Below are 230,686 nucleotides of genomic sequence, written 5' to 3' on the forward strand. Positions count from 1 at the left end.
TTTAAATAAACAACCGATAGAGGTGGGAACATTCGTGAAGGATAAGGTTGTGTCTGGTAAATATCAGGCAAAAGGGCCCGGTACCGGTCTTTATTTGACTTTCTCTACGGAAGAGCAGGAGTCGGTAGAAGTAAAAGTAGGTCTTTCATATACGTCCATAGAAAACGCTCGTTTTAACAGGGAGGTGGAAGCTAAGGACGTTACTTTTGATCAGGCAAGGAAGAATGCAACGAAAGCGTGGAATGAGTCATTGAGTAGAATCTACGTGGAAGGAGGTAAGGAGGAAGATAAAGTGAAGTTTTATACCGGACTGTTTCATGCGCTTCTGGGGCGTGGATTGGCAAGTGATGTCAATGGGTATTATCCAAGGAATGACGGTTCTGTAGGACGTATCACGCTGGATGAAAAAGGAAACCCGGTGCATCAGCATTATAATACAGATGCTATTTGGGGTGGGTTCTGGAACCTGACACAGTTATGGGCATTGGCTTATCCTGAATATTATTCTGACTGGATAAAGAGTCAGCTGCTGGTTTACCGGGATGCCGGTTGGCTGGGAGATGGAATCGCGTGTAGCAAGTATGTGTCGGGAGTAGGGACAAATTTTACAGGTCTGGCTATTGCGGCAGCTTATAACTGTGGTATTCGTGATTTTGATATACAATTGGGCTATGAGGCTGCATTGAAGAATGAGGTGGAATGGCGGGGAAGGCCTGAAGGTGCCGGAAAAATGGATGTGCGTCCGTTTGTGGAGCTCGGTTATTCTCCTTATGAGAAGCAGTTTGATATGGTGACTCGTGAGGGAGGCTCAGGTTTTGGTGCTTCGCATACTATGGAGTATAGTTTTAGTTGTTTTGCGATTGCGCAGTTTGCCAAACAGCTGGGGAGAGAGGCAGATTACGAAAGGCTTTCCCAACTTTCTAATGGCTGGAAAAAACTTTATGACAAGGAAACTCGCCTGATTCGCCCTAAAGATAGCCAGGGGCGCTTTCTAGAGGATTTTAATCCGCTTTCACCATGGAAGGGATTTCAGGAAGGTAATGCTATACAATACACATTTTATGTTCCTCATCATATAGATGAATTAATAGATTTGGTAGGGCCGGAGATTTTCAATACTCGTCTCGACAGTATTTTCATGCTTTCGCAGAAGAGTATTTTTGGTGGTGGAACGGAAGTTGATGCATTTGCCGGACTGAAAACGGTTTATAATCATGGAAATCAGCCCAATCTGCATATTTCCTGGTTGTTTAATTTTTCAGGTAAGCCCTATTTGTCTCAAAAGTGGGTACGGGCTATCTTGGATGAATTTTATGGTTTAGAAGGAATTCATGGCTATGGTTATGGCCAGGATGAGGACCAGGGGCAATTAGGTGCCTGGTATGTGATTTCTGCATTGGGGTTGTTTGATGTGAAAGGACTGACAGAGATTAATCCGAAATTTCAGATAGGTGCCCCTTTGTTTGATAAGGTGACTATTAACCTGAACAGGGAATACTATTCAGGAAAAGAGTTTGTGATTGAAGTAAAAAGACATTCTGTTGATGGCTGTTATCTGCAAGATGTCTCTTTGAATGGTAAACAGCAGGAAACTGTATTGTTGCCGTTTGAGGAGGTTGTGAAAGGAGGGAGGTTAACATTGAAATTAGATAGTTTTCCTAATAAAAGACTGACTCATTAATGAATGTAGGCTAAAAAATAATGTGTTTTATATAAATAACTGTGAATATGAAAAAACAAAACTCTATATTGACAACTCTCCCGGTGCTTTTTGGTTTCTTTGTGATGGGTTTTTGTGATATTGTAGGTATTTCTTCTGACTATGTACAGCGCAGCTTTAATTGGTCGCCCGTAATGACTGGTTTTGTGCCTTCAATGGTCTTTATTTGGTTTCTTTTTTTAAGTATTCCTATTGGGAATCAGATGAATAAATGGGGACGTAAGAATACCGTGCTCATCAGTATGGGTATTACAATTATAGGTATGATTCTACCATTGTTGGCTTATGACAGTATTACTTGTATGACAGCTTATGCTTTACTGGGCATAGGAAATGCTATTTTGCAGGTTTCACTGAATCCATTGCTTAATAACGTGGTTACTAACAAGGCCTTTTTGACGAGTAGTTTAACGGCTGGACAAGTTATAAAGGCGGTTTCTTCTTTGGTTGGACCGGAGATTGTGCTCTTGGCGGTGAATTACTTCGGAGCGGATAAATGGTATTATTGTTTCCCAATACTTGGTTTTATAACATTGCTGTCGGCTGTTTGGCTTATGGCAACTCCTATTGAACGGGAGAAAAATATTGTATCAGATAAGGGACTTTCTATGGAGGATACATTTGCATTGTTGAAGGACCGAACGATCCTCTTGCTGTTTTTAGGTATATTCTTCATTGTGGGAGTAGATGTGGCAACAAATTTTATTAGCTCCAAATTGATGTCTATTCGTTTTGGGTGGGCTGATGAGCAGGTGAAGTTTGCTCCTCAGGTTTATTTTCTTAGTCGTACGGTTGGTGCATTGCTGGGGGCTTTTTTGTTAGCTCATATTGCCGAGATGAGATATTTCCGAGTTAATATTGTAGCTTGTATTGTTTCATTATTGATATTGATGGGGGTAGATAATGATGTTGTAAATCTGATATGTATAGGTGCGGTTGGCTTTTTTGCTTCGTCCGTATTTGCTATTATTTATTCGATGGCATTGCAGGCTCGTCCAGAGAAAGCAAATCAGATTTCCGGTTTAATGATTACTGCCGTTGCCGGTGGAGGGGTTGTGACTCCGGTTATTGGTTTCGCTATTGGTACTGTGGGAATAATAGGTGGAGTGACAGTTACTTTGGTTTGCGTACTGTATCTGACGTATTGTGCTTTTGGTATAAAAATACCGGCAAAAGTTTGATTAGCATACCTTATGTTGTTTATATAAGTCTCACCATTTTAATTTTTATAAGCGTCTCTTCGATAGAGGCGCTTATTTTTTGCTTGTTATTCATTGTTTTTTAAGTTTAGGTTATCAATTAAATGATTTTGCTTTGTATATTAATGTATGAACATTGATGTGGGGCGCGTAACTGCTACTTTATATAAGATAACTTTTTGGATTTATTTCTTTATAGGTATATTATGTCTGTCTTTTGTTATCAAATTGTTTTGTTTATATTGTTGATAATTAGTTGGTTGGTTCCTGTTTGTGCCTTCTTTGTTATTTTCTGATAACAGATGTATTTTGATTCTGTTATCATTTTCTTTTGAGCTTTCTTTATTTTTTAGATATAAAATCTTTGTTTTGTTTTTGCTTTTTAAATTTATTATTTATCTTTGCTGCATATATATGTATGAACATATATATAGAAACTTTGGTTTGCTGAATGAAAGTGAGTTTATGTATCCCAGGTCAAAGTGGGTATGTCTGGTAGGAATTAAATATCAAATATATTATAACTGCAGGAAAATATATGAATATCTAAAATAAAGTGTGAATTATGAATATTAACCCAAAACAGATGAAATTTTCAATAAGAAAGATTAGTATGCTTGTTGCGATAGCAACTCTTCCTGTTAGTCTTCGAGCTCAAGAGATACCTATATATAGAGATGCTTCAAAGCCGATAGAAGAACGCATTGATGATGCTTTGTCTCGTATGACTCTGGAAGAAAAAGTCGGATTGCTTCATGCTGACAGGAGCTACGGTTCGGCAGGTGTCCCAAGATTAGGCATTCCGGAAAATAATTTGTCGGATGGTCCGTCGGGATTACGGCCCGAAATGGTATGGCAAACATGGATTCATGCCGGGATGTCCAGTGATTCATGTACGGCGTTCCCCGCTCTCGTATGTCTTGCTGCAACATGGAATCCAGAGATGGGACATCTTTTCGGAAAAAGCCTTGGTGAAGAGGCTCTGTATAGAGATAAAAATATGCTTCTCGGGCCTGCTGTGAATATCTTCAGAACCCCAATGAATGGTCGCAACTTTGAATATATGGGTGAGGATCCGTATCTCACATCAAAGATGGCTGTTTCATATATTAAAGGTGTACAGGAAAACCATGTATCAGCTTGTGTAAAACATTTTGCAGTTAATAATCAGGAAACCAAGCGTACGACGATAAATACTATTGTGGATGAACGTACATTGCACGAAATCTACTTTCCGGCTTTTAAAGCTGCCGTACAGGAAGCTGGTGTGTGGGCCGTTATGGGAGCTTACAACAAATTTAATGGTCAATATTGCTGTCATAATTCTTATCTTCTAAACGATGTATTACGTGGGGAATGGGGATTCGATGGAGTAGTTGTTTCAGATTTTGGTGGTACTCATGATACTCAGGAGGCTATAGATAATGGATTAGATATGGAGTTCGGAACGGATCTTGGTTCGCTGGAGGCATTTCAGAATTACCGCCTCGGCAAGCCCTACTTAAAATTGCTGAAACAAAATGAGACAAGTGAAAAGGTCTTGAATGAAAAAGTCAGACGAGTTTTACGGATGATGTATCGGACTAATATGTCGGAAGGACGTCCATGGGGAACTCTTGCTTCGGAGGAACATGCAATGGCTGCACGCAAAATTGCTGAGGAGGGGATTGTTCTTTTGAAAAACAACAATAAAATTCTACCGGTAAATATTGGATCTTTAAATAGGATACTTGTGGTCGGTGAGAATGCTGTGAAAATGATGAGCCGGGATGGCGGATCTTCAGAAGCGAAATCAAAATATGAGGTCGTACCTCTTGAAGGGATTCGCAAATATGTTGCTGGTAGGATCGAGGTAGACTATCAACCGGGGTATTCGTCAACTGCTTCAAAATCAGTAAACGATAGTTTGCATACAGAGGCGGTGAAGGCGGCCAAAGGAGCAGATATTGTTTTGTATATAGGTGGAATGAACAAGAATCTGCATATGGATTGTGAGGGAGTGGATAGAGAATCTTATAACCTTCCATATGAACAGGATGCGTTGATAGCCGACCTGAGTGTAGTAAATCCGTCTTTAGTGGCAGTGATGGTTTGTGGAAATGCTTATGCTATGCCTTGGCATAAGAAAGTCCCGGCTATAGTTCAGGCGTGGTATGGAGGTACAGAAGCCGGTAATGCAATAGCGGATGTTTTGTTCGGTGAAGTCAATCCGTCCGGAAAATTACCTTTCTCATTTCCTGTGAAAATAGAAGATAATGCCGCTCATGCATTTAATGCATATCCGGGTGATGGTGAGACTGTGGAATATAAAGAAGGTATATTCGTGGGATACAGGTGGTTTGAGAAAGAGAAAATTAAACCCTTGTTCGCTTTCGGGCATGGACTCAGCTATACTTCATTTGATTATGGAAAAATTACACTTGATAAAAAAACTATAAAAAGTACTGACAATATAACTGTCACAATCCCGATAACTAATTCGGGAAATAGAGAGGGGGCAGAAGTTGTGCAATTGTATATTATGGATATGGAGTCATCATTACCTCGTCCGCTTAAAGAACTTAAGGGATTCAAGAAGGTGAATCTTGCTCCGGGAGAAACTGTAAAAGTGAATTTTACAATTGGAAAAGAAGCACTGAGTTTCTATACTCCTGAACGCCATGAATGGGTTGTGGAGCCGGGTAAATTTCAGATTCTTGTAGGTACTGCTTCTGATGATATTAGATCGTCTGCTACATTTCGTGTAGAACGGTAGATACTCTTATGAATATTTATCGGGATGGAAAGAATTTTAATGAGTTTAGATATTTATTATTAACTAAAAATGATGTTTAACCTTATAATAACGTATTTATGAAACTTAAAAAACATTTGTCTAACCTTTTAAAGGTTTTTATTTGCGTGGCTTTTATCGCATCAGCGATAGAGATTCATGCACAAAATGGGACTACAATGACGGTTTCCGGTACTATTGTTGATGCTGCCGGAATACCTGTAATCGGTGCTGTCGTTATTGATCCTGCCAATACATCAAATGGTTGTATTTCTAATGTGGATGGAGACTTTACAATGCAAGCGGCTGTGGGGAAAGTACTGAAGGTTTCCAGTATTGGTTATCGGGAGTATCAATTCACTGTACTTGCCCAACCTCAAAAGTATAAAATTGTGCTGCAAGAAGATAATGTAGAGCTTGAAGAGGTGGTTGTTGTGGGTTATGGCGTACAGAAAAAAGTGACTATGACCGGAGCGGTATCTGCTATACAGAATAAGGAAATAGTAACTACGAAAAATGAGAATCTTCAGAATATGCTTACCGGTAAGATTCCTGGTTTACGTATTGTACAAAATACTTCTGAACCCGGGCAATTCACCAATAAGATGGATATTCGTGGTTTTGGAACTCCTCTTGTTATTATTGATGGCGTGCCGAGAGATAATATGGCTAAAATAGATGCAGAAGATATTGAGAGTATTTCAGTACTGAAGGATGCTTCTGCTGCTGTTTATGGAGTGCGAGCCGCTAATGGGGTGATCCTTATAACGACAAAGAAAGGAACTAAAGGACATGCGAATGTGTCTTATTCCGGAAATATGACATGGCAGGTGCCGACGAACTTTCCTGATCTTGTAGAAGCAGCTGATATTATGACCCTTGTCAATGAGAAGGTGATCCACAATGTGGATGAAAGTGCCAACAGGACATATTCTCTTGAGGAGATAGCTGATTATCGCAATGGTATCAAGCGGGGAACGAATTGGAAAAATGAACTTTTCAGAAACTCAGCTCCGCAAACTCAGCATAGTATAAATATTTCAGGTGGGGGAGATAAAGTGACGTACTTTGCAAGTGCCGGGTATCAATATCAGGAGAGCTACTTGCGTTCCAATGCTATCAACTATGAAAAATTCAATCTTAGAAGTAACATTTCTGCTAATGTAACTAACAATTTGAAGTTTGATCTTAACATCTCAGGAATGATGGATGAGAGAGAATCTTCTCCAGCTAATTCAGGTGCGATTATTTATGAAGGATGGCTGTCATCACCTCTTGAACCGGTATGGTATGATGAGGAAAAAGGTATGTATGCAAGTCGCTTTAATCCGGCAGGCTACAACCCTGCTGCTTTGATGGATACCGATCTGACCGGACATTGTACTTATCAGAGTAAATGGTTTCAGTCTAATGCATCTCTTACATGGGATATTCCATGGGTTAAGGGACTTTCTGTTAGCGGAATGTATAGTTATGACTATATTGCTAATAATGATGATGAATATCGTAAAGCATATAATCTTTATGATACATCAGGGAATGCCATTGTGAAAGGTGCACAAACGGCAGCTCCTAATAAGATTTCCCGTTATTTCTATTCTAAACAGAATAATTTATGGCAGGCGCGCCTCAGCTATGACAATAATTTTGGCAAGCACAATGTGGGAGCATTGATCCTTATAGAGAATCAACACAAAGTTGGCGATAATTTCTATGGAAGTCGACAGGTTGCTTTGGACATGGATAAAGTTTTTGCAGGCATTACTACCAACCAGGAATTTAATCAAAATGCTGATCAGTCCGTTCTTTATGACAATGCTAATAGAGCTTTGGTAGGACGTTTGAATTATGATTACGCCGGGAAGTATATTGCTGAATTTGCTTTTCGCCACGAAGCTTCCTCTCTTTTCCCAAAGGAGACCCGTTGGGGATTTTTTCCTTCTGTATCAGCTGGTTATCGAATCTCTGAAGAAAAATTCTGGAAAGAATCTCCACTTAATTTTATTAATAATTTCAAGATAAGAACTTCATGGGGAGTACTGGGAGATGATAGCGCAGCTCGTTATCAACATATTACCGGATATAAATATCCATCAGATGGTGGTTCGGTTTTTGATGGGCAATATATCAGTACTTCCACAAGCACCGGTATTCCCAATAAAGCAATTACTTGGTATGAGTCAAGAACGTTCAATGTCGGAATAGATGCGGAGGCCTGGAATGGACTTCTTGGCGTAACAGCAGAATACTTTAATAGAAGACGAAGTGGACTTTTGACTACACGTGCCGGTTCTCTTCCGGGTGTTGTTGGAGCAACACTTCCTCAGGAAAATCTTAATGGCGACTTGACCCAAGGTTTTGAAATAGAACTTACTCACAGACACCATGTCAACGATTTCTATTATCAAATTAAAGGAAACATTGCTTATACAAGAACTAAAAATACGCATGTAGAAACGAGCCGTGCCGGTAACTCGTATGAAAACTGGAAAAATAATACCAGCAATCGTTATAATAATATAACCTGGGGTATAGAGGGAGCCGGACGATTGGAAAGCTGGGATGAAATCTGGCATAATCCTATCTTTATAGCAAGGGGCTCTATATTGGGAGATTACGAATACCTTGACTGGAATGGGGATGGTGTATTCTCTGAACTGGATAAACATCCTCTTGTTAATTCAAGTTCTGTTCCGCTTCTTAACTTTGGTTTAACTTTCTCTGCTCAATGGAAGGGAATCGATATTTCAATGTTGTTTCAAGGAGCAGGTAAAACGTATGTTTCTCCACAAGGTATTCTGTATCAGCCTCTTTGGGGAGATGGTGCTGTTGCTCAATATATGGATCGCTGGCATCCGGAAGATCCTCTTGCAAATCCGTATGATCCTTCAACAAATTGGGTTAAGGGGCATTACGCATATACAGGAACGCTTCCCGATCAGAGTTCTGATTTCCATCTTCAGAATGCCTCATACATTCGTCTGAAGAATCTTGAAATCGGTTATAGTCTGCCTAAGAAATGGTTGCAAAATATAAATGTACAAGGTATAAGAGTATATTTCAGTGGATATAACCTGCTGACATTTACGAGCTTGAAATATTTGGATCCTGAATATAGTGCAGATACGGCTTATTCTTACCCGATTAGTAAAACATTTACGCTTGGTCTTAACTTTAAATTCTAAATAAAATTAATATGAAACTGAAAACAATAGTATCAATAATGTGTGCCAGTGTCATGTTTTCATGCACGGACTTGGACATGTCTCCTGTGAATGTTGTGAACGAGGAGGATCTTTTTGCCAATGAGGCAGGAACGCTTAGTTATATTTCCGGTATGTACATGAATCTTCCATTAGAAGATTTCCGTTATGCTTACGAAGGTAATCCACCCTTTAATTATGCGTGGACGATTTATGCTCAGCCTTCATGTCGTACAGGCGAGGCTATTGGCAGAGATGCTGCCGGTAATGAATACGAGGCTGTGGGGTATTGGAATCAGGCTTATTCTTATATAAGGGCAGCTAACTTATTATTGGAGGTTTTACCTAAATATGCATCAAACTATACGGAAGCCCAGGCTAACAGTTTTCTTGGAGAGGCCTATTTCATACGGTCTATGGTATATTATTCTCTTGTGAAACGCTATGGTGGTGTACCGGTTGTTGATAAAGTCATAGATTATCCGGCGTCAGTATCGTTTGAGGATACAAAGCTTTTCAGAGCTTCTGAAGAGGATACCTGGGACTTTATTGGGGCAGATCTTGATAAAGCTATAGAATTACTTCCGGAAAGCAATCAAAAAGGACGTGCCAACAAATATGCAGCGGCAGCTCTTAAGTCACGCATAATGCTTCATGCCGGTTCTATTGCTAAGTATAATACTGTAAATTATGCTCCGGTTAATGGAGTACGTGTATGCGGAATTCCTCAAGAGAAGGCAGTCGGTTACTTCAAGGCAGCATATGAAGCATCTCAAATAGTAGATGAGGGAGGATATCGTCTATATATGGATAAATGGTCCGGAAATAACAGGCAAGCTCAAATAGATAATTTCACAGCAATATTCCTGGAGGATACTTATGAAACTATCTTTGGAAGATACTATATTGATCCTGAATTTTTGCATCAGTTCGATAATTCTGCTCAACCGATGCAGACATCTAATGGAGATAACAATTCAGAGGTGTGCCCAACTTTGGATTTCGTGGAAATGTTTGAGTTTGACAATAAAGATATCAATGGGAAATTTGAGAACTTTGATGATAATGGACACTATAAACTTTATGAGTCACCGTTAGATGCTTTTGAGAATTGTGAGCCGCGTTTGGCTGCGACGGTAATTCTTCCAATGTCTGAATTCAAGGGTGAAACTATTGAACTCCGGAGAGGTATATTGACAGGTAAATCTGTCAACACGATGGGGGCTCTCTTGAAAGAATCTGATAATTATTCTTCAAATTATAATGTGGCAGTTGATGAAAACACAGTGAAATTAGTCAATTCATTCAGCCAAAATAATGATGATTCTTATCTTGTCCAGTTGAAAAGTGGTTCGAAATATTGGAATGACCTTGCTGACAGATATCCGGATAAGAAAGATATATACGCTGGAAAAATGAGACGTTCCGGCGCAAGTGGACCGGTTTCCAATTGGGATTATGGTAACCTTAGTGGTTTCTATTTGAGAAAATATATGAATCCCGATCCCAAGGCTCTTAATGGAGGAAATTATTCATCTCAACCATGGATAGAGATTCGTTATGCGGAAGTACTTCTGAATCGTGCAGAAGCGGCATGGGAACTTGTTTCTTTAGGAGAAGTTGCTGATGCGAAGGGGGAAAGCTATCTCTCTATTGCAACAGAAGCTATCAATTCCATAAGAAAAAGAGCTGGAGCAACGGAACTATCCTCGACTCTTTTGGCCGATGAAAAAAGTCGTGATATAATTCGCACAGAGCGTCGCAAAGAATTAGCTTTTGAGAATAAGACATATTGGGATCTGAAAAGATGGAGGATAATAGATACGGAAGCTGAACAAAAAGACCGCAAGTATCGCATCCTATGTCCTTTCTTCTCGGTGGAAGATGATGCCTATTTTCTTGATGTGAAGTATACTGAGCCAAGAAGCCAAAACGGTGTGACGATGGAACCCTATATTTTCTCTTTTGAACCACGACAATATTATCAGAAAATTGATCCGGCTGAAATTACGAGAAATTCTAACTGTAGACAGAATCAGGGTTATTAATTGGATTGTGGTATCCTACTAAATACAACAGAATTATGAAAAAGATTATATATTATTTTTGGACATTAGCAGCTATCTTCATTTTTACTTCATGTGGAAATGATAATTATGACGCTCCGGCAGAAACTTTTCAAGGTGCATTTATAGATAAAGATACAAATGAGCCAATTCAAACAGCTGCAAGTACGGCTATAGAACATGGTGGTATCCGTATCCGTCTTATGGAATACAGTTGGAGTGACAATCCTGTTCCTTATGATTTTTTTGCGAAACGTGATGGTACTTTTAATAATACTAAGATCTTCAAGGGGACTTATGGGATCATTCCAGAGGGGCCTTTTGTTCCACTGCCCGAAGAAATCATAGACCTTGAAGGAGTGGTGAAAAAGAATTATTTTGTAGAACCGCTGCTCCGGGTACAATGGGTGGGAGAACCTGTATTGAAAGATGATGGAACCTTTGAGGTTCAGGTGAAAATAACCCGGGGTACTGATAATCCGGATTATCAGCAGCCTCTTGAGGAAGCATGGTTGTTTGTTAGCCAGATAGATTATGTGAGCAATGCTCCAGGGGCATATAGTACAAAATTATCTACCAATTTAACACAGGCCGATTTGCGGAATTATACTCTCGGAGATATCCTGACAATTCGGACCGGTTACCCTAATGGATGGAATGGTGGAACAGGAGATCCTCAAAAGATTGACGGTTCTTACAAACGGCCTTATTTCCTTCGTTTCGGAGCCCGTACATCAAAATCGTTTAGCAGTATAAAACGTTATAATTTTACTGATGTGAAAGAGGTGTGGGTAGGAAAATGAAAAAATACATTAAGTATCTTTCTGTGATAATTGTTTTGATAGTGGCATCATTGCCACTATCAGCTCAAGACAAAGTCATTAAAAAGCTTGTAGACGGCGAGAATCAGAGAATTGTCATATATGGTACGAGCCTTTCTGCATCCAAGGAAGGATGGCCGGCAATGTTAGAGGATAGTTTGAATATGCTCTATCCCGGAACTGTTGAAGTCATTAATAGTGCACAAGCTGCGATGTGGTCTACTTGGGGAGTCGAAAATCTGCGTGAGAGGGTTTTAGAATATAAGCCTGATATGGTAATCATTGAATTTGCAATGAATGATGCCTATTTGCCGTATACCACTTCCATAGAGGCTGCAAGACTAAATCTTGAATATATGGTGTACAGAATCCGGGAGTTATATCCTGAATGTTCGATTCTGATTCAAGTGATGAATATGCCAATAGCAGAGCATAAGGCGCAAAGACCGGATATTGAGCTTTATTATGATATGTATCGGAAAGAAGCTAAAAAATTAAATATTAGTTTGATAGATCATTATGGATATTGGATGAAACTTCTCAGCAAAGGGGAGAAAGAATTCCGTAATTATGTGCCGGATGGCATTCATCCTAATCTTACGGCGCAAAAAGAACTTGTACTTCCTTGTATTTTGAAGGTCCTTAAAACTTCGAATGCGAAACGCTAAAAAATAATATTATAATAAATGACATATGAAAAAAAAGATCATTAGTATTCTTTGTATCGTTTGGATGGCATTACCGGTATTTGCAGGTACAGGTAATATTGCCATTCGGGCGACTGCAACAGCTTCGTCGTCCCGAGACTCGGACAGTGGCCCGTCTAAGGCGATTGACGGACTTATACATTTGGATAATGCAGGAGAATGGGTTTCTGGCGCAATCATGCCTCACTGGCAGCAATTACCTTTTCCATGGATACAGCTTGATTGGGAAGAAGAAGTTACGATTTCACGAATCATATTGTATGATCGTCCGAATAAAGATGCTCATACAGCCGGAGGAGATTTGTATTTTAGCGACGGCAGCAGAATCGGAGTGGTGGGGATTCCTAATGATGGTACTCCGAAAGTTGTAGAGTTTGAACCGAAAAAGGTTCGCTGGGTGAAATTTGTAGCCAATGATGCTGTTGGCTCTTATATTGGCCTGTCAGAAATTGAAGTTTATCCACCGGCGGAAGCATGCGAAGACTTTGTTTCACAGGTAGATCCGTTTATCGAAACTACAAAAGGACGATATTTCTTTTTTATAACAGGTAATCAGCCTTTTGGTATGATCGGAGCAGCCCCAATGACACGCAACCGCAATCAATTTGGCGGCGGATATAATTATAATTCCACAGAAGTTCTAGGGTTCCCTCAAATTCATTGTTGGGTGCTTGCCGGGCTTACGCTTATGCCTACGACAGGAAATGTAGATCCTACGCTCGGGGAAGAAAACTGGAAGTCCTCATTCATGCATGAAGAAGAAATTGCGCAACCGGGATATCATAGAATGTATCTTAAAGATTACGGGATTTGGGTAGAGCAAACAGCGACGGACAGAACTGGTATGTATCGGCTTACATTTACTCAGGACTCGGACGCGGATATTCTTGTAAACTTGGGTGGTTATATTGCTTCTACCACTATGCGTAATGCTGATGTGAAGAAAGTCTCCAACAATGAAATAGAAGGTAGTTTTGATACATACGGACGGCATTGGGGAGGTCCGGAGAATGTGAAGGTACATTTTGTGATACGCTTTGATAAAGATTTTGAGAGATTGGATGGATGGCGAGACAAAGAGCGTTATAGTGATATAGACACACTTCAGGGATCGTCCATTATAACTAGAAGGCACCCGAAAGAAGAGTTGAGTTATCTAGATTCACCAACTTCCGGTGTTTCGGCACACTACAGAGTAAAAACAGGGGACAAAATATGTGTCCGTACAGCTATATCATATGTAAGCGTGGACAATGCGAGGGAAAATTTGGAGAACGATGCCGTTACTTGGGATTTTGATTTAGTAAAGAAAACATCTCAGGATGAATGGAATAAATGGTTGGGACGAATCGAAGTCAAAGGCGGTTCGCAAAAACAACGTACCAAATTCTATACGGATTTATGGCATGTACTGCTTGGACGACATAAAATAGATGATGTCAATGGAGAATATCCCGATTTGACCGAAGGGGAACGTTACTACTCTTATACTCGTAATATTCATCCGAAAACAAGAACACTCCCACGTGGTGAAGATGGTAAAGTTTTGCATCATATGTATAATTCCGATGCTTTTTGGCTTACTCAATGGAATCTCAATATATTGTGGGGATTGGGATGGCCTGAGATGATGGATGAAATGTCAGCTTCACTTATCCGTTATGCTGATAATGGAGGACTTATTCCGCGTGGACCTTGTGCCGGAGGCTATACTTATATAATGTCAGGCTGCCCGGCTACCCCTTTGATTGTATCTACATATAATAAAGGGTTGATGACTAAATGCGATCCTATGCATGCTTTCAAGACTATGCAACGTAATCATATGCCAGGTGGTATGATGGGGATAGGAGACTATTATCTTGAGAATGGTTATCAACCGGGTAATGCAGGGATGACGATAGAGTCTAACTTTCAAGACTGGGCCTTATCGCAAATGGCTATTCGTCTTGGGCTTAATAATGAGGCTGAATATTTTCGGTCTCGTTCTAAAGGATGGAAAAAGTTATATCACTCGGAGCAGAAATTGATTTTTCCAAAAAATGATAAAGGTGAATGGCTTCATGAGGATCCGTTAAAAGGAGATGGGTATATTGAAGCAAATGCGTGGCAGGCTACTTTTGGAATCTCGCATGCTTTACCGGAACTTACTGATTTGATGGGAGGAGAAAATGAATTCTGTAATAAGCTTAACCATGCTTTTGAACAAGCCGCACCACAGGATTTTGTTTTTGGTTATGGAACCGGATATGTAAGTTATGCTAATCAACCTGGATGTTCCAATGCACATGCATTTAGTTGGGGTGGGAAACCATGGCTTACTCAATACTGGGTACGTAGGGTCAATGAACAGGCTTATGGTGCAATTACACCTGACCGAGGTTATGGAGGACATGATGAAGACCAGGGACAGATGGGAGGCGTTAGTGCATTGATGTCTATAGGGCTTTTCAGTGCTTGTGGAACTGCTGCTGCAGAACCGATCTATGAGATTACCTCACCGGTTTTCAATGAGATAACTATTCATCTGGATAAACGCTATTATCCTGATAGCAGCTCTGGTAAGTTTATAATTCGGACATATAATAATTCAGATCAGAATATGTATATAAACAAGGCTCACTTGAATGGAAAAAAAACTAGATACATTTTGGTTTTCACATGAAGTGTTTGCTAAAGGTGGGGTATTGGAATTGTGGATGGGACCCAATCCTAATAAAAATTGGGGAAAGAAGAATCTGCCAATAAGATAGTTCTGTTGAATATGTAAGTATTCACATACTCAAGATTACTATTAAGAGAGCATAATACTGGTATATAGTTGAGTAAGTAACTGATTAAAGGTAAAAAGAAGAAGATGCGGTTTGCATGAATAAGTATATGACTTATTTGTGTGAACCGTATTTTTTATTTCATAATTAAAAAAGAATAGGGAATCAAACCTTAATTAAACGATCATCTAACTTAGAAAAACAGGTTTGCGCAAAATGAAGACTTTCCTACGTAAAAGGAGTACAGAAATCGTGTGTACTTGCCTACATTTGTCAATGTGAAAGACATCAGACTTATATAAGTCTCCGGGCTAACCAACCGGAATAATATTATGAATCACTAAATTTGTATCTTATGCAATGGAAAAAGAACCAATCTGATTTGCAGGAAAATGTATCTGTTCGGGTACCTTTTTTATCTGTATGTTTTTTGTTGCTCTTGGTTTGTATGGGCGTTACGGCACAAACAAATTACAAAATCTCAGGTACGGTGGTTGCTGCTAAAGACAGTGAGCCGCTGATCGGCGTAAATGTTCTTCAAAAGGGGACGACTAACGGGACAGTTACGGATATAGATGGAAATTTTATTCTATCTGTTCCTTTGCCATGTGAACTCTCTATCACTTATGTGGGATATTTGGGACAATCTGTTAAAGTAAGTTCTGCCACGACTCCTTTGAAAATTGCATTAGAGGAGGACAGTGAAATGCTGGATGAAGTGGTAGTGGTTGGTTATGGAGTACAGAAAAAGAAATTAGTGACAGGAGCTACTGTTCAGGTAAAAGGTGATAATATAGCCAAACTGAACACAGTGAATGCTTTGGGGGCTCTTCAAAGCCAAACTCCAGGTGTGAATATAACGCAGAGTTCGGGGATGCCCGGTGAAGGTTTTAAAGTAACTATCCGTGGTTTGGGAACAACAGGTTCAGCTTCACCTCTTTATATTATAGATGGTATGCCGGGAGGAGATATTAATAACCTGAACCCTACCGATATAGAATCTATTGATGTGCTGAAAGATGCTGCTTCGGCTGCCATTTATGGTTCACGTGCTGCCAATGGCGTGATTCTGGTGACTACGAAACAAGGACATACCGGTAAAGCGGAAATATCTTATGATGGATATTATGGTGTGCAGAATGTCTATCGTATGCCTGATGTATTGAATGCACAGGAATTTGCAATGATTATGAGTGAGGCACGTATGATGGATGGCTTACCTGATTATGATTATGCGTCGCTGGTTCCTGATTGGGAAGCTATAAAGAATGGAACTTGGAAAGGGACCAATTGGTTGGATGAATCACGGAATGAGAATGCACCGATACAGAATCATGCCCTGAATATTACCGGAGGTACGGAACAATCTGTTTATTCTATCGGATTGGCATATACTAATCAGGAAGGTATTCTTGGAGCACCGTCACAACCTGAATATACCCGATATACAGCACGTATCAATTCCGAACATACCTTGTATCGTAAAGGAAAACTGGATATCATTAAGGTAGGTGAAAATCTGACCTACTCGTATTCTGAAAGAAACGGTATTGCCATTGATGATACTTGGAGTAATGACATTCGTAATATGTTGCATGCTAATCCTTTTTTACCGAACAAGGATGAAAATGGTAATTATCATTATGCCATTCCATGGGAAATACGTGAAGCTAATCCCATTGGACAGATGTATTATGCAAATGGGCAGAATATAAGCAAATCTCACGCATTACAAGGGAATATTTTTCTGACTATTCAACCGATAACCGGATTAAAACTTAAATCAAATTTTGGCTATACGTTTTATGCGGATAACAGTCGTAATTTTACCCCTGTCTATAAGCTGGCAAGCAATACTTTCAATGATAATAATAGTGTAAGCCAAGAAATGACTATGGGTGGCAACCTTATGTGGGAAAATACGGTAACGTATGATTTCAAGTTGGATAATCACAGTTTCGGTGTATTGATAGGTCAATCTATAGAAAAGCATGGCTTGGGTGATACGTTGGGTGGAAGTAACATCAACTCTATCTTTGACAACTTCAAGCATGCCTACCTGAGTAATACGCCCACTATCACTAATCGTACCAGCCTTTATGGATATCCCTGGGGCAAGGAAGCGCTGGCTTCTTTTTTTGGCAGAGTGAATTATGATTATGCTAACAAGTATATGGCGACTGCGGTGTTACGTATTGATGGATCTTCTAAGTTTGCCCGTGGACACCGGTGGGGATATTTCCCGTCCGTATCTGCTGGTTGGGCCATTTCGGAAGAGGCGTTCATGGAGTCTGCCAAGTCTTGGATGGATTTTCTGAAAATACGTGCCAGTTGGGGACAGAATGGTAATCAGGAGATTGACGGCTTTCAATATCTTTCAACGATTGCGTTTGGGGGCGCGGATTATACTTTCGGACCGGATAAGTCGATTCTGACACCCGGAGGCTATCCTGATATTTTGGCTAATCCGGATGTTACCTGGGAGACTTCCGAGCAGTTGGACTTTGGGCTGGATGCGCGTTTTCTGAATAATCGTCTGGGACTGAATTTTGATTATTATATTAAAGATACGAAAGACTGGCTACTTGTTGCACCGATGCTGGATTCTTTTGGCACAGGAGCCCCGTTTGTGAATGGTGGTGATGTGCGCAACCAGGGGTACGAAATATCACTGAATTGGAATGATCATATTTCGGACTTTGAATATAGTGCTACTCTTAATTTGGCACACAATAAAAATGAGGTAACGCGCATTGCCAATGCGGAAGGTATTATTCATGGAGACCCGGATGTATTGAGTAACCAGACTACAGAAATGTATCGTGCGCAAGTAGGCTATCCCATTGGATATTTCTATGGCTATTCTACAGATGGAGTATTCCAATCGGAAGAACAGATTGCTAACTATAAAGGTGCTAAATTGGATGGGACAAAACCGGGGGATGTAATCTGGGTAGACCGCGATCATAATGGTGTGATTGATGATGGGGATCAGGGTATGATAGGCGATCCCAATCCTGATTATAATCTGGGATTGAGCTTGACCGCATCCTATAAAGGTTTTGATATAAGTATGACCATGAATGGTGTATTTGGAAATCAAATAATGAAATCTTATCGTTCTTATGTAGATTACACACGCCAGAACTATACATCTGATATATTTGGCCGTTGGCATGGTGAAGGTACATCCAATAGATTACCTCGTCTGACGTCGGGTACTCATTCTAACTGGCAGTATGTTTCGGATCTCTATATGGAAGATGGAGATTATTTCCGGATGCAGAATCTGACAATAGGTTATGACTTCAAGAAATTATTTAAAAATCTGCCGTTGAAACAACTTCGTTTGTATGTGGCAGTACAGAACTTGTTTACTATAACCGGTTACTCGGGTATGGATCCTGAAGTGGGTTATGGTGGTTATCAAAATTGGGTGTCTGGGATTGACTTAGGTTTTTATCCCAGTCCGCGAACCTATATGGTAGGGGCAAATATTAAATTTTAAAAGAGAAGTAGTATGAAAAAAATATGGATATTTTCGATAGTAGCCCTTTTCTTTATGGGCTGTGAGGGTTTTCTTGATACTGAGAATCTGACCAAAAAGGACAACTCCAATTTTCCTAAAACTTCGGGAGATGCAGAAACTGCATTGACAGGTATATATGCATTACTTCGTGAAATGACTCCGGGTGAGGATGGACAAGGTTTCTTTCTGACAGCTGAATTACTTTCTGACGATCGCTTCGGTGGTGGTGGTCCGGATGACAGACGCATGCATGCTGTGGACCGGTTGAAGAAAGTTGATGAAAACATGTTTTCTGATGTTTGGAAACAAGATTATCGGGCTATTTATCGTAGTAATATGTTATTGAATTCATTGGATGGTATTAGTTGGGAGAGCCAGGAAACCCGTAATAAGATTGAGGGGCAAGCACATTTTTTGCGTGCTTATTTTTACTTCGATTTATGTCGGCTGTTTGGTACTGTTCCTTTACTTACAACTTCTGAACCTGAGAATGTGCCTCGCGCTACTGCGGAAGAGTTGTATGCACAGATTGCATTTGATTTGAAAACAGCTATAGAAAAATTACCTTCTGTTAAATATAGTGCTGCCAATAATTCAGAGTTGGGACGGGCTACCAAATGGGCGGCTGAAGCATTACTGGCGCGTGCTTATTTGTTCTATACCGGTTATTATCAGCAGGAAAGTATGCCATTGCCGGATAACAGTACTTTATCCAAAACCGATGTCATCACGTATTTGGATGATTGCATTAACAACAGTGGACATGACTTGATAGGTGATTTCAGAAATTTGTGGCCTTATAGCAATATTTATACCAAGAAAGATTATAAATATGCACAAGATAATGATTTGCACTGGATAGGGGAAGATGGGGCCAATGTGGAAACTGTTTTTGCTATCCGCTATTCAGCAAAGGCCACTTGGGATAACCCTTGGTATAACAATGAGGTTTGTCTTTATTCATCTCCCCGAGAGCCGGCAAATTTGGATGATATTTTTCCCTTTGGAATTGGTTGGGGAATAGGAACGGTGAACTCAAAATTATGGGAATCATGGCCTTCGAAGGATATTCGTCGTGAGGCATCTATTTTGAGTGTGGAAAAGGAAATGCCCGACTATGGCTGGGGATGTGATAAGCAGATGAATGAAACCGGTTATTGGCAGAAAAAGTATATGGCTGTCAATGCTTATAATGAAGATGGAGAGAGTGTAAACTATAGCCGTATTCTCTATCCGGAAATTGATTCGGATTATCAGTTGAATAATACGCAGGATTTGGTAATTATCCGTTTTGCTGATGTATTGTTGATGGCTGCCGAACTGAAACGGGATGCAGCTCCGATGAATCGTGTGCGTGCGAGAGTAGGATTAGATCCTGTTACCTATTCGGATGAAACATTACGTGATGAACGGCATTGGGAACTTGCTTTTGAGGGTTTACGGTATTATGATTTGCTTCGTTGGGGTATTGCGGCAGAAGTTTTAAGTCAGCAGAATGGAGTGAAAGTACTGGATAATATGGTCGAGACCCGTATGGATATGGGAGATATAGCACAAAGACTTCAAGCTACCAAGGGATTGATGCCATTGCCTAAGACACAGATTGACTTGTCTGCCGGTATATTGGAACAAAATCCGGGCTGGGGAAATGAGAGTAATATGAATTAATGATTTAAAAAATTTCGGATATGAAGAATATAGCGATAGGAATTTTATCGATATGGCTGCTGGCAGCATGCGATCCGGTGGTTGATAATAAGGAAATGGGAGGTATTGTTAGTGAAAGTGAATTGAAACTGGATGTGCATGCTACTACAGATGGTGGAAATGAGATCATCATGACCAATAATACACCTGGTGTAGGTAGCTATTGGGATCATATTACAGGTATATCTACTCAGCAGACCGCTACGGCGGCATTACCCTTTCTGGGCGAACAAACTATTAAGTTCATTGGCTTTTGTGATGGAGGGCAAGTGATTGCTACCCGGACAGTGACTATTAAACAAATCGACCATCCTGTAGCTGAAGAATGGGGACTTTTGGCCGGTTCCGGAACTAATGGTAAAGCGTGGGTCTGGAATTTGGAAGACTACGATGCAGTATATGGTACAGGTGGTTGGTTGACAGAACTTGAACCGAGTTGGGACGTAACACCTGTTGAGGAGTTGGAGGATTTGGACTGTGAATTGATTTTCGATCTGAATGGTGGTCCGAATCTGACTAAGATAGATGCAGATGGGAATATCCTGGAAAAAGGGCGGTTTGCCTTTGATATGTCGGCTGTTAAGAATAATCCGGATAATGGTGAACAATGGTCTATCGGTCAGCTAAAGTTGACAGGTGTATCAGTGCTAAGTGGACATGCCTTTTATGATGATTCCAATATAATTACTACATTTGAGATTCTGGAATTGACGGATGATACAATGGTACTGTGTTGGAATCCTTCTGATGCTGAAGCATGGACTGATGCCACCTTCTGGTGCCTTAGAAAAAAATAACTTTAACACGCACAGTAAGACAGGTGAAAGGCAGGGAACTCCCCCCTTTGATGTTCTCTGCCTGCCTTTCTTGAGTATAAATTATCGGAAATGAAAATAGGTATAGATTTAGGTGGAACCAATATACGTGTTGGTTTAGTGGAAAATGGTTCTTTAGTTAGGAAAGAAGTTGTTACTTGTCCCTCTAAAGCAACGTATGAAGAAGTATTAGGTCGGTTAGAGGGCTTGATAGATAGGGTGATGTGTCCGGAAGTAGCAGGCATAGGCGTGGGTGTTCCTTCGGTGGTAGATTCGGAAGAAGGTATCGTATATAATGTAGCGAATATTCCTTCTTGGACGGAAGTTCCGTTAAAGAGATTATTGCAGGAACGTTTCTCTGTGCCGGTTTATATCAATAATGACTCTAATTGCTTTGCATTGGGAGTAAAACTTTTTGGTGAAGGACGAAAATACCGGAATTTGGTGGGTATGACTATCGGTACAGGTGTTGGGACGGGGATTATTATAAATGGTGAACTTTACAGTGGGCAGAATACTGGTGCAGGCGAAATAGGATCATTGCCTTACCTTTCTCATGATTTTGAACATTATTGTAGTAGTGGATTTTTTGTCAGATATTATAATCTGACAGGGAAGGAAGCGGCAGAAAAAGCTGCGACGGGAGATGCGAAGACTATGGAAATCTGGAGTGTGTTTGGGTCTCATATAGGTGAATTGATGAAGGCTGTGTTGTTTACGTATGATCCTGAGGTGATTGTGATAGGTGGAGGAATCTCATCCGCATTTACTTATTATAAGCATTCCATGTATCAAGCTATGCAGGCTTTTCCTTATACGGAAACAGTGAAGCGGGTGAAAATTTTTGTTACAGAAATAGAAGATGTAGCATTGTTGGGAGCATCTGCTTTGGTGGGAAAACATTGAAAATAATTTAGAGTAAGAGCTTATGAAAAATAATTTAATTCAATCGTTAATATTGTCCGGCTGTCTTGCAATGACAATAGTTTCGTGTGAAAGAAAAGAATTATCTGCAGGTGGTTTACTACTTTCGGATAGTTGGAAAGTACAATCTTCGGCTAAGATATCCTTACCGGGTGAAGAAGTTTCGAACTCTCAAATAGAAGAAAAAGAGTGGTATGATGCAGTAGTGCCTTCTACTGTGATGGGGACATTAATCCGGAATGGAATATATACGGATGTATTGGAAGGAACAAATTATGAGAACATTGATAAATCACTTTTCGACACTACATGGTGGTATCGAAAGGAATTTGAATTGCCGTCTTTGACAAAAGGGCAGCATGTTGCCTTAATTTTTGACGGCATTAGTTATGCTGCTAATATTTGGCTAAATGGAAAAAAGGTAGCTACTCGTGATTCTGTATATGGTACCTTTCGTCGACATAAATTGGATATAACGAAGATCGTCCGGGAAAAAAACATACTGGCTGTCGAAGTTTTTCGGGCTCAACCCGGTGAACCGAATATTGGTTTTGTAGATTGGAATCCACGCCCGGCTGATGAGAGTATGGGGATCTTTCGTGAAGTACGTGTGGTGATGAATGATGAGGTGAGTATGGAAAATTCCGCTGTTCATTCTAAAGTAAATACGGAGACCTTGGATGAGGCTTGGCTGACAGTGGAAACTCAACTGACAAATGAATCCGAACAAGCGGTGAAAGGTCAGCTGATTGGGACACTGGAAGGTAAGACGTTTAGTATTCCGGTATCACTCGCTGTCGGAGAATCAAAAATAGTAAGGGTGACTTCAAAGGAAGCTGATGTATTGCATTTGAAGAATCCCCGTCTTTGGTGGTGCCATAATATGGGTAAACCGGAAATGTACGGTATGGACTTGGCTTTCGAGATTGATGGTAAGGTATCGGATAAAGAAACTATAAACTTCGGTGTACGTGAGGTTAGGGATTATTTCACGGAAGAGGGGTATCGAGGTTTCCTATTGAATGGTAAGAAAGTATTGGTAAGAAGTGCCGGTTGGACAGATGATATTTTCTTGCGGGATACTCCTGCTTCAAATGAAATACAGGTACAGTATGTGCGTGATATGAATCTGAACTCTATTCGATTTGAAAATATTTGGGGAACTTCGCAGAATGTGTATGATTTGTGTGATCGCTACGGGTTATTGGTATTAGTGGGATGGAGCTGTCATTGGGAGTGGGATAATTATCTCGGTTCTTCATGTGATGAGTTTGGAGGCATTAAGTCTGAAAAAGATATGAATCTGATAGCTCGTTCGTTAAACGACCAGGTACTTTGGTTGCGCAATCATCCGGCCATTATTGCATGGTTTGTAGGAAGTGATATGATTCCCCGCCCTGAACTGGAGAAACGGTATAAAGCTTGTCTTTCTCAGATAGATGATCGCCCTTATATAGGTGCTGCTAAAGAACTCACCAGTACAGTAACCGGACCTACGGGTATGAAAATGGAAGGACCGTATGATTATGTTGCTCCTAATTATTGGTATTCGGAAAAAGCACCGGGCGGAGCATTTGGATTTAATACAGAGACGGGAATTGGTGCACAATTACCTGTAATTGAGTCCATACGAAGAATGATTCCGACTGATAAACTTTGGCCGGTGGGTAAAGAATGGGATTATCATTGCACTGTTTCAGATGCGGCAATGAATTCTTTGGAAGTTCTGAAAGAAAATATGGCAACTCGTTATGGCGAGGCTAAGGATTTGGATGATTTTCTACGGAAAGCAGATTGGTTGAATTATGAAGGTACACGTACTATGTTTGAGGCATTCCGTGTGAATATTCCTCGTACTACAGGTATTGTACAGTGGATGCTTAATTCTGCCTGGCCTTCATTGTATTGGCAGTTGTATGACTATTATCTGATTCCGACAGCTGCATACTATTCTGTGAAGAAATCTAATATGCCGCAACAATTGATATACCATTACGGTAAAAATGCAGTTTATGCGGTGAATGAGAGCGCAGGAACGGTTCAGATGCAAGGGGTTATGTCTTTGTATGATTGTAATAGTAGAGTTGTGACTCAACAAACCACAACATTGGAAATAGCTCCTTATACAGTGGTAAAGGCCTTTGATGTTCCGGCAGTAAAAGAGAATACCTTTTTATATTTGAAATTGAATGATGAAAAAGGAGCTTATGTTGTCGATAATTTCTATTGGCTCGCTGCTGCTCCTGATGTAAACGATTGGGCAAATACTGATTGGGTACGCACTCCGATTAAGAAGTCGGCTGATTTTACCGGTTTAGCAAATTTATCTCAGGTAAATTGTGAGGTGAGTGCCACAGTTGAACAAGAAGAAAATGATGTAATAGTAGAGGTTGCACTTGAGAATGATCCGAATGCATTAGCTTTTTTTATTCGTTTGTCTTTGAAAGATGAAAAAGACGAATTACTTTATCCGGTATTTTGGGAAGATAATTATTTATCTTTGATACCCGGAGAAAAACGGACTTTGAAATGCGTTGTACCGCAACAGGTTGCTGAAGTAGAATTTGTGACTTTGACAGTTTCTGGATGGAATGTGCCTGAGAAAAAAATAAAGCTCTTTTTGGATGGCATGAAATAAGTGAGTAACTTGCGGCTATTATGATAAGGCTAATTCTTTTAACAGATTTTACCGAAGCTTTTGCTCACAATTTGTTGAGGGGGATTTTGGAATATTCCAAGGAACGGGAACCTTGGGTGGTATGCCGGATGCCCCCTTCTTATAAACAATCTCATGGTATACCTGGAGTACTGAAGTGGGCTAAAAAATGGCAGGCAGATGCTATTATCGCTCAGTTTGATGATGATGATGAAGTCGAATTGTTCCGGAAAAATGGAATAATAGCATTGGCTCAGGACTTTAAATCGCGTTTTTCGGTTATCCCTAACATTACGAGTGAATATAAGTTGACTGGACAAATGGCAGCTGATTTCTTTTTGCAAAAAGGATTCCGAAACTTTGCATTTTATGGTTATGAGAATGTTGTTTGGTCGGAGGAGCGCTGCATGGGCTTCCGGGATAGAATAATTGAGAAAGGCTTTGGGGACAATTTCTTTGAATACCAGAAACAGCCTTTGGAGAATCTGTGGTATTATGAATCAGAACCGTTAGCCAGTTGGATAAAGTCATTGCCGCACCCGTTGGCATTAATGGCTTGCGATGATACACAAGGGAATAAAATAATGGAGGTTTGCCGGGTATTGGGGATCAAGATTCCTGAAGAAATTGCCGTTCTTGGAGTAGATAATGATGAAATTATTTGCAGCTTGTCTGATCCGCCTTTATCCAGCGTAAATCTGAATATTGTGAAGGGAGGATATGAAGCAGCCCAATTAATAGAAAGGTTAATGCGGGATAAAGAAGCCTCTTGTGAGGATGTTGTCATACATCCCACGACTATCACAAACCGGCTTTCAACAGATATTTATTCTACAGGTGATCCTTATATTTTGGTTGCACTGAAGTATATTCATCAGAATCTGGCAACTAAAATAACAGTGGAAGATGTTGTCCGGCAGGTTCCTTTATCCAGAAGGTTATTAGAAATCCATTTTAAACAGGTTACAGGAAGTTCCATTTATCAGTATATCTTTAATCTACGCATGGAACGCTTTTCACAGTTGCTATTGGAAAGTAGCGAGCCTATTGCAGATATAGCTATGTCGGTGGGATTGTCCGATTATAAAAATTTAGCTCGTCAGTTTAAGTTATGGAAAAAATATACACCCGCTGAATATCGAAAGATTCACCGGGTGAAATAGAAGGGAAATCACTTATTTCTTCTTTCTCAAATCCCTTCCTTCGTATTTACAGATTGCCTGAATCCATTCTTCTTCCAGAGGTTTAGATTCATGCTTTTCTAAATCAAAAGTTACCATCACAGAGGTGCATATGCACTTGATTTCCTGTGTTTCCGTATCAATCACCCGCTGTGCGAGATGAAAACTTTTGGTGCCGATTTCAGTAACGGCGGTTTGTACAGCGATATGATCCGAGCCATAAATCTGTGCAAGGAAGTTCGCTTCTATGTGTACGACGACAATGCCGTCTTTCTCCCAATCGACGTCCGGGCATACGGAGGCAAAATACTCGGTTTTTCCCAAATCATAGAAAGAGAAATAAACCGTATTGTTTACGTGGCCGAACTTATCGACATCATTAAATCGTAGTTGTATGGGCAGGGTGTGGTTAAATTGAATTTCTTCCATTGTTTTCTCTTAAACTTTTCTATTAATCCGTGCAAAAATAGTACTTTTGCGTGTTAATCACTGTATTTATACACCAAGAAATGATAGAAGATATTAAAAAAGCCTGTCAAGTGATGAATGAAGGCGGAGTCATTCTGTACCCCACCGACACCATTTGGGGAATAGGTTGTGACGCCACCAACGAAGAAGCTGTGCGGCGTGTGTATGAGATTAAGCAGCGCTCGGACAGTAAGGCGATGCTTGTGTTGGTGGATTCTCCTGTAAAGGTAGACTTCTATGTGCAGGATGTGCCTGAAGTGGCATGGGACTTGATTGAAGTGGCGGACAAACCGTTGACAATCATCTACTCCGGTGCGCGAAACCTGGCACCTAATCTGATTGCCGAAGATGGTAGCGTGGGCATCCGGGTAACGAATGAAGGGTTCTCAAAATGGCTTTGTCAACAGTTTCGTAAGGCGATTGTTTCTACGTCGGCCAATATCAGCGGGCAACCTTCGCCGGCAAATTACAGTGAGATCACAGAAGAACTTAAGTCCATGGTCGATTACGTAGTGGGCTATCGACGGGAAGAAATGGGACATCCGAAACCATCCAGCATCATAAAACTGGATAAGGGTGGTGTTATAAAAATTATCCGGGAATAAAATAACGGACTAAAAAAGGTATCGTTATTTTTAATCTCTGTAAGCTTGGGTATGCCCTGAGTTTGTCGAAGGATTTTCTCTCTTATTTATATGGATACGAGAGTAAATTCTTTATTTCGTTTAGATTGGTAAATATAGGTATATGGAAAAAGAGAAGAGAAGTTTGTTTCAGCGTTTCCTTTTATGGCGTGAAAAGAATATTAAGGAAAAACAGTTTATCTTGATACTCAGCTTTCTGGTAGGTATCTTTACGGCTATTACGGCTTTGATACTGAAGATGCTGATACACTGGATACAGAATTTCCTGACGAATAATTTCAATACAACGGAAGCCAACTACCTTTATCTGGTTTATCCGGTAGTGGGTATTTTTCTGGCTGGATTGTTTGTACGCTATGTGGTGAAGGATGATATCAGTCATGGGGTTACTAAAATTCTCTATGCGATTTCCCGCCGACAAGGACGGATTAAGCGGCACAATACATGGTCGTCTGTGATTGCCAGTTCCATAACCATTGGTTTCGGTGGCTCGGTAGGAGCAGAGGCGCCTATCGTATTGACAGGTTCCGCTATTGGTTCCAATCTGGGAAGTGTTTTTAAGATGGAGCACCGCACACTGATGCTTTTAGTAGGCTGTGGTGCTGCCGGTGCTATTGCTGGTATCTTCAAGGCGCCTATTGCAGGACTGGTGTTCACACTGGAAGTACTGATGATAGACCTGACTATGACTTCTCTGCTTCCGTTGTTGATTTCTGCAGTGACGGCTGCTACAGTGTCCTATATTACTACCGGAACAGAAGCAATGTTTAAATTCCACCTTGACCAGGCATTTGAGATGGAACGTATTCCTTACGTTATCATGCTGGGTATTTTTTGCGGACTGGTTTCGCTTTATTTTACCCGTGCAATGAACTCTGTGGAAGGTTTGTTTGGCAAGTTGAAAGGCCCTTACCAGAAGTTGGCTTTGGGTGGTGTCATGTTGAGTATCTTGATATTTCTTTTTCCACCGCTTTACGGTGAAGGCTACGATACTATTGAACTGTTGCTGAACGGTACTTCCAATGCCGATTGGGATACAGTGATGAACAACTCTTTTTTCTACGGACATGGGAATTTGCTATTACTCTATTTGATGCTCATTATCTTGTTCAAGGTATTCGCATCTAGCGCGACAAATGGTGGTGGCGGTTGTGGTGGTATCTTTGCGCCTTCTTTGTATTTGGGATGTATAGCCGGTTTTGTCTTCGCTTTTTTTAGTAATAAGTTTGATTTCTCTTACTACCTACCCGAAAAGAATTTTGCCCTGATGGGGATGGCAGGTGTGATGAGTGGTGTCATGCATGCCCCGTTGACCGGAGTCTTTCTGATAGCCGAACTGACGGGCGGATATGACCTTTTCCTCCCGCTGATGATTGTAGCAGCCAGCTCTTATCTGACAATTATTGTTTTCGAACCTCATAGTATTTACTCCATGCGTTTGGCTAAAAAGGGAGAATTGCTGACTCACCATAAAGATAAAGCAGTACTTACTCTGATGAAGGTGGAAAATGTGGTGGAGAAAGATTTTGTAGTGGTTCATCCGGAGATGGACTTGGGTGAATTGGTGAAAGCGATTTCAGCCTCACGGCGTAATATATTCCCGGTGACAGATAAGAGCGGAATACTGATTGGTATTGTTACCTTAGACGATATCCGGAATATCATGTTCCGGCAGGAGTTGTATCATCGTTTTACGGTAGGCAAGCTGATGACGGCTATTCCGGCACGCCTCTATGACACGGATAGTATGGAACAGGTGATGCGCACGTTTGATGATACGAAAGCATGGAACCTTCCTGTGGTAGATGAAGAAGGGCACTATCTGGGATTTGTTTCCAAGTCGAAGATATTCAATTCATATCGTCAGGTACTGGTGCATTTCTCTGAAGATTAATAAAGTTGTTATATGATGAAGAAAGAAGATTTGCGAATAGTTTATATGGGGACTCCGGATTTTGCTGTGGAGTCTTTGCGGTGTTTAGTAGAAGGTGGATATAATGTAGTAGGTGTTATCACCATGCCTGATAAACCGGCAGGGCGGGGACATAAACTTCAGTTTTCTCCAGTGAAACAGTATGCGCTGGAACATAGTCTTCCTTTGTTGCAACCGGAAAAGTTGAAAGATGAGGCTTTTGTTGAGGCTCTGCGTGAGTGGAAGGCCGATTTGCAGATAGTAGTTGCTTTTCGTATGCTGCCCGAAGTGGTATGGAATATGCCACGTTTGGGAACCTTCAATCTTCATGCTTCTCTTTTGCCTCAATACCGGGGAGCCGCTCCTATTAACTGGGCAGTAATTAATGGTGATACGGAAACAGGTATCACAACTTTCTTCCTGCGTCATGAAATCGATACGGGGGAAGTGATTCAGCAAGTTCGTATTCCTATCGCAGATACGGATGATGTGGGTATTGTGCATGATAAGCTGATGATGCTTGGTGGAAAACTGGTGACTGAAACGGTAGATGCGATTCTGAATGATGCAGTGAAACCTATTCCACAGGAAGAAATGGCAGTTGTAGGCGAATTGCGCCCTGCACCGAAGATTTTTAAAGATACCTGTCGTATCGATTGGAATCAGCCAGTGAAACGTATTTATGATTTTATTCGCGGTCTGTCTCCTTATCCTGCTGCCTGGTCGGAATTAGTTCAACCTGATGGAGAGACGGTAGTTATGAAGATATTTGAGACAGAAAAAATAATCCAATCTCACCAGTTGACTCCCGGAACTTTGCTGACGGATGGTAAGACTTATATCCATGTAGCCGCTGCTGATGGATTTATCGGTATACGTGCTTTGCAACTTCCCGGTAAGAAACGCTTGAAGACAGATGAACTTTTGCGTGGATTCCGGTTGACGGAAGAATTCAGAGTGAAATAGTTACGAGCTACAAGCTACAAGTACTATGCAGAGTGACAGCGCCGCAACTTGTAGCTTGTAACTTAATAATTGCTTCTAATATTGTTTCTTTCCTGAAAATTTCTTTTCTTTGCATATTATTAACTACCAAATATAGAATGCCTATCGGAATACATTACGCTGAAATCTAAAAACACACGTAATGAAAGTACAAACAAATGCTGCTGACGAAACGTTGGTGGCCCTTTATGCACAAGGCAATAACGAGGCATTCGATATTCTGTTGAACCGTTATAAAGATCGTCTTTATGCGTACATCTATTATACGGTGCGCAATGAAGAACTGGCGGAAGACATCTTTCAGGAGACTTTCACAAAAGCCATTGTCACCATTCAGCAGGGACGCTACAATGAAAACGGTAAGTTCCCGGCTTGGTTGACTCGTATCGCACATAATCTTATAATCGACTGTTTCCGTCAGGAAAAGCAGGAAAACCTGGTGTCTTGTGATGAAGAAGAACGGAATTTACTGAATAATATCCGTCTGTCTGAAGGAACGGTTGAAGCTGAAATAGTGAACCACCAGATTCTTTCGGATGTACGTCGCCTGATGAAACATCTGCCGGACGAACAACGGGAAGTAGTACATATGCGCTTTTATCAAGACCTCAGTTTCAAGGAGATAGCAGAAATGACAGGAGTCAGCATCAATACCTCTTTAGGACGGATGCGTTATGCTATTTTGAACCTGCGCCGGATGGCGGAGAAGCATGGAATCGTGCTGACGATGGACTAAATGATACATCCTTTAATAAAATTTTTCTTTTTCCAAATGCAGTATTTCACAAATAAGGCCATTTAACCTAATGTACGTACAACCTTAATTATGTGATTTTATTAATTTTATTATTTACTAGACTAAACTTATTAAAGTAATGGAAAAAGTACATTGTTTAAAGCGTTTCGTGTTTCTTGTAATGGCCTTGGGCCTGGTAACTACTTTCACATCTTGTGATGATGACGATGAACCTAAACCTAATGTTCCCGCATTGACTGACGTGGTAGGTAATTATGCCGGAAAAATGCAAACTACATCTGTGTCTCCTCTTGCAGAAGAGGGTGAAGAACCTCAAGGTACGGATGTGAGCGCAGAAGTAACCAATGAAAATGTGTCTTTTGAAAAGTTCCCGGTAGCGGATTTGATTACAGCCATTATGGGGGAGGCAGCTCCCGGAATTATTGAAGCCGTAGGTGATGTAAGTTATAAAGTGAAGTATACACCTACTTTCAATGACGATAAGACAGTTATTAGCATGGCGTTCACTCCTGAACCACTAATTCTTGAAATCAATTTCCCGACAGAACCTACTGAAGGTGAGGGTGAAGGAGAAGGTGAAACCCCGGACTTGAAAGTGGAGGTGACAATTGCAGCACCTGAAGCAGGTAGTTTTGCCTATGCTGGTGATAAATTAGCTTTCAAGCTTCAGGTAACTGGTGTGAAAGTGAATAATGAACCTTTCGAACTTCCCGTGACTACTTTCTCATTTGACTTAGCCAAAGCGAAATAAATATTTTCATCTCAACCAGATGTTGGCCCAGGTATGGTGTGTTGGCACTAACCTGGGCTGATTTATTTACATCTTTTTATAACTTCTTGTATACTATATCTCTTCTTCTTCCGTTCTTAGTATATAAAGTACCTCCTGCTTCTTTTTTGCAGCCCGTAGCTTTAACTAATTAATTATTAATTCTCAGTTCAATAAGCCTATGGATAAAAAAACTACTCCTTCTTTTTCTTCTTCATCCGTGAAACCGAGAAGTGCTGATAATGCATTGCCGGATGGACATCCGCAGCCTTCCGGGAAAACTTTGGATTTTCTTCGTAATCTTGCCCGTAATTATCGTACAGTGCCTCAGCTTCCGCAAGGCTTGCAGGGTATAATATTAGGATGAATGAAATCTTTTGTCTACATTTGTACGTTATATCTGTATATAACCTGTAAAATGTAGTGTATTATGAAACCAATCATAGCTCCCTCTATCCTGTCCGCAGATTTCGCTTATCTGGCAAAGGACTTGGAAATGGTGAACCGCAGTGAAGCCGACTGGGTCCACATTGACGTTATGGACGGTGTGTTCGTTCCTAATATATCTTTCGGTTTCCCGGTATTGAAGTATGTGGCAAAACTGTCAAAGAAGCCTTTGGATGTACATCTGATGATTGTGCAACCCGAGAAATTCATTAATGAGGTGAAAGCATTGGGTGCGCACACCATGAATGTGCATTTCGAAGCTTGCCCGCATTTGCATCGGGTGGTTCAACAAATACGTGAAGCGGGTATGCAGCCCGCCGTTACACTGAATCCGGCTACCCCTGTGGCAATGTTGAAAGATATTATTCAGGATGTATATATGGTGTTGCTGATGAGTGTGAATCCTGGTTTTGGCGGACAAAAATTTATAGAACATACAGTTGAAAAAGTACGGGAATTGCGTGCTTTGATAGACAGTACCGGTTCGAAAGCATTGATAGAAGTGGATGGTGGTGTGAATTTGGAGACAGGTGCTCGCCTGATAGCTGCCGGTGCAGATGCATTGGTTGCAGGTAGTGCCGTGTTTGCAGCTCCTGATCCTGAAGGTATGATACATTCGCTGAAGGATCTCTAATTCTTCCTCCATTGATAATTAACAGCCTGCAACGACATCCGTTTCTACGACTTCTGATGCCGTTTGCAGGCGGTATTGTATGTGGAGATGCGCATTTCTTCCGGCAGCGGGCGGAACTTTCCTTAAATATTCCGGCAGAGACATCTTGTCCGGTTTCCAATCTTTTTCCTGTTTGGATTTGTCTGGCAGGTTTCCTGTTACTGTTTCTGACTTATTTCCTTTCTGATAAATATCGTATTCATTGGCTGTATGGAGTTTCCGTCCTTCTCTGTTGTTTCGGATTAGGCGCCGGTATGACGGAAGAATATTTGCATCGTACGGATTTTCCTTTTTCCGATGAGGCGGCAGTCTATCAGGTGATTCTTCTGGAAAAACCGGAAATGAAAGAACGAAGCGTGTTATGTCATGTCCAATTAGAGGGAAAAGTGAATGATGAGGATTTGCAGAAAAGTGAATATGGACGTACATTTTTATTCTATTTTCCGAGAAATTCCGCTACTGTTGCATTAAAGAGGGGAGATAGATTATGGGTACATACCCGTATTACCCCTCCTGTCAATAATGGGAATCCTGACGAATTTGATTATGTACGTTATCTTACTCGTAAAGCTGGTACCGGCACATCGTATATCTCTGCCGGACATTGGCGGATAATAGGTCATGATGCTTCTCGTTCTCTTCGGCAAATAGCTTTGGACTATCGGGAAAAAGTGGTGGAACTATATCATCGTTTAGGTTTTCAGGGAGATAATCTTGCAGTACTTTCGGCTCTTACGGTGGGAGATAAGGAGAATTTGAGCGAGGATATGCGGGAAACTTATTCAATTGCCGGCGCCAGTCATGTACTGGCACTTTCAGGACTTCATATAGGCTTGCTTTCTACTTTATTTTTGTTTTTCTTCTCCTTTTTGTGGAAGCGGTGGGCGGCTTTTAAACCCTTGGGATTTTTTCTGGTTATTCTCTTTTTGTGGGCATTCGCTTTTCTTACGGGATTATCTTCTTCTGTGGTACGATCCGTAATCATGTTCTCTCTGCTGGTTGTATCCCGTTTACAATCTGAGAAATTGTTATCGTTGAATACACTGGCGGCTACTGCCTTTTTAATGTTACTTTATAATCCACTTTGGCTTTTTGATGTGGGGTTTCAATTGTCTTTTGTAGCGGTAGTTTCTATTTTGTTGATACAGCCCAAACTTTACAGCCTGCTCTCTGTCAGGCGTTGCATTCCTCGTTATGTTTGGGGATTGCTGACGGTTTCCGTTGCTGCGCAAATCGGTACGGCTCCTTTAGTTATATTCTATTTCTCCCGTTTCTCTACTCATTTTCTGCTGACAAATTTATGGGTGATTCCTATGGTGACGTTGATTTTGTATTCTGCGGTTCTTATGCTTGTCCTGACTCCTTTTCCTTTCCTTCAATCTGGCTGTGCTTTAGGGGTCGATGCTTTGTTAAGTGCTCAGAACAAAGTTCTCTGCTGGATAGAAGAACTGCCAATGTCCTCTATAGATCGGTTTTGGATAGATCATTGGGAGATTATGCTGTTTTATCTTTTTCTATTGTTTCTGTTTCGGAGTTTGGCTATCCGAACTGCTCGCAGCATATCCTTTCCGCTTTGCTGCCTGTTGTTGCTGATCACTTATCATACGATTTCCGTCAGCCTGTCTTCTCCTCAGCGCGGCATTGCTTTTTATAATGTCCGTGGTTGTCCTGCCGTCCATTGCGTTGCTAATAGTGGAGAATCCTGGTTGGCTTATGCTGATAGTGTGCCGGATACTTCCCGTTTGCACCGTGCACTCGTACCTTATTGGAATCGTCAGCATCTCTCTATTCCCAATGCTTTGCCTGCTGATTATTCTACTTCCGGTCTGGCTTTTCATAATCACATTGTTTCCTATGCGGGCAGGCGGGTTTGCCTGCTCCATGATGCCCGCTGGAAAAATAAGATTTCAAAGCACCCTTTACAGATCGATTATTTATACATTTCCAAAGGCTACAATGGTCGTATTGAAGAATTGACTTCTTTGTTCCGCATCCGAACCGTTGTTTTGGATGTTTCTCTCTCAGACTATCGTAGCGATATCCTTAAAAATGATTGTTACCGTTTAGCTATTCCTTGTATAGCTTTGAAGGAGAGAGGAGCGTTTTGTATCCATCTGTAGAAAATATATTATTGAAGTTTACTAAGTATAGTGACTATTCCTTTTACTATCTTGTTTTGATGATTATTTTTGTAATTGGTAATGTAAGAGAAAGAAAATGTAACATACAATGAGAATACTGACAATGTTAATGGCATTAATGCTGGGATTATTGACTGTTCCTGGTGAAGAGAATAGCAGCTTAGCAAAGGAAAATGGCTATGTGATTAATTTGGATCGTGCTGAAAAGTTGGAGAAGATGACTTATTCTTCTTTATTCAGCAAGGCGGGAATCATTGTATTGGAAGATACGGATGAATCATTATTAGGAAAAGTTGATAAGTTAGAAGTCTGTGATAATAATTTGTATGTATTGGAAAAAGGCAGAGGTCTTTTTCTGTTTAATAAGCAAGGCAAATTTATAAAGATGATAGGGCGTAAGGGGAAAGGACCCGGTGAATACATTGATCCGGATGATATAAGTATCGATAGGGAAAATAAAAAAATATATGTACTGGACTCCCAAACTCAGAATGTATTGAAGTATAGTGGTAATGGAACTTTTGAAAGTTCGTTTAAATTGGAAAATAAAGGAACAAGATCTACTTTTATTCAACCTTTTAAGAATGCGTTGTATACGAATCTGTATACATTTGATAAATCCGGGAAACGATTTCTCTTGAGTAAAGTGGACGTTACTAATGGGAAAAGAATTTCTTTTCAATTTGAGGCTTCTCAGTATAATAAAGGCTGGAATGAACTATTCAGTACTGATCAACATACCTTTATCTCCAGTCCTACCGGAAATCCCAAATTTATGCAGATCTTCATGGATACAATATTTGAAATAACTCCCAAAGGAATAAAACCGTATATTACTTTGCAAAGTAAAAAGCTTGTGACAAAGGAATATTTGGAAACTTTGATAGCAGAGAATGATATGTCGAAATCTGCAAGAGTGTCAAAAATATACGATAGATTAATGAAAAGCGATAAGATATATAATGTATTTGATTATTGGGAAACCGCTAAATATATTCATTTCGGCTATTATGTAGGTCACTATGGTTATTCCATACTTTATAAGAAAGAAGAGAATAAAGCTTATGTTATGTCAGGTATAACTGACGATTTGCTTTATACGGATAAAGCAGGTACATTGTTAGTTTCCAAACTGTATTCATTTGATGAGAACCGGGTATATTGCATCGGCATGAATGACGGTTTCACCAAGGATATCTTTTTTGAGAATATGAAGAAAGGCGGAATAAATCCTCGTATAGAAGGGGCCGATAAATTGCAGACCTTGACGGAAGATTCAAATCCGATTATTATATATTATGAGTTTAAGAAATGAAACTTGTGAGGTATTAAGTAATTTATCAGAAGATGATAATCCGATATTGTTGTTGCTGAGATTTTGAAGTTTCCCATTTATAATAGATTTTAATTTTTCAAATATGTAATAAAGGCGATTTATGGATAATAGAAATGATACATTTATTGGTAGCCGTTGGTTTTATGCAATTTGTTTTGCAGGGTTGTTTGTGGTTGAAACATTAATAGCCCTTTTTGTACGTGACGCATTCATACGTCCCTATATGGGAGATGTATTGGTGGTAATACTCATATATTGCTTTGTGCGTATGTTTATTACCCGCCCATTGCGATGGCTGCCACTATGGATATTCCTGTTTGCATGTTGTATTGAAACGTTACAGTATCTGCAATTGGTTACTTTATTGGGGTTGCAAAATTGTACGTTGGCAAGGGTAGTATTGGGTACGTCATTTTCATGGTGGGATATTGTTTGCTATGCTGTTGGGTGTCTGCCTTTGCTTTTTATCAGGCGGTAAACGGAAAATAATTTATGTTTTTATTTCTTTAGAGAAAGAAATTAGGGAAATGTACCTATAAACTTCAACTTAATCCTTTTTTAATGACAAATTAAGCCCATTTGTTTCAGTCTCTTAATTGCACTTCTTTACATTTGCATCTGTTTAATGGTAAAAATAAAGACGATGAGACTAAAAGAAATATTTATAGCCTTTCTGGTATTGACCGGATGTTCAGCACCCAATCAAAAGAGTAATCAAGATTTTAGAGTGATTGACGTTCCCTTGAAGGGTGATGATCATCAGATAATGATGTCCTCGTTTGTTAATTCTATTTCGTATATTCCTCTTGAGACGAAAGATGAATGTCTGATTGGGTGTATTGATGAAATTATTGTAACGGATGATTTTTATTATATAGTTGATGAGACGAAAGCATGCTCTGTCTTGTGTTTTGACATATCCGGAAAGTTTATTTGTAAATTAGGTAGTCGGGGACCTGCGTCAGGTGAATATATGCAAATTACTGATGTTAATGTGTATAAAGATAAAGTTTATCTTTGGGATTGTTCATTGCAGAAATTATTTATTTTTGACCATGACGGTCATTTCTTGGAAGAGAAGAAATTTGATTATATGGTAGAATCATTTTCTGTTTTAGATGATTCTTGGATTGTTTTTTATGGTGATTATAAGGCGAATAAAAAATATGAGCGAAGTAACTTATATCCTAATTTGCTGTTTGTTAATGTTGATAATGGAGAGACTAAATCTGATTTGTTTTTTGATTCTCGAATGTGCTATTCTAGTATTATATCATCTCCTTTCAATTTCGTCAGCAACGCTAATTTTGTAACTCCTTTAAGTGATACTATTTATCAAGCTTTGCCCTCTGCTGTTTTGAAAAAGAGGTATGTCTTACAGTTTGGAGAGCAGTATCAGAAAGCTCAGAGAGATTATATTGAAAAATTGAAAACGGAAACAGTTGATGTGTATCAAGGTATTGAATTTATGAAGAAAATACCTTATGTCTATACCTTTTTGGACACTCCTTCTTATGCTTTCTTAAAATATAATTGGGAGGATTATTACTATTTGGGTATCATTAATCATAAGGAGTCTGATGCGTACATTGAGGCTTCCGGCTATAAAAAAATGAATATTGTAAATGATATGGATGATATAGCTGTTTTTGTTCCATTGGCGACTTATAAAAATACGGTTTATAGTTATAGATCACCGGAGAGAATAACTTCCGACGAGATTTCTGGAAGACATATCGAGCCTGATGACAATCCGATAATAGTCAAAATGGAATTGAAATAATAAATGAACAGAAGATAAACTTCTGTTTTGCCAATAATCGAAAATCGTAAAGAATGTGATAAATATTAATACATATATAGATAATAATTATGAAGCTAAAATTTTTACTATTTTTCTTTGTAACATTAGTCGGATGTTCAAATCCGGGAAAGACTGACAAGCAAGAGGCAATGGTGATTGATGTTCCTTTGCGGACTAATGAACATGAAGTGAAACTGTCTTCATTCGTTGATTCTATCTCGTATATTCCTCTTGAGACGAAAGATGAATGTCTGATAGGTTCTGTCGATAAGATTCTTGTAACAGATGATGCTTACTATGTAGTTGATAGGGAAAAAACGCAGTCTGTTTTGCGTTTCGACAAATCTGGACGATTTGTTCGCAAATATGGTAATCGAGGAATGGGGACTAACGAATATGTAAGTATAGCAGATGTCAATGTGTATGAGGATAAAATTTATATATGGGATTGCTCGTTGAAGAAAATATTTATCTTTTCTTCCGACGGATGTTTTGTGAGAGAGATAAAAACGAATTATTCTGCAGATTCCTTTTTTGTTTTAGATGATTCATGGATTGCTTTCTGTGGAGATTATAAACCTAATAAAGAATATACTCAAAAGGAATTATGTCCGAATGTGTTGTTCATTAATATTGATAACAGTCAAACGGTTTCAGATTTATTCTTTAATAAGAATATAGATAACTCCGGCATTATAGTAAATCCTTTTAATTTTTTATGTGACGGCTATTTGATATTGGCTTTGGATAATGTAATTTATCAAACGTCCTCTCCTTCAAACTTGGAGAAAAAATATATAATGCAATTTGATGAAAAGTATATAAAAGCTCAAGAGGCTTATAAGGAGAAAATAGCAGTTGAAAGTGTTGCTATAGACCAGATTCATACATTAATGAAGGATGTTCCCTTGCTACTGAGATTTTTGGATACCCCTTCATTTTCTTTTGTAGGCTATACCTTGAATTCAAATTTCTATTGGGGAATAATTGATCACAAACAAGCCGATTCCTATATTGAAGCTTCTGCTTATGCAAAAAATCCTATAGTAAATGATATAGATGAACTTGCATTCTTTATGCCTCTTATGGCTCATAACAATGCTCTTTATAGTTTGGTGCCATCAGATAAAATATCCTCGGATGAAGTTTTAGGGCGACATGTTGAGCCTGATGACAATCCGATAATTGTCAAAATGGAATTGAAATAATATGTCCTTTCTTTATGAGTTCTACTTTTGTTACTATGGATATAGTAGGTTTGTATCCTTTCTGCGAGGCTTGTTGGCGAGGGTATAAAAGGCTACACCCTTTTGGTCGGATGGCTACACCCTTTTGAATAGATGGCTACACCTTTTACTTCGGATGCCTATACCATCTTGAAAGTATCATATAGTCTTATTTTAAGAAAAGTATTTGTTCGTTACATTAATAAATGGCTCAGGTTTTACTGAAAGTTTATGATCGCTTTTACCTACACGCTTGCACTTATGCTCTGTATCGCCCTATTCATCGGCAATAAGCAGTGGTGGAAGCAAGTAGAATTAGCGTGTAGGTAGAGTTGCCTACACTAACACAAAATGGGGTATGCTGTTGTAAATCTGTTTATTACATGCTTTTTGCACATGAATAAACTGTTTCAGTACCCCCCGCTTTTCGACTTTTTTTCATCATAAATACGTCGAATATGGAGGATAACAATCGTTCGTGCCATTTCGATGAGAGAATTCCCGCTTTGCGATGATGCTCAGAGTATGGTTTGCTTATATTAATTGCCTATGTTTATTATGTTGATGTTCTATGTTTATTCTGTTGATAACCAGTGTTATAGTGCTTTCTATAATTGTTGATCACGTGCTTCACAATTGTGGTACTACTGCTTCACGGTTGTAAAGTACGTGCTTCACATTTGTGGTCATAGCAAAATAAAGAATATGCATATAACCAAAGTGCTATGTAAAAGTAAAGAAAGGGCAATGCTTTTGAAAAGAAAGAGTAAGAGTCTTTTTTAAAATGACAGGATTGAATACGGAGACACGGAGGATGAAGAAAGAAGGAGGATTCTTTATCACTTTGCATGTAAAACTTCAGTTAAATTAGTTTGAATTCTGTATTTACATGGAATTAACCGTTTTTTAATTCTCAATTAAGTCTGTATGCCGCTATTAATTAACCTCAGCTCTCTACATTTGCATCTGTCTAATGGTAGCATTAGGTTTCCAAGTAAAAAGATTATTAAGAGAAGAACTACTATAATAATTTAATTATAATACTATGAATAGAGTACGGATGACAATAATATGGTCTCTGTCAATTGTGTTTTTTGTATCATGCGAAAGTGCGGGAGATAAACGTTTGGATTTTGCACTCGAACAGGCCGGAAAAAACAGGATAGAACTGGAAAAAGTGCTGAACTACTACCAAAATGATAGTTTGAAGTTAGAAGCCGCCCGCTTTCTCATAAGAAATATGCCTGGGCATGGCGGTTATGAAGATGACCGTCTGGATAGTGTGAAAGCGGTAATGAAGGCCGCGGTGAAACTGAATATAGGAGGTTATCTGCCTGATAGCGAATGGAAACGCAAGTGGATTGGCTTTAACTACAGAACATTGCCGAAACGTCCGGATATTGAATACATGTCTGCCGATTATCTGATAGAAAATATCGAACAATCCTTTAAGGTCTGGGAAGAATGTCCGTGGGCAAAGAATTATTCATTTGACGACTTTTGTGAATGGGTATTGCCCTATCGTATAGGAGATGAGCCATTGGACAATTGGCGGAAAATGTATTATGACCGTTATAAACCTCTTCTTGATTCGTTGTATACCGGTAATGATATGGTGGAAGCTGTGAATGTACTGGCACGCCACTTCAAGCGAACTAACTTATTTGTCCTCACTACCGAATATCGCATGCCACATTTAGGTGCCCGTTTCTTATCGGAATATCTGGTAGGTACATGTCGCGAAATAACTGATCATGCTGTATACGTTTTCCGGGCATTGGGCTTTCCGATAAATATAGATAAATATTGGTATTCTCCTTCTAATCAACACGACCATATGTGGAACGTACTGAAGGATTCGGACGGAGGATTTATCCCATTCTGGTATATGGATTCGTCCGACTTTGTGGTGAAACGTGGGTCTACGGACGGCAGAAAGAAAGGTAAAGTTTACAGAAATACTTTTGAAGCGCACGATAGTAAGACAGCTTCATTGTTTGGACCTTTTTATCAGGATGTGACGGCAGAATACTTTGGTGAGAATGAGTTCAAGGTAAAGGTTAATGACAATATAGGAGGAAATAGTATTCTGCTGGGAATGTTCAGTCCTTCTGGATATGTCACAGTGGATGCAGTTCCATTACGACGCGGCAAAGCACGGGTGAACAATATAGAACCGGGCGTTATTTTCCAACCTTTGACCTCTGAGAACGGAACGCGTTCTCCTGCCGGATATCCTTTTATGGTAGTAGACGGAAATGTACGCTATTTTGAACCGGATATGTCGAAGGCGGTCACTGCCCATATAAGGAGAAAATACCCGTTAAGACAATACCTTTATGGTTATATGGCTACCATGACAGGTGCTGAGATTGAAGTGAGTAATGACCGGTATTTCCGTACGAGTGAGCTGCTTTGTTGCTTGACCGATACTCCCCGTACCAACCTCAATTATTATTATCCGAAGATTTCACGCCCTTATCGTTATGTGCGTTTCACTCCACCGCCTCCTGCCTATCCCACAGCAGATTGTAGGGCGGAAATTGCAGAACTGGCATTCTTTGATAGTGTGGACAGTGAAGAACATCTTCCTTCGAAAGCCATATACGGTGGTGGTCCGGTGGATGAGAATCCCGCGCACGACATAGACAAGGCGTGTGATGATGATTGGCTGACATTCTATTACTCATCAGGGCCGCGGGATTCCATCGTATTTGACCTGCAACGTGCTAGTACTATAAAGAAGATATTGTTTGTTCCTCGCAATGATGATAATTTTATCACTCCGGGCAATGTGTATGAATTATTCTATCAGTCTGGCGTGAAGGGATGGATTTCTTTGGGAGTACAGACTGCTACTACTAATGAATTAATCTATCGGAATATTCCTGAAGGTGCCTTGTTGTGGCTGCGCAATTTGACACGCGGGAAGGAAGAGCAGGTATTCTATGTGGAGAATGACAGACAAAGATTTGTGGGATACGAATGAAACTGATTGTGTGATTTATATTTTTCCAAGGAATAGGAACTGTTGTTGATTATTTTGAGATTTGATAGTATGAATAATGTAGGGAAAATAGTATTGTTGACAAGTCTGTTACCGATAATAGGTATAGAATACATATTACCTTCTGGGATAATTGGGGGAGATTTGATAGAGCAATGGAATTATGTTGCTATTGCAAGTTTGATATCTCTTATTGCTTTTATATTCTATTTTTATTTTTCGGGAAAGGAAGATTGTTTCCACTTTTTGGGTAATGTGATTATATGGGGAATTATAATTTCTATTAGTATTGAGGCTATTTGGGGACTTTTGCAATTATATGGCTATTTGCCATCATTCCACTCTGTTTTTAAAGTAACAGGTACATTCTTTAATCCCGCCCCCTATAGCGGTTATCTGGCATTAGGAGGCCCTTTATGTTTGAATGAACTATTGGTATTGAGAAAAGAGAAGAATAAGAGCTTTTTAAAGTTATATTCTTATTGTTTCTTGATTTTTGTTTTGTTGCTTATTGTTGTAGTACTACCTTGTGGAATGAGTCGTTCAGCGTGGATTTCTACTATATTTTCCTCTCTTTTTGTATTGGAAATGCATTATAGTTTTTATTCATCTTTAAAAAATGTATGGCTTAAGGGACCAAATAAGGTGTTTTGTCTAATCTTAGTTGCTCTTATTTTACTATTGTGTATAGGAGGATATCTTTTCTTTTTGAAGAAAGATTCGGCATTAGGAAGACTTTTTATGTGGAAAATTGAGTGCCGGGCTATAGCGCAGAAACCATTGTTAGGTTATGGGGCAAATAGTTTCGCTCATACATATAAAATTACTCAAGAAGACTATTTTTCAAGTGAACTGTTCTCGGAAGAGGAAGAATTTGTTGCTGGAGTAGTAAAATATGCTTTTAATGAATATTTCCAAATGGCAATAGAATATGGACTTCCTGTTCTGTTTCTTTATATAGGTTTTTGTGTTTATGGTGTTTACATAGGCATAAAGAATAAAAGGTATGGTATTTGTGGTGGAATTATTTCTTTTATGATTTTTTCTTTTTCTTCATACCCTCTTCATTTACCGGTGCTTTTTTCTTCTTTTTTGTTGTTACTGCTGGCGGCTATAGCGAAACATGATAAAGCATTTTTATGGCTTTATGTTTTTCTATTTTCTAGTTTAGTCTTTTTGAATTATAAACCCTATGAAAGTGAAGCTTATAATCATTGGAGAAGGAGTGAAATTTATTGGGTAAATGATGGTAGACAGGCATTAATTGAGTATGAAAAACTATATCCTCTATTAGGTAATAATGCAAGCTTCCTGTTTAAATATGGTTTTTGTTTATATCGGAATAAACGGTATGAAGAGGCAATAGAATGTCTAAAGGAAGCAGAATTATTAAGTTGTGATCCTATGATACTTAATGTGATAGGGAGGTGTTATCAATTGCAGCACAAATACGAAGAAGCTGAATATTGGTATATACGTTCTACGCATTTCTTGCCCAATAGGATTTACCCTTATTATTTATTGGCTAAATTATATGCTGAACCTGATTATTATAATTCTACAGAATTGAATAGAATGAAAGATATTGTACTATTCAAGGAGCCGAAAGTGTATTCTAAAGCTATAGAGGAAATGCGGGAAGAAATACAACGACTAAAATAATAAACAATACAGATCTGTAACAAAAAAGTGATTAATAATTAAAGAAGGAGGTACTTATAAGTGAAAGTATTTAATGATTGAGCCGTATAATGCGGAATACTCACCTTTGTAGAGTATAATGGTAAGTCTTTGTTTGGAAAGAAAATATGTAACTTAAAAAAATGAAAAATGAGAACTAATAGTATTATAAAATTAGTGTTAGCCTTTTTAGTAATGGCAGTTGTTATGGTAAATCTTCATTTATCAAGTGAAGAAAACCATAGGATATTTTTGTCTCTTACAGATATAGAGAAGGAGGCGAAAGCGGAAGATATTAATTATTATGTTCCACAGAAGAATAATAATCCAGATGGTTGTACTATTTATCTGGAAATTTCTGGAGGAGTTGGGGCTCCAGAAGGAGCAATTCATGTAGGAGGTAATAAATATAAAATTGAAGGAATAAAAAACTTTTGTGCGGATCCTCCTAAGGGGGAAAAGCCATATGGTTGTGACCCCTATAATTGTCATCAGAGAGTTTGATAAATAAAGTTAAAACAGAATTGATTCCGAGTGAATAAAAACTCGGAATTAATTTAAATTTAAAAGTTATGGTAAAATCTATTTTTTTTATGTGCTTCTTGGTTTTAATATATAGTTGCACTTCAAATTTAGTAAAAGAAAGGGCTAATAGTGAAGTAACAGATGTTTATGTTGATGTAGATGATGTCATTGATGAATTAGACTTTTCACTTTTTCTTAACGATGAGGCGAAATTCATTAAATTGGAAACGACGGATAGTTGTCTGATTTCAGAGATGAAACAAATAAGCTATGTTGATGGTAAAATTTATATTGCAGATGAATTATCTCAATCTGTGTATATCTTTAATGACAGTGGATCTTTTTTAAAGAAAATAGGAGTTAAAGGTCAAGGCCCTGGAGAATATGTTCGTTTAGGAAAATTCCAAGTTGTTGGTAACTATCTCTATATAAAGGATGATGCTTCACCATGGAAACTTTATGTTTATGACTTAAAAAGTTCTGTTGGTAGGCTTATGGATATTGATGAGAATCTTTCTTATGATGATTTCTATTTGCAAGGAGACAACTTGTACTTAGTAGCTAATAATAATTCTTCTTATTCATACGGGTGTTATAATTTATTGAAGCTTGGTATGGCGACTAATGAGATGGATTGCTATCTCCCTTTTTCAGAAAACTTGGCGAAACAGCACTCTCATTGGGGGCTTTTTTCTAATATCAGTCAATACAAAGATAGCTTGTTGATTATCTGTTCCAATAATGATACTATTTATCAATCAACTAAAGATGGTACTTCAGCAAAATATGCAGTTCATTTTTCAAAGCGAGAGCTACCCGAGGATTTACGTCAGAAAGATGGGACAACAATCATGATGACTGCCATGGAGAAACGTTATATTAAAGGGCTTAGCTCTATATTGAATTTAGATGGATATTTTATAGCGCAATATGGTGACTACATAATGCGTAGTATACTGTATGACAAACGAACCGATGAGCATACGGTTGCTAATGTGCTTAAATTAGGTAAATGGGGCGATTTGTACATGTGGGAATACTCTTTCTCTGATGATGGTAAGCTTATTGTAGCAGACTCTGGTGGTGCTTTTCTTTCGTCGTGGAAAGAACGTTATTCTAATCGTACTTTTATTCGCAGTGAGGATAAGAAAGACTTACAGAAAATATATGAGCAAACAAGTGAAGAAGATAATCCTATCATTGGGATTTTTACCTTGAAAAATAAATAAGAGTGAATTTATGAGGAAAAAACAGTTAAGCATATTCTTGTATGCTCTAATCATAATTGGTTGTGGAATCTATTTCTATTACGAGATTCATAAACGGGACAATTTTATAAATGACTTATTAAATGAGTTGAAAGAAAATTCATATAAATTAATCGGGTTAGAAACTTTTAATCAGAATAGGAATTATGAAATTGAATATAATGGAAAATATTATTCTGACAGTTGCAAGGTAATAAGTATAACTGGAGAGAAGTGCTTTTTGACTGATTTGATACGAGGGAATAAATTGGTTTTGCGGTATTCGGAGTTAAATTGCAATACATGTATTGAAGAGCAAATTGACATACTGAATTTATATGTCGATTCGATTGGAGTAGATAACATCTTACTTTTTACTACGTATGATAATATTTTGTATTTGAAGAGATTTAAGAAAGCTAATCGAATAAAATTTCCCATTTATAATTTAACTCAAGAAGTTAATTTGGAATTTGCAGATTTGGGATTACCTTATTTCTTTGTATTAACAGAATATACTAGTAGAATAAATAGTATGTATATACCACTAAAAGAAGCACCAGTTTTGACGCAACAATATATGCATTGGATATTAAAAAAATATTTTAATGAAACCAAATGTAAAATGGCGATATAGTGTTTGGATTCGTTTGTTATATATAATTATATTTGTAATTGTATTAGGTGAACTGTTTTTTAACAATTACTCTTTTTTTAGGATTCCTACGACCTCAATGGAGCCGACATTGTTTCCTGGAGATAGAGTATTGGTGACCAACTTTACTACTGGAGACATTGTGCACAATGATGTTATAGTATTTAATATGCCTTTTCTAAAGGAGCCGTTTGATAGTATTGTGTTTTGTTCAGACCAATATCTTGTGAAACGTTGTATCGCTTTACCAAATGATACGTTTGAAATAAAGGGTGGCTTCTTTCGTGTACATGGTTATAAGGGTCTTTTAGGGAATATGAAACAGCAAAAATTGGTGTCTAAGGGCATTGATACGGTGATGTATAATAATAATAATCAAATATCTGTCTTTCAGGCAAAAAATAAGTTTTGGAGTGTAAGAGAGTTCGGTCCTTTATGGGTTCCTGCCAAAAATATGACTGTGGTAATTGATTCTGCTTCGTGGATAGTGTATAAAGCATTAATTGAATGGGAACAAAAGAAAAAAATGCATTTGAAGCTGAATAAGGTTTATTTGGGTGATAGTTTAATCAATGCTTATTGTTTTATGGAAGATTATTATTTCGTTGCTGGAGATAATCTACCGGTTTCTGTGGATTCTAGATATTGGGGTGTTTTACCAAGATCCTTTATTGTAGGAAAAGTAGCTTTTGTTTGGTTTACAAGAAGAAAAGAAACAAAAAATATCGAATGGAAAAGAATGTTTTTAAAAATGTGAAGTATACGTGAGATATTGTAAGATGAAGATAAATGTGTGTGCTAAATTTAATTGTAGTATTGTGTGGTTGTCAGTGCTAAGTCATCTTCTGATTTATAATGGAATTTTTGAGACTATAATATAAAGGAAAGTCTATTTAGAAATATGTCTTTAAATACCCCTTTTTACTTCTTTAACGATAAAATATAGTTCTAAAACTAAAAATATTAGTTTATTTGCGGAGATGTTATGAATATTAAATCTAAAAACACACAAGAAGTTATGAAAAAAGAATGGTTGTATGCAGTAGGTCTGGTTTGCCTGGTGTCGGCTTGTACCGGTACTCCGCAATCGTCGGCTGACGATGAACTATGTTCTATTGATGTGGCGGGAGCTATGGAAAAGCCTGCCGAATTGAAACTTTCGGAATTAGGAAGCGATGTACGCTATGTTCCATTAGAAACAACCGATTCGTGTCTGGTAGGTGGAAGTCCGAATATTCTGTTACTGGATAAAGAGATTGTTGTCTTTTCACGTCAAACTTGTTTTATCTTTGATAAAGAGAGCGGTAAGTTTTTAAGCAAAGTGGGACATTTGGGCGATGATCCGGAAGCTTATTCAACTGCGGCGCCTACTTATAATGATGTAAACGGTCTGCTTTATTTTATGCGCAGACCCGGTAAGTTACAGAAATATGATTTGCAAGGTAATTATTGTGGTGGTGTAACGATACCTACCCCTCCGGATTCACCGAGTGATTTCAGCTTTACAGATTCCGTGATAATAGGTCGTTACGGTAATATTGTAGGTGATAACGGGCGCGCTTTGCTGTTATTTAATGAAGCGGGAGAACAGATAGATACGGTGCCCAGTCTACTTCCGGTTTTGCCTAATAGAGGAGTAGATGACATAAACAGTATCAGCGTCAAAAAGCAGGGAAATGCAGGTATTATTCTGACTACATTTAAAAGTGGAGATGCCTCGGCAAGTGTAGCGGGTATTCCTTTCCTGTGGAAGAGTGATAATAAGATACGTTACAAAGAGAATTTCAATGATACCATTTATACAGTGAGTGGAAATGAGCTGACACCTTATATCGCATTCTCCACCGGTAAATGGCATTGGGGCGCCGAGGCACGTACTGAATCCAAAGATAATGAAAAACGTTTGTTGGTGGGATGTATTTTTGAGACGGATCATACTGTTTTCTTTCAGTGTATCCGGGGACTGTATACAGATGAACCGGAAACGTTTAACGGAATCTACGACCGGAAGGCAAATACTACCCGGATGTATGCCGAAAAGGAAGGTATAAAAGATGACCTGACCGGCTTTATGGCTTTCCATCCCAAGGCATGCAGTGCACAGGGAGAATATGGAATGATTATTGATGCCGGAGAAGTGATGACCTGGTTGGAAGAAAATCCTGAAGCGGCAGAAAATGAAAAACTTTCGGCACTGAAAGAATTGACGGATGATTCTAATCCGGTAGTGATTATTACAGTCCCTAAATAAGGAAGGAGGTATGTTCTTGTCCACCTGTTTGGGAATGGACAAGAATATACTTGTTTGATAATTAGAAAAATAACAGTTTGTATCCAGTCTCGTTTTGTCCATATATATATGGCGGCTCGTAAAGGGAAAACGACTATTTTTGCATACACTAAGTGTAAACGGAAAAACTAATATAGAATGATAAAGACACAGAACTACCGGTTTTTGATCTGTCTGGCACTATTTGCGTTGGCAGCATGTTCCGGTGCGAAAAAAGAAGAAGCCGCCGATGAAGGAGTAGCTACCGTATTGCCGGATGAGAAGAATGAAGTGACCGTGTTGCCTTTGAAGCGGCAGATATTCAATCACGAGTTGGTAAGTAATGGCAAGATAGTGGCCGGAGGAATGGCAGATTTGCGTTTTGAAAGTTCGGGTATCGTGGCGCAGATTTATGTGAAGAACGGTGACCGGGTACACAAAGGACAAAAACTGGCAGAGCTGGATAAATTTCGTTTAAAAAATAAGACCGCACAGTCCAAAGATGCTTTGGAGAAAGCTAAGTTGGAATTGCAGGATGTATTGATAGGGCAGGGGTATGCAGCGGATGATACTGCCAATGTACCCGATGATATCATGCAACTGGCACGGGTGAAAAGCGGCTATGATCAGACCCTTTCTCAATATGAACTGGCTAAATATGAAGAAGAACATGCCACTCTGATTGCTCCTTTTGACGGGGTGGTGGCTAATCTCTTTTCCAAACCCTATAATGCTCCCAGCAGTTCAGATGCTTTCTGTACAATTATCGGTTCACAGGGCATGGAAGCTGACTTTACTGTATTGGAGAGTGAACTCCCCCTTATTAAAGGTGGCGATAAAGTGGTTGTTACCCCTTATGCAGATCCTTCTGCCAAATACGAAGGACGTATCTCCGAAATCAATCCGCTGGTGGACGATAAAGGCATGGTGAAAGTGAAGGCCGTTGTCAACGGACAGGGCAAGCTCTTTAATGGCATGAACATACGGGTTAATGTACATCGTTCGCTAGGTGAACAGTTGGTTGTTCCGAAGAGTTCAGTGGTGTTGCGTTCCGGTAAGCAGGTGATTTTTACACTGAAAGATAATAAAGCGAAATGGAACTATGTGCAGACCGTACTGGAAAATTCCGATGAATACACGATTGTGGAAGATGAAGTGCAAGAAGGAGATGTGGTGATTGTGACAGGCAATGTGAACCTGGCTCATGAGGCACCGGTGAAAGTTATTGAAAATAAAAAATAAAAGGGGTGGTTAAGTTCTTGATACAGCGGCCCATTGCCGTATTGATGGCGTTTACCGCATGTTTTATTGTCGGTATGGTAACGTATTTCACGTTGCCGGTATCTCTGCTGCCGGATATTGCCATCCCGGAGATTACAGTACAAATCTCGGCACAGAATACTTCTGCGCGTGAGTTGGAGAATACGGTGGTGAAACCATTGCGCCAACAACTTATCCAGGTGGCTCGTCTGAAAGATATGGATAGCGAGGCGCATGATGGGGCAGGTCTTATCCGGCTGAATTTCGACTTCGGCACCAATACGGATCTTGCTTTTATCGAAGTGAATGAGAAGATTGACGCCGCCATGAACTACCTGCCTAAGGATACAGACCGTCCTAAAGTAGTAAAAGCAAGTGCTACCGATATTCCGGTATTCTATCTCAGCCTCACCCTGAAGAATGACAGCGCTTACGGACAAACGGACGAACGTGCTTTCCTCGATCTGTGTGAATTTGCCGAAAGCGTTATCAAGCGGCGTATCGAGCAGCTGACAGAGGTAGCCATGGTGGATATCACAGGATTGGTGGAGCGCCAGTTGCAGATTGTTCCCGATGAAAATAAGCTTGCCGTACTGGGACTTTCCATACAGGATGTAGAATCTGCTCTTGCCCAAAATAATGTGGAACCGGGAAGTATGACCGTACGTGATGGATATTATGAATACAATATCAAGTTTTCCACTCTGTTGCGTACGGAAGAAGATGTGAAGAATATTCTTATTAACAAAAACGGACGCATCATCCGTCTGGAAGAGTTCTGCCGGATAGGTATTGTTCCCGTCAGGGAAAAAGGCGTATCCATGAGCAATGGTAAACGGGCAGTGACATTGGCCATTATCAAGCAGGCGGACGAGAATATGGATGACATGAAGCAAGCCATTGGCGGCACCATGAATTATTTTCAGAGTGTATATCCTGACATTGAATTCAGCGTTAGCCGAAACCAGACAGAGCTTTTGGATTATACTATCTCCAACTTGCAACAAAACCTTTCGTTGGGCTTTCTATTTATCTGTATCGTAGCCGTACTCTTTCTGGGGGATGTCAAATCTCCTTTCATCATCGGACTGAGTATGGTAGTTTCCATTGTGATCTGTTTTCTTTTTTTCTATCTGTTCAAGATGTCACTGAACATCATATCCCTGTCCGGATTGATTCTTGCATTGGGTATGATGATTGACAGTTCCATCATCGTAACTGAAAATATTTCTCAATATCGGGAAAGAGGATACTCGTTGAAACGTGCCTGTATTACGGGTACCAGTGAGGTGGTTACTCCGATGCTCAGTTCCTCGTTGACTACCATTGCGGTGTTTGTACCACTGATTTTTATGAGTGGTATTGCCGGAGCCATTTTCTACGATCAGGCTTTCTCGGTAACCGTTGGATTGATGGTTTCTTACTTCACGGGCATCATGTTGCTGCCGGTGCTCTATATGCTGGTTTACCGGACGGGACTGCGCAAATCATGGTTCTCGCGTATCCGAATCAATAATCCTATAAAGGATCATACACTTGATCGTTTCTATGATGCCGGGATTGATTTTATATTTGCTCATAAAACGGCAAGCGTATTTTTCTGCATAGTTTCCGTGCCATTGTGTGTATTCATGTTCTATTTCATAGGAAAAGAGCGTATGCCGGAAATAGATCAGAACGAGCTGATAGCCCGTGTGGAATGGAATGAGAATATCCATGTGGACGAGAATCGTCGCAGGGTAGACAATTTATTTGAGTTGTTTAAGACAGAGACTATCGAACAGACTGCCGCCGTCGGACAACAAGACTATCTCCTGAACCGGGAGCAGGCTCTTTCTTCTTCGGAAGCAGAACTTTATTTCAAGACAAAGAATCCTTCTGAGGTAGTCCCTTTGCAGGAAAAGGTTTACCGTACCCTCAAAACGGAGTATCCGTTGGCCGTGATTTCTTTTTCGCCACCCGAGACGGTATTTGAGAAACTGTTTGTGACGGGAGAAGCCGATGTTGTGGCTGAACTTTATTCCCGCAACAAGGAAAAAGTGCCGACAGCGGATGAATTACGTAATCTGGAAGCTGAGTTTGCTACCCGTACAGGATATGCTCCCACGGGTATTGCCTTTGAAAATCAACTGAATATCCGTATCAATAAAGAAAAATTGCTACTTTATAATGTTTCGTATGACGAGTTGTATCGCATACTGAAAACGGCTTTCAAAGAAAACAGCATAGCTACTCTTCATTCTTACCAGCAATATCTGCCTATCAGCATTGTGGGAGAGGAACAAACGGTAAACAGTATCTTACAGGAAACACTCGTTCCGACACGGGCGGATCAATATGGTGTTGAATATCTGCCTTTGCGTGAGCTGGTATCAGTGGCGCCGGCGGAAGATCTGAAAGCGATTACCGCAGGACGTAACGGAGAATATGTTCCGTTCCGTTTTTATGAAGTAAAAGAGGCGGAACCGCTTATGGAGCAAGTGAAGGAAGTGGTGGATGCTACCGGTGATTGGGATACCGCTTTTTCAGGAAGTTTCTTCTCTAACCGGAAGATGCTGGATGAACTGGTGGTTATTCTGTTTATTTCCATTCTGTTGATGTACTTCATTCTGGCGGCACAGTTCGAGAGTTTTGTGCAACCGCTTGTAGTGTTGTTGGAGATACCGATAGACGTAGCATTTGCCTTGGTACTGTTGTGGATATGCGGACATACGCTGAATCTGATGTCTGCCATCGGTCTGATCGTTACGTGTGGTATTATCATCAATGACTCCATCCTGAAACTGGATGCGATTAATGAATTACGTAAGACGGGGATGCCGCTTCTGGAAGCTATCCATGAGGCGGGACGGCGCAGGCTGCGTCCCATCATCATGACTTCACTCACCACCATCTTTGCCATGGTACCGTTATTGTTCTCTTTCGATATGGGATCGGAATTGCAGAAGCCGCTTTCCATTGCCATGATTGGGGCGATGTTCATCGGCACATTGGTCAGTCTGTTCATCATTCCGTTGATATATTGGTTTATTTACCGGGATAAAAAAGCTTGATATAATGAAGAAATTTGGTTTAATTATTCTTTTAGGACTTTCTCAGGCGCTTCCGTCCGTCGCGCAGCAACAGCAGGTAACGCTGGACTTGCAGCAGACGATTAAGATGGCGAACGATAGTTCGCTGGAAGCTTTCCGTACTAAAAATATGTATCTTTCAGGCTATTGGGAATATCGTACCTATAAGGCAAATCGCTTGCCGAGCCTGACGCTGAATATGACTCCTGCACAGTATAACCGTGACATTACGAAGCGTTATGACTCCGAACAGGATTTGGATATTTACCGTAGCCAACAGTCTTTCTATGCCTATGGCAACCTGGCAGTCAGGCAAAACTTTGACCTGACGGGTGGTACTTTTTATCTGGATACTGAGTTGGGCTATATGCGTAGTTTCGGTTCCAATCCCTACACGCAGTATACCAGTGTTCCCGTTCGTTTAGGTTATTCGCAAAGTCTGGTAGGTTATAATCCTTTCCGCTGGGAACGAAAGATTGAACCGTTGAAATACGAGAAAGTAAAGAAAGAATATATCTACAATGCTGAGCAGGTATCCGAGCAGGCCACTACCTATTTCTTTGCACTTGCCATGGCGCAGGCTGAGTATGACTTGGCAAAGGAGAATGTCGTTTCTTCCGATACGCTTTATCGTATTGGTATGCAACGTCTGAAGATAGCCTCTATCAGTCGTGCCGATCTTCTGACGCTGAAGCTGGACGTGGTGAATGCCCGTAACACTTTGCAGAATGCTGAAAGTTCATTGAAACGTGCCATGTTCTCGCTGGCTTCTTTCCTCAATCTGGAAAAGAATACAGAGATACGGCTTCTTCTCCCCAGTCGTCCCGGAGAACTAAACATCCCTGTAGATGCTGCCTTGGATGCCGCCCGTTCCAACAACCCGAACTTCCTTGGATTACGCCAGGACATATTGGAAGCAGAACGGAATGTAGACAAAACCAAGAAAGAATCCCGCTTCAACGCCAGTATCAACGCCAGTGTCGGTTTCAACCAGGTGGCGGAGAAATTTGGCGAAGCCTACAACCGGCCTATGCAGCAGGAAATGGTATCTGTCAGCGTCTCCATTCCTTTAGTGGACTGGGGAGTGCGTAAAGGGAAATATAATATGGCCCGTAACAATCTGAATGTAGTAAAGACCTCTTCCCGTCAGAACGAAATCAGCATTGAAGAAGAAGTCATTATGACCGTAAGTGATTTCAATGTCCAGCAAGACTTGGTGACAAGTGCCGAGGAAGCCCTCGACCTTTCCATCCTGGCATACAATGAAACCCGCCAACGCTTCATCATCGGTAAGGCGGATATCAGTAGCCTTACCTTGTCATTGAACCGTCAGCAAGAAGCCCAGCGCAACTATATTTCAGCCCTGAAAAACTATTGGCTGAACTATTATAAAATCCGCAAGCTGACCCTGCACGATTTTGCCAGCGGCTTCTCTCTTTCTGACAAATTCGATTATAGTCACTAATAACTCTCAACTCTCAATTCTCAACTTTCAACTAAAATGAAAAGTCTTTCCCCTTTTACCCTCATCGTCACCTTTGTCTGTCTGGCACTGGTGGGTTTGGCCTTGGTTCCGATGCTTCCGGTCAAGCTGAATCCGTCGCGCACATTGCCGGGCTTTACGGTGCGCTTTAGCATGCCGGGCACTTCGTCGCGGGTGGTAGAGATGGAGGCGACAAGCAAACTGGAGTCCATGCTGGCCCGCATCAAAGGGGTAAAGGGAATGTACTCTACTTCAAGCAATGGCTACGGTTCCATTACGGTAGATCTGGATAAACACGCTGATGTGGATGCGGTACGTTTTGAGGCTTCTACTATTATCCGGCAGACATGGTCGCAACTGCCTTCCGGAGTCAGTTATCCGTATATTGACATGAAGGTGCCCGATGCGAATACAGCCCGTCCGTTCTTATCGTTCACACTGAATGCACCGTCCACGCCTATACTGATACAGCAGTATGCAGAAGAACATATCAAGCCGCGTCTGGCTAAGTTGCAAGGCATTTATAAGATAGATTTAAGTGGTGCTACCCCGATGGAATGGCGGTTGGAATACGACAGTGAACAATTGCGGACGCTGGGAATCAGCATTTCTGATATTCAACGGGCCATCCAGTTACATTATAATAAAGAGTTTCTGGGAACGCACAACATGGATACGGCCGGTGGTAAGCAGTGGATACGTCTGGTCTTGATACCGGATGGAGTCAGCGGGCAATTTATTCCTTCGGACATCACGGTGACTGCTTCGGACGGCAAGATTATCCGCTTGGACGAGTTGGTAACTGTAGCGCGTATGGAAGAAGCTCCCCAAAGCTATTACCGTATCAATGGTCTGAATTCCATTTATATGTCTGTCACGGCCGTAGAGACTGCTAACCAATTGCAACTGAGCAATGAAGTGATGCGGGAAATGGAAGCAATACGTCTGACTTTGCCGCCCGGCTACGAGGTGCATACCAGCTATGATGCCACGGAGTATATTCGCGAGGAACTGAATAAAATTTATTTCCGTACGGGGCTGACAGTACTGATCCTGCTGGTATTCGTCTGGATTATTACGTTGAATCTGAAGTATCTGTTGCTGATCGTTACCAGCCTGGCTATCAACATTTCCGTGGCGGTTATTTTCTATTATCTTTTCGGGCTGGAGATGCAACTGTATTCATTGGCAGGGATTACTGTGTCCTTGAATCTTGTGATAGACAGTACCATTGTGATGACGGACCACATTTTGCACAGGCGTAATCTGAAAGCTTTTATGTCCGTACTGGCGGCTACCTTGACCACAATGGGGGCTTTGGTTATTATCTTCTTTCTGGATGAGAAAATCCGCCTGAACCTGCAAGACTTCGCAGCTGTGGTGATTATTAATCTGGCGGTATCTCTTTTCGTGGCTCTCTTTTTTGTTCCGGCCATGATTGATAGAATAAAGCTTGTCAAGAGGCAGAGCGTGAAACGCTGGGTGCGGAGTCATATACGTATTCGCAGGCTGACTGTTTACTTCACGCATTTCTATCAGTTGCTCATCCGCTTTCTTCTGCGCTGGAGGGTGGCGGTGTGCATTTTGCTCCTGCTTGGTTTCGGGTTGCCCGTTTTCCTTCTTCCTGAGAAGTTGGAGGGTGAAGGCAAATGGATAGAACGGTATAACAAGACGTTGGGCTCTTCTACTTATAAAGAGAAAGTGAAACCTGTGGTGGATAAGGCTTTAGGTGGTAGTCTTCGTTTGTTTGTGCAGAAAGTGTACGAAGGCAGTTATTTTAGTCGCAATGAAGAAGTGGTGCTCTATGCGAATGCGAACTTACCGAATGGAAGTACGCTGGAACAGATGAATACGCTGGTGAAACGTGTGGAAACTTATCTTAGCGGCTTCAAGGAGATTAAGCAGTTTCATGCTTCTGTCTATAATGCACGCAGGGCCAATCTTCAGATTTATTTCAAGAAAGAGTATCAGCATAGCGGTTTCCCTTATACGTTAAAGGCGAATCTGATTGGTAAAGTATCTGAGTTAGGAGGTGGTAGCTGGGATGTATATGGCTTGCAAGATCAAGGCTTCAGTAATGATGTTCGTGAGAGCGCAGGTTCTTATCGCATCAAGATGTATGGCTACAATTATGACGAGCTCTATGCATGGGCCGAAAAGCTGAAGGAGGTATTGCTTTCGCACCGTCGCATCAAGGAAGTGTTTATCAAGTCGGAATTTTCCTGGTGGAAAGACGATTATCAAGAGTTTTACTTCAATCTGAATAAGGAGCGTATGGCTCAGGAGGGGATTAATGCCCAGCATTTGTTCTCCGCTATCCAGCCGATATTCGGCAAGAATATGCAGGTGGGTTCGGTGGTGACGGAAAGCGGTACGGAAAGTATTCGACTTTCTTCCCGACAGTCTCACGACTATGATGTATGGGCTATGCAGTTTTTTCCTTACGGGGTGGATGGCGGAAAGCATTATAAACTTTCCGAATTGGCTACGGTAGAGAAGGGGCAGATGCCGCAACAGATAGCCAAAGAGAATCAGCAATATCGTCTTTGTCTGCAATATGAGTATATCGGCTCGTACGAGCAAGGCAATAAAATACAGAAGCGGGATTTGGAAGAGTTTAATAAATTGCTTCCGATGGGGTATACTGCTGAATCGGATAGCCAATCGTGGTCATGGGGTAAGAAAGATAACAAGCAATACCTGTTGTTGCTGGTTGTGATTGCCATTATCTTCTTTACAACGAGTATTCTGTTTAATTCTCTGAAACAGCCTTTGGCTATTATCTTTGTTATTCCGGTATCTTATATAGGAGTGTTCCTTACATTCTATTGGTTCCGCTTGAATTTCGACCAGGGAGGCTTTGCTTCGTTTGTGCTGCTTTGTGGTATTACGGTAAATGCCAGCATCTATATTCTGAATGAGTATAACAGTATCCGTAGCCGCTTTCCCCGGCTTTCTATGCTCCGGGCATATACAAAGGCGTGGAATGCAAAGATACTGCCTATTTTTCTTACGGTAGTTTCCACCATTCTGGGTTTTATCCCGTTTATGGTGGGGACGGATAAGGAAGCTTTCTGGTTTCCGTTGGCTGCGGGTACTATTGGCGGATTGGTGATGTCTATTATCGGTATTTTCTTCTTCCTGCCGGTATTTAGTTTGAAGAGGAAAGAGGTTTGCAAATACTCTAAAAGACGTGTCGCACTTAAAAGTTGAATTCAGCTTTAGCCTTAATATTTATTTTTTGTGAAATCATCCTGCACCGTACTCTTTTAGTAATGCTTAAAAAATAACTTGGTACATAAGCAAGTGCAGCGAGTCGGCTTATAAATGATAATTTACCAGCGTAGCGCTGGAGCAAGGTTCTCCTTCGGCGTGCAAGTAATCTTTCAGACACGGATGACACGGATGACGCGGATTCTTTTTTCCTTCGGTGTGATATGCCGGTATGTATAGCGCAGCTTTAAAAATCCGCGTCATCCGTGTCATCCGCGTCTAAAAGATTAAAGTCCGCGTTCGTCCGCCTTATCCGCGTAGTCCGCGTACCCATTCCCTCGCCGCTAAATTATCATTTATGTACCAAGTTATTTTTAAAACCTTGCTTAGTACTATAAAGGAAGAAAAAGTTTCCTGCGGAGGAACTATTAGTTTCAAGGGATGAAACCGTCAGTTTCTCGGTGTGAAACTACTGGTTTCAAGTAATGAAACTGTCAGTTTCACGCCGGGAAACTAATTGCCGCCTATTGCACTTTAAAGATAATAAGGCGGGCTATCATTTCTTAATCTATTTATAAGCTGTCTGATATCGGGTTGTGCTTTTGAGTTTCTTTCCGGGAACATCGTGCAGCTTCGGACGGGTTGGACGTATATTATAGGTATTCATCCACTTTTCAAGGACATCACGAAGTTTTTGTAGTTCCTGGCTATAGGCATTTTCCATGATCAGGTTTCTCATTTCTCCTCTGTCATTCTGCATATCAAACAGTTGCTCACGATATTTTCCTTTATCATAAAGCACATATTTGTAGCGCTCAGTGCGTACTACCCAGCCTCTTGTCTTGCTGCCGTCAAACCGTGTTTCGGTGATGATGTATTCCTGATGCAAGGCCTGTGGATTACCTTCTTCCACAACTTTCCGGAAAGACTTTCCGGCTGCCCCTTCCGGCATCTTGGCACCTGCCCAGTCGCATACGGAAGCGAAGAAATCTATACCGTTGCTGATAAGTTGAGGCAATACTTTGCCTGCATTCTTCTTGCCGGGCAGGGTTACGATAAGAGGAATGTTGATAACTTCTTCATATAAAGCAGATTTCTGGTTCCAATGGTGAGCTCCTATACCATCTCCGTGGTCACTGGAGAAGATCACTACTGTATTCTTCCAAAGATCGTTCTTATCAATAGCATCAATAATTTTTCCGATCTCCTTATCTACTTTTTCTACCAAACGATAATAGGTATAACGGTACATACGCCAGTCTTCGGGAGTAAAACCGGCAGTCGGATATACATTATAGTTGTTTGCCCTTTCGCTTTCAATGACATCGGCATCGTAAGGATTCTTGGCGAAATTGGCAGGTACTCCCGGGCAGTCCCGTATATCAGGCGTATCGATATTCCCATAAGGGAAGTTTTGGCTCCGTGCGTATTCGCAGATATTGTGTGGATTGTCATAAGAAGCTACCAGGAAAAAAGGCTTTTTATGTTTGCGTGAGAGGTATTCGGCGCAAGCTTCCGCCAGTCCGTCGTCACTATGTTTGTAAATGTTGTCGAAGCCGTATTCTTTGTCGGGGACATCAAGAAGAGGAAGATGCCATTTACCGCCATAAGCACAATCATATCCGGCATTCTTTATCAAGGTGCCTAATGTCTGTGTCCTGAGCGAGTCGGGTATCGGTGAACCATTGACTGACAGTCCTACTGCATCCGGATAATGCCCCGTAAACATGGCTCCACGTGAAGGACCGCTGAGCGGAGCGGTGCAATAAGCATTATTGAACATTACACCGGCGGCTGCCAATCGGTCGAGATTGGGAGTGTGCAGGTCCGGATTTCCGGCACAACTCATGGCGCTGGCTGTCTGTTGATCCGTGAATATATAGATGATATTAGGACGTTCGGCCGCAGAAGCCGCAGAAGAGCATAGCAAAGAAAAAAATGCCAGATGCTTCATTGGAATTTGTTTTACCATATTAGTAACTTTCATGATTTAATATTCGGTTTTATATTTCAGGTTTCGGTAAGGAATCAACCAGTCTTTTCTCTATTCTCTTTCCGCCTACCTGATCGACGATAGTCGTAGCACCCTTATTCGAATTATAGTTGAAGTCCAGTGAAGCACCGTTCTGCGTATTCTCTATGTGCAGGAACGCTTTGCCTTCACTATCCAGATTACATTCAATAACCCATCCTTCTACTGTAATGCGATTTCCCTGATGATTTATCACGGCATCGGCGCGGTTGTTTCCATGTACATCGATTATATTGAGAAAAAACACTTTATTGCAAGGAGTTGTCGTTGCCGTAAAATGATAATGATTAGCAAGAGCCTTGCCAAGACGCTTTTTCCAGTCAAGGGCGGCTACAAAGAATGTATCCGTTTGTGCATAAGTCATCTCCTGTGAAGAATATAAATGAGCTATCGATATTCCATCCGCTTTATTCTTACCCAGGATGCGCAATCCTCCTTCTTCCTTACCCACCTCCATAGGCAGTTCCACCGTATGTAGCAGATAGTTCCATTCTACCGGTTCTTTACCGGCCAGTTCATCGTAAACAACAAACAAACCCGAGCGTCCGAGCTGAACGATATGTCTTCGGAAGAATTCCAGCTTATTTTCATCCCAACCTTTCTCCGGTGTAAATTGAGTACCGGATAAACGTCCGCGTTCCAGCCACAACGGAGAGACTACTTTCCCATAGGCGTTGGAGGCATCGCCTACAACGTAAGAGATTTCTTCACCTTCATAGTAGCGGGGAATCCAACCATAGCCTTCTGTCCCTATCTTCTGACCCATACCGTTTACTAATATGGAGTTATGGGCACGGGTATTCCGGTAGGCATACATACAATGATCATCTGTAAATCCTGTACGATGCCCGCTGCTATAAAAGATAGCCTTACCCCCAAAGAAGGTGTTGAAAGCATTTTGATTGGCCAAGGCATGGGATGTGGAACCATAAGGGCTGCTTCGGAAAGAAAGCATGGCATTGTTGGCATGATGCCCTATATCGGTATTCATCAGGGCAGTACCTGCTTGTTTGAAGACTTTGGCTTCCGGTAGTTCCGACAGATGTTTGCTATAAGCAGGCCTTTCCTTCGGGGTTGTGCAGCGATACCAAGTCAAATCTGCCGGTTTGGCTTCGAAAGCCTTCGACAGGATGTCAGGGTCTTCCTGCATAATTTCGTGTACATAAGCAGCTGCCCACGGATTGTTACATTCGCGTGCCAGGGCATCGGCATATCCTACGCGCCCTCCGTTCGGGCTGCGTTGTCCTTCATGTGAGTTGCCATGACCTCCGGATTTGGAGAAGGGAGGTTGCTGATAGATAACATATAAGGCATTGTTGTTATACCACGGATCTGCAAAGAAGTTGAAGCCGGATATGCGTGAGAAAAAGGCCGGCACTTCTATCAAGGTACGTATATTTACATGGAAATAGGCATCTCCATTGTGCCAGCCACCATCCTTATGCAGGCCCGGAAGGCGTGAAATCCATTCATTATAACAGTAATCTGTCCATACGGACGCTTCCGGTATTTCACCGACCGTAGCGAATGCCGCCATCGTCAGGATACGGAAAGTCATCTGCCACACATGGTTGTCTGCAATACGGTTCTCCAGGTGGTTCACGTATTCATTATAGAACTTGTCTCCAATTCTGCGGATGTTATCCAACAGCAGTTGTTTCTCTTCCGGTGACAGTAAATTGTAAAATCCGTCATACGCGGATGTACTCATCGATAATAGGGTGGACAGGTTAAAGTCGCCTGCAAAGTATTTGCTTTTTTGCCAGGAAAGAATTTCACTCAGGCGGTTAATGCCTTCCCGATAATACTTCTCGTCTTTTGTCAGCAAATAAGCACGGACCAATGCTTCCACGTTGGCCTCTTCTCTGTCTACAATCTTACGGCTCTCGCGGATGAGGGCTGATTTACGTTGCACAATGTTGGTCAACGTAACTACATTCGTTGTATCTATCTCTTCCTGAAGATGCTTCAACGGACGGGAAATGCATTGGGAAGCCTTGTCCATATAAGCCCGGGCTTCCGGATTATTTTTATTTTTCGCTATAATCTTTTCCCAGTCAGCTGCATCCAGCAACACACGCGGGTGATGGGAAGGATATTCTGCCAGGACTTTTTCCAAAGTCGGCGGATTGAATTCCGGTGTATCTTTATCTATATAGAATTGGTAAACCGGCGACCATTCTTCGGTACCTTCGGGGGTAACATAAGCATGTTGCCAATACCATTTCCCTTGTGCCAGGCACTGGAAAGGATTGAAGAAAGCCCAGGCACGTTCACCGGTAAGGACATCTTTCCGGAAATTCTTGTCTTGGGAGATACGAATCCGATAAACTACTTTTGGCTTTTCATCTACTTGTCCCGGAACTCCATCCAGCACCGGACCTAAATGAGGGAATTTGTCCGGCCACATGAAACGCGGTGGATTCACCTTGACGTATGTGCCATCGGCAGGAGAGGGAGTTGCGCGGACTTCATGCATCAATGTTTCTTCGGAAACCTTTATCACGGCAGGTTGCTCGGAACTGCCACATGCCATTAACAGGCAGAGGGCCGATAAGCCCAATACTATCTTTTTCATCTCAGAATCTTATTTTTGTTTTTTGAAGGTAACCAGCTCTTTCAAGCTAACTGTCTTATTATTAACCAAAGGGTGTGCCCAGAAGCCGATAAACGTAATGTATCCCATGAAAATCAGAATAAGCAACATTCCCGTTCGCAACGAAGTGGCGTCGGATATCAGGCTGACGAGCAGCGGGCCACCTGCACCTCCCACTATTCCGGAACAAAGGATGCCTGCAAAAGAACCGTGATTCTGGGTTACTGTATTCAGGGCAAGTGAAAATACTATGGAGTACATCATGGAGATACAAAAGCCTATTGCAGGAAAAGCCCACACCGCTATTTCCGCAGAGCCGAATAATGCAATTAACAGCAAACTCATGGAAAGTATGCCCGATATTTGCAGCAAACGCTTACTGTCTATCAACTTCAGCAGGAACATGCCAAACAAACATCCGATAGTCATTGAACCCCAGAAATAACTGATGCTTTGCGCACCCACGGTCTTCGGATCAATACCATGATACTGCTCCAGAAAAGTACTCATAAAAATAGAAACTCCCTGTTCCGTACTGACATAACAAAAGATTCCCAGGAAGAAAAGCCATACGTATCTTTGACGGAACAATTTCTTGTAGGAAGCCGAAGAACCGCTGCGTTCATCATCTTTCAGTTCAATGCGCGGGAAGTGGACCAATGACACAATGAGCAGCATAATCAGCAATAACACTGTGAATACCCAATAAAGGGAAACCCAGGGAAGAGTGACCGGAGTGATGTCCGCCAAAATATCAAGCAGGAAATTCTTTCCCGGCTGATAGACTCCCGGTGCCAGCGCATGTATTAACCAAGTATAAACCAAAGGACTGATAAACGATGCTACTCCAAACACAAACTGTGCCAATTCGGCTATGAATGCGTAGTTCTCTTCTCCACCGACAACACGCTGCAAAGGGTTAATTACGGTCTGCAACATGGCCATTCCCAAGCCGATAATAAAGGAAGACACCAGTAATATCAAATAGAATGGGAAACATGCAAACAAGACGGTTCCGATAAATGGCATAAGGAAACCGGTAAACAGCACTGGCTTTTCTCCATATTTATCTATCAATATGCCTGCCGGTATCGACATGATGGCATAAGCCAGGAAGAAGGAAGTCGGGATAAATCCCGCCATTGCCAGATCCTTCAGTTCAAAGTTATGGATAATGTCAGGAATTAACGGTCCGAGGATGTTTGTAATGAATGAAATGGTAAACCAGAACATCATGATCAATGCCAGCATACCCCATTTCTTGTTATTTTTCATAATAATTCGTTTGTTTATAGAATTAGTGATGCTGCACCGATAAGACCGGCTTTATTGCCCAATTCGGCTACTACAATCTTGGTATTCAGGGCACAGTCTGCTATTACGTGCTTTTTGATTACCGCCCTTATTTTCTCTAAATAGAAACTGCCGGATTCTGCAACACCTCCTCCTATCACAATCCGTTGGGGACTGAAGATATTGACAAAGCCGGCAATTCCTCTGCCCAAATAGTAAAAGTGTTCGTTCATGCACTCGACAGCGAGCGGGAAATTTTCATGATACAGGCGAACAATCAATTCCCCGTTTATCTCCGTATCAAAACTTAAATTCTGCTCTTTCGCCAATGCACTAAAGCGTCTTGTCAAGGCGGCAGTCGAAGCATAATGTTCCAGGCAGCCGATTGCCCCGCAAGCACAATGTTCACCGTTGGCAATCAACGGTACATGCCCCAACTCCGTACCCCGGTTAGCATATCCATTGAATAATTTACCATCAATGATGACAGCTCCGCCGATACCGGTTCCTACAGTCAGAAACACCACATGAGTGCAACCTCTTCCTGCACCATATTTTGTTTCTCCCAGTCCCATCAGATTGGCATCATTTCCAACAACTACCGGTAAACTCATCTGTTTCTCCATAAGAGAGGCTACATCTATGTTTTCCCAGCCGACAATATTTTCCGCACCTCCCAGTACGATACGATTTGTTTCATCTACAATTCCCGGTGTACCGAGCCCTATGCCCAGTACGGTCCAGTTCTGTTTTGCGGCTTCATCTTTCAACAAGGTGGCAGCCTTTATCAGCTGTTCCATCACTTTTGCAGCTGAGACAGAAGCAAAAGAGGGTAATTTTCCCTCAAAGAAAGAATTACCCGCTTTATCTACCAAAGCATATTTTATAGATGTACCACCTAAATCAATGCCAATTGCGTATTCCATAATTTATTACATCAAATAAGGAAACATTATGTTCTTTCCACCCATATAGGAGAGCTCCATGCCCATTGCTGGTCACGCTGGCGAACTCTGATATAGTAATAATCCGTATCTCTTTCGGGTTCAGTGTCTTCCATATAATGTTCAACCATAAAGCAACTTTCCGGCATTGCACGGTTGAATAGGATAGCCTCACTAAGCCATCCGATCATGAAATGGGAGCGGGAACCTTCCAGAAGTTCGCCCAGTGAATGTTCAAACTTCTTGCCGTTGAACTCTGCCGTAATCATACCGTCTTTAGGCATAGTGACATCCAGAATGACGGCCTGCATGGCGGGAGTGGTGGTATTCGGATTCTTGGAACTGTACATGTCCAACTCCGTATCCTTGTCCGTAACAGACACAATACGGTTCACCTTTGTCTCAAACTCGGGTTCTCCCGGTTGCGGAGAAGTGAAGGCAGCGCCACGGAAGCAAGGTTCCACAGCATTGATAGTTCCTTTGCTGATAGATAGTTTACCTTGCCAATGTACATACTGCTCTTCACGGTTCCATCCAAAATCAATCTTTACCTTACAACGTACCATGTCTCCTTCCGGCATTTCGGGCAACAACGGACCACTTAAACGGGCTATGCATTTCCGATTCTTGACAATGTCTATGTAATCGATGCAACTGCCGCCTTCCACATTCAAATAAATACGGCGACTGTTACCCCGTACCACATCGCCCGGAAAAGCGTCGTTCAGACGAAAATCTATATTGATCTTATCACCGGTAGCGCAACAAACGTGACGGTTTTTCATTGCATCCCAGATCTTATCACGGGTCAATGACTCTGCCAGTACACCTATACGCCCATCGCCATAACTGCCCGGATATCCGGCGTGCTGATCTGTAGAGCCCATAATACCGAATTTCTTGCCTTGCTCCAATCCACACTGAATTGTACCTTCCCATTGGCGAGGTCCCATATCGTGCAGATAATTATAATCACCCTGATCGCTCTCAGCCAATCCGTGGCGGGAATACATCTCTACGAACGGAGTCTGGTCTCCTTCCGTAAAGAAGTTCCAGTTATATCCGCGATAGCCCGTCTGGTAACCCATGTGATGCGGAGTTATAAATACTTTATGTCCGCGGGCTTTTTGTTTCCAGTCTTCAATGGAGGTACATTCCACCAACGGCGCATCCAGGTCATAGTTCAGGGCCACATGATCTCCATGTTCCATGCTGTGTGCCTCATAACCTACAAAGGCAAGAAATTCTCCTTCCTTATTGTATTCATTGGTCATGGCTACGTATTTCTCATAGCCTCCCTCGCGCAAACGCTTGAAAGCACCGGTATGATAATCAATCACCCACTTCAGGCGAGGATCATCTGCCCCGGGTATGTCAGGCCACATGGCATGTGGAGTGACAGATACAAAATCCAATTGCCCCTTGGCGGCTTCGAACGCAGAACGCATGTCGCCATGACCGTAGGTTATGTTACAGTGGTTATGCAAGTCTCCCCAGAAATATTTCAGATTACTGGCAGAGGGCATAATTTTTTTTCCTGCGGCAGTTCCGCGTTGGCATGCGGACAATAAGCTACCGGAAACTGCTAATCCGAGGAAGGACCAGCTTGTATTTTTTAAAAAACTTCTTCTATTCATGGTATTCATTTAGATTATCTATTTTTCATCAATCGTCTGTCACCTTTGAACAGCTCATTTACCTTTTCATCCGGATCATCATCCTTATACTGCTTTTGGGTTTCTTTCAGCAGTGACATCAGTTCTGTCCGCTTGTCGGCATACTCTGGTTTGTCAAACACATTATTCAATTCATTCGGATCATTCTTCAAATCGTACATTTCCCATTCGTCCACATCATTATAGAAGTGAATCAGTTTAAAATCAGTTGTACGAATACCATAATGTCTTTTAACCGAATGTTCCGCCGGATACTCATAATAGTGGTAATAGGCGGCTTTTCTCCAGTCTGCCGGTACTTTTCCCTCATTATCCAAAATCGGTTTGAGCGACCGGCCTTGAATATCGGCGGGTATGTCTACTCCGGCAAAATCCAGCAAAGTGGGAGCAAAATCCACATTCATGGCAATGGCATTCGAAACACTTCCGCTCTTGATAGCCTTCGGGTAGCGGATGACCAGTGGCATACGCTGACATTCCTCATACATGAAGCGTTTATCGAACCAACCATGTTCGCCCAGGAAGAAACCCTGATCCGAAGTGTAGATAATGATTGTATTGTCCAACTCACCGATTTTTTCCAGATAACTGAGTAACCGCCCTATATTTTCATCCACAGCAACAATTGTAGCCAGGTAATCCCGCATATATTGCTGATACTTCCAGCTGATCAACTCTTTACCTTCCAGTTTACCACTGCGATACTCGGCAATGCGCTGGGCATATACTGAATCCCATTTATTCTGCACATCAGCCGGCATACGTTTGTAGACCTGATAGAGGCGATTGGTCGTGTCTTTCAACATTTCTTCACGAGTCAGCAGTTTCAGGTCCCAATCATTGGTCAATGTATGTTCAATAGACATATCCTGTTCCCTGGCAGCGGAACCTCTTCCTTCATACGTATCGAAGAGTGTGGCCGGTTCAGGAAAAACGGTATTATTGAACATACCCAAGTGGCGGGGGGCAGGCATCCAGTTACGATGCGGAGCTTTCTGATGGTACATCATGCAGAAAGGCTTACTTTTATCTCTGTGTTCCAGATACTCGATGGCCTTATCCGTGATAATATCGGTAGCATAGCCCTGTTCTACAATCTGCTTTCCGTTCTCATTGAAATCGGGATTATAATAATCCCCTTGTTCATGTTGTCCGGTCAAGATGCACCAATAATCAAATCCCTGAGGTTCAGTAATCAGATGCCATTTACCGATAATCGAAGTTTGGTAGCCTGCCGACTGTAATAATTTGGGAAAGGTCTGTTGGTTGCCGTCGAAAGTACTGGCATTATCAGTGAATCCATTGATGTGGCTGAATTTGCCCGTCAAGATACAAGCTCTTGACGGACCGGATAAAGCATTGACCGCATAGCAATTGTCCATACGAATACCTTCATTGGCAATCCGATCCATATTGGGAGTTTGCAAGAGGCGTCCACCGTAGCATGACATAGCCTGCGTAGTATGGTCGTCTGTCATCATAAAGATAATGTTCGGACGTTTCACCTCCTCTTTGGCCTTATTGGAGCTGCAAGCGGAGACTCCGATGGCAGTGAGAGGCAAAAATAAGTATGATAAGCGATTCATAATAAAAGTCTTCTTATAGTTTATACTCCAATTGACGTTTCTTTCCATCAACAGATATTTCTATCTTCACTCCATTCTCATCAAACTTCTTATTCAGGAATTTAGCCTTGAATGCAGGAAAAGAAGCGGTATTTTTCGAAGGATAGATAATGGTTATGTAGCGTACAGCTTCCGAATCCTTTTTGTCCACATCAAAAGAAACCGAAGTGCGGGGTACACGTACGCGATAAGCAGTTGAACGCCATCCTTCTTTTTCTCTTATCGAAGCTTTCTTTTCGGCAAAGCATTGTAGCTTCATATTGCTTGGCCCGTCATAAGCGGTGGTCAGAATATGGTTCTTTCCATCCACATTTACAGTACCTTCACATAAATGATAGTTCAGATTCACTGTTCCTTTTGCATCTCCCACAGCCTCATCGACAATGACAAAATAAGATTGGTCTACAAAGAAGACAGAACGTCTGTGCTTCAAACCCTCATAATGAGGATTCTCTGTCACCAGGATTTGTTCATTACCTTCGGGTTGCCAAAGTTTAGTAACGGATTGTGTGGTCTGCAAGTTTTTCTCATCCAGTGTCAGGGTATTATGTGAACTTGTCCGGCGGAACCAGTTGCGAAGTTTCATCACTTCATCATCACCGGCATAGACGTATGAACCGCTATCCGGAAAGAGATTCCGACCATTGAACCAAAGCTCAAAAGTTCCGTTATCCGGTTGACAGTGCCACTCACCTTTGGGACCGGCCTTTACCACCATTACAGTAGCATCTTGTTTCCAGCCATTTCTGAAAGTAAAGAAACCGGAAGTCAGGGCTCCGTGAGAAAGGTTGGGTAGGGGGGAACCTTCACGACCTTCAGTAGCATAATAACGAATCCAGTCGCAATCCGGAAACAGTTTGAGCCAGTCTTGATAATTGCGGACTTCTGCCGGGCGGTCTCCCAGTTTCGCATCACTGAAACAAGGATTACTGTAATCCGGGAAACAGATATTAGAGTAGAACTCAATCATATTTTTCACAGTATTCACGTATTCGGCAGGAAATTCCTGACGGAAACCATTGACGTCTGCCATACGCAGGGCCTTGCAGAAGATATTGATTGCCGCCAAATGATAGTGCGGGTCCAGTTCATATTGACCGCCGTCCGGGTAAACCTGTTTTTTTATTTCACGGTTCAAAATGCTTATCCCACTCTCTCTCCATCCGGTTGCCTCTTTAAATTCAGGGAAAAATGCGCCTGCATACACCATACGCTGTGCTTCGAACAACAGATGGTTGCCTTGATCGGAGTAATTGCCCAGAATGTGTAAGGCATGCCGATGGTAATTAATGAGGAACTCGGTCAGGAACTCCGGAGTAAAAGCCTGTGAGGGAATAAACAGTAGAAATTGCAGTGTCTGATCCTGCAAACGGTTACTCACTTCCAGCGGACGCCATGCAAAGCGTACATTCTCAGCATTTCCTTTTACTTCACCTGCACTAACAAGTTCGTATTCTTCTTTCTCTACGGTTGTCAGAGGATTCTTCTTAATCCAGTCCATATATTGGTATGCCCATTCTTTGGCATATTTCTCATCCCCTGAGATTCTATATGCTTTTCCCATCGGGGTGAACCATTTATGGCGATGCAACTGCCAGCGCAACTCATTGTCCTGTACCGGCCAATATTGCCAGTTGATGTCTTTACCGTAATTATAGGAAGGCTGATATCCTTTGTGCACAAAAAATGTATGTTCCAGGGCATCATCCGCCCATTTTTGTTCTTCCTTTGATATCTTGATATTCTTCAGATTAATATCAGGATGTCCTATGCCGGTGCGTTGGCGGTAATAGTCCAATAAAGCCTGAGCCGCTTTATCCCATTGTTGTTGGGCGCATGCGGCCTTTACTTTCTCCAAACCCGGATAATCCAGGTTCAGTAAATCAAAAGCTTCCTTCCGCAATTGTTGCGCTTCCGCACTTATGGCGACCAGCAAAAGAGCCAGACATAAAAAATACTTTGCTATTTTCATGGTATATTAATTTCGTTTAAAGCGATTTATAATCGAGTCCTTTTACCTGCATATACCGGGCCAATGCTTCCAGGTAATAATAATCGGCATAATTGATAGGAGTATCAATTTCGGAGCCATTGGGCAACGAACCTGTAGAGTGCATCAGGATAAATCCCTGATTCGTACCAACCTTTGCCAAATAAGCATCGGAAGAAAGAGATTTTAGTAGCTTTTCTGCATAATCAAAATATACTTGTCCGTCTTCTACCAACGTGCTGAGTTCTATCAAAGCAGAAGCTGTAACAGAGGCGGCAGATGCATCACGGGGTGTTTCCGGGCTATCCGGTGCATCATAATCCCACAAGGGTATCGCATCTTCAGTCTTTACGCGAGTCATAATCAACGTTGCAATATCTTTGGCTTGCTGCAAGAAGGCTGTATCTTTGGATTCACGGTAGCAAGAGGTATATCCATATACTCCCCAGGCTTGTCCGCGTGCCCATGACGAATCGTCATTTTTTCCCTGATGGGTACATTTCATTTCTACGCTGCCATCATTATTGTAACTGACTACATGATAGGATGAATGATCTGTTCTGAAATGATTCTTCAATGTTGTCTCGGCATGTTTCAATGCGATTTCCTTATACTTGGAATCATTGGTAAGATGGCTTACGTAAAACAGCAGGTCCAGGTTCATCATGTTATCAATGATTACAGGGAAATTCCACTTCCCGAAATCCCAGGAACGAATAGAACCTATGGTCGGATCAAAACGGCTGCATAAGTTATCAGCTGTTTGCACCAATGCCTGACGAACGCTGTCGGCGGGAGCCAAGCGATATGCATTACCATAACTGCAATTCATCATAAATCCGATGTCGTGTGTGCCTTTATAGTCTTTTACGGGATACAAATAATTCGTGAATTTCACGGCATCGTTCTTTAAACCTTCAATACCGGTTAGTTGATACGCATACCACAAGTTTCCGGGGAAAAAACCACTTGTCCAATCATAGATGGAAGAGCAATAGCGACGGGTTCCTATGGCATCCTTCACTGGCTTAATCCGCAAAGAATCCTTAAAGGTTGCAGGATCTCTTTGCAATTGCCGACAGAGAAAATCCATATCATATCCCGTCCAGATGGAACGGGGTAATAAGACTGAATCACCTACATCGGCCACTGTTTCTTCCAATTGCTGTACAGAGGTGTCTATTGCATTTTTCAACCAGCCATACTCTGTATTAGGCTGACTGGATGAACAGCTGGAGAAACCTTGTAATGTAGCAACCGCACAACAAAATAATAAAAATCTTTTCATACAATACATTTTATAAGTAAAGCAGATGGAGAGAGTATGAAACAGATTCTCTCTCCATCACAATTGCCAATTTTATATTTCCCGGATTTATTCGTAACCCGGATTATTCTGGTTATTCAAAGCCGGATTAGCCTGTAATTCTCCCAGTGGTATCGGGAAAAGTTCATGCTGGCCTTTGACGAATTTATCACCGGCTACATACTTGCCTTTCAGTGTTTTGTCCATATTCCCTTGGAAGAACTTCAGTGCGTCGCCCAAGATACCCCAACGCAACAGGTCATATTTGCGCTGACCTTCGAAAGCTAACTCGAAACCACGTTCCCAATAAAGAGCTGTGCGGAACTTGCCGGCAGCGTCTCCATCCTGAATATATGGGAGATCATAAACTTGTGGAGCTTTCATCAGGCTGCTGTAGTTGGCATCGGTTATCGGAGTAGCTTTTGCGCGTTCACGTACCATATTCAGCAGTTTCCAGGCTTCCGGGGTGTTGCCTGTTTCATTATAAGCTTCGGCTGCCATCAATACAACGTCGGCGAAGCGAAGCGGACAATAGTTCACTCCTGTGTTGTTGGGATCTACAAAACCTCCGGGCATCCACTCTCTGCGCCATTTGCCGGGATACCAGTCAGTCAGTTTTGTGTTTTCAACCTTATCATGTTTGCCGGCATTTGCATTCCATTTGTACTGATAGGTACATACCATTACATCTCTGCGTTCATCGCCTTCTTCAAAGAAGTTTTTCCAGGCCGGCAGTACACGGAAGAAAGCATTGGCACGTCCCCATGCATCAGCAGGAGCATTTTTGCCCGGTGCCTCTACCGCTGGTCCGTTATAAGTAGCCCAAGTACCTGCATTGTCCTTGTAGCCGGCTCCTGTAGGATTGAAAGCAATTTCCCACAAACTCTCTTGGGAATTCAAGATGCCTTCTGAATAACCTCTGAATAACTGTTCAAAACCACCTGTATAAAAACCATGGTTGCCTTTGTTCTGGAAGGCGGTCCATTCGGCAATTACAGCGTTAAAGTATTCTTTTCTTTTAGTTTCGTCCGGGCGGGTCAATGTACCGTCTTGCTGCAAGCTGTACCCGGCACGTTGCAGATAAACACGCATCAGCAATGCATGGGCAGCACCTTGTGAAGGAACTTCCGGTGAAAGTGAAGCATTGTCTTTTTGCAGGTTCTCTTTAGCGAAATTCAGGTCAACTATAATCTGGTCATAGATTTCTTCACGACTTACACGACCTTTGAAAGCTTCTTCATATCCGGCAGTATAAGTGGTTTTGAACGGAACATCTCCCCAGTATTTAATTAAATCGAAAGCCAGAAATGCGCGGAGGAAACGTGCCTGAGCCACTAACTCCTTTAAATTGGAATCTTCTTCGTAACCTGTCATCTGCTCAATACCGGCAATGGAAAAATTAGCGCGGTCAATACCCAGGTATTTGTATTCCCATATGGATGCAATCCAAGTATTGGTCGGTTTCACCATGTAGTGGGCAATATCACGACGTGTGTTATCCGTACCTGTTCCTTGAATATAATAGGTATCGTCCGAAGCAGGCATCGCCATTTCATATTGTCCGTAATGCTTGTCTATAGCCAGACAATCGTAAATACCTACTACTGACATTTTTGCCTGGTCCATAGTTTCAAAATAAGTGTCCTTCTCGTAGTAAGAAGTAGGTTTTTCTGTCAGGTCGCAAGAGGTGAATCCTGCTGCAATCAGTGCGCTTAGCGCAATCACTTTATATTTTTTCATTGTATTCTCCATTTGAAGTTCATTAGAAAGCTAAATTAATACCGAAAACAAATGCGCGGCTTCTGGGATAAGCACCAAAGTCAACGCCCGGTGTCAGACCATTTCCCATAGTAGAAACTTCAGGATCGAAGCCGGAATATTTGGTCCAGGTCAGCAGGTTAGAGCCTGTGGCATAAAGACGTAATTTGCTCAATCCGACTTTTCTGATCATCTTCTTCGGGAATGTGTAACCTAAAGTAATGTTACTCAGTTTCAGGAAAGAACCGTCTTCTACAGCCCAAGAGTGAATGTAAGTATCACCTGCTTCGTTATCATAAATGGCGGCTACAGTCTTGCCCTTGTTGATGTCTGCCATCTCCTGGGGATCTGTAATCAAGTCACCTGCCTTATTAACCAATACCCAACGGTGCTTAGAGTCAGCTACTGCCAAAACGTTTTTGTTCTGCAAAGCAGTTTTGGTATTGGTCAGTTTGGTTGCATTGAATACATCGTTACCGATGCTATAGGTAAGGAATATACTCAAATCGAAATCTTTGTAAGTGAAAGTGTTATTGATACCACCGTAAATTTTCGGATAAGCGTTACCAATGACTGTTTTGTCAGCTTCTGTAATTTTATTGTCTTTGCTACCATCTATATTCTTAAACTTCCACATACCCGGTTTTACATTACCTTTTTCACCTGCATACGGAACACCGTCTTTCAGTGTGTAAGTTTTAGTTGCTGCATCGTAATCAAAGTCAGATACTTGGTACAGACCATCTGTTACGTATCCGTACATCTGTCCCAAAGGTTGGTTCACACCGATAATGTGCGTATTCTGGCTGTAACCGAAGTTAGCCTCCCATAACTGCACATCTTCTCCCGTCAGTTTCTTTACAGAATTCTTATTGTGTGACAGAGTGATGGATGTGTTCCAGGTAAAATTCTTATTCGTGATATTGGTTGAGTTGATGGTTAAGTCAATACCTTTGTTTTCTGTTTCACCGGCATTGATAACCATGCTGTTGTAACCGGATGAAGTAGGCAGTTTGGCGTTTAGCAACAAATTGCTACTGCGGTTTATGTAAAATTCAGGAGAAATGGTTAAACGCTGATTGAAGAAACCGAAGTCAAGACCGAAGTTGAAGGTTTTGTTAGCTTCCCACTTCAAGTCAGGGTTAGGAATCTGCTTGGAAACATAACCGGGCTGGGTGGAGTCTCCATTGGGATAAGTAACAGATCCCAATACAGCCAGACTAAGGTAACTGTCGATACGGTTGTTACCCGCCATACCATAGCCCAAACGAACTTTTAAGTCAGAGAAGATATTCAAGTTCTTGATAAACTCTTCTTCTCCCAGGCGCCAAGCTGCTGAAAATGCAGGGAAATAGCCCCATTTGTTATTCTTACCGAATTTGGAAGAACCATCGGCACGAACCGAAGCGGTAAACAAGTATTTATCTTTGAAGCCGTAGTTGAAACGGGCGAAGAAAGAGAGCAATTTATCATCATAGTTTTCGGCAGATTGAACTGCTGTCGGAAGACCCAGTGAGAGGTCAGCCAAACCTATATCGTCATTCGGGAAGTTAGATGCTGCTGCTTTGAAATTACGGTTCCAACGGTCTACATATTCCTGACCTACCATGGCAGTCACGTCATGACCTTTACCCGACCAGTTATAGTTCAATACGTTTGAAGTCTGGAAGCTACCGGTCTCCAGATTTTGAATACTACCATTGATGCTTGAACGTTTTGCTGTGATTGACTTGTCTCCGTAGAAAACATCATTGCGTCGTGTCTGGTAACGCATACCTGTGGTATTACGGAAAGAGAGACCTTTGAAAAGTTTCAAAGTAAAGCCACCGTTAGCCTGGAATGTACGATATTCACGATCATTCGTCTCTTCTGCCGCAGAAAGTAAGGGATTCTGCATTACGTTACCCGAATCATCCAGGAAAATAGGGTCTTCATCTCCCAATAACAGGTCATCAGTTCCGTTGATACCTACTGTGGGGCGGTACTGCAAAATGTGCTGCATCTTATTGAAACGGTCGCCTCCTTCAGAAGTACCCATACCGGTAATTTTCATTTGGTCGTAGCTGATACGGGCGGTGATGTCCAAGCGGTCATTCACTTTATGATTCATGTTGAATGAAATGTTGTGCTTGTTGTTGCCGCTATATACCATGGCACCCTCTTCGTCATAATAAGAATATGCCAGGTTATAATTTAATTTATCAGTACCACCGGAAACGCCTACACGATAGTTTTGTGTAATTGCCGTGCGTCCCAATGTTTCATCTTGCCAGTCCAGCCCTTTACGATTGCCATAGTTTTTTTCAAGGTCACTGTAGTTGCCGTAGATTTCGGTGAACTTTTTGATGTCTTTCTCCCAGTCGTCCGGAGTGGTAGCGTCGTAAACGCGACGTTCATAATCCAACATCGTAAATTCATAAGTAGAAAGTACATCCAGCTTCTTGGCTATTTTCTTGAAACCTACATAACTGTCAAATGTAACAGTCGCTTTTCCGTCTTTACCACCGCTCTTGGTAGTAATAACGACTACACCATTAGCACCACGGGCACCGTAGATAGCTGTAGCAGAAGCATCTTTCAGGATGTCGATTGTTTCAATTTCCGCCGGGTCAAGGGTAGACATACCGTCTTCGCTGGGGAAACCGTCGATGATATACAAAGGTTCGTTACTTTGAGTAATGGAAATACCACCACGAACCCGAACAGAAATGGAAGCTCCGGGAGCACCTTCACTCTGCATAACCTGCACACCTGCCATGCGGCCGGCAAGGGCTTGTGTGATATCACTGGTAGGAACTTTCGAAAGTTCTTTGCTATTAACCGAAGCAACAGAACCGGTCAGGTCCTTACGTTTTACAGTTGCATAACCGATGGCTACAACTTCGTCCAGCAGTACGGCATCTGCCTGCAACGTTACATTAATAACACTCTGATTGTTGACTTTCACTTCCTGGGGAGTCATTCCCACATACGAAAAAACTAATACATCTTTAGATGCATCATTCACTTTCAGCGAATAGTGACCATCTATGTCAGTAACAGTTCCAATACCGGCAGCACCCTTAATAATAACGCTACCTCCAATAACTTCATAACCTTCGCTATCGACTACCTTACCAGTAACTGTCAGACTTTGCGCGTATGCAATCGTACTGACGAAAGCGAGGGAAAACAATAAAATAGATTCTTTTAATTTGAACATAATAAATAAATCTAAGGTTTAACTTTAGAGATCATTTTGTGACGGCAAACTTACTGCAAGCGCAAAAAAAAGTGAGAAAGTATTGTTTTTGATACTCCCAATTTTATGCTTTTTGCATGCTAATATTGTTCACCTTAGAATGTTTTTGTGTAAAATGTGCGCCACAGAGCCCTATGGAAGGGGGGCGCCTTTATTCAATAAAGAAATAATATGCAGGATTGATTGCTGAAAGACCATTGAGGTATCTCCGTATCATGTCCGTACCTCCTCCGTAGTATCTCCGTACCATCTCCGTAGTATCTCCATACTCATAGATACGGACTCAGTACGGAGGAGGTACTGACTTGATACGGAGGTGGCATTTCGTTGCTGGTGAATTTTCAAATTTATAGATTGTTGTCTGTCGGTAGATTTCGCCAGGTCGCAATACTGTAGAAGGAAATTGGGGCTTATTGGGGGAGTCTGGGAAATGCTGCATTTCGAGGCAGAATCCATAGTATTTACCGTACTTTCTATTGCCATGCCCATTCAGATAATCCATGTTGGAACTTGGAATATAAAATTGCATCCCGGGTTCAGTGGTGTATGCTTTTAGTATTCTTCCAGATACAGGTTCGGTGACTGTAGCTACTAATTCCAAAGAATCCGGGTGTTTATTTAGTTTATAATTGATATCATAAGTTTTTCCCATCATCCGTCGGATTTGTTTTTCGGCTGTTCGTGGAGTTCTGAAGTCATACTCCGTTCCTGTAACTGCCTTCAGCTCTCCGGTAGGGACTCCTGTTGAATCTACCGGGGTAATTGAGTCCGCATGCAATGTATAAAGATGGTTCAGTACAGGCTCTTTACAGCCGGTCAGATTGAAGTAGCTGTGATTGGTGAAATTTACAACAGTAGGCTGATCCGTGGTTGCCGTATAATCCAGGATTACTTCATTGCGATCAGTCAGTTTATAAGCGATTGACAGATTCAGGTTGCCGGGAAATCCTCCTTCAAGGTGAGCGCTTTTATAAGAAAAGACAACTATTGCCGTGTCTTTCACTACATAAAAGGTATCCGTTTCGAATACTTGAGTATTGAATCCCCGGCTTCCGCCATGAACAGAATTTCCTTTACTGTTCTTTTCAAGTTGAAAGATCTGGTTATCCAGGCAAAACTCGCCATGCTTGATTCTATTGGCAAATCTGCCTACAGTGGCACCAAATTTAGGATGCTTTCCCAAGTAACTTTCTAAACTATCGAAGCCCAGTACTACTTGTTCGAAGTTCCCCTTTTTGTCGGGTACGGAAACGGACGTTAGCGAGGCGGCAAAGTTGGTGACTTTGATTGTCATTCCATTCCTGTTTGTCAAACAGAAAAGCCGGATGGATGTACCATTTGCCTTAATTTGTGCGACTTCACTGACAGAAGGGGTTAATGATTGGGGTTGTTTACATGCTGCTAACAAGGACAGAACAATGAGTAGTGTCCACATCTTATATTTTCTCATATCTTATTTCTTTCCATATTCGGTAGGCAGACAACCTATATACTTCTTGAAGCGTGCTGCAAAATAAGAAGGAGTATTGTAGCCTACCATAAAACTGATTTCTGAAACATTGTATTTTCCTTCCTGCAAAAGCTGACATGCGCGGTTAAAGCGTATCTTGTGGATAAAGTCGATAGCTGACTTTCCTGTTATTGCTTTTAATTTCAGATGTAGATTAGAACGGCTCATATTCATCTCACGCGCAAATTGCTCTGTAGAAAATTCTACATTGTCCATGTTTCTTTCAATCACTGCAATCGCTTTTCTGAGCAGTTCTTCATCCATCGTGTTATTGGTAAGTTTCTCCGGTTCTATTTCGGTGGTATTGGAATAGTGTTCGAAGATGCGGTGGCGTGTACGCAGCATGTTCATAATCTTTGCTTTCAATATTGCCATCGAGAAAGGTTTGGCTATGTAATCATCTGCTCCTACCTGTAAACCTTCCAATTGATATTTAATATCTGCTTTGGCAGACAGCATATATATTGGAATATGACAGGTGCGTAAGTTTTGTTTTACCAACTTACATAATTTGGCACCATCCATTACGGGCATCATGACATCCGTTACAATCAGGTCAACTTCCTTCTCTTTCAGAATGTCTAATGCCTTTTGCCCATTTTCAGCTTCCAGCATATTGAATAAGCCGGACAATCCATTGACCAGATATTGCCTTAATTCTTTATTGTCTTCCACCACAAGGAGTGTTCCTCGTTTATTTGTATTCTCATTTTCTTCGCTTTCTGTATCGGCTTCTTCTTCATCACCGATATATACGTCGTGCGCATTCGTAGAGTATACCCGTTGATTGTCTGCGTTCTCTTCCCCTCCAAGCAGTTCTTCACGGCTATATACAGATTTATCTTGCGGAAGGTAAATGGAGAAAGTAGAACCTTTTCCGGGTTCACTCTCCAACTCAATTCTTCCATGGTGCAATTCAACCAGCCGTTGTACCAGGGAAAGACCGATACCGCTTCCTTCACGTCCGCTTTCCACTTGATAGAACCGCTCAAAAATCTTCTCCTGTTTTTCTTTGGGAATACCGATACCTGTATCTGTAACTTGCAGTACAAGATCACTTGCTTCCTGATACAGTTTTACCGTAATACTTTCACCTTCTTCGGTATATTTAAAAGCGTTCGACAGTAAGTTGTTAACAATAAGATCCAGATAGTTTTCATCGAATAACAGTTCTTTATCCTGCAATTCCGTATAGAAATTATAGTCTATATCTTTTTTCTTCGACAAACTTTCATAGTTCATGAAGCTATTCAAAACTCTTTTGTAGGCATTGGCACTTACCAGTCTTAGTTCAAAGATTCCCAACTCTGCCCGTCGGTAATCCATTAACTGATTGACGAGATGCAGCAAGCGGTTGGTATTTCTTTGTATATACAGTAACTGTTCATGTTCCCAATGTCCGGATATGCGACTTAGCAATTCTTGCAGTGGTGCTACAATCAGGGTGAGCGGAGTACGTAATTCGTGTGATATATTAACGTAAAAACGGATTTTCATCTGGCTGATTTCTTCCTGTTTCTCCTTGTCCAGTCTTTCCATAAGAATTTCAGCCTGCATACTTTTACGCAACCAGAAATAGCGGACAATGCCAAATACCACTAGCATGAAAGACAGAGCAAACAATGAAAGCGCCCACCAGGTACAGTACCAAACAGGCAGGACGCGAATATGAAGTACAGTCGGTTCCTCATTCCATTTACCGTCATTGTTCGCTGCTTTTATATAAAAAGTATAGTCACCTGCCGGCAAATTAGAGTACGAAACCGGACTGGTATCATTCTGTCTGTACCACTCGTCATTATACCCTTCCAGTTTATAAGCAAAAGTGTTGTGTTTGCCGGCGATATAGTTGGACACTACAAAAGATATGGCGAATGAATTCTGAGAAGAGGATAAGGTGATATGATCTGCATATTCAATCGTTTCACTCAATATTCCCGTTTCGTCGTTGGGAAGGACTTCCTTATTGTAAACAAACAGCTTGTTGATTACCGGTTTAGGAGTATAAGGATTGTCAATCAGTGTTTCCGGACGGAATAATGTAATGCCGTTGACACCTCCGAACAACATGTAACCGTTATCTTGACGACAATAAGATCCGGCATTAAACTGATTTCCCTGTAAACCGTCCAATATAGTAAAGTTACGGAACTTTCCATTTTCCGGATTCAGGCAACTCAAACCTTGATTGGTACTTATCCACAAACGAGCGTAAGCATCTTCCATGATGCCATAAATAACATTACTCGGCAAACCATCTGTCGTGGTATACTGCAATAGCTCCTTACTTCCTTCTTTCATAGCGAAAAGTCCGCTACGTGTCCCGATCCAGATATATCCCGATGTAGATTCATAAAAGCAATTCACAAATGCCTGTTGTAGTATCGGGTCTATATGGAAATCTGTATTGGCCAGGAAATCTGTTCCTATCTGATTATAAACAGATACCCCCATTTCACCTCCTACCCATATACGTCTCCTGGAATCGCGAAACAACAAACGGTTATATTGTTGTAATTTACGCCCATTCTGATCTTTGTCTACAATTGTAAAATTGCGCTTGTCTATATCGAAATGCAGGAGATGTTCCAGTGAAGCAACCCATAATCCTCCGTTCTCATCGGAGATGATAGAATAGATATTATTACTGGGTAAGTTACTGTTCTGGCGATTGAAGTATTCTACCCGTCCCGATTTGCGTTGGAGGGCCATCATGCCTCCGGCATGGGCTCCCACATATACTTTATCATGTTCCTCGTCTACATACACTGTTTTAATATCCTTGAAAGGTACATCCAATGATCCTGATTTAAACAGGTAGTTCTTGTATAATTTTGAGGTGGAATCATAGAAGTTCAATCCGCCATCACTTGTTCCAATCCACAGGTTATGTTCACTGTCTTCTACAATACAACTGACCACATTATTACTAAGTGAATTCAGAAAAGGAACATGCTTGATACGCTGGAAGCGATTACAAAGAGGATGGTAATAGTTCAACCCGCCCCAATAAGTTCCTAACCACATGCCGCCTTGAGAATCTTTAAAAATACTTCTGACAGAATTTTGTGACAGACTTCCTTCCTGTATCTCGGAACTTTTTATAGAAGAGAAATTGTCGGTAGCTTCTTTATAGATATTCAGTCCGCTATAAGTCCCTACCCATAAACGATTTTCCGTATCCAGCTCCAATGAGCGTACATAATTGGAATTTAAACCGGACTGCTCACTTTCATAACGATAGTTTTTCAACTCCTTGGTTTTGGCATCGTACATAAATAGTCCATCCCCTTCGGTTGCCATCCATATCCGGCTGAACATCTGACACAAAATGGCATGTATGCGTATCCCTGCGGGCATACTTACTAATCTTTCCAATTTACCTCCCGATAATGTGTAAGTATATACTCCATCTTCGGCACCTATATAAATGTATTCGCCCTGGCGTACTAAAACGGTTGGTTTCAACAAATGCAGGGAAGGTAAAGTATCGTTTAAGAAGCATTCTTTCTTGATATCGAAAAGTAAAATACCTTCTGCCGTACCCAGCATCAGCCAGTTCTCTTTAATGGGAGCAATGCTGTTGATGGGGACATTGATGCCATTCTTCTTATAGTAGTAATTGGAGAACGAGTTTTTACGACGATTATAAAAGGATAGGCCTTCACGGGTACCCACCCATATCTGATCCGAATCATCGATGGCTATGCACCGGGTTATGTCACTGGCAATACTATTGGGGTTTGTATATTCATGGCGGTATACAGTGAAATTGTAACCATCGTACTTATTCACACCGTCGTACGTGGCAAACCATAAATTTCCTTCTTTATCCTGATTAATTGCGAATATGGTACTGTGTGATAATCCATCTTCCATACCGATGTGAGAGAAGTAAATATCCTCCGTTGTTCCGGCATTCAGCATAAATGGAAATAACCCTCCTAAAAGTACTAACAAAGTTTGTATTATTTTCATAGTCGTATCCTATTACGAGACAAATTAACAAAATAGATTAGCGAAAAAGAATATTTATACGAATTTTCTTTTCCGAACTATTAGGAATTATTCGCAAAGGTACAAAAGAAAATCCAGGAACCGGATTGAATATTCGTCCATCTTTATCGGTTGGCGCTACTTCTATATGTCCGGCTGTACAGGTGATGGATAAAGTGCCTCCATCCTTGTTTATAGATGCTTTTTGGGGAGTTACTTTTACCTCTTCTGCGGGTGATGCGATGACTGGTAGCATCAGATATGTAGCGTCATAGCAGTTGTCTACGTTTATTTCAAGACCTTGCCGGGTGTAGGTATAGTAAATTGTGACAGGAATCTCTCCTTGGACAGGTGCGTTTTGATTTATATCGACCAAATGAGTATTCACGGTAAACCGATAGCCGTTCTTTTCTGTATCACAGATGATATCTGTATTCAGGTCATCCAAATTGCTATATATGGTCCCATTTTGCATAAACTCGATCCGTGGCGTACCTCCCATGATATACTTACGGTTATTACTCTGCATATTAGGCGCTTCAATCAACTGGTATTGGTTCATTGTAGCGGCAAAAACAGGTCCTGCCTCTGTATGCCATAGCATAGCGAGTGCGCCTCCCATCGGATGAGTACCTTTAATTTTATATTCTGCATCATATCCGGTGAATGTAGCACGCCAGGGGCCTTGAGAGATAAGCCAGGTATGGATATCCTTGAAATATTTCAGACCATAGGTTTTATCACGCGGAAGTTCTTGGGAAGAAGTGATATTCAAGGGAGGAAGTTCTAAAAAAGAAGTGATTGCCTTGGCGTGACCGAATGTATGGTGAATGCATGGGGAAATCCCGGAAACCCGATAATGCATGCCACCATAAAGCAGACCTTCGGAAGTAGCCTTTTTCAGTAATTGTATATTACGATGGATTGCTTCTAAATATTCCGGGTGTTGGGCAGCCATTGCATAATAGCCTCCCATAAAACCATCACTGGTGCGTCCGCCCCAATAAGTCCATTTAAAACTACGGGTTCCCCAACTATTGTCCCAGGCACCATCGGGTAACATAAACTCCAGGTGAGTAGCCATTGAACGGTCAACGAGAGTCAGTAAATCAGTGTCCTTTGCCATAAGGGCGTAATATACCATATTCGGCAAGGATTCTTCTACATTATAAAGCAGGTCTACCGGAAGACAGCCGTTTTTTGTCTTTGAACTTATATTGGGACCTTCACCATATAGAAAAGTATCGTTTTCAGTGAAAAAGTTTTTTAGATCGGCAGCTATCTGACGGGCTTCTTTTTGAAAATCAGGCCGGTTGCACATCTCTCCAATGGCATACAATGCATAGGTGGCTGAGGCTGAATAGTTCACATTCATATTCCGCATACCTTCCCGTTTGCGGCTGTATATAAAAGGAGTTGCCAGCATGAACTCACCAGCTTCTATCAGTCTTTGTTTCCAATGGTTCCGGGTAGAATCGTCTAATAAATGCCCATGGTAATGTAATGCTTCATAAAGAGCTATGGAAGCGAAGACTGTTGTACCGTTCCAGTCGGAGACATGTACATCGTTCATCCACGAGCCATTGGGAAGATGCACGTTTTCCATCCAGGCCATCAGGCGTTTGGCAGCAAGAAGGTATTTCTCTTTGTGTGTTTTATCAGCCAGATACATTAAGGGGAGTACGGCATCTCCGATGCGCCCATGCATGCGGGCACAGGCAGGGCACAGCACACCACCATTGAGAGACGGATGTAAATTGTCGCATTGATAAGTCAGGAATGTGTCCATCCACTCCGTTAATAACTTTTCTGATTCAGTGCGTAAAGAATTATCGAATGACAGATTGTTGTTGGTAGCCTCTTGGGCAGATAAGAATAATGCATTTAACAGTAATAGTACTAAGATTAAGCTTCTCATGTTTTTTTTTGATTAGATTATTATTTCAAAAGTAAAGTTTCGCCTCCAGTCTTTTCACCTCTTTTATATAATATCTTATTCACATTCGTCTATGACTAACCGTAATTTTGTTGAATCACTGCTAATATTGTCGAAATATAGCTTATTGAAACAATATTAGCACTCTTTTCGACATAAGAAAACGCTTGTTATTCATAAACGCCCTACTTTAGCCTCAAGAATTTATTATCCTTAATACATACTATTTTATGAGACACTTACCTTTATTTATGTGTACTGCTTTTTGTGGTTTATATTCCTCGCAAACCGAGGCAGCTGACAAAAAAAACGAAAGGCCCAATATCCTTTGGCTAACCTTCGAAGATACCAGTGCTTATGAATTTGGTTGCTATGGCAATGGCGATGTACATACGCCCAATGCAGATAGTTTGGCAGCTCGTGGCATACAATTTATGAATGCATGGTCTGTGGCACCACAAAGTTCGGCAGCTCGTTCATCTCTTATCACCGGATGTTATTCATCAACTTACGGAATGGATATACACCCGGTTTCTTATGATACTCCGGCTGATATATTCTTTCCTCAAAGATTGCGTGAAGCCGGGTATTACTGCACAAACAATAGCAAAACACATTATAACTCTACTACAGATAACAAAAGCTGTTGGGACGAATGTAACAATAAAGCTTCTTACAATAGTACCAAACGTGGAAAGGATCAGCCTTTCTTCGCTGTATATAACACAGTAACTTCACACATGGGACGTATCCGTACTTTCCACACTGATGGACGCAGGGATTATACTCAAGAGGGTATTTTCCCACAACAACTTACTTTACCTTCCTATGTGCCCGATTTGCCGGAAGTGCGGTCGGATTATGCAGGTCATCTGGAAGCGGTACAGGATGTGGATACTTGGTTGGGAATCTTCCTGAAAGATTTAGAAACTAGAGGATTGGAAGACAATACCATCATTTTCTTTTTCAGTGACCATGGCGGTTGCGTGGCGCGTGGTAAAGGTTATCTGTACGAAAGCGGACTGAAAGTTCCTATGATAGCCTACTTTCCTCCTAAATGGCGGCACCTGGCAAATGGAGCAAAAGGTAAAGAAAATGGTTTGGTGAACTTCACCGATCTGGGACCTACTGTACTTAGTTTAGCAGGTGTAAAGCCTCCCAAGAACATGCAAGGAAAGGCGCTTTACGGCAAGTTCGCCAGTAAAGAAAAGCGTGAAGTACAGTTTGCATTGGCAGCCAACCAACTGCATCATTTCATGCCGGTACGCGCTGTTACGGATGGTCGCTTCAAGTATATCCGTAGTTATATTCCTTACCGTCAGTTTGCTCTGCGTAATTATTATCAATGGGGAATGCCATCCAATAAAGCTTGGGACAAACTGGTGCTGGGAGGTCACAATACCAATCCGGACTGGAAGCAGACTTTTGAGCCTCATCCGGCGGAAATGCTGTTTGACCTTGAAAAAGATCCGGATGAATTGCATGATTTATCCGCTATTCCTGAGTATGCGGAAACCTTATATAAAATGCGTCAAGCATTATCCGACCACATTCGTACTACCCATGATTTGGGCTTTTTCCTCCCAAATTCACGTACCGGACATATACTTTATGAGAAAGTACGCAAAGAGAAATATCCCTTGGATGAGCTTTATGGGCTTGTCGAAATTGCGGGAACGGCAACTGTAGCTTCTCTTCCCATGTTGGAGAAAGCTATTGCCAGCCCTCTGCCGGAGATGAGATTCTGGGGGGTAGTAGGATATGCAAATCTTGCCAGAGAGAATCAAATTAATACTTGTCCGCAAGCATTATTGGCACTCTTGCAAGACGAGAATCCTTATATAGCTTCCGAGGCAGCTTATGCGGTTGTTTATCTGGGTAAAGCACAGGAAGGTATTGCCCGCCTTATTACTCCGGCTCAAGAAAAGGACAGGAAAATAGGTTACTCCTCTTTGGAATGTTTATCTTTAGACCCTGAAATGCGCGACTATATCCGTCCGTTTTTGTCTGAACTGAAAGAAGCCGCTGAAAATTTACCGCGTCTTGAAAATGAAGATGCCGGACTTATGGCGCGTGGTATCCTTGTAAACCTGGGTGAAATGGATATTAAAGATCTGCATGGCCCCGAAGCCTACAAGAAAGGTTTGAAATTAAACTATGGCCGCAGGGCAATGGTACCTCTACCTAATTAGGAGTTGAAGGAGTTATCAGTCTGCTTGCAGGCTGATAACTCCTTCAAATAAGCTCCATCTAACTCTTGATTCGTATACATTATTAAATATCAATTAAAGAATGAGAACCGCAGTATTAATCCCCCTTTGTCTTTGGTCTTTGGTAACAGTAAGTCCGGTCCGTGCACAGTCAGATAACTTAACACCCCTGAAAGAACGCGTAAATGTGCAGGCTGATTCAGCCCGTACAAATCAGATTATTAATGGGTGTTGGGTGGCCGTCGGTACAAATAAACCCCATACCATTCAGTTGGATTATTCCCGTCCTTTCCAAGGCAAACCTTCTTATCGCTTCGAGCTGAAACAGGAAGACAATACTTTGGAAGGCTATGCCCAGGGAGAAACCAAAGGTCGTGCCGAATTGTGTTATTGTTATGCTGTTGCCAATGATTTCCGTAACTATCCGGCAACTGAATACCTTAATGCGCAGAAAATGAAGACTGTATACCATTACGGTAAAGGAAGTTGTCCGCAAGGCTCATCCATGAGTTATACATTCTCTGTTTACATTCCGCGGACTTTGGATAAGGAAGTGTCTACCATCTTTGCACAATGGCATGGTATGCCGAGTCGTACACTTGTTTCCGACCCTGACGGTAAAGTGATGAGACTTAGCGTTGAAGAATTCCTTGAGTTGGAAAAGAGGATGATTTTCAAGAAGAATATAGCCCATGACAAAATAACTAAAATCAATTCCAAAGGAGATACAATCTATAAAGCCGGAAAACCTAATGGCTGGCTGATTGAGCAAGGTGGCTATCCACCTCTTGCTTTCGGCTTTTCACAAGGTTATTTCTATATTAAAGCTAACTCGGACCGCAAATGGCTGACCGATAAAACCGACCGTTGTAATGTAAACCCGGACAAGGCAGAGATTATGAAGCCCGTAACCTCCACTTATAAAGCTTCGACAATAGCTTACAAAATGCCGTTTGATTCCTTTCCGAAAGATTGTTGGATAACCTTCCGGGTGGATATTGACTGGACTCTGTACGGGAAAGAGAAAGAAACCATTCTGAAGCCCGGTCTTCTGGATGTGATTATGTCCTATCAGCAGGCTGGAAAAGAAGTTAAGAAGCATATTGTAAATAAGGAAGAGATATTAATAGGACGCAATGACGAAGAAGGTTATTACTTTAAATTCGGTATCTATCGTGTTGGAAACAGTACTATCCCTGTTCTATACAATCTTGCCGGTTATGAAGAGCATGAAAAAAGCTCCGGGAAATAAGGCTGTGGGCAAGGACTAAATAAAACCTGCACTACTTTCCCTCAACTCTCGAACTTTTTCGTACTTTTGTCGCTTCAAATTGTTATAGATGAATGGGGGCACTCCAGCCGTCTGTTTGTAAATCATAGATTAAGCGTATGTTGACTAAAGTAATCGAACAAGCTAAGATAGACCGTTTTGCCAGGTGGATGGGGCATGCGGAGAGAATAGTAATTGTAGCCCATGTAGCGCCGGATGGCGATGCCATAGGCTCTTCATTGGGATTGTGGCACTTCCTGAATTCACAAGATAAAACGGTAAATGTCATTGTGCCGAATGCCTTCCCCGATTTTCTGAGATGGATGCCGGGCAGCAAAGATGTGTTACTTTACGATCACTACAAAGAATTTGCCGATAAGCTGATATCTGAGGCCGAAATAATCTGTTGTCTGGATTTCAACGCTTTGAGTCGTATTGATGCAATGGCAGATGCCGTAAAGGCTGCAAAAGGGAAAAAAATATTGATAGACCATCATCTGTATCCCGAAGAATTTTGTGATATTACAATTTCACATCCGAATATATCTTCCACTTCCGAACTGGTGTTCCGTCTGATATGCCGTATGGGTTATTTCAATGAAATTACCAAAGCGGGAGCAGAGTGTATTTATACCGGTATGATGACCGATACGGGTGGCTTTACCTATAATTCCAATAACCGGGAAATCTATTTTATCATCAGCGAGTTGCTTTCCAAGGGCATCGATAAAGATGATATTTACAGGAAAGTCTATAATACTTACTCTGAGAGTCGTTTGCGGTTGATGGGATATGTGCTTTCGCAAATGAAGGTGTATCCTGATTATCATGCAGCCTTGATTTCGTTGACCAGAAACGAACAGGGACGCTTTGATTATATCCGGGGTGACAGTGAAGGATTTGTAAATATTCCCCTGAGTATAAAGGATGTGGTATTTTCCTGTTTCTTACGTGAAGATACGGAGAAGCCAATGATTAAAGTTTCGTTGCGTTCGGTAGGCACATTTCCCTGTAATCAATTGGCTGCCGAATTCTTCAATGGAGGTGGACACTTGAATGCTTCCGGTGGTGAATTCTATGGTACAATGGATGAAGCAAAGAAAGTTTTGGAGCGTGCTTTAGAGAAGTTTAAGCCTTTACTGAATGCGAAAGGATAAAAAAAGAGGGGCACAAAGGTTAAAAGATACGAAGTTTCCTCGTAGAGCTTTCAACTTTCAACGAAATCGAATACTTTTGTACGGAATTACTAAATAACAGATAATGAAGAAACTTACATTATTCTTTTTGTCCTTGCTGGCATGTGGATTGGCTTTCCAGGCTTGTGATAATACCAAGACTTATGCAGAAATGCTGGAGGACGAAAAAGATGCTATAAAGGCATTTATACGGGACAGTAGTATCACTGTTATATCTCAGACTGAATTTTACAGAAACGACTCGACTACGGATGTGAACAAGAATGAATATGTACAGCTTGCCAGTGGTGTATATATGCAGATCATAAATAAGGGTTCCACTAATTTGGCTGATACGGTAAAGGCGAATGATCAGATTCTGGTTCGCTTCTCAGAATATAGCCTTATGGATAAAGTGGTAACTGTGTCCAATCTGGATTATGCAGAAGTAGTCGATGAATTTAACTATAGAGTAACAAGTTCTTCTATTGCCGGTCAGTTTACACAAGGATTTATGCTCTCTTATTATGGAACTTCTGTGCCTGCCGGTTGGTTGGTGCCGTTGGCGTATGTGCGTGATGGCGCATGCGTTAAACTGATTGTTCCTTCTAAAATGGGACATAGCTCGGCTATGCAATCTGTATACCCTTATTATTACTATATTCAGAAATATCAAATCTATAAATAATTATAGTATAACCAACAATCTTTAAATCATTAACCTAATGACTCTAATCAAATCTATCTCTGGAATCCGCGGAACCATTGGCGGAGGAGCGGGTGTGGGCTTGAATCCGCTTGACATTGTGAAATTCACATCAGCGTATGCCACACTTATTCGCAAAACGTGCACGGTAAAAAGCAACAAAATTGTAGTAGGACGCGACGCCCGTATTTCGGGTGAAATGGTGAAGAATGTAGTAGTAGGTACTCTGATGGGTATGGGCTGGGATGTAATCGACATTGATTTGGCTTCCACTCCGACTACTGAATTGGCTGTAACCATGGAAGGTGCCAGTGGCGGTATTATCCTGACAGCATCGCACAACCCCAAACAATGGAACGCTCTGAAATTGCTGAATGAACGTGGCGAATTTCTGAATGCAGCCGAAGGCAATGAAGTACTTCGTATTGCTGAGGCAGAAGAATTTGAATTTGCTGATGTAGACCATCTGGGCTCGTATCGCAAGGATCTGACTTATAATCAAAAACATATAGATAGTGTGCTGGCGCTCAACCTGGTAGATGTAGAAGCTATCAGAAAAGCGAATTTCCGCGTGGCTATTGACTGTGTAAACTCGGTGGGTGGTATTATTCTGCCGGAATTGTTGAAACAACTGGGTGTGCAGCATATAGAGAAGCTCTACTGTGAGCCGACAGGTGACTTCCAACACAATCCTGAACCGCTTGAAAAGAACCTGGGTGACATAATGAACCTGATGAAGGGTGGTAAAGCGGATGTGGCTTTTGTTGTTGACCCTGACGTGGACCGTCTGGCAATGATTTGCGAAGATGGAAAGATGTATGGTGAAGAATATACGCTGGTAAGTGTGGCTGACTATGTGTTGAAGCATACTCCGGGCAATACGGTTTCTAACTTGAGTTCTACACGTGCGTTGCGCGATGTAACCCGTAAGTATGGTAAGGAATACTTTGCTTCTGCTGTGGGCGAAGTGAACGTAACCACTAAAATGAAGGAAGTAGGCGCTGTAATCGGTGGTGAAGGCAATGGTGGAGTTATTTATCCGGAAAGTCATTACGGTCGCGATGCATTGGTGGGTATTGCTTTGTTCCTGAGCCATCTGGCACATGAGGGTAAGAAAGTGAGTGAACTTCGTGCAACTTACCCGTCTTACTTCATGGCAAAGAACCGTGTAGACCTGACTCCTGAAACGGATGTGGATGCTATTCTGGCTAAGGTGAAAGAGCTTTATAAGGATGAAGAAATCAATGACATCGATGGAGTGAAAATAGATTTTGCTGATAAGTGGGTACACTTGCGCAAGAGTAACACCGAACCGATTATTCGCGTGTATAGCGAAGCTTCCACACCGGAAGAAGCAGAAGAAATCGGGCAGAAGATTATGAAGGTAATTGAAGATCTGGCGAAGTAAAAGCTGTCAAGAGCAGATTTATAAATATTCAACAAATGGGAGGCTTTGGTCTCCCATTTGTGTTTCAGGAACAGATGGTCTGTTTACCCCGGGCACATCATCCGTTTCCGCAAGGGCGGTCTTTTTATTTTAATGAGAGTACTTTGTCAATCTCCCCTTCAAAGTTTGGAGTGAATATCCCTTTGCCTAAATTCTCTTTAATTTCTTCTATCGTCCAGAAACGTCCGCCATCCAGCTCATCACTGGGGAGTATCTCACCATCGTATATGGTCTTGTGCACAAAGACGAGTTCTTTTTCGCGTGCGGACTCGAATACATAATGCGTAACCGTTTCAGGCGTAAAGTCCGTGATGCCCAGTTCTTCGCGCACTTCGCGCTTCAGAGCCATCTCTACGCTTTCGCCCAAATCCACATGTCCTCCTACGGATGTATCCCACTTCCCCGGTTGGATATCTTTCCATTCGGGACGTTTCTGCATATACAATTCACCTTTGGAATTGAAAACATGAAGGTGAATTACCGGATGCAATAGTTTGCTGCCATTGTGACATTCGCCACGGGTAGCGGCGCCTGTAATATTTCCCTGTTCATCGACAAGAGGAAACATTTCCTGGTTATTATCGCTATTCATTATCATAAATCATTTTTGGTGAATCCTTTCACGGTAACACGTCCGGGATTGGATTGGTTAAGTTGTAGTTTGAGAGATATTTCTGCAATGGCATTGAAAAGGCTTTCATGATCTTGTTCGTTACTGTCCAAATCTTCGGCTATCTCGGATAGTTGTACTTTTATTTGTTCTAATTCATCCTTTACGGAAAGACTGCTTTCTTTGCATGCGAAAACAAGTTGGCGCATCCGCGTAAATGTTCGCATTATATTGATATTGATTTGAATGGCAAGCGGGCTACGCAGAACAGATGAAAGCATTGATACACCATTTTCTGTAAAAGCAAATATGTTTGTAGAGCCAACATTATATTCAGGGGATATCACATTTTGTGATACCCCTATGTGTATCAGATTGTTAGCTTCTTCTTTGGTGAGCATAAACATAAAATCCTCAGGAAATCTTTCAATATTTCGTCTTACTGCCTGTTTTAATGTTCTTGTTTCTATTCCATAGAGTTCTGCTAAGTCAAAGTCCAACATGACTTTTGTGCCACGCACTTCGTATATCTTATTTTCAATTAATATTAGTTCGTCGTTCATGATTAGGTATTTTAATTTGTATATACAGGTTACGGTATTAATAATGAAGAATCCCCATAACTTAGAAAACGGAAATCATGGTTTAATGCAAAGTCATATATGTTTCGCCAATTGCCTTTTACAAAGGCGGAGACGAGTAATAGTAAGGTGCTTTGTGGTTGATGGAAATTAGTGACCATGGTATTTACAATCTTGTAGTCGTAGCCCGGTGCAATAATAATTTGCGTACTGGTGTGCAACGCTTCCATATCATGGCGGTTCAAGTAATCGAGAATGGCCTGCAACGCTTTTACAGATGTGATACTTGCAGTCTCTTCAGCTGTCTCATAAGGCTGCCATTGATGAACATGAAGTTCTTCTTCTGTTGCATTCGGATTTTTCAGAAGGGTGACACCGATATGATAGAGACTTTCCAGTGTTCGTACGGAGGTAGTACCTACGGCAATTGCTTTTCCGTTGTGGGCAATCAGATTTTCAATTGTCCCGCGAGAAACAGATATATATTCGGTATGCATCTCATGTCCTTCGATTTCTGCGCTCTTTACAGGTTTGAAAGTTCCAGCGCCTACGTGCAATGTCAATTCCTCCAAATCTACTCCTTTTTCTTTTAATGCGTTCAATACACGGGGAGTAAAGTGCAACCCGGCGGTCGGAGCGGCTACTGAACCTTTTATTTTAGAATAGACAGTCTGATAAGTTTCCTTATCACTTTCTTGTGTATCCCGATTCAGATAAGGCGGAATGGGAAGTTCACCGAATACTTCAAGGATATCAGCAAAAGTTATCTCCGGATTATCCCAACGGAAATCTACCCAATGGCTGGTGCCGTGGCATTCACCACGGGTAGCAGTCAAAGTAATCGGTTGCTCTTTTACAGTCATTTCCCGTTTCAGCGTACCTTCTTTCCATTTCTTCAGATTACCGATCATACAAAGCCAGGCGGCATGTTCGGTTTGCTGGAAATTAAGCACATAATCGTTCGGCTCAATCGGTTCCAGACAAAAGACTTCAATGAGAGCGCCGGTTTCTTTACGGAAGTGCAGGCGTGCCTGTATCACTTTTGTATTATTGAATATCATCAGACTTCCCGTCGGGAGATAGGATGGAAGTGAAGTAAAGCGGTCTTCGGATACTTCACCATGGCGGTAGACCAGGAGTTTGGACTGATCGCGCACTGGTAGAGGGAATTTTGCGATACGTTCATCCGGTAACGGATAGTTAAATTCACTGATACGGATATGTTTTGGATCTTCTTTCATGATAAACTTCTTTACGGGCTGCAAAGGTACGGATATTTATTCTCTTTTTTCTATCTTTTTTTATTGAGTTGCCGTATCTTTGTAGAGCGATTGGGCTTTCGAACTTCAATCGTAAATTCTAATTCGTCAAATACTTAAATAGAAAGAAGATGAAAATAGGTGATAAAGTACGCTTCCTGAATGAGATCGGGGGTGGTATTGTGACGGGATTTCGGGGAAAGGATATTGTGTTGGTAGAAGATGCCGATGGATTTGATATCCCGATGCCCATACGTGAGTGTGTGGTGATTGATACGGATGATTATAATATGACGAGACCGGTGCCGAAAGCTACTCCGAAGAAAGTAGAAGAGAAGCCGGTGCGATCTTCTATTTCCCATCCTGTACAGGAAGAAAAAGAAATGGGACATTTGTCTAAGCCTCAAGTTTCTGCTTTTCGTCAGCCGGAAATGCGTGGTGGGGATGTGCTGAATGTTTTTCTGGCTTTCGTTCCGGAAGATATCAAAGCAGTCAGCACGACCCCTTTTGAAGCTTATCTGGTGAATGACAGTAACTATTATTTGTATTATACCTATCTCTGTGCTGAAGGAAAAGCATGGGAGGTCCGTTCCAATGGAGTAGTAGAGCCGAATACAAAATTCTTGCTGGAAGAATTTGAAAAAGCAGAATTGAATGATCGTGAACACGTAGCTGTGCAATTTATTGCTTTTAAGGAAGGGCGTTCGTTTGCTATGAAGCCGGCAGTAAGCGTGGAACTCCGTATTGATACGGTGAAGTTCTATAAATTGCATACATTCCAGGAGTCGGAGTTCTTTGAAACGCCTGCATTGATTTACGATATAGTAAAGGATGATGTTCCCACTAAACAAGTGTATGTTTCTGCTGAAGAATTGCAATCAGCTTTGTTTAAGAAAACAGTGGTAGACAAACCCAAATCTCAGCCGATTGTGAAACGTGGCGGACAAAGTGGCATTATTGAGATAGACCTTCATATTGGTGAATTGCTGGATGATACTCATGGAATGAGCAACAGTGAGATACTGAATTATCAGCTGGATAAATTCCGTGAAGTGCTGGAACAGTATAAGAATAAACGTGAACAGCGTATTGTCTTTATCCACGGAAAAGGTGACGGTGTACTTCGTAAAGCGTTGCTGGATGAACTGAAACGTAAATATCCTACTTTCCGGCATCAGGATGCCTCTTTCCAGGAATATGGTTTCGGGGCAACGATGATAACGATTAAATAGTTACAAGCCACAAAAGCTACAAGCTACAAGTTGCTGCGCTATTATTCTGCATAGCACTCGTAGCTTGTAGCCTGTACTCGTAGCTATTATATTTTCTTTCCCAAAGGAATAGAAAGTCCGATAAAGGCATTCACATGTTTGGAGTTATTTCCAAAATACATATAGTCAGTACCCAGCATCAAAGGACCTATCTTGAAAGCAATACCGAATGTTTCGCCACCTTGTAACATGGAATAGCTCAACGTAGTATTAATCAAAGTATTGGGACGATAATTGGCGGAGAATGTCAATTCAGAATACGTTTTTAACTGGCCGAAACGGGTTGTTGATAATAATCCTAATCCCAGTTTGTTGTTCAGTAATCCGTATTCACCTCCGATAACCATAGTCGGTGATAAGGAGGTGGTGCGCGATTTGTTTTCCTTCTTCTTCAAACCGAATAAATCAAAGTCTAAAACATCATCGCTATAGTTATCCCTATTTATGGTTGTATTCTTATCTGATTCAGCTACTTGTGAGTTTGATTTACCCCAAGAAATAAATCCTAAATCAAGAATAGCGGCAGAGACATTTAGATTCTTCATTATCTGGTAACTTGCTCCCAAGTCAAGACCTGCCCCATAACCGCTGATACCAAAACTATTATAGTCCAGATCAGTGATATAACCATTCTCTTCTTCAAGTTCCAAACCTTTGGCTGAAGCCTCCATATAAGCATCCGCCTTTAGCTGAAATTCGGAATCATATCCGGTTCCCTTTCCAGACATCTGAATCTGATTAATTTTCAGATTTATATTTCCTGCACCTAATAAAAGTTTGGCTTTACCGCCTACGGTTAAGCGCTCGTTGATGGCACGTGAATATCCTGCTCCGACTTCTATGTAAGCGTTCAAACGTAGTTTTTCATTGCGGATATCAAAACTCTCACCGCTCCAGCTGAAATTATCAGCGTCTGTTGCGCGCAGGTAGTCGAACATGGTTTTAGGAATAGTGGCGTCCACATCAGCCCGTGCCCCTACATTGAATGACCAGAAACCTTTTCCTTTATAGAATCCGAAAGATATAACATCTGTATTTGCACTGATATTCACTTCATTCATTCCTTTCAGGCGATTGTAGAACTTGTCGTTGTTATAAAATTCACCGTCGGAATCGAAAACGTCGATGACATCTTGTATACCAAGTGAGTTAGTGGCTACTTCGGCATTCACGGAACCGATGCCGGGGAGATTGACATAACCACGTTTGGGTTGCAACGCCGGATTTAACTGAATGCGGGTACTGCTACCTTCCATAAAATAGGATGAACGCAAGTATTGCGCCTGCATAGCGGTGGGGAGAAGAAAGGAGATACAAATCCCCAAAAGTATAAGCTTTCTCATTGTGTCTCGTAATTTGTGGGTTACTGTTAATGATTACTTCAATTTGTTTATGCAAAGTTAAAATAAGTATTTGTGATACCCAAATTATATAATAAGTAAAAACAGGATAAATAAATATCTTAGCGGATAAGTGGTCTTAAAATTGTACTAAATGGGAAAAACTATTATATTTGTAGCAATGCATGAAGGATATCTTTATTCTTTATATAAATGTCAATAGCTATGAACACGATATATGGCAAAATTCTGTGGAGAACTTCTCTTCCGGTTCTCTTACTACTATTCTTAGCTGTTTCGTGTAAACAGTCTGAGCAGCATTCCTCTTGGGAGAAAAAATACGACTCTTTTTATCGTTCGGTTACAGACTCTTTGACCACTCATCCACAACAGATACGTGCGCTGGCAAAGCAAAAGATGGAGATGTCGACTGATAGTCTGGAATGGTATTATTACTCTGCTATAGTATTAAAAACGTATATGTTCACTTCGGATGTGGACTCAGCTCGCTATTTAATAAAACGGATAGAAGACTTTTGTGCCCGTGAACAATCTTCACCCTATCTTGCTGATTTACGCTCGGAATATCTGAATACAAAAGGTAATATTTATGTGCGTGTAGGCGCTATGGATTCGGCTATTGTCTGCTTTACAGATTCTTACAAACAACGTTTGCAGGGAATGAAGACAGAATCAGTCCCGGATATTCTTATCAATCTGGCTGATGCATGCAGCCGACAGGGAAAATATGACGTAAGTGCATTTTGGTATCGTAAAGCGCTGCAAATCGGAGATTCTTTAGGAATATCGGAGGGGCGTCGTCATCCTGTTTATTATGGGCTGGCTCAGGTGTATATGGCTTTACACGACTTTGATCAGTGCGACTATTACTATAATCTGGCAGGGATGTTTTATGATAAAATGCTTCCTTACGAGAAATATATCTATTTGAATAATCGTGGTAATTCATATTATTATCGTGAGGATTATCCGGAAGCTTTAAAATATTTCAAGAAAGGTTTCTCGTTGGCGGTTTCTCATCCCGATATGGGCTTTGAGAAAAACCTGTGCATGGTGAATCTGGGGGATGTCTATCTGCAAATGAATGAACCTGACTCAGCGGCTAAATATATCAATGAATGCCAACCCTTTTTTCGGAAAATAGGGGCAGCAGGAGCGCTTTATTATATTGATACCCAACGCATCGGTCTGGCTCTGGAGCGAAATGATATGGCAACCGTAAGGAATCTGCTAAGTAAGGCTACCAATCCGAATCATATAGAGCCGGACATGCTGCATATCCGTAATAAGTATTTGCAGGAGTTTTACGAGAAGACGGCAGATTATAAAAATGCTTTCTTTTATCAGAAAGAAAACAGCCGGCTGGACGATTCTATCCGTAATGAACATGTAAGAATGCGTACGGCCGATATGTCATTGAGATATCAACAGGACTCTACACTGTTGGCAAAGAACATATTGATTGAGCAGCAGAAGGTAGAGATGTTAAAGTTGCACGAGGGACGTTTCTTCTGGATTGGAGTTTGCGTTTTGGTATTGGTTATTGCTTGTTTCATCTATCTGTATGAAAAGAAAAGACGGGCTCTTCTGCTCGCGCAAAGTCAGCGTACCATATCTTCTTTACGTTTGGAGAATATACGTAACAGAATGTCACCGCATTTTATTTTCAATGTGCTGAACCAGGAAATGGGCAGTCGGGAAGGGGAGAATAAAAAAGAGCTCTCCTCATTAGTGAAACTAATGCGACGGAATTTGGAATTAGCTGAGCAAATGTGTGTTACCTTAAAAGAAGAATTAGGTTTTGTGCAAACCTACATTGATCTTCAACGCCGTTCTTTGGGACCGGAATTTAAGGTGACTATTGAAGTTGGTGAAGATGTAGACACCAATCAGTTGCTTCTGCCTTCCATGTTAATACAGATACCGGTGGAGAATGCCATCAAGCACGCTCTTCGGGGTAAAGAAGGTGAACGGCGCCTTTGGATTGATGTTCATCGTTCCGGTACTTATATTTGTGTCCGGATTACGGATAACGGGGGCGGGTTCAAACTGAACAGTGCTAACAGAGGGACAGGGACCGGAATGAAGGTAATCATGCAAACTATTCAGATTTTGAATGCTAAGAATAAGGAAATGATTGAAACTTCGGTACACAATATTCCTTTGCCGGATGGCGAGACCGGATGTGAAGTAAGTTTTCATTTACCGTTGAATTATGATTATTCAGTTTAATGATTTTTGAATAATCCTCAATTTTGATTGGATATCCGTTGTTTTGATCGAATATCCTAAAAATGGCATATTCTGATTTTTTTAATTGCTTTCAGTTCTTTAATTTCGCAGAAACAAGAGAGGTATGGACAGGTATAAGGTTACAATAGTAGATGACGATGAGTTGTCCTTGGATAATCTGGTATTCGGGTTACAGAAATTTGAAAACTTTCATTTAGAAGGTACTGCACGCAATGGAGTATCCGGGAAGAAACTGATAGCTAAAGTGCGTCCCGATTTGCTCTTTTTAGATGTAGAGCTACCTGATATGAGGGGGATGGATTTGTTGGATAGTATTCGCGAATCTCTGACTTGGGGCATGAAAGTCGTTTTTTATACTGCATACGATAAATACATGATGTCAGCCATTCGTCAATCTGCTTTTGATTATTTGTTGAAACCTTTTGAGGACAAAGATCTGGAACTTATAATTTCCCGATTTATGGAAAGAATAGAATTAGAACGGAAAGCTGCATTTTTTCCTGCGGCATTAGCAAACACTAGTCAGACATTTATGGTGTTTACTCCGACAAATGACATGCGGGCATTACGGCCTGCCGAAATTGGATATTTCCGGTATTGCTCTGAACGGAAACAGTGGGAGGCGGTGTTGAGTGGACAAACGCCGTTACCTCTGAAGAAGAGTACCACGGCCGATCAGATAGTGAGATATGCTCCTTGTTTTGTGCAGATTCATCAGTCTTTCATAATCAATATTGATTATCTGATGATTATCAAGGATGGTAAATGTGTGTTGTATCCGCCATTTGAGAATGTAGATGAGCTGCTGGTCTCTAAGAAATATAAAAAGGAGCTACAAGACAGATATTGTTTGTAAATGAAATATATATTGGTTAGGGAGTCGACACTTGAATAGTGTTGATAAAGGAAAGAGGGCACAAAACGTGATGTTCAGTGCCCTCTCTTATTATTTCACTTCGATACCTTTATTCTGCAAAGTGACATTCAATACTTTCGCATAATCAGCGTATTGCTTGTCAGTAAGCGTTTTCTTCATCAACTTCAAGTTTCCGTACACTGCATTGTGGAGTTTCTTTTCCTGGTCCTTCTTTGCAGTTGTGGCACGTCCCATCTGTGTAGAGAAGTATTCGCAGATGTTTGCTACTTCTTCATGCTGGCCAGCCGACAATTTTAAATATTTACTCAACTTGGTTACGTTGATGTTACCATCCCATTTTGCAGTTGTAGGTTGATTTCCTGCTGCAAATGTCGTAGCAGTCAGACAGACTGCTGTTATTAATGTTAATCCTAAACGTTTCATAATACCTACTTTTAATTTGTTATACCTAAAAACAATTCTAACTCTAAAAATCTAATACCTATTGAAAACAGCTCTAAGCGCTTAGCTTTTTCTTTTTACCTATGCAAATATAGAAATATGTTTTATAACATAAAAGCAAAGAAGAAGGAAAGTGCAGTTTAAGGGAGTATTTCTTGATATAGATCAATTATATGGTATTATTTTGCTTGTTTAAGACCTTATTTGTAATATGAATGTAATATGGTTATCGAACACGGGTGATCATAATGATAGTATTTATCCGGATTTTACCACCATCCCCATTTTTTATCCGGCATATCTATGGTGTATTGAATTTCAGATGAAATACCTACAAAGCCCAATCCGCCTTCTACATTGCTGGGCAGGCTGATAGGTTCCATCAGGGCTTCGTCATAATCTTCGTCATCCATGCAGTTTAAAGCTTTCAGGTAGCGATAATATGTTTCAGGCAAACTGAGCACGCGCACGGTGATATTTTGTTTCAGGTAGCAACGGGTATAATTCAGTGATTGGAGAATATCATAGTTGTCATCGTAAAGTGGGGTGTAAACTTTCAGCGTGGCAGATGAATTGGTGAAACGATTATCTGTGAAGATACTGTATTTGTTTTCAATGTTGGTGGGAAACATTGCATTTTCATCATCATCCGAGCTGGTGACATGTCCGTCGGTCAGGATCACGTCTTCACGGTTGATAAGTTCGGTATATCTATAGTTGACAACTGTGTCTTTCGTTATGGTGTAAATGTAATCTCCATTTTCATCCTTTATATAGTCTCCGTTCTCGTCTTCGTTGGGCGTGTAGATAACGCAGCGGAAGTCTTTGTTATTCACTATCTCCAGACGGTAATAGTTCTTTTCGTTAGGGAGATCCTCTAAGGTGATGCGGTATTGACGATGGGCTCTCATGCTACCCCATTGGCGGATGAGGGCGGTACAGGTGTCCACTTGCAGGCTTTGTAGGGGACGGGGAACAGTTACTTGCGAACTGACATGATACTTTCCGCCTTCCGCTGTGGCTTCCAAGCGAATGTTATCTCCGGGTTGTAAGCGGGCGGTGAGACGGAATATTTTGAAGCGCATACTTTTTAGTAATGCTTCATATTGCCCCTTGTCAAGCTGATTTTGCATATTTCCATAGTATTCTTCGGGAGATATGGCTTGAGGGGATTCAACCTGCTTATCGTTTACGTAGAGGGAAAGCGTTGCTTCATTGATGCGGCCGATGCTGTTTCCTTCACTAAGATGCAGATAAACGAGATTCTCTGTTTGTCCGGCATTGAGCAGGGCATTCATGATAAGCTGCGGATTTTGTTGTCCGGGATTATATGGGATTTCATTTTCACAAGCCATAAAGAGTCCGGCGAAAGCTATATATATAATAAGGTGTAATTTAATTCTTGTTTTCATAATCTGGTATGGCTTTTAAAATTTATAGGTATAAGTCACAGAGGGTATGCAGGGTAATATCGTCAGTTTCTTGATAACAGTCTTCGACTTTTTCTCTGAGTTGTATTGATTACCGTCTCCTTGATATATGCTGTTGTAAAAGTCATTGTAAATCAGATTGTAACCTTGTTCCCATTTGCTGTAAACCAGGTTGGGGTTCATAGCATTGTAGGCATTATAAAGGCTGATGTTCCAGGTACGCATGCCATGCTTGGTTTTCTTGTTGAAGTTGATACCCAAGTTTAGGCGATGACTGGCTGGCAGGCGGTAGTTGTTGCGCCGGGAAATATAAGGAGCAGATTCTATATTGCCTTCGGGACGGATGATAATGGTCTCCCGTTCAGGTACTGTGATGCATCCCCCGGTATTGAATATCCAGGAAGCTCCGACATTGATACGTTCACTGAATTTATGATTCAAACACAGACTGATGGTGTGGCGGCGGTCATATTTATAAGGAAACCATTTACCCTGGCTGATGGCACCATCTTTGAAACGGTGATCGGTCTTTGCCAGCGTATATGCCAGCCAACCGGTAGTCTTTCCCAAAGTCTTTTGTACCATCATTTCCAGACCAAAGGAACGTCCTTCACCCATTTCTACCTTTTCCTCCCAATTAGTGGAAGTGCCGAAAAAGGAAACGCCATCCTGATATTCCAGTATGTGACGCATCTGCTTATAATATCCCTCTATAGAGAACTCCCAGCCAGCCAGACCGGTATAATAGCCTCCAAGAGAGTATTGATTGGCATACATGGGGCGTATGTTTTTGGTAATTGGTACCCAAAGATCCGTAGGCATAGAGAAGGGAGTGGATGAAAGCAAGTGTACATATTGTGCCATGCATGTATAGGATGCCTTGGCGGAGAATCCCTGTCCGAAGTTGTAGCGTGTAGAGAGGCGTGGTTGAATCGAACAGTAGTTCTTTCCTTGTGTAGAGAACAGAGATGCCCTTATACCGGCATTTAGGCTGAGATGACTGTTCAGGTTGAAATTATCTTCAGCATAGAGTGATACCTCTTGTCCTCGTAGTACATGATTATTGCTGGCGGCATAAATTGTTTCTTCCTGTTGCTCCCCGTTTTCCACTTCCTGAGTCTTGGAAGTGGAGATGCCCGGGCGGAAAGTATGGTGGATATATTCTGCTCCAAACTTGATGTGATGTTCCGGAGCGGGTGTAAAATCGAAGTCCATGCGCGCACTCCAGTCACTGATGCCCGAACGGAATTGGGATAAATAGCTATAGCGATCTAATATTTGCCCCCGGTAGGTGCGTGTATCTTCCACATCCTGATTCAATTTCATCAGATAGTTATTGTAGGAAATAGTGGTGTTGCAGAACAACTTACTATTGAATACATAATTCCAGCGGCCATAGGCTATCGTGTTTCCCCAGTTCAGGTGGCTGTCATCTTTATAATAGACTTTAGTGTCGTCGTTGTTCTGATAGTAGTTGTTGCTGTCGGTGGTGTCAAAGTGGTAGTGGTCCTTTCCTTTATAGAAACCGATGAAGAGGCGGCTGCGGTCATTGAATTTATGGTTCACCTTGGCATTGATGTCGTAAAAGTAGTAGTTGTATTTATCGGCGTAATAATCATCTTTATCCACTATGAGGTTTTTGAAGAAGGCGGTGTGCGTGGCACGTGCACTAAGACTGAAAGAAGTGTGTCCTTTCCAGATAGGTCCTTCAAAATGCAGTTTGTCGGTAAGTGTACCTACACTGAGTGCACCGTGGTAATGGTGCATATCTCCGTCGTTGGTGCGTATATCGACAATAGAGGAAAGCCGACCGCCGTAACGGGCGGGAAAGGAACTCTTGTAGAGTGTAGTGTTTTTTATAGCTTCGGGAGTAAATACGGAGAACACCCCCAGAAGATGATCTGCATTATATACCGGAATACCGTCTAGCAATATCAGGTTCTGGTCCGGTCCTCCTCCGCGTACATATAAACCTGAAAAGCCTTCTGTTCCGGCTTGTACACCTGGCATTAACTGAATGGTTTTCAATATATCAGCTTCTCCAAGTACGGCTGGAGTATGTTGAATTTGTGCCATCGGAATTTCATACGCTCCCATGGCGGTGGCTTGGATGCCGGCTTCTTTCTTGTCCGAAAGGACAATCACTTCCGCCAGTTCATTATTGCTGTCCAAGCGGATATTAAGCACGGTGTCTTTGTTTAGCGGGAACGAACTGTGCCGGGTTTCGTACCCTAAATACGAAAAAATCAATTCCGCATCTCCTTCCGGCAAAGTAAGAGTATAGAAACCGAAAGGATTGGTGGCAGTGCCCACACGCTGACGACTATCGAGGATATTGGCACCAATCAGCGTCTCGGAAGACGCCCCGTCTGTCACGTATCCGCTGATAGTGAACCGACGGCTTGCGGTTTTCTGCGGCACGGGCCGCTTGTTTAGCAAAATATGTTTTCCGGAGATTTCGAAACCTATCGGTTGGTTTTCAAAAGCTTTCCGGAGAATTTCGTTAATAGTAAGGTCTCGGACGGCCAGTGTGATGCGTCCATTCAGACGTACTTCTTCTCCGTATATGAAACTGTACCCGGTTTTTTGTTCCACTTGTTTCACAAACTCCTCCAGTGTCGCATTTTGCAGTTTGATGCTGAAACGCGTTTGTGAAGGATTGGTCTTCTGTAGAACGCAGGTGGCAAATACAATCGTACTTTGTAGTGTACAGGTTGATAGGAGAACCGCTCCCACCAGGAAAAATTTCCTGATGGTGCGGGGTGAACAGATAGAGGATTTCATTCTAGTTTAATTTTTGTGTGATTGTTATTATGTCATTAGTTTTTGTGTATTCAAACTTTTGATTGCGGCAAAGCAGCGAAAGAATTTCTTCCAGCGTTTCGCCATCAGAGAAAGTAGCCGTCATGCGATAGTTCTGTAAGTCAGCGTCTTCAATACGAATGTCTGTGTGGAAAGCATTAGAAAGTTGTCGGACAATCTCTTGTAAAGGAATGCTTTTGAAAAGCAGTGTTCCGTTTCTCCAGATAATCTCTTCGGATGCATTATTTTCGGTATGTAGAGTCAGACTTTTCTTATCCTTATTATATATAGCGCTTTCATTGGGTGAAAGTATCAGGCTTTCTTCTGCTTTACCGATGAGGCTGACAGAAACGGAACCTTCCAACAAGGTTGTTTTCACTTGTGTATCTTCGGGATAGGCTTCGACATTGAAATGTGTACCTAAAACCTGTACTATAATTGCTCCGGCTTCTACTTTGAAAGGATGTGCTGCATCTTTGCTGACTTCGAAATAAGCTTCTCCTTGTAACTGTACTTTCCGGTCTTTTCCTCTGAAACGTTCGGGATAAGTCAGAGAAGAATAGCGGTTCAGTACAATTTCTGTTTGGTCGGGCAGTGTTACGGTACGTGTTTCTGCCAATGTGGATACGGTTTGCAATGGTACCGGGGCGAACATATAATATGCCCACCAGCCCAGTACACAAAGCACGGCGACAGCGGCTGCACCAGCCATTGTGTGCAATGAAAGGATGCGGCGTTGCAGATGCGGCAACCGTTTCTCAAGAAGTATCCAGCTATTGGCTTTCGAGAATCTTCCTCTCGGCGAACGGGTGGAGGTTGCGAGTTTATCGAGTATTCTTTCAAATTCTTGTTCCATGTTCTTCTTCTTTTCTATAAAGACAGGTAAAACGGAAAAACTCCCTATGCCGAAATTACTTTTTTTTCCTACATCCTACACCCGCTATCATTTTTATCTGGTTATCAAATAGATAGGTGGCGTGGGAAGTGGTGTAGGAAGGTGTAGGAAGGTGTAGGAAAGTTGCATCCTACACCGAAAAATAGAAAAAAAGAGCGTTTTTATGTTTGTAATTCACTAATTCACAAGTCCTTAATATGTATTATACAAACTCTGCCTGTATTCATGCAAATATCTCCTTTTAAACTGAATTTTCATCGCAGAAGTTATCACTTCGTAAGAATTGAGGAGTCAGGCTTCATAATCCCATTATATAGAAAGCTGAATGATAGAGGAGAAACTTGATATGCTCCTTCCTTTTTCTCCTAAAGCCTTAATGTTAATGTCATTATGCTATAAGCAAAACCTCGTTTTTCAGTTGAGGGCTGTGTAGCCCGCAGTTGTGGGACCGACAGCCCTCAATTGGAAAACGTAGAGCCCGCAACTGTGGGACGAAGTTTTGTTACGGGCAAAAGAACAAAAACAATAAAGCAAAGCTTAGTTTTCATACGGCCTTAAGGCATTTATGTACCAAGCTCACGTGAGAAAAAGCTAGTGGTAGGATGAAACAGAATGGAGTTGTAGTTCCCATTATTGGGGACTTAGATGGATAGTGATCTGTGTCTTTTTGCCTTCTTTATCCTTCGGGGTACAGACGATGCGGAATTCAGCTTTGTCTGTCACTCTCTTCGGATAGATCTTCACTCGTAGATTGGCTGATTTCTTCTTGGCAGGGATAATGACCGTCTTGTTTTCAATACTGAAAATAGCTGCTTTACCCGGCATGTTTATGCCATTAATGAGAACTTCCCTATCCTCATTTTTCTTTTCAGCGGCAATAATCTTTACGTCGAACTCTTCTGTGTCTTTGTTTTTGTCGAACGAATAGTTTTTGGTGGCTTTCTCAAAACCTACATACTCTTCGGGATAACTGGAACTGTTGTTACTGCATGCGGCAAGGATAAAGAGAAGCCCTGCGGTTCCTGCCATTTGTTTGCAAAATCTTTTCATGTCGTTTTAATTTAGTTTAGTTTATATAGTTCATGAGTAAAGACAAGAGCAAAAAAGAAATTCCCTATGGCGATAGAAATAAAAAGTGTTAAAGGCTAATTGATGATATACCTCAGATAATAGAGAAAATAAGATGATGGACTCTGACTGTTTATTAGAGCAGTATTTCTTTCAATCGAATGGTTGCTTTCTGCAATTGCGCATCCACCGTTTTTGTACTGATGCCCAACTCTTCTGCTACTTGTGCATAGGTTTGTTTTTCTTCGCGGATGCGGATGAAGACTTCACGGCAACGTTCCGGTAGCCGGTCGAGAGCTTTTACATAGCGGGAAAAAAGCTCCTCGCTGATCAGAGTATCTTCAGGTGATACTGCTTGATCGGAGTGTTCATGTAGGGTTTCTGTTGATAGGGTGGGGCGGCGCTCCTCTTTTTCTATATAGTTGAGAGAAGCATTCTTTACGAGTATGAAACAGTAATCTTCGATATTGGTAATTTCTAATAATTGCTTACGGTGTTCCCAGAGTTTCATGAAAACATCGAGCACAATCTCTTGCGACCATTCTTCGTGGTGAGTGTAGTAATAAGCAATACGGAACAGACGGTCATACGTCATATCATAAAAATCCCGGAAAGCAGTTTGCGAATCCTGCTCGCTCATTTTCCGTAGATACCTTCTGACTTCCTGTTCTGTCATATTGTCGTTTCATGTAATCAGCGGACAAAGGTAAGAGTTTCAAATTAAATATCCTATTTTGTGTGCTTCTTGTCTTTCTAAAATGTTGATTAAAAGATGGAGTTCTAGCAGAACTTGATAGATTGGTTAAAGTGTACTAATCAATGATATTAGCAAATATTTGCTTCTACCGTAGCTGTTGTTTTCATGATACTTCTGTTACTTTTTCAGGAATATAGATTTTTATTATCTTTTCAAACTTTGAGCTATATATTTATTTGAAGTGTAGATGAAGAATGACATTAATCTTTCTTTCGTAAATGTGTTTTGATCATATCCTCTGAAAGCATAGTCGTTTATTCATGTTCCACAGCTGCAAATTTAAGTAATATTCTATAAAATCAAAGCAAAATATAAAATAAAATCTAAAATACTTGCAAATACATATTGTTTGAATATGTATTTGGTTAAGTGTTTATATTACATTTATATCTGTTTTTAATCAAGAAGATAGTGATTATATGATTGCTTTAAAAAGCAAAATGATAGAAATATGCTTTGTTTTAGTGAATAATAAAGATTCTTTTGTTGTTAATAACATAAAAATAGCATCGCTTTATAGAAAAAGGCATTAATGTTAACATAAAAGCAAATGTAAACTATGAGTTTGTTTTTTAGATATAATCTCATTGATTACATTCAAATGAAATTTTTCATAACGAACAAGCTATTTTGAATAATAAAAAATAACTGTTGAGAATTTGCTTTTCATAAGTTCTGCTAGAACATGGTAGATTCTAGTATTAACACATATATTTAAGAGAGCTTATGGAGAAAAAAATTGTTTTATCATTAGCCTGCCTACTTATTGGAATTGGCTTGGCGATTGCGCAAACTCCAAAAACAGTGACGGGACTAGTCATTTTTGAAGAAGACAATCAGCCTATTGTAGGTGCATCTGTTTTGATTAAAGGTACAAACCAGGGGGCGGTAACAGATCTCGATGGTAAGTTTACACTTACTAATGTGCCGGGTACGGCAAAAATACTGAGAATAACTTACGTCGGCATGCAGACGATAGAGGTTAATATAAAAAGCGGGACGATGAAAATCGTGATGAAACCGGATGCTGAAGTTTTGGAAGAAGTAGTGGTTACCGGTATGACAAAGATGGATAAACGACTTTTTACAGGTGCTGCGACCAAATTGTCCAGTGAAGATGTGAAATTGGATGGTTTGGCAGATATTAGCCGTTCGTTGGAAGGACGTGCGGCAGGTGTATCTGTACAAAATGTTTCCGGAACTTTCGGTACAGCTCCTAAAATACGTGTTCGTGGTGCTACATCTATTTATGGTAGTTCTAAACCGTTGTGGGTAGTTGATGGTATCATAATGGAAGATGTTACGGAAGTAAGTGCCGATGAGTTGTCTTCTGGTGACGCCGTTACATTGATTAGTTCTGCCATTGCAGGTCTGAATGCAAATGATATTGAGAGTTTCCAAATTTTGAAGGATGGATCTGCGACTTCTATTTATGGTGCACGTGCCATGGCAGGTGTGATTGTAGTTACTACCAAGAAAGGGCAGGCCGGAAAAAGTCATATTTCCTATACCGGTGAATTTACCATGCGTATGACTCCGAGATATGCTGACTTCAATATTATGAATTCACAGGAACAGATGGGAGTTTACAAAGAGATGAAGGAGAAAGGCTGGTTAAATTTCTCGGATACTTATCGTGCTGCTCAAAGTGGTGTCTATGGTAAGATGTATCAGTTGATGAATACTTATAATCCGGTGACCGGTACATTTGCCTTGGAACACACAGACACTGCAATGAATGATTATTTGCAGGAGGCTGAGTACAGAAATACAGATTGGTTTGATGCACTATTCAGTAATTCTGTGATGCATAATCATTCTGTCAGTCTTTCATCCGGTACGGAAAAAGCTTCTTTCTATGCCTCTTTAAGTGCTATGGCCGATCCGGGATGGTATAAAGATAGTGAGGTAAACAGATATACGGCTAATCTGAATGCTACATATAATATTTCAAAACAGCTATCCATTAATCTTATATCTTCGGCAGCCTATAGAAAACAAAAGGCTCCTGGTACTTTGAGCCAAAGTGTGGATCCTGTATATGGTGAAGTGAAGCGTGACTTTGATATTAACCCGTATTCGTATGCGTTGAACACTTCCCGTGCATTGGATTCAAAGACAATGTATACCCGTAATTATGCTGATTTCAATATCCTTCATGAATTGGATAATAACTATATGAATCTGGATGTGGCAGATTTAAAGTTCCAGGGGGAGTTGAAATGGAAACCTATTACAGGGTTGGAATTTTCAGCATTGGGAGCTGTGAAGTATTCTGCAACTTCACAAGAACACCTCATTACGGATGATTCTAACCAGGCTATGGCTTATCGTGCTATGCCCGATGCTACGGTACGTGATCGTAACCCCTTCTTGTATACTGATCCGGATAACCCATATGCATTACCTATTAGCGTATTGCCTCAAGGAGGTATTTATCAACGTACGAACTATAAGATGCTGGGATATGACTTCCGCGCTACTGGAAGTTGGAATCATGTATTTGCCGAAAAACATATTGTGAATCTTTTTGCCGGTATGGAGACAAACTCTTCCGATCGTAATAAGACTTACTTTAATGGTTGGGGTATGCAATATACGCAGGGCGAAATTCCGTTCTATACTTATCAGTTCTTTAAAAAGAGCATAGAAGAGGGTACTGACTATTATTCATTGACTAATACCCGTTCTAGATCAGCAGCTTTCTTTGCAAACGCTACTTATTCTTATCAGGGTAAATATACGGTGAATGGTACTTATCGTTATGAGGGTACTAACCGTTTAGGCAAGAGTCGTAGTGCACGCTGGTTACCCACATGGAATATATCAGCAGCATGGAATATGCACGAGGAGGAATTCTTTGAGTCATTGAAACCGGCTTTGGCACACTTTGCTTTGAAGGCTTCTTATTCTTTGACCGGAGATCCGGGGCCGAATACGGTTACTAACTCTACCATGGTATTAAAGAGTTATAAACCTTATCGTCCGTTTGCCAACATTCAGGAAAGTGGTCTAAAGATTATAGATTTGGCAAATGACGACCTGACTTATGAGAAGAAACATGAGTTGAATATTGGTGCAGATATGGGATTCCTGGACAATCGCATCAACTTTGCTATTGACTGGTATAAACGTGATAACTATGATTTGATTGGTGTGATACAGACTCCCGGTGTCGGAGGACAAATTCGTAAACTGGCTAATGTGGCTACCATGAAATCACATGGTGTTGAATTTACGCTTTCTACACGAAATATTCAAACGAAAGACTTTGGGTGGACTACGGATTTTATCTTCTCTCAGGCAAAAAATGAAGTTACAGATCTGGAATCGGATGCAGAAGTTATTGACGTGGTTTCCGGTACAGGATTTGCACTTAAAGGTTATCCGGTACGTGGGTTATTCTCGTATCAGTTTAAGGGATTGAATGAAGATGGTTTACCTACTTTTATTGATCAGGATGGAAACTTGACGAGTGATGGTAATGATATTGATTTTCAAAGTCAGAAGCTGGATTATCTGAAATATGAAGGTCCGACTGATCCTACTATTACCGGTAGCTTCGGAAATATATTCCGTTACAAAGGGTTTAAACTGAATGTATTTATCACTTACTCATTCGGTAATGTTATTCGCCTGGATCCCGTATTCAGTAACGAATATACGGATCTGACTTCTATGCCGAAAGAGTTTAAAAATCGTTGGGTACTGGCAGGTGAAGAGAGTATAACCACAATACCAACGATTGTAACGAAGCGGCAGAGCGATACTGATAATCACTTAAAAACTCTTTATAACGCATACAATTATTCTACGGAACGTATAGCTAAAGGGGATTTTATTCGTATGAAAGAAATATCAGTTTCTTATGATTTCCCGAAGAAGTGGTTAGAGAAAATATTTATTAATGATCTTTCTTTAAAGTTGCAAGCTACTAACTTGTTTCTGATCTATTCGGATGATAAACTGAACGGACAAGATCCTGAGTTCTTCCGTTCCGGTGGTGTAGCGGCTCCTGTGCCTAAGCAGTTTACATTGACTTTGAGACTTGGTATTTAAAACATTAAAAGCTAATTAGATTATGGAAAAGAAATATATATATTATCCATTTATGGTATTGGCGATGACTGTAGCATTGTCATCCTGTGACGACTTTTTGGATGAAATGCCGGATAACCGTACAGAACTGGATACGGAAGCCAAAATAACCAGCATGCTGGTATCTGCTTATCCTGAAACTAACTATGCATTGCTGGCTGAGATGTCATCTGATAATGCGGATGATAATGGTGGCACCTGGACTGCGTATAACAAGTTGCAGGAAGAAGCCGCTACCTGGAAGGATGCGACATATAAGGAAGAAGACAGCCCATATTCTTTGTGGAATGATTGCTATAAGGCGATTGCAGCAGCTAATGCAGCTCTGGATGCTATTAATACTATGGGGAACCCGTCATCTTTGGATCCTCAGAGGGGAGAAGCATTGTTATGCCGTGCCTACAACCACTTTGTTCTGGTCAATATTTTTAGTAAGGCGTATAGTCCGAAAACCAGCACTACGGATTTAGGCATTCCATATATGACTCATTTGGAAACTACCGTGTCTCCTGAATATACTCGCGGAACTGTAGCGGAAGTCTATGAAAAAATTGCAGCTGATATAGAAGCCGGACTACCTTTATTGAATGATGCTATTTATTCTGTTCCTAAATATCATTTTAATAAAAAAGCCGGATATGCTTTCGCAACACGTTTTTATCTTTATTATGTAAAGGATGATAAATCAAACTATGATAAGGCCATTCAGTATGCAACGGTGGTTCTGACAGAAAATCCGACGGCAATGTTGCGGGACTGGGCTACTGTCGGAGCACTGAGTCCTAATAACTCTATCCGTGCCACTGCATTTATCAATGTAAGCGAGAAGGCTAATCTGTTATTATATTCAACGAGTTCTTCATGGGGAAGAATTCACGGACCTTATGGGTTAGGAGAAAAATATACTCATAATGATATGATAGCCAATAAGGAGACTTGTAAGACAATCTCTATCTGGGGTGGTTATTCCATGCTTTATTTCAGCATACCGTCTTATCAGGGACTTCCCAAAGTTATAATGGGAAAGATGGCTGAATATTTTGAAATAACAGATCCTGTGAATGATATTGGTAATGCCCATGTGATGTTTCCAGCTTTCACAACTGATGAGGTAATTCTGAATCGTGCTGAAGCCTACACAATGAAAAAAGACTATACGAAAGCAGCAGCGGATTTGGATACATGGATACATGCTTTCACTAAATCCACGAATACTGTAACGGTAGAGTCTGTCAATGCATTGTATGGAGAATATTCAGAAGCAACCGGTACGGGTATGAAATTTTATACTCCGAAAGCTCCTACTCCTAAAAAGGCGCTGCATCCTGATTTTACGGTAGAATCGGGTACACAAGAAAACCTTATTCATGCAATTTTGCATGTACGCCGTATATTGACCTTGCATGAAGGCTTGCGTTGGTTTGATATTAAGAGATATGGTTTGGAAATTTATCGTCGTACTGTATATAACAATGAAATTACTGTGAACGATGAATTGAAAGCGGATGATTCACGTCGGGCTATTCAGTTACCGCAAAGCGTAATAACAGCAGGATTGGAAGCTAATCCGCGTAATTAATCGGTTAATTTTAAAAAGAAAAATTATGAAGAAATATTTATATATATTAGGCATAGCGGCTTCATTGCTGAACTTTACAAGTTGTAGCGAAGATGATCTGGACCCTAAGAGCATTTTTGAAGATCAGCCGACAAGTGAACAAAATGATTTTGATAAATGGATCCTCGCTAACTATACAATGCCTTATAATATCGCATTGAAATATCATATGGAGGATATTGAATCTAATCATGATTATACTCTGGCTCCTGCTGATTATGATAAATCGGTGAAGTTGGCGCATATCGTGAAGTATGCATGGCTGGAAACCTATGATGAAGTGGCGGGTATCGACTTTACGCGTCAGTATGTGCCCAAAGTTCTTCATTTGGTAGGTTCCGCTGCCTACGAGGACAATGGAACGATGGTGCTTGGTACTGCGGAAGGTGGGTTAAAGGTTACTTTATATCTTGTAAACAATCTGAAGATAGATGCAGATTTTCTGAATGAGTACTATTTTAAGACCATGCATCATGAGTTTGCCCATATCCTTCACCAGACAAAGAGTTATGATCCAGATTATGACCGTATTTCCGAGGGGCTTTATGTGAGTGGTGACTGGTATCTGGAGTCTGATGAAGATGCGTTGGCAAGTGGTTTCATTTCTCCTTATGCAATGAGCGAACCTCGTGAAGATATTGCGGAAGTTACTTCTATTTATATCACAAATACGGCTGAGTATTGGGCGAAACAGATGGAAGCAGCCGGAACCAAAGGTGCTGAAATCATCAATCAGAAATTGACGATTGTAAAGAATTACATGCAAACAGCATGGAATATTGATATGGACGAACTCCGTGACGTTGTTCAGCGTCGTATGAGTGATGTTGTAACCGGAGAAATTGATTTGGAAACACTTAAATAAATATGAAAAATGATGAAAAAAATATATTATATTCTATTTTTATTGCTCGCCGGATTCTGCTTCAACTCATGTGTAAGTGAAGAAGAGGACTTATTTGATAAGTCGGCAGCTGAAAGGATGAATGAAGCTTTGACTAAATATAAAGCTATTCTTCAGGATGATCCGCAGGGTTGGGTAATGGAGTTCTATCCGAGCGACCGTTCGATGGGTGGATATACTTATACTGCAAAGTTCGATAATGGTAAGGTTGATATGACTTCGGAATTATCTTTAAATTCCAGCAGCGGTGATAAATGGCCGGCTGGTACGGTAGTGACTTCGTATTACCGGGTTATCTCCGAACAAAGTGCACTTCTTACATTCGATACTTACAATTTGTTGTTCCATTTCTTTTCAGAACCAAGAGGGTCCAGTGATGTTGACGGATATGCCAGCGACTATGAGTTTGTGTTTATGGAAGTGAGTGAAGACCGCATTGTACTAAAAGGAAAGAAATATGGCAATAAGATGGTCATGACTAAACTGACTGAGAGTGCTGGTAGCTATATGCAAAAGGTACTGGATATGCAGGAAAAAATGGCAGCCGTACCTCGCATGAAAATGGTAGTGGGAGGAAAAGAATATACTGTCAGCATGGTGGGCAAATTACTTTCTTATACGGATATGAAAGAAGACAGCTCCTTGGAAAATATAGACATGGCATATATTTATACTCCGGATGGAATAAACCTCTATGAACCGCTTACGGTAAATGGAATTACTTTTCAACGCTTAGTCTATGACGATGCTACGGGGGCTATAAAAGCTACGGATGCAGATGTTTCTTTTCCTTATCCTACAGCTTTGGAGCAGTTCTGTGGGACAACTTCTCAATGGTACCTTTCTTTTGATATAGCTGCGGGGACTGGAGATATGGACAAGGAACTGATGGATTTATTCAGTAATGCTTATGCAATAAATAAATCGACCCAGTATGAAGAGTTTATTGGTTGGTATATTGGAGCAAATTCTGCCTATCCGGGAAATGATACAAACCCATATTGTATGGGTTGGGAATCTAATTGGTTAGGATTACAGGTTTGGGATGTTGCATATGGATATAAAATGTCTATTATAGATGAGGCGAGCAAAAAAATCTCTCTTCAATCCACTGCTCCTGGCATTAACTATGATTTTTATGTATTCTTAGATCCTATCATAGAGTATGTTGACGCGCATAGTCCCTATACTGTGGAATTTGATGATGATCAGACTCCTACTACTGCTAAGTTGGTTAGTACAGTTGATAATAAGGTCTGGTTTAGTTTAACTAAGCAATGATTTATTAATTAAGAAAGATACTGTTATGAATAGGAAAGTAATTTTATCTGTAGTGGCCTCTATGATAGTGCTTTTAGTTGGAATCCCCTTCTTTATGTATGGAGAAGATGGATATTCATTCCCACAAGCATTGTTAATGGTTATTTTAATAGATTTGTTGTGTTATTCACCGGCAAATTTGGTGATTGCTAAGAAATCTGATGAAATTTCTGTCTTGAAGCAAATACTGAAGTATATAATAGTGGCGGCACTTATTATGTTGTTACTGATATTCTTTGATAGTAAACATTCTTTTGCGGAATCGTTGTGTATTGCATTGGGAGTAACTTTCTTTATTTATCTCTCTGATACAATTATTAATGCTTCGGTTCGAAAACTTTTGAAAACTAAAAAATAAACTGTTTAGCGTATGAAAAAAATAAATATTTTATGGATGCTGATAGGATGCCTGTTCTTGGTAACGTCCTGTTCAGATGATGATGATTCTGCCGTTGCATCCTTACAGGTGATAAAGTCTGATGTATCTTTCACTGCCATCGCAACTACCGGCACTATAGAGGTACAAAGTAATTCTGCCATTACGGCGGTAAGCAATCAGGATTGGTGTACGGTTACTGTTAACGGTAATGTCGTGACAGTGGCGGTTCCTACTTATACTGGTCTTGTAGGCCGAAATGCGGTTGTTGAAATATCGAATACCTTAGATAGCAAGGTGCGTGTACCTGTGTCACAAGCCGGTGGAGTATGGTATGTGAACGGAGATGATCTTTACGGACTGTCTGACGAAGAAAGTACTATAACGATCCCTGTGAAGAGTGATTATGACTATACTGTTGATATGCCGGCTTGGATAACCGGTGAGAAAGTAAAAGAAGGTTATAATTTTACTTTAACAGAGAATACGACTGGAAATGCCCGTAAAGGAACTGTAATATTCAAGAGCCAAAAAGGAACTAAAGAAATAACTTTTGTTCAGTTTGGTGTGAATGATATTGCAGGTACTTATGAAGCTACTTATTCTACTTTTGGTGAAGGGGATGATTGGGTGAGTGAAACTGTGAAAATAGAACTTTTGCAAGATGAAGAAAATGAAGCGGTTTTCTATGCAGACGGTCTGAGTTCTATAAGAGGAGTTGTATTGCCTCTGAAATTCGATGGTGAAACCTACCAATTGAGTGCCCTTAACGGACAATATCTTGGATTTATAGAATCACAAAAATGGTATCTTTATACCATTGTGAGAAGTGAAGCGGGCTATGTACATGCGGACACATCATTGTCCTATCCAGCTATAGCTGAGCTTGATGTAGACGATGAAGAATTAATGCCTTTCTTCCCTTTCAAGGATAAAAAGGGATTTTCTTTTACAGGAGAAACAGGGACTATAAAGAGTTTTATCGATGCTATAGGAGTTTATGTCTTTGCTTCTAAGTCTCCAACGTTTGGTAACAATAATAATCTTGGTTATTATGATATCTTTAAAGATCTATCAATAAAGAAAATAAAAGCAGATCATTAGAATTCTCTCTGACGAATTAGGTTTAACTTTATGTTGACCTATAGAAGAAAGCCGTTTCTGTGAAGAAACGGCTTTTTGTGTCTACTATCGTGTGTCTTTCATAAGAGCTGTTGAAATCTCGTCATTCTATTGACATCCTAACTTCACTTTCTTGTAGCGTAGTTGAAATCTGTAGCCTCCACCTTTGCACCCCGAAAGGATTCTTGATTTATTTTATCAATTGAACAGTATGAAAGTGAAAAGATGTTTTTTAGAATGGAGTTTGGTAAGCAGGCGTTTTGCCGTTGCCCTCACCTTTGTTTTAGGGGGAGGAATGTTGCTTGCTGCTAATCTTGTTCCACTGAAAGGTGTGGTAAAAGATGCCTCAGGAGAACCGCTGGCCGGCGTTACGGTGAGAATCAAAGACGGAAAGTCGGGAACAATCACTGATGTGAACGGACATTTTGTCTTGGATGTAGAGAAAGGGAAAAAACTGTTACTGAGCTATATCGGGTACTCAGAAACAGAAGTATTGGTAAAAGATGACCAGCAAATGCAGATCGTACTTAAGGAAGATGCGCAACAATTGCAGGAAGTGGTGGTCGTAGGTTACGGTACGGCAAAGAAAGTAAATCTGGTGGGTGCTGTGGACCAGATTGATAGCAAGCAGATTGCAGAGCGCGGCAACAGCAACATTTCTCGTTCGTTGCAAGGTATGGTGCCGGGGCTGAACATTACATTCAGTGACGGTAAACCTTCGCGTACGCCATCCATTAATCTTCGTGGAACAGGAAGTATTGGTGCAGGTGGTAGTGCCCTTGTGCTGATAAACGGGGTAGAGGGTGATCTCAACTCGGTGAATCCCGCAGATGTGGAAAGTGTATCTGTACTGAAGGACGCTTCTTCGGCTGCTATCTATGGTGCGCGTGGTGCTTTCGGAGTGATATTGGTAACTACCAAGAACGCTACTGCCGGAAAGACGAAAATCAATTATAACGGAAGTTTCTCCATGCATCAGCGTACGGTGAAGACAGAAGATGGTATCGTTAGTAATGGTTTGCAGTGGACCGATGGCTGGTATACGGCTTATCTGGAAGGTCAGGAGGCGCCTCCGGGAGGTATCAATAATGTATTTAAGTACTCTACCGACTGGTATAATGAATTGGTAAGACGCGATGCCGATCCTTCTCTGGATAAAGTGCGTGTCAATGATAAGGGGGAATATGAATACTTTGGTAATACCAACTGGCTGGATATCATTTATAAAGATCAGAACTATTCCACTGAACATAATGTCAGCATTAGTGGGGGAAATGAGCGTGCCCGGTATTATGTGTCAGGACGCTACTACAATCAGGATGGCATTTATAATGCCGGAGACGAAAAGTATACGCAGTATAATATCCGTTCAAAAGGAGAAATACAAATCAATAAATCTCTTTTGTTGGAGAATAATACAGATGTCATGATTTTCCGTTCCCACCAGCCCATGGTGATGTACGACCGCCAGAATATAACCCGCCAGGCACAACATCAGGGATATCCGGTGACTATGGAGAAGAACCCTGACGGTACTTGGACCGAGGCAGCCGTATATATCGGATGGGCAGGTTTTGTAGAAGGGACTTCCTGGCAAAAGGACAATAAACTGGATGTACGCAATACGACGACCTTGACGTATACACCTATAAAACAGCAATTGATCTTTAAAGGTGACTTTACTTATTACAGTAGCAAGTCCACCCGTCTAAGAGCCGAGAACCAGTATAATTACTATACAGGACCGGAAATAATGGGAACCCGTAACACATTCAGTTCTCTGGAAAATATGGATTATAACAAGGAATATCTCTCAAGCAATATTACCGGTAACTATATTCCTAAATTTTCTAATTCCGATCATTACCTGAATGTACTGTTGGGCTGGAATCTTGAGCACCAGGATTATAAAACGATACAAACTTATCGCCGTGGTCTGATTAGTGCCACTAAACCGAGTTTTGCTCTTATGGATGGTGATTATTATACTACGGGACAAGGCGGAAATGAGTGGGCTTATGTAGGTTTCCTCTATCGTTTGAACTACAATTATAAGAGTCGTTACCTGGCAGAAGTAAGTGGACGTTATGATGCCTCTTCCAAATTTCCCGAGAATCAGCAGTGGGGGTTCTTCCCTTCCGGATCACTGGGCTGGCGTATTTCTGAAGAGCCTTTTATGAAATCTACCCGCAATTGGCTGGATAACCTGAAAGTCCGTGCTTCCGTAGGTAGTCTGGGCAACGGTAATGTAAGCCCTTACCTCTATCTTTCTACAATTCCCATTAAGAAAACATCTGTTATTCTGGGTGATGCATTGCAGACGTATGCCACTACTCCGAATATCGTTCCCAACAGTCTGACCTGGGAGAAATCGACAACTTATGATATTGGTCTGGATGTCGATATGCTATCTAACCGTTTGTCGATGGTGTTCGACTACTATCAACGCTATACAACGGATATGTATACAGTAGGTCCTACCTTGCCTGCCGTACTGGGAGCCGCTACGCCTAAAGGTAACAATGCGGAGATGAAAACCAAGGGCTGGGAACTTTCGGTCATGTGGCGTGACAATTTTACACTGGCTAATAAGCCATTTAATTACAGTGTAAAAGCTATGTTGTGGGATAGTCGTACCTGGGTTACTAAATTCAATAATCCTACGAAACTACTCTCCACTTATTATGAGGGACAGGAAATCGGTACTATCTGGGGATATCATATCGAAGGATTATTTAAAGATCAGGCTGAAATAGATGCTCATGCAGATCAGTCTAAACTAAAAGTATCCGCTACGAATATTCTGAAACCGGGTGATCTGAAATTTGCCGATCTCGATAAAAGTGGTACGGTGGATAATGGTCAGAATACATTGGATGATCACGGTGACCTGAAGGTTATCGGAAATACTACGCCTCGCTATCAGTTCGGTCTCAATTTAAGTGCCAATTGGAATGGTATTGGTATTAGTACTTTCTTTCAGGGTGTAGGCAAGCGAAACTGGTATCCGCATCGCGAGTCAGCTTTCTTCTGGGGGCAATATGACCGTCCTTACAGCTATATGCTGAAGGAGCATACCGGAAATAATGTATGGACAGAAGAAAACCAGAATACCGATGCTTATTGGCCCCGCTACCGTGGCTATCTGGCGAATGGTTCTACAAAGGCGTTGGGTATCCAGGCCAATGACCGCTATTTACAGAATATAGCTTATGTCCGTCTGAAGAATCTTCAGATAGATTATACTTTTAATAAGAAGTTTTGCGATAAACTGCACTTGCAGGATTTGAAGATTTACCTTGCCGGTGAGAACCTGTTGACATGGACACCGCTGAACAAGCATACTAAAATGTATGATCCCGAAGGTATCAGTGCCGGTGATGCAGATTTCCGTTCTACTGCCAATACTGATGGAGACGGATATGGTTATCCTATTTTGAGCAGTTATACAATCGGTATCAATGTAACCTTTTAACACAGAAGATGAGTATGAAAAAATATTGGTTGATAGGTCTGTATGCTTTGGCTCTGACCTCTTGTGATAGTTTTCTGAATTGTGAGCCCGAGAACAGTTTTTCTTCCGAAGGCTTTCTGGAGTCGGAATCGGACTTACGGCTTTATACAAATGGTTTTCTGCAAAGTTTCCTGCCCAGCGAAGAAACAATAGCCTGGGGTGGTGACCAGTATGCAGACTTTTGTGCAACTCGTTCGTCCACTACTTTTTTGATCGGTGACACGTGGGATGATACCCAACAAGGCGGTTGGGGAACCGGTGACTGGGGAGATCTGCGACAGATTAATTACTTTCTCGATAATCTGCCTAATGCTAAAGGCAAAGTAACGGATGCCATTTATTTGCATAATGAAGGTGTGGGACGTTTCTGGCGTGCTTATTTCTATTATGGTATGGTCAGAACGTTCGGTGATGTGCCTTGGTATGAAACGACATTGGATGTGGATAATAGAGATGAATTATACAAACCACGTGATAAGCGTGAGGTTGTTATGGATAAGATATTGGAAGATCTCGACTTTGCCTGTACCAATTGTTCCACGGATAAGACCTTGACAGAAAGTAGCACATTGATAACGAAATGGGTGGCATTAGCACTCAAATCCCGTATCTGTCTGTTCGAAGGTACCTACCGTAAATACCATACGGAGTTAGGATTGCAAAGCTCGGCTGAAAAATTTCTGCGTGCTTCTATTACTGCATCCGAAGAACTGATGACGAAAGGCCCTTATAAATTACTGAATACGGGAGATGTGGAGACACAGTATCGTTCTCTGTTTACATCGGAAGAACTGAACACAACGGAGGTAATCTGGGGTATTGCCTTCAAAAAAGATTTGCGTATGCACTCTATTACCTGGAAACTATTCTCAGCCTCATTCGGTGCAAACTGGTCATTGGTACGGCCTTTTGTCAATATGTATCTGATGCGCGACGGTAATCGTTTCACTGACCGTACGGATTATGCTACCATGCAGTATATGGATGAGTTCCAGAATCGTGATTGTCGCTTGATGCAAACAGTTATTTCGCCGTCTTACCAGCGAAAAATAAGTGGTACGGTGAAGCCGGATGCACCTAATTTCTCTATGACATCCACCGGCTATCAGCTTATTAAATGGGCTATAGATGACGATGTGCATGTAGGAAAGGCTACTGCCAATAACTCTATTCCTATTTTCCGTTATGCGGAAGTATTGCTGAATTATGCAGAAGCGAAAGCGGAATTAGGAGAATGTGATGAAACGGTGTGGAATGCTACGGTCAAACCATTACGCGAACGTGCCGGAGTGGAAGGGAAGATCCCTGCCACCTATGACCCGTATGTAGCTGCTTACTTTAAAAATCAAACAACGGATAAATGGGTGTTGGAAGTACGTCGTGAACGTGGTGTGGAGTTAGCTTTTGAGGGAGTTCGCTATGATGATATCATGCGCTGGAAACAGGGGGACTTGATCGAAAATGTATGGCAAGGTATTTACATTCCCCAGAAAGGCGAAGCGTATGACCTGAATGGTGATGGTATAAAAGATGTAGCTGTGGTGGATAAAGAGCCGCCAGCCGATGAGAAGATTAAGGGCGTGCAATATGTGGTAATTGGTAAAACCAACCGTTTGTCCGAAGGTGACCACGGATATATTGAATTTGGCTTTAGCCAGGGACGTAAATGGGATGATAAGAAATACTTGCGCCCGATACCGTTGACGGCTACTCAGATAAATCCGGCTTTATTGCCTCAAAACCCAGGTTGGTAATAGTAACTTTAATGATAAAAATAAATAGATAACATGAAAGTAAAGAAAGTATTAGTAAGTGCGTTCTTTTTGGCAACCTGCCTGATGAATGTACAGGCGCAACGCCGGAATGAAATTCAGGTTCCCGATTTAGATGGATACACTACTTTGAAGTGTGATTTCCATATGCACACTGTTTTCTCTGATGGTCTGGTTTGGCCTACGGTACGTGTAGATGAGGCTTATCGTGAAGGACTGGATGCAATTTCTCTGACAGAACACATCGAATATCGTCCTCATAAAAAAGATGTTGTGGCAGATCATAACCGTTCGTTCGATCTTTGTCAGAAACAGGCTGAAAAGCTGGGGATACTTTTAATCAGAGGTAGTGAGATTACCCGTCCGATGGCTCCCGGACACTTTAATGCCATTTTTCTGGCTGACTCCAATCCATTGGAACAAAAAGAGTATAAATATGCTTTCAATGAAGCCAAAAAGCAGGGAGCATTTATTTTCTGGAATCATCCCGGATGGGCAGCCCAACAACCGGATACTACTAAGTGGTGGCTCGAGCACACAGAACTCTATAATGAAGGTTGTATGCATGGCATTGAAGTAGCAAATGGCCCTCTGTATATGCCCGAAGCCATTCAATGGTGTTTGGATAAGAATCTGACAATGATTGGCACTTCTGATATCCATCAACCCATTCAGACTGATTATGATTTCTCTAAAGATGAGCATCGTACCATGACATTCTTCTTTGCGAAAGAACGTTCCTTGAAAGGCATCCGTGAAGCATTGGACAATCGTCGCACTGCTGCTTATTATCGAGAGTTGGTGATTGGACGTGAAGACTTGCTTCGTCCATTCTTTGAAAAATGTGTAGAAATAGAAGAGATCAGCCGTAATGAGAAAGGAGTGACGCTCTCTATAACCAATACTACGGATTTAGTCCTGAAACTGAAAAAAACGGCACATGATACTTCTCTGGTCTATTTTCGGGATATGACGCTGAAGCCGCATACACGTTATAGTGTCCGTATCGGATTTGATAATAGCATCAAAGGAGGAGATATGAATTTTGAAGTGACGAATTTTATAGTGGCTCCTGATAAAGGATTGGAGTATACTATTTCTCTGTAAAAAGGGTTTGTTTTGTTAAGTTGCCCGGTCTTGAAATATATCAGGACCGGGCATATTGTATATGTAACTATTCTATTTCCAAGAGGTCGCTCATGATACCGTCTGAGATGAAAATACCCTCTCTGGTTAGCTTTAACCGATCGTTATGTAACTCTAATTTTCCATTTTCCAGATAAGAACTGGCTTGTTCCAAACAATATTTCCAAAGTCGGTCGCCAAACTTCTTTTTCAGCTCTTCAGTGGATATTCCCCACATTGTGCGCAGACCTGTGATGATGTATTCATTGTAGCGGGTTTGTGTGTCCAGTTGTTCTGTTTCGTGTTGGCGTTGCCCTTGTTCTACAGATGAAAGATACTGATTTAGTGAGGCTACATTCCATTCGCGCGAGTCTCCATCAAAGGAATGTGCGGACGGGCCGCATCCCAGATAAGGGATACCTTGCCAATAAGAAGTATTGTGTCGGGAGTACATTCCGGGTTTGCAGAAATTGGATATTTCGTAGTGTTCGTATCCAGCGGCAGAAAGGGTGTCTATCAATGTGGAGAAGAAGTTCAGGCTACTGTCCTCATCTACTTGAGATACAGAGTGCTGTTGCAGCATTTTGTAAAGTGGTGTACCTTCTTCGTAAATCAGATGGTAGGCTGAAATATGCTCTACATCAAGACTGACAGCCTGCTGTAAATCCTGTGCCCAACGTTGCTCAGTCTCTCCGGGCAAACCATAAATTAAATCGATGCTGATATTCTGAAAACCTGCTTGCCGACAGCGTTTTACTGCTTCTATGGCTTGTGTGGCATTGTGCCGTCTGTTCAATAATTGCAGTGTTGCATCATCAAAAGTTTGTATTCCCATGCTGATGCGGTTGAACGGTAGAGTGTGCAACATTCCGATATATTCTTCCGTAAGGTCATCGGGATTTGCTTCAAGCGTTATTTCTGTTGCTTCCCTCATTCCGTAAACCTGTTCAATCGTTTTGAAAACCTCCTTAAAGTCTTCCTCCGATAACTGTGACGGTGTACCTCCACCGAAATAAATGGTTTCAACAGCTTCCCCTTTCAGATATTCTTTGCGTTCCGTCAACTCCCGGCAAAGGGCACGGATATATTGCGATTTCAATTCCGAACGTGTAGTGGAATAGAAATCGCAATAAATGCAACGTGTCTTGCAGAAGGGGATATGTATGTAGATGCCTGCCATAATTATATTGTTTCTGTAGAAGAGCTTTCGTAGCTCTTACTTTGGCGGCAAAGATAACTATTCCTTCCGAAACTTATATCAGGGGAGAGAAACCGTCTTTACCGTCCCGTCAGAGAAATAAATGGTTATAGTGTCTCCGGTCTGTTTAAAGGACTTTACAGGTGTCAGTTCCTTTTTAGTAAATGGCTTGCCACTCTTTTTCCATAATTGTAGTGTGATAAAGACTTTATCACCGGAATGAGTTGTGGCTGCATTGATTACAGAACATTTATTACTTACCGGATGTAGTCCTTCAGTCTGTACAAATTCCACTTCCGACCAACCCTGGAGATTGATAAGCGCTGTTTGATAGGCACCATTATCCATGCAGTAGGCAGTGTATCCTCCGGCCTTTTGTTCCTTTGTAACAATGTGACTTTCTAATTCCGGTAATGAATAGTGTCCGTAACGTAATTCTGTCGTAAGCGGGAAAGAAACTTTGTCTACACGCAGAATACCGTTAGGAAGCGGAATATCTGCCAGGCGGAATTTGATTTCCGGGTTTGTTTCAAGTTCTGCATCCCGGTAATAAATTCCATCTTCAAACTTTTTGAATGTATAGAGGCGCAATACTTCCCATTCTTGTTTGTCATTCAGTACAGCATAGTTCATGGACACTTTACCATCTGGGCTGTCTGCCATCCAGGGGAATGCAGTGTTATAAGACAGTTTATTATAATTTTCGGTAGAACGGAATTTCTGCCAGTCTTTGGCAACCGTTTCATGGCACCATGCACGTATTTCCGAAGTGCCGCTATTGGGATAGTTTGTCACTAAAGTATTGGAACCTTCCATAAACTTATTGTATACTTTGCCGGATTGAAATTCTTTTTCCCAAGCTCCGTTATTCTCAATAGCTGTCCAGAACGGATTATCGGCAGGTAATAATAATCCAAGGAACGCTTTCCCCATCCAGTAAACGCTGCCACGACAACTATAAATCTGTACGGCAGGCTCAAAAGCCCCATAGAATCCCAGCGTGGGTACCCGGTCTTTCATTAATGCAGGATTTTCAAGGAATTGGAGCAAGGTGGAAGAGGCAATGCGGCGCATCCAGCCATAGTTGATAGACGGATCATTGAGCCACCCCATCAGCGGGAAGGGCACAGCGGCAGCTATACGGTACGTAATACTGCGTCCATACATATTCATTTTTCCATCTTCGGCAAACATGTAGGGATAATTAGGGACCAGGTCACGGAAGTTGCTGACAAACTGTCGTCCGGCTTCCGGATTGAACTTCTCACCGTAGTAATGCGCCCAAATCATACCATACATCTGAAAAGCCCACATACTATAATAATCATAGGCCGGACTATCATTATACCATCCATATCCACGATATTGTGCCAGTGATTTTTGCAGCAATTCATCCATATAACCGTCTTTGACCTCATAACCCTGATCTTTGAAGAAAGACATGACGAATATATTAAAAAAACGCCAGTTAGAACCGATTGTAGGCCCGTTGCCATAACTAAGCATCAATGCGGCAAGATCATCTTTCTCCTTTTGTGTCAATGGTTCCCAAATAATTTCAGGCATTACAGTAAGTGACAGGGCGAGTGCTCCGAATTCTACAAGCGTCTGGCTTGGCCCACCTTTGAGATGTTGAATATATCCGGGCTTAGACGGATCACTCATGTTGCGCAACTGTTGCCGGTAATAATCTCCGACTTTGATTCCATTCAGTACCAGATCCGGATTTTCTTTTAGTAGCGGAATTGCTACGAACATAGTGCGGCAAAGTCCCTCTAAATTCTCCGTTTTATTAGGTTTTCCATCTGTTGGATAACTCTTTCCCGGCTGTTTCGGGAAATGCATCGGATCGTCCGGTGTGTGGATGTAGCTGAATGCTCCGTCCAGTAAATAGGTTGCAGCATCAAGCCAATGTTGGCGAGTCATACCGGTGAGAGGACTCAACTTGTAGTCCGGTTGTACTAAATGAAATACGGAATCATTTTTAGCCTGTGGCAGGGAGGCATTTACTTTTAATGAAACTAATAAAGTAAATAGTAATAATCCTCCGGTCATTTTTGAGAATACAATTTTCATCATTGCGTGTGTATTACATGGTAAGAATATTCTTATTTATTTTTCTCTGCAAAGAAAAGGTATTCTCTGCAATGTAAACGACTACTTTAGTGCCAAAAAGGTTGAAATTTAGATCAATATTGTTTTTTGGAGCTTATCAGCTCCTTATCCGAATCGTATCTGGACCGTACTTGCTCCGTACGTTCTTCGGTCAGAAGTACCTCTGGACGGAGAAACTACGGACTTGGTACGGAGCAAGTACATCCCGGGTACGTCCCGATATAGAATTATTGAAATATAATATTACCAATGGATAAGATACTTTTAGATATATTTACGTATATTTGTCGGACTTTATTAATTATATTCTAAACCAAGTTAACCATGAAGGTAATGTTTACAATGAAAGAAAAAATCTGGAGTTTTGTGTTTTGCTTTGGAATATTTTTCCCTTTGGTATGTCAGGCCATCGCAACACCTAAGCCAAACACTCTGGTGTTTAAGTCTTCATCCATATTGAACAGTTTGCCCAGTAAAGATGTGCAATCTGTCTATCAGGATCGCGACGGATATATCTGGATATCTACCCGTAATGGACTTTTCCAATATGATGGTTATTCTCTTACTACTTATAAATCCAATCTTTTTCGCACTGATTTGCTGACCAATAATAATGTTTTTTGTGTGGCAGAGGATGCAAAACACCGTCTTTGGATTGGTACTTACAGTGGTCTGAATGTTTTGGACAAGAAAACGGGTGCGATACGGAAAATAGATCATCCGGAGATGAATGGTAATAGTATCCCTCAAGTCCTGATAACCAGTGATGAACGTATTCTGTTTGCAACAGATTGGGGAGTGTATGAGTATCAGGAAGATAAAGATGATTTCTTATGCCATGGTGGCGAAAATACAGGGAATGTGATGCCCAGGACTGCCATCAAATCTCTGTTTGAAGATGACCGGGGAGATATTTGGATTGGAACATGGGATGCAGGGTTGTATCGTTATGAGAAGAAAACCGGGAAATATTTCAGATACCCGCGGTTGAATGAACAAAACTCTGCTCATTATGTATTTCAGGACAGTCAAAAGAATATTTGGGTAGGTACTTGGCGTGGCGGTTTGGTTTTGTTGAAAGATGCCTACCAGCCGGATAAGACCACTTGGATTACTTATCGGTATGATGAAAAGAACCTTGCCGGTATCTCGGATGATATTATCTATGCGTTATCCGAAGATCTTAATACTCATTCTTTATGGGTAGGAACCCGTAAAGGACTCAGTGTACTTCCGTTGACAGGGAATTACACGGGTGCTGAGACTTTCAGTAATTATTATCCCAGTGAATCGGATAGTTCTATAGCCAGTGACGAAGTGGCTTCCCTTTTGCGTGATCGTCAGGGACTGATGTGGGTAGGTATGATTGGTGGAGGTGTAAACAAAGTGAGTACTCGAAAAGCTGATTTCTATTGGGATCAGTTGTTGGAAGTCAAACGGATGCTGAAGACTACTTCGGTTCGCAGTATTTTGCTGGATGATGAAGGATTACTTTGGCTGGGAATAGGAACTTATGGATTAGGGGTGAAGAATCGTCAAACCGGGAAATTCACTTATTATACTCAAATGCCTGAATTCGACCGTTATCGTGGTATTTCTACGGTTATGTCTATGATGCAACATTCCGTAACAGGACATATTTGGATTGCAGCTTATGACGGAGGAGTTTATGAGGTAGATAAGAAGGCGCCTGTGGCACAGAGGGTGAGGAATTATTATGCTCAGGATGCGCCGTGGTTGGCAGGTTCCTGTGTTTTTCATATCTATGAAGACTCAAGGCACAACCTTTGGTTTGCTACGCGTAATGGAGTTTCAATGCGTACAATGGATGGAGAAGCGGTGCGATTGGATACTTTGCAAGTAGGAAATAGCCAGATGAGAAACGTTCCGACTATGTATATGACCGAAGGAAATGACGGAGATATGTGGGTGGCTTCCAATACACATGGAGTTTTTCGGCTTCATTGTGATGAAAAAGGGAGCTATACCGTTTCATGTTATTCTGCTACGAATGGAAAGCTCAACAGTGTGTATGCCGATTGTCTTTACACAGATGCCAAAGGACGCATTTGGGTAGGAACAGGAGGCAGTGGACTGAATCTGTATGATGAAGCAACCGACACTTTTCTTCCGGTACATGCGAAATGGAATCTTCCGGGAGATGCGGTTGTCAGTATCAGGAGTGATAAAGAGGGTGATTTATGGTTGGGTACGAATGCCGGATTGATAAAACTTGCCCTATCGGATAACTTGGAAAGTGCGACATTCCGTTTGTACACCACAGTAGATGGTTTGCAGGACAATATATTTATTCGTAGTGCCCAGGCGGTTGCAGCTGACGGTGAAATGTTCTTCGGCGGACACCGGGGATATAATAGCTTTTATCCTGAGAATCAGCAGGAGCAGCCTTTTTCTTCTTCTGTGATAGTGACTGACATTAAGATTTTCAATCAGTCATGGGGAAATCTGCCAGCTAAAGAGCGAATGGAGATTTCAGAACTTTCACCCGCTTTTTCAGATGAGATACAGCTGGACCATTGGCATAATAATTTCAGCATCGAATTTTCGGCATTGGAGTATGCTAATCCGGAGAGAAACCAGTATGCTTATCAGTTGGCAGGTTTCGATTCTGACTGGCAATATACGGGTGGGGCCAAGCGTTTTGCTTATTATAATAACCTGAAGCCCGGAACTTATACTTTCCAATTGAAAGCTTCTAATGCCAATGGCATTTGGGATGATGAGATGCTCCGGATGGAAGTCGTTATTTTACCGCCTCCCTGGAAAACATGGTGGGCTTACACCTTATATATTATATGTGTTTGTGCTATTATCTATTATACTTTCCGGGTGATACGTAATCGAATCCGTTTGCGAAATGCTCTGCATTTGCGTGAGATGGAACAAGCTAAGGCAGAAGAGGTTAATCATGCTAAATTACAATTCTTTACTAATATTACTCACGAGCTACTGACTCCGTTAACCATTCTTTCTGCTTCGGTGGATGAGCTGAGACGGACCGCACCCACGTATAAGGAGCAATATAGAGTGATGAATAACAATATCAATCGCCTGATACGTTTGCTGCAACAAATCCTTGAATTTCGTAAGTCGGAGACAGGAAATCTTAAGCTGCGGGTTTCCGAAGGTGACCTTACGCAATTTGTACATCGCAGTCTGGATAGCTTCCGCCCGTTGATGAAGAAGAAAGATATTCAGTTTCAGATTTCATGTTCACCTGATCCTTTCAACGCTTATTTTGATCCCGACAAACTTGATAAGATACTCTATAATTTACTGTCTAATGCTTCTAAATATAATCGTGCCGGTGGTCTGGTCAGTGTGGAACTATCTGAAAATGAAGACCGAACAGCACGATTAGTGGTGAAAGACAATGGCCCCGGTATATCAGCAGAAGCCCAGAAGAACCTTTTCAAACGCTTTTATGAAGGAGATTACCGGAAGTTCAAGACTATTGGAACCGGCATCGGTTTGTCATTGGTTCGCGATTTGGTAGTGCTGCATCATGGTACTATTACGGTAGAAAGTGAAGAAGGGAAAGGTACATTGTTTATTGTAAACTTTCCGGTTCTTCATAATTCGTATGCGGAGGAAGAAATAGAAGAAAGTCTGCCGACAGATGCGGAAGAAGCAAAGCAAGAACTCTTATCAGATGAGTTTGGCGAAAATGTCTCTGATGATGATAGTGAGGAACAAGCCGAGCCGACTGCTATCCGGTCTTCGTACTCTTTACTGATTGTTGAGGACAATGAAGAGTTATTGCAGTTAATGACGAAATTGTTGGGTGCGGATTATATGGTTTACACAGCTAATAACGGTAAGGAAGCTATAGATGTGGTAGAGCAGGAAGAGATCGATCTGATTGTTTCTGACGTAATGATGCCTGAGATGGATGGCATTGAATTCTGCCAGTATATTAAAAATAAGTTTGAAACATCCCATATTCCTGTAGTTTTGCTGACGGCTAAGAATAAGGAGGAAGACCGGGTTGAGGCTTATGAGTCCGGTGCTGATGGCTTTATCAGTAAACCTTTCAATCTGAGTGTTCTCCATGCACGTATCTCCAACTTGCTTCGGAGCCGTGAACGTATGGGAAAGGACTTCAAGAAACAGTTGGTATTTGAAGCTAAAGAATTGAATTACACCAGTGTTGATGAGGATTTCCTGCAACGGGCTATTGATTGTGTGCATCGTCATTTGGATGATCCGGATTTTGATCAGGCGAAGCTGTTGGAGGAGATGTATATGGCTAAATCGACTTTCTTCAGGAAGTTGAAGTCATTGACCGGTCTTACTTATGTTTCCTTTATCCGGAATATTCGTATGAAAGCAGCCTGTCGTATAATGGAAGAGAAGAAGAATATTCGTATTTCAGAATTGGCGTATGCTGTGGGTTATAATGATCCGCGTTATTTCAGTAATAGTTTTAAGAAAGAGTTTGGTATGCAACCTTCCGAATATATGGAGCGCTTTACTTCGAATGGCACAGTGGAAGATGATGTTCCGGAAACATAGAGCATATATTTATTAACCATCTTGTCTTTTATACTGCAAGAACAACTTCCGGAAAATGGAATGTTGTTCTTGCAGTCTTATTGTGTTACTTACCCGTTTATTCGTTTTATACATTTCTTTTAAAACTCTCTCACATTTGAAAATTTATGTAGAATAATGTTTCATTTCATGTAGAAAATTGTGTCATGAGACAAATTAGCATCTGTTTGGGCTGTTGTAGAAGGCATATTGCTTTTTGCCCCCATACTTTTGTGTCGCAATCAAGAATGAAAATGATAGAGTTTTTTTTAGTTCTTGTTGTAAATAACAAACCAATGTTTAATCTTAAAATTAATGAGAAACATGAAAAACAAAAGAGGCAAATTGATTACAGTACTTTTTGTTGCTGCAATGTCTGTTAGTCTTTTTACAGGGTGTAGTGACGATGCTACAATTACTGGATTGGATGAAGGTGCATTGCCTGAATTGGCATCCGACACAAGGGCTGTTACAGATGAGTTGATCGAATCAGATTCAATCAGTAACTTTAGTTTATTAGCTGCAACTGAATATAGTGATGCAGAGTTAAAAGAGCGCATAAGGAATGGGTGGTGGAAACAGTATGCTTATACTTTGCCGAATGGTAAAGTAACTCCGGAAATATCAGGATATACTGATTATACGCAGAATATATATCCGGATGCTACTACATTATTCTTTGTTGGAAGTGAGGTGTTGAAAAATGTTAATGTACAATTCTCTCAAATAGGTACAACTCCATACTATTATGAAGAAATTAGTACTGGATTTTATGAATTTAAGGTTGCTTATCCTGTTCCTGTCTTTTTTGAATTCGTAAGTAAAAAAACAGGAGAGCTAGTTGATACTATTATCTTTTTTCCTAGCCGTTCTGTCCAGTAAGGGCTATATAATGAGACTTAATAATTAAATATATGTTTAATCTTAAAATTATTGCTAATGGAAAAGCAAGAAAATTTCTGTAAACGACAGGCTCAAAAATTATGTCGATTATTTCCAGTTGCAATTTTATTGTTTTTGTTTTTATCTGTTCCTCTTAAGGGATATAGTAATGAAGCTTTTTCTTCAGAAGGCATGCAACAAAATACAGTAAAAGTGACTGGTACAGTTAAGGATACAAATGGGGAGCCGATAATTGGTGCCAATGTAATGGTAGTGGGGGCGGCTACTGGTGTTATTACTGATATCGATGGTAATTTCACACTTAATGTTCCTGTAGGAAGTAAGTTACAGTTTAGTTTTATTGGTTATAAGGAACAGGTAGTTCCTGTTAAAAAAGGTATTAGTCTTAATATAGTATTAGAAGAAGATGCCCAGATGTTGGGTGAAGTAGAGGTGGTAGCTTACGGTGTACAGAAAAAAGTATCAGTTACAGGCGCCATTTCTTCAATGAGAGGAGATGACTTGTTAAAGACTCCCGCAGGATCTATTTCTAACATCCTTTCTGGGCAGGTAACCGGTATTTCTTCTGTGCAATATTCTGGTGAACCGGGTGCTGATGCTGCTGATATCTACGTACGTGGTATAGCTACCACTAATAATGCCACTCCATTGATTCAGGTGGATGGTGTGGAACGTGATTTCTCTCAGATTGACCCGAATGAGATAGAGAGTGTAACTATATTGAAAGATGCTTCTGCAACTGCTGTATTCGGTGTACGAGGTGCGAATGGTGTTATCTTGATTACAACTAAACGTGGTGCTGAAGGAAAAGCGAAGATTTCATTTACTACTTCTGCCGGTGTTAATGTGCGTACTAAAGAATTAGAGTTTGCAAATTCTTATCAGTATGCTTCTTATGTTAATATGATGAGGACTAATGATGGTAATGAGCCTCTTTATTCGGATGAGCAGTTGGCTGCTTTTCGGGATCATACTAATCCGTTACTTTATCCGGATATTAACTGGATTGATTACTGTATGAACAAAGCTGCTTTTCAGTCACAGCACAATGTTAGTATCTCCGGTGGAACAAATAATATGCGTTACTTTGTGTCTGCGGGTTTGTTCACCCAAGATGGTATGTTTAAGCAATTCAATCTGACAGATGATTTTAACTTTGACTATAAGCGATATAATTATCGGGCAAATCTGGATTTTGATATCAGCAAAACAACATTATTATCAGTCAATATTGGCGGACGCGTGGAGAGTAAGCGTACTCCTGAGTCTGGTGAAGATCAGAATCAATTGTTCCGTAAACTTTATTGGGCTGTACCTTTTGCCAGTGCGGGTATAGTAGATGGTAAATATATCAAAACGAATGCGGATTATGTTACTAAACCTGGAGCAGATGGTTTGGAATCTTATTATGGCAAAGGTTTCCGTAATCAGACAACGAATGTATTGAATCTGGACTTGGTGCTCGACCAGAAACTTGATTTCATAACAAAGGGACTTTCTATAAAATTGAAAGGGTCATATAACTCTTCTTACTCAACCACTAAAATAGCCAGTTCTTCCGTAGCTACCTATACACCGGTTGTAGATGACAAGGGTGCTATTACTTACAAAAAATCAGGTTCTGATAGCCAGACGAGCTATCGTGAAGGAGATTATGGTAAGGGACGCGACTGGTATATGGAATTAGCCTTAAACTATAATCGTAAGTTTGGCAACCACAGTGTTACTGGATTGTTTCTTTACAATCAGTCAAAAAGATATTATCCAGGAGGAACTTACGACTATATTCCTACAGGTTATGTAGGATTGGTAGGACGCGTGACGTATGACTGGAAGACTCGTTATTTGGCCGAATTTAATGTTGGTTACAATGGCTCTGAGAATTTTAATCCCGAAAATCGTTACGGCTTTTTTCCTGCCGGTTCTATTGGTTGGATTGTTAGTGAGGAACCTTTCTTCGCTCCTATAAAGAAGGTGGTGAATTACTTTAAAGTCCGTGCAACTTTGGGTATGGTAGGTAATGACAACTATGCAGGTCAGCGTTTCCTCTATTTACCTGGTTCTTATGGTTATGGACAAAATAATGATCATAATGGCCCGGGTGGTTTCTTTGGACAGAACATTGGAAATGCCAAGCCTGGTGCATGGGAGGCTACTCAGAGTAATCCGTATGCTAAGTGGGAAACAGCCGTCAAGCAGAATTATGGTCTTGACTTTAACATTCTCAATGACCATTTGAGCGTATCTGCCGACTATTTTATAGAAAAACGTCGTGATATTCTTAGAACTCCGGACTATCTGCCGGGTATTTTGGGTATGACTCTTCCGGCAATCAATGTGAATAAGGTAGAGAATAAGGGGTTTGAAATACAGGCGAAGTGGAATGATAGAATAGGAACTGATTTTCGTTATTGGGCTAATTTCAATATATCATTTGCACGTAACAAGATTGTATTCATGAATGAAGTTGAGCAAAATGAACCTTGGATGTATCAAACAGGACGTCGTATAAATTCACGCTCTATGTATAAGTTCTGGGGATTCTATGATGAGACAGCCGATTTGCGTTATCAGGAAGAATTTGGAATTCCTATTAGTGATCATGGAATTACATTGCAGCCCGGTGATGCAGTTTATGTAGACTTGAATAAGGATGGAAAACTGGACGGCAATGATGCGACACGAGATATAGGTTTTACTGACCTTCCGGAATATACGGCAGGTTTGAATTTAGGCTTTTCTTGGAAGAATTTTGATTTCTCCATGCAGTGGACGGGTGCCTGGAATGTAGACCGTATGCTCTCTGAATTCAGACAGCCGCTTGGTGATACTCAAAACAAAGGCTTGTTGTTGTACCAATATGAAAATACCTGGCGGTCTTCAGAAGACTCATATACTGCTAAATTTCCTCGTATTACGGCAACGAATCGTAAAAATAACTTTGAAAAAGGAAGTGATTTGTACTTGATTAATGCAAGCTACCTCCGTTTGAAGAATATTGAGATCGGCTATAATTTTGATTTCCCCTTCATGAGAAAGTTGAAGCTGAATAGCTGCCGCATGTATGTAAATGGCTATAATTTATTGACATTTACCGCTTTTGATTGGGGAGATCCGGAGTCTCGTCAGAGCGATCGTCCTAACTATCCGCTGACCAGAGTATTTAATATTGGTCTGAAATTAGGCTTTTAATGTTTATTGATATTGAAAATAAGAAACTTAAGAATTAAATACTTAAGATATGAGACATTTAACTAAATGGTTTATAATAGCATTTGCAGGAGTTACCATACTCTTTGCTTCTTGCGTCGATCAAATAAAGTTCGGTGATAGTTTTCTTGAAAAACCGCCTACGACGAACGACTTGAATCAGGATTCTATTTTTGGAAAAGCTGATTATGCCCGTGCATTTTTATGGAATGCTTATACAAAACTTTATTATGGCTTGCCTTATTACTGGGGTGGTTATGATGAAAAGAAAATGAACACCGGTATGTTTGAAATTCTTTCTGATTGCTGGCATAGTCATAACAGTTGGGATGGAGTGAATCGTCTCTATTATAGTGGTGCGTATACGGCAGCAGATGAAGATGGTTCCCGAGGTGATGTTCGTTACAATTATATAGATGATAAAGCCTGGAGTGGTATTCGCGCTGGATGGATGTTTATTGAAAATGTTGAGCGTGTACCGGATATGGACAATGCAGAGAAAGCGCGTCTGACTGCAGAAGCAAAAGTATTAATAGCTTCTCGTTATTTTGATATGTTCCGTCATTTTGGTGGTTTGCCGCTGGTAGACAAAACGTACGGTGTACAAGCTGTATACGAAGTACCCCGTGCAACAGCTGCGGCGACAGTTGAATTTATGATTGGTTTATTGGATGCTGCTATCAATGAATCGGAATTACCCTGGTCTCTGGGAACAGATGATTCTAATTGGCAAGGACGTTTTACAAAAGCGGCAGCAATGGCATTAAAATGTAAGATACTGTTGTTTGCGGCCAGTCCTTTGTTTAATGATAGTGAACCTTATTCTACAGAATCTCCACAAGATGCTGTAAGTAATCTGCAAGTATGGTATGGAGGTTATAATGCTGATTGGTGGGAACAATGCTATCAGGCATGTTATGAGTTTTTTGAACAGCTAGAAGCTAATGGCTTTTATGCATTGATGGAGGCAGATGGAACAAGTTCACAAAATTATCGTGATGCCTTCTTTAAAGCTTATTTCGAACGTCAGAATAATACGGAATTACTTATTTCTACTCGTGTAATAGGTAAGTTCAATAACGACTGGTGGTACAAATTTCAAACTGAATTTGTAGGCTATGGTAACTATACTCCAACCTTGGAATATATGCAGATGTTCCCAATGAGTGACGGCACACCTTTTGACTCCAATACATTGTTGGCTGATGGTGCTTTCCCGTTCTTTACTGATAATGACTATAACAAGCCGGTACGTGATCCACGTTTGTATGAGACGATGTTGGTGAATGGTGCTAATTTTGGTGACCATGCAGCTGAATTGTGGTTGGGAGGTCGTGATAACATTGACAATACGGAAAAGGAAACAGGAAAGGTCGCTACTGGTTTCAGCCTTTATAAATTCTATAAGACAGGTAACTTAAGCGGAACCTATCCTCAATGGCCTTATTTACGTTTAGCAGAAGTTTACTTGATTTATGCAGAAGCCATCCTGCACGCTAAGGGGGATTTGCAAAAAGCTATTGATCAGGTAGATATCGTACGTGCTCGTGTTGGTTTAGGTGGTTTGGCAAAATGTAATCCTACTAAGAATCTAACGACTGATAAAAATGCTTTATTGGAAGAAATACTCCGTGAACGTGCTTGTGAGCTTGGTTTGGAAGATGTACGTTTCTTTGATATGATTCGTTACAAACGTGCAGATCTTTTCCAGAAAAAACTTCATGGACTGAAAGTTTATCGTAATGATGGTGGTGGAAACAAACCATGGTCAGGTACTAGTGGCAATGCTTCTGAATATCCTAATAAACCTTCTAATTTCAAATACGAAGTGTTCGAACTTAAAAATATAGCTCGCACGTGGTGGAGCAATTTTAATCCTAAATGGTATTTAGCTGCTTTCCCGCCTTCGGAAGTAAACAAAGGATATGGACTGACACAAAACCCGGGTTGGAAATAAAGGTAAAAATAACCATATAATAAAGAAAGAACAACATGAAAAAATATAAAATAATAGTTTTAGCAATGTTGGCTTGTGTCTCTCTGAAAAGCTGGGCGCAAGAGGAAGGCAATATAGCCGGCAAAGTGGTTGATAAACTAGGCAATCCGATAGAAGGTGTATTGATTTCCGTTGAAAACAATCCGTTGGTACAGGCGACGACTGACCGTAATGGTAAATTTGAAATTATAGCCGATCATACTAAACGCTTGCAGGTACGTACTGGTAGGGATGATACTAAAATTGTGCCTGTAGCTGATGGGAAAGACCTGACGATTGTTATGGATTTCTCAAGTGAGAAAGTTAACTACGGTTTTGGTCTGAATCAGACCAATGCAGAATCTACAGGTGCGGTCTCTACAGTTTATGCCGATCAAATTGATAATCGTTCTACGTTTAATGTAGGTAATGCATTGTATGGTAATGTAACGGGACTTTATACTATGCAGAAGACGGGTAATGTTTGGGACCAGATTTCTTCTATGGCTATCCGTGGGCAAAAGACATTAAATGATAAAAATGGTATATTGTTGTTGGTGGATGGTCTGGAACGAGATAATGGCTATCAAGCATTGAATTATATCTCTCCTGAAGAAGTAGAGTCTGTTAGTATCTTGCGAGATGCAGCAGCAGTAGCCCTTTATGGTTTCCGTGGTGTAAACGGTGTAGTGAATATCGTAACTAAACGTGGTAAATACAAAAGTCGTGAGATAAACTTCTCTTATGATCATGGTTTTAATTCTCAAACTCGAATTCCGAAAATGGCAGATGCTTCTACCTATGCTAATGCTATCAATGAAGCCTTGGCTAATGATGGAAAATCTGCACGTTATTCTCAGAATGAGTTGAATGCTTTCAAGAGTGGAAAGTATCCTTATCTTTATCCTAATGTGAATTGGATGGACGAGGTCTTTCGTGATCAGGGAACTACGGATATAGCAACCTTAACATTCCGTGGAGGTTCTACTAAGATGCGCTACTTCACGATGTTGAATTTGCAGAATAATCGTGGTTTCATCAAGAATGCTAATTCCAATGATGGTTATTCTACGCAAGACAAGTATTCAAGAGCCAATTTCCGTTCAAATTTGGATATTGACCTGACAACCAAAACAAGATTACAGGCTAATATATCTGGTGTACTGAATGAATTCAGCCGCCCAAGCTCAAGTGGCGATAATCTGATCGGTAAGTTATATACAGTGCCGTCGACAGCATTCCCTATTAAGACGGAAAAGGGTTTGTGGGGTGGCAATAGTACCTGGAATGGTGATTATAATCCTGTATATCTTGCACAAGGTCATGGTTATACGAAAGGCCACACTCGCGCTCTGTATGCTGATATGTTATTACGTCAGGATTTGTCATCCATTACTAAAGGATTAGGTGGATCTGTACGTATTGGATATGATAACCTGGCTTCTTATTGGGAAGATCACCGTAGAAGTGAAAAATATGGTATGCAATCTGTTACTCAATGGACTAATGGCGAACCATCAGCTTTCACTGATTTTGAGGGAGGTTCGGTAGGTACTAGCGAAAGTTCAAAGTTGGATTGGCAGTATCGCTCTTTAAACTTTCAGGCAAATGTAGATTGGAACCGTAACTTTGGCAAACATGACCTTTACTCCATGCTGCTGTATACGTATAAGTATGACGATAGAAATGGCGTAAATGTAACTTTGTTTACTCAAAATGCAGGTTGGTATACTCATTATGGCTATGATAATCGCTATTTTGCAGATTTTACTTTAATGTTCTCTGCTTCCAATAAGTTGGATCCTAATAGCCGTTGGTTACCGGCTCCCACTGTAGGGTTGTCATGGGTTATCTCTAACGAAGCTTTCATGAAGAACCAAAATGTGATAGATTTCATGAAATTGCGTGCTTCATTTGGTATTATCAATACGGATAACACTCCGGCTGACGGCTATTGGCTTAATAAAATGGGAGGCGGAGGATCTTATCCTGTAATAGGTGGTAGTAATTTTGGAGATGGAGACGGTGGATGGTCTGAAGGTCGGTTACCTTCATTGAACGGAGTGTTGGAGAAAGCTTATAAGTATAATGTGGGTTTGGATATGTCTCTGTTGAAAGGTTTGACTTTTACAATTGATGGTTTTTATGAGAGACGTTCGGATATCTGGGTAAGTGCATTAGGACAAAATTCGGCTGTATTGGGCGTTGATGGAGCCTATAAGAATGCAGGTATAGTAGATAGCTGGGGTACCGAAATGGGTTTGGATTATAATAAACGTATTGGAGATTTCCAGTTACGTTTGGGTGGAACCTTCTCATTTAACCGTAGTGAGATTATCGAAAACTTGGAAGAACCCAAAGCTTATGAGTATTTAAGTGCGAAAGGAAAATCGGTTGGACAGATTTGGGGCTTACAAGCTATCGGCCATTTTGTAGATCAGGCAGATATTGATAATAGTACACCTCAACAATTTGGTCCGGTAAAGCCGGGTGATATTAAGTACAAGGATGTGAATAATGATGGCGTCATTAACTCCAACGATATGATTCCCATGGGCTATAATTCTGTTTGGCCGGAAATTTATTATGGTTTCAATGTAGGATTAGAATGGAAAGGTTTGGGCTTTAACGCTTATTTTCAAGGTGTAGGTAATTATACAGCTTGGCTTACATCCAGCGTATATCGTCCATTGATAAATAATACTTCTATTTCACAGTATGCTTATGAGAACCGTTGGACACCTGAAAACCCGAATGCCCGCTTCCCGCGTTTGACTACGGAAAATGTGGAAAACAATACGCAAAGTAGTTCTGTATGGTTACAAGACCGTTCTTTCCTGAAGTTGCGTAACTGTGAAGTATACTATAAGATTCCTTCTGCTTGGCTGAATAAGATCAAAATGAAAACAGCGAAGGTTTATGTAAGAGGTACAGACTTGTTCAGTATTGACAAAATCGATTTAACTGATCCGGAAGCTATAGGAGATGTTTATCCGGCTACCCGTTCCATACATATCGGTTTATCACTGGGACTCTAAATGAAATAAGTTAATAAAAAAAACTAAGATATGAAATTAAAGAATATATGTTTCGGTATTGTTTGTACGGCAGTATTAGTCGGATGTACAGACAAGATGGACTATCATGAATATACCAGCTACGATAAGGAGTATGTATTTTCTGACTTCGGCCGTACATCCGGATTTGTGAATAACATCTATTCCTATTTGGACTCTGATTTGCCCGGTTCAGGAGCATTGGCATCCGCCTGTGATGAGGCAGAAATGGCATTGACTTATTCAAGCGTACTTGACTATACGAATGGAAACTGGAATGCGCTGAATCCAAAGTCGCTGTGGAATTATTATACACCTATTCGTGCGGTCAATTATTATCTGAAAAATGCAAAAGATCTGGATTTCTATGACTTGCGTTTTACAGAAGATTATGAAGCTCAGATGAATCGTTTTAAGCGTTACCAGTATGAAGTGCGCTTGTTACGCGCCTATTATTATTTCCAGCTGGTACGTGCGTATGGTGATGTTCCTTTCACAACATCCGTGTTGACAGAGGCAGAAGCCAATAGTCTGAAACGTACACCTGCTTCGGAGATTTTTGATTTTATTGTGAGTGAATGTGATGCAGTGGCTCCGGAACTTCCAATAGATTACAGTAAACTTGAAAATGATGCTGCCGGTAATTCGGAGAAACCGGAAACCGGTCGCGTGACTCAAGGTACAGCATTGGCGCTGAAAGCACGCGCTTTGCTTTACCGCGCCAGCAAGCTTTTCAATGAAAGTGAAAATAAAGAGTTCTACAAAGAAGCTGCAAAGGCTAATTTAGATGTAATAAACTACTGTAGCAAGAATGGTATTACTTTAGGTAAGTATACTGACTTGTGGGGTGAAAATAACTGGAAAGCATCTGAGATGATCTTTGTGCGCCGTGTAGGTGCAACTACTGATCCTGAAGTTACTAATTTTCCGATAGGTTTGGAAAATGCGAGATCAGGAAATTGTCCAACACAGACTTTGGTCGATGCTTATGAAATGAAGAATGGCAGTGAACCAAATTCAAAGGATCCGTATACAGGGAGAGATCCGCGTTTTGCCATGACGATTGCTGTGAATGGGGACAAATGGCCGAATACAAATCCTAATCCGCTGGAAATTTATGTGGGAGGTAGAAATGCTTCGCCTATTCCTTATGCAACCCCAACAGGCTACTATCTAAAGAAATATGTAGATGGTTCTACGGATATCAGTGCCAGCACAGGTAGTGGAGGTAAAGTGCATAGTTGGGTGACATTCCGTTTAGGAGAGTTTCTACTGAATTATGCGGAAGCCACATTCAAATATTTTGGAGAGGCTGATAATAAAGATGGTGAACTTACTATGTCAGCTCGTGAAGCAGTAAATAAGATACGTAAGCGTACTGGTGTGGATATGCCGGAATTTCCAGAAGGTATGAGTAGTGATAATTTCTGGAAGCGTTATAAGAATGAACGTATGGTGGAACTTGCATTTGAAGGACATCGCTTTTGGGATGTACGTAGGTGGAAAGAAGGCGGTTTTAAGAGTCTTGATCGGGTAGTGATCACGAAAAATAGTGATGACTCGTTCACTTATACGCGCAATACTAAATCTTTGGTTTGGGATGATAAGATGTATTTCTATCCAATACCGGACTCTGAACTTCGTAAAAATCCGAATTTGACTCAAAATACAGATTGGTAAAACATACGTGTTTAACTATAAAAATGAGATATTATGAAATTGAACTTTAAATATATGATTGTTGTCGGGTTATTGATTGGCATGACAGGTTGCGATGATAACTTAGAAACTTTTGAGATAGGGGGGAGCACAGCGGCTCCCACTGCTATCGCAACATCGGCTGTAAACTCAGATCCCTTACCCGGACAAATTAAATTGACCTGGAATACTCCGTCTGAAGGTGCATTTGAATATCTTCAGATTAAATATCATGATCCGTTGACAGAACAGGATGTTTGTAAGATAGCTTCTATTGGTACGACTGAAATGTTGATAGAAGATACGCGTGCCCGTTTTGGCGATTATTCTTTCTTTTTCCAGACTTTCAATGCTGCCCATCAAGGTAGTGAGGTTACGGAAATAAAAGCAAAATCAGGAGCAGCACCATCTACTACGACAGAAAAGTCGCGTACAGAAATGAAAATAGAGGCGGATCAGCTTAGCACGAATGCACAGGAACCTTCTGAAGGGCCGATTAAGAATTTGATAGACGGTAAAGGCAATACTTTCTTTCATACGAGATGGAGTAGTCCTCAGATAGAATTGCCTCATTATATTCAGATTGATTTTAAGGAAGCGCATGAGGATTTTGCTATTTATTACCAGAATCGTACGGATAATACATGGACTTCGGAAGGGCGTCCTTCTGTAGTGGAATTACAAATAAGCAGTGATGGAAAAAACTTTGAAACAGTTGCGACACTGTCAGGTTTACCTTCGGCACACAGTACTGAATATACTTCAGAATTCGTTGTACCAGGGAAGACATTTACTTCTTTCCGTTTTAATGTAATTGCTACTTCGGGTAATACGAAGTATTTCAATTTGGCTCAATTTAAATTTTATGATGTGGAAGTAGAAATCTATGATCCTGAAACTGTACCTTTAGATTAATTTTAATTGGGATAAGAATATGAAAAATAAGATAAAAATCTGGGTAGCTCTTTGTGTAGCTGCCTGTTCAATCACTTTCTCCGCTTGCGATGAAGATAATGACTTTGGGTACAATGGAAAATTGAGCTTAAACTATTTGGGCATCAAGCAAGCCAGTGAAATATGGGATGGAGCTCAATGTAATATAGTTACGGCTTTGAAAGAACCGCAAGAAGGTGAAGTGCAGAAAGTTAAGAATTTTAATTATCGCCTGAATCTGGCGCTTTACCAGAATCGGAAAGCGGAGAAAGATGCTACGGTAGACTTGGTTATAGCTTCAGATTCTTTGAAGAAGGCCATTGCTTTGGTTGGAACATCTTCTGTTTATACTGTTTATGCCGATGCAGAACTGTTGCCGGAAGAGTACTATAATCTCTCTGCTAGTAAAATGGAACTGAGTGCCGGCAGTAAAAAGTCGGAAGAAGTAGAACTGAATGTTTACTCCAGTAAACTGATTGCGTTAGTACAGGACGAATGGAAAAAAGATGTGACTTTTGTGTTGCCTGTGCAAATTCAGAATTCTACTTCTTATAGCATTAATGATAAGACAAATACGATGATGTTTTTCTTTAATGTGACTTATGTAGATCCTGGTGAAGAGTATTTCGCTGACGGAGAAGGTGTACCTGATGACCATGAATTGGAAGGCGGATATAAATTGGTTTGGCATGATGAATTTAATGGAACCGGCGCACCGAATGCTGAAATGTGGCGATATGAAGAAGGGTTTCAGCGCAATGAAGAGGATCAGTGGTATAAAAAGGAGAATGTTGAAATGAAAAAGAATGCATTGGTTTTTACAGCCAAGCAGGAACGCGTGAAGAACCCGAACTACAATCCGAATGCAACGGGGGGGAATTCTTGGAAACAGACTCGTGAATATGCGGAATATACTTCCGCTTGCGTGGTAGCCCAAAACAAGTATGCTTTCAAATATGGGAAACTGGTTGTACGCGCTAAGATACCTATTGAGCAAGGTGGATGGCCTGCGATATGGTCTACCGGTAACTGGTATGAGTGGCCGCTGGGTGGTGAGATCGATTTTCTGGAATTCTATAAGAACAAGATTCATGCTAACCTTTGCTGGGGTGGAAATAAACGTTGGGATGGTTCATGGAATTCTGCAAATTATCCTATTACTGATTTCACGTCCAAAGATGCGAAGTGGGCGGAAAAATATCATGTTTGGATGATGGATTGGGATGAAAAATACATTCGCATCTATCTGGACGATGTACTTCTGAATGAAACCGACCTGAGTACAACCTATAATAAAGGTGACCATGGTGCTGGAGAGGGTGGTTATATTAACCCTTACTCCAATGATTTGGAAGGTTTTGGTCAGCTTATGATGTTAAATTTGGCTATTGGTGGGGTTAATGGAAGACCTATAGAAGCGACATTCCCACTTGAATATCGGGTAGACTATGTACGAGTTTATCAGAAAAAATAAATAAAATCTTTAATTTTGTATTCCGTATTGTCCCTATGAACCTAACAGAACATTGGGGCAGTACGGAATATTTGTAAAATAGGTAATAGTATATGAAATATATAAAGTATTTGGGAGGATTCTTATTATTGACAATTATTTGTCTTCCTCTATTATCGCAGACTAAAGAACGGTGGAAAGATGTTAATAATGAATATATCAACGCCCATGGTGGCGGCGTTTTATTTCATAACGGATTATATTACTGGTTTGGTGAACATCGCCCTGAAAACGGCTTCACTACCGAAGTGGGAGTGAACTGTTACGCATCTTCCGATTTACAGAACTGGACTCACAAGGGCGTAGCGCTTGCCGTATCCGAAGAACCCGGTAGCGATATTGAACGTGGTTGCATCATGGAGCGCCCTAAAGTGATATACAATAAGAAGACCGGGAAGTTTGTAATGTGGTTCCATCTGGAACTGAAAGGTCAAGGTTATGGACCCGCCCGCGTGGCTGTGGCCGTCAGTGACAAACCGGAGGGACCTTATCGCTTTGTTCGTTCCGGACGGGTGAACCCCGGAATCTATCCGGAGAATATGCCTGAGGCAGACCGGAAGCTGACATGGAATATGAAGAAATATAAAAAGTGGTGGACTCCGGAGTGGTACAAGGCAGTTAACCAGGGACTGTTTGTGAAACGTGATATAGAAGGCGGACAAATGTCTCGTGATATGACTTTATTTGTGGATGACGATGGTAAAGCTTATCACATTTATTCTTCAGAAGAGAATCTGACTCTGCATATTGCAGAACTGACAGATGATTATTTGCAGCATTCAGGGCGCTATATTCGTATCTTTTCCGGTGGACATAACGAAGCACCGGCCCTATTCAAGAAAGATAATATGTATTGGATGATTACTTCCGGATGTACCGGTTGGGATCCTAATGAAGCCCGTATGTTTTCAGCGTCTTCCATTTGGGGACCGTGGAAGCAACATCCTAATCCATGCCGCGGACAGAACAGTGAGAAAACCTTTGGTGGACAAAGTACGTTCGTATTGGAGTTGCCGGAGAACCGCTTTATATTTATGGCTGATGTCTGGAAACCGAAGAGTCTGATGTATTCCGGGCATATTTGGCTGCCTATACAGTTTGATGAACAGGGTGTTCCGTTTATTGAGTGGACGGACGAGGTAAATCTGTCCGCTCAATCGGAGTGGAAATTGGTATGGAGTGATGAATTTAATACAGACGGTCTTCCGGATACGACTGTTTGGAGTTATGATAATGGCTTTGCACGCAATGAGGAAGCCCAGTGGTATCAGAAAGGCAACGCTTACTGCAAAGATGGAAAGCTGATTATTGAAGCACGGAAAGAAAAAGGACGTAAAAATCCCTGGTATGAGGTCGGAAGTAATGACTGGAGGAAGAAGCGGGAGTTTATTGAGTACACTTCCTCATGCATCACTACGGCCGGCAAGAAAGAGTTCCTGTATGGCAGATTCGAGGTTCGTGCCAAGATTCCCGTGAGCGGAGGGGCATGGCCGGCTATTTGGGCTTTGGGCAGTGGTATGGAATGGCCTTCGTGTGGTGAAATTGACATAATGGAATACTATCGTATCAAAGGTGAACCGCATATTCTGGCAAATGCTGCCTGGGGAACTGACTGGCAGTGGAATGCAAGATGGAATAGTAAAGCGATTCCTTTTACTCATTTTACAGATAAAGACCCGGCGTGGGCGGATAAGTTTCACATCTGGCGTATGGATTGGGATGAAACGGCCATTAAAATCTATCTGGATGATGAATTACTGAATGAAATTCTTTTGAGCGAAACTGTTAACGGTACCATCGGAAAAGGAACGAACCCCTTCCGCATGCCACAATATCTTTTGCTGAACTTGGCTCTTGGTGGCATAAATGGTGGCGAAATTGATGATAAAGGTATTCCTATGCGTTATGAAATAGATTACGTTCGGGTATATCAGAAATAGTTTAAGACGGGTGAATCTAAGTTTATTGAATTGTCACTATGATGCTGAATAGTTGATTTCAATGACGTAATGTGTGTTTTTGTCTGTTATTAACAACGAGTCTTTCCGTGGAATAGAGCCTTCTGGAAGATTCTACCTGTCTTTTCCCTCAATTCAGACCGTCTGTTTAGGAAAAACAGACGGTCTTTTACCTTCCAACAAGCGGTCTTTTACTCTAAAACATACCATGTAATTTCCCAAAAGACTTATTCTTTTTTCCGAAGGGCTACACCATAGGTCCAAAAGGGTGTAGTCTTGTTGACTGAAGGGCGATACCATCCGGCATAAAGGGTGTAGCCTTGCTTTTTACAGGCAATATTTTCTCTATTTCGGTGGAAATAGGAAATGGACTGAAAGAAGCATTTTTTTAGATATTGTCAATAATGTCTTCTATAGTGTTTTAACTTCGAACTTATCATTGTCTAATTGTCTGGTATTTCTTTCTGTCCGTATTCTTTTGAATTTACCTGATAAAGAATCCTTGCGTTTTTCCGTATGATGCCGTGGTCGGTACGGAAAGAAAAGAATGTGACAGGGTAGGATTATCAATTTGTCATTTTGTTAATTCCTCATCTATATTCATTTACATACATGCCACAGTCTGGATCAGTGATTGGTTGGTGTGATAGTGTAGCACTCCTGAAAATAATCCTATCGAACAAATAAGATAGTTTTAGAACTTTTTATGTATATTTGCCGGAGTTGATTAATAATATTTGCTAACTAACAACTATGAAAGAAAAGATCAGGAGTTTCTTCTTTATCTTGGGGGTATTGTTTCCTATAGTATGTCAAGCTATGGTAGCGCCCGGACCTAATTCTTTGGTATTCAAATCTTCATCTATTCTGAACAGCTTGCCAAGCAAGGACGTACAGTCGGTGTACCAAGATAGGGATGGCTATATCTGGATATCTACCCGCAACGGGCTTTTCCAGTATGACGGCTATTCTATCACTACCTATAAATCTAATTTATACCGTCCGGATCTATTAACTAATAACAATATTTATTGTGTGGCAGAGGATGCGCAACATCGGCTATGGATTGGTACTTACAGCGGACTGAATGTGCTGGATAAGCAAACAGGACAGATTCGGAAAATAGATGACCCGGAAATAAATGGTATTGGCATATCTCAAATATTGGTGACAAGTGACAATCGCATTTTATTTGCTACAGAAGGGGGATTGCTTGAATATCTGGAAGATAGCAATCGTTTTTTAGCTTTTAATCAGGATAATACCGATGGCGTTTTCCCAAAAACGACTGTAAAGTCTTTGTTTGAAGATGATCGGGGGGATATATGGATTGGTACATGGAGTCAGGGATTGTTCCGCTATGAAAAGAGAACCGGTAAATACTGGAAGTACCCGCAAATGAACTCCGGTAACTCAGCTCATGTTGTCTTTCAGGATAGCCATAAAAATATATGGGTAGGAACCTGGGGAGCAGGATTACATTTGCTGTATGATGCTTATAATCCGAAGAAAACCACTTGGACAACATTCACCCATGATGAAAATAGGTCGGGTACAATTTCCGATAATCTGATTTATGCTATTTCCGAGGATCTCAATACGAATTCTTTATGGGTGGGGACTCGTAGTGGTCTAAGTATACTTTCATTGATGGATATAAAGACAGGACACCTTGAATTTGAGAATTGTTATTCGGGAGAATCGGAGAATTCTATTACCAGTAGCGAAGTGGCTTCTTTATTGCGTGACCGGCAGGGTATTATGTGGGTAGGTATGATTGGTGGCGGCATCAATATGGTGAATAACCGTAAGGCTAAATTCAATATGGATCGTCTGTCCGAGGCAAAACGGATGCTCAAGAGCAATTCTGTTCGTAGTATTCTGTTGGATGATGAAGGGCTACTTTGGATGGGTATGAGTACTTATGGCTTTGGAGTGAAAGACCGGGCGACTGGAAAATTTACTCATTATACTCAAATGCTTGATTTTAAAAATTATAGTAGAATGTCCACTGTGATGTCTATCATACAGTCTCCTTCTACCGGACATATTTGGGTGGGAGTCTATAATGGTGGGGCGTTTGAAATAGACAAGTCGGCTCCTGTAGGGAAGCGTGTGAAATATTATTCGCCTTCGAATGTGCCCTGGATGTGCAATTCCTGTATTTATAGTATTTATGAAGACTCTAAACAGAATATGTGGTTCGCTACTCGGGGTGGGGTGTCTATGCGTACTGCCGATGGGACTCCTGTGCGGATTGATTCTTTGAAGGTAGGCGATACTATGATGTATGATGTGGTAGCTATGCAAATAGTAGAGGGTAATAATGGTGATATGTGGGTGACATCCAGCACAAATGGTGTAATCCGTATTCAGGGAAGTGGGAATTCTTTGAAAGAATATACGGTCTCCGGCTATTCACTGGCGAATGATAAGTTGAATAGTAATTATGCTGATTGCGTCTATAAAGATGCCCAAGGACGAATTTGGGTAGGGACCGGTGGCAGTGGATTGAATTTATATGATGCTGCGAATGATACTTTCTTACCGGTACATGTATTGTGGAATTTGCCCGGAGATGCGATAGTCAGTATTCAGAGTGATAAGCAAGGGGAACTTTGGTTAGGGACTAATATTGGATTGCTGAGGCTTACGGTTCCGGATGATTTACAGAATGTGACATATCGTTTGTATACTACTGCTGATGGTTTACAAGATAATATATTCAATCGGGGAGCGTCATGTGTAGCCTCCGATGGCGAAATGTTTTTTGGTGGACACCGGGGGTATAATAGTTTTTATCCTGATCAACAGGAAGAACAAGTATTCTCTTTTCCTGTGGTAATTACCAACATTAAAGTCTTTAATCAGACATGGGCATCGCTCACTGAAAAGGAACGGGCGGCAATGTCCGATTTATCCCCGGGCTTTATGAATGAAATCAGGTTGGATTATAAACATAATAACTTTAGCATTGAATTTTCTGCATTGGAATATGCCAACCCCGAGAGAAACCAATATGCCTACCGATTGGAAGGATTTGATTCCGGATGGCAATATACAGATGCTTCTAAACGTTTTGCTTATTATAATAACTTAAAGGCTGGGACGTATACTTTCTATCTGAAGTCTTCCAATTCAAATGGTATTTGGAACCAGGATGTACAGACTGTAAAAGTCATTATCCTACCACCGCCCTGGAAAACCTGGTGGGCTTATACCTTATATATATTATTGGTTCTTGGCTCTGCCTGGTATGCTTACCGGGTGATTCGCAACCGTATCCGTTTGCGTAATGCGCTTCATATGCGTGAGATGGAACAGGCTAAAGCGGAAGAGATAAATCATGCCAAGTTGCAGTTCTTCACAAATATTACTCATGAGTTATTAACTCCGTTGACGATTATTTCCGCTTCAGTGGATGAGTTGATGCAGGCGGCTCCCGGTTATAAGGAACAGTATCGGGTTATGACGAACAATATCAATCGGTTGATACGTTTATTACAGCAGATTCTTGAATTTCGTAAGGCGGAAACTGGAAATCTGAAGTTACGAGTGTCGCAGGGAGACCTGGCGCAGTTCGTACGGCGTAGTTTCGACAGTTTCCGACCTTTGATGAAAAAGCAAGATATGCAGTTTAGTATTTCTTGTTCTCCGGAACCTTTCAATGCTTATTTTGATCCGGATAAGCTGGATAAGATACTGTATAACTTGCTGTCCAACGCTTCTAAATATAGCCGTCACGGAGGAATGATAAGCATCAGGTTGACCTGCATGGAAGAGAACCTTGCCTGTCTGGTCGTGAAAGACAATGGTCCCGGTATTGCAAAGGAAGCTCAGAAAAACCTTTTTAAACGTTTTTACGAAGGAGATTACCGGAAGTTTAAAACAATTGGAACTGGTATCGGATTGTCGTTAGTACGTGATTTGGTCGTATTGCATCATGGCACAATTACGGCAGAGAGCGAGGAAGGACAAGGTACGGAATTTACAGTCACGTTCCCCGTCTTGCGTACGGCTTATGCCGAAGAAGAGATTGATTCGAATCTGTCGGGAGTTATTCCAGATGTGGAAGAAATTGTAGAGGCTGATGCAGTAGAAAAAGAAGAAGAGGGGGCCGATACCACTCCTTCCCGTTCGTTGTTGATAGTAGAAGATAGCGAAGATTTATTGAATCTGATGGTGAAGCTTTTGGGTACGGACTACGTCATCTATACGGCAACTAACGGAAGAGAAGCTATTGAAGTGGTTGAGGTAGAAGACATCGATTTGATTGTCTCTGATGTGATGATGCCTGAAATGGATGGTATTGAACTTTGCCGTCGCATCAAAGAAAATATTGAAACCAGCCATATACCTATTATATTATTGACCGCCAAGAATAAGGAAGAAGATCGTGTAGAAGCTTATGAATCGGGTGCTGATGGTTTCATTAGTAAGCCTTTCAATCTGAGTGTGCTTCATGCCCGTATCAGTAACTTGCTTCGCAGTCGTCAGCGGGCGATGAAGGATTTCAAGAAACAATTGGTCTTTGAAGCGAAAGAACTGGATTTTACCAGCTTGGATGAGGAGTTCCTGCAACGTGCTATCGAGTGTGTGAATCGTCATCTTGATGACGCGGAATTTGACCAGACACAATTTTTGGAAGAGATGCACACTACTAAATCCACCTTTTTCCGTAAGTTGAAATCTTTGACGGGACTGAACTATTCTTCCTTTATTCGTAATATCCGTATGAAGGCTGCCTGTCGTATTATGGAAGAGAAGAAACGGGTGCGGGTTTCCGAATTGGCTTATGCTGTAGGATACAATGATCCGCGTTATTTTAGTGTCTGTTTCAAGAAAGAAATCGGGATGCAGCCTTCCGAGTACATGGAAAAGTTCACTACGGGGGGAACTGTGGAAGATGATATGTAGTACGATTGGTCCGCTTTTGGTTTAAGTATGGTGCAAGTTATACATAAGATTGTTTCATGCACCATAATTACACTTCTTTGAAACCTGTCTCTCAGACAGTTATTTTAATAGCACTTACATTTGCGGTGCGGACTGAAAGAAGATATATATTCTTTGATTTCAGGCGCTCTAAAAGTGTAAAGTGTTTATTGAATGTTTAATCTTAAAGTTTATGCAATGAAAAAACAGAGATTCTTTGAAGAACTCAGGCTAAAAGTGTGTGTCACTTTAGCGGTTTGTATGGCTCTTCTGTTGAATGCCCCTTTCTTGGGCGCTCAGAATTCAACAATTAAAGTGAAAGGTGTGGTGAATGATGCAATGGGACCCGTTATCGGTGCCAGTATTGTGGAAAAAGGTAACACCGGAAATGGAACAATTACTGATATAGATGGTAATTTTTCTCTGAATGTATCTTCTAATAGTACGTTAATCGTAAGTTTTGTGGGGTATAAAGCTCAAGAAATCCCTGTTGCGGGAAAAACGTTCTTCACTATCGACTTGAAAGAGGATAACGAGATGCTTGAGGAAGTGGTGGTTGTAGGTTTTGCCACACAGAAGAAGGTCAATTTGACGGGTTCTGTTGGTACGGCTACGGCAAAAGACATTGAAGCTCGTCCGGTAGCCAATGCTGTTCAGGCTTTGCAGGGAGTCATTCCGGGGCTTAACATTAGCAATAGTGGCAACGGTGGTGAGTTGAATGCAACTAAATCTATCGATGTGCGTGGTACGGGTACAGTGGGTAAGGATGCAAGTGGAAATGCTTTCTCCAGTGGTTCTCCCTTGATTCTTATTGACGGTATGGAAGGCGATCTTAATTCAATCAATCCACAGGACATTGAGAGTATCTCTGTATTGAAGGATGCTGCCGCTTCTTCTATTTATGGTTCTCGTGCCCCGTTTGGTGTTGTATTGGTGACTACGAAAAGTGGTAAGTCCGGTCGTGCGCAGATCAACTATAATATGAATATGCGCTACAGTACACCGATAAAGATGCCCGACATGGCTAACTCCTATGAATTTGTGAACTTGTTTGATGACGCTGAGTACAATGGTAGTGGCAAGCATCTTTATACTGATGAGTACCGCCAGTTTGTATATGACTTCATGACAGGAAAAAGTGATGACTATATTTGGGGTAATGGTAGTGGTGGTAAGTGGAACTACGACTATTCCGCCAATAATGTAAACTGGTTGAAAGAGTATTATCGTAATACGGCTCCCTCACAGGAACATAACGTCAGCGTGAGTGGTGGTAGTGATAAGATGACTTATTATCTTTCTGCTAACTATATGACGCAAGAAGGTTTCATGCGTTATGGAACAGAAGATTATGACCGCTATACTATTACAGCTAAAATCAGTGCCCAACTGACTAAGGCATTGAAGGTAGATTACTCTAACCGTTGGGTTCGTACTGATTATGAGCGTCCTACTTATATGAATGATGATTTCTATAATCATATTCTGCGTCGTGCGCGTCCGGTGCGTGCCGTTTATGATCCGAATGGTTATCTGATGTCGGATATTAACTATATCGGTGTAATGCGCGATGGTGGTCGTCATAATGAGCAGAAAGATGCAATGGCTCAACAGTTGAAGATTACTGTCACCCCTTTGAAGAATTGGAATATCATTGGTGAGATGAATATCAAGACTGATAATAACTGGAACCATTGGGAACAGTTTGTTGTATATTCCCACTACAAGGATAATCCGGAAAATACTTATACTGCTTTGACCAGTGCCAATAAGGATCAAGTATCTGAATACTCACTGAAGACGACTTATCTGAACCCTACGGTTTATTCGAATTATAATTTCTCTTTGAAAGAGAAGCATAATTTCACGGTATTGGGTGGTTTCCAAGCAGAAATTATGAAATATCGTGATATGGAAGGTGCTCGTACGGGCTTGGTTACAACTGATTTGCCGGTGCTCAATCTGACTACAGATGCTGATAGTTACACACTGAAAGGCTTATATAAGAATTGGAAGAATGCCGGTTTCTTCGGACGTATCAACTATGATTATAACGGTAAATATCTGGTAGAAGGTAACCTTCGTTATGACGGTTCTTCCCGTTTTCGTCGTGGAAACCGTTGGATTCTGACTCCTTCCTTCTCTTTGGGCTGGAATGTGGCGCGTGAGAATTTCTGGGAAAAATTAGCGGATGTTGTTGAAGTGTTCAAACTTCGTGTTTCCTATGGTGAATTGGCTAATCAGAACACAACAAGTTGGTATCCTACTTATCAGACATTGGGTGTCACTACAAATGGTGGAAAGTGGTTACAAAATGGTGCGTTGACTAGTGTGGCATCTGTACCCGGCCTTATCTCTACCTCCTTGAGTTGGGAAAAGATTAAGAATACAAATATCGGTTTTGACTTCGGTGCTTTGAACAACCGTCTGACCGGTTCATTCGATTACTTCTGGCGTAAAACTAAGAATATGGTAGGTCCTGGTGTTGAACTGCCCGCTATTTTAGGAGCTACTGTACCCTCCACTAATAATACGGACTTGACTACTTTCGGCTGGGAATTATCAATCGGGTGGAGAGATAAAGTGGGTGAATTGGGCTACGGCGTGAAGTTGAACATCTCCGACAACCAGACTCGTATTGACAAGTATCCGAATCCGACGAATTCTCTATCCAAGTATATGGCTGGTGAGTTGACAGGAGATATCTACGGCTATACTACCATTGGCATTGCCAAGACACAGGAAGAAATGGATGCACATATTGCTTCTTTACCTAAGGGTGGACAAACGGCAATTGGTTCCAAGTGGGAAGCCGGTGACATTATGTATGCTGATATTAATGGTGATGGCAAGATAGATAACGGTTCCAATACACTGGATGATATGGGTGACTTAAAGAAGATTGGTAACAATACGCCTCGTTTCCGTACAGGTATCACGCTTGATGTACAGTGGAAAGGCTTTGACTTCTCCATGTTCTGGCAAGGTGTATTGAAGCGTGATTTCGATCCGGGTGAGAATTCCATGGTATTCTGGGGTACTACTGGAAGCGGTCAGTGGTGGTCTACTTCTTTCAAGGATCATATGGATTATTTCCGTGCCGAAGATACTGCTTCTCCACTGGGTGCGAATGTAAATGCTTACTATCCTCGTCCGTTGTTTAACAATAAGAATCATAAGACACAGACTGCTTATTTGCAGAATGCAGCTTACATGCGTTTGAAGAACTTACAATTGGGTTATACACTTCCGAAGAGCTTGATTAATAAGATAGGATTGCAGAATGTGCGTGTTTATGTATCTGGAGAGAATCTGCTGACTATTACCGGTCTTAGTAATACAATGGACCCTGAAACGGCAGGTATTGGTAAACAAGGTGGTACGGTTTATCCACTGTCACGCGTTTACTCGTTTGGTTTAAGTGTTAACTTTTAAATAGACTAGAACAATGAAAAAAATGAAATATATCAATATAGCAAAAGTTTTATTGCTGAGTTGTTCATTGGCAATTCTGCCGGCATGCGACGATTTCTTGGACGAAGAACCGCAATCGGAGGTTTCTCCCGAAAAATATTTGTTGAACGAGTCTCAGTTGGAGGCATATGTGAATAAATATTATGCTGACTATGACAACTGGAAAAGTGATTCTGATGATAAAGGGGGGATGATCCCGAGCTTCTGGGGTTCAGAAAATGGTTCTACTTATAAAGATGATAATGCTACAGACAATCAACAAGGCACCAATGGACGATATCTTAAGGATACCTGGACTGTTGCCCAGAGCGGTGGCAAGTGGAATTTTACCAATATCAATGCTCTGAACTATTATTTGCAGACAGTGGTGCCTCGTTTAGAGAATGGAGAATTGACCGGTACTGAAAGCAATTTGAAACATCTGGTCGGCGAAGGTTATTTCCTTCGTGCTTTAGAGTATTTCTTCCGTTTACAGCGATTGGGGGATTTTCCGATTGTAAAAACAGTGTTACCGGATGAACAGGAAGCATTGACGGAGGCTTCTAAACGTAGTCCGCGTAATGAAGTGGCTCGTTTTATTCTCTCCGATTTAGATCAGGCTATCAGCTTAATGAATAATAATGTGAAGAAGACCCGTCTTTCCAAGAATGCAGCCCTGCTGCTGAAATCTCGTGTAGCCTTGTTTGAAGCTACCTGGGAAAAATATCATGCTGGTACGGCTCTTGTTCCCAATGGCACAGGTTGGCCCGGAGCGGGAAAAGATTATAATGCGGGCTATCAGTTCCCGAGTGGAAGCATAGAAAAAGAAATCGAGTTTTTCCTGACTGAAGCGATGAGTGCTGCATCTCAGGTAGCTGATGCTGTGCAATTGACAGAGAATAATCAGATTATTCGCGATCAGGCATCGAAGGGTAAAAATCCATATTATGATATGTTTGCTTCGCATGATCCGAGTGGATATAGTGAAGTGATCATGTATCGTGGTTATGACTTGAGTCTGAACAATAGCCATCACTTTAATCACTACTTGTATAGTGGCGGTAACACAGGCTATACACACCAATTTGAGCAAGTATTCTTAATGGAAAACGGGCTGCCGGTCTATGCGGCAGGTAGTGGTTATGCCGGTGATGATTATATTACTGATACTAAGATTGACCGTGACTGGCGTTGGCGTTTGTTTATGAAAGCTCCGAAAGAAGCTAAAGCTGTTGATAATATTGCAACGGTAGAATACTTCCCGGAAGCTCCGCGCCTCTATGTATCTGATGCTAAGAATGCAACTTCTACAGGCTATATTCAAGGCAAGGGCTATTCGTTGGACTATAATGACCAATTGCTTGGTAAGGATCAGACGGCATTTGTGGTATATCGTGCAAGTGAAGCTTATCTAAACTATATAGAAGCTTCTTATTTAAAAAATGGTAATATTGATGCTACGGCAGATAAATACTGGAAAGCGCTTCGTGCCCGTGCGGGTGTAGATACTGATTATCAGAAGACTATTAATGCCACAGATATGTCGAAAGAAGCTTTGAATGGTTGGGATGCTTATTCGCATGGTGCATTGGTTGATGCTACGCTGTATAATATTCGCCGTGAACGCCGTTGCGAATTTATCGGAGAGGGATTCCGTTACATGGACTTAATTCGTTGGAGAGCTTTAGATCAATTGAACGGTTATCAGTTGGAAGGAGCTAAAATTTTTGGTCCGATGAAATCGATTTTCGGTGATAACTTGAAGTATGACCAGGCGGATGAGAAGAATAATAATGTTTCTTCTCCATCGTTAAGTGATTATCTTCGTCCGAACCAGGTAACTTCTACCAATCAATATTATAATGGACTTTATTTTTATGAAGCTCATTATTTGGACCCGATTGCAGTTCAACATTTTATGATTACATCCCCCGATGGTTCAACCGTTTCACAGTCTCCGATTTATCAGAATCCGGGATGGCCAATTACGGCAGGTGCAACGTGTGAATAATAGTTTTTGATAGGTCTTATATTTTGATTAAGGCGGGGTAACCTTTTCTCTTGAAAGTTTGCTCCGCCTTTTTTCTAACAGGAAAGATAGTCATGAATAAATGTTTGAAAATAGTAGGATGCTTTTTACTTCTGGATTTCTTCTTGTTAACTTCTTTATGGGGACAGATAAATGTCGCTCATCAGAAGGGCATTGTTTCCGGTGAAGTCTGGAAAGATACAGACGGTAATGTTATTAACGCCCATGGCGGCGGTATCCTCTTCAACAACGGGAAATACTACTGGTTTGGAGAGCACCGGCCTTCTTCCGGTTTTACAACACAGGTGGGAGTGACATGTTATTCATCAACCGATTTGCGTAACTGGAAGTACGAAGGTGTAGCTTTGGCTGTATCTGACGAAGCAGGAAGTGATATAGAGAAAGGATGTATCATAGAACGTCCTAAAGTTATTTATAATCAGAAAACAGGAAAATACGTAATGTGGTTCCATTTGGAACTTAAAGGAAGAGGATATGGGCCTTCCCGTGCCGGAGTTGCAGTAAGCGACACCCCGGCGGGACCTTATCGGTTTATCCGTTCAGGGCGCGTGAATCCCGGTGTCTATCCGCTAAATATGACACAGGAGGAGAAGAAGCTTACCTGGAATCCGAAAGATTATGAATGGTGGACTCCGGAGTGGCGTGAGGCTGTCAATAAGGGAATGTTTGTGAAACGTGACCTGGAAGGTGACGGACAGATGTCCCGTGATATGACTTTGTTTGTGGATGATGACGGCACAGCCTACCATATTTATTCCTCGGAAGAGAACCTGACACTCCATATCGCAGAATTGTCTGATGATTATCTGAGCCATACCGGAAAGTACATTCGTATATTTCCCGGAGGACATAATGAAGCGCCGGCTATATTTAAGAAGGATGGAACTTATTGGATGATAGCTTCGGGATGTACAGGATGGGAACCGAATGAAGCCCGTTTGATGACTGCTTCTTCAATTCTGGGAGAATGGTCGCAATTACCCAATCCTTGTGTAGGTAAAGATGCGAAAATTACTTTTGGAGGACAAAGTACCTACATACTGCCACTAAAGGATGGTGGATACATGTTTATGGCAGATGTGTGGCGTCCGAAAAGCTTGTCGGATTCTAGGTATATTTGGCTGCCTGTTCGTTTTAATGGGAAAGGAATTCCATTTATAGAGTGGGTGGATAAGTGGTGAGTGTGGAGTGAAAATTGGCCATTTTCCTATAGAATGGTCGATTATGTACCCTTTTTGAAATAATTTTAGCAGTTTGGTTTATCTGAAAACGAATATATTTGCAACGATGAAAAACAACTTATAATTGAATATCATGAAAACGTGGAAATATTTGTGGCTACTGTTGATTGTAGCGTTGTTGGTTCCCCTCAATGTTTCGGCAAAAAAGAAAACGGAAAAAGTAAAGTCTGATCGTGAACTCTGGGCGGGAATTCTGTACCAGATGGCAGCGCCTGTACTCAGTAATATGAGCGAAGGCAAGTTGCAGGAAAATATGCTGGTAGAGTTGAGCCCTACATGGGACGGTCGTGATAAGCGGGTGACTTATATGGAATGCTTCGGACGGTTGATGGCCGGACTGGCTCCGTGGCTGTCACTGCCCGATGATGATACGGCAGAAGGAATACAACGCAAACAATTGCGTGAATGGGCATTAAAGAGCTATGCTCAATCTGTAGATCCGGAAAGTAAAGATTATCTGTTGTGGCGGAAAGAGGGACAACCCTTGGTGGATGCCGCCTATATAGCTGAAAGTTTTTTGCGCGGATATGACGCTTTGTGGGTTCCATTGGATGATTTGACAAAACAGCGCTATATTGCTGAATTCCAGCAACTGCGTCGGGTGGATCCACCCTATACGAATTGGTTATTATTCTCTTCAACTGTTGAGTGCTTCCTGAAAAAGGCGGGTGCCCAGACGGATTATTACCGTATCACTTCAGCTTTGCGTAAAGTCGATGAATGGTATGTAGGAGATGGCTGGTACAGTGACGGAGAGGATTTCGCCTTCGATTATTACAATAGTTTTGTGATTCATCCCATGTATGTGGAATGCCTTGAAGTGATGACAAATGGCGGAAAGCAGAATATCTGGAATGTGAAAGGTGGAAACTTTCCGAATGCCTTGAAGCGTATGCAGCGTTTTGGCATGATATTGGAACGTTTTGTTTCTCCCGAAGGCACTTTCCCAGTATTTGGCCGTTCGATTACTTACCGTACCGGCGTACTGCAACCGCTTGCCTTGCTGTCATTGCGTGGCTGGTTACCAAAAGAATTGCCTGCCGGACAGGTACGTGCGGCAATGACCGCTGTCATTCAGCGTATGTTCGGTGATAATCGCAACTTCAATGCGGAAGGCTATCTGACATTAGGTTTCAACGGTTCCCAACCTAATATATCGGATTGGTATACCAATAATGGCAGCCTATATTTGGCCTCACTTGCTTTCCTGCCGTTAGGATTGCCCGCTGACGCTCCTTTCTGGACGGATGCCCCGCAACCGTGGACATCAAAGAAGGCGTGGGGTGGAGAAGACTTCCCGAAAGATCACGCCTATTAAGAAATAAGTTATCATGAACAGATACATTCTCTTTTTCTTTCTGATTCTCTCGACACTTACCACGCTCCGGGCACAACAGTCCCGGCTCGTGGAAGTGGGGAATGGGTATAGCCAGACATCAGTCAACACTACTGTCTTCAGAAACAATTCACTTGTGACGCAGGGAGACGAACAGTATATCAGTTACTATGACGGCGACGGCTATCTGGTACTCGGTAAACGGAAGTTGGACTCTGACCAATGGACACTGAAGCGGACACAATACAAGGGAAATGTGAAAGATGCCCATAACATAATCAGCATGATGCTGGATGGCGAGGGGTATCTGCATCTCTCATTCGACCACCATGGGCATAAACTGAATTATTGCCGTAGCACCGCCCCTTATACGCTGGAACTTGGAGATAAGGAACCGATGACCGGTGTGGATGAAGGTAATGTGACTTATCCGGAGTTCTATCCGTTGAATGGGGGAGATTTGCTGTTTGTTTATCGCTCCGGCTCTTCCGGACGGGGGAATCTGGTGATGAATCATTATTCTGTAAAGGAGAAGAAGTGGAATCGTGTACAAGATGTGCTGATAGATGGTGAAGACCAACGGAATGCCTACTGGCAACTCTATGTGGATGAACAAGGCACGATTCACCTATCTTGGGTGTGGCGCGAAACGTGGCACGTGGAGACAAATCATGATCTTTGTTATGCCCGTTCTTACGATAATGGTGTGACCTGGTACAAAGCAAATGGCAAGAAATACGATTTACCTATCCGGTACAATAATGCGGAATATGCCTGCCGCATCCCGCAAAACTCAGAACTGATCAATCAGACCAGTATGAGTGCCGATGCAAGCGGTAACCCGTACATTGCCACGTATTGGCGTGATCCTGACAGCGAAGTACCGCAATACCGTATTGTGTGGCATGACGGACAGATGTGGCACAATCGCCAGGTTTCGAACCGCCATACTCCCTTTTCTCTGAAAGGGGGTGGTACGAAGATGATTCCTATCGCCCGCCCGCGTATCGTAGTGGATGGTGGCGAGATATTTTATATTTTCCGTGATGAGGAACGGGGAAGCCGGGTATCGCTGGCGCACGCTGCGGCTGTAGGAGTAGGTAAGTGGACGTTTACCGATCTGACCAACTTCCCGGTAGATGCTTGGGAACCGTCTCACGATACGGAATTGTGGAAGCAAAAACGTCGTCTTCATCTCTTTGTGCAGCACACCAAACAAGGTGACGGAGAACGTAGGGTAGAGTTTGCCCCTCAACCGGTATATGTGCTGGAAGTTGTAAAGCCTAAGGGCGATTGAAAGCCTTACATAAGATGATTCTGTTTTCAACGTGATGAAACTCTATTTTCACCAAGGAGAAACAATCGTTTCAGCACGATGAAACATTGGTTCCGCCATGTTGGAAATATTGTTTCAATAGAGAGAAACAGAATGAAACATTAAACGCTCAGACAATTAGTATAGTAAATAGATAAAGAATAGCAAGAGTATGAATAAGTATTTAGTAAACATCCTGATTGGGGCTTTTTGCTGGAGTGGAATGTCCGCTTGTGCATCCCCCAAGGATGAGGCCAAAGAGATTGTGGATATTATTTATAAAGTGAATAACTACTGGCAAACTCAGAATCCTGAGCACGGACGCTCTTTCTGGGACAATGCAGCTTACCATAGTGGTAACATGGAAGCGTTCTTTCTGACCGGTGACTCCGATTTCATGAACTACTCCAAGGCTTGGGCTGAACATAATCAATGGAAAGGTGCTAAGTCGGATAATAAAGCTGAATGGAAATACAGCTATGGCGAGAGTGACGATTATGTGCTTTTTGGTGATTACCAGACTTGCTTTCAGACGTATGCCGATTTATACAATATAGAACCGGATACTCAAAAAATAGCTCGTGCCCGCGAAGTGATGGAATATCAGATGAGTACGGATAAGAATGATTATTGGTGGTGGGCTGACGGTCTTTACATGGTGATGCCTGTGATGACTAAACTATATAAGATTACCGGCAATCCGCTTTATCTGGAGAAACTGCATGAGTACTGGGCATTTGCCGACAGTCTGATGTACGATCCGGAAGATGCGCTTTATTATCGTGACGGAAAATATCTCTATCCTAAACATAAAAGTGTGAATGGTAAGAAAGATTTTTGGGCTCGTGGAGATGGATGGGTTTTAGCTGCTTTGGCTAAAGTCCTGAAAGATTTGCCTGAAACAGATAAATACCGTCAGGAATATATAGACCGTTACCGCGCGATGGCAAAAGCTGTGGCAGCCTGTCAGCAGCCGGAAGGATACTGGACACGGAGTTTACTTGATCCGGAACATGCACCCGGACCGGAAACCAGTGGCACTGCTTTCTTTACTTATGGTCTGCTGTGGGGTATGAATAATGGCTTTTTGGATAAGGCTACTTATCAGCCTGTAGTAGAAAAAGCCTGGAAGTACCTGACAACTGTTGCTTTGCAGCCGGATGGACGTGTCGGCTATGTGCAGCCTATCGGTGAGAAGGCTATTCCGGGACAAGTGGTAGATGCCAATTCAACAGCTAACTTTGGAGTAGGGGCTTTCTTACTGGCGGCTTGCGAAATGGTACGATTCCTGAATTGATTATTCTATTTTTTCCAGAAGATACAAAATGGAGTTTGTCGGCATTGGCAAGCTCCATTTTGGTTTAATAACCTGGGTAAAACTTTGTTTTTTAATGAAATGACACAAAATTATTCCCTTTTTGCATGATTCGTGGTAGTATATCTCTTATTTTATGTGTATTTTTGACACCCAATAACTAACGTGAATTTTATGAGGAACACTATGAGACATTTTGCAGTTGCTATTAGTTTAATGTTGGCAATGACATTGCCTTCTTTTTCCCAACAACATCCTATCGTTGAAAAAGATTATGTGGCTTATTTGTTTACCTACTTTACAGGTAACCACATCAGTGAAGAAGCTGTATGTTATGCCGTAAGTATGGACGGATATACATATTGGGCACTGAATGACGGCAAGCCCGTTCTTGATTCAAAAGTAATCAGTTCGACCGGTGGTGTGCGCGACCCGCATATCCTGAGAAGCCAGGACGGTCATACCTTTTATATGGTGGTAACAGATATGGTATCTGACAATGGTTGGGATTCGAACCGTGCAATGGTGCTGCTGAAGTCCAATGACCTTGTAAACTGGACGCATTCCATCATCAATATGCAGAAGCGTTATAAAGGACAGGAAAAGCTGAAACGTGTTTGGGCACCGCAGACGGTTTTTGATCCTGAAGTCGGAAAATATATGGTGTACTGGTCTATGCAGTATGCCGGTGGAGCTGATATCATCTATTATGCATATGCCAACGACGACTTTACAGATCTGATTGGTGAACCGAAGCCACTCTTCATTCCGGAGAATAAGAAATCATGTATCGACGGGGATATTGTCTATAAAGACGGTGTTTTCCACCTGTTCTATAAGACAGAGGGACATGGAAACGGCATTAAAGTGGCAACCACCCGTTCACTGACTTCCGGCCAATGGGAAGAAGAACCGGACTACAAGCAGCAAACAAAGGACGCTGTAGAAGGAGCCGGTACATTTAAACTGATAAATCAGGATAAGTATATATTAATGTATGATGTATACATGAAAGGCAAATATCAGTTTACGGAAACTACCGACCTGAAGAACTTCAAAGTGATAGACAGTGAGGTGAAGATGAATTTCCATCCCCGTCACGGAACGATTATTCCTATCACGCGCGATGAATTGATCCGCATCACGGATAAATGGGGCAAGCCTGCCGAATTGGGTGCAATACCGAACAACCCTGTATTGCCCGGATTCCATGCCGACCCTGAAATCTTATACTCAAACAAGACAAAGAAATATTATATCTATTCCACAACAGACGGACAACCCGGCTGGGGCGGATGGTACTTCACTGTTTTCTCTTCAACCGACCTGAAGAACTGGAACTATGAAGGCGTTATGCTGGATTTGAAATCCGAACAGGTACCTTGGGCGAATGGAAATGCATGGGCACCGTGTATTGAAGAAAAACTCATCAAGGGAGAATACAAGTACTTCTTTTATTATAGCGGCAATCCTGCCAAAGGCGGAGGAAAGCAAATCGGCGTAGCAATGGCCGACTCACCTACCGGACCGTTTACCGATCTGGGACAGCCTATCATTACAGACTCCCCTGTAGGACACGGACAGCAGATAGACGTGGATGTCTTTACCGATCCCGTATCCGGTAAACCCTATCTATATTGGGGTAATGGCTACATGGCCGGCGCCGAACTGAATAAAGATATGATTTCCATCAAGAAGAAAACACTTACGGTGATGACTCCCGAAGGAGGAACCTTGCAGGATTATGCATTCCGCGAAGCTCCTTATGTATTTTACCGTAACGGACTTTATTATTTTATGTGGTCGGTAGATGACACCGGTTCACCCAACTATCATGTGGCTTACGGTACATCTAAATCGCCGCTGGGACCTATTGAGGTCGCTAAAGATCCGATTGTACTGATTCAGAATCCGGAGAAACAAATCTACGGTCCTGCACACAATGCAGTGCTACAAATTCCGGGTACGGATGAGTGGTATATCGTTTACCATCGTATTAATAAGAACTTCCTGAAAGATGGTCCGGGCGTGCACCGCGAGGTGTGCATCGATCGCATGGAATTCAATGCGGACGGAACCATTAAGCCGGTAGTGCCAACCCTTTAATTATATGACTATTAAAATACCAGAGAAACATTATTTGATCATGAGAAACAAACTGAAGGGATTAGCTTTTTTATGTATGGCGGTAGCCTTGCCGCTGACAGCACAGAATGTAACCGTCAGCGGACCTGACGGTAAATTACAACTAACAGTTTCGTGCCCGGAAGGGAAGGAAGCATCGTATTCTCTCACCTATAACGGAAAACAGATGTTGGAATCATCTCCGTTGGGTCTGGAGACCAATGTGGGAGATTTCGCGAAAGCAATGAAACTGACCGGGCATAAAGAAAGGAAAATTGATACCGTTTACACGCAATCGCGTATCAAAGCTTCCAAGATACACTATCAGGCCAGTGAATTGGTATGTGCTTTTGCCAATGCAAAAGGGCAGAAGATGGACGTAATCTTCCGTGTGAGCAATAATGACGTTGCTTTCCGCTATACGTTGCCCCGCCAGGGCGAGCGGGGAAGCCTTGTTGTGAACAGTGAGGCAACCGGCTTCCGTTTTCCTGAACAGACTACTACCTTCATGTGTCCGCAAAGTGACGCCATGATAGGCTGGAAGCGGACAAAACCGAGTTATGAAGAAGAATATAAGGCAGATGCCCCGATGGATGTCCGTTCACAATACGGCCACGGATATACTTTCCCCTGCCTGTTCCGCGTAGGAGATAATGGCTGGGTGCTTGTCAGTGAGACGGGAGTAGACAGTCGCTATTGCGGTTCGCGCCTGAGCGATGTAACAGAAGGAAATCTGTATACGGTAGCTTTCCCGATGGCTGAAGAGAATAATGGTAACGGAACAGTTGCTCCAGCTTTCGCTTTACCGGGTTCTACCCCTTGGCGTACGATTACGGTAGGTGAAACATTGAAACCTATTGTAGAAACCACTGTTATCTGGGATGTTGTGGAACCGTTGTATGAGACGGAACATGATTATCAGATGGGACGTGGAACCTGGAGCTGGATACTCTGGCAGGACGGCAGTATCAATTATGATGACCAGGTGCGTTATGTTGATCTGGCTGCTGCAATGGGCTATGAATATGTATTGATTGATAACTGGTGGGATACGAAGATCGGCCATAAGCGTATGGAATCCCTCATTGACTATGCACAAGGTAAGGGAGTAGATGTATTCTTGTGGTACAGTTCAAGCGGCTACTGGAATGATATCGAGCAAGGGCCCGTCAACATGATGGATGATCCGATTATCCGCAAGCGTGAAATGAAATGGCTTCAGGAACAGGGTGTGAAAGGTATCAAAGTCGACTTCTTCGGTGGAGATAAACAGGAAACCATGCGTTTGTACGAAGGTATTCTGAGTGATGCTGACGATCATGGTTTGATGGTAATCTTCCACGGTTGTACAGTGCCTCGCGGATGGGAGCGGATGTATCCCAACTATGTAGGCAGCGAAGCGGTACTGGCTTCCGAGAATCTGATTTTCAACCAGCACTACTGTGACGAAGAGGCTTTCAATGCCTGTCTGCATCCTTTTATCCGTAATTCGGTAGGCTGTATGGAATTTGGCGGTACTTTCCTGAACAAGCGTTTGAACCGGGGGAACAATGGTGGAACTACCCGTCGCACGACGGATGTATTCCAGTTGTCAACGGCTGTGTTGTTCCAGAACCCTATTCAGAATTATGCTTTGGCACCCAACAATCTGACGGATGCCCCGCAGGTTTGTTTGGACTTTATGAAACAAGTGCCTACTACGTGGGATGAAACACGTTTTATTGATGGTTATCCCGGAAAATATGCAGTTGTTGCACGTCGTCACGGCAAGCAATGGTATGTGGCTGCAGTTAACGGTACAAAGGAAGTACTGAAGTTGAAACTCGAATTACCTATGCTGGCAGGAGAGACTCTCTCATTTTATAATGATGATAAAGAACTGCAACCTCAGTTGCAAACTCTGAAACTGAAAGCTGACGGCAAACTTCAGCTGACCCTCCAACCGCAAGGTGGCGCCGTACTGGTTCAGGACTGGAAAACGAATGAGAAGGAAATGGGGGCTTATCTGTTTACCTATTTCAAAGACGATACACATAGTTTATATTTTGCAGTCAGCGATGACGGATATACATTTACGGATGTAAATAACGGTCAGCCCATTATCGCCGGTGATACGATTGCCGAACAGAAAGGTATCCGTGACCCGCATATCTATCGTGCACCGGATGGTACTTTCTACATTGCCATGACCGACCTGCATATCTTTGCCCAGCAGAAAGGTCTGCGCAACACCGAGTGGGAGCGTGACGGAGCCAAATACGGCTGGGGCAACAACCGTGGTTTTGTCCTGATGAAATCAAAAGACCTTGTAAACTGGACACACCATGTGGTTCGTATTGACAAGACTTTCCCCGGATATGATGAGATCGGTTGTGCCTGGGCACCTGAACTGGTCTACGATGAGCATGCAGGCAGAATAATGATCTACTTCACCATGCGCATGGGCAATGCACGGAATATGCTGTACTATGCTTATGTAAACGAAGCCTTCGACGGTCTGGAAACGGAACCCCGCTTATTGTTCCAATATCCTGATGCTACCAAATCAGCTATCGATGCCGATATCACGAAAGTAGGTGATAAGTATCACATGTTCTACGTAGCTCACGACGGAACACCGGGTATCAAACAAGCTGTATCGAAATATATCAACCGTGGATATACTTATCTGCCGGAATGGGTAGACCCGGAACCGAAAGCCTGCGAAGCTCCTAACATGTGGAAGCGCATTGGCGAAGACAAATGGGTGGTAATGTATGACATCTATGGTATCAATCCTCATAATTTCGGTTTCAGTGAAACCACTGACTTTGTGAACTTCAAAGATCTGGGACATTTCAACGAGGGCGTGATGAAGGCGACTAACTTTTCTTCACCGAAACATGGAGCAGTAATCCACATCACAAAGAAAGAGGCTGAGAAGCTGAGAAAGTACTGGAAAAACAAATAACCCGATAAATAATACCATGAACAGATTGATTAGATTTTTAAGTGTATGTTTACTTCTGTCTTTTGTCTTCCCTGTGCAGGCAAAGGTGGAGGGCGTGACGAATGAACCGAATCAGGTGTACCTCTTTTCCTATTCGAACCGTGACGGACGCAGCGGCCTGAAGTTTGCCTGGAGTCCCGACGGAGAGAAATGGTTTAGCGTGGCCGATGGATTTGCCTATGTGAATTCCGACTTCGGTCCGTGGGGACGGGCGAAGACTATGTTCAAGCCCCATTTGATGCAAACCCGTGCCGATGGCAAATGGCATTGCATCTGGGAAGCTACGAATACCGGTAAGGCACTTGCCTATGTAACCTCTCCCGACTTGCAGAAGTGGGAAGCACAGAGTTATTTCTCTCCCGAAGAACGTAGCAAGTATGAGCCCAAAGATGTGTATCCCACCACTCAGAAGAAGGTATTGGTGAATGGTTCCGAAGAAGAAGGCTGGGTGCAGGAAGTTCCCTATACTACCGTGCAGCAGATCATTCGCTATGCCGAACATAAGAAATACCGCCAGTCATTGAATGCCGAACGTACTGAGCAAGACCCTGTACGTTTTGCCAACCTCAAGCCTGTAGAGGCTACTATCCAGGTGAATGCAGGTCAGGCGAAAGAAATCAGCAAGCATCTGATTGGTATTTTCTTTGAGGATATTAACTATGGAGCTGACGGCGGCTTGTATGCCGAACTGATTCAGAATCGCGACTTTGAATATACCCCGACCGACCGTGGTAACGATCAGAACTGGAATAGTACTCATTCCTGGAGTGTTCAGGGCAGTGATGCTACATTGAGCATTGCAACAGAGAATTCTATTCATCCTAATAATCCCCATTATGCCGTCTTCGATGTGAATGCAGCTGAACAAACTGCATTGGTGAATGCTGGTTTCGATGGCATAGCCTTGAAGAAAGGCGAGAAATATGACTTCTCACTCTTTGGTAAAGTACTTGAGGGTAAAGGAGGTAAGGTACTTGTGAACTTGGTTGATAAAGATGGAACTATTATAGGACAAACTGCCGTAAATGTAACATCTAAAGATTGGAAACAACAGAAAGCAGTCCTGACAGCCACAAGCGATGCGGCGGCTGCATCTCTGTCCATTGTTCCCCAGGCTGTCAGCAAGTATGCGCTGGATATGATTTCTCTCTTCCCGCAAAAGACCTTCAAAGGTCGTAAGAATGGACTTCGTGCCGATTTGGCACAAACGCTTGCCGACCTGCATCCCCGTTTCGTACGTTTCCCCGGTGGTTGTGTGGCTCATGGCGATGGAATAGATAATATTTATGATTGGAAAGGCTCTATCGGTCCGTTGGAAGCCCGCAAGCCACTCCGTAACCTTTGGGGATACCATCAGACACGCGGTCTGGGATACCACGAATACTTCTTGTTCTGTGAAGATATGGGTGCGGAACCCGTACCTGTACTTGCAGCCGGTGTACCTTGTCAGAACTCTGGTACCTGCGCTCACCATTCCAAGGATGAACTGACTTGCATGGGACAGCAGGGTGGCGTGCCGATAGAAGAAATGGATCAATACATCCAAGATGTTCTCGACCTGATAGAATATGCCAACGGAGATGCCCGCAAAACCGTGTGGGGTAAGAAGCGTGCGGAAGCCGGACATCCGAAACCGTTTAATCTGAAGTTCATCGGTATCGGTAATGAGGACATGATTACACCTGTCTTCGTGGAACGCTTTAAGATGATATTCGATGCCGTAAAAGCAAAACATCCTGAAGTTACCGTGATTGGTACTACCGGTCCGTTCTACGAAGGTACGGATTATGAAATAGGTTGGGATCTTGCTACCGAACTGGGTGTACCGATGGTAGACGAGCATTACTATGTAGAACCGGGTTGGATGATCCACAACCAGGAATATTACGATCATTACGACCGTAGCAAAGCGAAAGTTTACTTGGGCGAATACGCCGCCCACTTGCCGGGACGCCCCAATAATGTAGAAACTGCGCTTGCCGAAGCTCTCTATCTGACGGCCGTAGAACGTAACGGTGATGTGGTAGAAATGACTTCCTATGCTCCATTGTTGGCTAAAGATGGTCATACACAATGGAATCCGGACTTGATCTATTTCAATAATACGGAAGTGAGACCCACAGTAGGCTACTATACTCAACAGATGTATGGTCAGAACGCTGGTACCGAATACCTGTCTTCTACGGTAAAACTGAATAATGGTTGGGATGCCGTGAAGAAGCGTGTCGGAGTATCAGTCGTGAAAGACGTTAATACCGGAGATTATATCGTGAAGTTAGTGAATATGCTTCCGGTGGAAGTTGCTTCCCAGGTGAAGTTGGACGGAGCTACTTTGGTAAATCCTTCGGCTACAAAAACGATATTGACAGGTGATCCGAAAGACAGAGGAGCTAAACCCGCTTCTTCTGATTTCAAGGTAGAAGGAAATGACTTTTCTTACTCAATGCCGGCTTATTCGTTTACTGTGATACGTATCCATCAGAATATTGAAAAGAAAAAATAAGATATAATAATGAGAAAGTTAACTGCCCTTTTTGCTTTGTCTCTTGCTTTGAGCATGCAGGCACAACAACATGTAATGACCGTCGACGTTTCTAAACCGACGGCAAAGATACAACCTGAAATGTATGGCATCTTTTTCGAAGATATCAACTTCGGTGCCGATGGCGGTCTGTATGCCGAACTGGTAAAGAACCGTTCGTTTGAATTTCCACAACCTTTCGTGGGTTGGGTACCTTTCGGCAATGTAACCGTTCAGGATGCAAATCCTTGTTTTGACCGCAATCCTCATTATGTGCGTGTAGTGAACGACGGCCGCTTGCTGCGTGCCGGACTGGATAATGAAGGTTATCGCGGTATCGGTGTGAAGCAAGGCGAAGAATACCGTTTCTCCGTTTATGCCCGTACGCCGGATGCGAAGCCGATGAAGCTCTCCATTGAGCTCGTCAACTCCAATGCACAGAATCTGTTGAAGAAAGAAATCGAAGTCAGCGGCAATAACTGGCAAAAGCTGACGGCGATGCTGAAATCTCCTTTCACAGACGCTCATGCCCGCCTGCGTATCGTCCTCGAAACACAGGGTACGGTGGATATGGATCATATCTCCCTGTTCCCTGTGAATACTTGGAAAGGACGTGAGAATGGCCTGCGTGCCGACCTTGCACAAGCCCTTTATGACCTTAATCCGGGTGTATTCCGTTTCCCCGGTGGTTGTATCATCGAGGGTAACAGTCTTGAAACCCGTTACCAGTGGAAGAATTCCGTAGGCCCTGTTGAAAACCGCCCTCTGAATGAAAACCGCTGGAACTACACCTTCAAGCATAAAGCCTTCCCTGACTATTTCCAGACTTTGGGACTTGGCTACTTCGAATACTTTCTGTTGAGCGAAGACCTCGGTGCAGAACCTCTTCCGGTAATCAGCTGCGGACTCTCCTGTCAGTACGAAAGCAATGAAGTGGTTCCGATGGATGAACTCGATCCGTACATACAGGATGCACTCGACCTGATTGAATTTGCCAACGGCCCTGTTACTTCCAAGTGGGGAAAGGTGCGTGCCGATATGGGACATCCCGAACCCTTCAATCTGAAGATGATCGGTATCGGCAATGAACAGTGGGACAAGGTTTATGTAGAACGCCTCGAAGCTTTCACAAAAGCCATCCGCGCGAAATACCCTAATGTGAAGGTTGTAGGTAGCTCCGGCCCGAGTGCCAGCGGTGATAAATTCGATTATCTCTGGCCCGAAATGAAGCGTATCGGTGTAGACCTGGTGGACGAACACTACTACATGAATCCTGATTGGTTCTTTGGCAATGCGTCACGCTATGACAATTACGACCGCAAAGGTCCGAAGGTTTTCGCCGGAGAATATGCTTCACACGATCATTCCACGAAGAAGGATAACAACTTCCTCGCCGCCCTTTCCGAAGCTGCCTTTATGACGGGATTGGAACGGAATGCGGATGTTGTCCATCTGGCTACTTATGCGCCGTTGTTTGCTCACGTAGACGCTTGGCAGTGGAATCCGGACTTGATCTGGTTCGATAATCTGCGCATGATGCGCACACCGAACTATTACGTTCAGCAGATGTACGGCATGAATGCCGGTACTGATGTGCTCAGCCTGAAGATGGATGGCAAAGCAGTAGCGGGGCAGGACAGCCTCTATGCAACAGCTGCACTGAATGCACCTACCGGAGAAATCATCCTGAAACTGGTGAATGCAAGTAGTAAGCCTGCCGATGTTCAGATCGATTTCAATGGTTTGAAGAAACGTCAGTTGGTTGCCGGTTCCTGCACTTACTTACAGAACGACAATTGGCGCACTGTAAATACGCTGGATCAGGAAGCGATTGTTCCCCGTGTACGTCCGGTGCAGGTAGAAGGGCAATCTCTGAAACTGAAACTTGAACCACGTTCGTTTGGAGTGTATAGATTACAGTAGCTTGTAGCTCTTTGAACTCTATTCCCCCTTTTTTGAACTATTATTCACCCTAAAAAAAGTTCATTCATCCTATCTTTGTAGCGGTATGCAGAAAATATTCTTCGTACCGCTACAAACATAATAATTTTATATCCATGAAGAAACATCTTATTACCGGACTCTTTGCAGCCCTGGCTCTGACTGCAAATGCACAGTCCTTTAAAGAGTGGCTTGATCCGGAAATCAATGCCGTGAACCGTGCTCCCATGCACACTAATTACTTTGCCTATGAATCGGCAGATGCCGCCATGCAAGGCAAGAAAGCCCAATCTACTAATTACATGACTTTGAACGGTACCTGGAAATTCTCTTGGGTACGCAATGCCGACCAGCGTCCTACCGACTTCTGGAAAGTAGGTTTCAATGACCGTGGTTGGAATAATCTGCAAGTTCCCGCAGTGTGGGAATTGAACGGTTATGGCGATCCTATTTACGTAAACACCGGCTATGCCTGGCGTAATCAGTTCCAGAACAATCCTCCTGAAGTTCCTACAGAGAACAATCATGTAGGTTCTTACCGTCGTGAAATCATTGTTCCCGCCGACTGGAAAGGGAAAGACATCATCGCTCATTTCGGTTCTGTAACCTCCAATATGTATCTCTGGGTGAATGGCCGTTATGTAGGTTATAGCGAAGACAGCAAGCTCGAAGCTGAATTCGACCTGACTCCTTATTTGAAGCCCGGACAAACGAATCTCATCGCTTTCCAGGTATTCCGCTGGTGTGATGGAACCTATCTGGAAGACCAGGACTTCTTCCGTTACAGTGGTGTGGGACGTGATTGTTACCTCTATGCCCGCAACAAGAAACGTATCCAGGACATCCGTATCACTCCGGATTTGGACGAGGCATACAAAAATGGTTCCTTGCGTGTGACGCTCGACCTGAAAGGCAGCGGTAATGTGAACCTGGAATTACTCGATGCTGCCGGCAAGGCAGTAGCTACGGAAACAGCCAAAGGTAGCGGTACCATTTTGATGAATGTGGAAAATCCGCATAAATGGACAGCCGAAACTCCTTACCTCTATACACTGCGTGCCACTTTGCAAGGCAGCAACGAAGTAATCCCCGTAAAGGTAGGCTTCCGTAAGATCGAATTGAAAGGTGACCAGATATTAGTAAACGGCCAGGCCGTTCTCTTCAAAGGTGCCGACCGTCATGAAATTGATCCGGATGGTGGTTATGTCGTATCTCCCGAACGCATGATCCAGGATATCCAAGTCATGAAGAAATTCAATATCAACGCTGTGCGTACCTGTCACTATCCTGATGATAACCTGTGGTACGACCTTTGCGACCAATATGGTCTGTATGTAGTGGCTGAGGCTAATATCGAATCACACGGTATGGGTTATCGTGAAAAGACACTGGCTAAACGCACCGACTATGCCAAGGCTCACATGGAACGTAACCAGCGCAATGTACAACGCGGCTTCAACCATCCCAGTATCATTTTCTGGTCATTGGGTAACGAAGCCGGTTTCGGACCTAACTTTGAAGCTTGCTACCGTTGGATCAAGAACGAAGATTCCAGCCGTGCCGTACAATACGAACAGGCACACGGAAACGAATTTACCGACATCGACTGCCCCATGTATGCTGATTACAAGCACATGGAAAAATATGGCCAGCGTACAGATGCCAAGAAGCCTCTTATCCAGTGTGAATATGCCCACGCTATGGGTAACTCACAGGGTGGTTTCAAAGAATATTGGGATCTGATCCGTAAATACCCCAACCTGCAAGGCGGTTTTATCTGGGACTTCGTTGACCAGTCCGTTCGTTGGAAAGGTAAAGACGGTGTAACTATCTACGCTTATGGCGGTGACTTCAACCGTTACGACGGTTCCGATAAGAACTTCTGTGATAATGGTCTGATCAGTCCCGACCGTGTTCCCAATCCGCACATGTACGAAGTGGGTTACTATTACCAGAACATCTGGACAACTCCCGCTGACCTGAAGAACGGCGAAGTGAACGTGTACAACGAAAACTTCTTCCGTGACCTTTCCGCTTACTATCTGGATTGGCAATTACTTGCTAACGGTAAAGTAATTCGTACCGGTCGTGTAGAAGACCTCAACGTAGCTCCGCAGCAGACTGCCAAAGTGAAATTGAACATCGGCAAAACCTGCGAATGCAAAGAATGGTTGCTGAATGTAACTTATCGCCTGAAGAACCGCGAAGGTTTGCTCCCTGCCGGATACGCCGTAGCCAAAGATCAACTTGTACTGAACCCCTACAAGGCTCCTGCCATGGACCTGAAGAATGTGGAAGTTGTGAATACTCCTACCATTGCTCCTCAAATCCAGGAAAACGACTGGCGTTATCTGATTATCAACGGTGATAACTTCCGTCTGGAATTCAACAAACATACCGGTTATCTGAATCGCTACAACGTAGCAGGCACAGAATTGATGAACGAAGATGCCGAACTGGTACCTAACTTCTGGCGTGCACCTACAGACAATGATTTTGGTGCAGGTTTGCAACAGAAATTCGCTGCCTGGAAGAACCCGGGTCTGAAGCTGACTTCCTTCAAATGGGAAACAGTAGACAACCAGACTGTGGTACGTGCAGAATACGAAATGAAGAATGTTTCTGCCAAACTGGATCTTACTTATGTAATCAATAACAAGGGTGCTGTAAAGGTGACTCAGAAGATGACTGCCGATCCGCAGGCTAAAGTATCTCATATGTTCCGTTTCGGTATGCAGATGCAGATGCCCAAGACTTTTGAAACTGTAGAATACTATGGCCGTGGCCCGGTAGAGAACTACAGTGACCGCAATCATTGTACAGATCTGGGATTGTATCGCCAGAGTGTAGATGAACAATTCTATTCTTATATCCGTCCGCAGGAAACAGGTACGAAGACTGATATCCGCTGGTGGAAGCAACTGAACGATGCCGGACGCGGTTTGCAGATTGTAGCTGATGCTCCGTTCTCTGCATCAGCCCTGCACTATACTATCGAGTCTTTGGACGATGGCTGGGAGAAAGCCCAGAATCACTCTCCTGAAGTGAAAGAAGCTAACCTGACAAATCTCTGCATCGACAAGGCTCAGATGGGCTTAGGATGTGTGAACAGTTGGGGTGCATGGCCGTTGCCACAATATCAGTTGCCTTATGGTGACTATGAATTTACGTTCATTCTTACTCCGGTACAACACGGTATAGAAATTGAATAAGTAAATCTATCTCAATTCTCCTCCCAGGAGGAGGGGAATTGAGATACTCTTTATTATACTCATTATTATTATAGCATGAAGAAAAGAGAACTATTACTCCTTTTATTCTCCTTGTGTTCTGTCCTTGTATCTGCCCAGCAGAAAGTCCCAAACCGCTTCCGTACCAACATCCCTCTCGATTCCATCCACCTGAGTGACCCTTGCATACTGGCCGATAAGAGAACCTCCACTTATTACATGACCGGTACCGGCGGCCTCCTCTGGAAAAGCAAAGACCTTGCCCGTTGGGAAGGCCCTTATCGTGTAGCTGAAACTGATCCTAACTCCTGGATGGGCCCTAAACCCGAAATTTGGGCAGCCGAACTGCACGAATACAATGGAAAATATTACTATTTCGCCACTTTTACGAATAACGCCATCAAGATTGATACCGTAAAAGGAAACGTCATCCCCCGTCGTGCCAGTCACATCCTGGTCAGTGATAAACCGGATGGCCCTTATAAACCTATGAAAGACCCCATTTACCTACCTGAGAATATGCCTACCCTTGATGGCACATTCTGGGTGGACAGTGACGGCAAACCTTATATGATCTATTGCCACGAATGGCTGCAAAACTGGAACGGTACGATGGAAAAGATCGAATTAAAGCCCGATTTAAGCGGTTCCATCGGCAAAGGAAAGATTCTTTTCCGTGCCAGTGACTCTCCCTGGAGCCGTGAGAAGATGGAGGACAAAGTATTGCCCAACCGTGTAACCGACGGACCGTGGCTTTTCCGCACAGGTACGGGCCGATTAGGTATGATATGGACAAGCTGGGTATTCCAGGACTATACACAAGGCGTTGCCTATTCCGAAAGCGGAACTCTGGATGGCCCCTGGATACAAGAGAAAGAACCGATCACTCCGCCTAACTTCGGACATGGAATGTTGTTCCGTACTTTGGATGGTGAGTGGATGATGTCGGTTCATAGTCATAAAGACGTGAACGGGCGATATATTCGTATTCCGCACCTGTTTAAAGTCGATTTATCGGGGGATAAACTGAAAATTGACTGATTTATCACCTTTTATGAAACAATTGTGCTACTACTGAATAGAAATTTCACCCTATCTTTGCAACATCGACAATAGGTTATAGATTAACATAAGATTGGTATTAATAAACAAAGGGTAGTTTTTTAAGTCACAGTTTTCAGTAGGTAGTATTTATAAGAGAGGGCAATCTTCGAATCAAGAAGATTGTCCTTTTATATTAACCATAGGAAGATTCCCTATACTGTTTAGGCGACATACCCAAATGCTGTTTTACGTACTTTCCAAAAAAAGACAGATTAGGGAAATTCAGTTCATTGGCTATTTCTTTAATACTCTTCTGAGAGTTTCTCAACAGATACAAAATATCTTTCACCATGTATTGAGTGATGAGTTCGGAAGCCGTCTGTCCACTGACTTCTTTGCAGACTGCCGATAAATACTTAGGAGTAACATACAGTTGGTTAGCGTAGAATCCAATCATGCGTTCTTTGGGGTATGATGAAGACAAGAGACTGATGAACTCCTTAAATAAGTTTTCGCCCGAGGTGAATGTCGGTGGTTTCAGCTTGATGAAGCGTTCCAGTGCATCGTGAAACTCATAAAGAAATGCTTGGATCAGAGAGTCGATCAGTTCCTTTTGATGTTTGCAGGGAGTGCCCAGCATTTTAGAACGCAACAGGGAATAGTATTGGCAAAACAACTCTGCCTCTTCTGCATTCAGTGAAAGAATGGGGATTTTCTCAATGAACATTTTCAAGTCCCAGCTTTCGCCCGCTATGAGGAGTAATTGCTTCATGTACTCCGATGACAGACAGATGCAACGGCATTCAAAATCAATACTTATCATACTATTTTCCAATATGATATTAGGATGGCAAATGAACAAATCGTTCACGTGTATCATTCGCGATTCTCCATTGATATAGAGCGAACCTTTTCCTTTTACGCACAACAAGATGATGTATGCCTCAACTTTTACAGCCTGTTCTATATTTAAACTTTGCAATTCATCAATGATAGCTATGCGGCTGTCATTATATACAGATATCTTTTTTACCAAGACATCATCCAAACATCCTGATCTCAGTTTTGCCTCCATACACTATATTTCTTTTTGGTTGCAAATAAACAGAATATCCGGTAGATGTAGATGATAGATATTTCCAGAATAGTGTCCTATTTAGCTTATTTGATATTTGTTTTGAAAAATAGAACACTTCTGTGGTAATATGGAAATTAAGCCCTTTCGATAAATCATTTTCCTTTGCACCGGAAATAATGAACTAAAAATGGAAAAAAGTATGAGACAACTTTGTAATGTAACGGTGCTATTGCTATTATTTGGCCTGACGAGTTGCCAGAATAATGGAGACAAACAGACTACTATGAGTCCGGTAAAGGTGAAAGTTTTACGAGTTTCTTCTTCTGAGATAGATGGAACGGAACGTTTTTCCGGTACGGTGGAAGAAGCGAACAGCACTTCGCTTAGCTTTTCGATCATGGGAACGATAAAAACGGTACATGTGGGTTTGGGTGACCGGGTAGCGAAAGGCCAACTTATTGCTACGGTCGATCCGCTTTCCATGCAGAGCAGCTATGATGCTGCCAAAGCCTCACTGGCACAAGCGGAAGATGCCTATCGGAGGATGAAGGAATTGTATGATAAAGGAAGCCTTCCCGAGATAAAATGGGTGGAGGTGCAGAGTAAGTTGCAACAGGCAAAGTCAATGGAAGAAGTGGCGCGTAAGAACCTGGATGATTGCAAACTCTATGCGCCCTTCAGTGGAATCATATCGGAAAAGATGGCAGAGGTAGGGCAGAATATAATGCCGGGCTTACCGGTGGTCAAATTAGTGACAGCCAATCAGCTGAAAGTGAAGATTGCCGTTCCGGAGACAGAGATTGCCGCCATTGCCACGGGACAAAAAGCAACGATTACCGTCTCTGCCTTGAACGGGCGTGTCTTCGCGGGAACAGTAACAGAGAAAGGAATTGTAGCCAATCCGCTTTCACGCTCATACGATGTCAAGATACGGGTGGATGATGCTGATAAAGAGTTGATGCCGGGTATGGTGGTGGAAGCGGTCTTGTCCGGTACGGGGATGGGAACACTTCATGTTATTCCTGCCCACATTGTCCAACTGGACGAGCAGAACCGTTCCTTCGTCTGGGTGAATGCCGGGGGAAAAGCCAGTAAACGCATTATCCAATGCGGAGGATTTACAAGTGAAGGAGTCGTTGTGCTGTCCGGTTTGGAGGAGAGTGAGGAAATCATTGTGGAAGGACAGCAGAAAGTATGTGAGAATACATCCGTGGTTTTATAACTAAATGAGGAACAATCAAAATATTAGTCACATCACCGACAAAATATAAGATAATGAATAAGAAACGTAACGCAGTAGAATGGGCGATGCACTATCGCCAGATTATAATTCTCGTTGTGTGTTGCCTTGTTGCTTTTGGAATTTACAGTTTGCCGAATATGCGCAAGAATGAATTTCCTGACTTCACAATCCGTCAGGGTATTGTAGTGGCAGTAGCTCCGGGCAACACGGCAGAGGAAATGGTGGAACAGGTAGCCAAACCCTTGGAAAATTATATTTTCAGCTATAAAGAAGTGAAGAAAGATAAGACTTTCTCCATGAGCCGCGATGGCATTATTTATATTCAGGTACAACTCAATGACGAGCTGAATAACAAAGATGAATTCTGGAGCAAGTTCAAGCACGGTGTTTCCACTTTCAAGGAGCAATTGCCCAAGAATGTACTGGCTGTACAGGTAATGGATGATTTTGGCGATACTTCCGCCTTGCTCATCACTATGGAAAGTGTGGACAAGACCTATCGTGAACTGGACGACTATATGGATGCCCTGCAAGACCGCCTGCGCCGTATCAACAGCATCGGCCGTATGACGGTAAGCGGAATGCAAAAGGAACAGATCTCTATATATCTGGATACCCATAAACTTTCGCAATACGGGTTGACTGAACAGACACTCGCTGTTACCCTTTTTACGAAAGGTTTCACTACTTCGGGCGGTCGGGTGAAGAATCCTGTATATGTTCAGCCTGTCTATGTGGCTAAGTCATTGAATACGGTACGCGATGTGCTGGAACAAATTGTTTATACTGATCCGATAGGAAATAACATTCGCCTGAAGGACGTGGCCCGTGTGGTAAAAGAATATCCTGCCCCCGACAGCTATATCACTAACAATGGTAAAAAATGCCTTTTGCTAAGTATAGAGATGAAGAAAGGCAAGAACATCGTTCAAATGGGAGAGGAGATAAACCGGACGATTGCAGAGTTCCAACCGTCATTACCGTCGGATGTCAACCTTTTCTGTATCACCGATCAGAGCCAGGTAGTAGGAGATAGTGTGGATAACTTCCTGCACGAACTGTTGGTTGCCATTATAGCGGTGATTATAGTGGTGATGCTCCTGTTGCCTATGCGTGTGGCACTGGTAGCCGCTTCCACTATACCTATTACAATATTCATATCACTGGGATTGTTTCATGCCTTTGATATCGAACTGAATACCGTGACTTTGGCGGCTCTTATTGTAACCTTGGGGATGATTGTGGATAACTCAATCGTCATTATCGATAGCTATCTGGAAAAGTTGGGTGAAGGTGTGTCGCGTTGGCATGCTTCGATACAGAGTGCTACGCATTTCTTTAAATCGATATTCTCGGCGACGTGTGCCATCAGCATCACCTTTTTCCCCTTCCTTATCACAACAACAGGACAGATACAGGATTTTCTGGTTAGTTTCCCTTGGGCCATCAGCATCGTGTTGGGAGTATCCTTGTTAGTGGCTGCATTGTTGGTGCCGTTCATGCAGTTCTATTTCATTCGCAAACCGATGGAGAGTGCAACAAATAAGAATGGAAAAAAGAAGTTTTCCTTCCTCGATGCTTTGCAGAAATACTATAATAAATTACTGGATCTCTGTTTCACCTGGCCCCGTATGACGATGGCTTTAGGCCTTCTTTCTATTATCATAGGCATCGTCCTGATGGGTAAATTGCCGCAAAGATTGATGCCGATAGCAGAACGCAACCAGTTTGCTGTGGAAATTTCCCTGCCTACGGGAACCGCTGTAGAGAAGACCGGTCAAATAGCCGACAGCCTGGAGCATATCCTGCGCAATGATTCGCGTGTAGTGTCTGTGGCATCCTTTGTGGGGTGTGCTTCTCCACGTTTCCAGACAGCCTACGCTCCGCAGATAGCCGGGACTAACTTTGCACAATTCATTGTCAATACGGTAAGCAATCAAGCGACGGAAGACCTACTGAATGAATATGCGCCTAAGTATACCGATTACTTCCCGGAAGCCTTGGTACGCTTTAAGCAACTGAGCTATAACGAAGCGACGTACCCTGTTGAAGTACGCCTCAGCGGTGAGAATATCGACACATTACGTCGTGAAGCCGACAAAGTGGCGGCACTGTTGCGCTCCATGCCCGAACTGGTATTGGTAAGCACTAACTTTAATGATCCGCTTGCCACTACCCGCGTCGTACTGAAAGAGGATGAAGCCACCCGGTTGGGCATCAGTAATGTAATGCTGGAAACCACCCTTGCCATGCGTTACGGCAGTGGTATCCCCGTGGCAACCGTTTGGGAAGGTGATTACGATATTTCTGTCAAGTTGAAGAACTCCCAGGCGGATTCGGCCAACAGTTGTGATTTGGAAGACGAACTTATACCTGTTGCCGGAGGACTGGCGAATGTACCTTTGCGGCAAGTGGCCGATGTGGTTCCGGCATGGGAGAACGGTCAGGTTGTACGTCGCAACGGCATTTATACGATTACTGTCATGGCAGATCTTCAGCGCGGTGAGAATGGTATGGACGTAACCGGCAAAGTGCAGAAAGCAGTAGCGAATCTTTCGTTTTCTCCTGATGTAACCCTGACTTATGGTGGTGACCTGGAAGATAGTGAAGAGAAACTGCCTCCCATTCTGACCGGATTGCTGATTGCTGCCGCTATTATCTACTTTATCTTGCTGATCCATTTCCGCAATGTCAATATTGCCTTGCTCATCTTTGCCTGTATGACCCTTTGCGTGTTTGGAACGGCTGTAGGAGTACTTGTGCAGGGCGTGGACTTCGGCGTAACCAGTATTTTGGGCGTTGTTAGCCTGATGGGTATCATTGTGCGTAACGGTATTATCATGATAGACTACGCTGAAGAATTACGGAAAACGGAAAAGTTGGGTGTGCGCGATGCTATTTATCATTCGGCCCGTCGTCGTATGCGTCCCATCTTCCTTACTTCGGCAGCTGCATCCATGGGTGTCATCCCGATGATACTGGGAGGCAGCGGACTGTGGATGCCAATGGGAACCGTTATCTGTTACGGCACACTCATCACAATGGTATTTTTGCTTACAGTGCTTCCGGTCTGTTACTGGTTCATGTTCAGTGGCTCTACACGTAAGCGCATAGCTATGGAGAAAATGGAAAATGAGTAAAACAATCAATAGATACAGCATTATGAAACAGAAATTGAATCGATATATATTTCTTTGGTTAGTAGGTTTCACACAGTTGGTTCCGGTTTCTGCCCAGCGTGTGTATACTCTGGACGAATGCCTGCAACAGGCTCTTGAAAACAATGTACGGATAAAGAATGCCGGCAATAATCTGGAAATAGCCAAACAAGGCAGTCAGGAAGCATTCACCAAGTATTTCCCTTCTTTGAGTGCGACAGGTACGGGATTTATGGCTGACAAAGGATTACTTCAGTTGGACATGGGACCTGGAATGCAAATGTCACTTATGAAGAAAGGAGTGGTAGGGGGCGTATCGGCCTCGATGCCGCTTTTCACGGGAGGGCAGATTGTAAACGGTAATAAGTTGGCGAAGGTAAACATTCAGGTTAACCGGTTGCAATATAACCAATCGGAAAATGAAGTGAAACTTACTACTGAGAACTATTACTGGCAGGTTGTGATGTTGAAAGAGAAGTTGCAGACCATTACCGTGGTCGAGGCACAGTTGGCTAATCTGCTGAAAGATGTCGAAGCTTCGGTAAATGCCGGAGTGACAACGCGCAATGACCTGCTCCAGATACAGTTGCGGCAGAACGAGATAGAGAGCAGTCGCAGCCAGATTGAGAATGCGTTGACGCTTTCACAACAAGTGTTGGCACAGTATATAGGAGAAGATTCCGGAATTGTGGATGTTCCTCCTGTCGCTGGCGAAGTCTTGCCGGAACATCCGCAGGGACTTTATCGGAACCCTGAGTCCTCCCTGGTTCTGACCAATGAATATCACTTGTTGCAGCAAAACCTCAAAGCCAATAAGCTGCAACGCCGCATAACCGTTGGCAAATATCTGCCTACCGTTGCCATTGGCGGCGGATATATGTATGACAATCTGATGGATAAAGACCACCCTTTCTGGATGGGTTTTGCCACAGTTTCAATTCCTTTATCCGGTTGGTGGGGCGGTTCGCATGACGTGCGGAAACAGGAACTCCAGGTACGCAATGCCGAGAATCAGCTTACGGACCAGAGCGAACTGCTCATCCTCCGTATGCAGCAGAATTGGAACGACCTGACGGATGCTTACAAACAGATGCAAATATCCATGCGATCCATTGAACAGGCCACGGAGAATCTTCGCCTGAATACGGACTACTACAAGGCCGGAACCTGTACGATGAATGACTTACTGGATGCTCAGACGCTTTTCCAACAAAGTAAGGACCGCTATGTGGAGTCTTATGCCCGGTATGAGGTGAAGAAGTGCGAATATTTGCAGGCTACGGGGCGTTAGTCTTGCGATTTCCGTAACCTGATATATTCCGATGGTGCCATTCCATATTCCTCCCTGAAGCAGGAGCGGAAATATCCAAGGTCATTGAAGCCGCTTGCATAGGCTGCTTCTGAAATATTATGCCCTTCTTCCATCAGTAACCGCAAACTGTTTTTCAGTCTGATTTTCCGGATGAGTTCATTGCCTGACATTCCGGTCAGGCTCTTGATCTTCCGGTAGAGTGTGGAATGGCTCATGTTCATTTTCTCCATCATGAAGGACATGTCCATCTTTTCCATGTCTATATTCTCCTCTACGATGGTGGTGAATTTGGTCAGGAATTCTTCATCCAGCTTATTTAGTTTGATGGTTTCTTCCTGTTGTTCCGGTTTCAACTCTTTGGTGCGGTTGGCTACTATAAGTGCCAGCTTTTTGCGGGATTCCAGTAGGTTGTGTACACGGCTGTTCAACAGTTTGGCACTAAAGGGTTTGGTCAGATAGGAGTCTGCACCACTTTCGTATCCTTCTTCTTTATCCTGGATGGAATCTTTGGCTGTGAGCAGGATGACGGGGATATGGCTGGTGCGTATATCTTCCTTCACTAGCTTGCAGAGTTCGATGCCGTCCATTTCCGGCATCATGATGTCGCTGATGATGATGTCCGGAATATATTTCTGTGCTTGCTCTAAGCCCTCCTTACCGTTCGTTGCTGTCAAAATGCGGTAGTTGCTGCTGAATGAAGTGGCAATATATTCGCGTATATCGTCATTATCTTCCACTACCAGTACTACAGGGCGGGTATCAGCCTCTTCTTTTTCTTCTTCCACCGTTTCCGCGATATCTGTCTCTTCCTGTGCGAGCGTTTCCTTTTCCTCTCTGTGTAGTGCATTCGGGTACGTGTTTTCAGTCAGAAGGCGGAAGGTGAAAGTAGTTCCTTTACCTATTTCACTTTCCACTTGGAGTGTTCCTTCGTGCAGGTCGGCAAGCGACTTTACTAAAGCAAGTCCTATGCCCGTACCGGATGCCTGATGTTTCCCCTTTGCCTGATAGTAACGGTCGAAGATATGAGGAAGTGCCTCAGCATCTATGCCATATCCGGTATCGCTTACGATGATTTCCGTATATTGATTTCCTCCATCATCGGCAGAACGCAGGATCAGGTTGATTTCTCCTTCTGAGGTATATTTTATCGCATTACTCAGTAGATTGTTCAATATGGTGGAAATGACATCGGTATCGAAATAAATCTTTGCATCTTTTGCTGCAATATTGATGCGGAACTTCACTTTATCATTCCTGTTCAGTTCTTTATAGCGCAGTCCTGTTTCTGTCACCAGGCTACTCAGATTCCCTTTCGCTACGGTCAGTTTTCGGTTTTGCGTTTCTGTTTTGCGGAATTCCAGTATCTGATTGATAAGGTTCAACAATCGTAGTGCACTGCTGTGAATGACCTTAATCTTATTACCGTAGAAAGCTGGTATTTTCGGATCATTAATCAGGTCCTCCAACGGACCGAGTATCAATGTCAGCGGTGTGCGTAGCTCATGCGTGATATTGGTATAGAAGCGCAGGCGTTCGTTATTGAGCTCCTGTTCGTTCTGGCTCTTCTTCTTCTCCAGTTCGAGTGAGCTTTCCAACAGCAACTTGCGTTTGTAGAAACGGAACCAACTGTAGATGCCCAGCAATACCAGCAGGATATAGAAAATCTTTGCATACCACGTCAACCATAGTGGCGGATGGATGTATACTTTCAATGTTGCCACATGATTGTCGTCCCATTCCTGATTTCTCAAACGCGCCTTTACCTTAAAGGTATATTCACCGGGAGAAATGTTGCGGAATGTAATCTGGCTCTCGCCTAAAGTATTGGTCCATGTATTCTCCAAGCCTTCTATCAGATATGCATACTCTACCTGTCCACTTTGTGAATAATCCGATATGGAAAATGTGATCCGGAAAGAATTTTGGTCATATGGTAAATCAATGTGCCCGTTTGTAATTGGAATCAATGCTTCGGCCCGGCGACTTTCTATCTGGTTATTGAGGTGCCTGCATTCCATGATCTGTACAGGGGCTACTTGGCGGTGCGTAGTCAGGCTTTGCGGATTGAAGTAACAGACACCGTTCAGTGAGGCGAAGTAGAGAGTACCGTCCGGTGTGCAGCAGGCTGAACCTTCTATGAAATTTCCCATCGGTATCCCATCCCGGTAATCATAGTTTTCAAATTGCAGTTTTTGCTTGTTCCATAAAGAAATGCCATTGTTGGTACTGATCCAGATATTTCCTTGTAAATCTTCCTGGATGCTGCGTACGAAAGTATCTTCAAGCCCGTGGCTGTAACCATAGAGTTCAAACTCTTCCGGTTTACTGGTATCTTTTATATAACCAATTCCATTACGGGTTGCTGCCCACACACCACCTTGCGAGTCCATAAAGAGATCATTGATTCCGTTGGTTTTGAACCCGTTGCTGTGATCTAACCGCGTAACCACTTTATAATCTTTGTCGAATATTGTTATTCTGCCACCATAAGATCCCATCCATAACCTTCCTTGCCGGTCGCGTAAAATGCCATATATCGATTTATCGGACAGTTCCCGGATAATATCTTCCTCTTTCCGTATGATTCCGTCTTTATAGGTGTATATGCCGTATTCGGCACCTATCCACATGGTTCCGTCGTTGTCTTTGAAAAAGGAAAGAATGTCTATGTTGCTCATGTCGAGCTTTATACGTTCTATTCGATTGCTTTTTGTATCGAGTTTCAGCAGGCCGTCATCGTATATTCCAAGCAGAAAAGTGCCGGGAGTCATTTCATGGAGGGAAAATACTTGTCCGTAAGGTCTGGATAAATATTTCGTGATGTCGAAACTTTTCAGTTGTTTATTGTCTTTAAATACAACTGCCTCATTTTCTCCACCCAGCCATATTTCTCCTTCACTGTCCTGAAATAGTCCCCAAACCGGTTTGTTTTTCTGTTTATCTTTGCCTTGGGTGGTGTAGGGAAGTACATGGAATATAGGTTGGGTATGACTGATAAAGTCCACTCCGCTGCTATAATTACCTATCCATATATTGCCAAACTTGTCTTGCAACAGGCTTCGTATATTTCCTGATGAGAGTCCATGTTTATCCATCGTTGCAGTGATGTTATAGAACTGTACGTTTTGGGGAGATTTGAAAGTGATGTTATGCAAATCGAGTATACTGATTCCGCCGATGTCACTGGCTATCCATAAGGTGCCGTCTTCCATTTCCTTTATGTCATATATATGGTCGGCTATCAATGAATGTGGATTATTGGACTCATGTTTGAAGATGGTAAATTCATCTGTCTTAGGATTGAGCAGCCCGAGCCCTTGATTTGTACCCACCCAGATATTCTCCAAATGGTCTTTATAGATTGTATAAACGCTGTTTCCGGGCAGGCTGTTGGGATTCTCGGGAATGTTGGAGAGAGTGCGGATTGTTTTGTTTCCCAGATCAATGATGCTCAATCCACCTTGTGCATGCCCTATGTACAGATGCCCGTCTTCATCATCGAAAGCGCACCAGCTTGACGGTTTCAGTTCTCCTTTGATTTGATCTGATAATAAGGTGTATTTCTCATCCTTTTTGTTATAGTGTACTATCTGTCCTGTGTGGGCAACAATCCATATTCCGTCGTTAGAAGCGGGAGTTAGGTATGAAACATTGTTGATTGCTATCCCTTCTGAGGGCGTGCATCTTCTGATTTGCTCTGTAGAGCAATCGAGTATATACAGTCCACTATTACTTCCTATCCATAGTTCATCTTCTTCTTCATCGTAGAGTAACGCATTCAGCGCATCATTCCCTAATTTAGAATTGGTACTTTTGTAAGTGGTGAACTTAAGTCCGTCGAACCGGTTCAGCCCAAGTACGGTTGCAATCCAGATACATCCCCGTTTATCTTGCGCAATGTCCTGGACATAATTATTCGATAGCCCATCTTCTATACTTAAGTGTTGTAATATGTAAGGCTGCGCCGTGCTGCTTGTTGTAAAAAGCAGCAAAACCAACAGAATCAATAGGGATGAATGTCGTTGCATAATCAGTTTGGTTATGAATTTGTCTTTGCAACAAAAATACAATAAATTCGCGTTACAGCTATCCCAAACAGGTGTTTTGCCCAATCTGTCCCTGCTGTTTGACGAATTTACCTTTGTATATACACCTTATGTGTGCCTCGTCCGGAAGTTGTAATATCACTTTCCGGATTCTCTGCCCATCTCCTTAACTCTACAGAGGCAGTAGTGGGCCGCAACCCTGTTAGCTGGACATAATTCCTGACCGTCATATAAGGATGTCCGGTAAGATATTGCTTTGCCCGTTCCAGGCGTTCTTCCGGTGTGTACTTCTGCGAGGAACGGCGGAATTTCTGTTGCGAACGTTCCAGGTCACAGTTATAATTGGTATTGTGAATCAATGATTTCTCTGCTCTGAAGTTGATGCTGCCTACTACGATGCTTCTTGCATTTCTTCGGGTGCTATCTGCTTCTCCGGTTTCCCGTTCTTTGTCTATGCGCAGAGCCAGTGAGGGAACAAAGGTTCCTATTCCATCCAACTTTACCGATTTCCCTTGTCCCATTTGGTAAGCCAGTTCATCGGCCAGTTCCTGTAGCAGACCTTTGATGTCACCTCTGGTAAATGAACTCTTTTCGGACAGTATCTTTGTGATGTAATCCGTACTTGCTTGTCCGGATTGTACGAGGCGGGGATAGAGTATGCGTTTCCCGTCTTTGTTCGGCAGGTTCATCTCCTGCATTTCATATTCAGCCATAATATAGGTTTATTTAGTGGTTATATGTTTCCTGTTTGCTCCGTATAGGGAAGAAACCTGCTCTCTATTCGTACAAAACTTATTTTCTCTTTATACAAAACCTGTCAAAGTTAATAAAAAAGTATATTCATAGTCTGCGAATATAAAAATGTAATTTACGAATTCATATTTGTAGATTACGAATATATAAATGAAGCTGCAATTTATAACTTTTTATTCGATGCCGCAAACTTTCCTTTGCATTATTAGGAACTTTCTGATGAAGAGAAGAGAACTTTTTCATTAACATGGGACAACTTGATTGTATATTGACCATTTTCACCCTTCTTTTTTCCCGATATCTCACTGTTTATTTTGGAATCAAACCCTTACTTTTGTTTGTCTCCTTTCAGTATGGACGAATTGTAGTTTACCATTCGGATTATGCAGTCTGGGGACAATGAGCTAAGAACCGGGGTAAAATGGTCAGAAAAGAGTGGCAAAATGGGCATGACGAATTTGTCCTTTATCGAAGCAATATTTGTCATCGGTTCTTTTAAGTTAGTTCCTATACATTTGCATATCCCTTTTAGAGGGGAACTCAAGAGATTTAATTAACCTTTTTAATTATCTAATTTAAAGAAAAACAATGAAATCAAATTCTTTAAGGAACAATCGGAAGGCGCTTGCAGCCTTGTTGCTTTGTACTGGTTTCATTGCAGGACATCCTCTTTCGATGATGGCTGGAAGCAATGAAACAAGTCTGGAAATCGTTCAGCAACAAATCAAGGTTTCAGGAGTTGTGAAAGATTCAATGGGAGAACCGGTAATCGGTGCAAGTGTGGTGGAAAAAGGAACTTCCAATGGAATCATTACCGATATAAACGGTAATTTTTCCCTCTCGGTAACTTCGGGTGCGACACTCGCTATTTCCTATATTGGTTATAAAACGCAGGAAGTACAGGCCGTTACAGGTAAAGTCATAGATGTAACTCTGAAAGACGATACGGAAATGCTTGAAGAAGTTGTAGTCGTAGGTTTTGGTACACAGAAGAAGGTAAATCTGACCGGATCAGTGGGGATTGCCACAGCCAAAGAATTAGAGTCTCGTCCGGTATCGTCGGCAACACAAGCCCTGCAAGGTTTAGTACCGGGACTTAAAATTACCACAAGTTCCGGAGCTTTGGACCAAAATATGGATATTTCCGTGCGTGGTACCGGAACTATTGGTTCTTCAAGTGGATCTCCACTCATCTTGATTGATGGTATGGAAGGGGATATTAACACTGTGAATCCGCAGGATATTGAGAACATTTCGGTATTGAAAGATGCGGCTGCATCTTCTATTTATGGTTCCCGGGCACCGTTTGGGGTCATACTTATTACTACAAAGAAGGGGAAAGCTGGAAAAGCTACGATCAATTATAATAATAGTTTCCGTATAGCCAGCCCTATAGGGTTACCGGAATCTATGGACTCGTATACTTTTGCTGTTTTTATGAATGAATCTCTCAAGAATAGTGGTAAGGCAGCCAGGTTCTCCAATGAAACTATGCAGAAGATGCTTGACTATCAGTCTGGCAAACTAACGGCTGGTATGGATCCCAGTCCCAGTAATCCCGCAGCGTGGAATGATGTGTGGCAGTATGCTTATGGCAATACGGATATTTATGGTGAGCTTTATAAAAGTACGGTATTCTCTCAGGAACACAATGTGAGTGTATCGGGGGGAAGTGAGAAGATGACTTATTATGGTTCTTTTAATTATCTTGATCAGGGCGGTTTATTGAAGATAGGTGAAGACGGTATGAAACGCTACAATGCAACCGGTAAATTCACCAGTGAGCTAACTGATTGGCTGAAGTTTAACTTCACCGCACGTTTTACTCGTAATGATGTTTGGCGCCCGCGTAAATTCAATGATACTTTTTATCGTATGTTCGGTCGTCAGAACTGGCCCAATATTCCTATGTATGATCCAAGTGGTAATATCTTCGGTTATAATGCTGTGGAACTGGAACAGGGTGGGCAACGTGATGTACAGACGGACCGCCATTATTATCAGGCGGCTCTTATTTTTGAACCTATAAAGAACTGGGTAACGAATGTGGAGTTCAACTATAGTATCATGAACCAGAAAGTTAAAGAAACGACTTTGCCTTCCTATCAATTGGGTCCCACCGGAACCGAACTCTATCGCGAAAAAGATTCGGGGTTGTATCAGGAGGATAAGAAGGAAAATTATCTGAACCTGAACGTTTATAGCGAATACGCACGTACATTCAATGATTCGCATAATTTTAAAATAATGCTCGGATTCCAGGCGGAAGAGATGGAACAAAGCGATTTGAATGTATTTAAGAATGGATTGATAATGTCAGATATGCCCGAATTTGACCTGACGAACGGACAATTGAACAGTGGCCTGTCCAAAGATGCTACTGTACATGGTTATAGTAACAGATGGGCTACTGCCGGTTTCTTCGGACGTTTGAATTATGACTATCAAGGGCGCTATCTGGCAGAAGCCAATATTCGTTACGATGGAACTTCCCGTTTCCGCCGTGGTAACCGATGGCAGTGGTCTCCTTCCTTTTCTTTAGGTTGGAATATTGCACAGGAAAAGTTCTGGCAACCCATACAAAATGTGGCAAACTTGCTGAAACTTCGTTTCTCTTATGGCCAGCTGGGTAATCAAAATACGAATCAGTGGTATCCTACTTACCGGACTATGACGTTGGGTATCTTAGATGGAGGATGGTTGCAAAATGGAACAAAACCCAATACGGCAAAAGTCGGTGACCTGATCAGTACGGTTTTGACTTGGGAAAAAGTACGGACTTGGGATATTGGACTTGATTACGGTCTTTTCAACAATCGTCTGACGGGCTCGTTCGATTACTTTATCCGTTATACGAAAGATATGGTGGGCGATGCTCCGGAATTGCCTTTGACTTTGGGAGTTAAAGCACCTCAAACGAATAATTGTGATCTTAAAACAAAAGGTTGGGAAGTTTCGCTTGCTTGGAGAGATCGCCTGAAGAATGGACTGAATTATGGTGTCAGCGTATCGTTGTCCGATCAACAGACCTACATAGACAGTTATCCAAGTAATAAAACCGGATCATTGACTTCGGGAAGTTCCAATACAGGTATAAAGTGGTCGTATATCGCCGGACAGAAAATAAATCAGATCTGGGGATTTGAAACAATTGGCATAGCTAAAACGCAAGCTGAAATGGATGCACATATTGCTTCGTTGCCTAATGGTGGACAAAGTGCTATCGGAACACAATGGGGAGCCGGTGATATCATGTATAAAGACCTGAATGGTGATGGCAAAATTTCTACAGGAGCCAATACGTTGAATGACCATGGTGATTTAAAAGTACTGGGTGATGCCAATCCGCACTATTTCTTTGGGATTGACCTTACTGCTGATTGGAAAGGATTCGATTTCCGTTGTTTTCTGCAAGGAGTATTGAAACATGATTTCTGGGCTGGAGGTGACTCTACGACGAACAATGATAATGCGGGTGGTTACTTCTGGGGGGCTCGCGGTAATGTTAGTGAATGGCATATACGCGGATTTGTACAACACAATGACTATTTCCGCGCAGAGTCGGTTGGACTGGAAGGGTATGAAATCCCGGCAAATGTAGATTCTTATTTTCCCCGTCCTCTTCTGAGTTATGCAGATGGTGGTAAAAACCAGCGTGTACAAAGTCGTTACATGCAGAATGCGGCATATATGCGTTTGAAAAATTTGCAATTGGGTTATACCCTGCCTGCAACATGGACCAAGAAAGCCGGTATTTCAAAATGTCGTTTGTTCGTTTCAGGTGAGAATTTGCTGACTTTCACTTCCTTATTTGATGTGTTTGATCCTGAAACATGTACCGGGGGTGTCGGAGGAAATGTTTATCCGTTGTCAAGTACATGGTCATTCGGATTAAGTTTAACTTTTTAAATAGATTAGTAATATGAAAACATTATATAGAATAGCTTTAGCTGCAATCTTCACTATGGGTCTCACGGCTTGTGATGATTTTCTGGATAGTGAGCCGAAATCTTCTGTAGATCCGGATAAGTATTTTACGGAGGCTTCCCAGTTACAAGCCTATGCGGACGAGATATATCCACGTATTCTTCCGGGCAGTAATTATGGATATTACGGTACCGACGATCAGTATACTGACAATCAAATACCGGAGACTGCTCCCGACCGTTTCTTTGAAGGCCAGTGGAAGGTTCCGTATTCGGAAGGAAACTGGTCGTTTGAAACAATTTATAGATTGAATTTCTTCTTTTCGGAAGTGTTACCTCGCTTCGGAGAAGATTTAAGTGGTTCACAGAATACAATTTCGGGTGATTTGGTGAGTATCAAACATTATATCGGAGAGATGTATACCTTGCGTGCGCTCGAATATTTCAAACGCTATCAAAATTTCGGTGACTTTCCTATCATTACCGAACCTCTGCCGGATGATGAAACGGCATTGATTGAGGCCAGTAAGCGTATGCCACGTAACGAAGTTGCACGCTTCATCCTGTCAGATTTAGATAAGGCAGCTGTTCTGATGAATGGGAAAGATATGGTAACCACTCGGATTAACCGTGATCTGGCTCTTTTGATAAAATCTCGTGTAGCTCTTTATGAAGGTACATGGCTGAAATATTTTAAAGGTACTGCATTTGTTCCCAATGGAGAAGGCTGGCCGGGTAAATCAAAAGAATATAATGCCAACTATCAGTATCCGAGTGGAAGTATTGAAAATGAAATTAATTACTTTCTTGATGAGGCTATCTCTGCTTCGAAGGAAGTAGCTGAGAAGTATAAGAATTCGTTAACTGCTAATACAGGTACATTGCAACAAAATTCAGGAGATTCTGAGAACCCGTTTTATGAAATGTATGCAGTGGAAGACCTTTCTTCCTATCCTGAAGTTTTGCTTTGGAAGCAATATACGTATGGCGTATCTACACATGGGATATGTGTCGGTGCCAATCAGGGTAACTGGGCTTTAGGCATAACTCGTGCTTGCGTGCAGAATTTCCTGATGGCAGATGGTACGCCTGTTTATAAGAACGGTTCCTATTCCGATGGTAATGGAGTTTATAAAGGAGACAAAACAATAGCGGATGTTCGTGCCAACAGAGATTCCCGCTTATCTGTTTTCCTGAAAGAGCCGGGACAGAAAAATATTCTTGTTGATGGAACAAGCCCACTTAGTACTTTTTATCGTACTGAACCTTATCCGGGAATCACAGATGGTGCCAATCAGACACGTGCAACCACTGGTTATCTTTTGCGAAAAGGGGGTGCTTTCGATGTAAAGCACTATCAAGATGTGTGGGCTGGCTTTGTAGGGGTAGTGCTTTATCGTTCGGCAGAAGCATTATTGAATTATATGGAAGCCAGTTATGAAAAGAATGGGACATTGGATGGTACTGCACGTGAATATTGGCAGATTCTTCGTCGTCGCGCTCATGTCAGCGAAGATATTGATGCGACAATTATGGCTACTGATATGGCAAAAGAAGCGGAAAATGACTGGGGAGCTTATTCAGCAGGACGGCTTTTGACAGACAAAACATTGTATAATATCCGTCGCGAACGCCGTTCGGAATTCCTTTCAGAAGGTTTACGATATATGGATGTATGCCGTTGGAGAGCTATGGATCAGATGCTTTCAAACCCTTATATTCCCGAAGGTATGCACCTCTGGAATACACCGATGGAACAATGGTACAATGGTTTGGTGGCAGACGGTTCTGCAAATGCAACTGTATCACAGAAGTCGGATAGTGAGTATCTTCGTCCTTATCGTAGAACCAGTACTCAAAAGTGCTATGGAGGTTATAAGTGGAAAATGGCTCATTATTTGGAGCCGATAATGGCCAAACAATTTCTGATAACGGCTTCTGATGGAGTAACGATTGAAAGTTCTCCTATTTATCAAAATCCTTACTGGAAAACTGCTGCTGATACTCCTGCTGAACAATAAATAGGGATAGGTGAGATGAGTATTTTAGAAAGGTCACTTGCCTTTATGTAAGTGACCTTTTTAAAAGCTGTTTATGACTTTTAATAAGACGAAAATGCAAAAAGAATTCTTTAAAAGGGCTTTATCTGTGTTAGGTGTATTTATGGGCTCTTTATTCCCGGTTTTCGGACAATATATTACGGTGAATGTTGATGCTCCTTTTCCTATGGATCCGATAAAAGAGTTTATCTATCCCCAGAATGATTTTTCTATTTTAGAATATGGTGCTGTAGAAGGAGGAAAGGTCGATAATACCTTTGCCATAGCTAAAGCCATCGATGCCTGCCATAAAGCAGGTGGCGGCAGAGTCGTAATTCCCGAAGGAGAATGGTTGACCGGTCCTGTGCATTTGAAAAGTAATGTCAACTTATACTTATCGGAAAATGCTGTGTTATGTTTTACGGACCATCCATCTGATTATCTGCCTGCTGTAATGACTTCATGGGAGGGTATGGAATGTTATAATTACTCTCCGCTGGTCTATGCTATTGGTTGTGAGAATGTAGCGATTACCGGAAAAGGCATGCTGAAACCTAAAATGGATACTTGGAAAGTGTGGTTTGCACGTCCGGAAGCCCATTTGAATGCATTGAAAGAGCTCTATACGATGGCCTCTACGGATGTTCCCGTAGAGAAACGGCAAATGGCGGTGGGAGAAAACAATCTTCGTCCGCATCTGATACATTTCAACCGTTGCAGGAATGTATTGCTTGACGGATTTAAAATTAGGGAAAGCCCGTTTTGGACTATTCATATCTACATGTGTGATGGCGGTATTGCCCGGAATCTGGATGTGAAAGCCCACGGTCACAATAATGATGGAATCGATCTGGAAATGACCCGTAACTTCCTGGTAGAAGATTGTACTTTCGATCAGGGTGATGATGCGGTGGTTATCAAGGCAGGACGCAACCGGGATGCATGGCGACTGAATATACCAACTGAAAATATAGTGATCCGTAATTGTAACATTGTGGAAGGGCATACTTTACTGGGTATCGGTAGTGAAATATCAGGAGGCATTCGGAATGTGTATATGCATGATTGTAAGGTGCCGCAATCTGTCAGGCGACTTTTCTTTGTGAAAACCAACCACCGCCGGGGAGCATTTGTGGAAAATATTCACATGGAGAATATCAGGGCCGGCCATGTACAGCGGGTACTTGAGATAGATACGGATGTGCTTTACCAATGGAAAGACCTTGTGCCTACGTATGAAGAACGCATTACGCGCATTGATGGCATTTACATGAAAAATGTGGTGTGTACTTCGGCCGATGCCATCTATGAGTTGAAAGGAGATGCGAAGCTGCCGGCCAGAAATGTAGTGATTGAAGACGTGTATGTAAATGAAGTGAGAGGTTTTGTGAAAAAGATAGATAATACGGAAAATGTGACGGAAAGGAATGTGACTTATTCATTCTCCGAGAACTAAAGACGATAAAATTAATGGGTTTGTTAATCAACATTGATATGGTGAAATTAATATTGTTATTAGCTTTTTTTTGTGTAGGTTGTTCGGACGCCTTCAATGAAGGTTCTGAAAAGATTGTTTATAATGGTATCCCCTGGTTTGACGATCAAGGCAATATAGTCAATGCACATGGTGCCTGTATTGTGGAAGACGGCGGCAGATATTATCTTTTCGGGGAATATAAATCGGACAAAAGCAATGCCTTTCCGGGATTTAGTTGCTACTCTTCGGATGATTTGGTGAACTGGAAATTCGAAAGGATCGTGTTACCCGTACAATCTGACGGAATACTGGGGCCTGATCGTGTAGGTGAGCGCGTGAAGGTGATGAAATGCCCTTCTACCGGAGAGTATGTCATGTATATGCATGCCGATGATTTAGGTTATATGGACCCATATATAGGCTATGCTACCTGTAGCACGATCAATGGGGAATATAAATTGCAGGGACCGCTGCTCTATGAAGGTAAGCCTGTGAAACGTTGGGATATGGGAACCTTTCAGGATACGGATGGTAAGGGGTATCTGCTGATTCATCATGGACCTGTCTATCGTTTGAGTGACGATTATTGTTCGGTTGAGGCGGAAGCTGCTTATATAAAAGATTCGGGTGAATCGCCTGCCATGTTCAAGAAAAACGGCATGTATTATATGCTGTACTCTAATTTGACCAGTTGGGAGAAAAATGATAATTTCTATTTTACAGCACCGAATATTGAAGGCCCATGGACGAAGCAAGGACTATTTTGCCCCGAAGGAAAACTGACTTATAACTCACAAAGTACTTTTGTTTTTCCTTTGAAAAGAGGGAATGATACAATCCCGATGTTTATGGGTGACCGTTGGTCGTATCCTCATCAGGCCTCGGCCGCTACTTATGTGTGGATGCCTCTGCAAGTGGATGGAACGCATATTTCCATTCCGGAATATTGGCAATGCTGGGATATCAACCGGCTGAAACCTGTAGATGCATTACGCAAAGGAAAGCAGATTCCTGTTTCAAAGATGGAATTTACACCGGACTGGGAGCAAGACAACGGGCGGTTGCTATCGAATGTGAAGGGCAGTGTTCTGAGTATTCCTTTTAAAGGGACTCATACTGCGGTGATCGGGGAATCGAATCCTCATAGCGGATATGCAAGAGTGAGTTTGCTGGATGCAAAGAAGGATACGGTGTATGTTTCTTTAGTGGATTTTTATAGTAAATATCCTGAAAAGGCAATTCGCATCATGACTCCGGAGATGCCGGAAGATAATTATACTTTATTGATAGAAGTGACAGGCATTATGCCTGTGTGGACTGATAAAACAAAGGCTGTTTATGGAAGTGATAATAGTTTTGTGACTGTCGATAGTATTTATTATTTTTGAAAAGTCTAAAAAGAATAGAGAGCCAAATTATTAAAAGCCAGAACTATTACCATGAAGAACGAACTGATAAAAAGAATCGGGACTTTTGTTTGTCTGTTGATTGCAGTCAATTGTTTATCTGCCGGGAATTTTCCTGTGGAGATGCGTATTAATCCCTCTACCGGTGCCATTAGTGAACTGACCTTGAAGGGCGATAATCGTAGTATGAACTGGGTAGTGAAAACTGATGGGACTCAATACCCCTGGGTTAAGGATAACTATGGTTGGGGATTGGGATACTTTACGGTGGTTAAAGGAAGGGAAACTGTAAAGCGGGAATGGAGGATACCCGTGGAAATCAGTCCTGACGGAATGAAGGTTTTATATCGTGAAGGTGATATACGTATTCTGATAAAAAGAGAAATAAAACAGGGCGATTTGGTAGAAGAATATTCTTTTACCAATGAAGGGGAAGACCCCGTGTCTTTATATGATGTGGCTATCTACACTCCTTTCAATGATAATTATCCGGATGCACAACAATGCATTAATTCCCGTGCTCATACGCATATTTGGAAAGGTGGAAGTGCTGCCTATGTCAATGCTATCCGTATGGGAGATTTTACTCCCCATCTGGGACTGGTGGTGACGGACGGAGTTATCAGAAACTATGAAATCTGGGAGCGTGGACGTAAAAAGGCAAACTCACAGACAAGAGGTATCATTGCATTGGATCTACCGGATTTATTGTTGAAGCCGGGAGAAAGCTATTCACTGGAGTGGCATGTTTTTGCTCACAATGGGAATGATGATTTCCGCCGTAAGCTTCTGGAAAAAGGGAGTGTACTTGTATCTTGCAATAAATATGTGTTTGAGAAAGGAGAGAAAGCCCGTGTGGAATGTCGGAGTCTGGAACCTTTAGAAGCGTGTACCGCTAAAATGAATGGAGTACCTGTCCCTGTAAAGCAGGAAGGGAATCTTTGTTTCGTAGAAGTACCGATGGAACAGGCTGGTGAGGTACGTTTTGATTTCTATTACAATGGAAATAAGCAAACTCATGCAGACTGTCTGGTCATCAGCAATACGGCTGATTTAATCCGAAAACGTGTCGATTTTATTCGTACCCGTCAGCAGATGAACAATCCGTCTGATTTGCGTGATGGGGCTTATATGGTTTATGATAATGAAGGTGATAGCATTTATCTGAATGATACGCCAAACTGTAATCCGGTGGATCGCGATGAAGGAGCGGAACGTCTGGGCATGGGGGTATTACTGGCAAAACAGTATTTACTGACTAAAGACCCGGAATTAAAGCAATCTCTTTTGAGGTATGCTGATTTTGTACGTCGGAAACTGCAAACGGATAATTACGTAACCTATTCGAGTGTAGACCAGAAGAATCGCAACCGTGGGTATAATTATATGTGGGTGGCAGAATTCTATTTTCAGATGTATAAAGTGACTGGCGACAAACAATTTGTGACTGATGGCTATAAGACTCTGAAATCTATGTTCCAGCAGTTTGGTTATGGCTTTTATGCAATAGGTATTCCTGTTCGGTTGGGACTGCAAAGCCTGAAAGAAGCCGGAATGAAGAAAGAATACACGGATTTGCGGAACGATTTTATAAAGACAGGTGATGTGTTTGTAAAGAATGGTTTGAATTACCCTGCGCATGAGGTAAATTATGAGCAAAGCATTGTAGCTCCTGCCATTCAGTTCCTTGCACAGCTCTATCTGGAGACAGGCAGTCAGAAATATCTGGATGAAGTGAAACGGCAAATGCCTGTACTGGAAGCATTCAATGGTTTCCAACCCAGCTACCATCTGAATGAAGTTGCGATTCGTCATTGGGATGGGCATTGGTTTGGCAAACGTGAACTGTTTGGCGATACTTTTCCCCATTATTGGAGTACGATAACCGGTGCGGTGTATTATTACTATGCGTTATGTACCGGTGATAGCTCTTATCAGAAGCGTGCGGAAAATGTAGTGAGGAATAATCTCTGTCTTTTCTTCGAAGATGGGAAGGCGTCTTGTGCTTATATGTATCCCTATAAGATTGACGGTGTGAAGGCGGAATTTTACGATCCTTATGCGAATGATCAGGACTGGGCGTTAGTCTATTATCTGTTGGTCAATAAGGGATTATAGAAAAATTGTACTTCTTTATGTACGATAATACATCTAATTGTACGTAGCTCCATACGCCGTATCTATGAACTTACTTATTTTTACTGAAAATTTCTTAGCATGAAAAATCTGAAAATAAGACTACTGTTTGCACTCTGTGCGATATTGCTCTTTTCAGCCTTTATAACGGAAAAGAAAAACGTTATCACCATCTTTATGATAGGCGATTCTACCATGGCTAACAAAAGCCTGGAGAAAGGTAACCTGGAACGTGGTTGGGGACAGATGCTTCCTTGTTTTCTGACGGAGGATGTCGCAGTGGACAATCATGCCATGAATGGACGGAGTTCATTGAGTTTCATCAATGAAGGGCGTTGGGATGCGGTGCTTGCCAAATTGAAAAAGGGAGATTATGTGTTTATTCAGTTCGGACATAATGATGAGAAAGCTTCCGAAAAATTGCATACCGATCCGGGAACTACCTTCGATGATAACCTGCGTCGTTTCGTAAGAGAAACCCGCGAAAAGGGAGCTTATCCTGTACTGTTTAATTCCATTGTACGGAGAAACTTTCCTCCCGAAGGGATGACGGAATCTAAAGGAAGTTATGAAGTGGAAGGAAATGTGCTTGTGGATACGCATGGAGAGTATTTGAATTCTCCCCGCCGGGTAGCTGAAGAAATGGACGTACCTTTTGTCGATCTGAATAAACTGACGCATGATCTGGTGGTAGGTATGGGCGTAGAAAAATCAAAAAGCCTCTTTATGTGGGTACCTGCGGGGATTTATGATTTTTGTCCGAAAGGAAAAATAGACAATACACATCTGAATATTTATGGCGGAAAGGTAGTGGCTGGCATTGCTATGGAAGCTGTTGCTAAGGTTGTTCCGGCACTGAAACCTTATGTCCGGCACTATGATCCTGAAGTGTATGTGGCCGATTATAAGGATAATAAGAAATGTGCTATCAGCTATACTTACGATGACGGTCTAGAAGAACACTATACGCTTGTTTTCCCGGAAATGGAAAAAGTAGGTTTCAAGGGTACTTTCTGGATATGGGGAAAAGGGATAGGGAATGTGGCGGAACAGCAAGGTAAGCCACGTATGACTTGGGTACAAATGAAGGAAATGGCCTGTAAAGGGCATGAAATATCCAGTCACAGTTGGTCGCATGCCAATCTGAAAAATATGAGTCTGAAAGAAGTGCAAGTGGAAGTTGACCGGAATGATAGTATTCTTCAGGCAGAAATAGGTGAAAGACCGCTGACTTTCTGTTATCCGTTTAATTCTTATAATGAAGATGTGTTGCGGATTGCTTCAAAAGATAGAATAGGTACACGTACGAAGCAATATGCTATAGGTGGTGAAAAATCAAAATCAACAGTTGAGTCACTGGATAAATGGGTGAAGGAACTTATCATTGCAGGCGACTGGGGAGTCACGATGATTCATGGTATTTCGGTGGGTTATGATGCTTTTACTTCTCCGGATATATTGTGGGAACATTTCAAACGGGTGAAGGCACAGGAAGATGATATATGGGTGGGCACTTTCCGTGAAGTGGCTGCCTACGTTAAGGAACGGAATAATATCCAACTAGATGTGACGAAGAAAAAATCCCATTGGATGGTCAGCCCACGTTTGGCATTGAATCAGGAGTTATTTGGCGAACCTTTGACAATGGTGGTTGATAAGAAAGGAAAGAGTGGAGTAAAAGTTTTGCAGAATGGGAAAGAACTGTCTGTCCGGGAGCAGGACGATAAAATGATATTTGATTTTAACCCTTATGGAGGAAGCATTAAAATCAGTTTTTGAAGAAATGTATAGAATATAGCTTTGAAAAATAAATTGAAATATATGAAGAAGGGATTTATAGGTTTAGTTTTTCTTTGGGTGACACAGATTTGTTGTGCACAGTTTAGTCTGCGTTCCGACCAACCGATTAAGTTGGCTTGTGATAATGCGGAAGAGAAGGTAGTGCAAACCGCATTGAAACTATTCATACGTGATTATCAATCGGTGTTTTCTGCATCTGCCGCCGTAGATATCCGGCAAGGGAATATCATAGTAGGTACGGTTGGAAAAAGCCCGTTGCTGAAAGCTGTGAGTGCGGACGTAAGTGCTTTGACAGGCAAGAAACATGCTTTCCTTTTGCAGGTTCTGCCGGATGGAAAATTGCTGGTGGCAGGTAGTGATTCGCATGGTACAGCTTATGGTATCATGGAATTATCCCGTCTGATAGGTGTATCTCCCTGGGAATGGTGGGCGGATGTAACACCGGAGAAGAAGACTTCTTTTGTGCTGTCGGCAGAGTATCAGACATTGCAATCTCCTTCCGTGGAATATCGGGGTATATTTATCAATGACGAAGACTGGGGATTGATGCCTTGGAGTAGTCAGACGTATGAACCGTCGGATATAAAAGGACATATCGGTCCGAAGACGAATGCACGTATCTTTGAATTGTTGCTGCGTTTACGTGCCAATACCTATTGGCCTGCGATGCACGAATGTACTTTGCCTTTCTTCCTGACGGAAGGAAACAGGAAAGTTGCGGAAGAATATGGTATTTTTATTGGTTCATCGCATTGTGAACCGATGGTATGTAGCGCTGCCGGTGAGTGGCGCCGTCGCGGTCAGGGTGATTATGACTATGTGAATAATAGTGCGTCTGTTTATAAATTCTGGGAAGACCGGGTGAAAGAGGTTGCTCAACAAGGTAATATCTATACTTTGGGTATGCGTGGTGTGCACGACGGACAGATGCAGGGAGCCAAAACCGTAGCTGAACAGAAAGCTGTATTGGAACGTGTGCTTAAAGACCAGCGCGGACTCTTGCAGAAGTATGTCAATAAAGATGTTACAACTATTCCGCAAGCATTTATTCCTTATAAAGAGGTGTTGGATATTTATAATGCCGGCTTACAGGTGCCTGATGATGTAACGTTGATCTGGTGTGATGATAATTACGGGTATATCCGTCACTTCCCGACAGCGGAAGAGCGTGCCCGTAAGGGAGGCAACGGTATCTATTACCATGTATCTTACTGGGGCCGTCCTCACGATTATCTTTGGTTGGGAACTCTCAGCCCTTATCTGCTTCATCAACAAATGAAGTTGGCTTACGACCGTGGCATCCAGAAGATGTGGGTGTTGAATGTGGGTGATATCAAACCTGCGGAATATCAGATAGAGCTTTTCCTGGATATGGCGTGGAACATCGATGAAGTGAACGAAATAGGAGTCACTGCCCATCTGAAATCTTGGTTGGAGCGGGAATTTGGAAGTAATTGTGCCGAGGAACTGTTGCCTGCCATGGAAGCACATTACCAGCTATCCTACATCCGTAAGCCCGAATTTATGGGAAATACGCGTGAAGAAGAGCGCGATCCGAAATACAAGGTGATTAAAGACCTGCCTTGGAGCGAGCAGACCATTAGTGAGCGTCTGAGATCTTATACCGTTTTGTCCGATGTTGTCGAGAGAATAGAGAGTTACATCCCGGCGGACAGGCAGGATGCTTACTTCCAGCTTGTGAAATATCCGGTGCAGGCCGCTGCACAAATGAACCGGAAAATTCTGACTGCCCAGCTTGCCCGTCACTCTAAGGTTGACTGGAAACAAAGTGATGCTGCCTTTGACAGCATTGCATCCTTGACGCAACAATATAATTCATTGCAGAATGGCAAATGGAACCGTATGATGGATTTTCAACCCCGTAAGTTGCCGGTATTCAAGCGTGTAGAGCATACTACCGCTACCGAATCTATGGTGACAGACCGGAAAATTCTCTGCAAATGGAATGCTATGGAATGTACGTATGGGAAACCTGTTCCGTGCGAGGGCTTGGGATATGAAAGAAAAGCGGCGGGTATCCGTAAAGGTTCTTCTCTGACCTTCGCTTTTGATGATTATGGAAAAGATTCTGTTGAAGTTGAGATCAGGCTATTGCCAAGTCATCCACTGGATGAGAAACAGCTTCGTTTCGCTATCTCCGTAGATGAGGCCGTTCCGCAAACGGTATCTTATGAGACGAAAGGACGCAGCGAAGAATGGAAAGAGAATGTATTGCGTAACCAGGCTATTCGGAAAGTGACTTTACCGATTAATAAACAGGCTTCTCATAAGTTGGTTATTACGGCTTTGGATGAAGGAGTGGTGCTGGATCAGGTGATACTCTATTAAGATCTCACCACAGAGTAACACAGAGTCCCACGGAGTTCATTCATTTGATTTTAAATCAATAGAACTCTGTGGGACTCTGTGTTACTCTGTGGTGAGTCAGATTAGTATTTGAAGTTTTCCCCCTTCACATAAATCTTGAAATCTTTAATGCCACCCGGTACTTCGCTTTCCATTCGGGGTAAGCATTGGAAACCAGTCACGGCATGACTGGCGCCCAGATCGATTACAATCGTATGCGGATAAGGACTACCTTTCTCTGTGCTCCAATAGGTGGATTCCTGAAGGTCGAAAGTCTTGTCGGCAGAGCGGTTGACGTGAGCTACGTCTTCGCTGTCGGAATACTTCACAGTCCAAGGCTCGCGGGACAGACGGCTACCATCCTTGTCCAAGAAATACATTTCGGCAATACAAGCCAGGTCTTTTCCATCCTGTGAGTTTAATGCTTCAATGCAAACATAGCGTCCGGTAACAGGTTTGTTGAATTTAACTTCCTGCCAGCCGTTACCCGGTTTGAAACTTCCCGTGAATACAGGTTTTTCACCTGACAAGTTCAGGTTTTCGCCTTCATTGCGATGTGTCAAGGGTTTCTGTACAAGCAGCTGGTCAAGGAGCGGTTCACTTAAACCTTCGGACTTAGCTTCTTTAGGGCCTACGATATCGAAAACTACGATTTCATTCTCACCTTTCTTCAACCAGCATCCCGGTACATAAAGAGTCTGCTGAGGACCGATCTCCCAGATACGACCTAATGCATAACCGTTCACATAAACCAGTCCTTTGCCCCATGTTTCGAAGTTCAGGAAAGTATCACTCGGTTTCTTCACCTGGAATTTAGCACGGTAAACACCCGGAATACGTTGTCCGAGACGATCTGTCAATGACTCTATCGGCTGGAACTTCATGCCCTGATAGAATTCATAGGTATCTTCAATGTTGAAAACTTCCCAGTTCTTCAGGTCGCAAACGAAAGGATATCCGTTGATGTCCATAGAAAGTTCTACGTTTTTCGTGATTCCTTTGAAGTCTTTGATGGCACGTCCGAAGTTGATACGACCCATGGCTTCTACCAGAATATCAAGTCTGGAACCTTTGACGCAGGCGGGGAGTACCAATTGCTTTTCACCGTTTCTTCTGTCGAGTTTACCGATGTATTTCCCGTCTACGAATACCTGTGCATAGTCGTGCGCATCGTTCACTGTGAGGGTAGCGGGCGATTTCAATTCAGGCAGGGTAGTGCGGTAGAGGATGCTTCCGAAGCCCTGGTTGTATTCTTCCATGGTGCGGATGTTTTCATCCTTCTTTGCTGCGGGCAGGTTCTCGAACAATGGTGCCATTTCTGTGAATCTGAAAGCAGGGATGCTGATAGGTTTGATCAGTGCAGGTACTTTCGCCTGTTTCTCACCATCCATGTATTTCGCCATGGCTTCTCTCAACGCCCAATACTTAGGAGTTGTCTGACCGGATTCACTGATAGGTGCATCATAATCGTAAGACGTCACATCGGGTGCAAAGCCGGGAGAGTTGGCGCCTGCCCAGTGTCCCCAGTTCGTACCTCCATGTGTCATATACAGGCTGAATGAAATGCCTCTCGATAACATATCGTCGATACCTTTGATCATATCAGCAGCAGGACGGGTTTCGTGGTTGGCGCCCCATTTGTCGAACCAACCACTCCAGAATTCAGAACACATCAGCGGGCTGTTAGGACGAAGTTGTTTCAGTTTGGCAAATTGCTGGTCGACGTTGGCACCTGTACCGAAGTTCATGGTCCAGATCAGATCATCGAGTCCGTTCAAGGTGAAGTTAGAGGCCCAGTCGCATTGGAACAAGGCGATGTCATTTCCGAAGTTGGCGCGTACGATGTCTCTGATTTGGGATACATAACCCTTATCTTCTCCGTAAGATCCATATTCGTTTTCTACCTGTACCATGATGATGGGACCGCCATTGGCAATTGTCAGGTCTTTCACTTGCTTGGCTACGGCTTCTTCGAACAAAGCTACACGCTCAATGAAGTAGGGATCGGATTCGCGCAGACGTACATCCTTTTTCTTAAGCAGCCACCATGGCAGACCACCCATTTCCCACTCGGCGCAAACATATGGTCCGGGGCGAAGGATGACATACATATCATTTTGCTGGCACAGACGGCAGAACTCGGCTAGGTCGTTTTGCTCCGTAAAGTCATATACGCCGGGTTGCGGTTCGTGAGAGTTCCAGAATACATAGAGGCAAACGGTATTCATACCCAGTGCTTTGCACAACTTGATGCGTTGGTCCCAATATGGTTTCGGGATGCGTGGGTAGTGCAGTTCGGCGGCTTTAACCACAAATGGTTTGCCATTCAGCAGGAAAGTTCCTTTGCCGGCTTCAAAACGACCTTGGTCGGCAAAGCTGTCGAAGTTCCATTTGTCACGCCAGGGAATGGTGATTTTATCACCTTCGAAGGAGAATGGAAGCCATACATAACGTGAGTTTTCCAGGTCTTTCTTATTCCAGCGGTCGAACATGGCAATGTACATGTCTTTCTTGCCCATAACTTTCTGCACGTAAGTGCTTTGAGCATAGAATGTCTTGTCGGCATCTGTTCCGGTACAAGGGTTACCGATTGTTTTCCATTCACCCATAATGGAGTCTGCTACTGCCAGTTCAGCCTGATTGGGATCCCAACCGGTACAGCCGGAAGAGAGCATGTAGTATTTTCCGTTACGCTTGAAGACGGCGGGAGCTTCGCGGCTTTCCTTGACAAAGTTACGGGTATAGCGTCCGCTCGGTCTTTGATAATCGTCAGTCAATTCGCTGATGTACAGCGTTGCATTGTTTTCTGACGAATAAAAGTGGTAGGCACGGCCATCATCGTCTACGAATACGGTTTGGTCGCGGCTCATGGCACCGTTGGGGCGGAAACTGCCCAGATAGGTGAATTCTCCGGTAGGGGAGTCACTGATGGCTACTCCGGCGCATGCCTTGCTGTAGTCGGCACTTTCCACGTGTGCCCACATCACGAATTTCTTGGTTTTTGGGTTATAAATCACCTTCGGACGTTCCAGTACCTTGCTGGTGTGCAGGTCGTGGCCTTGGTCGTCCTTCACTGCGGGAAGCACGATGCCTTCGAACTTCCAGTTCAGCAGGTCTTTGGATGAATAGCAGCTCACGCCGGTTACATCCGTGCGGTAACACTCCCATGTGGCCCATTCGGGCAGGATGGTTTTACCTTTTTTGTACTCACCGTACCAGTAGTACGTTCCTTCATGGTAGAGGATACCGCCGCCATGTGCATTGATGGGGTTACCGTCGGTGTCGTTCCATACTTCACCCGGCACGATGGCATTGTTGGTGGTTACTTGTTTTTGGGCTTGCGCTGTAGCAGCTCCAAACAAACAGGCAACAACTAATGTCATACTCCAGAAAATGTTTCTCATGATTTGAATGGTTTATTGTTAGTTTACGAATTAATTTCTGTTGCAAAGATAAGAACGACTTATCATTTAATGTTCCACAAATAATTCAATATAGGTAGACAGATGTTTCAATTTAATACGATTTATAATTTATATCTTTGTAGTCAGTAAACGAAATTATAGAAAACATTAACATGAAACACTTACAATGGTTATTGGCAACTGCCTGTATGCTTGCGGTTTGTCTGTCTGTCTCTGCTCAAAGTGGCAAGAAAGTAAAAAGTATCTCGCCTGAAAAATGGGTAAAATCGAAAGTCTGGAGTGAAGGTTTGAAGGCGAAGCCCCATTCTTCTACGAATTTAGCGGAATTCAAAGCGCAGTACGAAGCGAATTCGGAACAATGGAAGGCGGCTTTTCGCTGGTTGGCGTCGCACGACCTGACTACTATCGAGAAGGGAAAACATCCGATAGAAGGAACATCACTTGTGGTTTCTGTTGAAGATAGCAAGAATGAACCGTTAGAGAAGCGGACATCCGAATCACACCGGAAACATATAGATTTGCAGTATGTGGTGAAAGGAACGGAACGTTTTGCATTGCTGGATCATGAGTCTTCAAAGGCTAATTGCGAATATAGTGAGAAGAAAGATGTTATTCACTATGATTTTGATCCGGAAAAAACTACCTTTATCGACTCTGTTCCCGGTGAGTTTTTCTTGTTCTTCCCGTCCGACTGGCATATTGCAAAGATAGCTACGGATAAGGAAGATCAGGATATAAGGGTGATCGTGATTAAGTTGGATTATATGTGATGCACGCGCGTACCTATATTATAATAATAGCCTCATCTTATGAAAATAAGTCTATTGATAAAAGTAAGGGTGTAGTCGTAAGATTGCGCCCTTTCTTGTGATTAGGAGGAGAGATACTTTAGCTTTGTCAGGCTCTTGTTTGTCCCATTTTGTTTCTTCCCACTGAAACAAGAGTGCCTTGCCTAAGAAACAAAAGTTTCTTCCCTTTGAAATAAAAGTTTCTTGCCTGAGAAACAAGAGTGCCTTAACTGAGAAACAAAAGTGACTTGCCTATGCCTTTCGAGATGAGTAGGCACCGGGTTTATTTACTCCTTCGGAATGCCGTTGCTTTATCAACCAGAAAGTGGAAGAATCTGGCAGATATACTGTCGCCTGCTACTGTTAATGCTTCCGGGTGGAACTGTACTCCCCAAATGGGCTTTCCATTGATATTTTCAATGGCTTCGGGAATGCTGTCCGTGGCCCATGCCGTAATCCGGAAACCGGGTGCTGCCTGCTTCACCGCCTGGTGATGATGCGTATTTGTGAGAAGCTCCGTTTGCCCCGTAATTTGAGCTATTGCGGAGCCTTGCAGGAGATGAACCGTATGTGTGGGCACACTGCTCGGTTCTTTTTGATTATGTCGTACGGTAGTGTCCGGGTATTGTGTCGGTATGTCCTGATAGAGTGTCCCGCCGAACGCTACATTTATCAATTGCTCACCCCTACAGATACCTAACATCGGTACATTGCGCTGTGCTGCAAGACGAATCAGGGCGATGTCGTAAACATCGCGCAGCGAATCAACCTCCCCCAGTTGCTCGATAGGTTCTTCATTATAATAAGAAGGGTGAATGTCAGCCCCTCCTATTAATATAATTGCATCCAGCCGGCTGACGATATCCGCCAAAACCGTACTGTCCGTTGTGATAGGGATGAGCATCGGAGTACCACCGGCTTGTATCACAGATTCTGTGTAAGTCATTCGGGCAGTCGAATAATCATTGGGGTGGGAGCAGGATATGCCGATCAATGGCCGTTGCCTGTGCGAGGCACCATTGGATTGGCATCCGCTGAACAATAGAAGAATCAACAGCGTGGTGGCGGATAGCAGTGCTTTCATTGTAAGTTTAAAGATTAGTGATTTATGCTGTAAAGTTAAGAAAATCTTTCTGTTAGTAGTGATGTGTTACATAACATAGTTTAGTAACACTATCGATTTATTGCTTTTCTTTTGATAAATTCATAATTTGCGCCTCACTAAAAATTAAGGGTATGCGAAGGCATACTGAGTTATTCATTTTAAATCTTATATATCATGAAAGTATATCAGACGAATGAAATTAAGAACATTGCCCTGCTTGGCAATGATGGCTCGGGTAAAACCACTCTCACAGAAGCGCTGCTCTTTGAGAGTGGTATTATAAAACGTCGTGGCAGAATTACTGCCAAGAATACAGTCAGCGATTACTTCCCGGTGGAGCAAGAATATGGCTATTCTGTGTTTTCCACCGTTTTCCATGTGGAGTGGAACGGTAAGAAACTTAATATTATAGACTGTCCGGGAAGTGATGACTTTGTTGGAGCTGCCATGACAGCACTCAATGTTACTGATACTGCAATATTACTTCTGAATGGCCAATATGGTCCTGAAGTGGGTACCCAAAATCATTTCCGATATACAGAAAAGTTAGGTAAACCGGTGATTTTCCTGGTGAATCAGCTTGACCATGAGAAGTGTGATTATGATATGGTACTGGAGCAGTTGAGGTCTGCTTATGGTTCGAAGGTAGTTCCCGTGCAATATCCGTTGGCTACCGGACCGAACTTCAATTCGTTGATTGATGTACTTTTGATGAAAAAATATTCGTGGGGTCCCGAAGGTGGTGCACCCACCATTGAAGATGTTCCTGCAGAGGAATTGGAAAAGGCAACCGAACTGCATAAAGCGCTGGTGGAAGCAGCTGCAGAACACGATGAAAGCCTGATGGAGAAATTCTTTGAACAAGAATCTCTGACGGAAGATGAAATGCGTGAAGGTATCCGTAAGGGACTGGCTTCACGTGGCATGTTCCCTGTATTCTGTGTTTGTGCAGGTAAAGATATGGGTGTGCGTCGTTTGATGGAATTCCTGGGTAATGTGGTTCCGTTTGTAAACGAGATGCCGCCCGTACACAATACTCGTGGCGAGGTTGTGGAACCGAATCCGAATGGACCTACTTCTCTCTATTTCTTCAAGACCGCTGTTGAACCTCATATCGGTGATGTTCAGTACTTCAAGGTTATGAGCGGTAAAGTGCACGAAGGTGAAGACTTTACGAATGCTGACCGTGGTTCAAAAGAACGTATCGCCCAGATTTATGCCTGTGCAGGTGCCAACCGTATTAAGGTGGAAGAAATGGTGGCCGGTGATATCGGTTGTACTGTGAAATTAAAAGATGTGCATACAGGTAATACTCTGAATGGTAAGGGTACTGAAAACCGTTTCAACTTTGTCAAATATCCCAATTCAAAATATTCCCGTGCTATCAAACCCGTGAATGAGGCCGATACAGAAAAGATGATGGCCATATTGAACCGTATGCGCGAGGAAGATCCGACTTGGGTAATAGAGCAATCCAAGGAATTGCGCCAGACTATTGTTCACGGACAGGGTGAATTCCACTTGCGTACGTTGAAATGGCGTTTGGAGAATAATGAAAAGTTGCAAATCAAATATGAGGAACCGAGAATTCCGTATCGTGAAACCATTACGAAGGCGGCTCGTGCAGACTATCGCCATAAGAAACAATCGGGTGGTGCAGGCCAGTTTGGTGAGGTGCATCTGATTGTAGAACCTTATTACGAAGGTATGCCGCTGCCTGATACTTATAAGTTTGGTGCGCAGGAGTTTAAGATGAACGTGAAAGGTACCGAAGAAATCCCATTGGAATGGGGCGGTAAATTGGTATTTATTAATAGTATCGTAGGTGGTTCTATTGACGCGCGTTTCATGCCGGCTATCCTGAAAGGTATCATGTCTCGTATGGAACAAGGTCCGTTGACCGGTTCGTATGCTCGTGATGTACGTGTTATCGTGTATGATGGTAAGATGCACCCGGTAGACTCCAATGAAATTTCCTTCATGTTGGCTGGCCGTAATGCATTTAGTGAAGCATTCAAGAATGCAGGACCGAAGATCCTTGAACCTATCTATGATGTGGAAGTATTTGTTCCGTCGGATAGAATGGGTGATGTGATGGGTGACTTGCAGGGACGCCGTGCCATGATTATGGGTATGAGTAGTGAAGCCGGTTATGAAAAGCTGAGTGCTAAAGTACCTTTGAAGGAAATGGCATCTTACTCCACAGCCTTGAGTTCTTTGACAGGAGGACGTGCTTCGTTCATCATGAAATTTGCCAGCTATGAACTTGTTCCAAGTGATGTACAAGATAAGTTGGTTAAGGAGTTCGAAGCTAAGCAAGCTGAAGAATAAAAGACTTCACTTCGTCTGTTTTTATAATTTGTTAAAGCCGTTACTCCCTCAGAACGAGGGGTAATGGCTTTTTTATTAACACTGATTAAGAACATGCGTAAATGTGAACGGGAATGATTAATTTTTTATTAAATTTGCAAACCAAACACACGCTGATTTGTTATAATGCTCGTAATGCAACTTAAAAAACTCTTTTCGGTTAATTTACGAGAACTTGCGGTTAAATCAGGTTAATAGGTTAGGAGTGTTAATTAGGGAGTGTTAATTTTGTGACTATGAAGAAGTCAACAATATGGATATTAGGCATCGTTATGGGGTTATCTTTCCTCAGCCTCTTGTATCTGCAAATCAGCTACATAGAGAAGATGGTAAAGATGCGTAACGAGCAATTTGATGAATCTGTGAAGCGTGGACTGATGGCTGCTTCTAAAGAAGTGGAGTCCGCTGAGGTTGCCCGTTGGTTGCGGGAAGACATCTCTGAGGCAGAAAAGAGAGCGTGGGAATTGACTGAGCAAGGACAGGCATTGGTGCAGACACAACGGTTTACGGTGACGTCGCCGGATGGTTCCAAGTATTCGGCCATGGAACTTCAGACGATCACAAATAAGCCGTCAGAACTGCCGAGAGCGATGATTTCGCGTAAGCATGGCGCTAAGACGATTCCTAAAACAGCTCGTACACAAATTGATTTAATGAAAGAACGTTATGTGTACCAGCGTGGCTTGTTGGATGAAGTTGCCTTGCAGATGTTATATACGGCAAGTAGCAAGCCGATTGAGGAACGCATCAACTTTAAGAACCTGGATCAGTACTTAAAGTCGGGCTTGGTAGATAACGGCATTGATCTGGGATATCACTTTAAGGTGATTGACCGGGATGGACGGGAAGTATACCGTTGTTCGGACTATGTCGATGAAGGTAGCGAGTATTCTTACTCCCAGCCTTTGTTCCTGAATGATCCACCTGCCCGTATGAGTATCGTAAAGATACATTTTCCGGGCAAAAGAGATTATATTTTCGACTCGATCAACTTTATGATACCGTCGATGATATTCACCTTTGTGTTGCTGATTACGTTTATCTTCACGATTTATATCGTGTTCCGCCAAAAGAAACTGACGGAGATGAAGAATGACTTTATCAACAATATGACGCATGAGTTTAAAACGCCGATATCGACCATTTCGCTGGCGGCGCAAATGTTGAAAGACCCTGCAGTGGGTAAGTCGCCTGCCATGTTCCAGCATATATCGACGGTCATCAATGATGAGACGAAACGGTTGAGGTTCCAGGTGGAGAAGGTACTCCAGATGTCGATGTTCGACAAACAGAAAGCTACCTTAAAAATGAAGGAACTGGATGCCAATGAGTTGATTACCGGTGTTATCAATACATTCACCCTGAAGGTAGAACGTTATAACGGTAATATAGAGTCGGAACTGAACGCAACAGACCCGAATATCTTTGCAGATGAAATGCATCTTACGAATGTGATTTTCAATCTGATGGATAATGCGGTGAAGTATAAGAGACCGGATGCCGATTTGGAATTGAAAGTGAAGACCTGGAATGAACCGGGCAAGCTGATGATTTCTATTCAGGATAACGGAATAGGTATTAAGAAAGAAAATTTGAAAAAGATATTTGAAAAGTTCTACCGCGTGCATACAGGTAATCTGCACGATGTGAAAGGCTTTGGATTGGGATTGTCTTATGTGAAGAAGATTATTACAGACCATAAGGGAACTATCCGGGCAGAGAGTGAACTAAACGTTGGAACTAAATTTATTATTGCATTACCTTTACTTAAAAATTAATGATATGGACGAGAAACTGCGTATTTTATTGTGCGAAGATGATGAAAATCTTGGCATGCTTTTAAGAGAATATTTACAGGCAAAAGGTTATTCTGCGGAGTTATATCCCGACGGTGAAGCTGGATACAAAGCTTTTCTGAAGAATAAATATGACTTGTGTGTGTTTGACGTGATGATGCCGAAGAAAGATGGTTTCACTTTGGCTCAGGAAGTGCGTGCTGCAAATGCCGAAATTCCTATCATCTTCCTGACTGCAAAGACACTGAAGGAAGATATTCTGGAAGGCTTTAAAATCGGTGCGGATGATTACATCACCAAGCCGTTCAGCATGGAAGAGTTGACATTCAGAATTGAAGCAATTCTGAGACGTGTACGTGGAAAGAAGAACAAAGAGAGCAATATCTACAAGATAGGTATGTTCACTTTCGATACACAGAAACAGATTTTGTCAACGCCTGAAAAGCAGACGAAGCTGACAACGAAAGAGTCTGAACTCTTGGGTTTGCTCTGTGCTCATGCTAACGAAATCCTGCAACGTGACTTTGCTCTGAAGACCATCTGGATTGATGATAACTACTTCAATGCACGTAGCATGGATGTGTATATCACGAAGTTGCGTAAGCATCTGAAAGAAGATCCTTCCATTGAAATCATCAACATCCACGGAAAGGGATATAAGTTGATTACACCGGAACCGGAGTCTTGATAGACTCCTTGCATAAAACAAAAAAGGCGGTTGCTACCAAAGCAACCGCCTTTTTTATTCTTTTTCTGACGATTAGTCTGCCAATTTCTTATTGATGATAATGTATGTAATCAATCCCAGTACCATCAAGACTGCTGAAGTACCTAAAATGGTATTGTTGTTTACATTACCGGTAAAGGAACATGCAACCAAGATTACAGCTCCCACCAAGACTAATATCAAGCCCAGATTTTTTAATAAACCTTTCATGTGTGTGTATTTTAATAGATTATTATATTCTTGTCACAAAGAAAAGCATAATTCTTTAACAAGCGAAATTATTTTTGCAAAAAAACCATATTTTAATAAAGAATGAAGAATGACGAATGAAAAACGAAGATTATTAATCACTAAACCCTAATTGCTGATCACTGAATTTCAGTCTTTCGTATTGAAAAATATTTTTCTCAATACTTCCTGGCTTATGCTCAGTTCTTCTACGGTAATGCCGCGTAATGCTTCTTTTAAAGTTTGGTTAGCGATTACCCGTGCGCGTTCTTCCAGTTCTTTTCCATCTTTGGTGAGGTGGATAAGATTGGTGCGGCGGTCTTTTTTATCCGAGATACGGACTACCAGATGTTGACGTTCCATATTATCAATCAGGCGTGTCATACTGGGCTTGTCTTTAAAAGTTGCATTGCACAACTCTTGTTGCGTCACTCCGTCTTTTTCCCACAAAAAGATGAGGACAGTCCATTGTTCCGGAGTAATCTCCAAACCGTTCTGGCGGAAGTTACGGGACAGTTTTCGGTTGATTGCGGCGGAAACTTTACCATTCAGGATGGCAAAAATCAGCCGGATGTCAAAGTTAAATTGCTCGATCATGAAATTATTGTTTAAACAACTTTGCAAAGGTAAGTCACTTCTATGATAAATCCTACCTTCAGGCACAAAAAAACATTAAATGTTTGTAGATCAAAATAAAATCCCTACCTTTGCACCGCAAATTTTTAAACGAATTATTAATTCATTAATTAAACAAGTATGAATCAATACGAAACCGTTTTCATTTTAACTCCCGTTTTGTCTGATGTTCAGATGAAGGAAGCGGTAGAAAAATTCAAAGGCATCCTTACTGCTGAAGGTGCTGAGATCGTAAATGAGGAAAACTGGGGACTGAAAAAACTGGCATATCCTATCCAGAAGAAGTCAACTGGTTTCTATCAGCTGATTGAGTTCAATGCAGACCCTACTGTTATTGACAAGTTAGAGCTTAACTTCCGTCGTGATGAGCGCGTTATCCGTTTCTTGACTTTCAAGCAAGACAAGTACGCTGCTGAATACGCTGCGAAGAGAAGAAGTGTTAAATCAACTAAAAAGGAGGATTAATCATGGCACAAGTTCAATCAGAAATCAGATATTTAACTCCGCCGTCAGTGGACGTTAAGAAGAAAAAATACTGCCGTTTCAAAAAGAGTGGTATTAAGTATATCGACTATAAGGATCCTGAATTCTTGAAGAAATTCTTGAATGAGCAAGGTAAAATCCTTCCGCGTCGCATCACCGGTACTTCTTTGAAGTTCCAACGTCGTGTAGCTCAAGCTGTAAAGAGAGCCCGTCACTTGGCTTTGTTGCCTTATGTAACTGACATGATGAAATAATAGGAGGAGGAAAGTATGGAAATTATATTGAAAGAAGACATTGTAAACTTGGGTTATAAGAACGACATCGTAACTGTTAAGTCCGGTTATGGTCGTAACTACCTCATCCCGACAGGTAAAGCTGTGATTGCTTCTCCTGCTGCAAAGAAAATGTTGGCTGAAGATTTGAAGCAACGTGCTCACAAATTGGAAAAAATCAAGAAGGATGCTGAAGCATTGGCAGCTAAATTGGAAGGCGTATCTTTGAAGATCGCTACTAAAGTTAGCTCAACCGGTACTATCTTCGGTTCTGTTGGTAACATCCAGATTGCAGAAGAATTGGCTAAGTTAGGTCATGAAATTGACCGTAAGATCATCGTTGTAAAAGACGCTGTGAAAGAAGTTGGCCAGTACAAAGCTATCGTTAAGCTGCACAAGGAAGTTTCTGTAGAGATTCCTTTCGAAGTTGTTGCTGAAGAAGCATAATTAAACTTCATATATAAAAGAAGCCCGGTTTCCGAAAGGAAGCCGGGCTTTTTTATTACTGGTTAGTTCTAATTGTATTCTTTATCAATAAAAGTAATTGTTTTATCAATTAGTTCCATGTAGTGTCTGTATGTGAGATGCGGGTCATCATGTATAAAAGAAATTTGCCGTATGGCAGCAAGCCCTTCCGGGAGGTGAAGGGTGAACTCCCAGGTTTCTCTTAGTGACTTATTTTCATTAGAAATTTTTCTAAATTCTTGCTGACTGACGCACTTCTCTACCCCTGTCTCTTTTGCTTTGGAGAATCCTTCATAAAAAAGGTGTGCACTTTTTATTACGGCATAGGCCTGGATGATTTCGACAGCAAGCTCTTTATTTTTAATATTTTGCATGACAGAAGAAGCTCTGAGCATTTCCATAGCATCGGTGACCGGAAGAAAATCTTGTGATTGGAATGGGAAATAGCCGTAGTAATTCAGAGAGTCGGAGGATGCTTCATTCATTTTGTCTTTATATTGAAGCAGGTAGCATGCACCTTCTTTGTTGATTTTTTCGATTTTCATCATCTCTTCTATTGTTTCCCGGTTGATAAGTAATTCACTTTTGACCAGTTGCAGAGCCTGTGCCACCTCTTTTTTCTTGTTGTGCTCCTGAATCATATCACTTCCCACGAATGTGATTGCAATACCCAGTACGACTGCAATGAAATTGCAGATGAAATCACCTAATCTTCCCTTGATAGCTGATCGCTTAATTTTTTCTATCAGTTTTGTATTCATAATATTAGCATAATATGTAGATTAGCAAAGATAAGGATTTTCAGAACTAATCAAATAGGAAAAGTGATGAATCACTGAAGTATCTTTGGGATGGTACAAATGGGCATAAAAAAAAGTCTGTTCGTGCTTTCGCACGTCAGACTTTCAATTCTCTCAGTGTGTTGTTCTGAATTATTCAGCTACAACTGCTGCGCTATCTACTGCTACAGTATCAGCTGCTGCGGCTGCCTCAGCTGCTGCTGCGGCTGCTTCTTCTACTGCTGCGATTGAATCAGCAATACGGATAGAATCTGCTGCTGCTTTTTCAGCGTCAGCTTGTTTGTTACCACAAGATGCGAAAGATACTGCTACGATAGCTACGGCCATCAAAACTAATTTTTTCATTTTCTTTGCTTTTTAAAAACGTAATACAATCAATTGCTTTATTAAAACGCTGCAAAGGTATGTACTTTTTCAATATGTTGTTCTCCAAATCCCAACTTTTTTTATGTTTTTTTTGGAGGTTAGCCCCTTTTGATTACTTTTTGTATGTTTAATAACATACTAATCTTCTGCAATACTGTTATATAAGTAGCGTTTGATGCTCCTTTTAGGAGTTTTCTCAAACTCGGTAGGATAGAGCTGAATCTGGCTGACTTTCTCGTAACTGGCCACACTGCTATTCAGGTTCTTCAAGTTCTCGTTCATGATGGTTTTGAGGTTTTCCTCTTGGTTCAGTCCAAGGGAATCCAAAGCTTCGTAATCTGCATAGACTAAGGCTACCAGTTTTTTATTGCGTTCGATAACGAGACTTTCCAGTACGAAAGGCAGGTTGTTGAGACGTGCTTCGATTTCTTCGGGGAAGATGTTTTGTCCGCTGGAACTCAGGATCATGGTCTTACTGCGGCCACGAATATAAAGGTTTCCTTTTTCATCCAGTTTACCCAAGTCACCGGTACGTAGCCAGCCGTCTTCGGTGAAGACTTCTTTAGTGGCTTCCGGATTTTTATAATAACCTGTCATTACATTTTCGCCGCGTACCTGGATTTCGCCGATTTCTGCCTCCGGATTTTCTTTGTAGATACGGGCTTCCATGATGTCGAGCACTCGCCCGGAAGAAGTCGGGATGAATTCGTTCCAGGGAGCGTAACTGATTAACGGCGCACATTCCGTCATGCCATAACCGATGGTGAACGGGAACTTGATGCGATGGAAGAATTCTTCCACTTCCGGGTTCATGGCAGCACCGCCGATAATGACTTCTTTGAAACGGCCGCCCAAAGCATCTATCAGTTTTTTCCGGATTTGCCCATAGATTTGTCCGTCGAGCAAAGGAATGCTGAGTGCCCATTTCATAGTCTTTTTATTTATAATAGGTTGAATGACATTCTTATAGATTTTCTCGATAACGAGTGGCACGGTAATAATCAAGCTGGGTTTTACCTCTTCGAAGGCCTTCATCAGAATCTTTGGAGAGGGGACTTTGCCCAAAAGTGTGACGTGAGTACCCACGGCAGTAGCTGTAAGAAAGTCGAAAGCGCAACCGTAGGCATGAGCCAAGGGTAAGAAGGATAGTACTTTATCTCCCTTTTTCAACAACTCGGTGCGGATACCGAAAGTGACATTTCCTGCGAGATTGTTTCCTGTCAGCATCACGCCCTTACTGAAACCGGTGGTGCCCGAGGTATAGTTCAGTAACATTACCTTATCATTGGAAAGAGTGGTATACTGCACGTCTTCCCGGTGGAAACCTTTCGGATAAGTTATGTGCATTTCTTCATCCAGGTGTTTGAGGAAACGATTGATTGTTTCACCGTCGCGCTGATGCAGGCAACGGAAATCGGAAAGGGAGAATACGGCACGCAATCCGGCCAGGCGTTCTTCTTCCAGATGTTCCCAGATGGAATCGCTCGTAAAGAGGAAAACAGACTCGGAGTGGTTGACGATATGATGTACATCATTCGGATTAAAATCTTGAAGAATGGGAACAACGATAGCTCCGTAAGTGATGGTAGCCATATAAGCGATGCACCAACGGGCATTGTTCTTACCGATAATAGCAATTTTGTCGCCCCGGCGCAAGCTGCAATGTTTGAATAGCAAGTGCAATTTGGCTATCTCTTGCGCCACTTGTCCATAGGAATAACTCTCGTCTTCACCGTAATCGGTATAGCAAGGAAGGTCCCAGTTTTCACGGAAACTCTGCTCGTAGAGTTTGATAAAGTTCTCTTGTATCATTGCACGAAAATTGATGATTTGTGCAAAAGTAGAAAAAATCTAATAATTATATGTAACTTTGTAGCAGAAATGTGTTTAGAATAGATATGATTGATACCAATATATTTCAAGATAAGACAGCGGTTTACTATACATTAGGTTGTAAGTTGAACTTCTCGGAAACCTCTACTATCGGTAAGATTTTGCGGGATGCAGGTGTGCGTACGGCACGTAAAGGCGAGAAAGCAGACATTTGTGTGGTGAACACTTGCTCGGTGACGGAAGTGGCGGATAAGAAATGCCGCCAGGCTATCCATCGTCTGGTGAAGCAACATCCGGGGGCTTTCGTGGTTGTGACCGGATGTTATGCCCAGTTGAAACCCGAAACCGTTGCAAAGATTGAGGGTGTGGATGTGGTACTTGGTGCCGAACAGAAAAAAGATTTGCTTCAATATCTCGGCAACCTGCAAAAGAATGAGTCGGGAGAAGCTTATGCTTCGGCGCTGAAAGATATCCATTCGTTTGCACCGTCGTGCTCACGTGGCGACCGTACCCGTTATTTTCTGAAAGTACAGGATGGTTGCGATTATTTCTGCTCTTACTGTACCATTCCTTTCGCCCGCGGGCGGAGTCGCAATGGAACAATTGTATCCATGGTGGAACAAGCCCGCCAGGCTGCGGCCGAGGGAGGAAAAGAAATTGTGCTGACGGGTGTCAATATCGGGGATTTCGGTAAAACTACCGGAGAAACTTTCTTCGATCTGGTGAAGGCGCTGGATGAAGTGGAAGGCATTGAGCGCTACCGAATTTCCTCCATAGAGCCCAATTTGCTGACTGACGAGATCATAGAATTCGTTTCTCATTCCCGCAGTTTCATGCCTCATTTCCATATTCCGTTGCAGTCCGGTAGTGACGAAGTGCTGAAACTGATGCGCCGGCGATATGATACGGAACTTTTCGCTTCCAAAGTGCGGAAAGTGAAAGAAGTGATGCCCGACGCTTTTATCGGCGTGGATGTGATTGTGGGCACACGTGGTGAAACGGATGAATACTTTGAGCAGGCCTACGAATTTATCAAAAGCCTGGATGTGACCCAGCTTCATGTGTTTAGCTACTCCGAACGTCCGGGGACGCAGGCATTAAAGATAGACCATGTGGTAACTCCCGAGGAAAAACACCGTCGGAGTCAGCGTCTGTTGGAACTTTCGGACGAAAAGACGCATGCATTCTATGCCCGTCATATCGGACAAACCCTGCCTGTGTTGTTGGAACGTTCCAAGCCGGGAACTCCTATGCATGGCTTCACTGCTAACTATATCCGTGTGGAGGTTCCCCACAATGATACATTGGATAATCAGGTGGTGCCTGTTCGTTTGGGCGATTTTAATGAAGACGGAACGGCGTTGCAGGGAATGGTGCTATTATAATAAGGTATAAGAAAAGTATGAAATCGAAACTTGTCTACTGGCTGACTTACGCTGGCATGTGGCTTCTGGCTCTGCTTCCTTTTCGGGCACTTTATATATTGTCCGATGGAGTTTGTTTTTTGATGCGTCATGTGGTGCATTATCGTCGTAAGGTAGTTCGTAAGAATCTGAAGAATTCTTTTCCCGAAAAATCCGAGGCTGAACTGCGCGAGATTGAGCGTGAGTTTTATCGCTATATCTGCGACTATATGCTGGAAGAAATAAAGATGATGCGTATGTCGTTCGAAGACCTTTCCCGTCGTATGGAGTATGGTAATACTGAAGAATATCTTGCCATGCTCGAAAAACATGGAGGCATCGTTGTACTCATTCCCCATTATGCCAATTTTGAGTGGCTGACGGCGATGGGAGCCTTCATGAAGCCGGAAGACGTACCATTGCAAGTGTATAAACCTTTGCGAAACAAGTATATGGATGAAATGTTTAAGATCATCCGTGCCCGTCATGGTGGCTATAATGTACCGAAACATTCCACTGCCCGCGAAGTGATCCGGTTGCGCCGTGAAGGGAAGCATGTAGTGATCGGACTGATTACCGATCAGTCTCCCAATCGCAATGAAGCCCATCACTGGACAACTTTCCTGAATCAGGATACCGTATTTATGGATGGTGGTGAACGTATTGCCAGAATGATGAATTATCCTGTTTTTTATTGTGAATTGGAAAAACGGGGTAGAGGATATTGCAAAGCATACTTTGATCTGTTGACTGAAACCCCGAAGCAAACTGCCGAGGGAGAAATAACCGAACTATTTGTGCGTCGCTTGGAGCAGACCATTCACCGTGCTCCTGCTTATTGGTTCTGGTCGCATAAACGGTGGAAACTCACACGGGAAGATTTGAAGAAACAGCATGAATAAGATAGCAGTTGTCATATTAAACTGGAACGGGTGCGATATGCTCCGCTCGTTTCTTCCTTCCGTAGTACGCTTTTCTGAAGCGGACGGTGCGGTAGTGTATGTTGCCGATAATGGTTCTACGGATGCATCTGTTGATATGCTTTGTCGTGAATTCCTTACCGTCCGATTGATTCTGTTGGAAGAAAATCAAGGTTTCGCTGATGGTTATAATATGGCATTGCAAGAGGTCGATGCCGAGTATGTAGTACTTCTCAATTCAGATGTGGAGGTGACGGAACATTGGCTTCAGCCACTGGTTGACTATATGGATGCTCATCCTGAAGCGGCGGCTTGCCAACCGAAGATACGCAGTTGGAGGCAGAAGGAGATGTTTGAGTATGCCGGTGCGGCGGGTGGTTTTCTTGATCGTTACGGCTATCCGTTCTGTCGTGGTCGGATTATGGGTGTGGTAGAAGAGGATAGGGGACAATATGACACTATCATTCCCGTCTTTTGGGCTACAGGTGCAGCTTTGTTTATCCGCCTGAAAGATTATCGTGAAGCCGGTGGATTGGATGGACGTTTCTTTGCCCACATGGAAGAGATTGATCTTTGCTGGCGGCTTCGTGCACGTGGCCGCCAGATTGCCTGTGTGCCGCAAAGTGTGGTTTACCATGTAGGCGGTGCTACGCTGAAGAAAGAGAATCCCCGAAAGACTTTCCTTAATTTTCGTAATAATCTTGTCATGCTTTACAAGAACCTGCCATCCAAGGATTTTGCTTCCGTGATGCGTACCCGTGCAGTTCTTGACTATATAGCTGCATTGAGTTTTATACTTAAACTACAGTTCCCCAATGCATTGGCAGTTCTTCGCGCACGGCGTGAATATCGTTTGTTACGTTCTTCTTTTACTCCTGCACGTGAAGAGAACCTGAAAAAAACTTCCCTTTCCGTGATACCGGAATGGACAAAAAGCAGTATCTTGGCACAGTATTATTTACGTGGAAAGAAATTTTTCTCGCAATTATAGCTTTTTCTTTTTACCGATTGTTTATTATTTAAACGTATTGCCTTATGACAAAATTAGTTAGAAAGATTGGACTGGTGGCGCACGACGCCATGAAGAAAGACCTCATAGAGTGGGTTCTCTGGAACTCAGAATTGCTCATGGGGCACAAGTTTTACTGTACAGGTACTACGGGAACTCTTATTCTTGAGGCTCTTAAGGAAAAGCATCCCGATGTTGAGTGGGATTTTACCATTTTGAAATCCGGTCCTTTGGGTGGTGACCAGCAAATGGGATCTCGCATTGTGGATGGCGAGATTGATTATCTTTTCTTCTTCACTGATCCTATGACGTTGCAGCCGCACGATACGGATGTGAAAGCGCTGACTCGTCTTGCCGGTGTTGAGAATATCGTTTTTTGCTGTAACCGTAGTACGGCAGACCATATTATTTCAAGCCCGCTATTCGTTGATCCGACGTATGAACGTACTATTCCAGATTACACCGGCTACACCAAACGATTTGAAAATAAACCGGTGGTTGCCGAGGCAGTGGAGTCTGCAAAAAAACGGAAGAAAAAGAGAGGATAAAGGAGACGGTTGGTTCTCCGATAAGGATAAAAAGAGGGGAAGAACTTCACATCGGAAAGTCCTTCCCCTTTTTCTATATGAAGCTTCCGGATGCTTATAACAAAAATACAGACGATTTATCCGCTTTATTCTCTACAGAGTTTATTTTGAAAACAGAAGTGATAGTATTTCCCATTGGCAGGGCGATACAGGCTAAGACACTTTTTTTAAGAGGATAAGGTTTAAGGATAGAATAGGATAATCTTAACGGTGCAGCTATTGAAGTGTCATTTATAAGCTGTTTTAGCTATCTACATGCCACAACAGAACGCTTGGAAACAATCAGAAAGATGGGAAGAAAGCCGTATGAAAAACATGCTTTGCTTTATTGTTTTTTTTCTTTTGCCTGTAGCTAAACTTCGTCCCGCAGTTGTGGACTCTACGTTTTCCAGTTGAGGGCTGTGCAGCCTGCAATTGCGGGATGGACAGCCCACAACTGCGGGACGAAGTTTAGCTGCGGGCATAATGACATTAACCTGAATGCTTTTTGGGAAAAAGTAAGGAGCATATCAAGTTTTATATCTATCATTTGACTTTCTACGTAATGAGAGTATGGGGCTTATCATCCCTTAATTCCTAACGAAATGCTAACTTTATTCACTCATGCGACGAATAAAAGAGATATTTGCATCAATTCGGATAAAGGTTGCATAACGTATATTAAGCGCTTGTGAATTAGTGAATTACAAGATTAAAAGCACGCTTTTTGAGCCGTTTTACGGTGTAGAATAAAACTTTCCTACACCTTCCTACACCACTTCCTACACTACCTATTTATCTGATAATCAGATAAACATAATAGCCGGTGTAGGATGTAGACAATATTGATGAAAACTCAACTGTGTGAGATTTCCTTTTATTGCTTACTGAGTTCACTTTAATAAAAAAAACAGTGGGAGTGGGTTAAGCTCTTTCACATTGCACTTCCACTCCTGCCGCATCTAAGTCTGCACCCATGGGTGGATTACGTTTAGCGAGTTTTAGTTCAATAGCTTTAACGGTGGGGAAAGTACGGAACAGGCGTTTTATGATACGTCCGCAAACATGCTCCAGCAATTTAGAAGGTATCTCCATCTCAGCCTTCACATTTTCGTATACATCGGCATAACTGACGGTATGTGTCACGTCGTCAGTCTCGGCTGCACGTGCAATATCGACTTTCAATTTCAGATTAATGACAAACTCATTACCTACTTCCCGCTCTTGCTGACCTACACCGTGGTAGGCAAAGAAACGGACGTTATCAAGGAATATATAACTGTTCATATCAAATAGAATATTCGGTGAATGACAAAAATAAGAATTACCTCCCAGTAAACAAAGAAAACAGGTGTATTCTTCCATAAACAAGCGTTTGATTTGGAAAATGAGTTATGTAGTCAGCCCCATACCCTTCAGGGGATTGGGGATAAGTCGATGGCATTTTAAAAAAAAGGCACCTACTATGGGTGCCTTTTTCTATTATAAAGATTGAGAGTATTATCCTTTTCGTCCGGTCTGTTCTATCAGTCCTTTGATCTTCTCGTTCAGACTTTCCGCTTTCATCAGTTGTTCCAGCGTCAGGTGCATACGGTAGCGCCAGTAATGTCTGGGGTTAGCAGGCACGTTGATGCGCTCTTCCTGTACATTGGGGTTGCGCCATTTTCCGTCCATAGCCATCCAGTCCTGCAAGGAGAGGATGCACAGGATGGAGTTGCTGTAAAGATGGTTGCGTACCACTTGCTCGCAAAGTTCCGGAGTGGCAACGGCAGGTGCAGCGCCGTAATGTCCCAGCATGGTGTTGTAGTACCGTTGCGTTTGCTGGAAATCTTCTTCCCACCAGCCGCGCAGCGTAGACATATCATGCGTAGAGATGGTGCAAACCGAGCGGTACGGATACCAGTCCGGATGTCCGAATTCCTGTGAAGGATCTTTCGGCATGCGTTGTATCTCAAGGCTAAGGATGCGCAGGTCGTTCATCACCCAAGCTACACAATCGGGGATCATGCCGAGGTCTTCACCACATACCAGCATACGGGTGGATTGCGTCAGTTGCGGCAACTTCTTCATGGCTTGTTCGCGCCAGAACTCGTTGTGGCGATGATAGTAATACTGATCGTACAAACGATTGAATGCTGCCTTCTCCCAATCATTCAGGGCACGGTAGATGTAATCGTGTTGTACGCCGATGCGCGGATGGAATTTGTGCGGGTCTTCACGGTCGGGCACAAACAGTACGTCACTGATTAATGCGTACAGTCCGTCGCGTATCCAGATGCTGTCTTCGTCCGTCTTTCCGGCAAAGTAAGCCTCTACTTTGCGCTGTGTGTCGAACTCGGGACGCATGCGATATATTTCCCATGTTTCCGTAGGCTCTATGAAGGTCTGCTTTACATAATCAGTATGCGGGCCGAACATTTGTCCGAGGAAGTATTCATGGATATAGGGTTTCGTGAAGAAATCTTCGCGGAATGCCATTCCGTAGCCTTCTATTTCTTCGCGCGTCATCGGCAGGGCGGGAACAAACTGGCCCAGCAGTCCGTGTACGGCATGCATCGGGATTTCCCAAATGCGGAAGAAGCCCAGGATGTGGTCGATACGGTAGGCATCGAAGTATTCCGACATCTTGCGGAAACGCTTCATCCACCAGGAATAACCGTCTTTCTCCATTACGTCCCAGTTGTAAGTAGGGAAGCCCCAGTTCTGACCGTTCACGGAGAAGTCATCGGGTGGTGCGCCCGCTTGTCCGTTCAGGTTGAAGTAGTAGGGTTCTGTCCACGCTTCTACGCTGTTGCGGCTGATGCCGATAGGAATGTCACCTTTCAGTACTACACCATTGGCTCGTGCGTGTTCCGTTGCAGCCAGCAGTTGCAGGTGCAGGTGGAACTGGATGAAGAAGTAGATGGCGATATGCGGATAGTCGGCAGATTCCGGCTGGCATAACTTTTCTATTTCTTCTGCTTTGTATTCTGTGAATTTCGGCCATTCGCGGAAGTTGGGTGTCTTGTAGGCATCGCGCAGATAGCTGAACACGGCGTATGGCTGTAACCATTCTTTGTTGTTTTCGAAGAACTTCCGGAAGGCATCGGATGCCAGAACTTGTTCGCCTTCCTGTTTGTATATCAAGCGGAAGAACTCCCATTTTGTCTGGTTTACTGCTTCATAGTCTACGGTAGGCAGGGCATTCAGCTCTTTCTGCCGTTTGTTGAATTCTGCCATTGCCTTTTTGTCCTTCAACGTACCCATCTGTTTCAGATCGGCATACATGGGGTGGAACGCATAAATGGATATGCTGTTGTACGGATAAGAATCCGTCCATGTATGTGTCATGGTGGTGTCGTTGATAGGCAATATTTGTACGGCTTTCTGGCGGGTAAGCACCGCCCAGTCTATCATCTGTTTCAGGTCGCCAAAGTCACCTACGCCGAAGCTCTTTTCGGAGCGCAGCGAGAAGATGGGCACGGCTACTCCGGCACCTTTCCAGTCGGGTAGGGCGAAGTAAACGTAACGGTCACCGATCACCAGTGTTTCGTTAGCGCCTATCTGCGGATCGGCCATGTAGCGGTTGGGGTTGTTTTCCCATGCCACGGCACGACGCTCTTTCTTATTATAAAGGATGAATTTATACTCCAGCGGGAAGCTGATTTTCGAGGCGTCTACTTCAACCTGCCATTCCGGGAAGTTGGCGTCGCTCATCAGAACGGCTTTATCCGCATCCCAATCTCCCAGAACTTTCTGGTTGCCGCAAATGCCCAGACAGTGATCATTGTCGATACATGGAGCATACGCCTTGATCAATAATCCTTTCTTGTGGCTCTTTGGAGCGGCGTTACGTTCGGGATGCGCAAGCAGGGACTCCGTGAAAGCAGACGTGTAGAAGTATTGCTGTTCGGGCAGATTCTTCCAGCAGTCTTGCAGGCGGTAGACTTTCTTCTTGTCAGCCGATACATAGAGCGTGCGGGGAAGGCTGTTCCACTCCGTACGTGTATCTTTGCCGTCGCGATAAATGTGATAACTGTATTGTACGATGCCGTTTTCAGGCGCTTGAATGTCCGCATCTAAAGTCCAGTGAATGCCATCCACTGTTTGTAAAGGTATGGCTTTACCGGGCTGATTGTTGCCCAGTTCAAGAATAGATCCTAAGACTCTAACCTCTTCACCCCAACTTGTGCGGTACTCGATATGAAAAGATAGTATCATATAATATTAGATTTAGTAATAGCTGCATTGATTATGCAAGTATAGACATTATTCCGCATAATCAAGCAGCTACCGCTATCTAAGTTTTTTAAATTCCTATGCAAACGTTTGTGCTTGCATTTCGCAGATCTGTTTTTATCCGCAACGTGAAGCTCCGCAAGTGGTACAAATGAGGCAACCTTCCTGATATACAAGTGTTTCGTTGCCGCAGTTCGGACATTTCTTGCCTTTGGCTTCTGTGCCGTCCGTTATGTATTTCTTCAATGCGCGTTCCACACCGTTCTTCCAGGTATTGATGCTTTCGCTGTCCAGTTGCAGAGAGCCGACCAGCTTGATAACCTGTTCGATAGGCATACGATAACGCAATACTCCGGAGATCAGTTTGGCGTAGTTCCAATATTCCTTGTTGAACTTTTCGGACAGACCTTCAATGGTGACTTTATATCCGCGTTTGTTCTGGAACTGGAAGTCGTAACGCTTGCTGCCGTCCTTGTCCACCTTCTTAATAATGTGTCCGGAAGTAACGTTCTTCGGCAGAATAATGCCTTCATCGTCATCCTGAAGACCGGTGAAGATTTCGTAAGGATGTCCGTCCAGCAAACCGACGAATGCCACCCACTTTTCTTTATTATTCTGGAAACGTACGATGTCGGCATCCAGAACTGTCGGGCGGGTTTCTACTACCGTAGGCGGTTTGCAAGGAGGCATTTCTTCTTTTTTATCGCTCTTGGCAGAAATGAGTACGCCCGAACGTGAGCCGTCACGATAAACCGTACAACCTTTACAACCGGATTTCCATGCCTCTACATACAGGCGGTTTACCAGGTCTTCATCCACATCGTTCGGCAGGTTGATGGTCACGCTGATGGAGTGGTCTACCCATTTCTGGATACGTCCCTGCATCTTGACTTTCATCAGCCAGTCTACGTCGTTTGAGGTTGCTTTATAATAAGGTGATTGCTCAACCAATACGTCGATCTCTTCTTGTGTGTAACGTTTGGAAGGATTGTGTCCTTGCGCTTCCATCCATGTAACAAACTTGGGGTGGAAGACAATATATTCTTCAAAAGCATCTCCGGTTTCATCCACGAAGTCTACGTGTACGTTAGTGTCGTTCGGATTTACTTTACGGCGACGTTTGTATACGGGCAAGAATACAGGCTCGATACCTGAGGTAGTCTGAGTCATCAGACTGGTGGTTCCCGTCGGTGCAATGGTAAGGCAGGCAATATTGCGGCGGCCGTATTTCTTCATATCCTCATACAACTGGGGATCTGCTTCGCGCAAACGATTGATGAACGGATTATTCTTTTCACGTTCGGTATCGTAAATTTCGAATGCACCACGTTCTTTTGCCATTTTCACTGATGAACGGTAAGCACTCAGGGCAACGGTCTTGTGCACTTTTTCAGAGAATTCGGTAGCTTCTTCCGTACCGTAACGCAATCCCAATGCAGCAAGCATATCACCTTCGGCAGTAATACCCACACCGGTACGGCGTCCTTGTCCACTCTTCTTATAAATCTTGTCCCACAATATACGTTCTGTATGTTTCACATCTTCGCTTTCGGGGTCAGCATCAATCTTTTCCATGATGCGTTCTATCTTCTCCAATTCCAGATCGATGATATCGTCCATAATGCGTTGAGCCAACGCTACATGTTTCTGGAACAATTCAAAGTCAAAGTATGCATCCGGTTTGAAGGGGTTTACCACATAAGAATAAAGATTGATAGCCAGCAAACGGCAGGAGTCATACGGGCACAAGGGAATTTCACCACATGGATTGGTGGAAACAGTGCGATATCCCAGGTCTGCATAACAATCGGGTACGGATTCTTTTAATATGGTATCCCAGAACAATACACCCGGTTCTGCCGATTTCCATGCATTGTGAACGATCTTCTTCCATAAATTGGTTGCATTGATTTCCTTCTGCACAGTTGGTTCAGCGGCATTGACAGGATATTGTTGAATATATGGAGTACCTGTGATGGCAGCGGTCATAAATGCATCGTCCAGTTTCACAGATACATTGGCACCTGTTACTTTGCCTTCCGTCATTTTAGCATCGATGAACGCTTCTGAATCGGGATGTTTGATAGATACACTTAGCATCAGTGCGCCACGCCGTCCGTCCTGAGCGACTTCACGTGTAGAATTGGAGTAACGCTCCATAAATGGCACCAGGCCGGTGGAGGTTAAAGCCGAATTTTTCACCGGAGAACCTTTCGGGCGGATGTGCGACAAATCGTGTCCTACACCACCACGGCGCTTCATGAGTTGTACTTGTTCTTCGTCTATTTTGAAGATGGCACCATAAGAATCCGCCTCTCCATCTACTCCGATCACGAAGCAGTTAGACAAAGAAGCTACCTGATAGTTGTTGCCAATTCCGGTCATCGGACTTCCCTGCGGAACGATGTACTTGAAGTGGTCGAGCAGATCGAATAGTTCCTCTGCACTTAATGGATTAGAGTATTTAGCCTCGATACGGGCTACTTCATTGGCTATTCTCCAATGCATGTCTTTCGGAGACTTCTCGTAAATATTTCCGAAAGAGTCTTTTACTGCGTACTTGTTTACCCAAACACGCGCAGCTAACTCGTCGCCCTGAAAATATCGTAAAGATTCTTCATAAGCTTCCTCGTAAGAATAAGTTTGTTTTTCCACGATTCTTTTTTCCTTAGATTTATTTTTTAATAAGTAAGAGTGTAGAAGTGATACCTATCATTAACAAATGCGATTGCAAAGCTAAGAATGTTTTTTATTATAGCAAAATAAAAACAGAATAAATTATGAACAGGCTATGAGATTTCCATTTTTGAATAATAGATTGCTGATTTATAAAATATTAGCATTGTTGTGTGAACAAAAAGTTTCCAAAAAAGAAAATTGTTTTTAGACTTTGATTAAACAGGCTAATTGATTTTAGAAAACGTAGATAAACTTTAAACTCGTTATTTGACAACAAATTGCTATTCTTTTTCTATATTTGCAAAAAAATAAAAGAATGGAAATCCTAAAACAGAGAAGAACAATCCGCAAATATCAACAGAAAGATATTTCTTCAGATTTGTTAAATGATTTGCTTGATTCTGCATTTCGGGCCTCTACAGTCGGAAATATGCAGGTGTACAGTGTAATTGTAACGCGTGATGCAGAACGGAAGGCTAGGTTGGCACCGGCTCACTTCAATCAGCCGATGGTGAAAACTGCACCTGTGGTTTTGACGTTTTGTATAGACCTGCGCCGTTTTACTAAATGGTGCGAACAGCGAAAAGCAACTCCCGGGTATAATAATTTAGAGTGGTTCGTAACCGGCTCTGTAGATGCCCTGCTGGCAGCACAGACTTTTTGTGTGGCTGCGGAAGAAAAAGGATTAGGTATATGTTATCTGGGTACGACGACTTACAATCCGCAAATGATAATCGAAGCCCTGGAGCTACCGGAATTGGTATTTCCTATTACAACAGTGACGGTAGGTTGGCCTGCCGAGGAGCCTGCACAGGTAGATCGATTGCCGCTGGAAGCTATTGTGCATGAGGAGACGTATCATGATTATACTCCTGAAGATATAGATCGCCTGTATGCCTATAAGGAATCTTTGCCCGAAAATAAGCAATTTATTTTTGAAAACAACAAAGAAACCTTGGCTCAAGTCTTTACGGACGTGCGTTATAAGAAAGAAGATAACGAAGTAATGTCGGAGAATCTTTGGAAAGTAATAAAAAAGCAGGGTTTTTAACCCTGCTTTTTTAATGATGCTTGGATATCATCTATTTCTGCGCGGAAAGTTTTGTCTACTTCCCGTAATTCTTTAATGGTTTTGCAGGCGTGCAATACGGTTGCGTGATCTTTGTGGCCTATTAATGCGCCTATCTTAGCCGTCGAAAAATCTGTATAGGATTTAGCGAGAAACATGGCTATCTGGCGTGCCTGTACCACTTCACGTTTTCGTGATTTAGTATGGATGGTAGCGGTATCCAGTGAGAAATGCTTGCATACCACGTTGATGATGTCATCAACGGTAATAGATTTACTTTCACTTTTTACTACCTTCCGTACAATGCGTTGTGTCAGTTCCAGATCAATTTCCTTATTATATATAGTAGAATGTGCCATGATGGAGATGACGATACCTTCCAGGTCACGCACGCTGTCACCCACATTTTCTGCAATATAATCGATTACTTCCGGAGGGAACTGTAAACCGTCACGATGTATCTTATTGCGCAGGATGTTCTTGCGTAATTCTACGGTTGGTCTTTCCAGTTCAGCTACCATACCCCATTTGAAACGGGTGATGAGTCGTTCTTCCATGCCTTGCAATAATACGGGAGCACGGTCTGAAGTCAAGATAAGCTGTTTACCGTTTTGGTGTAAGTGATTAAAGATATGAAAGAATGTATTCTGTGTTTTGGTAACACCGGCAAATTCTTGAATATCATCGATAATCAATATGTCAATTGATTGGTAGAAGTTGATAAAATCGTTTGTAGTATTGTTACGTACAGAGTCGGTATATTGTACCTGGAACAGATGTGCCGATACATATAGCACTCTCTTGTCCGGATAGAGTTCTTTGATTTTTGTGCCTATAGCATTTGCAAGGTGCGTCTTTCCCACGCCTGATGCTCCATAGAAAAACAGCGGATTGAAAATTGTTTTCGCCGGGTTTTGAGCGACAGCTTCTGCTACGCTGCGTGAAAGTTTGTTGCTATAGCCTTCTATAAATGTTTCGAAGTTGTATTCAGGATTCAGATGAGGATCTAAATCTGCAATAGGAGCTTGCGGTATTTCTCTGCCGATTACCTTTTTCTGTGGAATAATAGTGCGGGGAGTAGATTCGAGATTGACGGTAGTACGTGAACTCTTATCCACCATAACATTATACAATAACTTGGTGCCATCACCAATAACTTTATATAGAGTTTTACGCAACAAGTCAACAAACTTGTCCTCCAAAAACTCATAGAAGAACTGGCTGGGTACCTGTACGACCAGCGTCTTGTCCTCATATTTTAAAGGTATGATGGGGAGAAACCATGTTTTGTATGTCTGCTCCGGAACATTGTCTCTGATGATTTCAAGACAGCGGTTCCATAGCCCGACATGATTTAATTCACTCATAACGGCTTTAAATACATTTATTAATTAAGCAAAACTTCTACGCATGCAAAATTCGCAATCTTATTTGAGAAAAACAAATGTGTTTTTTCTTGCTTTTTATCTAAAAACAATAATCTCTTTACTTTCAACTACTTATCTTGTTTCATGTAAATAGCCCCACAGGGAGGCTATTGCATTTTTATAAGTATCTGTTTTCTAGGGTGATATATAAGAAAGGAATAAGTTTTTTAACTTTTCAAATAATCTGACAGATGGGAATACTTTAGTTTCTACATGGACTTACTGAGGCTTTTTCTTCCAATTCTGTTTGCTCCTATTATTTAGACTTATTCTATTTAAAGAGATTTTTCCTACTTATCTTTTTTGCCGAACAGGGAGAAATGAACATACCTTTTCGGATGTGATTTCAGGTCTTCAAGAAGGCTGGCAGCATTGGCTGTTGTAGCATTCAAATTATTGTAAAGCGATGGATCGTTTAACAACAAGCCGATTGTATTGTCTTTCCTGCCTAATTGGTCTGTAATCATTTTTGCATTTGCTAAAGTCGAATCTATTCTGGCAAATGCGGCAGCGTAATCTATTTCTTTCAGATTATCACTGACAGTGACGAAATTATCTCCTATGGTGTTCAGCTTTTTAGTAAGCTGGGGAATATCTTTACTCATAATGGCCTGTAACTGTCTGCTGGTGACTTCCATGCTTGCCATTGTGTTTTGCACGCTGTGCAGTGTACCGGGAATTGCCGGGTCTCCAAGGATTGTATTCAGTGAAGCAAGGATAGAGTCTAGCTTGGGAAGCATCTTTTCTACCTGAGGCATGATGGTGGCTACCTGGTCCATTACACCATTGTTGACATTGCCTTGTAGGGTATCACCTGTCAGATACTTCTCGCGTGGATTATTGGCAAGTAGTAAGTTCATTTTTACACCACCCATCAGTTCGGAGGCTAATTCGGCGGTACTGCCTTTAGGAATACGCAGTTCC

At 42.1% G+C, this 230,686-nt stretch carries 137 protein-coding genes and 1 pseudogene (2 of these 138 cut by a window edge); 97 read left to right on the plus strand and 41 right to left on the minus strand.

What is annotated here, in order from left to right; genetic code table 11:
* The 14 genes and pseudogenes from K429_RS0102450 to K429_RS0102515 all read left to right on the plus strand — a co-directional run.
* Positions 1–1,681, plus strand: partial view of a GH92 family glycosyl hydrolase gene (locus tag K429_RS0102450; protein ID WP_025725930.1) — the 3' portion only. The gene continues 671 nt to the left of window position 1, outside the view; the window shows 1,681 of its 2,352 coding nt (coding positions 672–2,352); its start codon lies beyond the left edge, outside the window; its stop codon occupies positions 1,679–1,681.
* A 47-nt stretch (positions 1,682–1,728) separates the two neighbouring features.
* Positions 1,729–2,901, plus strand: coding sequence for a sugar MFS transporter (locus tag K429_RS0102455; RefSeq protein WP_025725931.1), 1,173 nt, complete (start codon positions 1,729–1,731; stop codon positions 2,899–2,901).
* Positions 2,902–3,505: 604 nt separating this feature from the next.
* Entirely contained in the window at positions 3,506–5,674 is a 2,169-nt protein-coding gene (locus K429_RS0102460; RefSeq protein WP_025725932.1) for a glycoside hydrolase family 3 C-terminal domain-containing protein, read from the plus strand.
* A gap of 98 nt (positions 5,675–5,772) precedes the next feature.
* Positions 5,773–8,877: a TonB-dependent receptor gene (locus K429_RS0102465; RefSeq protein WP_025725933.1), complete on the plus strand. Its 3,105-nt coding sequence runs from the start codon at positions 5,773–5,775 to the stop codon at positions 8,875–8,877.
* Between the two features lie 11 nt (positions 8,878–8,888).
* On the plus strand, positions 8,889–10,943 hold the full coding sequence (locus K429_RS0102470; RefSeq protein WP_044096301.1) for a RagB/SusD family nutrient uptake outer membrane protein: 2,055 nt from the start codon (positions 8,889–8,891) through the stop codon (positions 10,941–10,943).
* Positions 10,944–10,978: 35 nt separating this feature from the next.
* A complete protein-coding gene (locus K429_RS0102475; RefSeq protein ID WP_025725935.1) occupies positions 10,979–11,764 on the plus strand; it encodes a DUF3823 domain-containing protein in 786 nt (261 codons plus the stop codon).
* Positions 11,761–12,450 carry an SGNH/GDSL hydrolase family protein gene (locus K429_RS0102480; protein WP_025725936.1) on the plus strand — a complete coding sequence of 230 codons (690 nt, stop codon included), beginning with the start codon at positions 11,761–11,763 and terminating at the stop codon, positions 12,448–12,450. Before K429_RS0102475 ends, K429_RS0102480 begins: the two co-directional genes overlap by 4 nt.
* Positions 12,451–12,475: 25 nt before the next feature.
* Positions 12,476–15,242 (plus strand): annotated as a pseudogene (locus tag K429_RS28370) (GH92 family glycosyl hydrolase).
* Positions 15,243–15,615: 373 nt separating this feature from the next.
* Positions 15,616–18,768, plus strand: a complete 3,153-nt coding sequence (locus tag K429_RS0102490; protein ID WP_025725937.1) for a TonB-dependent receptor — start codon at positions 15,616–15,618, stop codon at positions 18,766–18,768.
* 12 nt (positions 18,769–18,780) lie between these two features.
* The gene (locus K429_RS0102495; RefSeq protein WP_025725938.1) at positions 18,781–20,457 is read left to right on the plus strand and encodes a RagB/SusD family nutrient uptake outer membrane protein; all 1,677 of its coding nucleotides are present in this window, start codon (positions 18,781–18,783) and stop codon (positions 20,455–20,457) included.
* Between the two features lie 20 nt (positions 20,458–20,477).
* Positions 20,478–21,293 (plus strand): hypothetical protein, encoded by an 816-nt coding sequence (locus K429_RS0102500; protein WP_007218827.1) that lies wholly within the window; start codon positions 20,478–20,480, stop codon positions 21,291–21,293.
* A gap of 90 nt (positions 21,294–21,383) precedes the next feature.
* A complete protein-coding gene (locus K429_RS0102505; RefSeq protein WP_007210116.1) occupies positions 21,384–22,217 on the plus strand; it encodes an ROK family protein in 834 nt (277 codons plus the stop codon).
* 22 nt (positions 22,218–22,239) lie between these two features.
* Positions 22,240–24,873 (plus strand): glycoside hydrolase family 2, encoded by a 2,634-nt coding sequence (locus K429_RS0102510; protein ID WP_025725939.1) that lies wholly within the window; start codon positions 22,240–22,242, stop codon positions 24,871–24,873.
* A 20-nt stretch (positions 24,874–24,893) separates the two neighbouring features.
* A complete protein-coding gene (locus tag K429_RS0102515; protein WP_025725940.1) occupies positions 24,894–26,054 on the plus strand; it encodes a DNA-binding transcriptional regulator in 1,161 nt (386 codons plus the stop codon).
* 12 nt (positions 26,055–26,066) lie between these two features.
* Here K429_RS0102515 and K429_RS0102520 read toward each other — a convergent pair whose 3' ends face one another.
* Positions 26,067–26,501 (minus strand): thioesterase family protein, encoded by a 435-nt coding sequence (locus K429_RS0102520; protein ID WP_007210119.1) that lies wholly within the window; start codon positions 26,499–26,501, stop codon positions 26,067–26,069.
* 80 nt (positions 26,502–26,581) lie between these two features.
* Here K429_RS0102520 and K429_RS0102525 point away from each other — a divergent pair, with 80 nt between their 5' ends.
* From K429_RS0102525 to K429_RS0102635, 22 genes are all read left to right on the plus strand, one after another.
* Positions 26,582–27,145, plus strand: a complete 564-nt coding sequence (locus tag K429_RS0102525; protein ID WP_025725941.1) for an L-threonylcarbamoyladenylate synthase — start codon at positions 26,582–26,584, stop codon at positions 27,143–27,145.
* Between the two features lie 142 nt (positions 27,146–27,287).
* Positions 27,288–29,078: a chloride channel protein gene (locus K429_RS0102530; protein WP_007210121.1), complete on the plus strand. Its 1,791-nt coding sequence runs from the start codon at positions 27,288–27,290 to the stop codon at positions 29,076–29,078.
* A 12-nt stretch (positions 29,079–29,090) separates the two neighbouring features.
* On the plus strand, positions 29,091–30,062 hold the full coding sequence (gene fmt / locus K429_RS0102535; RefSeq protein ID WP_025725942.1) for a methionyl-tRNA formyltransferase: 972 nt from the start codon (positions 29,091–29,093) through the stop codon (positions 30,060–30,062).
* 181 nt (positions 30,063–30,243) lie between these two features.
* Positions 30,244–30,837, plus strand: a complete 594-nt coding sequence (locus K429_RS0102540; protein ID WP_007210123.1) for an RNA polymerase sigma factor — start codon at positions 30,244–30,246, stop codon at positions 30,835–30,837.
* A gap of 139 nt (positions 30,838–30,976) precedes the next feature.
* Positions 30,977–31,609 carry a DUF4840 domain-containing protein gene (locus tag K429_RS0102545; RefSeq protein WP_007218831.1) on the plus strand — a complete coding sequence of 211 codons (633 nt, stop codon included), beginning with the start codon at positions 30,977–30,979 and terminating at the stop codon, positions 31,607–31,609.
* A 199-nt stretch (positions 31,610–31,808) separates the two neighbouring features.
* Positions 31,809–31,994: a hypothetical protein gene (locus tag K429_RS0102550; RefSeq protein WP_007210125.1), complete on the plus strand. Its 186-nt coding sequence runs from the start codon at positions 31,809–31,811 to the stop codon at positions 31,992–31,994.
* A gap of 63 nt (positions 31,995–32,057) precedes the next feature.
* Positions 32,058–32,708 carry a ribulose-phosphate 3-epimerase gene (gene rpe / locus K429_RS0102555; protein WP_007210126.1) on the plus strand — a complete coding sequence of 217 codons (651 nt, stop codon included), beginning with the start codon at positions 32,058–32,060 and terminating at the stop codon, positions 32,706–32,708.
* Between the two features lie 56 nt (positions 32,709–32,764).
* A complete protein-coding gene (locus tag K429_RS0102560; RefSeq protein ID WP_081750820.1) occupies positions 32,765–34,867 on the plus strand; it encodes a ComEC/Rec2 family competence protein in 2,103 nt (700 codons plus the stop codon).
* A gap of 109 nt (positions 34,868–34,976) precedes the next feature.
* Positions 34,977–36,203 (plus strand): 6-bladed beta-propeller, encoded by a 1,227-nt coding sequence (locus K429_RS0102565; protein ID WP_025725944.1) that lies wholly within the window; start codon positions 34,977–34,979, stop codon positions 36,201–36,203.
* Positions 36,204–36,324: 121 nt separating this feature from the next.
* The gene (locus tag K429_RS29655; protein WP_029427839.1) at positions 36,325–36,702 is read left to right on the plus strand and encodes a DUF2809 domain-containing protein; all 378 of its coding nucleotides are present in this window, start codon (positions 36,325–36,327) and stop codon (positions 36,700–36,702) included.
* A 165-nt stretch (positions 36,703–36,867) separates the two neighbouring features.
* On the plus strand, positions 36,868–38,007 hold the full coding sequence (locus K429_RS0102570; RefSeq protein WP_025725945.1) for a 6-bladed beta-propeller: 1,140 nt from the start codon (positions 36,868–36,870) through the stop codon (positions 38,005–38,007).
* A gap of 89 nt (positions 38,008–38,096) precedes the next feature.
* A complete protein-coding gene (locus tag K429_RS0102575) occupies positions 38,097–39,236 on the plus strand; it encodes a 6-bladed beta-propeller (RefSeq protein WP_081750822.1) in 1,140 nt (379 codons plus the stop codon).
* A 1,078-nt stretch (positions 39,237–40,314) separates the two neighbouring features.
* Positions 40,315–42,243, plus strand: coding sequence for a hypothetical protein (locus tag K429_RS0102585; protein ID WP_231501799.1), 1,929 nt, complete (start codon positions 40,315–40,317; stop codon positions 42,241–42,243).
* A gap of 69 nt (positions 42,244–42,312) precedes the next feature.
* Positions 42,313–43,923, plus strand: coding sequence for an O-antigen ligase family protein (locus tag K429_RS0102590; RefSeq protein WP_044096303.1), 1,611 nt, complete (start codon positions 42,313–42,315; stop codon positions 43,921–43,923).
* A gap of 168 nt (positions 43,924–44,091) precedes the next feature.
* Positions 44,092–44,445, plus strand: coding sequence for a hypothetical protein (locus tag K429_RS0102595; RefSeq protein WP_025725949.1), 354 nt, complete (start codon positions 44,092–44,094; stop codon positions 44,443–44,445).
* Positions 44,446–44,513: 68 nt separating this feature from the next.
* Complete coding sequence (locus K429_RS0102600; RefSeq protein ID WP_025725950.1) at positions 44,514–45,695, plus strand: 6-bladed beta-propeller; 1,182 nt, start codon at positions 44,514–44,516, stop codon at positions 45,693–45,695.
* A gap of 626 nt (positions 45,696–46,321) precedes the next feature.
* A complete protein-coding gene (lepB, locus tag K429_RS0102610) occupies positions 46,322–47,125 on the plus strand; it encodes a signal peptidase I (protein WP_022208126.1) in 804 nt (267 codons plus the stop codon).
* A gap of 261 nt (positions 47,126–47,386) precedes the next feature.
* The gene (locus K429_RS0102615) at positions 47,387–48,619 is read left to right on the plus strand and encodes a DUF4934 domain-containing protein (protein WP_025725952.1); all 1,233 of its coding nucleotides are present in this window, start codon (positions 47,387–47,389) and stop codon (positions 48,617–48,619) included.
* Between the two features lie 177 nt (positions 48,620–48,796).
* Entirely contained in the window at positions 48,797–49,879 is a 1,083-nt protein-coding gene (locus K429_RS0102620; protein WP_007210149.1) for an efflux RND transporter periplasmic adaptor subunit, read from the plus strand.
* Positions 49,880–49,884: 5 nt separating this feature from the next.
* A complete protein-coding gene (locus tag K429_RS0102625) occupies positions 49,885–52,950 on the plus strand; it encodes an efflux RND transporter permease subunit (RefSeq protein ID WP_025725954.1) in 3,066 nt (1,021 codons plus the stop codon).
* 4 nt (positions 52,951–52,954) lie between these two features.
* A complete protein-coding gene (locus tag K429_RS0102630; protein ID WP_022208122.1) occupies positions 52,955–54,433 on the plus strand; it encodes a TolC family protein in 1,479 nt (492 codons plus the stop codon).
* A gap of 36 nt (positions 54,434–54,469) precedes the next feature.
* A complete protein-coding gene (locus K429_RS0102635; RefSeq protein WP_025725955.1) occupies positions 54,470–57,664 on the plus strand; it encodes an efflux RND transporter permease subunit in 3,195 nt (1,064 codons plus the stop codon).
* 568 nt (positions 57,665–58,232) lie between these two features.
* Here the strand turns inward: K429_RS0102635 and K429_RS0102640 are convergent.
* The 13 genes from K429_RS0102640 to K429_RS0102700 form a co-directional block, all read right to left on the minus strand.
* Entirely contained in the window at positions 58,233–59,651 is a 1,419-nt protein-coding gene (locus tag K429_RS0102640; protein WP_007210154.1) for a sulfatase, read from the minus strand.
* Positions 59,652–59,667: 16 nt separating this feature from the next.
* A complete protein-coding gene (locus K429_RS0102645; RefSeq protein WP_007218849.1) occupies positions 59,668–62,274 on the minus strand; it encodes a DUF4962 domain-containing protein in 2,607 nt (868 codons plus the stop codon).
* 9 nt (positions 62,275–62,283) lie between these two features.
* Positions 62,284–63,567, minus strand: a complete 1,284-nt coding sequence (locus K429_RS0102650; RefSeq protein ID WP_025725956.1) for a sugar MFS transporter — start codon at positions 63,565–63,567, stop codon at positions 62,284–62,286.
* Positions 63,568–63,581: 14 nt separating this feature from the next.
* A complete protein-coding gene (locus K429_RS0102655; protein WP_025725957.1) occupies positions 63,582–64,511 on the minus strand; it encodes an ROK family protein in 930 nt (309 codons plus the stop codon).
* Positions 64,512–64,537: 26 nt separating this feature from the next.
* A complete protein-coding gene (locus K429_RS0102660) occupies positions 64,538–66,166 on the minus strand; it encodes a hypothetical protein (protein WP_025725958.1) in 1,629 nt (542 codons plus the stop codon).
* 14 nt (positions 66,167–66,180) lie between these two features.
* A complete protein-coding gene (locus K429_RS0102665; RefSeq protein ID WP_025725959.1) occupies positions 66,181–67,791 on the minus strand; it encodes a sulfatase in 1,611 nt (536 codons plus the stop codon).
* Positions 67,792–67,804: 13 nt separating this feature from the next.
* Entirely contained in the window at positions 67,805–69,802 is a 1,998-nt protein-coding gene (gene hepC / locus K429_RS0102670) for a heparin-sulfate lyase HepC (RefSeq protein WP_025725960.1), read from the minus strand.
* A gap of 16 nt (positions 69,803–69,818) precedes the next feature.
* Complete coding sequence (locus K429_RS0102675; protein ID WP_025725961.1) at positions 69,819–71,108, minus strand: DUF4995 domain-containing protein; 1,290 nt, start codon at positions 71,106–71,108, stop codon at positions 69,819–69,821.
* 87 nt (positions 71,109–71,195) lie between these two features.
* On the minus strand, positions 71,196–72,866 hold the full coding sequence (locus K429_RS0102680; protein ID WP_025725962.1) for a RagB/SusD family nutrient uptake outer membrane protein: 1,671 nt from the start codon (positions 72,864–72,866) through the stop codon (positions 71,196–71,198).
* Positions 72,867–72,888: 22 nt separating this feature from the next.
* A complete protein-coding gene (locus K429_RS0102685; RefSeq protein WP_025725963.1) occupies positions 72,889–76,086 on the minus strand; it encodes a TonB-dependent receptor in 3,198 nt (1,065 codons plus the stop codon).
* Between the two features lie 322 nt (positions 76,087–76,408).
* The gene (locus K429_RS0102690; RefSeq protein ID WP_007210165.1) at positions 76,409–77,575 is read right to left on the minus strand and encodes an aldose epimerase family protein; all 1,167 of its coding nucleotides are present in this window, start codon (positions 77,573–77,575) and stop codon (positions 76,409–76,411) included.
* A gap of 3 nt (positions 77,576–77,578) precedes the next feature.
* On the minus strand, positions 77,579–81,613 hold the full coding sequence (locus K429_RS0102695; protein ID WP_025725964.1) for a two-component regulator propeller domain-containing protein: 4,035 nt from the start codon (positions 81,611–81,613) through the stop codon (positions 77,579–77,581).
* Positions 81,614–81,650: 37 nt separating this feature from the next.
* Positions 81,651–83,549 carry a hypothetical protein gene (locus K429_RS0102700; RefSeq protein ID WP_025725965.1) on the minus strand — a complete coding sequence of 633 codons (1,899 nt, stop codon included), beginning with the start codon at positions 83,547–83,549 and terminating at the stop codon, positions 81,651–81,653.
* 248 nt (positions 83,550–83,797) lie between these two features.
* Here K429_RS0102700 and K429_RS0102705 point away from each other — a divergent pair, with 248 nt between their 5' ends.
* From K429_RS0102705 to glmM, 5 genes are all read left to right on the plus strand, one after another.
* Positions 83,798–85,759, plus strand: a complete 1,962-nt coding sequence (locus K429_RS0102705; RefSeq protein WP_025725966.1) for a sulfatase — start codon at positions 83,798–83,800, stop codon at positions 85,757–85,759.
* Between the two features lie 100 nt (positions 85,760–85,859).
* Positions 85,860–87,029 carry a heparin lyase I family protein gene (locus tag K429_RS0102710; protein WP_025725967.1) on the plus strand — a complete coding sequence of 390 codons (1,170 nt, stop codon included), beginning with the start codon at positions 85,860–85,862 and terminating at the stop codon, positions 87,027–87,029.
* 137 nt (positions 87,030–87,166) lie between these two features.
* Complete coding sequence (locus K429_RS0102715) at positions 87,167–88,204, plus strand: bifunctional oligoribonuclease/PAP phosphatase NrnA (RefSeq protein ID WP_007218859.1); 1,038 nt, start codon at positions 87,167–87,169, stop codon at positions 88,202–88,204.
* 103 nt (positions 88,205–88,307) lie between these two features.
* On the plus strand, positions 88,308–88,910 hold the full coding sequence (locus tag K429_RS0102720; RefSeq protein WP_007218860.1) for a DUF4827 domain-containing protein: 603 nt from the start codon (positions 88,308–88,310) through the stop codon (positions 88,908–88,910).
* Positions 88,911–88,947: 37 nt separating this feature from the next.
* On the plus strand, positions 88,948–90,336 hold the full coding sequence (gene glmM / locus K429_RS0102725) for a phosphoglucosamine mutase (protein WP_007210173.1): 1,389 nt from the start codon (positions 88,948–88,950) through the stop codon (positions 90,334–90,336).
* Between the two features lie 124 nt (positions 90,337–90,460).
* On the opposite strand, the gene K429_RS0102730 is transcribed toward glmM, so the two are convergent.
* Genes K429_RS0102730 through K429_RS0102740 form a run of 3 tightly spaced genes read right to left on the minus strand, consistent with a single transcriptional unit; the run spans position 90,461 to position 92,807 of the window.
* Positions 90,461–90,967 carry an NUDIX domain-containing protein gene (locus tag K429_RS0102730; protein ID WP_022208224.1) on the minus strand — a complete coding sequence of 169 codons (507 nt, stop codon included), beginning with the start codon at positions 90,965–90,967 and terminating at the stop codon, positions 90,461–90,463.
* A gap of 2 nt (positions 90,968–90,969) precedes the next feature.
* The gene (locus K429_RS0102735; protein WP_007210176.1) at positions 90,970–91,548 is read right to left on the minus strand and encodes an ORF6N domain-containing protein; all 579 of its coding nucleotides are present in this window, start codon (positions 91,546–91,548) and stop codon (positions 90,970–90,972) included.
* Between the two features lie 29 nt (positions 91,549–91,577).
* Positions 91,578–92,807: an S-adenosylmethionine:tRNA ribosyltransferase-isomerase gene (locus K429_RS0102740; protein ID WP_025725968.1), complete on the minus strand. Its 1,230-nt coding sequence runs from the start codon at positions 92,805–92,807 to the stop codon at positions 91,578–91,580.
* A gap of 149 nt (positions 92,808–92,956) precedes the next feature.
* Here K429_RS0102740 and K429_RS0102745 point away from each other — a divergent pair, with 149 nt between their 5' ends.
* Positions 92,957–94,057 carry a DUF2027 domain-containing protein gene (locus K429_RS0102745; protein WP_025725969.1) on the plus strand — a complete coding sequence of 367 codons (1,101 nt, stop codon included), beginning with the start codon at positions 92,957–92,959 and terminating at the stop codon, positions 94,055–94,057.
* Between the two features lie 86 nt (positions 94,058–94,143).
* Here K429_RS0102745 and K429_RS0102750 read toward each other — a convergent pair whose 3' ends face one another.
* Complete coding sequence (locus tag K429_RS0102750; RefSeq protein ID WP_025725970.1) at positions 94,144–95,439, minus strand: DUF5723 family protein; 1,296 nt, start codon at positions 95,437–95,439, stop codon at positions 94,144–94,146.
* Between the two features lie 222 nt (positions 95,440–95,661).
* Between K429_RS0102750 and K429_RS0102755 the strand changes: the two genes are divergently transcribed.
* Positions 95,662–97,689: a histidine kinase gene (locus K429_RS0102755; RefSeq protein ID WP_007218866.1), complete on the plus strand. Its 2,028-nt coding sequence runs from the start codon at positions 95,662–95,664 to the stop codon at positions 97,687–97,689.
* A gap of 124 nt (positions 97,690–97,813) precedes the next feature.
* On the plus strand, positions 97,814–98,566 hold the full coding sequence (locus K429_RS0102760) for a LytTR family DNA-binding domain-containing protein (RefSeq protein ID WP_025725971.1): 753 nt from the start codon (positions 97,814–97,816) through the stop codon (positions 98,564–98,566).
* Positions 98,567–98,656: 90 nt separating this feature from the next.
* Here the strand turns inward: K429_RS0102760 and K429_RS0102765 are convergent, their stop codons facing one another.
* The 6 genes from K429_RS0102765 to K429_RS0102790 all read right to left on the minus strand — a co-directional run bounded on the left by K429_RS0102765 (position 98,657) and on the right by K429_RS0102790 (position 105,899).
* Positions 98,657–99,010: a hypothetical protein gene (locus K429_RS0102765; RefSeq protein ID WP_007210183.1), complete on the minus strand. Its 354-nt coding sequence runs from the start codon at positions 99,008–99,010 to the stop codon at positions 98,657–98,659.
* Positions 99,011–99,297: 287 nt separating this feature from the next.
* A complete protein-coding gene (locus K429_RS0102770; RefSeq protein ID WP_007218868.1) occupies positions 99,298–100,440 on the minus strand; it encodes a DUF4249 domain-containing protein in 1,143 nt (380 codons plus the stop codon).
* Between the two features lie 15 nt (positions 100,441–100,455).
* Positions 100,456–103,242 carry a TonB-dependent receptor gene (locus K429_RS0102775; RefSeq protein ID WP_025725972.1) on the minus strand — a complete coding sequence of 929 codons (2,787 nt, stop codon included), beginning with the start codon at positions 103,240–103,242 and terminating at the stop codon, positions 100,456–100,458.
* Between the two features lies 1 nt (position 103,243).
* Positions 103,244–104,116, minus strand: coding sequence for a FecR family protein (locus K429_RS0102780; RefSeq protein ID WP_022208230.1), 873 nt, complete (start codon positions 104,114–104,116; stop codon positions 103,244–103,246).
* Between the two features lie 669 nt (positions 104,117–104,785).
* Positions 104,786–105,205 carry a hypothetical protein gene (locus K429_RS0102785; RefSeq protein ID WP_007218871.1) on the minus strand — a complete coding sequence of 140 codons (420 nt, stop codon included), beginning with the start codon at positions 105,203–105,205 and terminating at the stop codon, positions 104,786–104,788.
* 154 nt (positions 105,206–105,359) lie between these two features.
* Positions 105,360–105,899: an RNA polymerase sigma-70 factor gene (locus K429_RS0102790; protein WP_025725973.1), complete on the minus strand. Its 540-nt coding sequence runs from the start codon at positions 105,897–105,899 to the stop codon at positions 105,360–105,362.
* Between the two features lie 807 nt (positions 105,900–106,706).
* On the opposite strand from K429_RS0102790, the gene K429_RS0102795 reads away from it, so the two are divergent.
* From K429_RS0102795 to K429_RS0102835, 9 genes are all read left to right on the plus strand, one after another.
* Entirely contained in the window at positions 106,707–110,039 is a 3,333-nt protein-coding gene (locus K429_RS0102795) for a SusC/RagA family TonB-linked outer membrane protein (protein WP_007218873.1), read from the plus strand.
* A gap of 22 nt (positions 110,040–110,061) precedes the next feature.
* Positions 110,062–111,657: a RagB/SusD family nutrient uptake outer membrane protein gene (locus tag K429_RS0102800; RefSeq protein ID WP_007210194.1), complete on the plus strand. Its 1,596-nt coding sequence runs from the start codon at positions 110,062–110,064 to the stop codon at positions 111,655–111,657.
* A gap of 25 nt (positions 111,658–111,682) precedes the next feature.
* A complete protein-coding gene (locus tag K429_RS0102805) occupies positions 111,683–112,561 on the plus strand; it encodes a putative zinc-binding metallopeptidase (RefSeq protein ID WP_025725974.1) in 879 nt (292 codons plus the stop codon).
* A gap of 9 nt (positions 112,562–112,570) precedes the next feature.
* Positions 112,571–113,881: a DUF4302 domain-containing protein gene (locus tag K429_RS0102810; protein WP_007218875.1), complete on the plus strand. Its 1,311-nt coding sequence runs from the start codon at positions 112,571–112,573 to the stop codon at positions 113,879–113,881.
* 25 nt (positions 113,882–113,906) lie between these two features.
* Entirely contained in the window at positions 113,907–114,278 is a 372-nt protein-coding gene (locus K429_RS0102815; protein ID WP_007210197.1) for a hypothetical protein, read from the plus strand.
* Positions 114,279–114,290: 12 nt separating this feature from the next.
* Positions 114,291–115,400: a BACON domain-containing protein gene (locus K429_RS0102820; protein ID WP_007218877.1), complete on the plus strand. Its 1,110-nt coding sequence runs from the start codon at positions 114,291–114,293 to the stop codon at positions 115,398–115,400.
* A 229-nt stretch (positions 115,401–115,629) separates the two neighbouring features.
* Positions 115,630–118,893 (plus strand): TonB-dependent receptor, encoded by a 3,264-nt coding sequence (locus K429_RS0102825; RefSeq protein WP_025725975.1) that lies wholly within the window; start codon positions 115,630–115,632, stop codon positions 118,891–118,893.
* Positions 118,894–118,907: 14 nt separating this feature from the next.
* Positions 118,908–120,686, plus strand: a complete 1,779-nt coding sequence (locus K429_RS0102830; RefSeq protein WP_025725976.1) for a RagB/SusD family nutrient uptake outer membrane protein — start codon at positions 118,908–118,910, stop codon at positions 120,684–120,686.
* Between the two features lie 33 nt (positions 120,687–120,719).
* Positions 120,720–121,811, plus strand: a complete 1,092-nt coding sequence (locus tag K429_RS0102835; RefSeq protein ID WP_025725977.1) for an Sb-PDE family phosphodiesterase — start codon at positions 120,720–120,722, stop codon at positions 121,809–121,811.
* Between the two features lie 67 nt (positions 121,812–121,878).
* On the opposite strand, the gene hemW is transcribed toward K429_RS0102835, so the two are convergent.
* Positions 121,879–123,009, minus strand: coding sequence for a radical SAM family heme chaperone HemW (gene hemW / locus K429_RS0102840; protein WP_025725978.1), 1,131 nt, complete (start codon positions 123,007–123,009; stop codon positions 121,879–121,881).
* 78 nt (positions 123,010–123,087) lie between these two features.
* The gene (locus K429_RS0102845; protein WP_025725979.1) at positions 123,088–125,106 is read right to left on the minus strand and encodes a DUF2264 domain-containing protein; all 2,019 of its coding nucleotides are present in this window, start codon (positions 125,104–125,106) and stop codon (positions 123,088–123,090) included.
* A gap of 360 nt (positions 125,107–125,466) precedes the next feature.
* Here K429_RS0102845 and K429_RS0102850 point away from each other — a divergent pair, with 360 nt between their 5' ends.
* The 22 genes from K429_RS0102850 to K429_RS0102955 all read left to right on the plus strand — a co-directional run bounded on the left by K429_RS0102850 (position 125,467) and on the right by K429_RS0102955 (position 174,433).
* Positions 125,467–129,678 carry a hybrid sensor histidine kinase/response regulator transcription factor gene (locus tag K429_RS0102850; RefSeq protein ID WP_025725980.1) on the plus strand — a complete coding sequence of 1,404 codons (4,212 nt, stop codon included), beginning with the start codon at positions 125,467–125,469 and terminating at the stop codon, positions 129,676–129,678.
* 342 nt (positions 129,679–130,020) lie between these two features.
* On the plus strand, positions 130,021–130,578 hold the full coding sequence (locus tag K429_RS0102855) for a hypothetical protein (protein WP_025725981.1): 558 nt from the start codon (positions 130,021–130,023) through the stop codon (positions 130,576–130,578).
* Positions 130,579–130,635: 57 nt separating this feature from the next.
* Entirely contained in the window at positions 130,636–133,791 is a 3,156-nt protein-coding gene (locus tag K429_RS0102860) for a TonB-dependent receptor (protein ID WP_025725982.1), read from the plus strand.
* Positions 133,792–133,840: 49 nt separating this feature from the next.
* Positions 133,841–135,766, plus strand: a complete 1,926-nt coding sequence (locus K429_RS0102865; protein ID WP_022208244.1) for a RagB/SusD family nutrient uptake outer membrane protein — start codon at positions 133,841–133,843, stop codon at positions 135,764–135,766.
* A 35-nt stretch (positions 135,767–135,801) separates the two neighbouring features.
* Positions 135,802–138,822, plus strand: a complete 3,021-nt coding sequence (locus K429_RS0102870) for a SusC/RagA family TonB-linked outer membrane protein (RefSeq protein WP_025725983.1) — start codon at positions 135,802–135,804, stop codon at positions 138,820–138,822.
* Between the two features lie 30 nt (positions 138,823–138,852).
* On the plus strand, positions 138,853–140,520 hold the full coding sequence (locus K429_RS0102875; protein WP_025725984.1) for a RagB/SusD family nutrient uptake outer membrane protein: 1,668 nt from the start codon (positions 138,853–138,855) through the stop codon (positions 140,518–140,520).
* Positions 140,521–140,553: 33 nt separating this feature from the next.
* Complete coding sequence (locus K429_RS0102880; protein WP_025725985.1) at positions 140,554–141,453, plus strand: discoidin domain-containing protein; 900 nt, start codon at positions 140,554–140,556, stop codon at positions 141,451–141,453.
* 19 nt (positions 141,454–141,472) lie between these two features.
* On the plus strand, positions 141,473–142,945 hold the full coding sequence (locus K429_RS0102885; protein WP_025725986.1) for a family 16 glycosylhydrolase: 1,473 nt from the start codon (positions 141,473–141,475) through the stop codon (positions 142,943–142,945).
* A gap of 92 nt (positions 142,946–143,037) precedes the next feature.
* Positions 143,038–144,924: a family 43 glycosylhydrolase gene (locus tag K429_RS0102890; RefSeq protein ID WP_025725987.1), complete on the plus strand. Its 1,887-nt coding sequence runs from the start codon at positions 143,038–143,040 to the stop codon at positions 144,922–144,924.
* Positions 144,925–145,695: 771 nt separating this feature from the next.
* On the plus strand, positions 145,696–149,859 hold the full coding sequence (locus tag K429_RS0102895; RefSeq protein ID WP_025725988.1) for a two-component regulator propeller domain-containing protein: 4,164 nt from the start codon (positions 145,696–145,698) through the stop codon (positions 149,857–149,859).
* 216 nt (positions 149,860–150,075) lie between these two features.
* A complete protein-coding gene (locus K429_RS0102900) occupies positions 150,076–153,312 on the plus strand; it encodes a TonB-dependent receptor (protein ID WP_231501800.1) in 3,237 nt (1,078 codons plus the stop codon).
* A gap of 13 nt (positions 153,313–153,325) precedes the next feature.
* On the plus strand, positions 153,326–155,341 hold the full coding sequence (locus K429_RS0102905; RefSeq protein ID WP_022208251.1) for a RagB/SusD family nutrient uptake outer membrane protein: 2,016 nt from the start codon (positions 153,326–153,328) through the stop codon (positions 155,339–155,341).
* A gap of 92 nt (positions 155,342–155,433) precedes the next feature.
* Positions 155,434–156,561, plus strand: a complete 1,128-nt coding sequence (locus K429_RS0102910; protein ID WP_025725990.1) for a glycoside hydrolase family 43 protein — start codon at positions 155,434–155,436, stop codon at positions 156,559–156,561.
* Between the two features lie 133 nt (positions 156,562–156,694).
* Entirely contained in the window at positions 156,695–157,939 is a 1,245-nt protein-coding gene (locus tag K429_RS0102915; protein WP_007210244.1) for a DUF2264 domain-containing protein, read from the plus strand.
* Between the two features lie 13 nt (positions 157,940–157,952).
* A complete protein-coding gene (locus tag K429_RS0102920; protein WP_007210245.1) occupies positions 157,953–159,254 on the plus strand; it encodes a BNR repeat-containing protein in 1,302 nt (433 codons plus the stop codon).
* A 241-nt stretch (positions 159,255–159,495) separates the two neighbouring features.
* Entirely contained in the window at positions 159,496–160,569 is a 1,074-nt protein-coding gene (locus K429_RS0102925) for a glycoside hydrolase family 88 protein (RefSeq protein ID WP_231501827.1), read from the plus strand.
* A 234-nt stretch (positions 160,570–160,803) separates the two neighbouring features.
* The gene (locus K429_RS0102930; protein ID WP_229097802.1) at positions 160,804–162,693 is read left to right on the plus strand and encodes a family 43 glycosylhydrolase; all 1,890 of its coding nucleotides are present in this window, start codon (positions 160,804–160,806) and stop codon (positions 162,691–162,693) included.
* 40 nt (positions 162,694–162,733) lie between these two features.
* Positions 162,734–165,661 (plus strand): glycoside hydrolase family 97 protein, encoded by a 2,928-nt coding sequence (locus tag K429_RS0102935; protein ID WP_025725993.1) that lies wholly within the window; start codon positions 162,734–162,736, stop codon positions 165,659–165,661.
* Positions 165,662–165,677: 16 nt separating this feature from the next.
* Complete coding sequence (locus K429_RS0102940) at positions 165,678–168,203, plus strand: alpha-L-arabinofuranosidase C-terminal domain-containing protein (RefSeq protein ID WP_025725994.1); 2,526 nt, start codon at positions 165,678–165,680, stop codon at positions 168,201–168,203.
* Between the two features lie 9 nt (positions 168,204–168,212).
* Entirely contained in the window at positions 168,213–170,144 is a 1,932-nt protein-coding gene (locus tag K429_RS0102945; RefSeq protein WP_025725995.1) for an alpha-L-arabinofuranosidase C-terminal domain-containing protein, read from the plus strand.
* Between the two features lie 134 nt (positions 170,145–170,278).
* Positions 170,279–173,374: a glycoside hydrolase family 2 TIM barrel-domain containing protein gene (locus K429_RS0102950; RefSeq protein WP_025725996.1), complete on the plus strand. Its 3,096-nt coding sequence runs from the start codon at positions 170,279–170,281 to the stop codon at positions 173,372–173,374.
* Between the two features lie 75 nt (positions 173,375–173,449).
* Positions 173,450–174,433, plus strand: a complete 984-nt coding sequence (locus K429_RS0102955) for a glycoside hydrolase family 43 protein (RefSeq protein ID WP_025725997.1) — start codon at positions 173,450–173,452, stop codon at positions 174,431–174,433.
* A 196-nt stretch (positions 174,434–174,629) separates the two neighbouring features.
* On the opposite strand, the gene K429_RS0102960 is transcribed toward K429_RS0102955, so the two are convergent.
* The gene (locus K429_RS0102960; RefSeq protein WP_007210253.1) at positions 174,630–175,511 is read right to left on the minus strand and encodes a helix-turn-helix domain-containing protein; all 882 of its coding nucleotides are present in this window, start codon (positions 175,509–175,511) and stop codon (positions 174,630–174,632) included.
* Positions 175,512–175,713: 202 nt separating this feature from the next.
* Here K429_RS0102960 and K429_RS0102965 point away from each other — a divergent pair, with 202 nt between their 5' ends.
* From K429_RS0102965 to K429_RS0102975, 3 genes are read left to right on the plus strand one after another with little or no spacing between them, the layout of a single operon-like run.
* On the plus strand, positions 175,714–176,736 hold the full coding sequence (locus K429_RS0102965) for an efflux RND transporter periplasmic adaptor subunit (RefSeq protein WP_025725998.1): 1,023 nt from the start codon (positions 175,714–175,716) through the stop codon (positions 176,734–176,736).
* Between the two features lie 53 nt (positions 176,737–176,789).
* Positions 176,790–179,897, plus strand: a complete 3,108-nt coding sequence (locus K429_RS0102970; protein ID WP_025725999.1) for an efflux RND transporter permease subunit — start codon at positions 176,790–176,792, stop codon at positions 179,895–179,897.
* A complete protein-coding gene (locus K429_RS0102975) occupies positions 179,890–181,206 on the plus strand; it encodes a TolC family protein (RefSeq protein WP_044096319.1) in 1,317 nt (438 codons plus the stop codon). Before K429_RS0102970 ends, K429_RS0102975 begins: the two co-directional genes overlap by 8 nt.
* Here the strand turns inward: K429_RS0102975 and K429_RS0102980 are convergent.
* Both K429_RS0102980 and K429_RS0102985 read right to left on the minus strand, forming a co-directional pair.
* Positions 181,203–185,255, minus strand: coding sequence for a two-component regulator propeller domain-containing protein (locus K429_RS0102980; protein ID WP_025726001.1), 4,053 nt, complete (start codon positions 185,253–185,255; stop codon positions 181,203–181,205). The two genes, K429_RS0102975 and K429_RS0102980, sit on opposite strands and share 4 nt — an antisense overlap.
* A 107-nt stretch (positions 185,256–185,362) precedes the next feature.
* A complete protein-coding gene (locus K429_RS0102985; RefSeq protein ID WP_025726002.1) occupies positions 185,363–185,986 on the minus strand; it encodes an HU family DNA-binding protein in 624 nt (207 codons plus the stop codon).
* Positions 185,987–186,614: 628 nt separating this feature from the next.
* Between K429_RS0102985 and K429_RS0102990 the strand changes: the two genes are divergently transcribed.
* From K429_RS0102990 to K429_RS0103020, 7 genes are all read left to right on the plus strand, one after another.
* Complete coding sequence (locus K429_RS0102990; RefSeq protein ID WP_025726003.1) at positions 186,615–189,935, plus strand: TonB-dependent receptor; 3,321 nt, start codon at positions 186,615–186,617, stop codon at positions 189,933–189,935.
* 13 nt (positions 189,936–189,948) lie between these two features.
* Complete coding sequence (locus K429_RS0102995; protein WP_025726004.1) at positions 189,949–191,973, plus strand: RagB/SusD family nutrient uptake outer membrane protein; 2,025 nt, start codon at positions 189,949–189,951, stop codon at positions 191,971–191,973.
* Positions 191,974–192,115: 142 nt separating this feature from the next.
* Positions 192,116–193,447: a glycoside hydrolase family 28 protein gene (locus K429_RS0103000; RefSeq protein ID WP_155923384.1), complete on the plus strand. Its 1,332-nt coding sequence runs from the start codon at positions 192,116–192,118 to the stop codon at positions 193,445–193,447.
* Between the two features lie 38 nt (positions 193,448–193,485).
* A complete protein-coding gene (locus K429_RS0103005; RefSeq protein ID WP_025726006.1) occupies positions 193,486–194,856 on the plus strand; it encodes a family 43 glycosylhydrolase in 1,371 nt (456 codons plus the stop codon).
* A gap of 51 nt (positions 194,857–194,907) precedes the next feature.
* A complete protein-coding gene (locus K429_RS0103010; RefSeq protein WP_025726007.1) occupies positions 194,908–196,992 on the plus strand; it encodes a six-hairpin glycosidase in 2,085 nt (694 codons plus the stop codon).
* Positions 196,993–197,091: 99 nt separating this feature from the next.
* A complete protein-coding gene (locus K429_RS0103015) occupies positions 197,092–198,789 on the plus strand; it encodes a polysaccharide deacetylase family protein (RefSeq protein ID WP_081750823.1) in 1,698 nt (565 codons plus the stop codon).
* Between the two features lie 42 nt (positions 198,790–198,831).
* Positions 198,832–201,159, plus strand: coding sequence for a glycosyl hydrolase 115 family protein (locus K429_RS0103020; protein ID WP_044096321.1), 2,328 nt, complete (start codon positions 198,832–198,834; stop codon positions 201,157–201,159).
* Between the two features lie 101 nt (positions 201,160–201,260).
* Here K429_RS0103020 and K429_RS0103025 read toward each other — a convergent pair whose 3' ends face one another.
* On the minus strand, positions 201,261–204,581 hold the full coding sequence (locus K429_RS0103025; RefSeq protein WP_044096323.1) for a beta-galactosidase: 3,321 nt from the start codon (positions 204,579–204,581) through the stop codon (positions 201,261–201,263).
* Between the two features lie 173 nt (positions 204,582–204,754).
* Between K429_RS0103025 and K429_RS0103030 the strand changes: the two genes are divergently transcribed.
* On the plus strand, positions 204,755–205,372 hold the full coding sequence (locus K429_RS0103030) for a YhcH/YjgK/YiaL family protein (RefSeq protein ID WP_025726011.1): 618 nt from the start codon (positions 204,755–204,757) through the stop codon (positions 205,370–205,372).
* Between the two features lie 301 nt (positions 205,373–205,673).
* On the opposite strand, the gene K429_RS0103035 is transcribed toward K429_RS0103030, so the two are convergent.
* Positions 205,674–206,474 (minus strand): gamma-glutamyl-gamma-aminobutyrate hydrolase family protein, encoded by an 801-nt coding sequence (locus tag K429_RS0103035; RefSeq protein ID WP_025726012.1) that lies wholly within the window; start codon positions 206,472–206,474, stop codon positions 205,674–205,676.
* A 195-nt stretch (positions 206,475–206,669) separates the two neighbouring features.
* On the opposite strand from K429_RS0103035, the gene K429_RS0103040 reads away from it, so the two are divergent.
* The 3 genes from K429_RS0103040 to K429_RS0103050 all read left to right on the plus strand — a co-directional run bounded on the left by K429_RS0103040 (position 206,670) and on the right by K429_RS0103050 (position 211,349).
* Positions 206,670–208,826, plus strand: a complete 2,157-nt coding sequence (locus K429_RS0103040) for a translation factor GTPase family protein (protein ID WP_022209393.1) — start codon at positions 206,670–206,672, stop codon at positions 208,824–208,826.
* 275 nt (positions 208,827–209,101) lie between these two features.
* Positions 209,102–210,643: a sensor histidine kinase KdpD gene (locus tag K429_RS0103045; RefSeq protein WP_007210273.1), complete on the plus strand. Its 1,542-nt coding sequence runs from the start codon at positions 209,102–209,104 to the stop codon at positions 210,641–210,643.
* 4 nt (positions 210,644–210,647) lie between these two features.
* Positions 210,648–211,349 carry a response regulator transcription factor gene (locus K429_RS0103050; protein WP_007210274.1) on the plus strand — a complete coding sequence of 234 codons (702 nt, stop codon included), beginning with the start codon at positions 210,648–210,650 and terminating at the stop codon, positions 211,347–211,349.
* Between the two features lie 72 nt (positions 211,350–211,421).
* Here K429_RS0103050 and K429_RS30580 read toward each other — a convergent pair whose 3' ends face one another.
* Both K429_RS30580 and K429_RS0103060 read right to left on the minus strand, forming a co-directional pair.
* A complete protein-coding gene (locus tag K429_RS30580) occupies positions 211,422–211,598 on the minus strand; it encodes a hypothetical protein (protein ID WP_022209392.1) in 177 nt (58 codons plus the stop codon).
* 168 nt (positions 211,599–211,766) lie between these two features.
* Positions 211,767–212,213, minus strand: coding sequence for a MarR family winged helix-turn-helix transcriptional regulator (locus K429_RS0103060; RefSeq protein WP_007210276.1), 447 nt, complete (start codon positions 212,211–212,213; stop codon positions 211,767–211,769).
* Positions 212,214–212,372: 159 nt separating this feature from the next.
* On the opposite strand from K429_RS0103060, the gene rpsF reads away from it, so the two are divergent.
* The 3 genes from rpsF to rplI are packed head-to-tail and all read left to right on the plus strand — an operon-like array spanning position 212,373 to position 213,454.
* Positions 212,373–212,717 carry a 30S ribosomal protein S6 gene (rpsF, locus tag K429_RS0103065; RefSeq protein ID WP_007210277.1) on the plus strand — a complete coding sequence of 115 codons (345 nt, stop codon included), beginning with the start codon at positions 212,373–212,375 and terminating at the stop codon, positions 212,715–212,717.
* A gap of 2 nt (positions 212,718–212,719) precedes the next feature.
* The gene (gene rpsR / locus K429_RS0103070) at positions 212,720–212,989 is read left to right on the plus strand and encodes a 30S ribosomal protein S18 (protein WP_007210278.1); all 270 of its coding nucleotides are present in this window, start codon (positions 212,720–212,722) and stop codon (positions 212,987–212,989) included.
* Positions 212,990–213,004: 15 nt separating this feature from the next.
* Positions 213,005–213,454, plus strand: coding sequence for a 50S ribosomal protein L9 (rplI, locus tag K429_RS0103075; protein WP_007210279.1), 450 nt, complete (start codon positions 213,005–213,007; stop codon positions 213,452–213,454).
* Positions 213,455–213,522: 68 nt separating this feature from the next.
* Here the strand turns inward: rplI and K429_RS0103080 are convergent, their stop codons facing one another.
* From K429_RS0103080 to K429_RS0103090, 3 genes are all read right to left on the minus strand, one after another.
* Positions 213,523–214,233 carry a hypothetical protein gene (locus tag K429_RS0103080; RefSeq protein ID WP_025726013.1) on the minus strand — a complete coding sequence of 237 codons (711 nt, stop codon included), beginning with the start codon at positions 214,231–214,233 and terminating at the stop codon, positions 213,523–213,525.
* Positions 214,234–214,404: 171 nt separating this feature from the next.
* Positions 214,405–214,617, minus strand: a complete 213-nt coding sequence (locus tag K429_RS0103085) for a hypothetical protein (protein WP_007218925.1) — start codon at positions 214,615–214,617, stop codon at positions 214,405–214,407.
* A 159-nt stretch (positions 214,618–214,776) separates the two neighbouring features.
* The gene (locus tag K429_RS0103090) at positions 214,777–216,450 is read right to left on the minus strand and encodes a long-chain fatty acid--CoA ligase (protein WP_007218926.1); all 1,674 of its coding nucleotides are present in this window, start codon (positions 216,448–216,450) and stop codon (positions 214,777–214,779) included.
* 86 nt (positions 216,451–216,536) lie between these two features.
* Here K429_RS0103090 and mtaB point away from each other — a divergent pair, with 86 nt between their 5' ends.
* The 4 genes from mtaB to K429_RS0103110 are packed head-to-tail and all read left to right on the plus strand — an operon-like array spanning position 216,537 to position 220,351.
* A complete protein-coding gene (mtaB, locus tag K429_RS0103095) occupies positions 216,537–217,856 on the plus strand; it encodes a tRNA (N(6)-L-threonylcarbamoyladenosine(37)-C(2))-methylthiotransferase MtaB (protein WP_025726014.1) in 1,320 nt (439 codons plus the stop codon).
* Between the two features lie 17 nt (positions 217,857–217,873).
* Positions 217,874–218,776: a lysophospholipid acyltransferase family protein gene (locus tag K429_RS0103100; protein ID WP_025726015.1), complete on the plus strand. Its 903-nt coding sequence runs from the start codon at positions 217,874–217,876 to the stop codon at positions 218,774–218,776.
* Positions 218,769–219,785, plus strand: coding sequence for a glycosyltransferase family 2 protein (locus K429_RS0103105; RefSeq protein WP_025726016.1), 1,017 nt, complete (start codon positions 218,769–218,771; stop codon positions 219,783–219,785). The genes K429_RS0103100 and K429_RS0103105 overlap by 8 nt, the downstream gene beginning before the upstream one ends.
* A 44-nt stretch (positions 219,786–219,829) precedes the next feature.
* Complete coding sequence (locus K429_RS0103110) at positions 219,830–220,351, plus strand: methylglyoxal synthase (protein WP_007210287.1); 522 nt, start codon at positions 219,830–219,832, stop codon at positions 220,349–220,351.
* Between the two features lie 942 nt (positions 220,352–221,293).
* On the opposite strand, the gene folB is transcribed toward K429_RS0103110, so the two are convergent.
* The 3 genes from folB to K429_RS0103130 form a co-directional block, all read right to left on the minus strand.
* Entirely contained in the window at positions 221,294–221,656 is a 363-nt protein-coding gene (folB, locus tag K429_RS0103120; protein WP_007210297.1) for a dihydroneopterin aldolase, read from the minus strand.
* A 213-nt stretch (positions 221,657–221,869) separates the two neighbouring features.
* Positions 221,870–224,569: a 4-alpha-glucanotransferase gene (locus K429_RS0103125; protein ID WP_025726017.1), complete on the minus strand. Its 2,700-nt coding sequence runs from the start codon at positions 224,567–224,569 to the stop codon at positions 221,870–221,872.
* Positions 224,570–224,704: 135 nt separating this feature from the next.
* On the minus strand, positions 224,705–227,242 hold the full coding sequence (locus K429_RS0103130) for an adenosylcobalamin-dependent ribonucleoside-diphosphate reductase (protein ID WP_025726018.1): 2,538 nt from the start codon (positions 227,240–227,242) through the stop codon (positions 224,705–224,707).
* 340 nt (positions 227,243–227,582) lie between these two features.
* On the opposite strand from K429_RS0103130, the gene K429_RS0103135 reads away from it, so the two are divergent.
* Entirely contained in the window at positions 227,583–228,317 is a 735-nt protein-coding gene (locus tag K429_RS0103135) for an NADPH-dependent oxidoreductase (protein ID WP_007218932.1), read from the plus strand.
* Here K429_RS0103135 and dnaA read toward each other — a convergent pair.
* Positions 228,314–229,702: a chromosomal replication initiator protein DnaA gene (dnaA, locus tag K429_RS0103140; protein WP_007210310.1), complete on the minus strand. Its 1,389-nt coding sequence runs from the start codon at positions 229,700–229,702 to the stop codon at positions 228,314–228,316. The two genes, K429_RS0103135 and dnaA, sit on opposite strands and share 4 nt — an antisense overlap.
* A 350-nt stretch (positions 229,703–230,052) precedes the next feature.
* Positions 230,053–230,686, minus strand: partial view of an MlaD family protein gene (locus K429_RS0103145; RefSeq protein WP_025726019.1) — the 3' portion only. Its footprint extends 260 nt past the window's final position; 634 of the gene's 894 nt are visible here — the last part of the coding sequence; the start codon falls outside the window, past its right edge; the stop codon is at positions 230,053–230,055.

The sequence above is a fragment of the Bacteroides sp. 14(A) genome (assembly GCF_000526555.1).
Taxonomy (GTDB): domain Bacteria; phylum Bacteroidota; class Bacteroidia; order Bacteroidales; family Bacteroidaceae; genus Bacteroides; species Bacteroides cellulosilyticus.

What these genes read in the sequence shown, in the direction of transcription:
- K429_RS0102455 (WP_025725931.1), top strand. Translation starts at nt 1,729, where the DNA reads ATGAAAAAACAAAACTCTATATTGACAACTCTCCCGGTGCTTTTTGGT.
- K429_RS0102460 (WP_025725932.1), top strand. Translation starts at nt 3,506, where the DNA reads ATGAAATTTTCAATAAGAAAGATTAGTATGCTTGTTGCGATAGCAACT.
- K429_RS0102465 (WP_025725933.1), top strand. Translation starts at nt 5,773, where the DNA reads ATGAAACTTAAAAAACATTTGTCTAACCTTTTAAAGGTTTTTATTTGC.
- K429_RS0102470 (WP_044096301.1), top strand. Translation starts at nt 8,889, where the DNA reads ATGAAACTGAAAACAATAGTATCAATAATGTGTGCCAGTGTCATGTTT.
- K429_RS0102475 (WP_025725935.1), top strand. Translation starts at nt 10,979, where the DNA reads ATGAAAAAGATTATATATTATTTTTGGACATTAGCAGCTATCTTCATT.
- K429_RS0102480 (WP_025725936.1), top strand. Translation starts at nt 11,761, where the DNA reads ATGAAAAAATACATTAAGTATCTTTCTGTGATAATTGTTTTGATAGTG.
- K429_RS0102490 (WP_025725937.1), top strand. Translation starts at nt 15,616, where the DNA reads ATGCAATGGAAAAAGAACCAATCTGATTTGCAGGAAAATGTATCTGTT.
- K429_RS0102495 (WP_025725938.1), top strand. Translation starts at nt 18,781, where the DNA reads ATGAAAAAAATATGGATATTTTCGATAGTAGCCCTTTTCTTTATGGGC.
- K429_RS0102500 (WP_007218827.1), top strand. Translation starts at nt 20,478, where the DNA reads ATGAAGAATATAGCGATAGGAATTTTATCGATATGGCTGCTGGCAGCA.
- K429_RS0102505 (WP_007210116.1), top strand. Translation starts at nt 21,384, where the DNA reads ATGAAAATAGGTATAGATTTAGGTGGAACCAATATACGTGTTGGTTTA.
- K429_RS0102510 (WP_025725939.1), top strand. Translation starts at nt 22,240, where the DNA reads ATGAAAAATAATTTAATTCAATCGTTAATATTGTCCGGCTGTCTTGCA.
- K429_RS0102515 (WP_025725940.1), top strand. Translation starts at nt 24,894, where the DNA reads ATGATAAGGCTAATTCTTTTAACAGATTTTACCGAAGCTTTTGCTCAC.
- K429_RS0102520 (WP_007210119.1), bottom strand. Translation starts at nt 26,501, where the DNA reads ATGGAAGAAATTCAATTTAACCACACCCTGCCCATACAACTACGATTT.
- K429_RS0102525 (WP_025725941.1), top strand. Translation starts at nt 26,582, where the DNA reads ATGATAGAAGATATTAAAAAAGCCTGTCAAGTGATGAATGAAGGCGGA.
- K429_RS0102530 (WP_007210121.1), top strand. Translation starts at nt 27,288, where the DNA reads ATGGAAAAAGAGAAGAGAAGTTTGTTTCAGCGTTTCCTTTTATGGCGT.
- fmt (WP_025725942.1), top strand. Translation starts at nt 29,091, where the DNA reads ATGATGAAGAAAGAAGATTTGCGAATAGTTTATATGGGGACTCCGGAT.
- K429_RS0102540 (WP_007210123.1), top strand. Translation starts at nt 30,244, where the DNA reads ATGAAAGTACAAACAAATGCTGCTGACGAAACGTTGGTGGCCCTTTAT.
- K429_RS0102545 (WP_007218831.1), top strand. Translation starts at nt 30,977, where the DNA reads ATGGAAAAAGTACATTGTTTAAAGCGTTTCGTGTTTCTTGTAATGGCC.
- K429_RS0102550 (WP_007210125.1), top strand. Translation starts at nt 31,809, where the DNA reads ATGGATAAAAAAACTACTCCTTCTTTTTCTTCTTCATCCGTGAAACCG.
- rpe (WP_007210126.1), top strand. Translation starts at nt 32,058, where the DNA reads ATGAAACCAATCATAGCTCCCTCTATCCTGTCCGCAGATTTCGCTTAT.
- K429_RS0102560 (WP_081750820.1), top strand. Translation starts at nt 32,765, where the DNA reads ATGCCGTTTGCAGGCGGTATTGTATGTGGAGATGCGCATTTCTTCCGG.
- K429_RS0102565 (WP_025725944.1), top strand. Translation starts at nt 34,977, where the DNA reads ATGAGAATACTGACAATGTTAATGGCATTAATGCTGGGATTATTGACT.
- K429_RS29655 (WP_029427839.1), top strand. Translation starts at nt 36,325, where the DNA reads ATGGATAATAGAAATGATACATTTATTGGTAGCCGTTGGTTTTATGCA.
- K429_RS0102570 (WP_025725945.1), top strand. Translation starts at nt 36,868, where the DNA reads ATGAGACTAAAAGAAATATTTATAGCCTTTCTGGTATTGACCGGATGT.
- K429_RS0102575 (WP_081750822.1), top strand. Translation starts at nt 38,097, where the DNA reads ATGAAGCTAAAATTTTTACTATTTTTCTTTGTAACATTAGTCGGATGT.
- K429_RS0102585 (WP_231501799.1), top strand. Translation starts at nt 40,315, where the DNA reads ATGACAATAATATGGTCTCTGTCAATTGTGTTTTTTGTATCATGCGAA.
- K429_RS0102590 (WP_044096303.1), top strand. Translation starts at nt 42,313, where the DNA reads ATGAATAATGTAGGGAAAATAGTATTGTTGACAAGTCTGTTACCGATA.
- K429_RS0102595 (WP_025725949.1), top strand. Translation starts at nt 44,092, where the DNA reads ATGAGAACTAATAGTATTATAAAATTAGTGTTAGCCTTTTTAGTAATG.
- K429_RS0102600 (WP_025725950.1), top strand. Translation starts at nt 44,514, where the DNA reads ATGGTAAAATCTATTTTTTTTATGTGCTTCTTGGTTTTAATATATAGT.
- lepB (WP_022208126.1), top strand. Translation starts at nt 46,322, where the DNA reads ATGAAACCAAATGTAAAATGGCGATATAGTGTTTGGATTCGTTTGTTA.
- K429_RS0102615 (WP_025725952.1), top strand. Translation starts at nt 47,387, where the DNA reads ATGAAAAAAGAATGGTTGTATGCAGTAGGTCTGGTTTGCCTGGTGTCG.
- K429_RS0102620 (WP_007210149.1), top strand. Translation starts at nt 48,797, where the DNA reads ATGATAAAGACACAGAACTACCGGTTTTTGATCTGTCTGGCACTATTT.
- K429_RS0102630 (WP_022208122.1), top strand. Translation starts at nt 52,955, where the DNA reads ATGAAGAAATTTGGTTTAATTATTCTTTTAGGACTTTCTCAGGCGCTT.
- K429_RS0102635 (WP_025725955.1), top strand. Translation starts at nt 54,470, where the DNA reads ATGAAAAGTCTTTCCCCTTTTACCCTCATCGTCACCTTTGTCTGTCTG.
- K429_RS0102640 (WP_007210154.1), bottom strand. Translation starts at nt 59,651, where the DNA reads ATGAAAGTTACTAATATGGTAAAACAAATTCCAATGAAGCATCTGGCA.
- K429_RS0102645 (WP_007218849.1), bottom strand. Translation starts at nt 62,274, where the DNA reads ATGAAAAAGATAGTATTGGGCTTATCGGCCCTCTGCCTGTTAATGGCA.
- K429_RS0102650 (WP_025725956.1), bottom strand. Translation starts at nt 63,567, where the DNA reads ATGAAAAATAACAAGAAATGGGGTATGCTGGCATTGATCATGATGTTC.
- K429_RS0102655 (WP_025725957.1), bottom strand. Translation starts at nt 64,511, where the DNA reads ATGGAATACGCAATTGGCATTGATTTAGGTGGTACATCTATAAAATAT.
- K429_RS0102660 (WP_025725958.1), bottom strand. Translation starts at nt 66,166, where the DNA reads ATGAATAGAAGAAGTTTTTTAAAAAATACAAGCTGGTCCTTCCTCGGA.
- K429_RS0102665 (WP_025725959.1), bottom strand. Translation starts at nt 67,791, where the DNA reads ATGAATCGCTTATCATACTTATTTTTGCCTCTCACTGCCATCGGAGTC.
- hepC (WP_025725960.1), bottom strand. Translation starts at nt 69,802, where the DNA reads ATGAAAATAGCAAAGTATTTTTTATGTCTGGCTCTTTTGCTGGTCGCC.
- K429_RS0102675 (WP_025725961.1), bottom strand. Translation starts at nt 71,108, where the DNA reads ATGAAAAGATTTTTATTATTTTGTTGTGCGGTTGCTACATTACAAGGT.
- K429_RS0102680 (WP_025725962.1), bottom strand. Translation starts at nt 72,866, where the DNA reads ATGAAAAAATATAAAGTGATTGCGCTAAGCGCACTGATTGCAGCAGGA.
- K429_RS0102685 (WP_025725963.1), bottom strand. Translation starts at nt 76,086, where the DNA reads ATGTTCAAATTAAAAGAATCTATTTTATTGTTTTCCCTCGCTTTCGTC.
- K429_RS0102690 (WP_007210165.1), bottom strand. Translation starts at nt 77,575, where the DNA reads ATGAGAAAATATAAGATGTGGACACTACTCATTGTTCTGTCCTTGTTA.
- K429_RS0102695 (WP_025725964.1), bottom strand. Translation starts at nt 81,613, where the DNA reads ATGAAAATAATACAAACTTTGTTAGTACTTTTAGGAGGGTTATTTCCA.
- K429_RS0102700 (WP_025725965.1), bottom strand. Translation starts at nt 83,549, where the DNA reads ATGAGAAGCTTAATCTTAGTACTATTACTGTTAAATGCATTATTCTTA.
- K429_RS0102705 (WP_025725966.1), top strand. Translation starts at nt 83,798, where the DNA reads ATGAGACACTTACCTTTATTTATGTGTACTGCTTTTTGTGGTTTATAT.
- K429_RS0102710 (WP_025725967.1), top strand. Translation starts at nt 85,860, where the DNA reads ATGAGAACCGCAGTATTAATCCCCCTTTGTCTTTGGTCTTTGGTAACA.
- K429_RS0102715 (WP_007218859.1), top strand. Translation starts at nt 87,167, where the DNA reads ATGTTGACTAAAGTAATCGAACAAGCTAAGATAGACCGTTTTGCCAGG.
- K429_RS0102720 (WP_007218860.1), top strand. Translation starts at nt 88,308, where the DNA reads ATGAAGAAACTTACATTATTCTTTTTGTCCTTGCTGGCATGTGGATTG.
- glmM (WP_007210173.1), top strand. Translation starts at nt 88,948, where the DNA reads ATGACTCTAATCAAATCTATCTCTGGAATCCGCGGAACCATTGGCGGA.
- K429_RS0102730 (WP_022208224.1), bottom strand. Translation starts at nt 90,967, where the DNA reads ATGAATAGCGATAATAACCAGGAAATGTTTCCTCTTGTCGATGAACAG.
- K429_RS0102735 (WP_007210176.1), bottom strand. Translation starts at nt 91,548, where the DNA reads ATGAACGACGAACTAATATTAATTGAAAATAAGATATACGAAGTGCGT.
- K429_RS0102740 (WP_025725968.1), bottom strand. Translation starts at nt 92,807, where the DNA reads ATGAAAGAAGATCCAAAACATATCCGTATCAGTGAATTTAACTATCCG.
- K429_RS0102745 (WP_025725969.1), top strand. Translation starts at nt 92,957, where the DNA reads ATGAAAATAGGTGATAAAGTACGCTTCCTGAATGAGATCGGGGGTGGT.
- K429_RS0102750 (WP_025725970.1), bottom strand. Translation starts at nt 95,439, where the DNA reads ATGAGAAAGCTTATACTTTTGGGGATTTGTATCTCCTTTCTTCTCCCC.
- K429_RS0102755 (WP_007218866.1), top strand. Translation starts at nt 95,662, where the DNA reads ATGAACACGATATATGGCAAAATTCTGTGGAGAACTTCTCTTCCGGTT.
- K429_RS0102760 (WP_025725971.1), top strand. Translation starts at nt 97,814, where the DNA reads ATGGACAGGTATAAGGTTACAATAGTAGATGACGATGAGTTGTCCTTG.
- K429_RS0102765 (WP_007210183.1), bottom strand. Translation starts at nt 99,010, where the DNA reads ATGAAACGTTTAGGATTAACATTAATAACAGCAGTCTGTCTGACTGCT.
- K429_RS0102770 (WP_007218868.1), bottom strand. Translation starts at nt 100,440, where the DNA reads ATGAAAACAAGAATTAAATTACACCTTATTATATATATAGCTTTCGCC.
- K429_RS0102775 (WP_025725972.1), bottom strand. Translation starts at nt 103,242, where the DNA reads ATGAAATCCTCTATCTGTTCACCCCGCACCATCAGGAAATTTTTCCTG.
- K429_RS0102780 (WP_022208230.1), bottom strand. Translation starts at nt 104,116, where the DNA reads ATGGAACAAGAATTTGAAAGAATACTCGATAAACTCGCAACCTCCACC.
- K429_RS0102785 (WP_007218871.1), bottom strand. Translation starts at nt 105,205, where the DNA reads ATGAAAAGATTTTGCAAACAAATGGCAGGAACCGCAGGGCTTCTCTTT.
- K429_RS0102790 (WP_025725973.1), bottom strand. Translation starts at nt 105,899, where the DNA reads ATGACAGAACAGGAAGTCAGAAGGTATCTACGGAAAATGAGCGAGCAG.
- K429_RS0102795 (WP_007218873.1), top strand. Translation starts at nt 106,707, where the DNA reads ATGGAGAAAAAAATTGTTTTATCATTAGCCTGCCTACTTATTGGAATT.
- K429_RS0102800 (WP_007210194.1), top strand. Translation starts at nt 110,062, where the DNA reads ATGGAAAAGAAATATATATATTATCCATTTATGGTATTGGCGATGACT.
- K429_RS0102805 (WP_025725974.1), top strand. Translation starts at nt 111,683, where the DNA reads ATGAAGAAATATTTATATATATTAGGCATAGCGGCTTCATTGCTGAAC.
- K429_RS0102810 (WP_007218875.1), top strand. Translation starts at nt 112,571, where the DNA reads ATGATGAAAAAAATATATTATATTCTATTTTTATTGCTCGCCGGATTC.
- K429_RS0102815 (WP_007210197.1), top strand. Translation starts at nt 113,907, where the DNA reads ATGAATAGGAAAGTAATTTTATCTGTAGTGGCCTCTATGATAGTGCTT.
- K429_RS0102820 (WP_007218877.1), top strand. Translation starts at nt 114,291, where the DNA reads ATGAAAAAAATAAATATTTTATGGATGCTGATAGGATGCCTGTTCTTG.
- K429_RS0102825 (WP_025725975.1), top strand. Translation starts at nt 115,630, where the DNA reads ATGAAAGTGAAAAGATGTTTTTTAGAATGGAGTTTGGTAAGCAGGCGT.
- K429_RS0102830 (WP_025725976.1), top strand. Translation starts at nt 118,908, where the DNA reads ATGAAAAAATATTGGTTGATAGGTCTGTATGCTTTGGCTCTGACCTCT.
- K429_RS0102835 (WP_025725977.1), top strand. Translation starts at nt 120,720, where the DNA reads ATGAAAGTAAAGAAAGTATTAGTAAGTGCGTTCTTTTTGGCAACCTGC.
- hemW (WP_025725978.1), bottom strand. Translation starts at nt 123,009, where the DNA reads ATGGCAGGCATCTACATACATATCCCCTTCTGCAAGACACGTTGCATT.
- K429_RS0102845 (WP_025725979.1), bottom strand. Translation starts at nt 125,106, where the DNA reads ATGATGAAAATTGTATTCTCAAAAATGACCGGAGGATTATTACTATTT.
- K429_RS0102850 (WP_025725980.1), top strand. Translation starts at nt 125,467, where the DNA reads ATGAAGGTAATGTTTACAATGAAAGAAAAAATCTGGAGTTTTGTGTTT.
- K429_RS0102855 (WP_025725981.1), top strand. Translation starts at nt 130,021, where the DNA reads ATGAAAAACAAAAGAGGCAAATTGATTACAGTACTTTTTGTTGCTGCA.
- K429_RS0102860 (WP_025725982.1), top strand. Translation starts at nt 130,636, where the DNA reads ATGGAAAAGCAAGAAAATTTCTGTAAACGACAGGCTCAAAAATTATGT.
- K429_RS0102865 (WP_022208244.1), top strand. Translation starts at nt 133,841, where the DNA reads ATGAGACATTTAACTAAATGGTTTATAATAGCATTTGCAGGAGTTACC.
- K429_RS0102870 (WP_025725983.1), top strand. Translation starts at nt 135,802, where the DNA reads ATGAAAAAATATAAAATAATAGTTTTAGCAATGTTGGCTTGTGTCTCT.
- K429_RS0102875 (WP_025725984.1), top strand. Translation starts at nt 138,853, where the DNA reads ATGAAATTAAAGAATATATGTTTCGGTATTGTTTGTACGGCAGTATTA.
- K429_RS0102880 (WP_025725985.1), top strand. Translation starts at nt 140,554, where the DNA reads ATGAAATTGAACTTTAAATATATGATTGTTGTCGGGTTATTGATTGGC.
- K429_RS0102885 (WP_025725986.1), top strand. Translation starts at nt 141,473, where the DNA reads ATGAAAAATAAGATAAAAATCTGGGTAGCTCTTTGTGTAGCTGCCTGT.
- K429_RS0102890 (WP_025725987.1), top strand. Translation starts at nt 143,038, where the DNA reads ATGAAATATATAAAGTATTTGGGAGGATTCTTATTATTGACAATTATT.
- K429_RS0102895 (WP_025725988.1), top strand. Translation starts at nt 145,696, where the DNA reads ATGAAAGAAAAGATCAGGAGTTTCTTCTTTATCTTGGGGGTATTGTTT.
- K429_RS0102900 (WP_231501800.1), top strand. Translation starts at nt 150,076, where the DNA reads ATGAAAAAACAGAGATTCTTTGAAGAACTCAGGCTAAAAGTGTGTGTC.
- K429_RS0102905 (WP_022208251.1), top strand. Translation starts at nt 153,326, where the DNA reads ATGAAAAAAATGAAATATATCAATATAGCAAAAGTTTTATTGCTGAGT.
- K429_RS0102910 (WP_025725990.1), top strand. Translation starts at nt 155,434, where the DNA reads ATGAATAAATGTTTGAAAATAGTAGGATGCTTTTTACTTCTGGATTTC.
- K429_RS0102915 (WP_007210244.1), top strand. Translation starts at nt 156,695, where the DNA reads ATGAAAACGTGGAAATATTTGTGGCTACTGTTGATTGTAGCGTTGTTG.
- K429_RS0102920 (WP_007210245.1), top strand. Translation starts at nt 157,953, where the DNA reads ATGAACAGATACATTCTCTTTTTCTTTCTGATTCTCTCGACACTTACC.
- K429_RS0102925 (WP_231501827.1), top strand. Translation starts at nt 159,496, where the DNA reads ATGTCCGCTTGTGCATCCCCCAAGGATGAGGCCAAAGAGATTGTGGAT.
- K429_RS0102930 (WP_229097802.1), top strand. Translation starts at nt 160,804, where the DNA reads ATGTTGGCAATGACATTGCCTTCTTTTTCCCAACAACATCCTATCGTT.
- K429_RS0102935 (WP_025725993.1), top strand. Translation starts at nt 162,734, where the DNA reads ATGAGAAACAAACTGAAGGGATTAGCTTTTTTATGTATGGCGGTAGCC.
- K429_RS0102940 (WP_025725994.1), top strand. Translation starts at nt 165,678, where the DNA reads ATGAACAGATTGATTAGATTTTTAAGTGTATGTTTACTTCTGTCTTTT.
- K429_RS0102945 (WP_025725995.1), top strand. Translation starts at nt 168,213, where the DNA reads ATGAGAAAGTTAACTGCCCTTTTTGCTTTGTCTCTTGCTTTGAGCATG.
- K429_RS0102950 (WP_025725996.1), top strand. Translation starts at nt 170,279, where the DNA reads ATGAAGAAACATCTTATTACCGGACTCTTTGCAGCCCTGGCTCTGACT.
- K429_RS0102955 (WP_025725997.1), top strand. Translation starts at nt 173,450, where the DNA reads ATGAAGAAAAGAGAACTATTACTCCTTTTATTCTCCTTGTGTTCTGTC.
- K429_RS0102960 (WP_007210253.1), bottom strand. Translation starts at nt 175,511, where the DNA reads ATGGAGGCAAAACTGAGATCAGGATGTTTGGATGATGTCTTGGTAAAA.
- K429_RS0102965 (WP_025725998.1), top strand. Translation starts at nt 175,714, where the DNA reads ATGAGACAACTTTGTAATGTAACGGTGCTATTGCTATTATTTGGCCTG.
- K429_RS0102970 (WP_025725999.1), top strand. Translation starts at nt 176,790, where the DNA reads ATGAATAAGAAACGTAACGCAGTAGAATGGGCGATGCACTATCGCCAG.
- K429_RS0102975 (WP_044096319.1), top strand. Translation starts at nt 179,890, where the DNA reads ATGAGTAAAACAATCAATAGATACAGCATTATGAAACAGAAATTGAAT.
- K429_RS0102980 (WP_025726001.1), bottom strand. Translation starts at nt 185,255, where the DNA reads ATGCAACGACATTCATCCCTATTGATTCTGTTGGTTTTGCTGCTTTTT.
- K429_RS0102985 (WP_025726002.1), bottom strand. Translation starts at nt 185,986, where the DNA reads ATGGCTGAATATGAAATGCAGGAGATGAACCTGCCGAACAAAGACGGG.
- K429_RS0102990 (WP_025726003.1), top strand. Translation starts at nt 186,615, where the DNA reads ATGAAATCAAATTCTTTAAGGAACAATCGGAAGGCGCTTGCAGCCTTG.
- K429_RS0102995 (WP_025726004.1), top strand. Translation starts at nt 189,949, where the DNA reads ATGAAAACATTATATAGAATAGCTTTAGCTGCAATCTTCACTATGGGT.
- K429_RS0103000 (WP_155923384.1), top strand. Translation starts at nt 192,116, where the DNA reads ATGGGCTCTTTATTCCCGGTTTTCGGACAATATATTACGGTGAATGTT.
- K429_RS0103005 (WP_025726006.1), top strand. Translation starts at nt 193,486, where the DNA reads ATGGTGAAATTAATATTGTTATTAGCTTTTTTTTGTGTAGGTTGTTCG.
- K429_RS0103010 (WP_025726007.1), top strand. Translation starts at nt 194,908, where the DNA reads ATGAAGAACGAACTGATAAAAAGAATCGGGACTTTTGTTTGTCTGTTG.
- K429_RS0103015 (WP_081750823.1), top strand. Translation starts at nt 197,092, where the DNA reads ATGAAAAATCTGAAAATAAGACTACTGTTTGCACTCTGTGCGATATTG.
- K429_RS0103020 (WP_044096321.1), top strand. Translation starts at nt 198,832, where the DNA reads ATGAAGAAGGGATTTATAGGTTTAGTTTTTCTTTGGGTGACACAGATT.
- K429_RS0103025 (WP_044096323.1), bottom strand. Translation starts at nt 204,581, where the DNA reads ATGAGAAACATTTTCTGGAGTATGACATTAGTTGTTGCCTGTTTGTTT.
- K429_RS0103030 (WP_025726011.1), top strand. Translation starts at nt 204,755, where the DNA reads ATGAAACACTTACAATGGTTATTGGCAACTGCCTGTATGCTTGCGGTT.
- K429_RS0103035 (WP_025726012.1), bottom strand. Translation starts at nt 206,474, where the DNA reads ATGAAAGCACTGCTATCCGCCACCACGCTGTTGATTCTTCTATTGTTC.
- K429_RS0103040 (WP_022209393.1), top strand. Translation starts at nt 206,670, where the DNA reads ATGAAAGTATATCAGACGAATGAAATTAAGAACATTGCCCTGCTTGGC.
- K429_RS0103045 (WP_007210273.1), top strand. Translation starts at nt 209,102, where the DNA reads ATGAAGAAGTCAACAATATGGATATTAGGCATCGTTATGGGGTTATCT.
- K429_RS0103050 (WP_007210274.1), top strand. Translation starts at nt 210,648, where the DNA reads ATGGACGAGAAACTGCGTATTTTATTGTGCGAAGATGATGAAAATCTT.
- K429_RS30580 (WP_022209392.1), bottom strand. Translation starts at nt 211,598, where the DNA reads ATGAAAGGTTTATTAAAAAATCTGGGCTTGATATTAGTCTTGGTGGGA.
- K429_RS0103060 (WP_007210276.1), bottom strand. Translation starts at nt 212,213, where the DNA reads ATGATCGAGCAATTTAACTTTGACATCCGGCTGATTTTTGCCATCCTG.
- rpsF (WP_007210277.1), top strand. Translation starts at nt 212,373, where the DNA reads ATGAATCAATACGAAACCGTTTTCATTTTAACTCCCGTTTTGTCTGAT.
- rpsR (WP_007210278.1), top strand. Translation starts at nt 212,720, where the DNA reads ATGGCACAAGTTCAATCAGAAATCAGATATTTAACTCCGCCGTCAGTG.
- rplI (WP_007210279.1), top strand. Translation starts at nt 213,005, where the DNA reads ATGGAAATTATATTGAAAGAAGACATTGTAAACTTGGGTTATAAGAAC.
- K429_RS0103080 (WP_025726013.1), bottom strand. Translation starts at nt 214,233, where the DNA reads ATGAATACAAAACTGATAGAAAAAATTAAGCGATCAGCTATCAAGGGA.
- K429_RS0103085 (WP_007218925.1), bottom strand. Translation starts at nt 214,617, where the DNA reads ATGAAAAAATTAGTTTTGATGGCCGTAGCTATCGTAGCAGTATCTTTC.
- K429_RS0103090 (WP_007218926.1), bottom strand. Translation starts at nt 216,450, where the DNA reads ATGATACAAGAGAACTTTATCAAACTCTACGAGCAGAGTTTCCGTGAA.
- mtaB (WP_025726014.1), top strand. Translation starts at nt 216,537, where the DNA reads ATGATTGATACCAATATATTTCAAGATAAGACAGCGGTTTACTATACA.
- K429_RS0103100 (WP_025726015.1), top strand. Translation starts at nt 217,874, where the DNA reads ATGAAATCGAAACTTGTCTACTGGCTGACTTACGCTGGCATGTGGCTT.
- K429_RS0103105 (WP_025726016.1), top strand. Translation starts at nt 218,769, where the DNA reads ATGAATAAGATAGCAGTTGTCATATTAAACTGGAACGGGTGCGATATG.
- K429_RS0103110 (WP_007210287.1), top strand. Translation starts at nt 219,830, where the DNA reads ATGACAAAATTAGTTAGAAAGATTGGACTGGTGGCGCACGACGCCATG.
- folB (WP_007210297.1), bottom strand. Translation starts at nt 221,656, where the DNA reads ATGAACAGTTATATATTCCTTGATAACGTCCGTTTCTTTGCCTACCAC.
- K429_RS0103125 (WP_025726017.1), bottom strand. Translation starts at nt 224,569, where the DNA reads ATGATACTATCTTTTCATATCGAGTACCGCACAAGTTGGGGTGAAGAG.
- K429_RS0103135 (WP_007218932.1), top strand. Translation starts at nt 227,583, where the DNA reads ATGGAAATCCTAAAACAGAGAAGAACAATCCGCAAATATCAACAGAAA.
- dnaA (WP_007210310.1), bottom strand. Translation starts at nt 229,702, where the DNA reads ATGAGTGAATTAAATCATGTCGGGCTATGGAACCGCTGTCTTGAAATC.